Raw genomic sequence first — 224,995 nt, 5'->3', positions numbered from 1 at the left:
TGCAGCTGTCCTCTGACCTTCTGCTGTCCGACGAAGTCGCCGAGGCTGGTGGGCCGGAGCGCTCCCTCGATCGCGAGCTCGGTCTCGTCGACCGGCTCCGTCGCATCCCTGGCGTCAGACACGCGCCGGCCCCAACAGCGCGAGCGTGCGCCGCAGCAGCGGGGCGACCGCGGCGCGTTCTGCCTCAGACGCCTCCTCGGCCGTCTGGGCCGCAGCCTCGGCCGCCACCTTCTCGGACCAGCCGAGCCCGACGAGCGCGGCGGTGACCTGCGAGACGACATCCGATCCCGCTCCGGCCGCCGGCTTCGACGCAGGGCCGCTCGGGTGCACCTTGCCCGCGAGCTGCACGACGATGAGCTTGGCGGTCTTCGGGCCGATGCCGGAGACGCGCCGGAACGGTGCGTCGTCCTCCGCCGTCACCGCCTCGGCGATCTGATCGACCGTCAGGTGCGACAGCACGCCCAGCGCGGATTTCGGCCCCACCCCGGTGACGCTGATGAGCAGACCGAAGATCTCCAGCTCGTCACGCTCAGCGAACCCGTACAGCGAGAGCGCATCCTCGCGGACGATCAGACTCGTGTGCAGCTGAAGCCGCTCCCCCACGGTCGCGGTGTGTGCGACATCGGCGGGCACCGCCACCGAGAAGCCGACGCCCCCGACGTCGACGACGACATGATCGGACGACGAGTGCAGCACGGTTCCGTGCAGGGAGGAGATCATCCTCCCAGCCTAGACGCGCGATCGTACGTATGTTCGAGCGACACGCTCGGCATCCGCCCACGTCCGCTGAGCGGGGGTGAGCGCGTCGGCGCCGGGCGCGGATGCCGAGCCGCGCCGCCAGGCGTGACACAGAGCGATGGCCAGCGCGTCGGCCGCATCCGCCGGCTGCGGAGGCTCGTCGAGGCGCAGGATACGGGCGATCATGGCCTGGACCTGCTTCTTGTCGGCGGAGCCGTAGCCGGTCACCGCCGCCTTCACCTCGCTCGGCGTGTGGGTCGCAGCCGGGAGACCCGCTTCGGCAGCGAGGAGCAGCGCGACACCGCTCGCCTGCGCCGTTCCCATGACGGTATGGGTGTTCTGCTGCGCGAAGACGCGCTCAACGGCCACCGCGTCTGGTCGATGCGCCGCGAGAACCTCGCGGATGCCGGCGGCGACGGCAGCCAGACGCTCGCCGATCGGCGCATCGGGGGACGAGCGGATCACACCGACGTGCACGAGCGTCCCGCGGCGGGCGCGGTCGACATCGACGACGCCGATGCCGCAGCGGGTCAGGCCGGGATCGATGCCGAGCACGCGCAGCGAGGAGGTCACTCCCCCAGGCTAAGCCGCTCGGCGTCCGACCCGGATCCGGCGCGCCTAGTCCTCGTCGTTCTCGAGTTCGGCCTGCACCTCGGGGGTGAGGTCGAAGTTCGTGAAGACGTTCTGCACGTCCTCGCTGTCCTCGAGGGCGTCGATGAGACGGAACACCTTGCGTGCGGTGTCGGCGTCGATCTCGACCTTGAGGTTGGGAACGAACTCCACGTCTGCCGACTCGTAGTCGATGCCGGCGTCCTGCAGAGCCGACCGCACGGTGACGAGGTCCGTGGCCTCGGTGACGATCTCGAAGCCCTCGGCGTGCGGCTCGATCTCCTCGGCGCCTGCCTCTAGAGCCGCCATCATGACGTCATCCTCGGTGGTGCCCTCGGAGTTCACGACGATGACTCCCTTGCGGCTGAAGTTGTAGGCGACGCTGCCCGGATCGGCCAGCGTGCCGCCGTTGCGGCTGAGCGCCGTGCGGACCTCGGCGGCCGCGCGGTTCTTGTTGTCGGTCAGACACTCGATCATGAGCGCCACTCCGTTGGGTCCGTACCCTTCGTACATGATCGAGGTGTACTCGACGGCCTCGCCGCCGATGCCCGCGCCGCGCTTGACCGCGCGGTCGATGTTGTCCTTCGGGACAGACGTCTTCTTGGCCTTCTGCACGGCGTCGAACAGCGTCGGGTTGCCGGCGAGGTCGGGACCGCCGAGCTTGGCGGCGACCTCGATGTTCTTGATGAGCTTCGCCCACGACTTGGCACGGCGCGCGTCGATGACGGCCTTCTTGTGCTTGGTCGTGGCCCACTTGGAATGCCCGGACATAACTCTCCGCTCGTCGTATCCGCCCGGGGACTCGCCCAGGGCGTCGACCAGTCTATCGAACGGGGCCGCGGCCCGTTCCGCGCCTTGTCAGCGCGCGAGCGTCAGTCGCGCGGATCACGTCCCGCGAGCATCACCGGGATCGCTCCGACCTGCAGCATCACACGGGGGCGGTCCCCCAGCGCGACGCGCACATGCTCCGCGATGAAGCCCTGCTCCTGCTCTCCCGGTTCGCCCTGCGCGCTCACGCCGACCGCGGCGTTCGCCTGCTGGACGAGCGTCATCATCATCGGAGCGTACTGGCGCAGCCGATCGGCCTCGCTCTCGTCCCCGACCGCTTCGGCCGTCTGCCGCTCGCCCTTCGTCTGCGCATCGGCAGCGTAGACGTGGGCCGCGCCGAGCGCGGCCTGATCACGGGGCGACGCCGCGGGATCGTGGACGTCGGTCGAACACGTAGAGCCGCTGCAGGTTCATGTGCATGGTGTTGAGTGCGATCATCTGCCATTCGCGCGCCGAGGACGTCATCCGACGAGCCTAACGACCCGTGGACGCCGGCCTCAGCGCGTGCGGACGGTGTCGAGGAAGCGCTCGTGGAACCGCGTCTCGCCCGTGATCTCCGGGTGGAAGCTGAGACCGAGCAGCGCGCCCTGTTCGACGGCGACGACGCGGCCGTCGTCGAGAGCCGCGAGCACGGATGCCGCAGGGCCGACGCTCTCCACCACGGGGCCGCGGATGAACGCTGCCCGCACCGGGTCGCCCCCGAGCGCCGCCACCGTGAGCCGCGCCTCGAAGGACTCGACCTGGCGTCCGAACGCGTTGCGGCGCACCGTCACGTCGAGGCCGCCGAAGGACTCCTGGCCCTCGATCGCGTCCACGAGCCGGTCCGCGAGCAGGATGAGCCCGGCGCACGTGCCCAGGACCGGCATGCCGTCGCGGATCGCGTCGCGGATCGGCGCCTGCATCTCGAAGAGGCGCGACAGTTTGTCGATCACGGTGGACTCGCCACCAGGGATCACCAGGCCGTCGACCTGCGCCAACTCGCCGGGGCGGCGTACAAGCGTGACCTCGGCGCCGAGCTCCGCGAGCAGGGCGGCGTGCTCGCGCACGTCGCCCTGCAGGGCCAGGACCCCGACCCGCGGGTTACCAGCCACGCTCGGCGAGACGGTGCGGCGCGGGGAGGTCCGAGACGTTGATGCCGACCATGGCCTCCCCCAGACCGCGCGACACCTCGGCGATGACCTTCGCGTCGTCGTAGAAGGTGGTCGCCTTGACGATGGCCTTGGCGCGCTCGGCGGGGTTGCCCGACTTGAAGATGCCCGAGCCCACGAACACGCCGTCGGCGCCGAGCTGCATCATCATGGCTGCATCAGCGGGCGTCGCGACGCCACCGGCGACGAACAGGACGACGGGGAGCGTGCCGGTCTCGGCGATCTCGGCCACGAGCTCGTAGGGCGCCTGGAGCTCCTTCGCGGCGACGAAGAGCTCGTCCTTCGGCAGCGCCGTCAGCGCCGCGATCTCTCCGCGGATCTTCCGGATGTGCTTCATCGCCTCGGAGACGTCGCCGGTGCCGGCTTCGCCCTTCGAGCGGATCATCGCCGCGCCCTCGTTGATGCGGCGCAGAGCCTCGCCCAGGTTGGTCGCACCGCACACGAACGGCACCGTGAACCCGAACTTGTCGATGTGGTTCACGTAGTCGGCCGGCGAGAGCACCTCGGACTCGTCGATGTAGTCGACACCGAGCTCCTGCAGCACCTGCGCCTCGACGAAGTGGCCGATGCGCGCCTTCGCCATCACCGGGATCGAGACGGCGTCGATGATGCTGTCGATCATGTCGGGGTCGCTCATGCGCGAGACGCCGCCCTGGGCACGGATGTCGGCGGGCACACGCTCGAGCGCCATGACGGCGACGGCTCCGGCATCCTCTGCGATCTTCGCCTGCTCGTCAGTGACGACGTCCATGATGACGCCGCCCTTGAGCATCTCGGCGAGGCCGCGCTTGACGCGCGAGGATCCGGTGGTGGTCTGTTCGGCCATGACTGACTCCTGTCAATGTTTGATCTAGGCCAAACGATAGCACTGTCCCGGACGACCTAGAATCGACCTGAGGACACATGAGCGACCAGATCATCGGAGCGACGGCGGCCGACATCGCCGACAGCGTGCGCGACCTGCGCGACCGCGGCGTGCTCGGTGCGGGCAGCCCTCTCCCCCCGGTGCGCGAACTCGCCGCCATGCTCGGAGTGAACCGCAACACCGCCGTCGCCGCCTATCGTCAGCTCGCCCAGGCGGGCCTCGTGGTCTCGCGCGGACGCGCCGGCACCGTGATCGCCGGTCACGAGTCCGTCGCCCAGGAGGGCTTCGCCGCCGACACCGTGCTGCGCGACGTCGGCACCGGGAACCCCGATCCGCGCCTCATCCCCGACCCGTCGGCGGCGCTCGCGACCGTCGCCGGTCGCCCCGTCCTCTACGGCGAGCCCGTGATCGACCGAGGCCTGGAGTCGTGGGCGCGGGAGTGGATCGCAGGAGACCTCGGCGACACCGGATTCCGCATCACCGTCACGAGCGGTGCGGTCGACGCCGTGGAGAGGCTCCTGGCGCAGGCGCTCATGCGCGACGACGCGGTGGCCCTGGAGGACCCGTGCTTCCTCGCCAGCATCCACACCGTCCGCCTCGGCGGCTACCGCGCCGTCCCCGTCCCCGTCGACGACGAGGGCATGACGGTCGAGGGCCTCCGCGCCGCGCTCGACGCCGGAGTGCGTGCCGTCATCTGCACCCCGCGGGCGCAGAACCCGACGGGCACGAGCCTCACCGCCCGACGCGCCGCCGACCTGCGCGCCGCGCTCGCCGACCACCCCTACGTGCTGCTCATCGAGGACGATCACTTCTCGATGCTGTCGCAACGGGAGTACGAGACCCTGATCGGGCCGGAGCATCGACGCTTCGCGCTCGTGCGGTCGGTGTCGAAGTTCCTCGGCCCCGACATGTGCCTGGCCATCGCCGCGACGGATCCGACCACCGCCGAGCGCCTCGCCATGCGGCTCAGCCCCGGCACGACGTGGGTCAGCCACCTGCTGCAGCGGCTCACGCTGGCGCAGCTGACGAACCCCGATGCCGTCGCCCGCATCACCACGGCTCGGGAGCACTACGCCGCCCGCAACGAGTCGTTCGCCGCCCGCCTCCGCGACGCGGGACTCGACTCCCCGTCGACGGACGGCCTGAGCCTCTGGGTGCGGCTCCCGAAACCCGCCCGCGCGGTCGCCGAGCGTCTGATGCGCCGCGGCTGGCTCGCCCGAACGGGCGACGAGTTCGCGCTCGACGACCGCGCCGAGCCCTCGCAGCATCTGCGACTCACCGTGCACGACCTGTCCGACGAGGACGCAGAGACGCTCGTCGCCGATCTCGTCGCGGCGACCCGATGACCGACCCCCGCGGGAACCGACCCGCCCCTCACGAAAGGATCGAGGAATGAAGGTCCTCTCCATCCAGTCCGCCGTCGCCTACGGACACGTCGGCAACTCCGCGGCCGTGTTCCCCCTGCAGCGCATCGGCGTCGAGGTGCTGCCCGTCTACACCGTGAACTTCTCCAACCACACCGGGTACGGTGCCTGGCGCGGCCCGCTCATCTCCCCCGACGACGTGCGCGAGGTCATCACCGGCATCGAGGAGCGCGGCGTGTTCGGCGAGATCGACGCCGTGCTCAGCGGGTATCAGGGCGGTGAGGGCATCGGCGACGTGATCATCGACGCCGTCTCGCGCGTGAAGGCCGCCAATCCGGCTGCCGTCTACGCCTGCGACCCCGTGATGGGCAACGCCAAGTCCGGATGCTTCGTCGCCCCGGCGATCCCCGTCCTGCTGCGCGAGAAGGTCGTGCCCGTCGCCGACATCATCACGCCCAACCAGTTCGAACTGGGATTCCTCACCGAGACAGAGCCCGACACCCTGGAGTCCACGCTCGCCTCCGTCGACCTCGCGATGGCGATGGGGCCGAGCACGGTTCTCGTGACGAGCGTCGAGCGTCCCGACCGCGAGGAAGGCACCATCGAGATGCTCGTGGCCGACGCGCAGGGCGCGTGGCTCGTGCAGACACCTCGACTGCCGATGAAGGCCAACGGCTCCGGCGACGTGACGGCTGCCCTGTTCACCGCGCACTACGGCGAGACCGGCGACGCGAAGCTCGCGCTCGAGCGCACAGCGTCGAGCGTGTTCGATCTGCTGAGCCTCACCCTCGAGTCCGGCGAGCGGGAGCTGCAGCTGATCGAGGCGCAGGAGTTCTACGCGAACCCGCGCATGCAGTTCACCGCACGACAGGTGCGCTGAGGCGCAGCGCGCGTTTCGTCTCGCTTCGCTCGCTCAACGACCCGGGGAGGCGGCTCGCTCGACGACCCGGGAAGGGGCCCGCTCGAGGACCCGGGGGGCGCGCTCAACGACCCGGGGAGGGGGCCCGCTCAACGTCCCGATCAGGGGTGGGCCAGGCGGCGGAGACCGCCTCGCGCACTTCGCCGAGCAGCTGCGGCAGTGCCTTCGTCTTCGCGATGATCGGGAAGAAGTTCGCATCGGAGGTCCACCGCGGCACCACGTGCTGGTGGAGGTGCGCGTCGACCCCCGCTCCGGCGACGGCGCCCTGGTTCATCCCGAGGTTGAACCCGTCGCACCGCGACACCTCGCGCAGGACGCGCATGGCGATCTGCGTCAGCTCGCCGATCTCCGCGACCTCCTCGGCGGTGGCCTGATCGTACGTCGCGATGTGACGGTACGGGCAGACCAGCAGGTGCCCCGAGTTGTACGGGAAGAGGTTCAGCAGCACGTAGGCGGTCTCGCCGCGCGCGACGATCAGTCGCTCGGCATCCGGATACTTCGGCGCTTCGCAGAACGGGCACTCCTCGCGCAGGGGCTCCGGACCCGCCTGGATGTACGCCATCCGGTGCGGGGTCCACAGCCGCTGGAACTCGTCGGGGACGCCGGCCAGCAGACCGGCGTCCTCGACGGAGGAGCGCTCGTCGGTCACGCCAGGTCTCCGGCCTTCAGCACGAGGGCGTGGGTCTCGATCGCGGAACGGATGCGGCGGACGGCGTCCGCCACGGGCACGCCGTTCTCCTGGGTGCCGTCGCGGAAGCGGAACGACACGGTGCCGGCGGCGCGGTCCTGCTCGCCGACGATCAGGATGACCGGCACCTTGGCTGTGGTGTGATTGCGGATCTTCTTCTGCATGCGGTCGTCGGAGTGGTCGACGTCCGCGCGCACGCCGGCCGCGCGGAGCTGCCCGATCACATCGTCGAGGTACTCGCCGTACTGCTCCGCGACCGGGACGCCGATCACCTGGCTCGGCGCCAGCCACAGCGGGAAGTCGCCCGCGTAGTGCTCGAGGAGGATCGCGAAGAAGCGCTCGACCGAACCGAGCAGCGCCCGGTGGATCATCACCGGACGGTGCTTCTGCCCATCGGATCCGGTGTACTCGAGCTCGAAGCGGTCCGGCTGGTTGAAGTCGAGCTGGATCGTGGACATCTGCCAGGTGCGGCCGATGGCGTCGCGGGCCTGCACCGAGATCTTCGGGCCGTAGAACGCCGCTCCACCGGGGTCGGCGACGAGCTCGAGCCCGGACTCGATGGCGACCTCGCGCAGCGTGTCGATAGCCGTCGACCACTGCTCCGGCTCACCGAGGAACTTCGGGTTGCCCTCCTCGTTGGTCGAGAGCTCGAGGTAGAAGTCGTTGAGCCCGTAGTCGCGCAGCAGATCCAGCACGAGGTTCAGGTTGGTGGTGAGCTCTTCCTTGACCTGATCCTGGGCGACGTAGATGTGCGCGTCGTCCTGCGTCAGACCGCGGACCCGGGTGAGGCCCGAGAGCGTGCCGCTCTTCTCGTAGCGGTAGACGGTGCCGAACTCGGCGAGCCGCAGCGGCAGCTCGCGGTAGGAGCGCCCGCGCGAACGGAAGATCAGGTTGTGGAACGGGCAGTTCATGGGCTTCAGGTAGTAGTCCTGGCCCTGGCGGGTGACGTTGCCCTCGTCGTCGACGGCCTCGTCGAGGTGCATCGGCGGGAACATGCCGTCGGCGTAGGTCTGCAGGTGTCCCGACGTCATGAAGAGGTCCTTCTTCGTGATGTGCGGGCTGTTCACGAGGTCGTAGCCGTTGCGCAGCAGGTGCTTGCGCAGGTTCTCCTCGATCTCGTAGCGGATGATCCCGCCCTTGGGGTGGAAGACCGCGAGCCCCGAGCCGATCTCGTCGGGGAACGAGAACAGATCCATCTCGCTGCCGAGCTTGCGGTGATCACGACGCTCCGCCTCGGCGAGGCGCTCCTTGTAGGCACGCAGCTCGTCCTTCGACGGCCAGGCCGTGCCGTAGATGCGCTGCAGCTGCGGGTTCTTCTCGCTGCCTCGCCAGTACGCGGCGGCGATGCGCGTCAGATCCCACCCGTTGCCGATCATGCGCGTGTTGGGCAGGTGGGGTCCGCGGCAGAGGTCCTTCCAGACCACCTCCCCATCGCGAGTGGTGTTGTCGTAGATGGTGAGCTCGCCCTCGCCGACCTCGACGGAGGCGCCCTCGGCAGCCTCCTTGCCGCCCTTGAGTCCGATGAGCTCGAGCTTGAACGGCTCGTCGGCGAGCTCGGCGCGCGCCTCCTCGTCGGTGACGACGCGGCGCACGAAGCGCTGGCCCTCACGGACGATGCGCTGCATCTCCTTCGTGATGGCCTTCAGGTCGTCGGGTGTGAACGGCTCGTCCACGCCGAAGTCGTAGTAGAAGCCGTCGGCGACAGGAGGACCGATGCCCAGGTTTGCCTGGGGGTTGATGCGCTGCACGGCCTGCGCGAGGACGTGCGCGGTGGAGTGGCGCAGGATGTCGAGCCCCTCGGGGCTGTCGATCGTGACCGGCTCGACCTCGTCGGCGTCGGTCACGGTGGCGGCGAGGTCCTTGAGCACCCCGTCGACGCGCATGGCGACGACGGAACGGTCGGAGAACAGGGCGAAGCCGTCTTTCGGCTGGGCATCTTCAGGCACGGAACACTCCATCTGGGTCTCGATCTAGGCTACTCGCATGCCCGGTGCCCGCCGACCGCTACAGCGCCCCCTGCGCGTCGGCCGAGGAGGCGGCCGGGGCGAGGATGATGATCGCGGCGCCGACGAGGGCGACCGCTGATCCGATCCAGTCCCACAGGGTCGGCTTGAAGCCGTCGACGATGATCCCCCACGCCAGGGAGCCGGCGATGAACACGCCGCCGTACGACGCGAGGACGCGTCCGAAGTTCGCGTCGGGTTGCAGGGCGGCGAGGAAGCCGTACGCCCCGAGCGCCATGACGCCGAGCACGGCGAACATCCACCCGCGGTCTTCTTTGACCGACTGCCAGATGAGCCATGCGCCGCCGATCTCCGCAGCGGCGGCGAGCACGAAGAGAATGCTGATGCGGAGCAGGGTCATACCGCCACGGTAGCGTGGGCGCATGCTCAAAGACGTCGCACGCTGGTCGCTCGCCCTCCTGCTCGCGGCGGCCGGGGTGATGCACTTCGTCAGCACCCGCGGGTTCCGGATCGTCGTGCCGGACTGGGCGACGCGGCTCACGCGACTCGACAAGGACGCGATCGTCGTGGCGTCCGGCACGGTCGAGGTCGGCCTCGGCGCGGCGCTCGTCGCGCTGCCTCACGAGCGCCGCCGCGTCGGTGTGGCGGCCGCCGCCTTCTTCGTCGCCGTCTTCCCCGGCAACGTGCATCAGTGGCGGACGGGCCGTTCGGCTCCCGGTCTCGACACCGACCGTCGTCGTCTCGGTCGCCTCATCCTGCAGCCGGTCCTCGTGGCGTGGGCGCTGTGGTCGACGAGCGAGCCGAAGCATACAGCGCGCACAGGGCGGCGTCGAGGTCAGGGCCGACACCGCTCATCCGTGCGTGGACGGTAAGACAATAGGGCCATGTCCTCCCCCTCGCTCGTCTGGCTCCGCGACGATCTGCGCGTCGCCGACAACCCGGCATTGCGTGCCGCGATCGATCGAGACGAGCCACTCGTCGTCCTGTATGTGCTCGACGAGGAGTCCGACGGCATCCGCCCCCTGGGCGGGGCGGCACGCTGGTGGCTGCATCACTCGCTGGCCTCTCTCCGCGACCACATCGCCGACCTCGGCGCACAGCTGATCCTCCGCCGCGGGCCGGCGCGCGACGTGGTCCGCGGAGTCGTCGACGACATCGGGGCCTCCGCGGTCTTCTGGAACCGCCGGTACGGCGGCCCCGAACGGGAGCTCGACGCCCACCTGAAGTCGTCGCTGCGGGAGGACGGCATCGAGGTCGCGTCCTTCGCCGGCTCCCTGCTCCATGAGCCGTGGACCGTCAAGACCGGCAGCGGGACCCACTTCTCGGTCTTCACGCCGTTCTGGCGGGCGGCGCGCGCGCTCCCCGCGCCGCGGGCTCCGCTTCCCGCTCCCCGGAGTCTCGACGGGGTCAGTCGACCACCGGCATCCGACGACCTGGACGACTGGCAGCTGCTGCCGACGAGTCCCGACTGGGCGGGGGGTCTCCGCGACACCTGGGAGCCGGGCGAGCAGGCCGCTCGTGCTCGGCTGCGCACCTTCCTCCGCGAGGATCTGGGCTCCTACGACCGCGCCCGTGACGAGCCGTCCGCCGGCGCGACCTCTCAGCTCTCGCCCCGGCTGCGGTGGGGCGAGCTGAGTCCCTTCACGGTGTGGCACGAGGCGGTCGAGACCGAGGGCGCCGCGGGTTTCCTCTCCGAGCTCGGCTGGCGCGAGTTCGCCTGGCACACCCTGTTCCACTTCCCCGACCTCGCGACGAAGAACCTCCGCAGCGAGTTCGACGCCTTCCCCTGGCCCCGCCTGCGGCCGTCGCACCTGCGGGCGTGGGAGCGGGGCGAGACCGGCATCCCGCTCGTGGACGCCGGGATGCGCGAGCTGTGGCGCACCGGCTACATGCACAACCGCGTGCGCATGGTGACGGCATCCTTCCTCATCAAGAACCTGATGATCGACTGGCGCAGAGGCGAGGAGTGGTTCTGGGACACGCTCGTCGACGCCGACGGCGCGAACAACCCGTTCAATTGGCAGTGGGTCGCAGGATCCGGCGCGGACGCCGCCCCGTATTTCCGGATCTTCAACCCGGAGCTGCAGGCGAAGAAGTTCGACCAGCAGGGCCTGTACGTCTCCGAGTGGGCCTCCGATGCGCCGAGCGATCCGATCGTCGACCTCGGCGAGACGCGGAAGGCGGCACTCGCCGCCTACGACGAGCTGAGGCGCTCGTCGCGCTCCTCGTGACGAGCGCGACGAGCGCGACGGGTCAGGACGCGTAGCGCTCGACGCGCAGGACGCAGTCGAGCGTCTCGTCCTGCACGGCGACCGTCGTCTCCCAGTCCGCGCTCGCGCCGGCATCGATGGGCTCGACGTCGACCTGCGTGAGCGAGCGCGTGTCGCCGCCCTCGGTGAGGAGCGAGACGTAGATCCGGTACGACGCCGCCGCGGCGCTGGAGTTCGTCACGGTGCCCGCGACCTCCCAGTGGTCTCCGGCGAGCTCGCAGGTCTTGACCTCTGCATCCGCGAGGGCCCCTTCGAGCCCTTCACCGGAGCCCGGGGTGTCGACGATGTCGGTGACTCCGGCCTGTGCCTCCTCCGATGCCGTCGGCGTGGGAGTGGGCTCCGGGGCGGTGTCCGTGCACCCGGCGAGCACGAGACCGAGGGTCAGGGCGATCCCCGCTGCGAGCACCCCCGTGGCTGCCGTGCGACGGCCGGTGGTGATCTGCGGAGAGGTGCGGTGGTTCTGCATCGTGTCGCCTTTCAGTGCGGTGTCGCTAGGAGGAGAGGTTCTGGGTCCGGGAGTCGCGCCGCCGGCGGCCGATGAGGAGCAGCACGAGGCCGCCCAGGAGGATCACGGCGGCCCCGCCGACCAGCGGTGCCGGGTCACCGCCGCCGGTGAAGGGCAGCAGACCGATCGGCGACGGCTCGGGGAGCCGCACGGAGTCGGCGGCGACATCGGTCACCGGCACCCCGGAATCCGCCTCCACACTCGACACCACGGCTCGCGACGTTACCACGGTGCCCTCCATGGCCGGGGTGATGACGACCGTCGCGACGGCGGTGACGCTCTGCCCCGGCAGCAGCACACCGGGCTCGCCCGGCCACGAGTACGTCAGGGCCGAGAGTCCCGGATAGGGATCGCGGATCGTGACGCCCGTGAGGATCGTCGTCCCGGTGTTGGTCGCGGTGTAGCGGAAGACGAGCGTGTCGCCCGCGAAGCCCTGCTGACCGTCCTGCACCGAGATGCTCATGCCGAGAGTGATGCGCGGCTCGTTCGGCACATCGACCCGCACACTGTCGGTCGCGTCGACCTGCCCGCCGCCCGGGGGCGTTCCCACGACGGATGCCGTGTTGTCGATGTGTCCGCGGGTCACGTCGGCGAGGGTGATGACGTAGTCGGCCGAGAACGTCGCGGATTCCCCGGATCCGAGCACGCCGGGCACGCCGGGCCACGTGACCGTGGGGGCGCCGAGGCCGGCGAGGTCGTCGGTGACCGCGATGTCGCCGAGTGAGACGTTCCCCGTGTTCGTGACGGTGACGAGGTAGCGCACGGTCCCGCCCTGCTGGGCGGCGCCGAGGAGTTCGGCCGTCTTCTCGAGCGAGAGCGCCGGAGCTGCCGCGATCACGTTCTCGCCGGCGTCGTCGTCGCTGACGATCGTCCCACCGCCGTCGCCTGTCGCGGTCGCCGTGGAGCCGATGCGTCCGGCATCGACGTCCGCCTGAGTGAGGACGTACGTCGCGCTGGCGGTCGCGGTCGCTCCGGGGGCCAGCACGCCGTCGGCTCCCGGCCACGTGATCCGGAGTCCGGTGAGTCCTGCCTGCCCGTCGGTGAGCGTGATTCCGCGCAGGGTCACGTTCCCGGTGTTCACGATCGTGAACGAGTAGTCGACCCGGTCTCCCGGACGACCGGTCGCTCCGGCAGCGAGCAGCTGCGTCTTCTCGAGGTCGATCGACGGGGCGGCACCGACCGTCGGCACCACGGACTCGGGCGACTCCACGGTGACGGCGTCGCCGCCGGGCGTGAGCGCAGTGCCCGTCGCGGTGTTCCGCACGGAGCCCGCGTCGATGTCGCTCTGCTGCACCGTGTAGGTCGCGGTGGCGGTCACCGACTGACCGGGGCCGAGGCGTCCCTCGGCCGACGGCCAGGTGCCGTAGACGATGTCGGACAGCCCCTCGAGCGGGTCGCTCAGCGCCACGGACGAGAGCGTGAGCGTTCCGGTGTTGCGGATCACGAAGTCGTACCTGACCTCGGACCCGAGAGCGCCGTCACCCAGGCGCGTGCCCGCCTTCTCGACCTCGAGCGCGCCCGTGCCGCCCGCGAGCGGGATGATCGTCACCGGCGAGCGGTGCGTGACCGTGTCGCCGGCCGGAGTCGTACCGGCGCCTGTCGCGACGTTGCGCACGGTTCCGGCATCCACGTCGGGCTGAGTGACGAGGTGCGCTGCCGTGATCGTGACGATCTGCCCCGGCAGCAGTCGACCGGGGTTCGCCGCCGACGGCCACGTGTAGGTGAGTCCGGTGAGAGCGTCGACCGTGTTGCTGAGCGTCACACCGGTGAGAGTCGTGTTGCCGGTGTTCTCGATCGTGAAGGTGTATTCGATCGTGTCGCCGCGCACCCCGGTGTCGCCCGCCGCGAGCTGAGCGGTCTGCGTCGTGCGGATCGCCTGCTCGGGAGCTGTCGGATCGTCCGTGCGGATGGTGAAGGGCTCCGAGCTGTCGGAGACGACGACTCCGCGGGGTGACGTGCCGAAGGAGGTCGCCACGTTGCTGATCGACCCGGCGTCGACGTCGGCCTGCGTCACGGTGTACCGCGCGATGCCGTTCGCCGTGCCGCCGGGCGGCAGGATGCCGGTGGCCGACGGGAACTCGATCTGCGGCGTGCTGAGGCCCTGCAGATCGTCCTGCAAACGAATGAGTCGGAGCGTGACGTTGCCCGTGTTGGTGATGTCGAACGTGTACTCGATGACGCTTCCGACGCCGCCGGAGCCCGTCACATAAGCGCCGCCCTTCACCGTGCGGATGGACGGCGCCTGCGCGGCGGTCGGCAGCGGTTCGGTCGTCGAGCGCGCGGTCAGCACCGCGCCGGCCGGGGTCGTCGCGCGGACGGATGCGGTGTTCTGCACCGTGCCCCGGTCGACATCCTCCTGCGTGATCGCGTACGGCGCGGTGCCTGTCGCGACCTGTCCGGGGGCGAGCACGCCCGCGGTGCCCGGCCAGTCGACGGTGACGGCTCCCACACCCGCGAGCTCATCCGTGATCGCGATGCCGGAGAGCGTCACCGTGCCGGTGTTCTCGATGCGGAAGGCGAAGGTGACGCCGTCCCCGGCTCCGTTGGCGCCGGGTGCCGCGAGAGCGGCGGTCTTCGTGAAGACGAGTCCGGGCGCAGGGGCGAGCGACACCGTCGCGGGCGCGGTGGCCGTCGCGGGAGCCCCGCCGTTGGGAGGCGTGCCGGTTCCCGTCACGATGCTCGACACGCTGCCCGCGTCCACATCCGCCTGCGTCAGCGTATAGGTCGCCGTGGCCCTGACCGACTGCCCGGGCACCAGGACACCCTCCGTGCCCTGCCAGACGTAGGCCGGTGCCCCGGCGCCGGCGAGGGCGTCGGCGAGGGCGACGTCGCTGAGCGTGACGTTGCCGTCGTTCGTCAGCACATACGTCCACGTGACCACATCACCCGCACGGCCCGTCGCCCCGGGAGCCAGAGCACCCGAGTTCTGCACGGACACGGCCGGTGCGGTGGTCTGGGTGGGGACGATGCTCTCCGGCGAGGACACCGTGATCGGCTCACTGCGCGCAGGCGTACCCGACGCGGTCGCCGTGTTCACCACACGCCCCGCATCCACATCCGCCTGCGTGATCACATACGACCCCACAGCCGTCGCCGTCTCCCCCGGAGCGATCACACCAGGAGCACCCGCCACCGGCCACACCACATCCGACAACACCACCCCCGGCACCGCATCCGACAACACCACACCCGACACCGTCACATTGCCCGAGTTCGTCACCCCGAACTCATACGACACCACATCACCCACCGCGCCCGACCCCGACGCCACACCCGACTTCGACACCACCAACCCCGGAGCCGGAAGAACCGTATTCACCCGCACCGTGTTCGTATCCGCCGCCACACGACCCCCACCAGGAGTCCGCGCCGCCACCGACGCCGTGTTCTCCACGAACCCACGATCCACATCCGCCTGCGTCAAGTCATACTTCCCCCGACCCGTCGCCTGCTCCCCCACACCCACACGACCAGGCCGCGACGCATCCGGCCACACGATCGACACGTCATACAGACCCACCATCGGATCCACCAACACACCATCCGTGACCGTCACATTCCCCGTATTCGTCACCACCACCTCGTACTCCACCGTGTCACCCACCACACCGATACCACCCACACCCAACACACCCGACTTCACCGCAGACAACGCGGGAGTGCGCGGGATGACGACGGTCACGCCGTCGAGGGCGTCGACCGTGGTGCCGTCCGGTGCGGTGGCGGAGGCGTCGACCGCGTTCGACACCGCTCCGGCGTCGATGTCGGTCTGCGTGAGCACGTAGGTGGCCGTGCCGCGTGCCTCGGAGCCGACGGGCAGCACGCCTTCGGCACCCGGGGCGTCGCTCGGCCAGGTGATCTCGATCGCACTCATCCCGGGGAGGGCGTCGGACAGCGCGACGTCGCGGAGCGTCTGATTCCCGGTGTTGACGATGCGGAAACCGAACTGCACCAGTTCGCCGACCTGACCGGTCGATCCGGCGGTGAGCGCTCCGGCCTTCTCCACGGCGATAGCGGGGTCGCGATCGACCGTCGGCGTGCGGACGGCATCCGACAGGGCGACGACCGCCGCTCCGGCCGGTGACGTTCCGGCGGCGGTCGCCTGGTTGACGACCTCGCCCGCATCGACGTCGGCCTGCACGATGGCGTAGCTGGCGGTCGCCGTCGCGACCTCACCCGGGGCGAGGACTCCCGGGGCGTCGGGCCAGCGCAGCGTCGGGACGGAGAGGCCGGGCAGCGGGTCGCTGAGCGTGATGCCCGAGACGGTGACGTTGCCGGTGTTCTCGATCGTGAATGCGTAGTCGACGATGTCCCCGACGGATCCGTCACCGCGCAGCGTGGCCGTCTTGCCCGTCAGCAGGGCCGGGGCAGCGCTCGCGACGGTGGTCTCCGTCGCCGGCGTGCTCGCCGTGATGGTGTCGCCGACCGGAGGCTTGCCGCTGGCCGTGGCGATGTTCGTCACCGACCCTCGGTCCACGTCGGCCTGGGTGATCGTGTAATCGGCTGTCGCGTCGACGGTCTCGCCGGGCAGCAGCACCCCCGGCTCCCCCGGCCAGTCGAAGGTCGGAGAGCTGACGCCCGCGAGTGCGTCGACGAGGTCGACGAGTGTGAGCGTGACGTTTCCGGTGTTGGTGATGCCGAACGAGTAGTCGATCCGGTCGCCGACCCCGCCCGCGCCGTCGACCGTTCCGGCCTTCGTCGCAGCCAGGCCGGGGCGGGCGGCGATCTGGACGGATGCCGTGGCGGAGCCCGCGACGTCAGCACCGCGAGGAGGGCGACCCGTGCCGTCGACCGCGCTCGCCACCGTTCCCCGGTCGACGTCGGCCTGGGTCAGCTCGTATGCCGAGGTGGCCGTCACCGTCTGGCCGGGGAGCAGCACACCGGGGCGGGCCGGGTCGGGCCAGACGTACTGCGGAGCCGTCGATCCCGCGAGGCGATCCGTGAGCGAGACTCCGGTGAGCGTCACGTTGCCGGTGTTCTGCAGCGAGTAGGTCCAGGTGACGATGTCGCCGGCCACTCCCTCCGCCGCGGGGTCGAGATCGGCGTCCTTCGTCACGACGATCGATGCCCGGATGCCCTGGGTGTCGACGGTCTCGATGCCTGCGGGACTCGTGACGGGTCCGCCGCGGGAGCTGCCGCTCGCCGTCGCCGCGTTCGCGATGGAACCCGCATCGACGTCGGTCTGCGTGATCGTGTAGTCGGCCGCGGCCGTGGCCGACTGACCCGGAGCGAGCACGCCGGGCGTGCCCGGCCAGTCGATCTCCGGCGTGCTGAGGCCGGGCATCGGGTCGACGAGCGTGATGGCGCTCACCGTGACGTTGCCCGAGTTCGTGATGCGGAACGTGTAGTCGACGGTTCCGCCGACGCCCCCGTCGCCGTCGATCACTCCGTCCTTCACGACGGTCAGCGCAGCCGCGGGCTGCACGGTGTTGATCACGACGGGGTTGGAGTCGGCGACGACGATCGTGCCCTGCTCGGTCACAGCTTCGACGCCCGCGACGTTGCGGACGAATCCGCGGTCGATGTCGGCCTGTGTGAGGGTGTACCTCGCCGTGCCGACGACCGTGTCTCCCACGAGGAGCTCGCCCTCGGCACCCGGCCAGTCGATCTCGGGCAGCGAGAGTCCGGCGAGCCGGTCGATCAGCCGCCCCTCCTGAACGGTCACGTTCCCGGTGTTCGTCACGACGAGCCGGTACTCGATCACGTCTCCCACGGCTCCGATGCCGGGCTCGAGCAGGCGTCCGCTCTTGACCGTGGTGAGTTCGGCGTCCTCCGCGATCGGGACGGTGGCTGAGGCCGTGCGCTGGAGGGCCGATTCGTCGGGTGCCGTCGCGGTCAGCACGGCGGTGTTGTCGACGCGTCCACGATCGACGTCGGCCTGAGTCAGCTCGTACTCGGCGGTCGCGCTGGCCGATGCCCCGGGCGCGAGCACCCCGGCCTCGGCCGGCCACACGACCTCGATCGGCGAGAGCCCGACGAGCGGATCCGCGAGCCCCGCATCGCGCAGCGTCACGTTGCCGGTGTTGACGACCTGGAACGTGTAGCGGACGGTGTCGCCGGCACGACCTGTCGCGCCGGGCTCCAGGACGCCGGACTTGGTCAGGGTCGCGTTCGGTGCGGCTGCCACGGTCGGCACGACCACGCGGTCGGAGTCGTCCGATACGACGGAACCCGAGGGGTCGGTGCCGGAACCGGTGGCGATGTTCGCGACCCCGCCGCGGTCGACGTCGGCCTGCGTGATGACGTAGCGCGCCGTCCCGATGAGCGTCTCGCCCGGAGCGAGCACGCCCTCGGCGCCCGGCCAGACCACCGCGATGTCGGAGAGGTCCTCCAGCTCGTCGACGATGCCCACGTCGTCGAGGGTCACGTTGCCGGCGTTGCGGACGGTGACGGTGTATTCGATCACGTCGCCGACCGCTCCCGTTCCGCCGGTCGCGAGTGCCGCCGACTTGGTCGTCTCCACGGCGGGTGCCGCGTCGTCCAGTGCGGTGACGACCTCGGCCGAGGTCGCGGTCACGGCGTCCCCACCGGGGGCGGTCGCGCTCGCCGTCGCCGTGTTCGCGACCGAACCGGCATCGACATCGGCCTGCCTGACGACGTAGGTCGCTGTCGCCGTGGCGACCTCGCCGGGTGCGAGCACGCGGTCGACGGTCGGCCAGGTGATGACGGGGGTGCTGAGACCGGGGAGCGAGTCGGCGAGCACGACGCCCGAGAGCGTCACGTTCCCGCGGTTCTCGATCGTGAAGGAGTAGTCGATCGTGTCGCCGGCAGCCCCACCGGACGGGAGGTCGTCCTTCGTGACGACGAGCGCGGGTGCGGCGGTGAGCGGAACCGTGGCTGGCGCGGATGCCGTGACGGGGGCGCCGCCGTTGGGAGGCGTGCCGGTTCCCGTGACGAGGCTCGTCACACCGCCGGCGTCGACGTCGGCCTGCGTCAGCGTGTACGTGGCCGTGGCCCTGACCGACTCGCGCGGACCGAGGACTCCGACCGGGGTCGTCCAGACGTAGGCCGGTGCCCCGGCGCCGGCGAGGGCGTCGGCGAGGGCGACGCCGCTGAGCGTGACGTTGCCGTCGTTGGTCAGCACGTACGTCCAGGTCACGACGTCACCGGCTCGCCCGGTCGCGCCGTCGGCGAGGCGTCCGCCGTTGACGACCGAGAGGCGAGGTGCGGTGGTCTGGGTGGGGACGATGCTCTCCGGCGAGGACACCGTGATCGGCTCACTGCGCGCGGGCGTACCCGACGCGGTCGCCGTGTTCACCACACGCCCCGCATCCACATCCGCCTGCGTGATCACATACGACCCCACAGCCGTCGCCGTCTCCCCCGGAGCGATCACACCAGGAGCACCCGCCACCGGCCACACCACATCCGACAACACCACCCCCGGCACCGCATCCGACAACACCACACCCGACACCGTTACATTGCCCGAGTTCGTCACCCCGAACTCATACGACACCACATCACCCACCGCGCCCGACCCCGACGCCACACCCGACTTCGACACCACCAACCCCGGAGCCGGAAGAACCGTATTCACCCGCACCGTGTTCGTATCCGCCGCCACACGACCCCCACCAGGAGTCCGCGCCGCCACCGACGCCGTATTCTCCACGAACCCACGATCCACATCCGCCTGCGTCAAGTCATACTTCCCCCGACCCGTCGCCTGCTCCCCCACACCCACACGACCAGGCCGCGACGCATCCGGCCACACGATCGACACGTCATACAGACCCACCATCGGATCCACCAACACACCATCCGTGACCGTCACATTCCCCGTATTCGTCACCACCACCTCGTACTCCACCGTGTCACCCACCACACCGATACCACCCACACCCAACACACCCGACTTCACCGCAGACAACGCGGCTCCGGGGGTGATCGGGACGGTGGCCGTCGCGGTGGCCGGGGCGAGAGTGCCGCGGACAGGGGTTCCGGTGACGGTGACGGCGTTCGAGACGGCCCCGGCATCGACGTCGGACTGCAGGAGCGTGTAGGTGGCGGTGGCTGTCGCCTCCGCGCCGGGCGCGAGGACGCCGGGCCGAGCGGGGTCGGGCCACGAGACGGTCAGCGGGCTGAGACCCGAGAGCGCGTCGTCGAATGCGACCTCGCTCACGGTGACGTCGCCGGTGTTGACGACCGAGAAGCGGAACTCCACGGTGTCGCCCGCTCGGCCGGTCGCGCCGGGGGCCAGCGAGCCGCGCTTCGTCGCCGTGAGCGTCGGCGTCGCATCGGCGAGCGGCGTCGTCGCTGTGGCGTCGGCGGAGGCCACAGCGACGGCTCCGGGAGCGGTCCCGAACGCGCGGGCGACGTTGACGACCTCGCCCGCGTCGACATCCCCCTGCGTCACCGTGTACCGCGCCGACGCCGTGACCTCATCGCCCGGGGCGAGCACGCCGGTCTCGCCGCTCGGCCACGCGCCGAAGACGATGCCCGACAGCCCCTCGAGCTGATCGGTGAGGCCGGCGCCGGTGATCGTCGTGTTCCCGGTGTTGCGCATCGTGAACGTGTACGCGATCGAGTCTCCCAGCGCGCCCGTGCCCGAGAGCGCGTCGTCCTTGGTCAGCGAGAGCGCGGGTGCACGATCCTCGGTGGCGAGAGCGACGGAGTCGGATGCCGTGACCGGCGTACCGGAGGGGCTGAGGCCGGAGACCGTGGCGGTGTTGGTGACTCCGCCGGCGTCGACGTCCGCCTGCGTGACCGTGTAGGTCGCTGTGGCGGCGACCGTCTCCGAGGGTCGGAGCACTCCGGTCGCCCCCGGCCAGGCGCCGACGGTGATCTGCGAGAGACCGGGCAGCGGGTCGCTGAGGGCGATCGCGTCGATGGTGGTCGTGCCGCCGTTCGTGACCGTGAACGTGTAGGTGACGACGTCTCCCACCGCGAGGTCGGAGTCGCGCGATGCGGTCTTGTCGAGAGTGAGGCCCGCGGTCGACGAGATCGGCACGGTGGCGGGCGCCGTCGCGGTCGCCACGGCCCCGGAGGGCGCGGTACCGCGGCCCGTCACGACGCTGACGATGGACCCCGCGTCGACGTCGGCCTGGGTGAGCACGGTGGTGGCGGTGGCCGTCACCGATGCGCCAGGCGCAAGCACTCCCACCGGCCCTGTCCACTGGTACGCGGGCGCGCTCGTCCCCGCGAGCGCATCGCTCAGGGCGGCGCCCGTCAGCGTGACGTTGCCCGTGTTCTGCAGCGTGTACGTCCAGGTGACGGTCGACCCCGCCGCGGAGCCGGGTGGCAGCGATCCGCTGTTCGTGACCGCGACCGCGGGTGCGGCGGCCACGACCGGCACGACGCTCTGCGGCGATGCGGTGGTGACCGGACCGCCCGGCGCGGTGCCGGCGGCGGTCGCCGTGTTGAGCACTCGTCCGTCGTCGATGTGCTGCTGGGTGATCGCGAGAGTCGCGGTGGCCGTCGCGCTCTCGCCGGGGTTCAGCACTCCGGCGGTGCCCGGCCAGGTGACGGCGATCGTCGACAGACCTGCCAGAGGATCCGTGATCGCGACTCCGGTCACGGTGACGTTGCCCGTGTTGCTGACCGTGAACGCGTAGGTGATCACGTCGCCGAGTCCCGCCTCGCCCGGAAGAGTGCTCCCCGCCTTCGTGAGGCGCAGCTCGGCGCGTTGTGCGCCGGTGGCGACGTCGACGGAATCGGTGGCGGAGACCTCGTCGCCCGAGGGCGGCGCGCCGGAGGCGGTCACGGTGTTCGACACCGAGCCGGCGTTCACGTCGGCCTGCGTGATCTCGTACGTCGCGACGGCGGTCGCCTGAGCGCCCGGCGCCAGGACGCCGGGCGTCGCGGCATCCGGCCAGGTGATCGTCGGCACCAGGCCGGGGATGCTCTCGGCGAGCTCGACGTCGGTGAGCGTGACGTTGCCGGTGTTGACGACGACGAAGTCGAACCGGATGTCGTCGCCGGCCTCGCCGTCTGCGACACCGTCTCCCAGCACCGTGCCCGTCTTCTCGACGGAGATCGACGGTGCTGCGCTGAGCGGGATCGTGACGTCGTCGGACTCCTCGACGGCGGCGCCGCCGGGAGCCGAGGCGGTGCCGGTGACCACGTTGGCCACGCTCCCGGCGTCCACGTCCGCCTGCGTCAGCGTGTAGATGGCCGTCGCGGTGACGACCTGATTGGGCGCGAGGGTACCCGCTTCACCCGGCCACGAGAAGACGAGAGGGGACACGGCGGGCTCGAGGTCGGTCAGAGCGACCCCGGTGAGAGTGACGTTGCCGGAGTTGCGCAGCGAGAACGAGTAGGCCACGGTGTCGCCTGCCCGCGGGGTGGCTCCGCCTCGCAGCGTTCCGGTCTTGACGACCTCGATGTCGGGGGTTTGCGCGGCGGTCGGCGTCACGACGGCGTCGGACGGATCGCTCACGGCTGGTCCGGTCGGCGGCGTGCCGGTCGAGGTGGCCGTGTTCGTCACGGATCCCGTGTCGAGGTCGGCCTGCGTGATGCGGTGGGTGGTCGTGGCCGTCACGGACTCGCCGGGCTGCAGCGTTCCGCTGGCGCCCGGCCACGGTCCGTAGGCGAGCGGGCTCAGCCCGGGAGCGGGGTCGGAGATCGCAACCCCGGTCAGGGTGACGTTCCCGGAGTTCGTCGCGCGGATCGTGTACGTGATGAGATCGCCGAGTTGCCCGGCGCCGCTCACGGCGGCGGTCTTCGTCGTGAGGATGCCGGGTGCGGACGCCGTGGTCGGAAGCACCACCGTCTGCGAGGTCGCCGACACGGCCGCCCCCGTCGGCGGGCGCCCCGTGACGGTCGCGGTGTCCGAGATCGATCCGGCGTTCACGTCGCTCTGGCGCACCTGGTAGGTCGCCGTGGCCGTGACCGTCTGGTTCGGTGCGAGCGTGCCCGGCGTACCCGACGCCCAGGCGCCGTACGAGATCGTCGAGAGTCCGCTGTGCGGATCCGCGACGGCGACGCCCGTGAGGGTCACGTTCCCCGCGTTGCGCACGGTGTAGGTGTAGGTGATCGTGTCGCCCACGGCCCCCGAGCCGGAGGTGTAGGCGCCGGCCTTCTGCAGGGTGAGAGCGGGAGCCGAGGTGAGCGGCACGGTGCCCGATCCGGTCGCGGCGGTCGCCGATCCTCTGCTCGGCGTCCCCGTCGCGGTGGCCGCGTTCGACACCGCCCCAGCGTCGACGTCGGTCTGACGCACCGTCGAGGTCGCGGTCGCCGTGACCACGTCGCCGGGAGCGAGCACCCCGGACGTGCCGGACGGCCATGCGCCGTAGGTCAGGTCGCTGATGCCCGGGAGCGAGTCGGTCGCGCTCACGCCGGACAGCGTGACGTTGCCGACGTTGCGGATCGACACCGTCCAGGTGATCGTCTCGCCGGCCACCCCTGTCGCGCCGGCGGGCAGCGCGCCCGACTTGACGACCTGGAGGCGCGGGTCACCCGCCGCGGTCGGCGTCGTCACGGTCGCGGATGCCGCCGACACCGCGACGCCGCTCGGCGACTGGGCGCTTCCGGTCGCGACGTTGACGACGGATCCGGCGTCGACGTCGGCCTGGGTGATCGTGTGGCTCGCGCGGGCGACCACCTGTGCCCCGGGGGCGAGGGTGCCGGCATCGCCGGGCCACGTGTAGGTGAAGGGAGTGAGGCCGATGAGCGGATCCGTGACCACCACGCTGCGCAGCGTGACGTTGCCCGAGTTCGTGACGCGGACCGTGTAGTCGATGACATCGCCCACGGCGCCGGTGCCGGACACGGTCGCCGACTTGGTCGTGGTGAGCGCGGGGCCCGCTGCCACGGTGGCGATCGTGACGGTCGGCGAGTCCGCGCCGACGGCCGGGCCACTCGGCGGAGCACCGGTGACACGAGCGGTGTTGCGCACGGTGCCCGCGTCCACATCGGCCTGGGTCACGACGTAGGTCGCTGTCCCCACGACCTGCTCTCCCGGTGCGAGGGTCCCCGCGGTACCCGGCCAGCTCAGAGCGATCGGGCCGAGTCCCGCGTGCGGGTCGGTGACGGCCACGCCCGTGAGCGTGACGTTGCCGGCGTTCCGGGCGGTGAACGTGTACGTGATGATGCTGCCGACGGCTCCGGCGCCCTGCGTGTAGACGCCGGTCTTGCCGAGTGTGAGGAGCGGCCCCGCGGTGACGGGCAGCGTCGCGGCGGCTGTCGCCTGCACGGGCGCTCCGGTCGGCGGCGTGGCGGTCGCCGTCGCCGTGTTCGCGACGGAGCCGGCGTCGACGTCCGACTGCGTGAGAGCCCTGGTCGCGCTCGCGGTGACGCTCTGACCGGGCTGCAGGGTGCCGACTGCTCCAGGCCACCCGGTGTACGCGATGGTCGACAGACCGGGCAAGGGGTCGGCCACGCCGACACCGGTCAGCGTGACGTTCCCCGCGTTCCGCACGGTGAAGCTGTACGTGACGACATCGCCCGCGCGTCCGGTGGCCCCCGGCGCGAGGCTGGCGGTCTTGTCGAGCGTCAGGCGCGGTGCCGCCGTCGCGGTCGGGGTCACGAGCTCGTTCGAGGAGCCGTCGACGGCGACTCCGCCCGGGGCCGTCCCCGTCGCGGCGGCGCGGTTGCGCACCGATCCCGCGTTCACGTCGCTCTGGGTGATGACGTAGGTGGCTCGAGCGGTGGCTGCCTGGCCGGGAGCGAGCACACCGGTCGCACCGGGCCAGGTGATCGCGAGCGCCGACAGACCCGGCAGCGGGTCGTTCACCGTCACGCCCGTGAGCGTCTGGTTTCCGGTGTTCTCGGCCCGGATCGTGTAGGTCACGACGTCGCCGACGCGGTTGCCTCCGGCGGTCGTGGCGCTCTTGCTGACGGTCAGCCCCGGCGCGGCGGCGGTCGTCGACACCACGGCTTCCGTCGAGGTCGCGCTGACGACGGCGCCCGTTGGCGGGCGACCGCTCACGGTCGCGGTGTTGCGCACCGACCCCGCGTCGACGTCGGTCTGGCGGATCGTGTAGGTCGCGGTCCCCGTGGCGGTCTGCCCGGGTGCGAGGGTGCTCGCAGCCCCCGGCCACGTGATGACGGGAGTGCTGAGACCGGCGAGGGAATCGGTGAGGGTGATGCCGCTGAGCGTGACGTTGCCCGAGTTGCGGATCGTGAACGAGAAGGTCGCGGTGCTGCCGACGCCGCCGTCGCCCGCCGTGATCGAGCCTGTCTTGAGCACGGAGATCGACGGCACTGCGGCGATCCGCACGGTCGAGGGGGCGGTTCCGCTGACAGCCGCTCCCCGCGGCGGCACGCCCGAGGCCGTGGCGGTGTTCGCGACCGCGCCCGCGTCGACGTCGGTCTGCTTGACCGTGTAGGTCGCCGTGCCCGAGACGCTCTGCCCCGGCTGCAGCGTTCCGGCTGCTCCGGTCCATCCCGTCAGCGTGATCGGTGCCGCACCGATCAACGGATCGACGAGCGAGACCCCGGTCAGCGTGACGTTTCCCGCATTGCGCACGGTGAAGGCGTAGCTGACCGTGTCGCCCGCGGCTCCCGTACCGCTCAGCGTTCCGACCTTCGTCACCGCGATGGCGGGGGCGATCGCGGCCGTCGGCGTCGTCACGGTGCCCGAGCCGGCGCTCACGGTCGTGCCGCCGCCCGCGCCGCTCGCGGTGGCCGTGTTCGTGATCGCGCCGGCGTTCACGTCGGTCTGGGTCACGGTGTAGGGCGCCGTGGCGACGACCGTCTGACCCGGTGCGAGGGTGCCGGCGGTGCCCGGCCACTGGTACTGCAGCGAGCCGAGTCCGGCGAGGGGGTCGGCGATCGTGACGCCGGTGAGCGTGACGTTCCCGGTGTTCGTCGCACGGAACGTGTAGGTGACGACGCTGCCGACGCCGCCTCCGCCCCCCCGCGGCGGTCTTCGTCACCGCGATCCCGGGTGCCGCGGCGACCGTCGCGACCGAGATCTCGCCGGAGGATGCCGTGATCGCGGGACCCGTCGGCGGCGTTCCGGCGACCGTCGCCGTGTTGCGGGCCGCCCCGGCGTCGACGTCGGACTGACGGACCGCGTACGTCGCGGTCGCGGTGACGGTCTGGTTCGGCTGCAGAGTGCCCGCGGCGCCCGGCCACGTGTACGAGATGCTCGAGAGCCCGGGGTGCGGATCGGTGATCGCGACACCCGTGAGAGTGACGTTGCCCGTGTTGCGGGCCGTGAACGTGTAGGTGATCGTGCTGCCGACCGAGCCGTTGCCCGCCGTCACGGCCCCTGATTTGGAGATCACGATGCCGGGGGCCGAGGCGAGCGAGACGGTCGCCGGTGCCGTGCTCGTGACCGCGGTGCCGCTCGGCGGCGTGCCGGAGCCGGTCGCCGTGTTGCTCACGGCGCCCGAGTTCACGTCCGTCTGCGAGATCGTCGACGTGGCCGTCGCGGTGACCGTCTGACCCGGCTGGAGCACGCCAGCGGTGCCGCTCGGCCAGGTGCCGTAGGAGGGCGCGGAGATCCCCGGAAGGGAGTCGGCGACCGAGACGCCCGTCAGGGTGACGTTGCCGGAGTTGCGGAGCGTGATCGACCAGACGATCGTGTCGCCTGCGCGACCGGAGGATCCGCTCTGCAGGGCCCCGGACTTCGTCGTCACGATCGCCGCGGACGCCGCCACGGTGTTCGTCGTGACCGTCCCCGAGGTGCTCGTCACCGGTGTCGTGCCGTAGGCCGCGGTCGACGAGGCGACGTTGCGCACCGAGCCCGCGTTCACATCCGTCTGCCGGATCGTGTAGGTCGCGACGGCGGTGACGGTCTGGCCGGGAGCGAGGGTGCCCGCCGTGCCCGGCCACGTGTAGGTGAAGGCCGAGAGGCCCGGCAGGGTGTCCGAGACGGTCACGCCGGTGAGTGTGACGTTGCCGGTGTTGGTCGTGCGCACGGTGTAGGTGACGACGTCGCCGACGGCAGCGGTGCCCGAGACTGTCGCCGACTTCGTGGTCGTGGTCGCCGGTGCGGCCGCCGCAGTCGTCACGCGGGTCGTCGGAGACGAGCCGGTGACCGCCGCGCCCCCTGGCGTCCTGGCCGACGCGGTCGCAGTGTTGGTCACCGCGCCGGCGTCGACGTCGGCCTGCCTCACCGTGTACGTCGCGCGCCCCTGCACCGTCTGACCGGGGGCGAGCGTGCCCGCCGTGCCCGGCCAGGTGTAGGTGATGGCCGAGAGACCGGGGAGCGGGTCCGCGATGGCCACCTGCGTCAGGGTGACGTTGCCGTTGTTGGTCGCCGAGAACGAATAGGTGACGGTGCTGCCGACCCCGCCTGTGCCCGAGGTGACGGTCCCGGACTTGAGCACGGTCAGCGCACCGGTCGGCGTCACCGGCAGGGTGAAGGCCCTGGTCTGCGTGAGGCGGGCGCCGCTGGGCGGCAGCGCGGTCGCCGTCGCGGTGTTGGCGACGGAGCCGGCGTCGACATCCGATTGCTTGAGCGTGTAGGTGGCCGTGGCCGTGACCGCCTGCCCCGGTGCGAGCGTGCCCGCCGTGCCCGGCCACGTGTAGGCGAGTGCCGACAGCCCGGCCAGCGGGTCGGAGATCGCTGCCTCGGTGAGCGTCACGTTACCGCTGTTCGCGAGACGGAAGGTGTAGGTGACGACGTCGCCGGCGCGGCCCGTGCTGCCCGGTGCGAGCGCGCCGGTCTTCGTGAAGGTGACGGCGGGAGCGGATGCCGCGGTCGACACGACCGACTGACTGCTCGGCACCGTCAGCGTAGCCCCGGCGGGGGTCCGGGCGGTGCCCGTGGCCGTGTTGCGCACGGCGCCCGCGTCGACATCGGCCTGTGTGATCGTGTACGTCGCGGTGGCGGTGACCGCCTGACCGGGTGCGAGGGTGCCGGCGGTTCCCGGCCAGCTGTACGCGAGTGCGGAGAGACCGGCGAGCGGGTCGGAGATGGCGACGGACGTCAGTGTCGTGTTGCCGGTGTTGCGGGCGGTGAAGCTGTAGGTGATGGTGCTGCCGACGCCGCCGGTGCCCTGGGTGACGGAGCCGGACTTCGTCGTCGTGAGTCCCGGTGCCGAGGCGACGGTGGGGACGGTGGTCTGGGGGGACGAGCCGGACACCGTGGTGCCGTTCGGCGTCCGAGCGGAGGCGGTGGCGGTGTTGCGGACGCTTCCGGCGTCCACATCCGCCTGGGTGATGGTGTAGAAGGCGGTGGCGGTGGCGGTCTGACCGACGGGGAGGCTTCCGGCGGTCGCGGTGGGCCAGGTGATGACCGGTGGCGAGAGCCCGGGCAGCGGATCGACCAGAGAGGCGTTCGCGAGGGTGACGTTGCCGGTGTTGCGGATCGTGAACGAGTAGTTGATGCGGTCGCCCACACGCCCCGTCGATCCGCTGGCGAGCGCACCCGTCTTCGTCACGGTCACGGCACCCGCAGCCGCGATCGGGGTCACCCGGTTCGCCGAGCCGGAGGGTCGCACTCCCCCGTCGTCGTCTGCGGCGCTGACCGTGGCCGTGTTGGCGACCGATCCGGCATCCACGTCCGTCTGCTTCAGCGTGTACGTCGCCGTCGCCGTGACGGACTGTCCGGGTGTCAGCACTCCTGTCGTGCCGGGCCACGCCCCGAAGGTGATCGCGGAGAGCCCGACGAGCGGGTCGCTGATCACGATGTCGCGCAACGTGGACTGACCGGTGTTCGTGACGGTGAACGTGTAGACCACGACGTCGCCGGCGCGTCCGGTGCCGCCCGCCGCCAGAGCGCTCGTCTTCGTCAGGCTGATGGCGCTGAGCAGCACCGTGGTGCTGTCGCTGTCCTGGGCGAGGAAGTCGCCGACCACCGTTCTCGCGGTGGCCTCCGCCGTCGACACGTATCCCGTCGACGACGGTGCCGTCGCGGTGCAGGTGTACGTCGTCGACTGCAGAGGAGCGAGCGTCAGGGTGCCGAGGTTCCTCGCGCAGCCCGCCTGATCGTCGGTCACGACGATGTTCCGCAGGGTTCCTGCGCCGGTGTTCGTGATACGGATCGTGAACGTCGCGAGCTCGCCCGCCGTGCGCGACTGCGTGTCGAGGGTTCCGTCGTAGGTCTTCACCAGCTGCAGACCGGCGGTCGGCACCGAGAGCATCGCGTTGCGCAGCAGGTACGAGTCGCCGGACGTGCCGAGCCGCAGGTTCACGGTGGAATCCCCCGCCACCACGTTGGTCAGGGGCGCTGTCGCGACGTCGACGCTCTGGTTGGTGAACGCGGTCCCGGCCGTTCCCGTGTATCTCACCGAGCCGATCGCCCGCGAGATGCCGATGTTGCCGGTGGCTCCTGCCGCGTTGGGGATCTCCGTGTAGGTCGTCGATCCGCCGCGCGAGTACGAGGCCGCATCCCCCGTGATGTTCCGGTCGCCCTCGAAGAGCGTGAAACCGACGCGGGTGCCGGCGGCGACCGCCGTGAACCCGTTGAAGGCGACTGTGAGGTCGGCGTCGTTCGCACCCTGGCGAACGTGGCCCTCGTAGTAGATGATGTTGTGCGGCACCGAGGCGGGGTTGTCGGGGATGAAGGTCCCGTAGTCGTAGACGACGTTGATCGACCAGCCCGCGTAGCAGCCCGCGCCGGTCGGGGTCCAGATGTTGCCCGCCGAGATGGTGATCTCCGAGCCGGTGGTGACCGAGGCGAAAGCCGAGGTCACGTCGGCGCTGGCGGAGTAGTAGAGCGCGGTCGCCTGCGATGCGGGATCCTGCAGCATGCTCTGGGGTGCCACCTCGATGATGCCGGCGCCGCCGACCTTGAGCTGCACGGCCCTCGTCGTGTACCCCGTCGCACTTCCCGCTGGCATGGTCGCGACGCCGCGCGCCGCGGAGTACTGCGAGCAGAGGCGGCGGGTGTCGCCCGTGTACACGCCGGTGTTCGCGCTCCAGGTGAGGAAGGCCTTGACGACCGTCGCACCGGCGGGGACGGTGATCGTCGCACTGCTGGAGTTCGACGTGAAGCCCGTGACCGAGTTGTTCTGGGTCATGACGAAGTTGTCATTGACGTTCTGCGCGTTGGTGCTCGATGCGGCGTGCAGGTCGGCGCAGGTGCCGTTGGTCGTGGCCGTCGTCGCCGAACACGCGAGCACTCCGTTGCCGGCCATGATGAAGTCGCCGTTGACGTTGGCCTGGTAGTTGGGCGCGGTGCCGGAGTTCGTCCCCCACTGGACGACGGCGGCTTCCGCGGTCTGCGCGGTGCCGAGCGTGAGCCCCGCGGCGATGACCGCGATGGCGGTCGTCATCGCGACGATCGAGCGCCGCAGGCGACGCCGACCACTCCCCCTGACCACGACTACGACCCCCCTCAAGGTCCGCCGACCACCCTCCCGTGGACCGACGTGGAGAATACGTTAGGCGAATTCTCAGATGGTGACAATGGGGCCCCTGTGACCGGTGTGGCGTGTGACCCCTCTTATCCACCGCATGAACGGGCTTTTTCTCCTTTTGTCGATTTCCTCCGGGCTGAAGGTCGTAGACGCCTCGATCCTTGGTCCAACTCGCAGACGAATTCTCCAGGATCGTCACTTGTCTGACACCTGTCAGATAAAGTCGAAGGGTGGATGCACGAGCGCGACGCACGAGAGACGGCCTCCGCGCGGCAGTCCTCGCGCTCGGCGAGCGGATGCCGATCGGCGACGTCACGGTCGCTGCCGTGTGCGCCGAAGCCGGCGTGACGAGGGACACGTTCTACCGTCACTCCGAGAGCACGGTCGCACTGCTCGCCGATGCGCTCGCGGCCGAGATCGCCGAGGCGATGGAGGTGCTTCCGCGCACCGACGAGATCGGCGACGGCGAGCGAGCGCTCCTCGAGCACGTGCAGCGGCGTGCCCGCGTGTATCGCGGCGCCATGCATCCGCTCCTCGCCGCGCCCGTGCGCGACAACCTCGACCGCTCGATCCGAGCCGGACTGCTGCTGTGGGTCGAGCTCCACCCCGAGATCGTCCCCGACGTCTTCGCGCACGACGCGGCGGCGTTGGCGATCGCCGTGGCCTACGCCGCCTCCGGCACGGTCGGGGCGATCGAGGAGTGGCTGCGATCGGGAGACGACGACATCGACCGTGCCGTGAGGCTCATCCTCGCGGCGTCACCGGAGTGGTGGCTGCGCTGACGGCCACCGGAATGGAGAGAAGGATGAAGGCCGCACTGTTCCACGCCAAGGAGGACCTCCGCGTCGAGGACGTCCCCGAGCCCACCCCCGGCCCGGGGCAGGTGAAGCTGCGCAACGCGTTCGCGGGGATCTGCGGGTCCGACCTGCACGTCTACTACACCCCCGAGGCAGCCGGACTGGACTTCGACCACCCGCATCCCGTCACGGGCTCGACCCTCCCCCAGATCCTCGGCCACGAGTTCTCCGGCACCGTCGTCGAGCTCGGCGAGGGCGTGACGGACGTGGCAGTCGGAGATCGCGTGGCCGTCTGGCCGATCTACTACTGCGGAGAGTGCACGGCGTGCCGTCGCGGCATGTTCAACGCCTGCCAGAAGATCGGCTTCCACGGGCTCAGCTCGCACGGCGGCGGCATGGCGGAGTTCACCACCGTCGACGCCTCGAAGCTGCATGTGCTCCCCGAGAACGTCGACCTGCGGATGGGCGCTCTCGTCGAGCCGATGTCCGTCGCCTGGCACGCCGTGTCCCGTAGTGGTGTCGCGGAGGGCGGCAGCGCCCTGATCGCCGGCGCGGGCCCCATCGGCATCGGGGTCTGGTTCGCGCTCAAGGCGCAAGGCGTGCAGAAGGTGCTGGTCTCCGAGCCGAGTGCCGACCGCCGCGCGATCATCTCCGCTCTCGGCGCGACCGTCGTCGACCCCGTGAACGAGGACCTGGGTCAGGCGGTGGCAGAGCTCACCGGCGGCGACGGCGTGGACGTGGCGTTCGATGCAGCGGGGGCCGGCCCCGCCGTGACCTCGTCCCTCGCGAGTCTCGTGCCGGGCGGACGTGTCGTGGTGGTCGCGATCCACGAGCGTCCGATGGAGTTCCTGCCGACGCAGCTCGTGATGGCCGAGACCGAGATCTCCGGCGCGCTCGCGTACCTGCCCGAGGACTTCGACGCGGTCATCGAGGCGATGTCCCAGGGCGTGTACGACACCACCGGCTGGGTGCAGGAGGTTCCGCTCGAGGGTGTCGTCGACGCCATCCACGCGCTCCGTGGCGGCGCAGGCGCGAAGATCCTCGTCCAGGCGGACTGAACGGGTGACGCGCTGATGCGCTGATGTGCGAGCGAAGGGCCGGGCTGATCGTCCGGCCCTTCTCGTGTCTGCGGCGGCTCAGGCGTCGACGGATGCCGCACTGCGCACCCGGAACCAGAGCGTGAGCTCTGCCAGAGCGCGACGAGCGGTGTCCTCGTCGGAGTCGGCGTCGAGGTCCGCGAACGAGTCGCGATACCCCTCCGGCGCCGCGTCCTCGCCTCCTCGCAGCGCGCGATACCCCATGGTCCAGTCAGGGAAGCGCCGCTGCGACACGCGTTCCTCGAGGAGCACGCGCATGTCGTGGTGACGGGGATCCCGTCGGATGCGCTCGGCCAGCTCCCGAACGGTGTCGGCGACGCCCTCCAGCACCTGGATGAAACGCCCGCCGCGGTAGAGCAGCATGCCCGTGACATCCACCGCCGCGTTGTTGCGTCGACACTCCGTCAGCAGCTGCACGAGCGCGGTCTCGCGGAACGGCTGCGACGCGCTGCTGGTGTAGACGAGCGACAGCACGTCGGTGCCCTGTCCTGTCACGAAACCGTCCCCTGCAGATCGTCGCCGGCGAGCATGCCGTCGAGGTCGAGTCGTTCCGCGCGCGCAGCCACGGCTGCGGTCGCCTCTGCGAGAGTGGCGAAGTCTCCGAGCTGCTCGGACCGTGCGTCGAAGGCGCGGAACTCGCCGCTCGCCTGCCGATCCACGTAACCGAGGAAGTCTCCGCCACGGCTGCCCACATGGAAGCCTTCTTCGACGCACGCCCAGAAGACGTCCGAGGATGACGCGGTCATCCGTTCACCAATCCCAATCGTTGTTCGGGTACGACAGCGGCTCGTACTCGGCCGGCGAACGCTGGTCCGTCTCCACGGAGACCACCACACGGGACGTCGAATGGATGAGCACGCTCACCAGATCGTCACCATCGGAGAGATCGACGAAAGCGGGAGGCGACGCTGCCGCCGCTTCGATCTGCGACATCACGTGGACGAGATCGCGCTCGCCGCTGAGGACGAAGTCCCGGCCGTCGATCTCGACGTGCGTCAGCTTCATGTGCGCTACCTCCCCATCGTTGCTCAGCCACCGTACGACGGGAACGGCGGTTGGCGAGAGGGGCTTGCAGGATGCCGAAGCGCGGGGTAGAGCTATGACGCTTCGGCGACTTCGAGACCGCCCTGGAGCGGCGTCTCGGCCGGCTCGGGCACCAGGCGCAGCCCACCGGGGCTGTTCGCGGTGACGGCGAGGGCGTCGATCCACGCGCGATTGATCGAGGGCTGTCTGCTGCCGAAGTACTTGAAGGCGAGCGCGCTGCCGGCGTGCACCCACACAGTGATGCGGCCTCCGCCCAGACTCGACTCGTTCGCCCAGCTGAAGGCGAACGGCTCGCCCCGACGGAGCTTCGCGGTCATGACCAGCTGCAGGTGGGTGAGTGCCCGGTCTTCGATGTCGACCTTCTCGTCACCCTCGTAAATGAGACGTCCCACGATGTTGCGATCCTCGTCTGCCACGGGAACCTGTTTGACGAGGCGCGATCGAGGTGATCACTCGGTGGTGAGGACAAGCATCGCACATGTTCGACCGAGTTCAGCTATCGCCGCGACGACCGCCGGATACGAGAAAACCCCCGGCGGAAACCGGGGGTTTGTCTGTGCGCGATACTGGGATCGAACCAGTGACCTCTTCCGTGTCAGGGAAGCGCGCTACCGCTGCGCCAATCGCGCCCGTGTGGGCTATTCAGTTTCTGAGAGGTGGCGACGGGATTCGAACCCGTGTAAACGGCTTTGCAGGCCGGTGCCTAGCCGCTCGGCCACGCCACCGTGTGGATTGACCCCACGTGCTGAAGGCCCTCCGAAGAAGGCCCTTGCACTTGAGCGGATGACGAGACTCGAACTCGCGACCCCAACCTTGGCAAGGTTGTGCGCTACCAACTGCGCTACATCCGCGTTGTTCCCGGTTGTTGTCCCGGGCACTTATGAAACATTAGCCGATGATCGGCCGGTGTCCAAACCGGTGTCGATTCTCGCGCGTGTCCCTCGGAGTGGTCGTCGAGCGTCGTGAGCGTCGGGTAGTATCGGTTGACGTACCCCTCGGGTATGGGCGATTGGCGCAGTTGGTAGCGCGCTTCCTTCACACGGAAGAGGTCATCGGTTCGAGTCCGGTATCGCCCACCACACAGAAGCCCCGCGGCCCCGGCCTGCGGGGTTTCTTCCTTTCCATCGAGCCGCCCAGACGTTGTCAGCGCAATGCCGTGACCTCGTTGCTCGACGATCTCCTCTCGGTTGGGCTGAGTGTCGGGACCTGCGGTTAGTGTCGCGCTGTGCCGAAAATCACGCTCCCCGACCCGTGCCCGCTGTGCGGCCGCGTCGACGCCGTGCGCGTCGCCGGCGACCTCGCCTGCGCGTGGTGCGGGTGGCGGTTCGGCGACGCTCCGGACGCCGATCTGCCCCGGCCGATCGTCGAGGTCGTCTATTACCTGCGCTACGACCGGCGGGTGAAGATCGGCACGAGCGGTCGGCCGCGTCAGCGCCTCGCCGCGATCCGCCACGAGGAGCTGCTGGCGTTCGAGCCGGGCGGCCGAGACGTCGAGCAGGCCAGGCACCGCGAGTTCGCGTCGATCCGCGAGGGCGGCGAGTGGTTCACGTTCACGACGGAGCTCGAGCACCATGTCGCCGCACTACGCACGACCCGCGATCCATGGCAGCTGTACGCGCGATGGGTGGCCGTGGCCATGCAGAGGTGAGGGCCCACAGGAACGGACCGATCGTTCCTGTGGGCCCTCGGTCTGTGGGGTCAGGCGCGAGCGGCCTTGACCTTCGCGGGCTGCGGCTGCGAGAACAGCACCACGACGATGACAGCGACGCCGACGACGACGTGCGGGAGCCACACGTTCGGGGCCTGGTTCGCGAAGCCGAAGATCCAGGGCGAAAGGGCCAGGAAGAGGCTGGCGACGATGTCGAACACGAGGTGGACGGGCATCGGGATGAAGCCGAAGGGGCCCCATTCGTACTTCGTGAACAGGCTGTAGACGATCAGGCCAACGCCGAGCACGATCGGGATGATGACTGCGGGGCCGCCCAGGCTCGCGAAGCCGAACAGCCATGGTGCCGCGATGAGCGCCACGCCGACGACGTAGTCGAGGATTCCGTGGACCTTGGTGGGGATGAAACGCATGATTCCTCCTTGGTGGCGCCGCTTCGTGCGGCTCACTGATGGTTCGCAACCCGCCGCGAAACGGATTGGAGAGGATTCCTCGTACCCTGATCGGATGACGTCGACCCGCTCCGCTCCGCGGCCGCCGCGCACCCGCGTGGCTGTCCACAGCCCGCGGCGCCGCCGTCGCGTGCATGATCGTCGTCGGTCTCGTCTACAACCTCCTCGTGCCGGGCACGGGGTCGGCCCCCGCGTGGGTGAGCCTGATCCTGCACACGGTCCTCCCGGTTCTGCTCGTCCTGGACTGGACACTGATCGACGACCGGCCGAGCCTGCCCTGGCGACGGCTGTGGCTCGTCCTCCCCTATCCCCTGCTGTGGCTCGCCGTGGTGCTGGTGCGAGGCGTCACGGACGGCTGGGTCCCCTACGGCTTCCTGCTCCCGGAGCGCGGGCTGCCCTCGCTGCTCGCGCACGTCGTGGGGCTTCTCGCCACCCTGCTCTGCGCGGGCGCCGCGGTGTGGCTGCTCAGCCGCGTGCGGCGGTCAGGTCCGAAGAACGCTCGGGGCGGTCGTCGACGTGCGCAGGGTCACCCGACCGTCCATCCGTAGCGACGGGACAGCGCCGCAGCCACCCGTCCGTACCGCGCCCGGTCGAGCACGGCGGCCTCTCGCCGAAGACCCGTCTCGTGCACGCTGTAGAGCTGCTCGATGTCGACCCACGACTCGCGTCGCTGCGAGTCCCACTCCCCCGATCCGATCGACAGGTAGTCCCGGTCGCCGTCGTGCGCGCGACTCGTCATCCGCACGGCGTAGACCCGATCCGTCGACTGACGTCCGATCACGAGCAGAGGTCGATCCTTGCCGCGCCCGTCGTTCTCCTCGTAGGGCACCCAGGTCCAGATGATCTCGCCGGCGTCCGGCGCTCCGTCGCGGTCCGGCGCATAGCCGATGCGCAGGTCGTCGACGCGGTCGGGATCGATCCGCACTGTGGCGGCAGCGACGGCATCCGCGCCTCGCCCGGCACCGCTGACGTTCTCCGTCTCGGCGGACCTGCGGACACGCGCGACAGGGCCTCTCGGACGAGTCGTCGTCCGAGAGGCCCTGGTCGATCCGAATGCGCGGATGAGGATCTGCGAGAGTGCGTTCAGGATGCCGTTGCCGTTGCCCACACGGTCACCCTAGGGCAGCTCACGCGTCTGCGAGCGCGTAGCCCTCCTCGCCGTGGACGACCTGGTCGACGCCGGCGATCTCGTCCTCGTTGGTGACGCGGAAGCCGATCGTCTTCTGGATCGCGAAGCCGATGATGAAAGCGACGACGAATGAGTAGATCAGCACGCCGGCCGCGGCGATGACCTGCACGGCCAGCTGGCGGGCGTCGCCGCCGACGAAGAGGCCGGTGTCGGTCGCGAAGAAGCCGAGGTAGATGGTTCCGATGAGACCGCCGACGAGGTGGATGCCGACCACGTCGAGCGAGTCGTCGAAGCCGAGGCGGAACTTGAGCTCGATGGCCAGGGCGCAGACGACACCGGCGACAGCTCCGAGCAGCAGGGCCCACCCCGGCGTCAGGTTGGCGCAGGCCGGGGTGATCGCCACGAGACCGGCGACGGCTCCCGACGCCGCTCCGACGGAGGTCGGCTTGCCGTCCTTGATCTTCTCGACCAGGATCCAACCGAGGATGGCGGCTGCCGTGGCACCGAGAGTGTTGAGTCCGATGAGACCGACACCGCCCATGTCCTCCGCGAGCCACTCGGCTCCGGCGTTGAAGCCGAACCAGCCGAACCACAGCAGCGCGGCGCCGAGCAGGGTCAGCGGCACGTTGTGCGGCTTGAGGATGCCCTTCTGGAAGCCGATGCGCTTGCCGAGGACCAGCGCGAGGGCGAGTGCCGCGGCACCCGCGTTGATGTGCACGGCCGTGCCACCCGCGTAGTCGATGACGCCGATGCCGCTGTCCTCGCCGAACAGGGTGGTGCCCAGGTTCATGATCCAGCCGCCACCCCAGACCCATGCGGCGACCGGGAAGTAGCCGACGGTCGCGAACACGCCGGCGAAGATCAGCCAGCTGCCGAACTTCGCGCGGTCGGCGATGGCGCCGGAGATGAGGGCGACCGTGATGATCGCGAAGGTCGCGCCGTAGGCCACGCCGAGCAGGGCGACGTTGGAGCCCTCACCCGAGGCGAGGCTCGAGAGACCGAAGTCGGCGAAGGGGTTGCCCGCGAACGCCATCGGGTTGTCGACCGCGCTCATCGAGAAGCCGAAGAGGATCCAGAGCACCGCGACGAGACCGATGGAGCCGAAGCTCATCATCATCATGCTGACGACGCTCTTGGCCTTCACGAGGCCGCCGTAGAAGAAGGCGACGCCGGGCGTCATGAGCAGGACGAGGGCGGTCGCGGTGATCGCCCAGGAGATGTTGCCTGGAGCATCCATGAAGAACCTCACATTCGGGTGACTGAGAGCTTCAGTGTGACGAGGCCCGATTTCAGGAATGCGCGAGGTGTGTTGCAGGGACGTTACAGGAGGACCCGCTATGTGAACATCGCGTTACGTGCTGCTGCGATCCGCGTGTGTGAGGGCATTGAGTCGCGACACCGCCCTGAGGTACTTCTTGCGGTACCCGCCGCCGAGCATCTCATCGGAGAAGACGCCGTCGAGACTGACCCCCGTCGCGACGATCGGGATCTGCGCGTCGTAGACCCGGTCGACGAACGCGACGAAGCGGAGGGCCTCGGACTGGTCGGTGAGAACGCGCACGTCACGCAGACCGACGAGGTCGAGGCCGGTGATGAGTCGGATGTAGCGCGACGGGTGCACGCGGGCGAGGTGCCGGATCACGTCGTCGAAGGAGTCGTCGGATGCCGTGCCGCCGGCGGCGCCGGCCTCCACCGCGGCCGCATACTCTGCGGCGTCGCTCACGACCGCGTGGCCGTCGAGCGCACGCTGACGGAAATCCACGCCGTCGATGCGGAGCGTCTGGAAGCTGTCGGCCATCGCGTGGATCTCGCGGAGGAAGTCCTGTGCGGCGAACCGGCCTTCGCCCAGCGCATTCGGCGGGGTGTTCGACGTGGCCGCCAGACGCGTCCCGGTCGGGACCAGTTCGCCGAGAAGCCGGGTCATGACCATCGTGTCGCCCGGGTCGTCGAGCTCGAACTCGTCGATGCACAGCAGATCGGCGCCCTTGAGCAGGTCGACCGTGTTCTTGTACCCCAGCGCCCCGACGAGCGCGGTGTACTCGATGAACGACCCGAAGTACTTCCGACGCGCGGGCATCGCATGGTAGATCGACGCGAGCAGGTGAGTCTTGCCGACGCCGAAGCCGCCGTCGAGATAGACGCCCGGCTTCATCTCGGGCTCCTTCTTCGCCCGGCTGAACAGTCCACCGCGCTTGACCGGTCCGCCCCCGCGGCCTGCGAATCGGATCAGAGTCTCCTTCGCCTCCTCCTGCGACGGGTACTCGGGGTCGGCCCGGTAGCTGTCGAAGGTGGCGCCGTCGAACTGAGGCGGCGGCACGAGGCTCGCGAGCATCTCGGGGCCGGTGACGGTCGGTTCGCGGTCGATGAGGTGCACGAGGCCCGTGCGGGTGGGCGTGTCGGTCATCACGGTCCTGGATCGGGTGCTCACCTGTGTCGAAGTCTTACGAATCGGGTCCGGAGTGCACGGCGTGGATCTATCGTCGAAGTGTCGGCTCCACATTACGCCGTCACCACCCGTCCCATCGCCGCTCACCGACTGAGGAGATCCCTGTGGCCATCGAGTTCGACACGTCATCGTCCAAGTTCGCCGAGTACGCCGAGCCAGGCCGTCTCGTGACCACCGAGTGGCTCGCCGAGCACCTCGGCACGCCCGGTCTGGTCGTCGTCGAGTCCGACGAGGATGTGCTGCTCTACGAGACCGGCCACATCCCCGGCGCGGTGAAGGTCGACTGGCACACCGAGCTCAACGACCCGGTCGTGCGCGACTACGTCGACGGCGAGGGATTCGCCGCGCTGCTGAGCCGCAAGGGGATCTCGCGAGACGACACCGTCGTCATCTACGGGGACAAGAACAACTGGTGGGCTGCGTACGCGCTCTGGGTCTTCTCGCTCTTCGGCCACGAGGACGTCCGCCTGCTCGACGGGGGCCGTGATCGCTGGATCGCCGAGGGCCGTGAGATCACGCGCGAGACCCCGACCATCACGCCGACGGAGTACCCGGTCGTCGAGCGCGACGACTCCGGCATCCGCGCCTATAAGGAGGACGTCCTGGCGCACATCGGCAAGCCGTTGATCGACGTGCGCTCCCCCGAGGAGTACAGCGGGGAGCGCACCACCGCGCCCGCGTACCCCGAGGAGGGCACGCTGCGGGCTGGACACATCCCCACCGCGCAGAGCGTTCCGTGGGCGAAGGCGGTCGCCGAGGACGGCGGCTTCAAGTCCCGGGCCGAGCTCGACGCGATCTACCGCGACGGCGCCGGTTTGGACGACGGCGACGAGGTCGTGGCGTACTGCCGTATCGGCGAGCGGTCGAGCCACACCTGGTTCGTGCTGAAGCACCTGCTCGGCTTCGACGACGTCCGCAACTACGACGGATCCTGGACGGAATGGGGCAGCGCCGTGCGCGTGCCGATCGTCACTGGTTCGGAGCCCGGCACCGCCTGACGTGTGAGAATGACAGGGATGAGCACGAGCGAAGTTCCTGACGTCCTCGCCGAGATCCGCGACGGCTTCCTCGAGACCCCCGAGGCCGATCGCCTGCTACTCCTGCTGGAGTACGCCGACGAGCTGCCTGAGGTGTCGGAGGAAGTCGCGAACCACCCCGAGATGTGCGAGCGCGTCGCGGAGTGCCAGTCGCCGGTGTACATCTACGTCGAGGTGCACGACGACGTGGTGACGATGCACGCCACGGCACCGCCCGAGGCTCCGACCACACGCGGTTTCGCCAGCATCCTCGTGCAGGGGATCACCGGTCTCAGCGCCGACGAGGTCCTCGCCATCCCCGACGACTACCCCCAGTCGATCGGGCTCACGAAGGCGGTGTCACCTCTCCGGATCGGAGGGATGACCGGGATGCTCATGCGCGCGAAGAAGCAGGTCAGGCAGAAGCGCTGAATCCCTGGACACGCATCCACTCGGTGATGGCATCGCTCCACCCTGCCTGGTCGTAGTTCCAGAGCTTGGTGTGCCTGGCGCCCGAGAACGGCGGCATCGTCACGAGGTCGGGCCTGGCCTCCTGCAGTGCATGAGACGCGTCTGCGGGGACGAACCCGTCGTCGTCGCTGTGCAGGATGAGGATGGGGACCGCGAGTTCCTCCGCGCGCGCGACCATGTCGAGCCGGTCGAACGGGATCGCGTCCTCCGCACCGCTGAGTCGAGCGGTCAGCGGCACCGAGAGTGCGCTCATCGCCAGGTCCGGGATCGGCGCGCGCAGGCCGATCTCCCTGGCCTGGAAGCGCAGGACAGTGCGCCAGTCGACGACGGGCGACTCGAGGATCAGACCGGCGATGCGGTCGCGGTTGCCCGAGTTCACCGCGGCCTGCAGAGCGACGGCCCCGCCCATCGACCATCCCATCAGGATCACCCGCTCGGCGCCGTGACGGAGCGCATAGGACACCGCCGCATCCACATCCCGCCACTCCGACGCGCCGAGAGCGTAGGCACCGCTGCGGCTGCGGGGGGCCTCGCCGTCGTTGCGGTACGACACCACGAGGTTCGGGAAGCCCTCGGCGTGCAGCACCGGCACGGCCCGGAGGCACTCCGCGCGGGTGACGCCGCGGCCATGGACCTGGATCACCCAGGTCGATGACTCGGCCGGGAAGAACCATGCGGGGCACGGTCCGGCCGGTGAGCCGATCAGCACGTTCTCCCAACGCAGATGCAGCTCGCTCGGCGTGGAGTAGTACCAGCCGCTGAAACCCGCCTGGCGGTCGAGGCGCGCCCCGGGCTCGACCTTCGTCAGCAGCTTGCGGCGCACGGTCGTGGCGTCGGCGCTCAGCACCGCGCCGAGCTTGACGTATCCCTCGGTTCCCGACGTGAACAGACCGTATCGGCCGGGCAGCTCCGTGTCGGGTGTCCGCACGAGCTCGATCGTCTGCGCACCGGTGTCGACCGAGACGATCTCGGCATCGGCCGGGCGCTTCCCCGGCATGACGACGCGTCGCGCCACGCTGAGGACGAGCAGCGTCGCGGCCGCTCCCAGAGCGACCACTGCAGGGACAAGGAGCGCAACGGCGTGCCTGAGACTCTTCATCGCCTCCTGACTCTAGCCTGTCACCGTGACCGCACACCCCGATGCCGGGACGATCTTCGACGCCGCCGTGGCCGAGCTGCGCGAGACGGCGTTCCGCAGCGACATCACCGTCCGTGAGATCGCCACGCCGCAGGGCCTCGCGCCGTACGCCATCGCGCTCGCCGCAGACGTCCGCCCCGGCGACGACGGCGAATCCGTCTACGGCACCGGCCGGTTCGTCCTGCTCCACGATCCCGAGGCGCCGGGCGCCTGGGGCGGCAGCTGGAGAATAGTGATCTTCGCCCAGGCACCGCTCGAGACGGAGATCGGCACCGACCCTCTTCTCGCCGACGTGACGTGGTCGTGGCTGGTCGACGCGCTCGACTCGCGGGGAGCCGTCTCCCATTCGGCATCCGGAACGTCGACGAAGACCCTCTCGAAGGGGTTCGGCGGCCTGGCGGAGGAAGGCGACGGAGCGCAGATAGAATTGAGGGCGTCCTGGACACCCGAGGGCCCGTTCCGACCCCACGTCGAAGCATGGGCCGAACTGGTCGGAATGCTGGCGGGTCTTCCGCCGGGTTCCGAGGGCATCGCCGTGATCGGCGCTCGAAAGGCAGCACGTGACTGAATACTCCGTGATCTCCGATGTCTCGGAGTTCCACGCGGCCTGCGCCGCGCTCGCGGCGGGCGAGGGACCTGTCGCCGTCGATGTCGAGCGGGCCTCCGGCTTCCGGTACTCGCAGCGCGCCTACCTCGTTCAGGTGTTCCGTCGTGGTGCAGGCGTCTTCCTGTTCGACCCGCCGGCGCTCGGCGATTTCGCCCCGCTGCAGGCGGCGATCGGCGATGTGGAATGGGTTTTCCACGCCGCGAGCCAGGATCTCCCCTCCCTGCGAGAACTCCACCTCGAACCGCCGTCGATCTTCGACACGGAGCTGGCGGCGCGCCTGCTCGGCCACGAGCGCGTCGGACTCGCCGCCGTCGTGGAGAGCACACTCGGGATCACCCTCAAGAAGGAGCACTCGGCCGCCGACTGGTCGACCAGGCCGCTGCCCGCCGCGTGGCTCGAGTACGCCGCGCTCGACGTGCTGCATCTCATCGACGTCCGGGAAGAGCTGCAGCGTCAGCTCGACGAGCAGGGAAAGACGACGTTCGCCGACGAGGAGTTCGCCGCGACCCTGTCACGACGTCCGAAGCCGCCGCGCGAAGACCCCTGGCGCCGACTCAGCGGTCTGCATCAGGTTCGCGGCGCACGCAACCTCGCGGTGGCGAAGTCGCTCTGGCAGGCCCGCGAGGCCTACGCGCAGGAGCAGGACGTCTCCCCCGGACGCCTGGTGCCCGACCGCTCGCTGATCGCCGCGGTGCTCGCGAATCCGCAGAGCAAGCAGGCCCTCGCGGGCATCAAGGACTTCCAGGGGCGGGCGAGCCGCACGCAGCTGGACCGCTGGTGGCAGGCCATGGTCGACGGGCGCTCGACCGAGGTGCTGCCGCGTGAGCGCGTGCCGAGCGACGCCCTGCCGCCGCCCCGCGCGTGGGCGGACCGGAACCCCGAGGCCGACGCGCGCCTCAAGGCCGCGCGACCCGTCGTGGAGGCTGTGGCCGAGGAGCTCTCGATGCCCACGGAGAACCTGCTCACCCCCGACTACCTCCGCCGCATCTCCTGGGATCTGCCGGGGACGACGACGGATGCCGTCGCGGCAGCGCTCGAGAATCTCGGGGCGCGTCCGTGGCAGATTGCACAGACCGCACAGAAGATCGCCGCCGCCTTTGTAGAGGCCGGTCAATCGCCCGACGAGGCGTCCGCACCCGCTTCGTAGGTTCGACCCAACCGATTCCTCCCGGTTTCCGGCCGTTCATAGACTGAGGCCACCGCACAAAACTTGGAGGCAGAGTGGCCGAGATCTCGGACGTCTTCTTCGTCGATGGAGTGCGCACCCCCTTCGGGCGCGCCGGCGAAAAGGGCATGTACTGGAACACCCGCGCAGATGACCTCGCCGTGAAGGCGACGATCGGTTTGATGGAGCGCAACGCCGCCGTCCCCGCCGACCGCATCGACGACGTCGCGATCGCCGCGACGAGTCAGACCGGAGATCAGGGCCTCACCCTCGGCCGTTCGGTCGCGATCCTCGCCGGTCTCCCGCAGACCGTGCCCGGCCTCGCCGTCGAGCGCATGTGCGCCGGCGCCATGACGAGCGTCACCACGATGGGCGCGTCGATCGGGGTCGGCATGTACGACCTCGCGCTCGCGGGCGGCGTCGAGCACATGGGCCACCACCCGATCGGCGGCAACGCCGACCCGAACCCGCGCTTCGTCGCAGAGAAGATGGTCGACCCCGGCGCGCTCAACATGGGTGTCACGGCGGAGCGCATCTTCGACCGCTTCCCGCACCTCACCAAGGAGCGCTCCGACCGCTTCGGCATGCTGAGCCAGCACAAGGTGCAGGCGGCCTACGACGCCGGCAAGATCCAGCCCGATCTCGTGCCGGTCGCCATCAAGGACGCCGACGGCGCCTGGGGCCTCGCCACCGAGGACGAGGGCCGTCGCCCCCAGACCACGATGGAGGACCTCGCGGCCCTCAAGCCGCCGTTCCGTCCGCACGGCCGCGTCACGGCGGGAACGTCCTCGCCCCTCACCGACGGCGCGACGATGTCGCTGCTCGCCGGCGGCGGCGCCGTCAAGGAGCTCGGCCTCACCCCGAAGATGCGCATGGTGTCGTTCGCGTTCGCCGGCGTGCAGCCCGAGATCATGGGCATCGGCCCGATCCCCTCGACCGAGAAGGCGTTGAAGAAGGCCGGACTCACGATCGACGACATCGGCCTGTTCGAGCTCAACGAGGCGTTCGCGATCCAGGTCATCTCCCTGCTCGACCACTTCGACATCGCCGACGACGATCCGCGCGTGAACCAGTGGGGCGGCGCGATCGCCCTCGGCCACCCGCTCGCTGCGTCCGGAGTCCGCCTGATGATCCAGCTCGCGGCGCAGTTCGCCGAGCGCCCGGACGTGCGCTACGGCCTGACCGCCATGTGCGTCGGGCTGGGCCAGGGCGGCTCGGTCATCTGGGAGAACCCGCACTACGACGGCAAGAAGAGGAAGTAACCCCCGATGGCCACTTCGATTTCCGACCAGTACGCGAAGGTCGACTTCTCCCCCATCCAGGCGCTCACCGACGGCGAGGTGATCACCCAGTCGCCGGTTCGCGACATCCGCCTCCCCTCGGGCAAGGTGCTGGCGCTCATCACGCTCGACAACGGCCGCGACCACACGCGGCCGAACACCCTCGGCCCCGCGACCCTGACCCAGCTCGGCGAGACCCTCGACCGTCTGACCGCGCGCGCCGCGGTCGGCGAGATCCAGGCGGTCGGCATCACCGGTAAGCAGTACATCCTGGCGGCCGGTGCCGATCTGTCCGACATCAGCAAGGTCGGCTCTCGCGACAACGCCCGCCTGATCGCGCAGCTCGGCCACAAGGTCCTGGGCAAGCTCGGTGAGCTGGGCGTGCCGTCGTTCGCCTTCGTGAACGGCCTCGCCCTCGGCGGCGGTCTCGAGATCGCGTTGAACTCGACCTATCGCACGGTCGACGCGTCGGCGGCCGCGATCGCGCTGCCCGAGGTCTTCCTCGGCATCATCCCCGGCTGGGGCGGCGCCTACCTGCTGCCGAACCTCATCGGCATCGAGAACGCACTCGAGGTCGTCATCTCGAACCCTCTCAAGCAGAACCGCATGCTCAAGCCGCAGCAGGCGTTCGATCTCGGCATCGTCGACGCGATCTTCCCCGCGGCGAACTACCTCGAGAACTCGCTCGTCTGGGCCGACGCCGTGCTCGGTGGCAAGAAGGTCGAGCGCAAGAACGAACCGGGCAAGATCGAGCGGCTCACCAAGTGGCCGATCGCGATCAAGATGGCTCGCGGCATGCTCGAGTCCAAGATCGGCACGGTCCCGAAGTCGCCGTACGCGGCTCTCGATCTGCTCGACAAGGCGAAGAGCGGCTCGAAGGCGGAAGGCTTCGCGCGGGAGGACGAAGCGCTCGCCGAGCTCGTCACCGGCCATCAGTTCGCGGCATCCATGTACGCGTTCGACCTCGTGCAGAAGCGCGCGAAGCGTCCTGTCGGCGCACCCGACAAGGCGCTCGCGAAGAAGGTCGCGAAGGTCGGCATCATCGGCGCCGGGCTCATGGCCAGCCAGTTCGCCCTGCTCTTCGTGCGCAAGCTGCAGGTACCCGTCCTCATCACCGATCTCGACCAGGCGCGCGTCGACAAGGGCGTCGCCTACATCCACGAGGAGATCGGCAAGCTCGAGGCGAAGGGGCGTCTCGACTCCGACACGGCCAACAAGCTGCGCGGGCTCGTCACCGGCACCACCGACAAGAGCCTGTACGCGGACTGCGATTTCGTCATCGAGGCGGTGTTCGAGGAGGTCGGCGTCAAGCAGCAGGTGTTCGGCGAGATCGAGAAGATCATCGCCGAGGATGCGATCCTCGCGACCAACACCTCGTCGCTGTCGGTGGAGGAGATCGGCGCGAAGCTCGCACACCCGGAGCGTCTGGTCGGCTTCCACTTCTTCAACCCGGTCGCGGTGATGCCGCTGATCGAGATCGTGAAGACGCCCACGACCTCGGAGGCAGCGCTCTCGACCGCTTTCGTCGTCGCGAAAAACCTCGGCAAGAACGCGGTGCTGACCGCCGATGCTCCCGGGTTCGTCGTCAACCGCCTCCTGGCCAAGGTCATGGGCGAAGCGGCCAGGGCCGTCTACGAGGGCACGCCGCTCACCGACGTCGAGAAGGCTTTCGCGCCGCTGGGACTCCCGATGGGGCCGTTCCAGCTCATCGACCTGGTCGGTTGGAAGGTCGCCGCGCACGTGCAGGACACGATGGCGCACGCGTTCCCCGATCGCTTCTACGCGAACGAGAACTTCCACGCTCTCGCCGAACTGGACACGGTCGTCGAGAAGGACAAGGGCGGCCGCGTGACCGGCTGGACCAAGCAGGCCGAGAAGATCCTCAAGCCGGCGGTGGGCTCGAGCCCCGCGTCGGCCGCGACGATCCTTCAGCGTGTGCAGGACGGACTCGCGAGCGAGATCAAGCTCATGCTGGACGAGGGCGTCGTGCCCGAGGTCGAGGACATCGACCTGTGCCTCATCCTCGGTGCCGGCTGGCCGTTCATCGACGGCGGAGCGTCTCCGTATCTCGACCGGGAGGGAGCCTCGGAGCGCGCCTTCGGAGGATCGTTCCACTCGCCGCAGATCCGCGGCATCGAGAGCCGCTGAGTCAGCCACGAAAGCCCCACCCGACGGACGACGTCGGGTGGGGCTTTTCGTGTCGGCCGCGAACCGCAGGGCGCGCTCAGCGGGACCGAGCGCGTCTCACGTCGCGGATCGCTGCGCCGGCCGCTCGTCCACCTCTCCGACGCGTGGCCAGTAGGAGAGGGCTCGCTCCGCGAGCGCGGTGATCGTGAGCGAAGGGTTCACCCCGGGATTCGCCGGGACGGCGGCTCCGTCGACGACGTGCAGGTCGGGGTGCCCCCACACGCGATGGAACTCGTCGATCACGCCGGAGGCCGGCGACTCCGAGATGACGGCACCCCCGAGGAAGTGCGCGGTCAACGGGATGCCGAAGACCTCCGGCCAGGATCCGCGCGCCTCCGTGGTGACGCCGCTCTCCTGCTGCACGCGTCGCGCGATGGCCTCGGCCGCGCGGTGCGCCTGGGGCAGGTGGCTCGGGTTGGGCTCGCCGTGACCCTGCGCGCTGGTGAGCACGGAGCGTCCGAAGCGGCGCCGCAGCGACAGGGTGAGCGAGTTGTCCGCCGTCTGCATCACGAGCGCGATGATCCCGCGCTCGCTCCATCGGCGCAGCGAACCCAGGCGGATCTGACGCACCGGAGCGCGCAGCGCACGTCGAACGAGCAGACGGAGCCGTCGCCTGAGCGACGCGTCGCCGGGGACCATGATCGAGGCGAGGGCGCCCATGAGATTCGACCCCGGACCGTAGCGGACGTTCTCGACGTGCGTGCGCTCGTCGACATGGAACGACGTGGTGATCGCGATGCCGCGCGCGAGCTGCAGCCGCTCCGGCACGCGCGTCGCGACCGCGCCGTCGAGCGCCTCGGAGTTCGTGCGGGTCAGCCGGCCGACGGCATCCGAGACCGAGGGCAGCGCCCCGCTCGCCCTCATCCGGTGGAGGAGCTGCTGGGTGCCCCAGGTCCCGGCCGCGAGAACGACCTGACGGGCGCGGATCGTCCGTCGCCCGCGCGCGAGCCACGATCCGCTGCGCCGGGTGGTGACGGCGAAGCCTCCGCCCGCGAGTGCACGGACCTCGGTCACCGTCCGCAGCGGCTCGATGACCGCACCACGACGCTCGGCGAGCGGGAGATAGTTCTTCATCAGGGTGTTCTTCGCGCCGACACGGCATCCGACCATGCAATTGCCGCAGAGCGTGCACCCGGTACGGTCCGGGCCCTCACCGCCGAAGTACGGGTCGGCGACCCGCTCCCCCGGCTTGCCGAACCATACGCCGACCGGAGCGCGTCGGAACGTGTCGGCGACCCCGAGATCGTCCGCCGCGCCCGACATGATCCGCTCGACGGGGCCGGTGTGCGGGTACTGGTCGACCACTCCGAGCATCCGCTTCGCCGTGGCGTAGTGCGGCGCGAGTTCGGACTCCCAGTCGCGCAGGTCCCGCCACTGCCGATCGGTGAAGAACGCGCGGCCGGGTTGGTACAGCGTATTGGCGTAGTTCAGCGAACCGCCGCCCACTCCGGCTCCGGCGAGGATCATGACGTGCGGCAGTCGGTGGATGCGCTGCACGCCGAAGCATCCCAGCCGCGGTGCCCAGAGGTACCGTCGGACGTCCCAGTTGGTCTTCGCGAAGTCGTCGTCCTCGAACCTCCGCCCCGCCTCGTACACGCGGACCCGGTACCCCTTCTCGGCGAGACGGAGCGCCGCGACGGAGCCGCCGAAGCCCGACCCGACGATCACCACGTCCTCGTCGAATGCGGATGCGGTCGTCATCGCCCGTCCCCCTCGTCGTCGTTCCCGTCCGGCACCATGACCGCCAGTGCCCGCCGACGCACGGTGATCGTGCATTCGTCCTCGCCGAGTCGCTCCCCGTCGGCGTAGACGACGAGACCGGGAGCGCGGACGACGACCGATCGCACGCGGCGCTGCCTGACCTCGGTGCGTCCGAGGTGCGTTCCGCGCAGGAGAGACGGGAAGAGCCGGAGCAGTCGCAGACGACCGAGCGGTGCGACTTCGATGAGGTCGAGCATCCCGTCCGTCGGGTCGGCACCGAGGCACACCGGCATCCCGCCGCCGTAGCTCGACGTGTTCCCGACCGCGACGAGCGTGCCCGGACGCGCTTCCGTCGCACCGCCGTCGACCGCGAGCGAGAAAGGCAGGGGTCGCAGACGCACGAGCTCGATCACGAGCGCGAGGTAGTAGCGCAGGGCGCCGTGAGGCCACCGCAGCCTGTTGGTGCGCTCGCTGACCTTCGCGTCGAACCCGAGAGCCGCGATGGTCAGGAACGCCGCGCCCCTCGGTCCGGAGCGCACCTCCCCCACATCGATCGCGCGCACGACGCCGTCGAGCGCGAGGTCGGCCGCGGCGATCGGATCGTGGCGCGGCAGGTCGAGTGCCCGCGCGAGATCGTTGCCCGTCCCGGCGGGAACGAGCGCGACGGGGACGTCGGCCGCGATCAGGTCGTCGATGATCCCGGAGAGCGTGCCGTCCCCGCCGACGACGATGAGCACGTCCGGCCCGGCGGCGAGTGCGGTCCTCGCGAGCTCTCTCGCGCCGGTGGCCGTCTCCCCCGCGTACACCCGGACCTCGCTGCCACGGTCGCGCAATCGGCCGACGGCGGCGTCCGTGGCGCCGCGGCCCCTTCCCTTGCCTGCGAAAGGGTTGCTCAGTACGGCGACGTGGCTCGCCATGTCAGTCTCCCCGCTCGGCGGGGATCAGCGCCCCGGGGTTGAGGACACCGGCGGGATCGAGCTCGCGCTTGATCGCTCGGAGGATCCGCACACCCGTCGTACCGATCTCGCTCTCGAGCCACGGCGCCTGGTCCCGGCCGACGGCGTGGTGGTGACTGATCGTTCCCCCGGTCGCGACGATCACGTCGTTCACCGTCGCCTTGACTCGCGACCAGACGCCGAGCGGATCGGCGCGGATACCGGCGAGAACCGTGAAGTACAGCGAAGCGCCGGTCGGGTACACGTGCGACACGTGGCACATGACGTACGACCGCGCACCGGACTCGGCGAACCCGTCGCGCAGTGCGCTCTCGACAGCGGTCTTGAGTGCTGGGAGGTTCGACCAGGTGGTCGCCGTCTCGAGGGTCTCGCAGAACACCCCTGCGTCGAGCAGCGAGTCGCGCAGATACGGACCGTCGAAGCGCCCGGTCAGCCACTCCTCGGAGGCGCCTTCTCCCCCCGATGTCCCGCCGGCCGCCCGCAGCAGTTCGCTCACCCTCGCCCGGCGCTCGGCGATCCCGTCGCCCTCGTACACGGTGACGGCGCTCGCCCCTTTCGCGAGCGCCTTGCCGATCCGTCCGACCTGCGCGAGGCTGACGGCGGTTTCTGACTCGTCGGACAGGCGGATGACCGTGGCGCCTCCGCCGCCCTGTGCGACACGACGCAGCCCGTCGGCGCCGCTGGCGAAGTCGGGGAAGGTCCACGACTCGAACACGCGCTCGCGCGGGATCGGATGCACGCGCACGCGAACCTCGGTGATCACGCCGAAAACCCCTTCCGACCCCAGGAACACGCGGATCAGATCGGGCCCCGCGGCGGAGCCCGGCGACCTGCCGAGCGCGACGTCACCCGTCGGCGTCGCGACGCGGATGCCGGTGACCATGGCGTCGAAGCGCCCGTTGCCCGCGGAGTTCTGACCAGAGGACCGGGCCGCCGCGAACCCGCCGATCGTCGCGTAGCGGAAGCTCTGCGGGTAGTGGCCGAGCTCGTACCCGTGGACGGCGAGCTGGGCCTCGGCATCCGGCCCGGTCGTGCCCGCTGCGATGACGGCTTCTGCGCTCACCTCGTCGACGTGGACGACCCCGGAGAGGCGACGCAGGTCCAGGCTGACGACAGCGCGGTGCGCGCCGCGCTCCGGTTCCAGGGCGCCGACGACGCTGGTGCCGCCGCCGAACGGGATCACGGCGATGTCGCGGTCGACGGCCACCTGCAGGCACGCGGCGACCTCTTCGTGGGTGCGAGGGCGCACCACGCCGTCCGGCGCGGGTTGGCGGCGTTGGCGGAGGCGCAGGAGATCGGGGGTCGAGCGCCCGGAGGAGTGCCGGACTCGTGCATCATGGTCGGTCGAGACGTGGTCTGCACCGACGACCGCCGCCAGGGCCGCGACATCCGCGGGCTCCAGGGCGGAGGGCGCGAGTTCGACGTCGTCGAGGGAGACAGGGGTCTCGGGTCTGCGAATGCGTCCGAGCAACAGCGGGAGGAGCGAGCGGACGGCGAGCGGCAGGTCCCTGGCCTTCGTCGGGTCTCCCCAGCCGTTCCACCGCATTTCTGCGACCCCGGCTGCTCTGCCGCTCGCGTGACTCATGCGTTACAGTGTGACACATCATGGAAGAACGTCAAGCAACGACGGTGCTCGTCGAGAGGATCCTGCCGCAGTGGGACGCGACCCAGACGCGGATCCTCGACGCGGCCGACGATCTGATCGTGCGGCGCGGCGTGCATGGCGTGACCATCGCGGAGCTCGCGCGGCGCGCCGGGCACAGCCGTCCCACGATCTACCGCAGCTGGAGCGATAGCGACGACGTGGTGCGGTCCGCGCTCCTCCGACGGGTCGCCACCATCGTCGCGGACTTCCCCGAGCCGTCGCACTCGCGCGGAGAACTGGTCGACGACGTTCTCCGATTCTCGACCCTCTTCCGCAACGACGCCGTCTACGGTCGTCTGCTCGACGAGGAACCGGAGGCGTTCACCCGCTACACCCTGCAGAGGGTCGGGTCGAGCCAGCGGCTCATCCTGTCGTGGCTGTCCAGCGCGATCTCCGCCGCTCAGGAGCACGGCGACGTGCGCCGCGACACCCCGGAGGAGATGGCGGTCATGCTGCTGCTCGTCGCCCAGTCCGCCGTCCTGTCGCACGGAACCGTGTCGGACCTCGTGTCAGAGAGAGCCTGGGAGCGCGAACTGCGCGCCACCCTGGACGGGCTGCTGCGCGCATGAGCATCGCCTCCCCCGACCTCAACGCCGCGCGTCGGGCTGCGGACCTCGAACGCTCCGCCTCCGAGATCGTCGACGTGCTCGTCGTCGGAGGAGGCATCACCGGCGTGGGCGTCGCCCTCGACGCCGCCTCGCGAGGGCTCTCGGTCACCCTCCTCGAGGCGCACGACCTCGCGTACGGCACGAGCCGGTTCAGCTCGAAGCTCGTGCACGGCGGACTCCGCTACCTCGCGACGGGTGATGTGGCGACGGCCCGCGAGAGCGCTGTCGAGAGGCACCTGCTCATGACCGTCATCGCACCGCACCTCATCCGTCCGCTCGGCCAGCTGCTGCCCTTCGTGCCCGAGGTCAGTCTCCGGCAGCGCGGAACCGGGGCGATCGGCATGGCTCTCGGCGATCTGCTGCGGATGCGCGCCGGCACATCGCGGCGCACGCTGCCGGCGCCGCGACCCGTCAGCGCGCGACACGCCACGCGACTCGCCCCCGGCCTCGTGACGCGAGGTCTGCGCGGCGGGATGCTCTCCTTCGACGGGCAGCTCGTCGACGACGCCCGACTCGTCGCGACCGTCGCCCGCACAGCGGCCGCGCACGGCGCTCGGATCCTCACCCGCGTGCGGGCGCGCTCCCTGCGCGCGGACGGCGCCAGCGCCGAGGACGCGCTCACCGGCACGCGATTCGATCTCCGTGCTCGGAGCGTGATCAACGCGACCGGCGCGTGGGCGGGGACCCTCGACGCGGGCATTACGATCCGGCCGAGCCGCGGCACGCACATCGTTCTGGATGTCGCGGATCTCGGCCATCCGTCGGTCGCCCTCACGGTGCCGCACGAGGGCTCGATCAGCCGTTTCGTCTTCGCACTGCCCCAACCCGACGGACGAATGATCGTCGGCCTCACCGACGAGGACGCGCCAGGCGCCGTGCCGGACGTCGCGGCGCCGACCGAGCCCGAGATCGCGTTCCTCCTCGACAATCTGAACCGCGTGCTGGAGCGGCCCCTGACCCGCGAGCAGGTCCGCGGCGCGTTCGCCGGTCTGCGCCCGCTCATCGACACGGGCGCGGCTTCGACGGCGGACATCTCCCGACGGCACCTCGTGACGGAGTCCGACGGCGGGTACTTCCACGTGCTCGGCGGCAAGCTGACCACCTACCGCCGGATGGCGGAGGACGCGGTCGACCTCGCGGTGTCCGAACGGGGGCTCGAGGCGGGGTCGAGCCGTACCGCCGGCATCCGCCTCGTCGATCGCCGCATCCCGTCGGCATCCGCTCCTCTCGTCCACGGCCTTCCTCTCACCAGGGACGATGTCGTGTTCGCTGTGCGATCCGAGGGCGCGTTGACCGCATCGGACGTGCTCGACCGGCGCACACGCGTGGGCCTCGTCGATGCCGACCGGGAACGGTGCGTACCCGCCGTCGAGACCGTGGTCGCCGAGACGCTCGCCGAGCTCGTGTGACGGAACCGCCGGCGTGCGCCGTGACCACCGTACGTCGGGCCGGGTAACGACGGCCGAACAGCGCGTGAAATGCGCCGCGCTCGTACGTCGGACGGCCTCGTGATCCGCCGCGAAGGTGCACAGTGGTGCCATGGACATGATCCTGTCGATGCTCGGCGGCAAGGGGATGTCGGGGCTCTTCAAGACCGGCACGGCGATTCTCACCATCCTGCTCGTGGTCCCGGCCCTGTTGAAGGTCTTCGTCGTCACGGTCGACGAGGGCTGGGCGGCGATCCGCACCCGCAACGGCAAGCCGATCATCCGCAACCGACCGGCCCGCCGTGCGTCCCACCGGGGCGGCACCGTGGGCGAGGTCGTGGTGTTGAACCCTGGCACGCACGGAGCGTTCCCTCTCTTCGCCTGGTACAAGCTCATCGACGTGCGCTGTCGCGCGACCGATCTCCCCGCCCGGGAGATGACCGGCGCGAGCGGCCGTCAGCACCGCGTGCATGCGTCGTTCGAGTGGCGTCCGTTACCCAACGGACGAGATCTGCGCGTGTTCGAACTCGACGTCGTGAACGTGACCGAACGCGCGTCGAACATCGTCGGCGCGTCGTTGCGGGACGTGATTCGCGGCCTCGACGGCGCAGACCTCCCGCACAACGACGAGATCAGCACACGGGTGATCTCGGCCAGCGCCGAAGAGGTGCGTCGGTCGTGCGGGGTCGAGCTCCTGCGGGTCATGGTGACCGGCGACGCGCTGACCGACGGCTACCTGCTCTCCGCCGCGCTCCGTGATTCCGAGCGCGGCGCCGAGGCCGTGGCCGCGCTGCATGCGCTGAACTGACTGCCCGCTCGGCAGTCGCTGATCAGTTGCGCTCGTGCAGCGGGAACTCGATCGCGCCGGTCTCGCCCGACTGCCGGGCCATCGGGATGCGGGTGCCGAGCACCTGCGCGACGACGTCCTGCGCGATCTTCGATGCCGTGAGCCCCGCATCGGCGAGGATCTGGTCGCGGGAGGCATGGTCGATGAACTCGTCGGGAAGCCCGAGCTCGTCGACCGCCGTGTCGATGCCCGCCTCGCGGAGAACCTGCCGCACGCGGGTGCCGACACCACCGACGCGGATGCCGTCCTCCAGCGTGATCACGAGTCGGTGCCGCGCAGCGAGTTCGACGATCGACGGCTGCACCGGGATCGCCCAGCGCGGGTCGATCACCGTCGCGCCGATGCCCTGCGCACGGAGCCTCTCCGCGACATCGACCGCCAGCGATGCGAACGGGCCGATGCCGACGACCAGGACGTCTTCCGACTCACCCCGGGCGAGGACGTCGACGCCGTCTTCGAGGCGCTCGATCGCCGGGAGATCCGGCGCGACGTCGCCCTTCGGGAAGCGGATGACGGTCGGGGCGTCCTCCACGAGGACGGCCTCGTCCAGCGCTTCCTGCAGACGGACCGCGTCGCGCGGTGCGGCGATGCGGATGTGCGGGACGATCTGCAGCATCGCGAGGTCCCACATGCCGTGGTGACTGGGGCCGTCCGGCCCGGTGACACCGGCCCGGTCGAGCACGAAGGTCACGCCGGCGCGGTGCAGCGCGACGTCCATGAGCACCTGGTCGAACGCGCGGTTCATGAAGGTCGCGTAGAGCGCGACCACCGGGTGCAGGCCGCCGAAAGCGAGCCCGGCCGCCGAGGCGACCGCATGCTGCTCCGCGATGCCGACGTCGTACACCCGGTCGGGGAAACGCTCCGCGAACGGAGCGAGACCGGTCGGACGCAGCATGGCCGCGGTCATGGCGATCACGTCGGAGCGGCGCTCGCCCACCGACACGAGGGCGTCCGAGAAGACGTCCGTCCACCCGCGACCGCCGGAACCGAGCGTCTCACCCGTCGCCGGATCGATGCGTCCGACGGCGTGGAACTGGTCGGCCTCGTCGTCGCGGGCCGGCTGGTAGCCGCGCCCCTTCTCGGTGATCGCATGCACGATCACGGGCGCGCCGTAGGACTTCGCGAGTTCGAGCGTCTCGATGAGCGCAGGCAGATCGTGCCCGTCGACCGGACCGAGGTACTTGATGTCGAGGTTCGAGTAGAGCGCTTCGTTGTTCGTGAAGCGAGACAGGAATCCGTGCGTGCCGCCCCGCACGCCGCGGAACACCGCGCGCCCGACAGGACCGAACGCCCGGAACAGGCGGTCGGAGCGCTGATGCAGGTCCTTGTACGCGGCGGCCGTGCGCACGCGGTTCAGATACCGCGACATGCCGCCGATCGTCGGCGCGTACGACCGACCGTTGTCGTTCACGACGATGACCAGGTTGCGGTCGTTGTCGTCGGAGATGTTGTTGAGCGCTTCCCACGTCATGCCGCCGGTCAGCGCACCGTCGCCGACGACCGCGACCACGTGGCGATCGGCGCGTCCGGTCGCCGTGAGGGCTCGCGAGACGCCGTCGGCCCAGCTCAGCGAGCTCGACGCGTGCGACGATTCGACGACGTCGTGCGGGCTCTCTCCGCGCTGCGGGTAGCCGGCCAGACCGCCGCGAAGCCGCAGCGACGAGAAGTCCTGCCGCCCGGTCAGCAGCTTGTGCACGTAGGACTGATGCCCCGTGTCGAAGATGAACGGGTCGTCCGGCGAGGAGAAGACCCGGTGCAGGGCGATCGTGAGCTCGACGACGCCGAGGTTCGGACCGAGGTGGCCTCCGGTCTGAGACACGTTCTCGACGAGGAACTCGCGGATCTCGCCGGCGAGCTCGACGAGCTGGTCCTCGGACAGGGAGTCGAGGTCACGGGGTCCTGAGATGCTCCGGAGAATGGGCATCTGCACCTCCTCACAGGCACCGTCGGGGCAGCCGATTCCGGTTCGGATGCAGGTTCGATCCTACCCCGCCCACCCCGGGAAGGACCGGAGCGCAGAAGCCCCTTGACACAGGCAGAGGGGCCCGGTTCCAAAGAACCGGGCCCCTCTGTCGGCGATCAGACCAGCGAACGCAGCACGTACTGCAGGATGCCGCCGTTGCGGTAGTAGTCGGCCTCACCGGGGGTGTCGATGCGGACGACCGCGTCGAACTCGACGACCTGCTTGCCCTCGGGCGAGTTCTCGCTCGGGGTGGCCGTGACCTTGACGGTCTTCGGCGTGACGCCGTTGTTCAGCTCCTCGAGACCGGTGATCGAGACGATCTCCGTTCCATCGAGACCGAGCGACTCCCAGCTCTCACCGGCGGGGAACTGCAGCGGGACGACGCCCATGCCGATGAGGTTCGAGCGGTGGATACGCTCGAAGCTCTCGGTGATCACGGCCTTGACGCCGAGGAGGCTGGTGCCCTTCGCCGCCCAGTCGCGCGACGAACCCGAGCCGTACTCCTTGCCGCCGAAGATCACGAGCGGCGTGCCCTGAGCCTGGTAGTTCATGCTCGCGTCGTAGATGTACGACTGCGGGCCACCGGGCTGGGTGAAGTCGCGCGTGTAGCCGCCCTCCACGACCTGACCGTCGTTGACGGCCGAGACCATGAGGTTCTTCAGACGGATGTTCGCGAACGTACCGCGGATCATGACCTCGTGGTTGCCACGGCGCGAGCCGAAGGAGTTGAAGTCCTTGCGGTCCACGCCGTGCTCGGTGAGGTACTGCGCGGCGGGGGTACCCGGCTTGATGTTTCCGGCGGGCGAGATGTGGTCGGTGGTGACCGAGTCGCCGAGCGTGGCCATGACGCGCGCACCCTCGATGTCCTTCACCGGGGTGAGCTCCATCTTCATCCCGTCGAAGTACGGCGCCTTGCGGACGTAGGTCGAGTTCTCGTCCCACTGGAAGGTGTCGTCCTCGGGGGTGGGGAGGCTGCGCCAGCGCTCGTCGCCGTCGAACACGGTGGCGTACTGCTTGATGAACTGCTCGCGTGAGATCGACGAGTCGACGATCTCCTGCACCTCGTCGGGCGTGGGCCAGATGTCCTTGAGGAACACGTCCTGGCCATCGGAGCCCTTGCCGAGCGCGTCGTTCTCGAAGTCGAAATGCATCGACCCGGCGAGAGCGTACGCGATGACCAGCGGCGGGCTGGCGAGGTAGTTCATCTTCACGTCAGGGCTGATGCGGCCCTCGAAGTTGCGGTTGCCCGACAGCACGGCGGTCACGGCGAGGTCGTGCGAGTTGATCGCCTCGGACACCTCTTCGATCAGCGGACCGGAGTTTCCGATGCAGATCGTGCAGCCGTAGCCGACCGTGTAGAAGCCGAGGCCCTCGAGGTCCTTGTCCAGACCGGACTTCTCGTAGTAGTCGGTGACGACCTTCGAGCCAGGGCCGAGCGTCGTCTTGACCCACGGCTTCTGCTTCAGGCCCTTCTCGAGCGCCTTGCGGGCGACGAGACCCGCGGCGATCATGACCGACGGGTTCGACGTGTTGGTGCACGACGTGATCGCGGCGAGCGTGACGGCTCCGTTGTCGAGGATGTACTTCTCCCCCGACGGGGTGGTGACGGGAACCGGGTTCGATGCGTTGACCGGAGCGCCGCTGTTGATGTGCACGGGGCGCGTGGTGCGCGGCTCCTCCTCACCGGGGACGTTGCCCGGGTCGGATGCCGGGAACGAGTGCTTCGACTCGAGGTCGACGACGTCATCCGACGTGGAGGCCGTGGCGTAGCTCAGGATGTCCTGCTCGAACTGCGACTTGGCCTCGGAGAGGAGGATGCGGTCCTGCGGGCGCTTCGGACCGGCGATCGACGGCACGACCGTGCCGAGGTCGAGCTCGAGGTACTCGCTGAAGACGGGCTCCTGCGAGGCGTCGTGCCAGAGCGTCTGCTCCTTGGCGTATGCCTCGACGAGTGCGACGGCCTCTTCGCTGCGGCCGGTGAGGCGCAGGTAGTCGAGGGTCACGTCGTCGATGGGGAACATCGCAGCGGTCGAGCCGAACTCGGGGCTCATGTTGCCGATGGTCGCACGGTTGGCGAGCGGCACAGAGGCGACGCCCTCGCCGTAGAACTCGACGAACTTGCCGACGACGCCGTGCTTGCGCAGCATGTCGGTGATGGTGAGCACGACGTCGGTCGCGGTCACACCGGCGGGGATGTCGCCGGACAGCTTGAAGCCCACGACGCGCGGGATCAGCATCGACACGGGCTGTCCGAGCATCGCGGCCTCGGCCTCGATGCCGCCGACGCCCCAGCCGAGCACGCCGAGGCCGTTGACCATGGTCGTGTGCGAGTCGGTGCCCACGCAGGTGTCGGGGTAGGCGCGCAGCACGCCGTCGACCGTGCGGTCGTAGATGACCTTCGCCAGGTGCTCGATGTTCACCTGGTGCACGATGCCGGTGCCGGGCGGGACGACCTTGAAGTCGCTGAAGGCCGTCTGGCCCCAGCGGAGGAACTGGTACCGCTCGCCGTTGCGCTCGTACTCGATCTCCACGTTGCGCTCGAGCGCGTTCTCCGAGCCGAAGAGGTCGGCGATGACGGAGTGGTCGATCACCATCTCGGCGGGCGAGAGCGGGTTGATCTTGTTGGCGTCGCCGCCGAGCGCCGTGACGGCCTCGCGCATGGTGGCGAGGTCGACGATGCAGGGCACACCGGTGAAGTCCTGCATGACCACGCGCGCCGGCGTGAACTGGATCTCGGTGTTGGGCTCGGCCGCGGCATCCCACGATCCGAGAGCCTCGATCTGCGCCTTCGTGACGTTCGCGCCGTCCTCGGTGCGAAGCAGGTTCTCGAGGAGGACCTTGAGGCTGAAGGGGAGCTTGTCGAAACCGGGCACCGTGTCGATGCGGAAGATCTCGTAGTCGGTGCTGCCGACCGTCAGGGTGCTCTTGGCACCGAAGCTGTTCACCGTGGACACGAATCCGTCTCCTTCTATTCGGATGGGAGCGACAGGCGCCTCCATCTTGCTCGCCAGCGAGCCCCTGCGGCTAGCAAGGCAGACCTAACCAGTCTGCTCCGCTCGACCCGTGGGCGAAAGCCCGCAATTTATCTTGATGTCAAGATAAATCTATCACGACTGGGACGTGTTCTCCGCCTGCGGCTCGCGCGGATACAGCGCCCGCACGACGAGCCAGGTCACCGCGATCAGCGGGGCGAACAGCGGGAGTCCCATGATCAGCTTGAGGGTGCCGAGGACCGCGACCTCGTTCGCGAGGTAGAGCGGCAGCTGCACGGCGAGCCGCGCGAAGAAGAGGGCGGCCCAGGCGACGCCGAGCCAGAGGAAGGCGCGACGCTTGCGGCGATCGTTCCGCCACGCGGTGCCCTCCCCCATGAGGAAGCCGGCCGCGAGTCCGATGAGCGACCAGCCGATCAGCGCGGAGACCAGCATGGCCGTGCCGTACACGGCGTTCGTGATGAGGCCGGGAACGAAGTTGTCGGCGCCGCGACCGGTGAACAGGGCGAGTCCGGCTGCCGCCGCAGCGGCGACCAGCCCGCCGATCGCGGCGGAGGGCGGTGACTTCTGCACGAGGCGCACGACCGTGAAGACGGCGGCGAGCCCCACCGACACGCCGAGAGAGAGGATCAGCGGCTCGGGACGGATCGTGAAGAGGATGACGAACGCGAGGCTCGGCAGGATCGATTCGAGGATGCCGCGCCAGCCGCCGATCGCCGACCAGACCACGCGATGGGTGGCTCCCGTCTCGGAGGGGTCGAGGCCCGCGCGGCGCGCCGCGCCGCCGAGCGCTGCGCCGAGGATCTCCGACGCGCTCTGCTCGCGCTCGGGCTCCGGCGCGGGCGGGGTCAGCGGGGTGCTCACGCCGAGCCCGGGGTCGCCGGCATCTTCAGCGGGATCAGGTCGCGCGGCGGCATGGGGGCGCCGCCCCGCACGACGACGATGGAGCGGAACAGGTCCTCGACCTTCGCCGCCGCATCGAGATCGGATGCCGCGGCGCCGCCGATCACGCCACGCAGGAACCAGCGGGGACCGTCGATGCCGACGAAGCGCGCGAGCCGCAGCTCCGAGCCCTCGCTGGCGGGCGACGGCACCTCGGCGAGCAGCTCCTTGCCGAGCGGCCCCTCGCGCTCCTCGACGCGGCCGCCCTGCGCACGCACCTGGTCGCGGAGCTGCACGCGGGTCTCGTCCCACAGGCCGCCGGAGCGGGGCGCCGCGAAGGGCTGCACCTGCAGCGACGAGTCGGCGTAGTCGAGGCCGACCGCGACGATGCGCTTCGACTGCTCCTCGACCTCCAGACGCAGGTTGAGCCCTTCACGCGGCAGGATCTTGATGCCGCCCAGGTCGATGTAGGGGCGGACCGGGTTCGCCTCGGAGTCGTCGAACGGACCGTCGGTCGCGCGGTTCGCGGGTGCCGACTTCGAGGGGGTCGCGTTGTTGTCAGTCATGGGCCTGTCCTGCCGGGGTCGAGTGGGTTCCTGCCTGGTAGCCGGTCGAGCCGAAGCCGCCTTCGCCGCGCACGCTCTCCGGCAGCTCTTCGACCGGGATGAACGTGGCGCGGGTCACGGGCATGACGATGAGCTGCGCGATGCGGTCGCCGACGGCCACATCGTACGCGCTGTGGATGTCGGTGTTGATCAGGCTCACCTTGATCTCACCGCGGTAGCCCGCATCGACCGTGCCCGGTGAGTTGACGATCGAGATGCCGTGCTTGGCCGCGAGACCGCTGCGAGGCACCACGAACGCGGCGTACCCCTCGGGCAGTGCGATGCGCACGCCGGTCGCGACGAGAGCGCGCTCCCCGGGCGCGAGGTGCACTGCCTCGGCGGCGACCAGATCCGCTCCCGCGTCGCCGGGATGGGCGTAGCCGGGCACGACAGACGCGATAATGGGGACATCAACGGAATCAGTCACCCCAAGAGGCTAATGCAGAACACCGTCCCCGACGCACGAGTCCGCTACCGCGAGCGGCTGTCGCCGAGCCTGTGGCTGCTGGTGACGATCGCTCTCGCCGGACCGATGGTCGCGCTCATCTTCATCCCCGCCGGATCGACGCTGGCTCTCGTGATCGGCGCCGCCGTGTCGGCGCTGCTCGTGGCGGGCGCGATCGCGCTCACGCCCGTCGTGTCGGTGCAGGGAGACGAGCTCCGCGCGGGGCGCGCACACATCGCGGTGCGCCACCTCGGCCGCCCCATTGCGCTCACCGGAGACGAAGCTCGGCAGGCCCGTGGGCCCGCCCTCCCGGCGCGCGGCTGGCACCTCGTCCGCGGGGGCATCGACGGCGTCGTCGTGGTTCCCAACATCGACGAGGACGATCCGGTGACGGCGTGGACCATCTCGACCCGCACTCCCGACCGTCTCGCCGCGGCGATCGAGGCCGCGCGCTCCTGACCGGGCACCCGGCTCCGCCGGCGGAGACGACAACGCGCCCCTGACCGAGGTCGGGGGCGCGCACGTCTCGCTCGGATGCGCTCAGGCAGCGCACTCCTTGCAGATGGGACCGTCGGGTCCCTCGTGGTCGAGCTGGGAGCGGTGCTTCACGAGGAAGCAGCTCATGCAGGTGAACTCGTCCTGCTGCGCGGGCAGCACGACGACATCGAGCTCGAGGTCGGACAGGTCGGCACCGGGGAGGTCGAAGCTGGACGGATTGTCCGCGTCCTCGTCTCCCGTGGAGCCGGAGTTCTTGTCCGGCACACGCTCCTTGAGGGCTTCGATCGACTCGGAGTCGTCTTCACTCTTGCGGGGAGCGTCGTAGTCGGTTGCCATATGGAGAATCTCCACTTTCATGCGAGTGGGTGGTGCGCCGTCGGGGTAATCGGCGGCCATAGTTTGCACGACCGTGAGTGAATAAGCAAATGCCCGCGGGTGCGACAGGGCAAACTCACGGCACGCCCGGTGTATTCCCCGGTCGGAGCGCCGCTGCGTGACACCATGAACGCACAGCCACAAGAGGGGCATTCGCATGGAAAACGTCACCATCGTCGGCACCGAAGCAGGGGTCCTGGTTCTCGCCACAGAGTCGGGCGAGCGGTTCGCGCTGCCCATCGACGACGTGCTGCACCGGGAGATCCGCCGGGCGACGAGGCAGAGCGAGCCGGCGACGCAGCGCCTTGCGGCCAGCCCTCGCGACATCCAGGCTCAGATCCGCGCCGGCCTGACGGCTCCCGAGGTCGCCGAGCTCCTCGGCATCGACGTCGAGGACGTCGAGCGCTTCGAGGGACCGGTGCTCGCCGAGCGCGAGCACGTGATCGGCCAGGCTCTCGCCGTGCCGGTCCTCATCGGCAGCGACGTCGAACCCGATGCGCAGCCCACCTTCGGCACGGCGATCCGCGCGAAGCTCGCCGACGTCGAGGCGTCGGCCGAGCGCTGGGCGAGCTGGAAAGAGGATCGCACCTGGATCATCAAGCTCGAGTTCACGGCCAACGAGGTCGACCACGACGCCCGCTGGTCGTTCGATCCCCGTCGCAGCGCGCTCGCGCCGCTGAACGCGGACGCCACCCAGCTGTCGCGTCAGGGGTCGCTGCCCGAGGGCCTCATCCCCCGCCTCCGAGCCGTGGAGTCCGAGCGCACCACGTCGCCGTACAAGGACGACAGCCGATTCGACTCCGGCGCTTTCGGCCCGCGCCTCGTCCCGACCCCGGTTGTCGACGCCGAGGGCGACGAGGTGTCGCAACCCGAGCGATCGTCGTCGGCCGTGCAGGATGCCGCGACCAAGCGCGCTCCGGAGTCGACGAGCACCAGCCCTGAGACCGCCGACCTGCTCGAGGCGCTCCGTCGCCGCCGTGGTCAGCGCGAAGCCGCCCCGCTCCTCGACGAGACGGACGAGGACGAGTCGGACTCCCACCCCATCGCCCTCTTCGACGCCTTCGAGACCACCGAGCCGGAGCAGGCAGAGCCCGAACCCGAGCCCTCCCCCGAGCCCGCGAACGAAAGCGGCACCCGTCGCCGCCGCCGTAACGCCATGCCCTCCTGGGACGAGATCGTCTTCGGAGCGCGCACCGACGAGTGACCTCGGCGTCACCGCGCCCGAGGCTCCGAGTCCGACGGGCAGGGTGACGGGGTCTGCGACGGCGTCGCGTCAGCGCGCGAAAGCGCCGAGTCGGATGAGCGGAACCTGACGCTCCTCCGGGGTCAGACCGCCGTGCTGGCCGACCATGCCGCGGTTGCGCTGATCGGCGGCGGTGCCGTCGTACACCGCGACGTTGCCCCGGGAGACGATGAGCACATCGCCGATACGCGATGCCGCGGCATCCGTCACCACCGGGCCGAACAGACCGGCCGCGACGGCATCCTCCCGCGTCCCCACGTCCGCGTACCCGGCGAGGTCGCGGCGCCAGCGTGCGGCGACCTCGGCGGCGTCGGCGTCCGGATCGAGGTAGGCGTGCAGCATCCGCGGCTCTCCGCCGAGGTGCCGCACTCCGGAAAGGTGCTCGGCCTCGAGCACGACCTGCCGGTGGGCCGGCACGTCGACCATGCCGTGATCCGCGGTCACGAGCACGCCGACGCCCGGCGGCACCCGCACGGAAAGGGCGGCATCGAGCTCCTCCAGCGCAGCGATCCAGTGCGGCGAGTCGACGCCGTGCCGATGGCCGGCTTTATCGACCTCCGGCAGGTAGCAGTAGACGAGGGCGCCCGGATGGCGTTCGGCGAGGTCGTACGCGACACGCACGCGATCCGCCGGCGCCTCGGCCGAGACGAACTCCGCGCCGCGCAGGGTGGCGCGGGTGAAACCGCTGCGGGCGTACGCGGCGACACCGACCGCGAACGCGGGGCGTCCTTCTGCCGATGCGCGCTCGAACACCGTCGGAGACGTCTGCCATGCGAGCGGATCGACCCCCTCGCTCTCCCAGCCGGAGAGCTGATTCACGAGAAGGTCGCGCTCGCGATCCAGCACCCGGTATCCGACGAGGCCGTGCTCCCCCGGCCAGACTCCCGTGAGCAGGCTCGTCAGCGCTGCAGCGGTGGTCGACGGGAAGACGGTGTGCGCGACGTCCTTCCTGGCCATGCCCGCCGTGAGCGATCTGGCGTGGCCGGCGTGGGCACGAAGGGTGATGGCGCCCAGACCGTCGATGAGCACGAGCACGACCGATTCGGCCCGCGGCAGAGCCTCGGACCCGCCGCGGAGAGCGGCGAACAGGTCGTCCGCCACCCCGACGACGCTCCGGGCTGCGAGCGACTCGGGCGGTAGCATGAGGGACATCCGAGCCAGTCTGACACAGGCTCCGGTACGCCCTCAGCCCGCATCACCCAGGATGGCCATGCCGAAGACCCCGCCGCCCGAGCTCGCCCCGGAGAGAATCCAGGACATCGATCTCGAGAGTGAGATGCAGGGGTCGTTCCTCGAGTACGCATACTCCGTGATCTACTCGCGCGCTCTGCCGGACGCCCGCGACGGTCTCAAGCCCGTGCAGCGGCGCATCCTCTTCCAGATGGCTGAGATGGGCCTGCGACCCGATCGCGGACACGTCAAGAGCGCGCGCGTCGTCGGCGAGGTGATGGGAAAGCTGCACCCGCACGGCGACTCCGCGATCTACGACGCACTCGTGCGCCTCGCACAGGATTGGGCTCTCCGCGTCCCGCTCGTCGACGGACACGGCAACTTCGGCTCCCTCGACGACGGCCCCGCCGCCGCTCGGTACACCGAGGCGCGCCTCGCGGCGCCGGCGATCGCCCTCACGCAGGACCTCGACGAGGACGTCGTCGACTTCATCCCGAACTACGACGGCCAGTTCCAGCAGCCCGCTGTGCTGCCCGCCGCCTTCCCGAACCTGCTCGTCAACGGCGCGAGCGGCATCGCGGTCGGAATGGCCACGAACATGGCGCCGCACAACCTCATCGAGGTCGTCGCCGCCGCGACGCACCTGCTCGAGCATCCCGAGGCCACGACCGAGGAGCTCATGGAGTTCGTCCCCGGTCCCGACTTCCCCTCCGGCGGCATCCTCATGGGCCTCGACGGCGTGAAGGACGCGTACACGAACGGGCGCGGCGCGCTGAAGGTGCGGGGCAAGGTCTCGGTGGAGTCCCTCGGGCCGCGGCGCACCGGCATCGTCGTGTCAGAGCTGCCGTACATGGTGGGCCCCGAGCGGCTCATCGAGAAGATCCGCGACGCGGTGCAGTCGAAGAAGCTGCAGGGCATCAGCGATGTCACCGATCTCACCGACCGCAACCACGGCCTCCGGGTCGCGATCGGCATCAAGACCGGCTTCGACCCGAACGCCGTGCTCGAACAGCTCTACCGGCTCACCCCGCTCGAAGACTCCTTCAGCATCAACAACGTCGCACTCGTCGACGGTCAGCCGCGCACGCTCGGCCTCAAGGAGATGCTCAGCGTCTACGTGAGCCACCGCATCGAGGTCATCACGCGCCGCAGCCGCTACCGGCTCGCCCGCCGCGAGGAGCGCCTGCACCTCGTCGAAGGACTGCTCATCGCGATCCTCGACATCGACGAGGTCATCCAGGTCATCCGCTCGTCCGACGACTCGGAGCAGGCACGCACGCGACTGCGCACGGTCTTCGACCTCAGCGAGCCTCAGGCCGAGTACATCCTCGAACTGCGTCTGCGCCGCCTGACGAAGTTCTCACGCATCGAGCTCGAGAGCGAGCGCGACGCGCTGCAGGCCGAGATCGCCTCCCTCCGTGAGCTGCTCGGCAGCGACGTTCTCCTGCGCGCGGCCGTGGCGAAGGAGCTGGATGCCGTGGCCGACGCCTACGGCACGCCGCGCCGCACGCTGCTCATGAACGCCGCTCCGCCGAAGCCGCGCGCGACGAAGGGCGCCGTCGATCTGCAGATCGCCGATGCGCCGACCGTGCTCGTCCTGTCGACCACGGGCAGAGCAGTGCGTGTCGACCTCGCCGAGGGCCAGGAGCTCACCGCGCCTGCGCGTCGCAGCAAACACGACGCGATCCTCGCCACCGTCGACACGACGGTGCGGGCCGAGCTCGGCGCTCTCACGACGGAGGGCCGCGTCCTGCGCTTCTCCCCCGTCGATCTGCCCTCGGTCCCCTCGTCGTCGGTGCAGCTCGCCGCCGGCACACCGCTTCGCGACTACCTGGGGATCACCACGCGCGGTGAGCGGATCCTCGGCTTCGTGCGGTTCGACAGCGACACCCCGATCGCGATCGGCACGGCCCAGGGAACCGTGAAGCGCATCGTCCCGTCCGCCCTTCCCGTGCGTCCTGACATCGAGGTCATCGGCATGAAGCCCGGTGACACGATCGTAGGCGCAGCCGAAGCCTCCGACGACGCCGAGCTCGTGTTCGTGACCACGGATGCGCAGCTGCTGCGCTTCTCCGCCTCGACCGTGCGCCCGCAGGGCGCTCCCGCCGGCGGCATGGCCGGTGTGAAACTCGGCTCGGGCGCCTCTGTCCTGTTCTTCGGCGCGGTCTCACCGGGCACGGATGCCGTCGTCGCGACCGTCTCCGGCACCGAGAGCGCACTGCCGGGCACCGACCCGGGGCGCGTGAAGGTCTCCGCCTTCGCCGAGTACCCGGCCAAGGGCCGCGCGACGGGCGGTGTCCGGGCTCATGCCTTCCTCAAGGGTGAGGATCGGCTCACCGTCGCCTGGGTGGGTCCGGCACCGGCACAGGCGGTCGACCCGACCGGTGCGGTTCGCAAGCTGCCCGAGGCGGGCGCGCGACGCGACGCGTCCGGCCAGCCTGTCGAAGGCGTGATCGGCAGCATCGGGCGAACGCTGGTCTGACGCTTCTCGTCCCGACCCCGTAACGGGCGGTCGTCTGGCTGCCCGCTCCGTCAGAGACGAAGGGCGAGGACGTTCGCAGTGAGACCCGCGGCGGTACCGCAGAGGATCACGGTGTCGCCGCGGCCGACGCGCCCCGCATCGAGCGCCCGCGCGAGCATGAAAGGGACGGAGGCCGAGACCATGTTCCCGAAATCCGCGACCTCGTCGACTCGACGGTCGGCGGGGATGCCGAGTCTGTCGAGCATCGGTCCGAGGGCCGCGGAGGCCTGATGCGGCACCCACAGAGCGACGTCGTCATGCGCGACGCCCGATCGCTCGTGGAACGCCGCGAAGAACTCGGGCAGCACGCGCATCATCGCGAGCAGCGCACGCCTGCCGTCCATGTCGAAGAGGTAGTCCGCGGGGTCGGCGTCCGCATAGACCTGCGCCGGGGAACGCGACAGGCCACCGCGGATCTCGGTGTCGTGCGCAGAGGCCGGCCAGGTGCGCTGGGCGCTCGCGATCACGCCTCGCTGAGGATCAGATGAGCGCTTCAGCACGACGGCGGCGCCGGCGTCGCTGAAGAGCTCGTAGCTCTCGCGCTGGTCGGGGTTGAGAAACCGGGACCCGACATCGCCCGAGACGATGAGGATGGTCTCCGCATCCCCCGCCTCGAGGTATCGCGAGGCGACGTCGAGCGCCGTGATGAAACTGGTGCAGGTCGAGTTCACGTCGAACGCGGCAGCATGGCCGGTGAGGGTGAGGCGTTCCAGCACGAGTGCGGCCGTACAGGGAATGGGCTGGACCCCGGCAGCGGACGCCCCGAGAACCAGGTCGATCTCGTCCGGGGCGACGGACGCCCTCGCCAGTGCGCGCTCGGCGGCGTCGACGAGCATGTCGAGGTGCGACAGGTCGTCGACGATGCGATATCGCACCTCGTCTCCGAATCGCACGATCCGGTCGGGCAGCGACGTGCCCCAGCCGACGATCTCGCAGCTCCTCATGGTCTTCCTTCCCCCCAGTCGCGCACCACTCGGCGCAGCTTCACCGACGCGTCGTGCGTATACGGTACGAACACGACTTCCGGTCGTTCACAGCCCAGCCGGTCCGCCAGTCCGGCGACCTCCGCGCCGACGCTGCGGCGCGATCGATCATCCACCACGTCGAGCGCGATCTCGAGGCGCGAAGCGGCGGTCTGCACGACCCGGTACTCGTCGAATCCGTCCGCGAAGAGCAGCGCCCTGGCCACGACGTCGGCGAACACGGGCACCGGGCGTCCGTCCGAGCCTCGGAAGAGAAGGGTGTCGCCCTCGCGACCCTCGATGCGGTCGATGGCCGCGAGGGCGCTGCCGCACGCGCACGGTTCGCTCTTCGCTCGCAGCACATCGCCGAGGCGGTAGCGCACGATCGGCTGCGCGCGACGACGCAGATCGGTCACGATCGGGACGAAGCGCTCCGCATCCAGTGCCTCCCGCTCGAACAGCACCGAGTCCTCGTTCAGATGGATGACACCGCGTTCGCAGGTGTGGGCGAGGAACCCCTCGGTGCACTGATAGAGCTGATGCAGGAGCGGCTGCCCGAGAGCCGCACGGATCCGGTCGGCGTCGGCGAGCTCGAGCACCTCCGCGACCGCGTAGACCTTCTTCGGTACGACGTCGAAGTCCCCTGTTTCCGCTGCCTTCGCGATCACGCGCAGCACGGAGGGCGGCGCGACGAGGATGGTCGGTCGGTACTCCTGCAGCCGCGCGACGTTCTCGGACATGTCCGCGTAGACGTCGAAGTAGCGGAAGGAGACAGCGCGCGATCCCACGGATTCGTACAGGGAGTTGTCCGCGCGGAGGAAGAGCGCGATGCGATGCCCGAGCAGGTCGCCCCGGGGCAGCGTGCGAGCGAGCACGGTGCCCACCCAGGCGTCACGTTCTGCGGGGCTCACCACGAAGAGTCCGCGATGACCGCTCGTGCCGCTGGAGAGTCCGACCGAGTTGGCCCCCAGATCGGCGTCGAAGTCTCGCGAGCGCTCGTTCGCGATCGCGAGCTCCAGCGCCTGCTCCTTGTTCGCTCCGACGGTGTTCATGCGATCGAACTGCGCCATCATGATGCGCTTGTCCATCAGCGGGAGCCGGTCGAACTCGGCGTCGGCGAGCAGTTCTCGGAAGTACGGCGACCGCCGTCGGAGGAACCGGACGTGTCGCCGCAGCAGACGACGCTGACGGCGCGCGACCGCCCGACGCGAGCGCAGCGGTCTGAACCAGCGCACGGCAGCGAACTCTCTCAGGATGCGGAGGGTCGACATCAGCTCAGCAGGTCTCTCTCGCGGACGGGATCATGACTGCACACGACACGGACGCCGGCATCGGCGAGGAGGGAGACGGTGTGCGCCGTGCGGAGATACGCGTCGGCGTCGAACTGCACCGCCCGCGGCACCGCGCGCAGACGCTGCACCTCCTCGAGCAGGTCGCTCCCCCACGCGGCGTCCCCCGCGAGCAGCACCCTGTCATCGACGAGCGCTCCCAGGTGCCCGTCGGCGTGGCCGGGGAGATCGACGATGAGATAGCCGCCGTCACCGAACAGATCGACCGCTGCGACCTCGACACCGCGGACGGTCCGGAGCGAGAACTCCTCGTCGCGGAGAACACGCATGGCGGTGTCGCCGAACCACTCGGGCAGCAGACCGGTCAGGATGCCGCTGCGCAGTGTCGGAGCGGCGAGCGTGCGCTGCAGCCCCTCGCTCAGGACGAACGTCGCACCGGGGAATCGGCGGACGCCGCCCACGTGGTCGGGATGCAGATGGGACAGAACGACGTGCGTCACCGATGCCGGGTCGACACCGTCCTGACGCAACCGGGAAGCCACATCGTCCTCGTCGTCGACGTGCGGCGGCAGGAGCCTCCGATACACGGCGCCACGCCAGCCGGTCCGCCATTCCCCGGTGGCGTAGCCCGTGTCGAACAGGACGCGTCGGCCGTCCGCGCCGTCGTAGAGGAAGACCCCGGACGGGAATCGACGCCGCTCACGGGGTGCGCCATGGAACATCGACGCCAGGTCATGCGACGTGCTGCCGCAGGCGTAGTGCCGCAGACGGCGGTTCATCCGTGACCCCGCAGGTCGGCGGCGACCGCCGCGAGGGCATCGTCCAGCGTGACGGTCGGTGCGTAGCCGAGATCCCGCACGGCACGGGAGATGTCGAGCGTCTGCGTGTAGGCGATCGTGCTCAGCGTGTACCGGGTCAGTGGCGGCTCCGGGCTTCCGGGGAGCGCGCGGCAGAGGGCTTCGAGGGAGGCGGCCGCCGCCCAGGCGACCCGTCGGTTCGCGGAGCGGAACCGGGGCTGCTCCCCCATGAGCGTGAGCAGTCGTTCGAGGAGATCTCGGAACGGCCGGGGCTCCCCGTTCGTGATGTTGTAGACGCCTCCGGCCGCATCGCCCGCGGCCAGGGCCAGCCGAAGCGCCGCCGCGACGTTCTGCACGGCGGTGATGTCGATGAGGTTCGCTCCTCCGCCGAAGAGCGGCACCCCGATCCGGGCGTGCACGTCGAGCAGTCGAGGGACCAGGCTGGGGTCGCCGACGCCGATGAGTCCTCGCGGACGCACGATCACGAGCTCGGGCAGCGCGCCACGACGCCGCGCCTCCTGCAGCAGTCCCTCGGCGGCGATCTTCGAGCGGATGTAGCCGTTCAGACGGTTTCCCGTGGCGACGTCGTCCTCGACGATGCCCACCCGGTCACGCGCGGCGGCGTAGACGCTCGGCGACGATACGTGAACGACCCGTCGTACCCCGTTGCGCCGGGCGAAATCCGCCACGTGCGCGGTGCCGACGACGTTCGCCTCGCGGAAGTCCGCCCACCGCCCCCACGGCGTCGACAGCGCAGCACAGTGGATGACGGCATCCACCGGCAGTTCCCGCGATCTCAGCGAAGCGAGATCTCCCGGCACGCGATGGCGGTCATCGACGAGTTCGCCGAGCCGCGCCGTGTTCCGTCCGGCGGCGAACACCTCGAACCCGTGATCCTGCAGATCGCGCACGACGTGGCCGCCGAGGAACCCCGTCGCCCCCGTCACCAGCACACGGGCTCCGGACATGACCCTCACCCTAGCGGCCCTATTGTGGTCGAGTGCGCATCGCCATGGTGACCGACTACTACCTGCCGACACTCGGCGGCGTGCAGACCGTCATCAAGGCCCATCGTGAGGCTCTGGAGCAGGCGGGCCACGAGGTCTTCGTGCTCGCGCCCCTGGCGGCCGCGAGCACGGACCCCCGGATCATCCGGCTTCCGACGGCTCGCGGATTCGCACCGGACGGATACCCGTTCACATGGCCGCCCACCGCGGCGGCGACCGCCGTGCGCGACGCTCTGCGCGACCTCCGCGTGGACGTGGTCCACGTGCACACCGAGATGTTCGCCGCGCTGGCGGGGTTCGAGGCGGCGCAGGATCTCGGCGTCCCCGTCGTGCAGACGATGCACGGTCGCATCGACGTGTACACGCGCTCCGTGCTGCCCCTGCCGTCTGTCACGACCGCGCTGCTCGCGGCCCTGCATCGCCGCCGGATGCCGCACGACCGCGCGGCGATCGATGCGGGAGCACCGTACGCCCGCACACGCCAGGCCAGGCGCATGTGGCGTCTGATGGCGAGTCAGGCCAATCACGCCGACCACGTCATCGTCCCGTCCGCGCACTTCGCCGAGAAGCTCGTCGCGCAGGGCGTCAGCACGCCGCTGACCGTACTCTCCAACGGGCTCGAGGACACGGTTCTGGATGCCGTCGGCGCGCCCGCCGTCCGCGAGCCCGCTGCCGACGGGCCTCTGCGGGTGATGTGGTGCGGTCGTCTGTCGCCGGAGAAGCGTCCGGACGTGTTCGTCGAGGCCGTCCGGACGACGCCAGGCATCGTGGCGCACATGTTCGGCGACGGAATCGCCCGAGCGTCGGTGGCGCGCTCAGCCGCCCGCCTCGACGACGACCGTCTGACGGTTCACGGCGCCGCGCCCCAGTCCCTGGTCCTGGAAGCCATGCGCGATGCGCACGTGCTGGTCTCCAGCTCGCTCGACTTCGACAATCAGCCGATGGTGATCCTCGAAGCCGTCGCATCCGGTCTCCCCGTCATCGTCACCGACCCCGACCTCGTCGAGACGTTTCCGGCGGGCGCGGGAATCGTCACCGAGACACCGGATGCCGCGGGACTGAGCGCCGCGCTCTCGGCGCTTCGCGACGATCCGACTCGGATCACCGCGCTGAGCCGCGCAGCCGTCGCGCAGCGCGAGAGCGTGGCGCAGACCACGCACCGCGACGCGCTGGTCGAGGTCTACCGGTCCGCGATCAGGCGTCGATCGACTCGCGAGACAGCCGATCCGACGAGTCGATGATGAACTCGCGCCGTGGTGCGACCTCGTTGCCCATTAGCAGCTCGAACACGCGTCCGGCGGCCTCGGCATCCTCCATGCGCACCCGGCGCAACAGCCGTCCGCCGCGATCCATGGTCGTCGACGCCAGCTGCTCGGCATCCATCTCGCCGAGGCCCTTGTAGCGCTGGATCGGTTCGTGCCACCGCTTGCCCGCCTTGCGGAGCTTGGCGAGGAGCGCGTGCATCTCCTGCTCGCTGTAGGTGTAGATCGTCTCGTTCGGCTTCGAGCCGGGATTGATGACGATCACGCGGTGCAGCGGCGGCACCGCCGCGAAGACGCGGCCGTGCTCGATGAGCGGTCGCATGTAGCGGTAGAACAGCGTCAGGAGCAGGGTGCGGATGTGCGCGCCGTCGACGTCGGCGTCGCTCATCAGGATGATCTTGCCGTAGCGCGCGGCGTCGATGTCGAAGCTCCGGCCCGATCCGGCGCCGATGACCTGGATGATCGACGCGCACTCGGTGTTCGACAGCATGTCGCCCACCGATGCCTTCTGCACGTTGAGGATCTTTCCGCGGATCGGCAGCAGCGCCTGGAACTCGCTGTTCCGCGCGTTCTTCGCGGTTCCGAGAGCCGAGTCGCCTTCGACGATGAACAGCTCGCTGCGCTCCACGTCGTTCGTGCGGCAGTCGACGAGTTTGGTCGGCAGGGTCGAGGACTCGAGGGCGTTCTTGCGTCGCTGCGTCTCCTTGTGAGCACGGGCCGAGACGCGCGCCTTCATCTCCGCGACGATCTTGTCGAGCAACTGCGTGGCCTGGCTCTTGTCGTCGCGCTTGGTCGACGAGAAGCGTGCCGCGAGGTCCTTGCGGATCACCTGTGCCACGATCTGACGGACCGCCGGCGTGCCGAGCACCTCTTTGGTCTGTCCTTCGAACTGCGGCTCGGGGACGTTCACGGTGAGCACCGCGGTGAGTCCGGCGAGCACGTCGTCCTTCTCCAGCTTGTCGTTGCTGCCCACCTTGAGCCGACGCGCGTTCTGCTCGACCTGAGCGCGCAGCGCCTTGAGCAGCTCCTGCTCGAAACCCTGCTGGTGCGTGCCGCCCTTGGGCGTGGAGATGATGTTGACGAAGGAGCGGGTGATCGTGTCATAGCCGGTGCCCCAGCGCATCGCGATGTCGACCGCGCACACGCGCTCGACCTCGGTCGCGACCATGTGCCCGTCGGCCTGCAGCACGGGCACGGTCTCGGTGAACGTGCCCTCGCCCTGGATGCGCCAGGTGTCGGTGACCGGCGCATCGGTCGCGAGGTACTCGACGAACTCCGAGATGCCTCCCTCGTACAGGTACGACGTCTCGTTCACGGTCGCCTCGGGGGCGCTCTCTCCCTCGACGGGAGTACCGGCGGCACGGCCGTCGCGCACGACGATCTCGAGGCCGGGCACGAGGAACGCCGTCTGGCGGGCACGCGTCTCGAGCTCGCCCAGCTGGAACGCCGCATCCTTCGTGAAGATCTGCCGGTCGGCCCAGTAGCGCACACGCGTTCCGGTGACGCCGCGCGGGACCTTCCCGATGACCCGCAGCTCGCTCTTCTGCTCGAACGGGGTGAAGGGGGCGTCGGGGCGCTTCTCCCCCTTGTCGGCGAAGATGCCTGGCTCGCCGCGGTGGAACGACATCGCATACGTCTTGCCGCCTCGGTCGACCTCGACGTCGAGACGCTCCGAGAGCGCGTTCACGACGGATGCGCCGACACCGTGCAGACCGCCGGATGCCGCGTACGAGCCGCCGCCGAACTTCCCGCCCGCGTGCAGCTTCGTGTAGACGACCTCGACGCCGGTCAGTCCGGTGCGGGGCTCGACGTCGACGGGGATGCCGCGGCCCCGGTCGTGAACCTCGACGCTGCCGTCGTCATGGAGGATCAGGTCGATCTTGGACCCGTTCCCGGCGACGGCCTCGTCGACGGCGTTGTCGATGATCTCCCACAGACAGTGCATGAGACCCGGGGAGCCGTTCGACCCGATGTACATGCCAGGGCGCTTGCGGACGGCCTCGAGGCCTTCGAGCACCTGGAGATGATGGGCGGAATACTCGGCGGTCACAATCTCCGATTCTATTCTCGGGGGCGGACACGGGCCGCTCGACACTCCCCATACACGACCACTCCGCGTCCAGTCCACGACCGGCGCGTACGCTCCGAGCGAAACACGCCGTCAACCGGGCATGCATACAGGTGCAGCGTGGTTGTATTGATCACGCCCACCAGCGAACCCGACACCTAGGAGGCACCGAAGATGAACGCAACGACCGAACGTGAGACCTCCGCCGTCGAGTTCCGCCTGACCGCCATGGATCGATGCGATTCCTGCGGCGCTCAGGCCTACATCGCGGCCGAGGTCAACGGCTCCGAACTTCTCTTCTGCGCGCACCACGGCCGCAAGTACGAGGAGAAGCTCCGCAGCGTCGCCACCAGCTGGCACGACGAGACCTCGCGTCTCATCGACGCCGTCTGATCCGCCGACCCCGCACGAGTCGACACGGAGCCCGTCCTGTGACGGGCTCCTTCTGTCTGCCCCGGCACCCCTTCACTTCACGACGACTCGGCGGATGCGAGAGGTCAGGCGTGTGAGGATCTCCTCGCCGACCGTGTCGATCCGCTCCGCCAGGGTCGTCGCACTCGACTCCCCATGGTCGCCTGCGCCGAAGATCCAGACCGGGTCGCCCTCGGCCGCGCCGGGCCAGGCCGAGACGATCGAGCTCGTCTCGCCGACGCGCACGAGAGTGCGCGCCCCGGCGGGTGTGCCGATCGCCGAACCGGCGAGCAGCGACGGGATGCCGTCGAAGGACCCGATCGCGACAGTGACCTCGTCACCGCGCACCTCCGTCACCGTCGCGACCAGCTCGGCGATGGGGGCGATGCCCTCGAGGTCAGGTCCGTCGGCGGAGCGGATGCCGTAGCAGAACGCGCCGATGCGCGACACCGTGCCCCGCAGCTCCGGCCGCCACCAGGAAGCGGCCGATGCCGTCAGATGCAGCGCGTCCGGAACCTCGCCGGACCGACCGCTGATCTCGACGGCATGCAGGAATTCTCGGCGAGCGTCGTCGTCCTCCTCGTCGCTGGCCTCCGCGAGGTGGCTCCAGATGCCGACGAGCGCCACCGCTCCGTCGGACTCCGCGCGGCGGACGTCCGCGATGGTCTGCTCCCACTCCTCCGGCAGCATGCCGTTGCGATGCAGTCCGGTGTCGATCTTCAGGTGGATGCGCGCGCGGATGCCGAGCGCTGTCGCCCGCGCGATGACCGCCGACAGGTACTCCGTCGAACCGACACCGAGGTCGATGTCGTGGCGGAGCGCCTCGTCGATCTCGTCGTCGATCGACGTCACCCACGCGAAGATGCGACCGTGCTTGCCGAGGATCTCCCGCACCCGTACCCCACTGCACACGTCGTACGCGCCGTACCAGTCGACTCCGGCGGCGAGACCGGTCTCCACGGCCCAGGTCAGCCCGTGCCCGTATGCGTCGTCCTTCAGCACCATCATGAGCTCGGACGGGGCGATGCGGTCGCGCACCGCAGCGATGTTCCACGCCAGGCGGTCGGTCGAGAGTCGCAGCTCCGGACGACTCATGCCTCCCACCTCCGGCCCGCGTGCGCACCGGCGACCGCGATCAGCTCCCCCGCCGACAGGCCCGTGACGGATCTCCACCGGGCCAGGTTGGGACCTGCGGGCCCCGAGCCGCCGAAGTAGGTCACCTCATCGCCGGTCGCGGCCCCGTCCGTGTTCCCCACGTCGACGACGCAGACGTCCATCGCGACGCGCCCGATGATGGGACGCATGGTGCCGCGTACCTCGACGTGCGCCGCGTTCCCGAGCGCTCGCACGATCCCCTGCGCGTATCCGCCGGCGACGAGAGCGGCCGTGGTGTCGGACGCCGCGCGATGGGTGTAGCCGTATGACACGGCGTCCCCCGCCTTGAGCGGCTTGGTCGAGAGCACGCGCGCCACGAAGCGCATCACGGGCCGTGTGCGCAGAGCGCCGTCCTCGTCGGGAAGCCCGTAGAGCAGACCAGCGTCGATGTCGACGCCGCCCGACGTGACAGCCTCGATGCCCTCGAGAGCCAAGGCCTGCACCTCCGCCTCGGAATCCACCAGCATGGCCGCGCCGCCGGCAGCCGCCACGGCATGGGCGACCCCGACGATCCCGTGACCCCAGGCATCGCGCCGCAGATCGGCGACGCGCCCTCCCCGCGACACGGCCTCCGAGGCTGCCGCCGTCAACGCCGATCGGGAGATCACGGCCTGCGGGAGGGAGCTGGAAGTCGAGTCACGCACCCATCCAGCCTAACTCCGGGCTGCCAGGTTGCCGGGTGGCCCGCCCGTAGACTGGAAGCGACCGAAGAACTTGGAGATCCATGTCGCGCTTTTCCCCCGTGCCCCGTGTCCGCTACCTGCTGGAGCGTGCGCGCCGCATCGACGTCGGCTCCGTGCTCGAGCGCGCGAAGGAGGCCTCCGCGCAGCACGGCAAGGCCCTGCCGCTCGTGGTGGTCGACATGCTCTGGTCCGCCGGACGCCACAACGTCGGGTTCCAGGACTACATCGACTACGACTTCGCAATCCTCACCAAGGCCGAGCGCGACACGTACATGACGCACCCGGTCTCGAATCAGATCTCTCAGCAGTACGACCACCCCGACTACCGCCACCTGTTCCACGACAAGGCGGAGTTCAACGGGAAGTTCGATGCTCTCCTGAAGCGCGAGTGGATGCTGATCACCGAGGGCAACGCCGACGAGCTCCGGGCCTTCGCCGAACGCCAGGGCACGATCGTCGTGAAGGAGACCCACGGTCAGGCCGGCACGGGCGTGCACCGCTACCACGCCGCCGACGTCACCGACTGGGACGCCTTCCACGCCGAGCTGCTGTCGAAGAAGCAGGTGCTCGTCGAGGAGGTCATCCGTCAGCACGCCGACCTGGCAGCCGTCTGCCCCGGAACCGTCAACACGACTCGCGTCACCGCCTTCTTCGACGGAGAGAAGACGCACATCCTGGCCATCGCGCAGAAGTTCGGCCGCGGCGCCGTCAGCGACCAGATGAGCTTCGGCGGCTTCTACACGATGCTCGACGACGACGGCCACGCCGTCGGCCCCGGCTACGACTCCCACGGTCACGTGCACATCACGCACCCCGACTCGGGTTTCGTGATCGCGGACTTCCAGCTGCCCATGATGGACCAGGTGCGCGCCTTCGTCGACCAGGCGGCCCGCGTCGTCCCGCAGGTGCAGTACGTCGGATGGGACGTCGTCGTCACTCCGGATGGCCCCGTGCTCGTCGAGGGCAACTGGGGGGCCGGCGTCTACGAGAACAAGCCCAGCGTCACCGGCATCCGCACCGGACACAAGCCCCGCTACCGCGCGGCGATCGGATTCTGACCCGACCACCTGCCTCGGACACGACGAAGGCCCGGATGCCGAGCATCCGGGCCTTCGTCGTGTGCTGCCTGTCGGCGAGCGGGTTCTCGCGACTCGGTCGTCAGACCGCCCTGACGATGCCCATGGGTGTGGACTGCCGGGCCTGCCCCAGCGGGTTGTCGCCGAGGATCTGCACGAGGCGGCGCTCACCGGCCTTGTCGAGCGTCGATCCGAGGATGTTCCCGCCGATGTCGTTGATGTCGACCACCGCGACGTCGACGGCGCCCCCGACGAGCTTCTGCAGTCGCTGGGCCACCTCGCGGGGATTCTTCGGGCCGAGCACGACCGCCTCGTTGTACGGAGGGATCGTGTTCTTGGTCGGACCGTCGATCGCGCGCGCCTTGTCGCCGGCGACCCGATAGAAGTCGCCGCGTCGGCCGAAGGCCTTCGTCACGACCGAGACGCCAGCCGCGAAGAGGATGCGCAACGTGCCGCACTCGCGGAGCGCCATCTCCATCGTCTCCGGCATGCCGAGGCCGATGCCGTAGGACGTCCGCACCACGTACCGTGACAGGAACCGGGCCAGCGGGCGCGGCGTGATCTCGTCGAGGCGGTACGAGCGGCCCTGCGTGATCGCGACGATCTTCTCGGTCACGAACAGCAGGTCGCCCGGCTGCACGGCGTCCTTCGCGTACTCGGTCACGATGGCGTCGAGATCGTCGTCGGGCATCACCACGCGGGTCTTGAGCGGGATGCGGGCGTACTTCTTCCCGTCGACGCTCGCTTCGAGCGCCTTGCCGTCGTTCGCCTGCATCACTCGAGGTAGTCCCGCAGCGACTGCGACCGGCTCGGGTGGCGCAGCTTCGCCATGGTCTTCGACTCGATCTGACGGATCCGCTCGCGGGTCACGCCGAAGGTGTCGCCGATCTGGTCGAGCGTCTTCGGCTGTCCGTCGCCGAGGCCGAAGCGCATGCGGATCACGCCCGCCTCGCGCTCGGACAGCGAATCGAGCAGCTGCTCGAGCTGACGCTGCAGCATCGTGAAGCCCACCGCGTCGGCCGGAACGACCGCTTCGGTGTCCTCGATCAGGTCGCCGAACTCGCTGTCGCCGTCCTCGCCGAGCGGGGTGTGCAGGGAGATCGGCTCTCGGCCGTACTTCTGCACCTCGATGACCTTCTCGGGCGTCATGTCGAGCTCGCGGCTGAGCTCCTCGGGAGTGGGCTCGCGGCCCAGGTCCTGGAGCATCTGCCGCTGCACACGGGCGAGCTTGTTGATGACCTCGACCATGTGCACCGGGATGCGGATGGTGCGGGCCTGGTCGGCCATGGCGCGCGTGATCGCCTGACGGATCCACCAGGTCGCGTACGTCGAGAACTTGAAGCCCTTGGTGTAGTCGAACTTCTCGACGGCGCGGATGAGACCGAGGTTGCCCTCCTGGATCAGATCCAGGAACTGCATGCCACGGCCGGTGTAGCGCTTAGCGAGCGAGACGACGAGTCGGAGGTTGGCGCCGAGCAGGTGGCTCTTGGCGCGCTGGCCGTCACGGGCGACCCACTGCAGGTCGAGTCCGAGCTGACCGGCCTTCTCGGCGGGCGACATCGCGGAGAGCTTCTCCTCCGCGAACAGACCTGCCTCGATGCGCATCGCGAGCTCGACCTCTTCGGCCGCGTTCAGGAGCGCGACCTTGCCGATCTGCTTCAGGTAGTCCTTGACCGGGTCGGCCGTCGCACCGGTGATCTGCGTGGAGTAGACCGGCACGTCCTCGTCGTCGTTCGACGAGATGACGATCGCGCCGGTCGGCAGCGGCTCGGTGAACTTCGGCTTCGAGTCCTCTTCGTCCTCGTCCGCCTCGTCGGTCGCGCCGGCGACGGGGGCCTCGTCCTCTTCGACGATGTCGTCCGACTTCTTCTTCTTCGCGGGGGCGCGCTTGGCAGCGGCGCGCTGTGCGGCGGTCTTGGGCGCCGGCTTCTCGGCCGCCGTCTCCTCGACCTGGGCGTCGACCTCGGGAGTCTCGGCGCTCTTCTTCGTCCGGGTTTTCTTGGTCGTGGCAGGAGTCACGTTTCGCCTTTCACGGGGCCGCTGGCAGCCCCGGGCCATTTCGGACACTAGTAAGACCCTTGTCAAGTCCGATCTCCGAAAAGATCGATTGACAACGGGTCAGACTCCTAGTATCGCACACGTGAGGGGATGCGGATGCATTCCGGCGAACTCCGTCGACGCGAGGGTCAGCCGCGCCCGTTCTTGTCGTCGTCGCCGGTCGGGCGCGAGGCCAGATAGCGCTCGAGCTCGGCCGCCAGCTCGTCGGCGCTCGGCAGGTCGCGCTCGTTGAACCCACCCTCGTCGTACGAGTCGTCCTCGGGATCACGGCCGGCCATGTACGCGTCGTAGCGCCGCTCGAGGCCGTGCACCATCTGCTGCAGCTCGTCGTTGCCCGCGACCTGCTCGTCGACGCGTGACAGGTAGTCCTCGCGGCGCTCCTGCACCTCGTCGAGCATGATGACGAGGCCCGTGGCGGCCATGAGACGCTCGGCGGCCGCGATGACGGCATCCGGGTTCTCGGTCTCCGCGAGGTAGTGCGGCACGAGCAGGACGAATCCGACGACGCGGTCGCCGTGCTCGGCGAACCGGAACTCGAGGAGATGGCCCGCAGTCGCGGGCACCTGGGTGCGCGGACGCCAGACCGAATGGGCGACGGTGAGCTCCCGGCGGTTGCCGCTGACGGTCGTGCCGATGGGGCGCGTGTGCGGGACCGGCATCGCGATCGAATGCACCCAGCTCAGTCCGGAGACCTCGAACTCGGCGGCCAGGTCGAGCACCGTGCGAGCGAACTGGTTCCAGGCGAAGTCGGGCTCGTAGCCGGCGAGGAGCAGGAACTTCTGCCCCAGGGCGTCGGTGGCGAGGGACAGCTCCAGGCGCGCGGGGCGGAACTCGGTCAGGTGATCCTGATCGAAGGCGATCACCGGCCGACGAGCGCGGTAGTCGAGCAGCACGTCGTTGTCGAAGACGGCGATCGGCTGCGGCGAGGTGGTCTCGCGAAGGTGCTCGATGAGTCCGGAGACCGCGTTGCCCGCGTCGGTGAAACCGGTCAGCAGCAGCACCAGAGGAAGCCCGCGCGGCACCGCCGGCGCGTTCGCGACACGTTCGTGGATCTCTCCGGAGAAGGGCATGTGTCCATGCTACGAGCACCCGCGCACGCCGGGGCTGAGCGCGTCATGCTCACAGCGAACACGCCGATCACGACCTCCGCCGAGCACGATCCCTAGGATGGAGGCATGACGCTTCCCGCGCTCTCGCGCACTTCAGAACAGTTCCCCGGAAGCGCTGCAGACGCCGCAGTGCTCGTCATCTCCGAGATCTCGGAATCCGGCGAAGACCTCGCCCCGTACCCGGGTCTCGCAGACGCCCTGAAGGGCGTCGGCTTCACCGGATCCTCGTCGGCGTTCGCCAGGGTCTACGCGCCCGAGGTGACGACGCTGCCGCTCGCCGTCGTCGGGGCCGGGTCCGACCCGGACTCCGCCGCCGTCCGCAACGCGGTCGGCACGGCGCTGCGCGGCCTCACCGGCTTCGAGACCGTCTCGGTCGGACTCGCGCCGGGCCTCGCGCAGCACGCGCAGGCGGCAGCGGAGGGCGCCGTCCTCGGCGGCTACCGCTTCGACAGCTACAAGACCGACAAGGGCAAGAGCCGGGCGTCGTCGGTGCTGCTGCACGCAGACCTCGACGAGGAGGCCGTCGCGAAGGCGGTGGCCGTGGGAGACGCGGTCGCGCTCGTCAAGGACCTCGTCAACGTGCCGGCGGAATGGCAGAGCCCCGCACAGCTCGCGCAGAGCGCGGCCGACAGCGTCGCCGACCTCGACGTGGACGTCGAGATCCTCGACGAGGACGCCCTGACCGAGCAGGGCTTCGGCGGGCTCCTCGGCGTCGCGCAGGGGTCGGACCGCCCGCCGCGCCTCGTCCGTCTCGACTACGCTCCGGCGGATGCAGCGCGGCACATCGCACTGGTGGGCAAGGGCATCACGTTCGACACCGGAGGACTCTCGCTCAAGCCGGCCGCGTCGATGGTCGGCATGAAGTTCGACATGGCGGGTGCGGCCACGAGCCTCGCCGCACTGCGCGCGATCGCGACGCTCGGTCTCCCGGTGCGCGTCACGGCCTGGCTCTGCATCACCGACAACATGCCGTCGGGACGCGCGCTGCGCCCCGGCGACGTTCTCCGCATGCTCGACGGCACGTCCGTCGAAGTCCCCAACACGGATGCCGAGGGCCGCCTCGTGATGGCCGACGGCCTCGTCGCCGCGAGCCGCGAGAACCCGGACGTCATCATCGACGTCGCAACCCTCACCGGCGCGATCGTCATGGCCCTCGGGCATCGCCACACGGGCGTGTTCGGCGACGACGATGCGGTCGCGGAACTGCTCGCCGCCTCCGAGTCGGTCGGGGAGCTCGCATGGCACATGCCGCTCCCCGACTACATGGAGGACTCGCTCGACTCCCCCATCGCCGACATGCAGAACGCCAACATGGGCGACCGCATGGGCGGCGCGTCCTACGCCGGACTCTTCCTGCGCCGCTTCGTCGGCCGTGTGTCCGACGAGGACGGAGCACCCCGCATCCCCTGGGTGCATCTCGACATCGCCGGCTCCGGCGAGCACGGCGGAGCCCCCTACGGCTTCACCGAGAAGGGCCCAACGGGGGCGATGGTCCGATCGATCGTCGCCTTCGCCGACGCATCCCACACGGAGGCATGACCACATGACAACCCACACCTTCGACATCGTCGTCCTGGGCGGAGGCAGCGGCGGCTACGCCGCAGCTCTTCGAGCGAGCGAACTCGGCAAGTCCGTCGCTCTCATCGAGAAGGACAAGGTCGGCGGCACGTGCCTGCACCGGGGCTGCATCCCCACGAAGGCACTGCTGCACGCGGCCGAGGTCGCCGAGCACGTCCGCGACGCCGCGCACGTCGGCATCACCGCGACCCTCGAGAGCATCGACCCGGCCGGTATGCGCACCTACCGCGAGGGCATCGTCGCGAAAAAGTACAAGGGCCTGGAGGGGCTCGTCAAGGCGCGCGGCATCACCACCGTGTCCGGATTCGGTCGACTGAACGCCGACCGGTCTGTGAGCGTGGGCGACGACGTGTACGTCGGCACCGACGTGGTGCTGGCGACGGGGTCGTACAGCCGGACGCTGCCCGGGCTCGAGATCGGCGGACGCATCCTCACGAGCGAGCAGGCCCTGTCGCTCGACGTCATCCCCGACCGCGTGCTGGTGCTCGGCGGCGGCGTCATCGGCGTGGAGTTCGCGAGCGTGTGGCGCTCGTTCGGCGTCGACGTCACGATCATCGAGGCGCTGCCGCATCTGGTGCCCAATGAGGACATCGCGATGAGCAAGGGGCTCGAGCGCGCCTTCCGCCGCCGCGGGATCACCTCCTCCCTCGGCGTCAGATTCCGGTCAGCGACCCAGACCGACGAGTCGGTCACCGTGACTCTCGAGGACGGCACCGAGTTCACCGCCGATTACCTTCTCGTCGCGGTCGGACGCGGTCCCGTGACGTCGGACCTGGGCTTCGAGGAGGCGGGCATCGCCCTGGACCGCGGCTTCGTCACGGTCGACGAGGACCTCCGCACCGGCGTGCCGGGGGTGTGGGCCGTCGGCGACATCGTGCCGGGGCTGCAGCTGGCACACCGCGGGTTCCAGCAGGGCATCGCGGTCGCGGAGCGCATCGCCGGACTCTCGCCCGCGAACATCCCCGACTCCCAGATCCCCAAGGTCACCTACTCCAGCCCCGAGGTCGCCTCGGTCGGCATCACCGAGGAGGCCGCCGTCACGGAGAACGGAGCGGATGCCGTCACCGCCTACGAGTACAACCTCGCGGGCAACGGCAAGAGCGAGATCATCGGGACCGGCGGTCTCGTGAAGGTCGTGCGCCTCAAGGACGGTCCCGTGCTCGGCGTGCACCTCCTCGGCGACCGCGTGGGCGAGCTCATCACCGAGGGTCAGCTGGCCGTCGCGTGGGAGGCGCACCCGGAGGACATCGCTCCGCTGATCCATGCTCACCCGACCCAGAGCGAGGCGCTCGGCGAGGCGTTCCTGGCTCTCGCCGGCAAGCCGCTGCACGCTCTCTGACCCCGACACCGACCGGCGCGGAACACCAAGGGCCGCGCAGGTCACTAAGCTAGACAAGCGTCATACAACTTCTAAAGGAGACTCCGTCATGAGCACATCCGTGGTCCTCCCCGCTCTCGGTGAGAGCGTCACAGAGGGTACGGTCACCCGCTGGCTCAAGCAGGTGGGAGACACCGTGCAGGCGGATGAGGGCCTGCTCGAGATCTCGACCGACAAGGTCGACACCGAGATCCCCTCCCCCGTCACCGGCGTGATCGAGGAGATCCTCGTCGCCGAGGACGAGACCGTCGAGGTGGGTGCACTGCTCGCCCGCATCGGCGACGGCAGCAGCTCCGCACCGGCCGCCGACGCCCCTCAGGCCGCCGCGCCCGAGGCCGAGGCGACGCCCGAACCCGCCGCTGCGCAGGCCGAGGCACCTGCCGCAGAGCCGGCTCCGGCCGCTGAGGCAGCCCCGGCTGAAGCCGCTCCGGCCGCCGCCCCCGCGGGCGACGCGAAGGACATCGTGCTCCCCGAACTCGGTGAGAGCGTCACCGAGGGCACCGTGACGCGCTGGCTCAAGCAGGTCGGCGACAGCGTCGAGGTCGACGAGGCCCTGCTCGAGATCTCGACCGACAAGGTCGACACCGAGATCCCGTCCCCGGTGGCCGGCGTGCTGCAGGAGATCGTGGCTGCGGAAGACGAGACGGTCGCCGTCGGCGCCGTCCTCGCCCGCGTCGGATCGGGAGCCGCGCCTGCTCAGGCGGAGTCCGCTCCTGCCGCGCCGCAGGCCGCTCAGCCTTCCGAGGCCCCCGCCGCCGCGGCGTCGGTGTCGGAGACTCCCGTCGAGAAGCCGGCCGAGCGCCCCGCTGCGGAGGCTCCCGTCCAGGCCCCGGCCGAGGCCGCCAAGGAGGAGGCGACACCCGCTGCGGCGCCCGCCGCCTCCGCTCCTGCTGAGCCGAAGCTCTCCCTCCCGACCGAGAGCGACAACCTCTACGTCACGCCGCTCGTCCGTCGCCTCGCCTCGCAGCAGGGCGTCGACCTCGCGAGCGTCAAGGGCACCGGTGTCGGAGGACGCATCCGCAAGGAAGACGTCCTGAAGGCCGCCGAATCCGCATCCTCGGCTCCCGCCGCAGCTGCGGCACCCGCCGCACCGGCTCCGCTCGAGGTGTCGCCGCTCCGCGGCACCACGCAGCCGATGTCGCGTCTGCGGAAGGTGCTCGCCCAGCGTGCCGTCGAGTCGATGCAGTCGACCGCTCAGCTCACGACCGTCGTCGAGGTCGACGTCACCGCTCTCGCGGAGTACCGCGACAGTGTCAAGGCGTCGTTCCTCGAGAAGACGGGCGACAAGCTGTCGTTCCTGCCGTTCTTCGCTCTCGCTGCCGCCGAGGCCCTGCAGGCCTTCCCGATCGTGAACGCCACGGTCGACGGCGACCAGATCAAGTACCCGGCGACCGAGAACCTGTCGATCGCAGTCGACACCGAGCGTGGGCTGCTGACTCCGGTCCTCCGTGACGCGGCGACGAAGAACATCGCCGAGATCGCTCATGAGATCGCCGACCTGGCTGCACGCACCCGCGACAACAAGCTGAAGCCCGACGAGCTCGCGGGTGGCACGTTCACGCTGACCAACACCGGGTCGCGAGGCGCGCTGTTCGACACCCCCGTGGTGTTCCTGCCGCAGTCGGCGATCCTCGGCACGGGCACGGTCGTCAAGCGTCCCGGCCTGGTCAAGGTCGGCGGCAGCGATGCGATCGCGATCCGCTCGTACGTGTACCTCGCCCTGTCGTACGACCACCGCATCATCGACGGCGCCGACGCGGCCCGCTTCCTCGGAGCGGTGAAGGCACGCCTCGAGTCGGCGCAGTTCGCCGCTCAGCTCGGCGCCTGATCCGCGCACATCACTCCGGCTGGTCCGCGGCGTCGTAGACGTCGCGGACCAGCCATTTCTCTGCCACCCTCACGAGCACGAGCATCCGCGAGCCGGCGGCGTCACGGCCTTCCGCGACAGGCTCCGCCATCCGGATCACCGCGATGTCCCCGTAGACGTCGAGCAGGGCGAACTCGGCTTCCCCACCCCGTCGATCCCCCGTGCTCAGCGCCTCGACCGCGCCCGCGGATCCCGGCGCGACTGAGCTCGCACACTCGGAGTCCCCGGAGGAGGCGCACTCTCCGATGCTGCGGACGAGCTGAGCAGCCGCCGCGACCGGATCGTCGTCGAGCGGACCCTCCGCCGACTCTGCGGCACGACGACTCGCCTCGGGTACGGGCGAGGACGACTTGTCCCCCGGCGTCTCGGGAACGGCGCGATCCGGTGGAGAGTCCGTCGCAGTCTCCCCGGGGCGCCCGTGCGACGGCTCCCCGGTCGCTCCGCCGGGCCAGAGCGCTCCACCCACGAGGACGAGCGCGGCGGCGCCGATCCCCACGACGATCTTCGGCGCGCGTCGACTGCGGGACGGCGCAGCGCCGTCGACCCGCACAGAGCGACGCGCAGCCGTCGGCGGCATCCGTCGCGCCTGCGTCATCCACAGCCCGAACCGTCGCCCGATCTCGGACACCCATGCCGGAGGGCGCCGCACGAGCGATCCGAGACGAGACACCGCGGACGCACGTCGCCCTCGGGGACTGCCGTGCAGTCGGCGACGACCATCGGTGCGGAACCGCTGCCGCACCGCCGACCCGCGCTCCGCCTCCGGGCTCGCCGGGCCGCGGACTCCCTGTACGACCTGGCTCTCACGCACCTCCGCACCCCGTTCGACCCGGCGCAACGGCCGCGGCGCGGCGATCTCCAACAGTTCGGCCTCCCATGCCAGAAGCTGACGGCGCGGAACGTCCGGTCGCTCGAGGCTCCCGCGCAGGCCGTCACGGATCACAGCCAGCAGTCGGCGGTGCGCACGATCCGTCCGCCCTGCCTCCAGCGCTTCGACGAGGTCTGCCGCCGAGGTGCGGGCATCAGCGCCGTTCCCTGCGCCGATCACGAAGGTCGGACACCCCTCGTCGGTGAGCCACCACTCTCCTCGAGATCCGAGAGTGCCGGAGGCGGTCGACTCATCGATGCCTCGCAGCAGACTGACGGCGAGGGTGCCCACCTCACCGGCGGACAGCGCGGGCTCCCCCGACCCGCGCTGTCCGATGAAGGTCGACACTCGTTCCGTGCACCACGGCAACAGCACGTCGTGCCCGTCGACGCGCCGGACGAGATCGAGCGGGCCGACGACATGACGACTCCCGGCGTGCCGCCGGCCCTCCCAGCCATCGATCTCGTCCATGTCCCGTAGCACCGCCACACCGTCCCCACGGGTGACGAGCGTTCCGGGATACGGTCCCTCCTCCGCCGACAGCCGCCGCACGACCCGGTGCGCACCGGGAACGAGCTGCGGCTCGGCTCGACTGACGTCCTGCTCGGCCTTCATGCCCCCATGACAGCGCATCCGAATGCCGCGCGGGCCGGAAACGGGCGCCTGTGCATGCATCGCCGCCGATTCCCGAGTTGTGCAGAAGAGGTGGACGACCGGGTCCGCCTCCCGCGAACGGCGACATGACGGCATCCGGGAATCGGTATCCTTATACGCATGGCAAACCGATCGTCCGCGCCCGAGAAGCGCCCCGGCTTCTTCTCCCAGATCAAGTCGCTCTTCCGGTTCACCCGCGAGGTGTACCCCTGGCTTCCCTGGGCGCAGATCGCGGTGCTCGTGCTCGGCGTTCTCGTCGGCCTCATCGTCGGCTACCTGATCCCGCCGTTCCAGGTGTGGACCCTCATCCTCTGGGGTATCTCCGGCCTGATGCTCGGCGTCCTCGGGGCGATGTTCCTCATGACGCGCCTGTCGACCTCCGCCATGTACCAGAAGATCGACGGGATGCCCGGAGCGACCGGTCACGTGGTCAGCACGAGCCTCGGTCGCAGCTGGCAGGGCTCCGACACCCCGGTCGGCATCAACCCGAAGACGCAGGACGCCGTCTACCGCGCCGTCGGTCGCGGCGGCGTCGTCGTGATCGGCGAAGGCGCCCGCGGTCGTCTCACCCGCCTCGTGAACGACGAGCGCAGCAAGGCCGCCCGCGTGGCCCACGGCGTTCCCGTGACGGTGCTCTACGTCGGCCACGGCGATGACGACGTCGCGATCGCCGATCTCGCCAAGACGATCAAGAAGCTGCCCAAGGCGATCGACAAGGCGACGATGGCCGCCGTCATCAAGCGCATCGACTCGGTGTCGCAGTCGATCTCCTCGCTGCCCATTCCGAAGGGGATCGACCCGACGAAGGTGCGCGCTCAGCGCCCTCGTTGATCGCACTCCCGCAGACGACGAAGCGCGGCCGTTCTCCCGAGGAGGACGGCCGCGCTTCTGTCTCTCACTCCGAGAGCGGCTGACGCGGGAGCTTGCGCACCTTGGCGCGGCGACGACGGCGTTCCGGGATCATCGAGCGCATCTCGTCGAGCTTACCGAAGCAGAAAAGACGGTCGTCCGCCTCGAGCACCACGTGCTTGCGCGGATTCGGGATCACCGAGACGCCGCGGTGCAGGGTCAGGACGGTGATGTCGCGTTCCCAGAGCCCCGCCTCGCCGAGTGTCTTGCCCACGAGCCCCGCCGCGTTGTGCACCATGAGCTCGGCGACGCCGTAGCCCGTCGAGACCGTGAGCCGCTGCCGCACGTCGATCTCGGGGAAGGCGACCTGACCGGCGATGTAGTCGATGATCGCTCCTGCGACGTCGAGCTTGGTCGCGGTCTCGATCCCCTGGAGGCCCGGAGAGGAGTTGACCTCCATCACCAGCGGACCCTCGTCTCCCTCGAGCATGTCGACGCCGGCGACTCGCAGGCCCATGATCTGCGCGGACCGCACGGCTGCGCGCTCGTAGACCGGGTCGAGCTCGATGGCTTCGACCGAGCCGCCGCGGTGGACGTTCGAGCGGAACTCGTCGCCCGCGGCCGAGCGCCGCATCGCCGCGACCACGCGGTCGCCGACGACGAGGGCGCGGATGTCGCGTCCTCGACTCTCGGAGATGAATTTCTGGATCAGCACGTTCTGCTTGGTCGAGTGCAGGGTCTCGATGATGGCCTCGGCCACCTTGACCTGCGGGGCGAGGATCACGCCGATGCCCTGGGTCCCCTCCAGGAGCTTGATGACGACGGGTGCCCCGCCGACGCGCTCGATCGCCGGCCGCACGTCCGCGCGGTTGCGCACGAAGGCCGTCGGCGGCATCGCGATGTTGTGGCGCGACAGGATCTGATTCGCGCGGAGCTTGTCGCGGGCACTGGAGATGCCGTTCGCGGTGTTCGGCGTGTACACGTCCATCTGCTCGAACTGCCGCACCACGGCCGTGCCGAAGTAGGTGATCGAGTTGCCGATGCGGGGCAGGATCGCGTCGTAGTCGCTGAGCTGCCGACCCCGGTAGTGGAGGTCGGGCTCGTCGGAGGTGAGATCGATCGCGAAGCGCAGCGTATTCAGCACCTTGACGTTGTGTCCGCGCTGGAGAGCGGCGGCACGCAGTCGTTGCGTGGAGTACGCCTGGGGCGCACGGGAGAGCACTGCGATCTTCACGGGGATTTCCTGCCAGGATGGTCGGGTGAGTAAGTCATCCCATTCAAACACTCTTATCGGGTGGCGAGAATGGGTGAGCCTGCCCGATCTCGGAGTCGACTGGATCAAGGCCAAGATCGACACCGGTGCGCGCACGTCGTCGCTGCACGCCTTCCACATCGAGGAGTTCGAGCGCGACGGCGTGTCGTGGGTGCGCTTCCGCGTGAAGCCCTGGCAGGACAGCCAGGAGGATGCCGTCGTCGTCGAGTCGCCCGTGCACGACCGGCGCGCGGTGCGCAGCTCCTCCGGTCATGCCCAGGACCGGTTCGTCGTCGAACTGCTCATTCGCCTCTACGACCGCGAGGTGCTGGCCGAGGTCACGCTGAGCAATCGCGACGAGATGGGGTTCCGGATGCTCATCGGACGCGAGGCGCTCAAGCAGGGGTACGTCGTCGATCCCGCACGGTCGTTCGTCGGAGGGCGCGCCCCTCGCGAGGCCCGGCGCCGCAACCGCGGCAGGGAGTGATCCCCCTCAGGCGCGGATGAGGACGAGGCCCGATGCCTTGTCGTGGAGTCCGCGCTGATCCGCGTCCCAGATGACGGCGGGGATCACGACGACCAGGAGCAGCGTGCGGACGATCGGTCGCCAGAGACCGACCCAGCCGCCGTGCAGACGGACGACCCGCATTCCCAGGATGCGATGGCCGGGGCTTCCGCCGGCGGTGGGGATGAAGAGGATCTGCAGCGCCGCGAAGACCGCGAGCGGTCCGAACTGCGACAGGCCCGCCTCGGACGGAAGAGCGAACTGGTCGAAACCGAGGAACGCCGTCGCAATGATCGTGGCGGCGACGTAGTCGATCACGAGCGCCCCGATCCGGCGTCCGGGACGGGCGATGCTGCCGGTCCCCGTGTTCGGCAATCCGAGTCGTTCACCGGGGTACGAGTTCACAGCATCCGTCACGTCTCCAGCCTACCGGCGCGTAACATCCCGGAAACAAAGCCGATACTCCCGGGAAACGCCCCAGCCGTACTGTGCAGAATGGCCGTAAGCCATCGATCCGCAATCCAGGAGTCGTCCATGTTCAAAGATTCGTCCGAGGTTCTCGCCTACATCAAGGAGAACGAGGTCAAGTTCCTCGACATCCGCTTCACCGACCTCCCGGGTGTGCAGCAGCACTTCAACATCCCCGCCTCCACCGTGGATGAGGACTTCTTCACCAACGGACAGCTCTTCGACGGCTCGTCGATCCGCGGTTTCGCGAACATCCACGAGTCCGACATGCAGCTCATCCCGGACGTGACGACCGCGTACATCGACCCGTTCCGCGAGGCGAGCACGCTGGTCATGATCTTCGACATCTACAACCCGCGCACGGGTGAGATCTACACGAAGGACCCGCGTCAGGTCGCGAAGAACGCCGAGAAGTACCTCGCGTCGACCGGCATCGCCGACACCGCCTTCTTCGCCCCCGAGGCGGAGTTCTACATCTTCGACGAGGTCCGTTACTCGGTCACCGCGGGCGAGAGCTTCTACAAGGTCGACTCCGAAGAGGCCGCCTGGAACACCGGTCGCGAGGAAGAGGGCGGCAACCTCGGCAACAAGACCCCCTACAAGGGCGGCTACTTCCCCGTCTCGCCCGTCGACAAGACGGCCGACCTGCGCGACGACATCACGCTGAAGCTCATCGACGCCGGGTTCATCCTCGAGCGCTCGCACCACGAGGTCGGCACCGCCGGTCAGCAGGAGATCAACTACCGCTTCGACACCATGGTGCATGCGGCCGACGACATCCTGAAGTTCAAGTACATCGTCAAGAACACGGCAGACCTCTGGGGCAAGACGGCGACGTTCATGCCGAAGCCGCTCTTCGGCGACAACGGCTCGGGCATGCACACGCACCAGTCGCTGTGGAACGACGGCAAGCCTCTGTTCTACGACGAGGCCGGCTACGGCCAGCTCAGCGACATCGCCCGCTGGTACATCGGCGGCATCCTGGCGCACGCGCCTGCACTGCTCGCCTTCACCAACCCGACCCTCAACAGCTACCACCGCCTGGTGAAGGGCTTCGAGGCGCCGGTCAACCTGGTGTACTCGGCCGGTAACCGCTCGGCCGCGATCCGCATCCCGATCACGGGCTCCAACCCGAAGGCCAAGCGCATCGAGTTCCGCGCGCCGGATGCCTCGGGCAACCCGTACCTCGCGTTCGCCGCGCAGCTCATGGCCGGCCTCGACGGCATCAAGAACCGCATCGAGCCGCACGAGCCCGTCGACAAGGACCTCTACGAGCTTCCCCCCGAGGAGGCCAAGAACATCCCGCAGGTGCCGAACTCGCTGCTGGACTCCCTCGAGGCGCTGCGCGCCGACCACGCCTTCCTCCTGGAAGGTGGCGTGTTCACCGAGGAACTCATCGAGACCTGGATCTCCTACAAGTACGAGAACGAGATCCTGCCGATGGCCCAGCGCCCGCACCCGTTCGAGTTCGAGCTGTACTACGGCGTCTGATCAGCCGTGACCAGTGGCCCCGGAGCTTCGGCTCCGGGGCCACTGCTGTATCCCCTGGACCGCGCTGATCCGAGAATCGCGAGGAGGGCCGCGTGACGCGAGCACGGGAGGAGCACGAGATGTTCGGTTCGAGATCGAAGGGCGAGAAGCTCGATCGAATGATGGAGCAACTGCGACCGGGGCCGCGGGGCGGTCAGCGCGGGCTCGGCCGGAAGGAGTGCAGGTCGAGGTCGGCACTGAGGAGTTCACTGGCGAGGTGACCGCGCACGCTCGTGCCCTGATCGTCGAGGGGCGGGCTGATGACCGCCGCTCCGAGACGGCCGGGCGCGGACAGCACGATCACGCCGGAGACGCCGGACTTCGCGGGCACGCCGACCTGCCGCATCCACCGCCCGGACCCGTCGTACACGCCGCGCGTCGCCATGACCGAGATCACATCGCGCGCGACCTCGCGGGAGACGACCTCCACACCGGTGACGGGATTCCGCCCGCCCGCCGCGAGCGTGGCACCCATCAGTGCGAGATCCCGCGCGTCGACCAGCGTCGCGCACGCCTGCGCGTAGACCGCGACCGCATCGTCGGCGCTGACCGCCAGTGTGTCCTCCGCCCGCATGAGATGAGCGAGCGCGTGGTTGCGATCGCCGAGCAGATGCTCGTTCTTCGCGATGTCGGCGTCCACCTCGAGGGCTCGACCGGCGAACGCCGACAGGCCGGAGAGGATACGCGCGCTGCGGGCTGCGGCATCCGCTCCGTCGACGAGGGAGGCGGTGAGGAGGGCGCCGGCGTTCACCATCGGGTTCGGCGGCCTGCCGGTGCCGCTCTCGAGCTTGATCGCATCGAAGGCTTCCCCCGTCGGCTCGATGCCCACGCGGTCCAGCGCTTCGCCCTCGGTGTCCTGCAGGGCGAGGGCGAAGAGGAACGGCTTCACCGCGGACTGGATGCTCACCCGCACGTCCGATCCTTCGCTCGCATTGCCGGCGCCGTCGACCGTCACGACAGACAGCGCGACGAGCGAGGGATCCGCATCCGCCAGCTGCGGGATGCTCTGGTCGACCTGGCCCCCGGTCTCCGGCAGCACCCGGCCGCGCAGTGCGTCGAGGTCGTAGGTGAGCGGATCGGGTGGAGACGTCATGTCTCCACCCTGTCACGACGCGGGTGCAGGTCGAGTGCCCACTCGTGCGAGTGCAGCTCGGATCCGCGGAACCGGCCTGCTGACGCTCCCACCAGCTCGAAATCCCGCGCGACGGCAGACGCCGTTGGAGGCGGCGTTCTCGACGGCCGGGAAGGCTACGAGATACCCCAGCCCCGCGGGGTGCGCCCGAGCATCCTCGATGAGCAGAGCAAGCGCGCGCGAGGCCACACCCCTCCCCTGTGCTGCGGGCAGCACGAACCATCCCGTCTCGAACGCCGACTCGTCCCGCCACTCGACCGTCCAGTAACCGATCGCGCCGACCGGGACGTCATGCGCGTCCAGCACCGCGAACATCCGGGCCTCCGTGGGGTCGAGACCGAGATAGCGACGATGGCGTTCCTCGACCTGCTGCGCGCTCTCCGGACCGTTCAGGTGCGTCGTCATATCTGCGGTGTTCGCCGCGCGCAGCAGCGGTAGATCGTCATCCGACCACGGCCGGAGTCTCAGTGTCTCCATCCACTGACCGTGCCACGGGCCTCCGACATCCCGCATAGCACCGGAGGCGACCTCTGCGCCACCCGGCGTGCCCCGCTTGACCGGCATCCACCGCGGTGGTCAACTGAGAGGTCGGTACCACCAGAGGGGGCATCATGCGTCGCAAGACGATCAAGGCGCAGGTCGCGGCCACGGAAGAGCTGATGAACCAGCCGAAAACGGCCGCGGCGGCCATCGCACGCATCAATCCGTTCATGTACGGACTGCTCGGCGCTCTCGGCGTGCTCGTCGCGCTCGTCCTGGGCGGCATCGTCGATCAGCTCGCCACCGTGCTCGTGTACATCGGCGTCGCCATCTTCCTCGCGCTCGGCCTCGACCCGATCGTCACCTGGATCGAACGCAAGCTGCCGCGTCCGGCAGCCGTGGCCATCGTCGTTTCGGTCGTGGTGCTCGCCTTCGCCGGCATCCTCCTCGCGATCGTGCCGATCCTCGTCGAGCAGATCTCGAACCTCATCAAGGACGGACCGAAGATGGTCCAGGACTTCATGGCCAGCGACTGGTTCAAGAGCATCAGCGACCAGTTCGGATCCACCTTCGACGACGCCGCTCAGGGCGTGCTGAGCTTCATCCAGGACCCCGGCAACATCCTCAACATCTCCGGCGGCGTCTTCGCGGTCGGCGCCGGCATCGCCGGGGGCTTCACCGGCGTCACCATCGTCCTCATCCTCACGCTCTACTTCATGGCGTCACTGCGCAGCATGAAGAAGGTCTCGGCGCGCTTCGTCCCCGCCTACCAGCGCGAGACCTTCAGCGGGCTGCTGGAGGACGTCTCCGGAGCCGTCGGACGCTACGTGATGGGGCAGGCGAGCCTCGCGCTGATCAACGGCATCCTGAGCCTGATCATGCTGACCATCATCGGCGCCCCCGTCCCCGCGCTGCTGGCCCTCATCGCCTTCATCGGGTCGATGATCCCGCTCGTCGGAACACTCTCGGCATCGATCATCAACTCGCTGATCTGCCTGATCGCGAGCCCGATCACGGCGCTCATCGCGTTCATCTACTACCTCGTGTACATGCAGATCGAGGCATACGTGCTGTCGCCGCGGATCATGAACAAGGCCGTCGCGGTTCCCGGTGCTCTCGTCGTCATCGCTGCGGTGGCCGGCGGTGCGCTCGGCGGCATCCTCGGTGCGCTCGTCGCGATCCCCGTCGCAGCGAGCATCATCATCATCGTGCAGAAGGTCGTCTTCCCGACGCAGGACGCGAAGGTCGTGCCGCCGGGAACCCTCAGCGAACGGTGATCGCGGCGGGCTGCACCCGCACGCTGAAACGCGAGACCTCGCCGACCTCTTCGCCGTCGATCTCGAAGATCTGAGGGGACGACAGCTCGACCCCGATGCGCTCCGCGGACACGTGCGTGGTCGAATTGGTGCTGACGGCTTCGTCCACCGCACCGAAGATCCGGCGGATGCCGTTCTCCCAGACCACCGAGCGCACCGTATCCAGCCATTGCAGCGGGCCGTCGGCGCTCACGAGCAGCATGTCGAGCTGGCCGTCGTCGAGCACGGCGTCGGGAAGCAGCCGGATGCCGCCCTGCACCATGCCGCAGTTGCCGATCAGCATCGTGTGGCCGCGGAGCTCCTGCGCCTCGCCGTCGTCGAGAGTGAGCGCGATGTCGGTCATCTCGGTGCCGGCGAGAGCGCGACCCATCGCCTCGACATACGCGAGCCACCCGGCGCGGTCCTTGAGGTCGTCGTCGGTCTCGACGAGCATCTGCGCATCGATGCCGAAGCCCACCATGACGACGAAGGCATGCTCCTCGCCGTCGATGTCGACCCAGCCGATGTCGATCTTCTTCTCCTCGCCGTCGCGCACCCGGACGAGCGCCGCCGCGGGGTCGTTGAGCGGGATCGAGAGGTTGCGCGCGAGCAGGTTGCCCGTCCCCCGCGGCACGATGCCGAGCGCCGCAGCTGTGCCGGCGAGGCCCTCCGCCACGGCGCGCACGGTCCCGTCGCCACCCGCAGCGACGACCACGTCGCACCCGGCCGCGACGGCTTCGGCGGCCATCCCGCGACCCGGGTCCTCGGGGGTGGTCTCCCACCACTCGACCACGGTTCCGTCGGCGTCGTCACCGAAGACGTCCTCCACGGCCGACCGCAACTGGTCACCGCCCGGCTTCGAGGGGTTCCAGATCACACCGAGCTTCGAGATCGCCATGAGGTCAGCCTGTTCCAATCCCGCCCGCTTGGCAACTCGACGGGCGGTCATCCGTAGAACAGCTGCTCGAACGCACGGCGCGCACGGCGTGTCACACCGAGATAGTCGTCCTCCAGCACGCTGGCCGAGCGGTCCGGATACCCGAGGAGGCGCCCGATCGCGTCGAGATCGCGGGGGTCCGTCGGCAGCACATCGCTCGTCCTGCCGGTGTAGAGGGTGATCGCCGACCGGAGCCGGCTGGAGAGCAGCCACGCCGAGCGCAGCAGTTCGGCCGACTCCTCCGGCACGTAACCCGCCTCGACGGCGGCATCCAACGCGGCGAGCGTCGACGTCGTCCGCAACGAGGGCGTCTCGTGCGCGTGCTGAAGCTGGATCAGCTGGACGAGCCACTCCACGTCACTGAGCGTCCCCGGGCCGAGCTTGAGGTGGCGCCTCGGGTCGACGCCCTGCGGCAGACGCTCTCCCTCGACGCGCGCCTTGATGCGCTTGATCTCCCGACTGCCCTGCAGATCGACCGAGGCCGGATAGCGGATGCTGTCGGCGAGCTCGGTGAACGTCGCGATGAGCTTCGCGCTCCCCGCGACCCCGCGGGCCCGGAGCAGCGCCTGCGCCTCCCAGGACAGCGACCATCGGCGGTAGTACTCGGCGTAGGCCTGGATCGTGCGCACCAGAGCGCCGTTGCGCCCCTCCGGTCGCAGGCCGGCGTCGAGGTCGAGCGGCACCCGGTGGTCGGTCAGATGCTCGCGGAGGCCGGCGACGATGCGCGTGGCGAGCGTCTGCGCCCGCTGCGGGTCGATGCCGTTCGCGTCATACACGTAGAGGATGTCGGCGTCGGAACCGAAACCGAGCTCGGCGCCCCCGAACCGGCCCATGCCGATCACCGCGAAGTCGAGCGCGTCGTCCTCCGGCGGCACGATCTCGCGACGCACGGCCCGGAGGGCGGCCTGGATCGTCGCGTCGGTGATCTCGGTGAGCGAGGTCGCGACCTGCTGGATCGTGAGCACGTCCAGCACGCCGCCCATGGCCGTGCGCAGCAGCTCTCTGCGGCGCAGCGCGCGGACGGCCTGCAGCGCGTCGCCGATGTCGCGGTGCCGTGTCTGGATCGCCCTCGCCTCGTCGTCGAGCGCCGCGCCGCTGCGGGGCCGCAGCAGGTCGCTGCTGTCGAGCCAGGCCACGGACTCGGGGATCCACTCCATCAGGTCGCCGACGTAGCGCGACGACGACAGGAGCCGGGTGAGGCTCTCCGCCGCGCCGGAGGAGTCGCGCAGCATCCGCAGGAACCAGGGCGTGTCCCCCAGTCGCTCGCTGATGCGGCGGAAGGCGAGCAGGGCATAGTCGGGATCGCTGCCGTCCGCGAACCAGCGGACCATGATCGGCATGAGATGCCGCTGGATCGTCGCCTTGCGGCTGAGCCCGGTGGTCAGCGCTCCGATATGGCGCAGCGCGCCGGCGGGGTCGCGAAAGCCGATGGCCATGAGCCGGTCGTGCGCCTGCTCCGTCGACAGCGTGCGCTCGTCCTCGGGCAGCGCCGCGACGGCGCTGAGCAGCGGCCGGTAGAACAGACGGGTGTGTATGTCGCGCACCTCGCGGCGCACGCTCTCCCACCTGGCCCAGATCGCCTCGCCGGAGTCGGCGAGTCCTGAGCTGCGCGCGAGGATCCGCAGCCCGGCGGGCGTGCGGGGCATGAGATGCGTGCGGCTGAGCTCGCGGAGCTGCAGACGGTGCTCCATGAGTCGCAGGATGCGGTAGTCGTCGGCGAAGGTTCCGGCATCCGCTCGTCCGATGTAGCCGCCGTCGACCAGCGCGTCGACCGTCTCGAGGGTGCCCCTCGTCCGCAGCCGCGGATCGGTGAGCCCGTGCACGAGCTGCAGGAGCTGCACCGTGAACTCGATGTCGCGGAGCCCGCCGGCGCCGAGCTTGATCTGGTACGGCACGTCGGCAGGGTCGATGTGCTCCATGACCCGCTCGCGCATGCGCTGCACGCTGTCGACGAAGTTCTCGCGCGCGGCGCTCGAGAACACCTTGGGCTGCATCGCCGCGATGTAGTCGGCGCCGAGCTGCGCATCGCCGGCGAGTGGTCGCGCCTTCAGGAGCGCCTGGAACTCCCAGCTCTTCGCCCACCGGTCGTAGTACGCCACGTGCGAGGCGAGCGAGCGCACCAGAGCCCCCTGCTTGCCCTCGGGGCGCAGCGCGGCATCCACCTCCCACAGCGGCGGCTCGATCTCGATGCCGCTGAGCCCGCGCATCGTCTCGCGCGCCAGGCGCGTGGCGATGTCGATGGCCCGCGACTCGGCGACGACATCCTCGTCCGAGGTGCCGCCGACGAAGATCACATCCACGTCGCTGACGTAGTTCAACTCGCGCGCGCCGGCCTTGCCCATGCCGATGATCGCGAGCTGCGTGGCTGCGACCTGCTGCTCGCCGAGGGCGTCGGCGACGCGACGTCGTGCGACAGCGAGAGAGGCCTCCAACGCCGCCCCGGCGATGTCGGCGAGAGCCGCCGCGACCTCGCCGACCACCATCACCGGGTTGTGCGCGGTGAGGTCGAAGGCAGCGATCGCCGCGAGGTTGCGCCGGTAGGCGATCCGCAGCGCGACGATCGCGGCATCCCCTCCCGAGGACGCGAAACCGTCCTCCTCGCCGACCGCGGCGAGCAGCCGCTCGCGGAGTTCATCGGACGAGGGCAACGTCGACACCCGCTCCGCGAGGACCGAGAGCTGCTCCGGATGCCGGAAGAAGAACTCGGCGAACCCCTGCGAGGCGCCGAACACCCGCCAGGCGCGGTCGCGGGCGGCCGCATCGCCGAACACGGCCCGGAGCGGGGCCGGGTCGCGACGCGCGACGCGCAGCATCCCCTCCACCGCGGCATCCGGATCTGCCGCCGACGCGCCGTCGAGCAGCCCCACACGGTCGATCCCGAGCAGCCCTGCCAGCTCCTCGAGGTTCGCCGCCGCCTCGCTCAGCTCCGCGAACCCGAGCCTCGCCAGCGCAGAGAGGGAGACGGAGTCGTGCGAGCGGGCCATGCGACGGTCAGAGGAGCTCGAGGTTGTTCTTCAACTCCAGCGGGGTGACCTGCCCACGGTAGGCCTCCCACTCCTTGCGCTTGTTGAGCAGCACGTAGTTGAAGACGGACTCGCCCAGCGTCTCGGCGACGAGCTCGGAGCTCTCCATGTACTCGAGGGCGTGGTCGAGGCTCGCGGGCAGTGCCGCGTAGCCCAGTGCCCGCCGCTCGGCGTCACTGAGCGACCACACGTTGTCCTCGGCCTCGGGAGGGAGGTCGTACTCCTCCTCGATGCCCTTCAGCCCTGCGGCGAGCATGAGCGCGTAGGCGAGGTACGGATTGGCCGCCGAGTCGAGGGCGCGGTACTCGACGCGCGAGGAACCGCCCTTGTTGGGCTTGTACATGGGCACCCGCACGAGCGCGGAGCGGTTGTTGTGGCCCCACGTCACGAAGCTCGGAGCCTCGTCGCCGCCCCAGAGGCGCTTGTACGAGTTCACGAACTGGTTCGTCACCGCGGCCATCTCGTTCGCATGGCGGAGCAGGCCGGCGATGAAGTGGCGCCCCGTCTTGGAGAGCTGGTACTTCGCGCCCTCCTCGTAGAACGCGTTGCGCTCGCCCTCGAACAGCGACATGTGCGTGTGCATGCCGCTTCCGGGGTGACCGCTCAGCGGCTTCGGCATGAAGGTCGCGTACACGCCCTGCTCGATCGCCACCTCCTTGATGACCGTGCGGAACGTCATGACGTTGTCGGCCATCGTGAGAGCATCCGCGTAGCGCAGATCGATCTCGTTCTGCCCGGGTCCGCCCTCGTGGTGGCTGAACTCGACCGAGATGCCCAGGTCCTCCAGCATCCGCACCGAACGGCGGCGGAAGTCGTGAGCCGTGCCGCCCGGCACGTTGTCGAAGTAGCCGGCCGAGTCGACCGGCACCGGCCCCTCCGGCCCGAAGTTCGACGACTTCAGGAGGTAGAACTCGATCTCCGGGTGGGTGTAGAACGTGAACCCGGCGTCGGCGGCCTTCGCGAGCGTGCGCTTGAGCACGTGACGAGGGTCGGACACCGCCGGACGCCCGTCAGGCGTCGTGATGTCGCAGAACATACGCGCGGTCGGGTCGATCTCACCGCGCCACGGCAGCGTCTGGAACGTGGTGGGGTCGGGCTGCGCGAGCAGGTCGGACTCGTAGCTCCGCGTCAGTCCCTCGATCGCGGACCCGTCGAAGCCGATCCCCTCGGCGAACGCTCCCTCGACCTCCGCCGGCGCGATGGCCACCGACTTGAGCGTGCCGATGACATCGGTGAACCACAGACGCACGAACTTGACGCCGCGCTCCTCGATCGTCCGGAGGACGAAGTCCCTCTGCTTGTCCATCGTCACTCTGCGGAGCTCTTGCCGATGCCGGCGTCCCAGCCGTCTTCCGCGGCCTCCTCGTCGGCCCACGCACGCGCGCGCTCCTGGAGCTTCTCGGGGGCGTGGGCGGCCTCGGCCTCGGTGTCGAACGGGCCGACGCGGTCGGCCGACGGCGAGATCATGCCGAACTCGACCTGTCGGGTCTCCAGGTTGTACCAGTACTTCTCATCGCCGTTCGACATGGCCGATCCCCTTCATCACGTGGTGTCATCGATCCTACTGGCGCAGAGCGCGGTCGCTAAGCTATCGACCATGGTGAAAGCGATCGGCGTCGACATCGGCGGCACGGGTATCAAGGCAGGCATCGTCGACCTCGAGCACGGCACTATGGCCTCGGAGCGTGTGCGTGTGCCCACACCCGAGGGCGCTGCTCCCGAAGACGTGCTGCTCGCCGTGCAGACGGTTCTGAAGACCCTCGACGTGCATGAATCGACCCTCCCCCTCGGCGTGGCATTCCCGGCGATCGTCAAGCGCGGCAAGACCCTGTCGGCCGCCAACGTCTCGAAGAAGTGGATCGACTTCGACGCCGAGCGCTTCTTCCGCGACGGCCTCGGCCGCAACATCGTCTTCGTCAACGACGCGGATGCCGCCGGCGTGGCCGAGGCCCGCCACGGAGCGGCTCGCGACGTGCGCGGCTTCACGCTCCTGACCACGCTCGGCACCGGGATCGGCTCGGCCTTCCTCTACGACGGCGTGCTTCTGCCGAACACCGAGCTGGGCCACCTGCACTACGGCGAGTACGAGTCGGTCGAGACCTTCGCCGCGACATCGGCACGCGAGCGCGAGAACCTCTCGTGGGCGGAGTGGGCCGAGCGCCTGCAGAAGTTCTACTCGCACATCGAGTTCCTGTTCAGCCCCGACCTGTTCGTGGTCGGCGGCGGCGTCTCGAAGAACGCCGGCGACTTCCTGCCGCTGCTCGACCTCAAGACCCCGATCGTCCCGGCGATCCACCGCAACAACTCGGGCATCATCGGCGCCGCCTCGCTGGCCGGCGACTGAGCCCCTCGACGAGCTCAAGGCCCCATGACGAAGGCCCCGCTGGATCAGCGGGGCCTTCGTCATGTCTGAGGCGAATGGGCCGACCTGTACGCCGGGTTCTGTTCCGGGGTTCTTCGCCCCTTCGACGGCCATCTCTCTCGGCGACACGTTGCCGTGGCACTCTAGCGGTCTACCCGAGGACTCGGCGGGCCGCGTCATCATCCTCTGTCTGACCTTGCTCCGGACGAGGTTTACCTGGCGGGCCATGTCACCATGGCCCCCGGTGGTCTCTTACACCACCCTTTCACCCTTACCCCCGGACCTCGCGGTCGGGGGCGGTCTGCTCTCTGTGGCACTGTCTCGCGGATCACTCCGGGTGGGCGTTACCCACCGTCCTGCCCTGTGGAGCCCGGACGTTCCTCGGTGCGGTCTCCCGCCACGCGACCGTCCAGTCGACCCATTCGCGTCGTCCAGTCTACGCGGGCGCTACTTCTCCGCCGACTCCGCGATGCGCAGATCGAGCGGCACGTCGATCGGGAAGTCGCCGAACAGGCGGCGGGTCGCCACGGCCGCCGCGTCGCGCACGGCATCCGCCGCCGCCTCCGCCTGCTCCTCCGGGACGTGCAGGATGACCTCGTCATGCAGGAAGAACGCCAGATGCGCGCGCGAGCCGAAGACGCCGGACGCCGGAGCCGACCGCACCGCCTCCGGGAGCTGCTGCAGACGATGACGGATCTCGGCCAGCCAGATGAGCGACCACTCCGCAGCCGTGCCCTGCACGACGAAGTTACGGGTGAAGCGCCCCCAGTCCCGTGCGCGCCGGCGCGCGACGCTCACGTCCGTCGGCTCGGCGTCGGCATCCGTCGCCCTCGCTTGCATCCGCGACCACTCCGTCGATGGCCGGGGCGACGATCTGCCCAGCCAGGTCGACACGACGCCGCCGTCCTCTCCGACACGGGCGGCCTCGTCGACGAGGGCCATGGCCCGCGGGTACACCTTGCGGAGCCGCGGCACGAGGCGGCCGCTGTCGCCGGTCGTCGCTCCGTACATCGCCCCGAGGACCGCGTACTTGGCCTCCTCGCGCGTGCCGACGGCGCCGGTCGCCACGACACCCGCGTAGAGGTCGGCCCCCTGCGCTGCTCGCGCCATGGCCCGATCCCCCGCCATCGCCGCGAGCATGCGGGGTTCCAGCTGAGCGACGTCCGCCACCACGAGCCGCCACCCGTCGTCGGCACGCACTGCACGCCGCAGGCTCCGAGGGATCTGCAGTGCCCCGCCGCCGGCCGACGCCCAGCGCCCCGTGACGACCCCGCCGGGGATGTACACGGGACGGAAACGCCCCTCGTGCACCCACTCGGCGAGCCACGCCCATCCGTTGGCGCTGAGCAGCCGCGCGAGCTTCTTGTACGCCGTCAGCGGGCCGATGACCGCATGGTCGTGACGAGCGAGCTCCCATCGTGCTGTCGACTCGACCTGCACGCCCACCCGGTGGAGGGCACGCAGCAGCTTCGGCTGGCTGTCGAGATTGAGGCCCGGGTCGCCCAGGATGCTGCGGACGCGCTCCGCCTGCGCGACCATGCCGCTCGGCAGACCGCCGGCGATCGGGCGGGTGCCGAGGGTCTCGACGAGGATCCGGTCGTGGATCTCCTCGCTCCACGGAAGCCCTGCCGCACGCATCTCCTCCGCGATCAGGCCGCCGGCGGACTCGGCCGACGCGAGCAGAGCGAGCCGTCCGTCCGGCGAGGAGTCGATCACGCGACGCTGCAGTCGGTACTGGTCGAGCAGCTCACCGACGGGGTCGTCCGTCGTCGGGCGCTCCAGCGCGTCGAACAGCGAGGGAGGCTCGTCGACGACGGGATCGTGCCGCACCCAGTCCGGTGACGGGGCGAGCGGTCGCGCGACCCGGTCGGTGTCGCGGAGGATCGCGTGGCACAGCAGCAGGTCGTGCGCGCGGGTCAGGCGCCCACCCAGTGCGAGCAGCGGGGCGTAGACCTCCCGCGCGCTGCGGATGATCCAGCGCGGAGCACCGTCGCGCTCTTGCGCGGCGACCCAGTCGGCCACGGCATCCTGAGCGAGGGTGCGGCGGTGCTGCTCCTCCCCCGCGTCGTCGAGCTCGACCGCCGTCCAGCCGGGTGCGTTCCCGCGCGCCAGCACGATCCGGCGCTCAGGCGTCCGCCGCGAGGTCACGTCCGGCGCGCTCGCGGCGCGGGTGTCACAGGCCGGATTCCTCGGTGCGCACGAGGATGCAGCCGCACTCAGGGCACGAGACCACGGCGTCCTCGGCGGCACGGCGGATCTCGTTCAGGTCGGTGCCGGGGAGCACGATCCGGCACCCCTCGCAGGTGCCCCGGGTGAGCAGCGCGGCTCCGGCGCTGTTCGAGGCGCGGCGCGTGTACTCGGCGAGCAGGGGCTCAGGGACCGTCGCCGCGACAGCTTCGCGGTCGCGGGCCAGCTGGGCTCCGAGGTCGGTCGCCGCAGCGACATCGGCCTTCGCCTGCGCGGTGAGCGCTGTGCCCTCGGCCGTCGTCGTGTCGAGCAGCGCCTGCTGGGCCGCCACCGCGGCATCCGCGTCTTCGACCCGCCCCATCACATCGAGCTGCGCGTCTTCGAGGTCGCTCTGCCTGCGGGCGAGGCTGGCGATCTCGTGCTCGAGAGCCTGTGCCTCCTTGGGGTTCGTGGCGGCGGCCAGGCGCTGGGCGTCGCGCGCGCGGCGCTGCTCGACGAGCGCGACATCCGACTCGATCCGCGTCAGCTCGGTGCGCACATCGTCGCGCGTGCCGGTCAGGGCGGTCAGCTCGCGCAGCTGCTCCTGACGGATCGCGACGAGCTCGGAGATGCGAGAGGCCTGCGTGGGCTTGGTGCGCGCACGCTCGGCCTGAGCGATGCGCCGATCCAGGTCGGCGATGTCGAGAAGGATGCGCTGGTGCTCGGGGCTGGCGTTCACGCTCTCAAATCTACTCGGTGGGTCGGACGCGCGGAGTCCCGGACCCGAACGTCACGAGACGTCGCCGTCGACGTAGAGCCAGCTGCGGCCCTCGCGGACGAAACGGCTGCGCTCGCGCAGCACGCCGCGCTCCGCTCCCTGCTGCCATGAGGCCGCGAACTCGACGATGCCCTCCCGATCGAACGGCCCTCCGGCGACCCGGTCGAGTATCGCGAGCCGTCGCCACACGAGATCCTCGTCGAGGTCGATCGTCGCCGGGCGTGTCGAGGCATGCCACGTCGCGCGGAGATGCCGCGCGTCCCCGCGCGCGAACGCCGTGTACCGCGACCGCATGAGCCGTTCGGCCGTCGGCGCAGGCGCTCCCGCGAGCAGGGGGCCGCAGCAGGCACGGAAGAGATCACCCGAGCCGCACGGGCACCGGAGCGTATCCTGCCCGCTGCCGTCATCCGGCGCCATGGTCTCCGCTCCCGTCACCGCTCCAGCGTACGCTGACGTCATGACCGCTCTCCCCACGTTCACCGCCCACAACGGCTTCACCCTGCCGGCCCTCGGACTCGGCACCTATGCGCTCGACGGCGACGCAGGGGCGGATGCAGTGACCACCGCGATCGGCGCCGGCTACCGCCTCCTCGACTCCGCCTTCAACTACGAGAACGAGGGATCGGTCGGGCGCGGCGTCCGGCAGTCGGACGTCGACCGCTCGGACATCATCGTCACGACCAAGCTCCCCGGCCGCCACCACGCTCGAGCGAAAGCCGTCGCGAGCATCGAGGAGAGCCGATCGCGTCTCGGCCTCGATGCGACCGACCTGCACCTCATCCACTGGCCGAACCCGAGCCAGGACGAGTACGTCCAGGCCTGGGAGGCGCTCGTCGACGCCCAGCAGCGCGGGGTCGTGCGGCAGATCGGCGTCTCGAACTTCCTGCCGGAGCACCTGGAGCGCATCGAGCGCGAGACCGGCGTGCGCCCCGTCGTCAACCAGATCGAGGTGCACCCGTACTTCCCGCAGACGGAGCAGCTCGCGTACCACCGCGAGCACGGCATCCTGACCGAGGCGTGGAGCCCGCTCGGGCGCGCGAAGGAGCTGCTCGACGAGTCTGTGATCGCCGAGGTCGCCGCCGCGCACGGGATCACGCCGGCGCAGACAGTGCTCGCCTGGCATGTGGCACGCGAGACCGTGGCCATCCCGAAGGCGTCTTCGGCGGAGCACCAGCAGTCGAATCTCGCCGCCGGCGAGGTCGTCCTGGACGCGGCCGAGGTCGAGGCGATCACCGCGCTGGGCCGTGCAGACGGCCGCCTCTTCGACGCGGACCCCCGCACGCACGAGGAGTCCTGACGCGCCGGGAGGAGATCAGACCCGCTGCGTGCCCAGCACGCGGAGCAGCTCCAGTTTGCTCGCCGATTCCGAACCGGGGGCGGCCGTCAGCACCACCAGCGTCTGCGATTCGTCCTCGGTGAAGAGCGCCTGGCAGTCGACCTCGATCTCGCCGATGTCGGGGTGGATGAGCACCTTGTGGTCGTCGAAACGGCGACGGACCTCGTGCACCTCCCACAGCGCGGCGAACTCCGGGCTGCGTGCCGTCAGCTCGCGCACGATGTCGCCGGCGCGCGACCTCTCCCCGAGCACGCCGTAGGCCGCTCGCAGGGAGGCGACGAGCACGCGGCTGCGGTGATCGTGATCCGCCTCCGGATACCGGCGCCGCTCATCGTCGACATCGGTGAACCACCGGTAGATGCCGCTGCGAGCCAGTCCCTCCAGAGAGCTCGCATCGCCGAGGAGAGCCTTCGCGGCGTCGTTCTGCACGAGCACTTCGTCGAGCACCGAGACGACGAAGGCGGGCGTGTCGTCCAGACGGTCGAGCACCCGGAGCATGCCCGGATGCACGTAGTCGGTGAACATCGCGCGGTCGGGCGCGCTGTGCCCGCTCACCCGGTGGAGGTAGTCCCGTTCGTCGGGACTGAGCCGCAGCGCTCGCGCCAGCGACGCGAGGATCTGCACGCTCGGCTGCGGCCCGCGCCGCTGCTCGAGTCGGGTGTAGTAGTCCGTCGACATCGCGGCGAGCTGGGCCACCTCCTCGCGGCGCAACCCCGGCGTGCGTCGCCGGGGTCCGGCGCTCAGCCCGACATCCCCCGGCCGCAGCTGCTCGCGGCGGGCGAGGAGGAAGTCCGCGAGTGCATCTCTGTCCACCCCCTCAGTATCGCGCCAGAGCACGGAGCCATCCAGGGACCCCGGATCCCTGGATCACCCGTCCCTGGAGCGGCGACCGCGCGCGGCGCAGAGTGGAGGCATGAACATCAGCGGAAACACCATCTTCATCCCCGGAGCGACGAGCGGCATCGGCCTCGCGCTGGCGCAGCGATTCGCGGAGCGCGGGAACACGGTCATCGTCGGCGGACGACGCGCCGACCTGCTGGAGCGGATCGCTGCCGAGAACCCCGGCATCGACACCGTGCAGATCGACACGACGGATGCCGAGAGCATCCGCTCGGCATCCGCGCAGGTGCTCGCATCGCACCCCGACCTCAACGTGCTGATCGCGATGGCGGGCATCATGCGCGCCGAGGACTGGACGACGTCCAGCGGATTCCTCGAGACGGCGGAGTCCATCGTGACGACGAACCTGCTCGGGCCGATCCGGCTGATCGCCGCCTTCATCGACCATCTCGTCACGCGTCCGGACGCGACCATCATGACCGTGTCGTCGGGTCTGGCGTTCGCTCCCCTACGGGTGACTCCGACCTACAACGCCACGAAGGCCGCCATCCACATGCTCAGCGAGTCCGTGCGGCTGCAGCTCGCCGGCACCAGCGTGGCCGTGCAGGAGCTCGAGCCGCCGTCGGTGCGCACCGCGCTCATGCCCGGCCAGGAGTCCAGCGACTTCGCCATGCCGCTCGACGACTTCGTGTCGGAGGTCATCGGGATCATCGAGTCGCAGCCCGACGCGCGGGAGATCCAGGTCGAGAACGTGAAGTTCCTCCGGTACGGGGAGGCGCGCGGCGACTACGACCAGGTCGTGGCGACGCTGAACGCCCGCGATCCGCACGGGAACTGATCGGCGAGCGGTCGGCGCTGGCCTTCAGAGCGCCGCGTCGACCGCTTCTCGAACCGTGCGGTGGGTGAACGAGAAACCGCTCTGCTCCAGGGCGTGCGGACGCACATCGGCATCGGGGAGCAGCAGCGATTCGGCTGCCGCGCCTAACGCGAGCTTCAGCGCCCAGGCGGGTGCGGGCAGCCAGAACGGCCGGTGCATCGTCGCCGCGACCGCGCGCCCGAGGTCGTTCGCGGTGGCGGGCGTGGGACCGCTGAGGTTGACCGGGCCGTCGAGCTGGGCATCGATCACGTGACGGATGCCGCGCACCTCGTCGTCGAGCGAGATCCACGGCCACACCTGCGTGCCGCGCCCGAGGGGACCGGCGAGGCCGAACCGGGTGAGCTGGATGAGCGGCTTGAGCACGCCCTGCCGATGCACGATGGGCGCCGTGCGCAGGAGCGCGACGCGAGTGCTGTCTCCGGCGCGCCGCGCCTCGTCCTCCCACCGGACGCAGAGCTTTGCGAGGAACGTGTCGCCCGGACCCGCGGCCTCGGTGAGGATCTCCCCCGGCGCCGATCCGTAGTACCCGACGGCGGACGCCGAGACCAGGGCTGGCGCGTCGTCGCCGAGAGCCCGGAGCGCGGTCGCGATCGTCCGCGTCGAGGAGATCCGGGAATCCACGAGCTCGCGGCGATAGCCGGACGTCCACGGCAGCCGGCCGACGCTGGCTCCGCCGAGGGCGACGACCGCGGCGGCACCGTCGAGCGAGGCCGGAGCCAGAGCACCGGACGAGGGATCCCACTGCACCTCGTCATACGAGCGGGTGGGGTCGGACGAGCGGGCGGGACGCCGGACGAGCGTCGTGACGGGGATGCCGTCGGCTCGGAGAGACGAGACGAGAGCCGTCCCGACGAGCCCGGAGGCTCCACTGACCACGATGCGTCCGTCCATGCCGGCTCCCGATCCTCGACCCGTTCGGAGAAGTCTCCTGCCCCGAGTCTGTCACGGTGCGATCACGACGCGCCCGAGTTCGCCTCTGCGCCTTACGCGCCCGGCGATCCGACCGATATTACAGTTCGGGGAGCGCAGGAAGAGGAGAAGTGACCACCACCTACATCGAGACCGGCGGCCATGTGCGCGTCTACGACGACGCCGTGCGGACGCACCAGGTGTTCCCCCTCGGCACCTACCGCGTGCACTTCACCTCGAAGGAGGGGTTCAGCCTCATCAAGGTCGACGATCTCACCGTCGGCACGGAGCGCGTCTACGGCGGTCTCGAGAGGAAGGTCGCGAAGATCTTCCGCTCCTACGCCCTGTCCGACCGCAGTCTCGGGGTCATGCTCTCGGGTGACAAGGGCATCGGCAAGACGCTGTTCCTGCGGATGGTCGCGGAGGAGGCGCGCGACCAGGCCCTGCCGGTCGTGATCGTCTCCGAGGACAACGAGGGCATCGTGGAGTTCCTCGACAGTCTCGACGAGTGCCTCATCGTGTTCGACGAGTTCGAGAAGACGTTCCCCGTGGCGCGCCGCGGCGGTGTCGAGGGCGCGAACCGTCAGAACCAGTTCCTCTCGCTGTTCGACGGCCTGTCGTCGGTGAAGCGCATCTACTGCCTCACCGTGAACGACATCAACGACGTGAGCACGTACATCGTCAACCGCCCGGGGCGCTTCCACTACCACATGCGGTTCGAGTACCCCGGCCCCGACGAGGTCAGGCAGTACTTGCTCGATCAAGCCCCGAACGCCGACCCCGCCGAGATCGAGAACGTCGCCCTGTTCTCGCGCCGAGCGCGGTTGAACTACGACCACCTCCGCGCGATCGCCTTCGAGCTCGCCCAGCCCGACACGCTCTTCTCCGAGATCGTGCAGGACCTCAACATCAAGTCGATCGAACCGAGCCTGTACCGGATCGAAGCGCGCTTCCCCGACGGCAAGGTCTGGTCGGAGGAAGCGGAGATGAATCTCTTCGAGCGCGGCGACGTCGGCCGCACGTACGAGCTGCGCAACTCCAACCGATCGCTGTTCGCGTCGTTCGTCCCCCGCGACCTCGTGTTCGAGACCGACGGCACGATCTTCGTGCCGATCGACCGGCTCGACCTCGTGGACGACGAGGACGAGGAGCCCGAGGTGTACCCGACGAGCGTGAGCCTCACGCTCGTCGGTCAGGCCGCCTACGGGTTCGGCCTCTGAGGCGGCACCGAGGACACGACAGAGGCGATGCGTCAGACACCGATCGTCTGACCCAGGAAGGCCCGCGCGTACCGGTGACCGCTCGCGATCGCCAGCCGGTCGAAGTACGCATCGAGCACGGCGGTCGACGAGCGCGAGCGTCGGATCCCCGCACCGTGCTCGTCGGCGAGATGACGGTCGAGGGCGTCGCGCAGCATCCGCACCGCCTCCGAGCGCTGCTGCGACACGGCGGCGTGGGACACTCCGAGCTCTTCGGCGATCTCCGTGACCGTGCGGTCGTCGAAGTAGATCGCCCTGATGATGCGTCTCTTGCGCTCGGGAAGGGCATCGACCGCGATGTGCAGGAGCTCCTCCCGCTCTGCGGCGATCGCCATCTCCTCCGGGAGGTACCCGGTCCAGACGATCTCGTGCACGTCGAGCACGTCCAGGCTCGTGACCGTGCGCTCGGCGTCCGCAAGCCGCTGCTTGACGGCGCTCGCATCGATGCCCATCGCGTCGGCGATCTCGGCGACCGTGGGCGTTCGACCGAGCACACCGCCCAGCATGTCGCGGACCCGAGTGGTCTCCCTGGCCTTCGCCCTGACGTCGCGGGGAGCCCAGTCCATCGCCCGGAGCTCGTCCTTCAACGCCCAGTTGATCCGCTCGCGCGCGTAGGCGCCGAAGGGCACGCCCAGACTCTCGTCGTACTTCTCCGCCGCGCGGACCAGCGCGAAAGCGCCGGCTGCGGCGAGGTCCTCACGGGAGACGTGGGTCAGTCGCGCGGCGACAGCGGCAGTGGCCGCCCCGACGATGTGCAGGTGATCGACCACGAGTTTGTTCCGCGCGCGCAACGGCATACGGTCCCGCCTCTTTCGCTGTCAGTGCAAGCCCCCCAGCGACCCACAGCATCACCACCCCACGGCGACGAGAAACATCATTCGTGTACATGCTAGGGCCGCGCAGGGCGCGAAGAGGGACCGAACGCCGAAACGCTCGTGAATTCTCGTTTACGTTTAGATCACGATTGCTAATCGGTCGACTTGACGCGCTTGTTCACCTCGCGGGTCGCCGAGAACTTCAACACCGTGTAGTCGTCGACCTCACCGGTTCCCTCGTCTTTCGAGAACTGCACCCGGTGACCCTTGTGGGTCTGGGGGTAGAACTTCCCGAAGTTGGTCAGGGTCACCGTGTTCCCCCGGCTCACGAGGTCGACGAGTTCGTCGATCATCGCGTTGTACGCCGTCTGTGCAGCGCCCACGGAGATCCCGCCCCGTCGCGCGAACCGCTGCACGAACTCCCTCTTGCTCACCCGACTCGTGTCGAGCGTCCTGGATGTGCTCATCTTTCCGTCCAATGGAAATGTCGCCCGTCACCGGGCGTCTTGCGCTGTACCCCACCAGCGACATCCGCCGACGCGCGCAGGTCCCAAACTCCTGCAACGTCGTCGAATCTGCCAGTACCCCAGCCTGTGCTCCTCAGAGGATAACCGCTGTTCCTTGGTATATGCGGTGAAAATCGAATTCCTCTGATCGTCGACTCACCGAGGGACCGGAACTGCTGCGAGGATCACCCTCAGCCGTCGAGCCGGACGCGGATCGGATACTCCTCGTCGTCGAGGATGATCTGCAGGGCCCGTCCTGTGGCCGGATCGAGCACGATCGGCGCTCGAAGGTTCACGTACACCCCGTCGTCCGACGGATTGGAGACGATGAGGACCCGCAGGTCGCCGTCCTCGGCCGCGCCGAGATCCGCACGCACACCGGCGGAGATGCGCGGGGCGTAGTCGTAGTCGTTGAACACGGGGTCGAGCAGGAACAGCCGGACGTCGGCATCCGTCGCACGCAACGCATAGAGTCCCTCGGCGCCGCCGATCGGATCCAGCGAGAAGGAGGTGTGCGGCCGCAGGCCGGGCATGGGGGCGACGAAGTCGACGGAGACGCTCGCGGTGTCGGCGGTGATGGCGGTCATCGCAGGAACTCCAGGAGGTTGGTCTGCAGCGACTTGGCCGTCACCTGCAGGGCGGATTGGAACACGAGCTCGGCGGACTGCAGACGCACGAGCACTTCGAGGCTGTCGACGTTCTCGACCTCGGTGCGGCGGGCCTCCAGGTCGGTCGACACGGAGAGATTCTGCGCCATCGCCCTCTCGATCTGCACCTGACGGGCACCGGTCTCACCGCGGGCTGCGGTGAAGGCGGTGAGACGAGCGTCGACATCGCCGAGACGCGCGCCGATGTTGGCACCGCCCCGCAACTCGGTGGCGATGTCGCGAAGCATCCCGAACGCGCTGGTCGCGCCGGATCCGAACGCCTGAGCGCCGTCGAAGTCGACGCGCACGGTCTCGTTGTCGCTGATGCGGCGCCGCACCCCGTCGTCCGCTGTGCCGCTGAACGCGAAGGTCACGGGGTCGAACGCCGTCGCGGCGTCGCTGGTGCCGGCGAAGACGCTGCGACCGAGCACCGTCGTGTTCGCCTGAGACAGGAGCTCGGCGCTGATCGTCTCCAGCTCCTGCGCGATCGACTCGCGCGCGGTCGCGCTGAGCGCCCCCGAGTTCGCGCCCTGGGCCACGAGATCGCGCGCCCGGTTGAGCAGGTCGGTGCTGGCGCCCAGAGCAGTGTCGACCGTCGTGACCCAGGCCAGGCCGTCGCTGAGATTGCGCGAGAACTGGGCGACGCGCGACTGCTCGCCGTGCAGCCCGAGAGTCGTGGCTGCCGCCGCCGGGTCCTCGCTCGGGGTGCGGAAGGCCCGCTGAGAGGTCGCCTGGTGCTGCAGCCGCTCCCGGTCGACGAGGTTGCTCTGCAGCGTGCGCAGCGACTGCTGCGTCATGGTGCTGCTCGTGATGCGCCCGATCATGATGCCTCCCGGGTCAGCGGCCGACCAGGCCGGTGCGGTTGATGAGCAGGTCGAGCGCCTCGTCGACTGCGGTCAGCACACGGGCGGCCGCCTGGTACGCGGTCTGGTAGGTGAGGAGGTTGATGGTCTCCTCGTCGCCGTCCACCGAGGCGTTCGACTGCTGCGCGGTGACGGCGGCGACCGCGCCCATGTCGGCGATGTCGGCGCGCTGGCGATCACCGGCGACGGTCACCGCGAAGCCGGTCACGAAGCTCGACCACACCGAGCTCGGGCCCGTCGTCGACGATCCCAGCGTGCTGATCCGGTCCGCGATGGTGGTGTCCTTGGCCCCGGCTCCCGGGGCGGCCAGCGCGAGATCGGCGAGTCCGACGGGGACCACCCGCAGCCCCAGCGCGGCAGGCCCGCTCGCGTCGACCGCGAAGAAGTCCCCGCCCGGCGTGCCCGCCGACGTCACTCCCGTGCGGTGGATGTCGTTGACGGCGGTCGCGAGAGCGGACGCCGTCGCGTTGTACGCCGCCGCCACGCCGGCGAGCGTTCCGCCGTCGGCGGCAGGGCCGAGCGCGCTGATGGCGCCGCCGACCGAGCCGCCCGTCACGGCGACCGGGACGGTGGGACGGTCGGCCCAGGCGACGGTGATCCTGCCGCCGTCGGCGATCTCCCGCGGACCGCTCACGGTCAGCGCACGGCTGGCGTCGCCCGAGACGAGGGCGTTGCCGTCGACGCGGAGCGTCAGAGTGCCGTCGGCCTCGACCGCGCCCGTCGCGCCCACGGCTGTCGACAGCTGCTGCGCCAGCACGTTCCGCTGATCGATCAGCTCGTTCGCGCCGCGCCCGGAGAGCAGCGCATCGCGGATCTGCGCGTTCAGCCCGGCGACCTGACCCGCGATCGCATTCACGTCCGTGATCTGCCTGTCCACCTGACCGCGCAGGTCGGTCCACTGCCCGGCGACCGACTGGTATCCGGCCGCGATCTGGCCGACCAGCACCTCGGCGTTCGTGAGCACGACCTTCGCCGCGCCGGCATCCGGTGTGTTGGCGAGGTCGGACCACCCCGACCAGAATCGGTTCAGGTTCGCGGCGAGACCGTCGGACGTCGGCTCGGCCATCACGGCTTCGGCCTGGCCCGCCGCGGTCGCTCTCGTGACCCAGAAGCCGGACGTCCCGAGGGCGTCGCGCACGCGTGCGTCGAGCAGATCGTTGCCGAGACGGGCGACACCCGTGACTCCGACTCCCCCGCCGACGGCGAAGGTCGTCGGCCAGAGCCCCGTCGATCCCGGAGCGGACAGCGACGTCTGCTCGAGGCGCTGACGCGTGTAGCCGGCGGTGGTCTGGTTGGCGATGTTCTGCCCGGTGACGGTCATGCCCGCGCGCGCTGCGGCCAGGGCGGATTCGGCGAGCCGGAGTCCTGCGAACGACGACATCGCGGTCACACCCTCGTGTCGAGCAGCCGGGCGTCGCCGTCGCGGACGACATCGCCGGACGGGTCGTACTCGCCGGTCGGCGTGCCCAGACCCGCGATGGTCTCCTGGGTGACGCGGATAGCCGTTCGCAGGCGCTGCTCGTTGACCTTCTTCATCTGGGCGATCTCCTCGGCGAGAGATGTCATCGCTTCGAGGTGACCGGACATGACCTCGCGCCAGGCGTCGGTGGGCGCGGCATCGATCAGCTCCCGAAGCGTCGTCGCCTCCGGCACCCCCCACTCGTCGGCGACGGCGACGACGAGCGTGTCACGTGAGAGGGCGACCGTGGGCATCGCGGCCAGCACACGATCGATCTCGTTCGCGGCATTTTGGATCCAGCGATTGCGTCCGGTGGCGAGGAGCATCTGCTGCTCGTCGAGCTTGAAGAGCAGCACCTCGAGCAGATCGCGCTCTCGCATCAGCTGCATGCTCAGGTCGTGAGCGGCCACGGTTCGTCACCTCGTCAGTCGTGGTTTCCCGACGGGATTGCCCGTCATACTCACGACTATCGCGACATCGATGTACGGGGTAACTCGGCGTGGATGGGGAGAACTCCCCATTGACACCGTCAGGGTTTCGTGGTGATCCGTGCGAGCGCGCCCCGCAGCGCGTTCTCCGCCGCTTCGTCGGACGACGTCTGCACGGCCTCCTGGTTCGCGTCGGACACGGCCAGCACGATCTCCGCGCGGTTGATGCGCTTGTCGCGCGGCGCATCGATGCCGACCCGGACGCCACCCGGTGTGACCGCGAGGATCGTGACCGTGATGTCGTCGCCGATCAGGATGCTCTCGTTCGCGCGCCTCGTGAGTACCAGCATGCCTTCGTCCGCCTTCCATGGCTGGCGCGCAGGAGCGCACCCAGACAAAAGTAGCGCATGATCCACTCGTAAATGAGAGGAAGGCGCGCGCCTACACCGCCGGACTCGGGAGCGCGGTGGGAGCGATGCGCACGACACCCACCACATCGGTCGCGAAGCCTCCGGCCCCGGCCTCGTCGTAGGACAGCACCGGAAGCCCGCGCACCTGCGCCGACAGCATCCGTCGAACGGCCGAGCGCAGCGACGGCGCGCAGACGAGCACCGGCTCCGGACCCGACTGGTCGATCTCTGCGACGGTCCGCCGCACGCTCTCGAGAAGCTGCATCGTGGCCTCGGGGCTCAGCACGATCTGGGTCTGGCCTTCCACGGCTCGCATGCCCTCGAGCATCTGCTGTTCGAGCATCGGATCGAACATCAGGACGCGGATCCGACCGTCCTGCGCGAAGCGGGCGGCGATGGCCGGTCCGAGTGCGGCGCGCGCCGCCTCGATGAGAACCGGGGTGTCGGTCGACGTCTTCGCCCGCAGTGCCAGCGCCTCGTAGATGCGGGCGAGGTCGTTGATCGGGACCCGTTCCGACAGCAGCCCGGCGAGCACCCGCTGGATGGCCGCGAGGGAGAGCATCGCCGGGGTCAGCTCCTCGACGGTCGCGGGACTGGACTGTGTGAGATGGTCGGTGAGCTGTCGCACGTCTTCGAGCGAGAGCAGCCTGTCCGCCTGGCTCTGCACCACGTCGGACAGATGGGTGATGATGACGCTCGCGCGGTCGATGACCGTCGCTCCCGCCATGTCGGCGGCATGCGACATCTCCGTCGGCACCCACTTGCCCTCGAGCCCGAAGACCGGATCGGTCACCGCGGTACCGGGCAACTGGTCCAGCCCGGTCCCGATGGCCAGCACATGTCCGCGCGGCACCGTGCCTCGTCCGACCTCGACGCCGGCGATCAGCAGCGCGTACGTCTGCGCCGGCAGATCGATGTTGTCGCGGGTGCGCACCGGCGGCATCAGGATGCCGATCTCCATCGCAAGCTTGCGGCGGAGCGACTTCACCCTGGTCAGCAGATCGCCCTGACCACCCGAGGCCAGATCGACGATGTCGGGGGCCAGCGAGATCTCGAGGGCGTGCACGCGCATCCGGTCCATGAGCTCTTCTGGGCCCTCGGCCGCCGCCTCCGCCGCTTCGAGCTGCTGGGCGTCGAGCGCCGCCGCCGTCTCCTTCGCCTCGTTCGCCCGCACCCGCGAGGCGGCGAACAGCAGCACGGCTCCGATCGCGAGGAACACCAGCAGCGGCATCCCGGGGATGAAGCCCATCGCGCAGGCTGCGAGACCGGTGATGAGGAGCGCGTTGCGCGACTGCAGCAGCTGCCGTCCCGCTGCCTGCCCCATCTCGGCCTCGGCGTTCTCGCGGGTCACGATCATGCCGGTGGACACCGCCATGAGCAGCGCCGGGATCTGGGTGACCAGGCCGTCGCCGATCGTGAGGATGCTGTACGTCTCGAGCGCCTCGCCGACCTCCATGCCGTGCTGGACCATGCCGATGATGATGCCGCCGACGAAGTTGATGACGACGATCACGATGCCGGCGATCGCGTCGCCCTTCACGAACTTCGACGCACCGTCCATCGCACCGTAGAAGTCGGCCTCGGCGGCGACCTCTGCCCGCCGGGCTCGCGCCTCCGCCTCAGTGATGAGTCCGGCGTTGAGATCGGCGTCGATCGCCATCTGCTTTCCCGGCATCGCGTCGAGGGTGAAGCGGGCGCCGACCTCGGCGACGCGCTCCGCGCCCTTGGTCACCACCACGAACTGGATGACCGTGAGGATGAGGAAGATCACCGCGCCGATCACGAGGGATCCGCTGATCGTGATCTGTCCGAACGCCTGGATCACCTGTCCGGCGTGCGCCTCGCTGAGCACGAGTCGGGTCGACGCGACGTTGAGTCCCAGGCGGAACAGGGTCGCGACCAGCAGCAGGCTCGGGAACACCGAGAACTCCAGCGGCTTCTTGATGAACATCGCCGTGAGCAGGATCAGCAGGGCGAACGAGATGTTCACGACGATGAGCACGTCGAGCAGCGGCGTGGGGATCGGCACGATGAGCAGCAGGATGATGCCGACGACGCCGACCGGCACTGCGGCCTTCGACAGGATCTGTCCGATCATGGGTGTCTCGTTCTCTCGTGACGGTGGATGTACAAGGCGCCGGGGGTCAGAGGCCGCGGTCGCGGGTGCTCTCGAACGGCATGGTGTGGGTTCCGCGCGCCGACCCTCGACGCTTCAGGTGCTCGATGAATGCGAGCACCTGTGCGACGGCGGTGTAGAGCTCCTCGGGGATCTCGCGCCCGAGCTCGCACGCCGAGTGCAGCGCCCGCGCAAGCGGGATGTCGCGCACCATCGGCACACCCGTCTCCTCGGCCTTCTCGCGGATCTTCTGCGCCACGACACCCGCACCCTTCGCGACGACGCGCGGGGCGGACTTGCCCGGTTCGTACCGGAGGGCGACCGCGACATGGGTCGGGTTGACGAGGACGACGTCGCTGTCGCCGACGGCGGCGATCATGCGATTGCGGCTCAGCGCGATCTGACGCGAACGACGCTGGGAGCGCACGAGCGGGTCTCCCTCGCTCTTCTTGTGCTCGTCCTTCGCCTCCTTCTTCGTCATGTGCGTGTGCTTACGGTTGCGGCGCATCACGACGACGACGTCGATCGCGGCGAGCAGGATGCCGACGGCCACCGCGACCTGCAGCAGTGCGACCGCTCCCCCGGCAGCCTGTTCGAGGAGCCACGTGATGTTGTGGCTCCCGCTCGCCATGAGCACGGGCACGAGGCCGGACACCACGATCCACAGCGAGAGTCCGATCGCGGCCGTCTTGAGGAGCGCCTTGACTCCCTCCCACAGCGCCTGGCGACCGAAGACGCGCTTGAGCCCGGCCACGATGTTGAACTGCTCGGCCCGCATCGGCACGCCCCGCAGGTGGATCCCGCCCTGGGCGACCGCGGTGGCTGCGGTGGCGAGCAGCACGACGAGGAGCATCGGCAGCAGCACTCCCCCGAGCGACGCGATCGCCGCACTCAGCGCGTCCATCGCGGCTCCGTCGGCGGGGTTCCGCGCGACCTGCGAGACGCGGAGGAAGAGATCGGTGGTGACCTGGGTTCCCGCGGCGACCGTCGGCACCATCATCACGGCCGCGGCCCCGATGCACACCCATGCCGTGAAGTCCTGACTCCGTCCGATCTGGCCCTTGCGACGCGCATCTCTGAGCCGCTGCTCTGTGGCCTTCTCGGTGCGTTCCCCGGTGTCGACGTCGCTCACCGCGTCACCCCCACGAGCAGCCGGGCGGCGTCCTCGGCGATCGCCGCGACCACACTGGGGAGCGCGGCGTACACGAAACCGACCAGCACCAGCGTGAGTCCGATCTTCACGGGGAAGCCCATCGCGAACGCGTTGAGCGCCGGCGCGACCCTGGTGACGAGACCGAGACCGACGTCGGCGAGGAACAGGACGATGAGCAGCGGTCCGGCGATCTGCACCGCGCTGAGCATCATCTGGCCGGTCGCGCCGACGAGCGCTTCGGCGGGGCTCGACAGATCGATGACACCGGAGACCGGGATCGCGTCGAACGAGCGGAAGAGCCCGCCCAGGACGAGCTGATACCCGTCGGATGCGAACAGCAGCAGCAGCGCCGTCATCTGGAACAGGCGGGTGAACTGCGCGCCGTTGATCGCCATTCCCGGGTCGAACGCCTGCGCCAGCTGGAAGCCGCCGAACGTGTCGACCAGGTGACCGGCTCCCTGGATCGCGCTGAACAGCACCATCACGAGGAAGCCGAGCAGCGCCCCCGTGAAAGCCTGTCCGACGAGGGCGAGGAGGAAGCCGCCGGTATCGAGGCGCTCGTACCCCACCGTGACCACAGGTGAGACCGCGAGGGCGAGACCGGCGCCCAGCATCGCGCGGATGCGCATCGGGATGGTGGCGTGGCTGAACGGCGGCGCCAGCACGAGGAACGCCGTGATGCGCACACAGGCGAGCGCCGTGGCCTCGAGCCACGTGAAGTCGATGGGGATGTTCATCATCCGCCGTTCAACAGGCCGGGGATGCGGGCGAACATCTCGTTCGAGAAGGCGATGAGCTCGGCGATCATCCAGTGCCCGCTCACGAGCAGCGCGATGCCGACCGCGACGAGCTTCGGCACGAAGGAGATCGTCATCTCCTGCACCTGGGTGATCGACTGCAGCAGCGAGATCGCGAATCCCACGACGAGCGCCGTGATGAGGAGCGGTGCGCACAGCTTCGCGCCGAGGATCAGAGCGGCCTGCCCGATGTCGATGACGGCTTCGGGACTCATCAGCCGCCCCCGCTGTAGGACTGGACGAGGGCGGTGATGATCATTCCCCAGCCGTCGATGAGCAGGAACAGCAGGATCTTGAACGGCAGCGAGATCATCACCGGCGGGAGCATCATCATGCCCATCGACATGAGGGCGCTGGCCACGACGAGATCGATGACGAGGAACGGCACGAAGATGACGAACCCGATCAGGAAGGCCGCACGCAGCTCGCTGATCATGAACGCCGGCACGAGGGTCTGCAGCGGGATGCTGGCCGCGTCGGTCGGGTTGTCGAGCTGGGCCGCGCGGTGCATCAGGGCGATGTCCTCCTCGCGCGTGTACGACAGCATCCAGTCGCGCAGGGGCGCCTGGGCGAGCTCGAACGCCTGCCCGAAGTCGATCTGCCCGGCGGTGAACGGACTCACGGCGACGGCGTTGATGTCGGTGAGCACCGGCCACATGATGAACAGCGTCAGGAACAGGCTGAGACCGGCGAGCACCTGGTTGGGCGGGATCGACGGCAGGGAGAGCGCGTTCCGGGTCAGCGCCAGCACGACGAAGATCTTCGTGAAGCTCGACATCATGAGCAGCAGCGCCGGTGCGACGCTGAGGACGGTGATGCCGAGCAGCGTCATGATGCTGTCGGACGGCGTGCCGTTGATGCCGTTGATCGTGACACCGCCGCCGTCGCCCGTCTCGGAGGACACGGCAGCGTGCGCCTCCACCGCCCCGAGCGCGATCATCGCGGCGGCCAGCCCGGCGGCGACGAGAGCGATGGTCACGACCCTCCGGTGCGCGTGCGCACGCCGGCGCCGCTCGAGCGCACGCGGCGCGGAGAGGGGCACGACTGGGGACACGGCGGCACTCCGAGGATGGGTGTCGTGGCCGATCCGTAGCCGAGGGGGCGAGCTATCCGTGCTCGCAGACGACTATCGCGACAGAGCGCGCCGAGCGTAACCCGCGCGACGGTCTCAGGCGACGGAGCGCAGCGCCCGGTCGACGATGTCGTCGGGAGGGGTGCTCGGTGTCTCCTCCACAGCCGAGGCGGACTCGTCCTCGGCGACCGGGGCCTCCTGTGTGTCGACGACGCTGACGCCCTGCTCGGTCACGCCGAGCACGTAGCGGATGCCACCGAACTCGGCCACGACGAGCTGCGCGCGACCACCGAGCCCCGAGCGGGCGACGACGGTGATCTTCTCCGGACGGGCGCGGCGCACCGGGGCGGGCCGGGGCGCACGCGTCCGCGCGAATCCGGTGAACTTCTTGGGCACGAGCCCGGCGAAGGGGCTCGCGCCCGTCGACTGACTCTTCTGCAGCCGCTTGCTGAGGAAGACGAGCAGACCGAGCACGGCTGCCAGCGCGACGATCGCGCGCACCGCGACGAGCAGATCGTCCACGGCTACACGACCTCGGCGCCGTCGAGGATCCGCTCCACACGGATCGCGAAATCACCCTCGGCGACCACGACCGTGCCATGGCCGATCAGCCGTCCGTTGAGCTTGATGTCGGCGGGAGAGCCGGCCGCGCGGTCCAGCTCGACGACGCGGCCCGGCTCGAGCGACAGCACGTCTCGCACCGGCATCCGCGTGCGTCCTATCTCGACCACGAGCTCCATCTCGACGCCCGCGATGCGGCTGAGTCGCTGCGGTCCGGCCGATCCCGACGGCTGCGCCCCGTCGATGCGCACGGCGGCGCGGGCCACGACTGCGCCGGCGGCGTCGACCAGGTCGAACACCTGCGTCCCGGCGTCCGTGAAGACCGATGCAGCGGGCACGAGCTCGCCGTCGCCCAGAGCGCCTGCGCCGAGCACCACCACGGCGGCCTCGAAGATCGGATGCAGCCGGTCGGCGAGCGGCGCGGTCGCCGATCCGTCCTCGAGCTGGGTCGGGTCGACCACCTGGATCGCGATGCGCGCACCCGGCGTTCCCGTGAAGGTCACGGCGACGGCATCCCCCACGGCGCCCGGGTCGGTCGAGGGTGCGGGGATGACGGGGAAGGCGAACGGCATCCTGCCGGCAATCGCCGCAGCGACCGCGGTCTCGTGGAAGGTGCTCATGCGTGGTTCTCCTCGGGGGTGCTGGTGATCAGGCAGGTCAGCCGGGAACCTCGGCTGCCGGGGGTCGCGAAGCCGATGGTCGTACGGTCTGCGACGAGTTCGTAGGGGCGCGTCTCGGGGTGCGGGAGCCGCAGGAGGTCGCCCGGGGCGAGATCCAGCACCTCTCCTGCTCCGATCGTGATCGGTGCGAGACGCAGGGTGACCTCGAGCGGGGTGTTGCGCACCTGCTCCAGGGTGTGCTCGGCGGCGTGCGCCGTCGCTGCGTCGGAACCGGACGCGGCGAGGCGGTCGACCACGGCGGATGCCGGCAGCATCACCGTGGCCGTCGTCTCCACGTCGCCGAGACGCAGGGAGTACCTGGCGACGATCACGGCCGCCGTCGCGGAGATCACCTGCATGTACTGGGGGTTGTAGTGCACGGCCGAGAAGCGCGGCTCGCCGGGGAGCAGTCCGTCGAGGCTGGCGTGCAGATGCTCGAACGTGCCCTCCATGAGGTGCCGCACGAGGGCGAGCTCGATCGGCGTGAACGTGCGCGCGGCCGGGAGCGACGTGCTGCGCCCGCCCATCATCTGCACGACCCACAGCAGTGCGCTGTCGAGTCCGAACTGCACGACGCACGGCTCCTCGCGCCCAGGCAGGGACCCGGCCACCATGGCGGTCGTGCCGGGCAACGTCTCCGCGTACTCCTCGTACGAGATGAGCTCGACCCGTTCGAGCGCGAGGTGCGCCCTGACCCGCACCTTGGCCGTGAGCTGCGACGACCACAGGCGCGCGAAGGACTCGAACGCGGCCTCGAGGTGCCGCGTGCTCTCGCGGTCGAGCTGGGTGGGCCGGCTGAAGTCGTAAGCCGGGTAACGGGTCGCGGGGTCGTCGAGCACGGCTGCGGACATGTGGGGCTCCTGAGCGGTGGTGGTCATCGGATCAGCCCGTTCCGGCGGCCGAGGCGAGGGCGGGGATGAGGGCTCGCACCTGGTCCTCCTCGGAGGATTCCACGACGATGTCGACGCGGCGGTTGCTGGCCAGAGCCTCGGGCGCGTCTCCCTGGGCGATGGGCCGGGTGTCGGAGAACGCGGTCGCCTTGACCCGCGCGCCCGCGATGCCCTCGTGCTCGACGAGGAAGCGGGCGACCTGGGTCGCGCGTCCGCCCGACAGCTCCCAGTTCGTCGCGAACGGATAGGCGGAGACACGGTGGTCGGCGTGCCCCTCGATGCTCACCTGGTTGTCGACCGAGGTGAGCACGTCGCCGATCGAGTCGAGCACGGCATCCGCCTTGCCGGAGAGCGCGGTGCTGTTGTCGCCGAAGAACGTCTCCGCGCCGACGAGACCGACGCGCAGACCGCGCTCGTCGATGACGAACGACACGGTGTTCTGCAACCCTTGCGCGGTGAGCGCCTCGAGCATGCGGTTGCGGAGCTCCTCCAGCGACTCGTACTCGGCGTTCGCGCGCGCCTGCAGGTCGATCACCCCGTCGTCGTCGCGCAGCTCCGGCGGCACGACGACGCCCTCCGCGGTGTCGGCCGCTCCGCCCGGCTTCTCCTCCTGGCCGAACCCGGTCGCCAGGCTGTTGGCCAGGAGCTCGAACTTCGTCGCATCGACGTTCGAGACCGCGAAGAGCACGATGAACAGGCACATGAGCACCGTGACCATGTCGGCGTAGGACACGGCCCAGCGCTCGTCCGGCTCGTCGTGCGAGTCGTCCGCGTGACCGCGACCGCGCGCGCGACGGGCCGTGCTCACGCGTCCTCCCCCAGCGGATCGGACGATGCCTTCGCCTTCTTCTCCTTCGGACGCACCGTCGACATGGCCTCGAGACGTTCCTTGAGCAGGTGGGGCGCACTGCCCGCCTGGATCGCGAGCATCCCCTCGGCGACGAGGGTCATGCGCTCGAGTTCGACGGCGCCGATGCGGTTCAGACGGCCGGCGATCGGGTTCCAGATGAAGTTGGCCGAGAGCAGACCCCAGAGCGTCGCGACGAAGGCGGCGGCGATCATGGGGCCGAGGTGATCGGGCTCGTCGAGCTTCTCGAGCACGTGCGTCAGCGACACGACCGTGCCGACGATGCCGATCGTCGGGGCGTACCCGCCGAGCGAGGCGAAGAATCGGGCTGCGACGCGGGTGCGCGAGGACGCCGCCTCGATCTCGTCGTCCATCACGGTGCGGAGGTCTTCCGCGTCGGTGCCGTCGGCGAGAGCCTGCAGGGCCTGTCGGGTGAAGTCGTCCGGCGCCCCGTCGAGCTCCTGCTCGAGCGCGAGCAGGCCTTCGCCGCGGGCCTTCTCGGCATAGCCGACGAGGAACGGGATGACGGCCTCCGGAGTCATCCGCGGACCGCGCACCATGCGTCCGAGGCTGGCGGCGGCGAGCTTCGTGTCGCGCAGGGTGTGGCTGGCGATGCCGACTCCGATGGTGGAGCCCAGCACGAGGATCATCGGCGCGGGGATCAGGAGCGCCTGGAAGCTCGCGCCCTCCATCGTGATCATCGCCACGAGGGCGCCGAACGCGACGATGACGCCGATGATGAATGCGGGATCCACGATCAGACCTCGGCCCGTCCGTCAGCCGGCTGCGCGATGATCGGCGCTCCGGTCATCGCCTGCGCCGCGCTCAGCACCCGCGCGCGATAAGTGACGATCAGGTCGATCACCGCATCCATGCTCTCCGAGATCACGTAGACGTGGCCGTCGATCATGTGAAGGGTCGTGTCGGGCGACTCCTGAATGCGCTCCACGAGGTCGGGGTTGACCGCGAACCTCGTGTGGTCGAGGCGGGTGACGGTGATCATTCGGGGTCTCCGGACGGGCGAGGGAGGGAGTCTGCTCCGACTATCGCGACGAGGCCCGCCGCGGGTAACCACGACGCTGCCCTCCACCCCCGGCGCCCCCTCCGCCCCCCGAGCGCCCCCTTCCACCCCCGAGCCACCCCTCTATGCCCGAGCCACCCCTCTGGTGAGCGTCCACTACGGGGTGGGTCGCGCAGAAGGGGGTGGGTCGGTGGCGGCCGCCGGCCTTCGTCATCTGTTCTGCACAAAATGCGGACACACGGCATCCCCTCCACATCGCGTCGCGAGCGGCCCGATGACGGCGCGAAGCAGGCACACTCGCCGCATGCGGCACGCGTCTCTGACAGAACTCGGTCATCTCCTCATGGATCGCCGGCATCTCGAGCGCAGCGGATGGACTCCGCGCACGATCCGCGCGGCATCGGCAGGAGGTCGCCTGCATCGCGTGCGCCGCGGGTGGTTCATCGACCGCAACGAGTGGGACGAGCTCTGGCCGGAATCTCGGCATCGAGCCGAAGTCCTCGCTGTCGCCCGGTCGGCCACGACCACACGGCCCGTGTTCTCGCACGTCTCCGCCGCGGTGCTTTGGAACCTGCCTCTCTACCGCACCGTACCGTCGCGGGTCCATGTCATCGCGGATCGCGCCCATCATCGGCACAGCGTTCCCGGCATCCTGCGGCACGAGGGCGCTGTTCCGGGAGTCGACGTCGAGGAGATCGAAGGCCTCCGTGTCACGACCCTCGACCGCACCGTGTACGACGTGATCCGCACGGTCCCGGGCGAGACCGCTCTCGCCGTCGCGGACGCGGCAGTCGCACGGATCGCGGGAGAACCGTGGGCCTTCGATGCGCTCGCCGCCGAGGACGTGATGCGTTCGCTCGAGCGTCGGACTCGCACTCCGGGCGCCCGCGGGATACGGCAGGCGAGGGAGATCACCGCGTTGGCGGATGGACGCGCTCAGCTCCCGTTGGAGAGCGTCACCAGATATCGTCTGCACCAGCTCGGGTTCGCGACGCCGACTCTGCAGATGCCGATCTCCGCACCGGACGGCGGCATGTTCTGGATGGACATCGCCGTCGAGGAGGCACGCACATTCATCGAGTGCGACGGCCTGTCGAAGTACCGTGATCCGGGCGTGCGCGGCGATCGATCGGTGGAAGATGTCCTGCTCGACGAGAAGTCGCGCGAGGACTGGATCCGAGGCGTCACGGGATGGCGCGTCGTGCGCGTCGACAGCTCCGACATGCGCACCCTCGAATCGGCCGAGGCTCGGTTCCGGGCGTTCGGTCTGCGCCCCCAGCGCCCCGCGTGGACCTGATCGCGCGCGAGTGGGGAATCCCGACCCACCCCCTTTCCGCCGACCCACCCCTCTCGCGTCGGCCACAACAGGGGTGGGTCGCGCGAAAAGGGGTGGGTCGGCGGTAAGAGGGCGGCGGCAGAGGACGGCGGGGGCGGGAACGGGGATCAGCGCTTGAGCTGGGTGAGCTCCTGCAGCACCTCGTCGCTCGTGGTGATGATGCGGGCGTTCGCCTGGAACCCGCGCTGGGCCACGATGAGGTTCGTGAACTCCTGCGACAGGTCGACGTTGCTCATCTCGAGGAATCCCGACTGGAGGTTTCCGAACCCGGCCTGCCCCGGCTCGCCCATGCGCACGGCTCCGGAGTTCACGGATGCGCGGTAAGAGGAGTTGCCGGCCTTCTCGAGCCCCTCGGGGTTGTCGAACACGGCCATCGCGATCTTCGCGAGGGTCTGCGTCGCGCCGTTGCTGAACGTGCCGACGATGGAGCCGTCGCCCGTGATGCTGTACGACTTCAACGTGCCGGCTGCCGCACCGTTCTGCTCGGTGACCGCGACGGTCGAGAGGGTCGCGTAGCCGGTCACCGTGGTGAGGTCGACGGTCACGGTGTCTGCGACGAGGGTGAGACCGGCCCCGGTCTGCTTGCCGTCGGTGAAGGCCAGGGTGCCCGTGGCGCCGCTGATCGGCTCGGTGACGTCCCATCCGGCGGCGGTACGGGTGAAGGTCAGGCTCAGCGTCGACGGAGTGCCCTGCGCGTTGTAGACGGTGACGTCGCGCACGAGCACGTCGCCGGTCGCCGCCGTCGACGGCAGGTTGCCCGCGACGGTCGCCTCGGTGGTGGCGATCGCGGGGGCGACGGCGTCGAGCGGGAGCACGATGTTGCCCGCGGCCCCGCCGGTGTTGACGACGCCGTTCTGCGCAGCCCAGCCCTGCACGATCGAGCCGTCGGCGGTGACCATCTTGCCGGTCGGATCGAAGGTGAAGCCTCCGGCACGGGTATACAGGGTCTCGCCGCCCGAGCGGACGGCGAAGAAGCCGTCACCCGCGATCATGAGGTCTCCACCGCGGCCCGTGGCCTGAGCGGAGCCCTGCGCGAAGTTGGTGCGCACGCCGGCGACCTGCACGCCGAGACCGACCTGCGCGGGGTTGCGTCCGCCGACCTGGTCGTCGGGGATGCCGGGGTTGCCGATGAGCTGCGAGAGCGAGTCCTGGAACAACACGGACGAGCCCTTGAAGCCGGCGGTGTTGACGTTGGCGATGTTGTTGCCGGTGACGTCGAGCATCGTCTGGTGCGAGCGAAGCCCGGAGATCCCGGAGTAGAGCGAGCGAAGCATGGAGTTCTCTCTTCCTGTGTGAGACGGAGGTCAGGCGGCCGGGGAGGCCGGTGCGGTCGTGGAGGTGACGCCGGTGATGGCGTCGAGTGCGATGGTCTTGTCGCCGATGGTCACCTGGGGCACGGGCCCGTCGAACGACACCTTCGTGACGATCCCGGTGACGGCCTTGCCGTCGGCGTCCTTGTACGACGCCTCCTGCCCGATGAGCGCGGTCGCGGCCTGGCGCATGTTCAGGGCGAACGCCTCGGCGCCGTTGGCGGCGAGGGCGGTGAGCTGCTCCATCATGGCCAGCTGGGTGGTCTGGGCGATCATCTCGTTGGTGTCCATGGGGTTGGACGGATCCTGATGCGTCAGCTGGGTCACGAGCAGCTTGAGGAACACCTCCCCGTCCATGACCTGCTTGCGTGCCGCGGGGTCGGTCGTGCTGCCGGTGTGGATCGAGCTCGTCGCGTCGATCGTGGGGGATGCGGTGATGGGCGTGGTCATGGCGTCCTCTCAGGCCAGGATGTCGAGGCCGACGGCGGCCGGGTCGCGGTCTGTCGGTGCGGAGGCGACGGGCGCTGACGCAGCCTCGTGGCGCGGCGCGTGCGGGGAGGAGTCGGATGCCGTGCCGCGTCCGTTCGACCTGCCGCCCTCCGCTCCCCCGCCTCCGAACGGCGGGGCGTTGCTGTCGGCGCCGGCGTCGGACGCGGCGCCCTGGGCGATGCTCAGCGAGGCGTGCGGCATCGCCGCGGCCAGGTCGCGCCGCAGGTCGGTGACGATGGCGCGGAGCGCGTCGCGCCCGGCATCCGTCGCTCCGATGAGTTCGACCCGCACGTCGCCCGCCTGTCCGATGTGCGCGCGCACGGTGACGGGTCCGAGCGTGTCGGGGTTCACGGTCATCGTCAGCTGGTGGGTGCCGGAGGGTCGCTGCGCGATGCTGACGACGACCGGCGACACCTGGGCCGCGACAGCGCGAGGGGCTGGCGCCACGTCGGCAGGGGCGTCCGTCGGCGCGACCCCGAGGGATGCCGTGGGGGCGGCGACCGGCGACACGGCGGCGACCGCCGAGGGGACGGATGCTGCGGGGGGCACGGGTCGGTCGACGGCTGTCGCACGATCGAGGGAGACCGCACGGTCTGCGGGAACCGAGGATGCCGAGGCCTCGGCCGTCCGGCGAGCGTCCGCGTCGACGGGCGCGGGGGCGTCACCGGAGACGCGGGGCGCGGGGGCGGCCGTCGGCACCGGCGGGGACGACGCGGCCGAGATCCTCTCCGGGCCGCGGAGCGGATCGGAATCCGGGGTCGTGGGGCGTGCGGCATCCGCACCGCCAGACCCGGCGGGCGCATCGGCCGCGGGGTCGGCCGACGTCGGTGTCGTGGAGCCGACCGGAGCCGTCGCGGCAGTCTGATCGGTGATCGACGACGGACCGGATACGGACGGGTGCGCCTCGGGCGCGGAGCCGTCCAGGCGCGCGGATTCCGCAGGTGCATCGTCTGTGGCGAGGGGTGCCCCGGCATCCGACGGGTCCGCCTCCTCCGCCGCGGGCTCTCCCCCGTCGATCGTCGGCAGCGCCAGGAGCAGGGCGAGCGCCGCGGACACGAGCCCGGCGTCCTTCTCCCCCTCTGCGCCCTCGCCGACCGGAGCCGATGCCGCGCCCGCGTCCGTCGTCCCGTCGACGGGATCCGACGACGCCTGCTCGGCAGAGAACGTCTCGCCCGCCGCTACGAGGGCGTCTCCGAATCGCGACCCGGCGTCGGCCGACGATCGCCCGGGCGACTCGACGGGAGCGGATGCGGCGAGGAGTGCGTCGGTCAGCGTCACGGCGCTCATGCGGCGCTCCCGGCGGGGCGGCGTCCGCGGACGGTGGCCATCTCGTCGAGAGCGGCCTGCTCGGCGGCGAGCTCCTCGCGGCGCTCCTCCGCCCGGTGCGCGGTCTCCAGGCGCTCGAGGCCCTTGAGCTCACGACGCGCTTCGACGTGCGCGGCCTTCGCCTCCGTCTCGGCCTCGCGGCTCAGCTGAGCGAGCGACTGCAGATCGCCCAGGGCACTGCGCCCCGCGGCCCGAGCGGCGGCCATCGCCATCAGCGTCGCCGCGTCGTCGACCTGACTGCTGATCTCGGAGAGGCTCACCGCGCCGGCCCGGACGGCCGTCTCCGCCCGGTGCCGCTCGCTGCTCGCCCTGGACAGCTCTTCTGCGGCGATGCGCTCCTGGGCGCCGCGCACGCGGAGCAGGCCGGAGAGGGAGAAGGTCATGGGATCAGTCCTCCGAACACGTCGGTGAGGGCAGCCAGCCGCTGCCAGGAATCGTCGGACGTGCTGAGCTCGTCCATGCTCTGCATGAGGAACGCGCCGATCGCGGCCTCATTCGTGAGCGCGGCGTCGACCAGCGGGTTCGCTCCTGGACGGTAGGCGCCGATGTCGATGAGGTCGTTGGCCGAGCGTCGGGCGGCGAGCACGCTGCGCAGCGCCACGGCATCCTCGCGCTGGGACGGTGTGGTGATCTTCGAGACGACCCGCGACACGGAGCCGAGCACGTCGACCGCCGGGAAGTGCCCGCGCACCGCGAGGGACCTGTCGAGCACGACGTGGCCGTCCAGGATGCCCCGGGCGGCGTCCGCGATCGGCTCGTTGTGGTCGTCGCCGTCGACGAGCACGGTGTACAGCCCCGTGATCGATCCGCTCGTGCCCGCGCCGGCGCGCTCCAGGAGACGCGCGAGAACCGAGAACGTCGACGGCGGATAACCGCGGGTGGCCGGAGGCTCGCCCGCGCTCAGACCGATCTCGCGCTGCGCCATCGCGACGCGCGTGAGCGAATCCATCATGAGCACGACGTCGAGCCCGTCGTCGCGGAACTGCTCGGCGATGCGCGTCGCGACGAACGCCGACCGCAGACGAGCCATCGCCGGCTGGTCGGAGGTCGCGACGACCACGACCGACCGCGCGAGGCCGTCGGGGCCGAGGTCGTCTTCGATGAACTCCCGCACCTCGCGGCCGCGCTCGCCGACGAGGGCGATCACGTTCACGTCCGCGCTCGAGCCGCGCGCGATCATCGACATCAGCGAGGATTTGCCGACGCCCGATCCGGCGAACAGTCCGAGTCTCTGGCCGGTGCCGACCGGCGTCATGGTGTCGAGCACCCGCACGCCCAGCCCCAGCTGGCGATCGATCCGCTGTCTGTCGAGGATGCTGGGCGGCGTGTTGTCGAGCGACACGCGCTCGGCCGCGGCGTCGATCGGCCCCTTCCCGTCGATCGGGCGACCGAGTCCGTCGAGCACCCTCCCGAGCAGCGACCGCCCCGTGGGCACCTGCAGCGGCGCGCCGGCATGACGCACGCGGGCCCTCGCGGTGATGCCGCTCAGCCGACCGAGGGGCATGCAGCGCGATGCGTCGCCGTCGACGGCGACGATCTCGGCATCCACGGCGCTGCCGTCGACCGTGTCGATGCGCACGCGGTCTCCGACGGCCGCCTCGATGCCGAGCACCTCGACGCCGAGACCCACGACGGCCTTCACCGTGCCGGAGCGCTCGGGGCGCGCCGCGTCGAGCGCGCGGCGCCAGGATGCCGTGGCGACCGTCACAGCGCCTCCTCCAGGGACCCCTCGTCGACCCCGCGCAGAGCGGATCGCGCCCGCGCGAAGGCCGGCTCGATGCGGGCATCGACGCTGCCGTCGCCGATGTCGACGATGGCTCCCCCGTCGTCGACCGAGGGAGAAGAGGTGATCTCGAGGTCGCTCATGGTCGTGAGCGCGTCGGCGTCCCGCAGGGTCACGACATCGCGCTCGCTGAAGACGACGCGCGTCCAACGGGTCTGCGGAACCGCGTCGAGCGCGCGGCGGAGAGCGTGCGCGGCGGACCGCGCGGGGTCGGCGAGCTCGACGCCGACGATCTCGACGGCGAGTTCCAGGGCCCACTCCTCGATGAGCGCCGCGTCGAGCGAGGCGACGTCCTCGATGCGCTGCGCCAGAGCGGACTGCGCGTCGCGCACGGCATCCGCCGCCGACTGCGCGCGCTCCGCGAACGCCTGCCGCAGCGCCGTCATGTGGCGCGCGTTCTCCTCCTGCTCGACGCGCGCCTGCTCGAGGGCGATACGGCGCCCTTCGGCGAACCCCTCCGCGTACCCGCGGGTACGCGCACGATCGGCCTCGCCGCGGAGGTCGATCGGCGTCTCGCCGATCCGCGGCACCGCGAGCGGCGTGAAGGCGGAGTCGAGCACGGTGCGCACCTCGGAAGTCGAAGAGAGGGCCAGTCCATGGTCCGGAGGTCGAGCTGTCCGTGCTCGCTGCCCACTATCGCGACGCCTGGACCCCTCGGTAACCACTCCGGACTCACTCGATGAGCTCATCCTCGTCCTCGCGCGAGATCGTGATCTCCTCCGCTGCCTCGAGCTCGCGGATCACCCGCACGATCTCGGCGCGGGCCTCGTCGACCTGGCGCATCCGCACCGGTCCGAGCACGCGGGTCTCCTCGGCGAGGTTCTCCTTGTTGCGCTCGGTCATGTTGCTGCTGACCTTGTCGACGATCGGCTCCTCCGCACCCTTGAGCGCCAGCGCGAGCACCCGGAGGTCGAGACCACGGAGCACGCGCTGCGCATCACGATCCTCGAGCCGGGCGATGTCGGCGAACGTCACCATGCGGCTGCGGATGTCCTCGGCGAGGGCGAGGTCACGCCCCTCCAGACTCGCGAGCAGCGACTTCTCCAGCGCCTGATCGGAGCGGTTGATGATCTCGACCAGCGGCTGCACTCCCCCGATCGACTCGTGGTTGTCGCGCATGGCGAAGACTCCGGTGCGCGACCGCAGCGAGTCGGCGACGATCGAGATCGCCTCCTGCGTCGCGGTGCCCATCGTGGCGATCGCCTGCGCGACGTCGGTGCGCAGCGGGTCCTGCAGCGCGGCGAGCACGGCGGCGGCGCGGTCGGCCTTGAGGTTGGCGAGCACCACCGCGACCGTCGTCGGCAGCTCGCCCTCCAGCACGGTCGCGAGCTGTGCGGGGTCCGCGGCGTTGAGGAAGTCGAACGAGACGGTGCCCTGCGACATCACTCGCCCCACCATGCCGACGGCCTTCTCCCGGCCGAACGCGGTCTCCAGCAGACCGGTGGCGAGCTCCTGCCCGCCTCGGGACGGCACCGACCCGCCGTTCGCGATCCGACGGAAGTCGCCGAGCGCTCGCGCGGTCGCGGCGACGTCGACGCCGCCGAGCTGGGTCAGCTCGGCGGCCAGCATCTCGGATCTCTCCTCGCCGAGATGCCGCAGCACCTCCGCGCTCGCTGCGCGGTCCATGTTCATCAGCACGATGGCCGCCTTGCGAAGGCCCGACATCTCGGGCGCGGCCGCCGGCACCGCCGCAGCCTGGGCCGTCGACATCTCGACCGTGTCCGCCTGGGCGTCGAGCATCTCCGTCAACAGGCTCATACCTTCGCCTCATCCATCAGGTCGGCCAGCGCACCGGCGATCGACTCCGGCTCCCGCCGGGCGAGGTCGTCGATCTCGCGACGACGCCGCTCGACGAGGACCTTGTCCGGCTCCGGCTCGTCGTCGAGATCGACGACGGCGGACGGCAGCAGCTTCGTCGGAGCGGGCAGCGGAATGGCATCCGGGTCCTTGAGGTCGCGCAGCGACCGCAGCTTCTGCTCCTCGTCCTCCGTCACCGTGGCGAAGTACTCGATCGGCCCGTCGTCGGTGTAGAGGACGCGACGCTTCATCCTGCGCCGCACCGCGAGGAAGACGACGAGGATGACGACGGCGAGCAGGATCGCTCCGCCGATGATCGCTGAGCGCAGCAGCTCCTGCTGGAACTGCGCCGCCCGCTCCTCCTCCGCCGCGGCGAGAGCAGTCTGCGCCGCCGTCGCCCCGGAGGTCGCGAACTCGACGAACTCGACGGCGATCTCGTCTCCGCGTTCGACGTCGATGCCCGCAGCGGAGGCGACGAGCGACTCGATCTGCGCGGCACTCACCCCGGTGACCTCGCCGCGGTTCACGGCGATGCTGACGGTCTGCCTCGTGACCTCGCCCGCGGGGGTCACGGTCTTCTCGGTGGACTTGTTGACCGCGTTGCTGCGCGAGGTCTCCTCGAACTCGTACTCGCCGTCGCCGTTCGCGTTGTTGGGCACGGCGATGTTGTCGGGGCCGAGCACTCCGGTGTTCCCGCCCGGCCCGCCGCCGGTGTAGGTCTCGGTCTTCGTCTGCTCCGAGGGGCTCAGGTCGCCGTCCGGCGCGGAGTAGGTCTCGTCCATCCGCTCGGAGGTCGAGTTCGCCACGTCGGCCGACACGGTGACCGTCGCGTTGCCCGGTCCGACGATGGTCTCGAGCATCCTGCTCACCGACGCCGCGACCTTGGCCTCGTGCTCGGTGGCCTGCTTCGAGGAAGTGCCGGCGAGTCCGGCGCCGACCGCTGACAGAACCCGGCCGTTCTGGTCGGTGACCGCGACGTCCTCGGGCGTCATGCCGGGCACCGAGGCGCTCGTGAGGTGCACGATCGCCTCGATCTTCTCGTCGCTCAGCGTGGAGCCGTTCCGCGTCTGCACGAACACCGACGCGGTCGGGTTCTGCTTCTCCGAGACGAAGACGCTCTCCTCCGGGATCGCGAGCTGCACGGAGGCCATCGAGATGCCGTCCATCGCGCCGATCGTGCCGGCGAGCTCGCCTTCGATCGCGCGCTTGTAGGTCACCGACTGCTGGAACTCGCTCGCGGTGACGCCCATCTTGTCGAGCAGCGTGTAGCCCTCGCTCGTGTCGCCGGGGAGGCCGGCGGATGCTGCGGCGAGCCGCTGCGCGTACACCTGGTCGTCGGGCACGAGGATCGTCGACCCGCCCTCCGCGAGCTCGTAGTCCACTCCGGCGGACTTCAGCTGCTCGACGACGGCCGAGGCGTCGCCCGCGCTCAATCCGGTGAACAGAGGACTCATCTGCGGTCTGGTGAGCCAGGCTCCGAGCGCGACGGCGCCCATCACGAGCAGCGCGACGCCGATCACGGCGATCGTGCGCTGAGCGACGGAGAAGCCGGAGACGACCTGCTTGGCGCGGCCGTAGTACGTGGTCAGCACCTTCGGCATGTCAGGCCTGCATCCTCATGATGTCGTTGAACGCGGCGACACTGCGGTCGCGCACCGCGACGACCAGGTCGAGCGTGACCGATGCGCGAGCCGAGGCGATCATCGCCTGGTGGATGTCCTGCAGATCGCCGGTCACGGCCTGCACCGCGAGCTCGTTCGACGTCGACTGCAACTGCTGGAGGTTCTCGACGGCGCCGGTGAGCGAGGTCGCGAAGGCGCCGGCGGAGGCGGACCCGGCGGCGTCTGGCGCGGTGGGCTCGAAGCTCAGGGCGCCGAGGGGGCTGACGCCGGCGGCCGAGACGGGGGCGATCGGGGTGCTCATCAGCTGCGTCCGATCTGCAGGGCTGCCTCGTAGGTCGACTTGGCGCGGTCGACGACCGCGGCGTTCGCCTCGTACCCGCGCTGGGCGATGATGAGCATGCTCATCTGGTCGCCGAGGTCGACGTTCGGGTACTGCACGTAGCCGTCCTCGTTCGCGTAGGGGTGCTCGGGGTCGTACACGAGCTTCGGCGTCGCCTCCGACTCGACGACTCCCGCGACGTAGACACCGGGGCTCTCGGTGCCGGCCTGCACGGTCACGAGACGCTCGCGGAACGCCTCCTGCCCGGGAGGCGTGGCGGTGTTCACGTTGGCGATGTTGTCGCTGACCGCGTCGAGCCACTTGCGGTGCGCGGTCAGACCCGTGCCGGCGATGCCGATCGCGTCGAAGGTCATGCCGACGCCTGCCCGATGGCCTTCGAGATCGACGCGGCCTGCCCGCCGATCGCCTGGCTGGCGAACTGGAACCGCAGCACGGTGTCGATGTTCGACAGCGTCTCGGTGTCGAGGTTGACGTTGTTACCGTTGAGGCGGGTGGGTTCGAGCGAGCGCTGCACGGTCGGTGAGACGGTGCCGCTGCCGCTGTCGACGGCCGCACGCAGCTCGTCCTCGAAGCGGACGCGCTTGGCGTGGTAGTCGGGGGTGTTGACGTTGGCGATGTTCTCGGCGATCGAGCGCTGTCGCAGGGCCAGCCCGTCGAGTGCGCTGATGAGCGCGGAGGAGGTGACGGATTCGAGCACGGTGGTACTCCGGACGTTCGTGGGAGAAGCCGATCCGTGGCCAATCGTCGAGCTATCCGTGCTCGATGCCGACTATCGCGACACGCGACCGGTGCCGTAACCCCGTCAGCCCTGCACGTCGAGATACGCCGGCGCGTCGACCGAGACCGTCGGCACGCGCCGCAGCGCGGCGAGCTCCCTGGCCACGTTCGCGCGCGACACGGCGAGGCCGTCGATCATGAGCTTCTGCCGCGCGAGCACGGCCTCCGCGCGCTCGCGGAGCTCCTCCGGAACCGGTCCGGCGGGAGCGTCGAACGCGTCGTCGTCGAGTTCCCCGTCGGCGGCGTCAAGCGCTCGCTCGAACCGATCGAGAACGGTGAGCCAGGCGCGCAGGTTGTCGCTCACGGCGGTCAGGCCAGCGCGGATGCGCTCATCGCAGGAGCGGACGTCAGCTCGTCCGCGGCCTGACGCCACGCGTCGCGCAGCGGCGCGACGATCCCGCGGCACTCGGCAGTGGCCTCGCCGTCGTGCGACAGGTTCGCCGCGATCAGACGTCCGTTCAGGTAGGTGTACACGGCCCGCAGCTGGTCCGCACCGTCCCAGGCGTCGGTGAGTGTCTCGCTGAGCTCCGACACGATCCACTGCGCGTGCGTGAGGTGCGTGCCCGCGGCGACCCAGTCCTGCGAGGCTTGCGCCGCGGCGGCGCGATCGATGTCGACGAGCAGCCGGTCGTACAGCAGGATGAGCAGTCGCTCGGGCGAGGCGGAGGCGACCTGCTGCTCGAGGTACTGCTGCTTCGCGCGGTCGAGGTTGGTGATGGGCATCGTGGGATCTCCAGGGGTGCGGGAAGTCGGCCGGTCAGGAGGAGGACTTGGGGACGAGTCCGGCGAGCTGCGATTCGAGCCAGGAGGACTGCGACTGCATCTTCGACAGCTGCACCTCGAGCTGCGCGTACGTGCGCTCGAGAGTGGCCCGTCGCTGTTCGAGACGGACGTCCCACCGCTCGACCTGGGTCTTGAGCGTCTTGACCTCGGTCTCCTGTCCGGTGATGCGCTGGGTGAGCAGCCCGTCGTACTTGTCGGAGTACTGGTCGGTCACGCCCTCCAGGCGAGCGCCGACGGCGGAGAAGACCTTCTGCGTCGCCTGCGGATCGTCGGCCAGCGCCTTCGCGAACTTCTCGGGGTCGAAGGCGAGCACGCCCTTGTCGTCGATCGAGATGCCGATGGTCGAGGGCGACACGCCGTCGACCGGATGCTGCACGGCGTTGGCGAGCGCGCTGCGCAGGGTCCGCACGGTGCTGTCCCCGGTGAACACGCCGAGGGTCGTGGTCTCCCCCACCTTGCCGACCGTCGCCTTCGACCCGTTGTCGATGCGGGTGATGAGGGCCGCCACCTCCTTGATGAAGGCGGATGCCGTGGCCGACTGCGCTTTCGCGTCGAGGGCGACCGAGACCGTGACGGGATCGGCGCTGACCTTCGACACCGTGACCGAGATGTCCTCGCCGATGCTGATGGTGTTGCTCGCGCTGGTCAGGGTCTGCTCGGCGCTCGTGCCGGCGAAGAGGCGGATGCGGGCGTCGCTGCCCTGACTGATGACGGCGGCACCCGGCTCGGTCGACAGGTCGGTCGAGGTGCCGGCCTCGACGTCGGCTTCCGCTCCGCGGTGCAGCGCGAAGCGCGCGGGCTCGCCGGTCTCGGTGGAGGTGAGCTGGATGCGCGACAGGGGCTTGCCGTCGGCATCCACCCCCGCAGGGACCACGGTCGCTGAGACGCCGGCGTTCGCGGCGTTGATGGCGGTGGCGAGCTCCTGCGGACCCGTCCCCGCCGGCGTGATCTCGGTCTTCTCGCCGTCGGCGGCGACGAGTGTGAAGGCGCCTCCCCAGGCGGTCGCCCCGCCGGCGGCGGTGACGATCGAGTGCCGCACGGCGACGGCATCCACGACGACGCCGGTGGAGAACGCGCTGGCCTTCGGGCCCGCGGTCACGGTGACGCTCTCGTTCGACGAGGTCGCCGTGAAGGCGGCGAGCGAGCTCGGAGAGGCGGCCGTCTTCGCCTTGGCCATGAGTTCCTGCAGCGACTTGTTGAGGGACTGCAGGTTCGTGATGATCGTGCTGCGATCGGTGATCTTCGCGGTGATCTGGGTCTTCGGGATCGCGGCCACGTTCATCAGCGCGTCGATGAGCTCGCCGGTCTTGAGACCGGAGACCAAGCCGTCCAGCTTCATGGTGGTGTGCCTTTCGAGTGCGGAGCGCGGATCGGACAAGGGCGCCCGAGCGGAGGGAAGTCCGCCCGAGCGCCCCGTGCTCGATCAGAGCGTGCCCGGAGCCGAGCCTGCTCGATCAGTGCGTGCGCCAGAAGCGCAGCGGCTCAACGGAGCAGCTGCAGGACGCCCTGGCCCGACTGGTTCGCCTGCGCGAGCATCGCGGTGCCCGCCTGCTGCAGGATGTTCGAGGCGGTGTACTTGACCATCTCGGCTGCCATGTCGGTGTCGGCGATACGGCTCTTCGCGGCGGAGAGGTTCTCGGCCGAGACCTGCAGCGAGTTGATCGTCGACTCGAAGCGGTTCTGCACCGCACCGAAGCCGGCACGAGCGGTCGAGACCGCGGCGATCTGCGTGTCGATCGTGTCGATCGCGGCCAGCGAGGTCGCTGCCGAGGAGACGTCCACGCCGCCGATGGTGGCGCCGAGGGTCGAGAAGTTCGTCAGCGTGACGGCGATCTGGTCCTCCGTCGCCTCGGATCCCGCGCCCACCTGGAACGTCAGCGTGCCCGCGCTGTCGAGCAGCTTGATGCCGTTGAAGTTCGTGCTGGCCGCGACACGGGTGAGCTCGTCGCCCAGTGCCGTGATCTCGGTCTTGATGGCGGTGCGCGAAGCGGTGTTGTTCGAGTCGTTACCGGCCTGCACCGCGAGGTCGCGGACGCGCTGCAGGATGGAGTGCACCTCGGTCAGGGCGCCTTCTGCGGTCTGGATGACCGAGATGCCGTCCTGGGCGTTGCGGGCCGCGACATTCAGGCCGTTGACCTGCGAGCGCAGGCCCTCGGAGATGGCGAGACCTGCGGCGTCGTCAGCAGCACGGTTGATGCGCAGACCGCTCGAGAGCTTCTCGAGCGACTTCGACACGTCGTTCTGGTTGACCGACAGGTTGCGGTACGCGTTGAGTGCACCGACGTTGGTTGCGATCTGAAGACCCATGTTGTTCCTCCGTGGTTGTGGGGTCGGATGCAGGTCCGTCCGTGGCCCTGCACAGTCCACATTCGCGACATGCCCGTACCGCGTAACCGCGGCGGTGGAGGAATTTCCGGATGCCGGTCAGACGGCTGTCGCGAGTTCCGGCGTTCGCCCGGCACCGGGGCGGGCGGCGCCGAACAGCGCCTCGAAGAACTCGGCCTTGGCCTTGGTCGAGCGGTCTCCGGTCGACCCGTCCTCCCACGCCTCCATCGCCTCCCGCATGAGCGCGAGACCACGGGTGCGGAGCTTCGAGACATACGCGTGACTCACCGCGAGCTCTTCTGCGATGTCCTTGACCATGCGGTCGTCGAGGTAGATGCCGCGGATGACCTGCTGCATCGCCGCCGGGAGCGCACCCACGACGCGCGTGATCATGGTGCGCATCTCGGTCTGTTCGGCGGCGTGCTCGGGGAGGATCACGCTGTCGGTGAGGTCGGCGGCCTGGCGCCCGGACGCCGCGTCGAAGTGCTCCTCGAAGCTGGTCGCTCCGCGCACCATGTCGTCGAGCTGCATCATCTCGACGACGGCGTCGGCGTCGAGGCCCGACTCCTTCGCGAGCTGCGCGACGCTTGCGGGGCGCCCGGTGCGGGCCAGCACGGCCTCGGCGGCGAGCCGGACGCGTTCGATCTTGTCGCGGCCGCGCTCCCCCGCAGGATCCGCCCGGCGCATCTCCGACAGCATGGCCCAGTTGATCTGGCTGCTGGCGAAGGCTCCGAACGGGATGCCGCGTTCGGGGTCGTACGACATCGCGGCCCGCGCGAGACCAAGGCGCGCGGCAGAGAGCAGGTCGTCGAGATCGACGTGCACGGCCGACCTCGCCTTCTCCACCGCGAGGAACGTCGCCAGGGGCATGTTCTCCCTGGCGAGCTGCTCGGGAGTCGGGTGCGTCTGGGGGGAGGAGGCGGAATCAGCAGAAAAAGCAGATTGGCTCAGCAATGCGACTCCGTAGCTCTATCAACTGGTTTATCAGTGAAAATAGCACGAACCGCACGTGTTCGAAGAAAAAGTTTGCACGCCGGACGATCCCGCTCAGGGAGCGGGATCGCGCGGTCGTCGCGGTCAGGCGCGCGAGTCGCGCAGCTCTCCCCCGGCGAGCACGAGCGAGATGCCGCGCCGACCGCGACTGAAGGGCACGGAGATCACCGCGATCGCCACGACGAGCGCGCTGACGATTCCCACGACACCGGAGATCGTCTGGGCGGCATCGGACACCGGGTCCGGCAGCTGACCGAGCGTCGTCGCCACGGTGTAGGGCAGACCGACGACGCCCGCCCTCGCGAGGCGTCGTCCCAGCCCGCCACGGCCACCCGGCCAGTCAGGGGCGAGCCAGACGAGCCGCTGCCCGATCGAGGCCCCCGACGAGGTGACGGCCGGGAGCACGACGACGAGGATCACGGCGCCCACGCCGATCACGGTCAGCTCGGTCAGGTTCTCCGGCACACCGGGTCCCGATCCGCCGGAGAGGATGAGCTTGGGCACGAGCACCAACAACGAGACGAGAGTCACGGCGATCTGCACGGCGACCGCGTCGAGGATCATCCCGAACCAGCGACGCCAGACCGTGACCGGTCGCGGCTTCCCTCGCTCTGCGCGCAGGTTCTTCGCGCTCGGCATCCAGGCCAGGACGACCGGGGCGATCAGCACGCCGATCGCGGCGCCTGCGGTGTTCGCGATGAGGTCATCGACGTCGGCGACGCGGTAGGAGCACTCGAAGAGGCCCCAGACCCCCGTGAACTGCGTGGTCTCGATCGCCAGGGACAGCAGGGCGCCCCACAGGATCGAGACGACGGGGCCGCGATTCCAGTAGCGACGCGCGATGATCCCGAACGGCACGAAGAGAGCGACGTTGAGGACCACCTGCAGGGTGGCGCGGCTCGTGAGCGTGCGCAGCAGCGACGACCCTTCGGTCTCGCGCAGGATGTCGCCGATCGAGTGCCCTGGCACGAGCTCGAGACCGCCGCCTCCGGCCCCGCAGTTGGCCCGCACCTCGGGGATCGGGAGCAGGGTGTAGGCCACGAGGGCGACCGCGTAGACGCTGACCGCCGCCGCCCCCAGCAGGCGCCGGAACGACAGCGCACCGTAGCGCCGCACCTGGACGACGAGGATCGGCACGAGCACCGCGGCGAAGAGCAGACCCCCGCCGATGAGCCCGAACCACGCCTGCCACGTCCACCCCGCCATTCGCACCATCCTAGGTGCGGGCTGAGCGGACGGAATCCGACGGTGGGCCCTGCCGGGATCGAACCGACATATACGGTCTGAACGGGCGGAGCTCCTGCGAACACGCGATCTGCGGAGTTTCCGAGCGATCGAGACGCGTCGTCTCAAGAGCGACCCACACGGTGACTCGAGTCACCCTTTCGGGGTTCGCTGGGCGGCGATACCCTCAACTCATCGAACCGACGAGGGGACAGCCGAATGCCGCAGTTCAGAGGTGAGATCCGCGAAGACGTGCGTGACTCGAAGTCCGATTGGGCGCCGTTCGTGGAGCCACAGGCTGCGCCTGGTGCGCCGAACGTGCTGTTCATCGTCTGGGACGACATGGGCTTCGGGAGCTGGGATCTCTACGGAGGTCTGATCCGGATGCCGAACATGCGCAGGCTCGCGGACATCGGCGTGCGGTTCACCCAGTTCCATACCACCGCTCTCTGCTCCCCGACGCGAGCCGCGCTCCTCACAGGACGCAATGCGCAGAGTGTGGGAATGGGCACGATCGGGGAAGCCAGCGACGGTTTCCCGAACCTGTCGTGCCTGATCCCCGCAGACGATGCGTTCCTGTCCGAGATCCTGTCCGAGAACGGGTACAACACGTTTGCTGTCGGCAAGTGGCACTTGTCCCCGGCCGCGGAGATGAGCATGGGTGCGTCCAAGCGCACCTGGCCGCTGTCCCGAGGTTTCGATCGCTACTACGGCTTCCTCGGCGGGCTGACCGATCAGTGGTACCCCGATCTCACTTACGACAACCATCCGGTCGATCCGCCGGCTCTCCCTGCTGACGGGTATCACCTGTCGAAGGATCTCGCGGACCGTGCGATCGAGTTCATCCGGGATGCGCGCGTCACCGCGGCCGAAAAGCCGTGGTTCACGTACTTCGCTCCGGGGGCCGGTCACGCACCTCATCATGTGTTCACGGAGTGGGCGGATCAGTACAAGGGCGAGTTCTCGATGGGATACGAGAAGTACCGCGAGGTGGTCCTCGCGAACCAGATCGCCGCCGGCATCCTGCCTCCAGGCGCGCAACTACCGCCGATCAACCCTTACGCAGACGCGACGTCCGGTGACGGAACTCCGTGGCCCGCGTCCGACATCGTGCGCCCGTGGGATTCACTCTCTGACGGCGAGAAGCAGCTGTTCGAGCGGCAGGCCGAGGTCTTCGCCGGGTTCGCGTCCTATACGGACGCACAGGTGGGTCGCCTCCTCGATTACCTCGAAGAATCCGGTCAACTCGACAACACGGTGTTCGTGGTGTTGTCCGACAACGGCTCGAGCGCTGAAGGCGGCCCGTCAGGATCAGTGAACGAGAACCGCTGGTACAACGGCATCCCCGAGAACCTGGAGCAGAACCTCGCGCTGCTTCCCGAGCTCGGCTCCGAGTCGACCCACCCGCATTACTCGAACGGGTGGGCGATGGCGTTCAACACGCCCCACAAGCTGTACAAGACGAACGCGTCGTTCGAGGGCGGTACCGCCGACCCGATGATCATCGCGTGGCCGAAGGGCATCGACGCGCGGGGCGAGGTGCGTGAGCAGTACCTCCATGTCACGGACATCGTCCCGACGGTGCTCGACCTCCTCGGCATCGAAGCACCGACGACGGTCAAGGGCTACCCGCAGAAGCCGCTCGAGGGCGTCAGCTTCCAGCGGGTGATCGGCGATGCCTCCGCTCGCGGCGATAAGAGCGAACAGTTCTACTCCATGCTCGGCACACGCGGAATCTGGAAGGACGGATGGCACGCCTCGACCGTGCACGCTCCCGCCCCCACCGGGTGGGGCCATTTCGACAAGGACCGCTGGGAGCTCTTCCATCTGCCCGACGACCGCAATCAGCTCCACGACCTTGCGGGCGAGCACCCCGAGAAGCTCGAGGAGATGAAGCAGCTGTGGCACACGCTCGCCACTCAGTACAACGGCTATCCGCTGGACGACCGCAACCCTCCGGAGCTGTTCGCCATTAAACGCCCCAACCCCATGGAGGGTCGAACGTCTATGACTCTGTATCCCGGCGGTGCGGTCGTACCGGAGCGCAGCGCCGTGGAGATCATGGGTCGCTCGTTCACCATCGTCGCCGAGCTCGATATCGACAGCGATCCGGAGGGCATCATCTACTCCATGGGTGCTCGCTTCGGAGGGCACGCGCTCTTCGTGCAGCACGGCCGCCTCACTTACCTCTACAACTGGCTCGGTGAGTCGGAGCAGGTCTTCACAGCACCCAACCCGCTGCCTTCGGGGCCAGTGCGAGTGGGCCTGACCTACATGATCGAGGGCCGAGACGGCACTACCCCGCATGGCACCGTGCAGCTCCACGTGAACGACGACGTCGTGACCTCCGGCCCTATGAAGTCGCAGCCGGCTTACTTCACGCTGGCCGGGGAAGGCGCAACGGTAGGCCGCGAGGTCGGACAGCCCGTGTCCGCGCGCTACGAACCGCCGTTCGCCTTCACCGGTGGGACCATTGATCGCGTCGTGGTCGACGTCTCGGGAGAGGACTACTCGCACGCGGAGACGCTCCTGCGGGGGATGTTCGCGCGCGACTGATGCCGGGAGTCCAGACGCCATGATCCGCATCGAGGGGGGCGAGTTCCTCATGGGCGCGGAAGGATTCTCGCGCGACGAGGAGCCGGTCCACCTCCGTATGGTCCACTCGTTCGATCTCGACGAGCATCCGGTGACGAATCGTGAGTTCGCAGGCTTCGTCGACACCACCGGATACGTCACGGTCGCCGAGGAGCCTCTGAACGCCGAGCTGTTTCCCGCTCTGAGCGCGGACGAACGGGAACCCGGCGCAATGGTCTTCACCCCCACCTCCGGCCCGGTGGACCTGAGCGATTGGCGGCAGTGGTGGCGCTGGCAACCGGGGGCAGACTGGGCTCACCCGTTCGGCCCCGGCTCCGGCATCTCCGACCTCCTGGATCATCCGGTCGTTCAGGTCGCCTACCGCGATGCCGTCGCTTTCGCGACGTGGGCCGGCAAGCGGCTCCCCACCGAAGCGGAGTGGGAGTACGCCGCACGCGGTGGCCTCGACCGCGCCGTGTACGCATGGGGTGACGACGAGTTCCCCGACGGCGAGCTCATGACCAACCGGTGGCAGGGGGATTTTCCGTATCGCAACACCGGCGCGCGCGGGTGGGTGGGGACCTCGCCTGTGGGATCCTTTCCGCCCAATGGCTACGGCCTTGTCGATATGACGGGGAACGTCTGGGAGTGGACGAGCGACAGATACACCACACGACACATCCCGCCCGGCTTCACTGTGCCGGACGCCGGGCATCGGGTGAGCCTGCTGGCACCCATGCCGCTCCTCGACCCCGAGGGCCGCAGAGTGCTCCGTGGAGGGTCGCACCTCTGCTCCCCTGACTACTGCCTGCGCTACCGGCCGGCGGCACGCTCTCCGCAGAGCGACGACACCGCGACGACGCACATCGGCTTCCGCTGCGCGCGCGACGTGCCGTGATCGCCGCAGGTACCTGCCTGCCTCAGAAGAGCGCGATGCCTTTGCCGATGTTCATGGGGCCGAGGGCGAGAAGGAGCACGGCCATGATCACCGTGTTCTCCTTCTCGAGCCACTCCCGTACGGCAACCAGCCTTCCGCCGAGCCGATCGGCCGCGAGCAGGTAGGCCAGTGCGGGCACGACGACCGTGGAGGCAGCGATCACGGTGAAGCCCGCGATCGCGATCGCGGCGCTCCCGACGGAGATACCCGGCGTCCCGATCGTGATGCCGGCGGTCGCCGTCATCATCGTGTTCTTCGGGTTCACCGCGGCCAGCAGGGCACCGAGACCGAACGCCCCCGGGAACGACATCCGGTCGATCGCCTGCATCCACTTCGGTGGCGCCTTCGACGACGAGGAGGCACCGCGATGCCGCATTTGCGCGATGCCGAGACCGATGAGCAGCGCGCCGAATACCAGGTGGATGACTCCCTGGACGGGCTTCGCAGCATCCGGGTCCGCGGCCGGGATCGCTGTACCGATCAGCGTGAAGAGCGTCACGGCGACGACGATTCCGAGCACCCACCCGACAACGAACCCGACCGCTGCCGTCCGGGCAGAGGGCGACAGCAGCATGAGGATGATCGCGATGATGGGAATCGGACTGATCGCCACGCCGACCGCGAGGGGAAGGATGCCGCCGAGCACGTCCGTCATCATCGGTTCTCCGTGCTTCTGAGCGCGGCCACGGCTGCGCGGTTGGTGGTGAACAGCACCTCGTCGGAGATGATGCCGAAACGTCGTAGTCTCGCCTCCGCACCCGGGCGCACGCGACTGAAAGAGAGGTCTACATCGTGGTCGTGAAGCCATGCGCGGAGCGCGGCGAACGATTCCGCTGCCGTCACATCGACGTCGGTGACCGCCTCCATATCGACGATCAGATGATGGACCTTCGAGGACTCGGTCGAGACCGCGGACTTCACCGCCTCAGCGAACATGTCCGCGTTGGCGAAGAACAACGGCGCGGCCATGCGGACGACCACCACTCCCGGTGCGGTGACGGCGCCGGGCGCCGCACCGTCGACAAGCGAACCCGCGGGATCCCCCGATTCAGACAGGACATCGATAGGCGGACGCGCCGCTCGGCGGGCGAGATTGATCAGAGCGAGCACGAACGCCACGATGATGCCGGGGATGGCGCCGACGAACAGGGTCACCAGGAAGCACACGGCCGCCACCGCGAACTCGAAGCGATCCAGCCTCCAGAGTGCGACCAGTTGGCGCCCGCCGAGAAGCGGCAGGATCGCGACGCCGACGACCGCGCCGATCGCAGGCGAGGGGATGTCGGTCAGCAGCGCCGTTCCGAACAGGAGAAGCAGGAGCGTCCCGACCGCCAGCACCAGCGACGGCACCTGCGTGCGCGAGCCGGCCTGATCCATCGCAGCGGTGCGGGACGTGGATGACCCGATGGCGAAGCTTCCGCTCGCGCCCGCAGCGATGTTGCCGAGCCCGAAAGCGAGCAGATCGCGATTCGGGCTCGTCCGGTAGTGGTGTCGGTCCGAGTAGGAGCGAGCGACAAGAAGCCCCTCGGCGACGGTCACCATCGTCAGCGCGATCGCCGATGGGACGAGCGACAACCACTGCGCCCACTCCAGCATCGGCCAGGTCAGCACCGGAGGTCCCGCAGGTACCTCGCCGAGGACGTCGACACCCGCGTTTTCAGCGTCGGTGAGCACCACTGCCGTCGTCGCGCCCACGAGAACGATCAGGGCCCACGGGACGACAGGCAGCAGCCGTCGCCCCAGGAGCAGTATCGCCACCGAGACCGCGGCGATCATCACGGACCAAGGATTCGCGGTCAGCACACCCGATACCAGCGCGATCACCTTCGCCCCGAACTCGGCGCCGGAATCGATCTTCACCCCCAGCATCTTCGCCACCTGGGAGATCAGGATGTCCAGCGCGAGCCCACCGACGAAACCGATCAGGATCGGCTTCGAGAGAAAATTCGCCAGAAACCCGAGACGGAAGAAGGCCAGGAGCAGGAACATACCCCCGCAGATGATTGCCTGCGCCATGGCGAGGGTCGCATAATCCTCCGAGCCCGCGACGGCGAGCCCGCCGACCGACGATGCCACCAGCGCCGCTGCAGCCGCGTCGGGTGACGCCACGACCTGACGCGACGAGACGACCAGCGCGTACACGACGGTCGGCACGACAAGCGCATAGAGCCCGGCTGATGCCGGGAGGCCCGCGATCTGCGCGTACCCGATGTTCAGTGGCACCGCGATCGCTGACAGCGTCACGCCGGCGAGGAGCTCGCGCGCGAGATTTTTTCGGGTCAGCCCCGCGAGCGGGCGCTGCATCATGCCTCCGGGGGCACTGTCGGTCAGCCGTAGAGACCGTGAGCGAACGAGATGTCAATCAGCTCAGCCATCGTCTCACCCTCCGTCGGAACGGGACTGCTCGATCTCGCCGACACTATGATCGCGCGCTGGCTCCGTCAAGAGAAGGCGCCAGCAAGGGCATCACGCCGATCTCCAGACGTTCGCTTTCGCCCACTCTCCCATGGACTACGCGATGAGACAGATGAGCTCGGGATCCGCTGGCGGCCGGGCGAAAAGGACCGGGAGTCGGCGTGTCTCGTTTCGACGATCGATTCCTAGGTGGGCCCTGCCGGGATCGAACCGACGACATCCACGGTGTAAACGTGGCGCTCTACCAGCTGAGCTAAAGGCCCTGGTGCCCTCAGTGTATCGGCAGACGGATGCGCACCGATGTCGTGGAAGAGGGATAGGCTGAGGGCGGCACGCGTTGTGAACAGCCGACAAGGCTGCCCGCGTCGCTTCCCGTTTCCTTGGCATGACCTGCCAGCATGACGAAAGGCTCCCCCGTGACTGTGCACGACCAGGATCCGTACTCCCAGGGCAACCTCGACAGCGATCCGGAAGAGACGGGCGAGTGGCAGCAGTCCCTCGACGAGCTCGTCGAGGCCAAGGGCCACGGCCGCGGGCGCGAGATCATGCTCAGCCTGCTGAAGCGCTCCAAGGAGCTGCACCTGAGCGTGCCGATGGTCCCGACCACCGACTACATCAACACGATCGCGGCCGAGAACGAGCCCGAGTTCCCCGGTGACGAGGAGATCGAGCGCCGCTACCGCGCGTGGATCCGCTGGAACGCCGCGGTCACCGTGCACCGTGCACAGCGGCCCGGCATCGGCGTCGGCGGTCACATCTCCACCTACGCGTCCTCGGCGGCGCTCTACGAGGTCGGCTTCAACCACTTCTTCCGCGGTGCGGACAACCCCGGTGGCGCCGACCAGATCTTCATCCAGGGCCACGCCTCCCCCGGCATCTACGCCCGCTCCTTCCTCGAGGGTCGCCTCACCGAGCAGCACCTCGACGGCTTCCGTCAGGAGCAGTCGCGCGCCCCCTTCGGCATCCCCTCGTACCCGCACCCGCGGCAGATGCAGGACTACTGGCAGTTCCCGACCGTGTCGATGGGCCTCGGCCCGATCAACGCGATCTACCAGGCCATGTCGAACAAGTACCTCGAGAACCGCGGCATCAAGGACACCTCGTCCTCGCAGGTGTGGGCGTTCCTCGGCGACGGCGAGATGGACGAGATCGAGAGCCGCGGCCAGCTGCAGGTCGCCGCCAACGAGGGCCTCGACAACCTCAACTTCGTCATCAACTGCAACCTGCAGCGCCTCGACGGCCCCGTGCGCGGCAACGGCAAGATCATCCAGGAGCTGGAGTCGTACTTCCGCGGCGCCGGCTGGAACGTCATCAAGGTCGTCTGGGGGCGCGAGTGGGACGACCTGCTCGCCCGCGACACCGAGGGCGCGCTCCTCAACATCATGAACCAGACGCCCGACGGCGACTACCAGACGTACAAGGCAGAGTCCGGCGCCTACGTCCGTGAGCACTTCTTCGGCAAGGACGAGCGTGCTGCGGCCCTCGTGTCCGACTACTCCGACGAGCAGATCTGGCACCTCAAGCGCGGCGGTCATGACTACCGCAAGGTGTACGCGGCGTTCAAGGCCGCGGCCGAGCACAAGGGCCAGCCCACGGTCATCCTGGCGAAGACGGTCAAGGGCTACGGCCTCGGACCGCACTTCGAGGGCCGCAACGCGACCCACCAGATGAAGAAGATGACGCTGGACAACCTCAAGACGTTCCGCGACACGATGCACATCCCGATCACGGATGCGCAGCTCGAGGAGAACCCGTACCTGCCCCCGTACTACAACCCGGGACCCCAGGACGAGACGATCCAGTACATGCTCGAGCGCCGCAAGTCGCTCGGCGGCTTCCTCCCGGAGCGCCGCTCGACGCACGTCGGCCTCTCGCTTCCCGACGACTCCGCGTACGCGCTGCCCAAGAAGGGCTCCGGCACGCAGGAGATCGCCACGACCATGGCGTTCGTCCGTCTGCTGAAGGACCTGCTGCGCACGAAGGAGTTCGGCCACCGCATCGTGCCGATCATCCCCGACGAGGCGCGCACGTTCGGTATGGACGCGTACTTCCCCACGGCCAAGATCTACAACCCGAACGGCCAGCACTACACGTCGGTCGACCGTGAGCTGCTCCTCGCCTACAAGGAGAGCCCGCAGGGTCAGATCGTGCACGTCGGCATCAACGAGGCCGGAGCACTGGCCGCGTTCACCGCCGCCGGCACCTCGTACGCCACGCACGGCGAGCCGCTGATCCCGATCTACATCTTCTACTCGATGTTCGGCTTCCAGCGCACCGGCGACGCCCAGTGGGCGGCGGGCGACCAGATGGCGCGCGGGTTCATCATCGGCGCGACGGCAGGGCGCACCACCCTCACGGGTGAGGGCCTGCAGCACGCCGACGGCCACTCGCACCTGCTCGCGTCGACGAACCCGGCGACGGTGTCGTACGACCCGGCCTACGGCTACGAGATCGCGCACATCGTGCGCGACGGTCTCGAGCGCATGTACGGCGGCAACCACCCCGACCCGAACGTCATGTACTACATGACGGTCTACAACGAGCCGCTCGTGCAGCCGAAGGAGCCGGAGGACGTGGATGTCGACGGCATCGTGCGCGGCATCCACCGCGTCTCCGTCGGCGAAGGCGACGGACCCCGCGCGCAGCTGTTCGCGTCGGGTGTCGGTCTCCCCTGGGCTCTCGAGGCGCAGGAGCTGCTGAAGAAGGACTGGAACGTGATCGCCGATGTCTGGTCGGTCACCTCGTGGACCGAACTGCGCCGCGACGGCCTCGCCGCCGACGAGCACAACTTCCTGCACCCCGAAGAGGAACCCCGCACGGCATACCTCACGCAGAAGCTGCAGGGCGCCGAGGGTCCGGTCGTCGCGGTCAGCGACTTCATGCACGCCGTGCAGGACCAGATCCGCCCGTGGGTGCCGAACCGCTACGCCACGCTCGGTGCCGACGACTTCGGCTTCTCCGACACGCGCGCCGCCGCTCGCCGCTACTTCAAGATCGACGGACCGTCGGTCGTGGTGCGCACGCTGCAGTCGCTCGCAGAGGAGGGCACGGTCGACCGCTCGCTCGCCGCGCAGGCGATCGAGAAGTACCGCCTGCACGACGTGAACGCCGGCACCAGCGGCAACGCAGGCGGCGAAAGCTGAGCCATCGGTGACAGGATCGTCTCCTCGCGGCATGGACAAGGCCGCGACACTCACGTGGTTGCGGCGGATCTCCGGCGACATCGCCTCGGTGACGATCAAGCGCCTGGAGGACACCCTCCCATGGTACGCCGACATGCCACCGGCCCGCCGCTCTGCGGTCGGGCTGGTGGCGCAGGCCGGCATCACGTCGTTCATCCAGTGGTACGACGATCCGACGTCGACCCCGTGGATCGCCGCAGACATCTTCGCCGCCGCTCCGCGTGAGCTGCTCCGCAGCGTGAGCCTGCAGCAGACGCTGCAGCTCATCCGCGTCACGGTGGAGGTCACGGAGGAGCGCGTCGCCGGCAAGGGCGAGGATCTCCGCGAGGCGATCCTGCTGTACTCCCGCGACGTCGCCTTCGCGGCCGCCGATGTGTACGCGCGCGCCGCCGAGGCGCGCGGCCTGTGGGACGCGCGCCTCGAAGCCCTCGTCGTCGACTCGATCCTGACCGGCGAAGCCGACGAGGAGCTCCCGAGCCGCATCGCCGCCCTGGGCTGGCACGGTCACGGCGAGGTCGCGGTGCTCGTCGGCACGACTCCCCCGCAGTTCGACGTCGATCTCGTGCGGCGCACGGCGCGCAAGCTCGCCGTGGACGTGCTCATCGGCGTGCAGGGCTCCCGTCTCGTCCTCGTCATCGGGCGCGCGCGGGTGCCCGGCCAGGAGACCGAGGACGAAGAGCTGGGCTTCGAGGAGATCGCCTCGCGCCTCGAGCCCTCCTTCGGCCCCGGCTACGTCGTGCTCGGACCGGCCGTCGCCGCCCTCGTCGACGCCAGCCAGAGCGCCAGGGCCGCACTCGCCGGTTTCGCCGTCGCGCGCGCCTGGCGCAGCGCACCCCGCCCCGTCGAGGCGGACGACCTGCTGCCCGAGCGGGCGCTCGCGGGCGATCCGCTCGCCAAGCAGACCCTCATCGAGCGGATCTACCGTCCGCTGCAGGCTCACTCCACCGATCTCGTGACGACGCTGTGGAGCTACCTCGACAACGGCCGCTCCCTCGAGGCGACGGCCCGTGAGCTCTTCGTGCACCCGAACACCGTGCGCTACCGGCTGAAGCGGGTGAGCGAGGTCATCGGGTGGGATGCCACGGGACCTCGCGAGGCGCTGATCCTGCAGACCGCTCTGATCCTGGGCTCGATCGGCGCGGCCGACCAGGTCCGTCGCCGCGCTCCGCTGCGTCGTCCGTCGCGCTGATCTGACCATCCTCCCGCCGGCCGCTGTACGCCACTCACAACGGTTCGGCGGAAACTTGTGATGGATCATCCACCGCTCGCGGCGGATCGTTGGCAGACTTGGGGATGTGATTGTCGTCGTATGCCCAGGACAGGGCTCGCAGACCCCCGGTTTCCTCTCCCCCTGGCTCGAGCTGGACGGCGTGGCTGACACCGTCGCCGCGTACTCCGACGCCGCAGAGGTCGACCTCCGCCTCCATGGCACCGAGTCGGATGCCGACACGATCCGCGACACGCGCATCGCGCAGCCGCTGATCGTCGCGGCATCGCTGGTCGCCGCGGCGGCGTTGGAATCGCGCGCGGGTCGCCGCGCCGACGGCGTCGCCGGCCACTCGGTCGGCGAGATCGCCGCTCTCGTCGACAGCGGCGTGATCGACGCCGAGACGGGCATGCGTCTGGTCGGCATCCGGGGTCGCGCGATGGCGGATGCCGCGGCGCAGACCCCCACCGGGATGAGCGCCGTCCTCGGCGGCGACGAGGACGCCGTGCTCTCCCGCCTCGGCGAACTCGGCCTCTCCCCCGCGAACTACAACGGCGGCGGTCAGCTCGTCGTCGCCGGCGGACTCGACGCTCTGGCGTCGCTCGCCGCGGAGCCCGTCAAGGGCACGCGCGTCATCCCGCTGCAGGTCGCCGGAGCGTTCCACACGGCGTTCATGGCGCCGGCCGTCGAGGCGCTGCGCGACGCCGTGTCCGCCGTGACCCCGGCCGACCCGTCGATCCCGCTGTGGACGAACCGCGACGGTACCGTGGTCGCCGACGGCCAGCAGGCGCTCGACTACCTCGTCGACCAGGTCTCGTCGCCCGTGCGCTGGGATCTGTGCATGGCGTCCTTCGCCGAGCAGGGCATCACCGGACTCATCGAGCTCGCCCCGGCCGGTGCTCTCACCGGGCTCGCCAAGCGCGGACTCCGCGGCGTTCCGACCGTCGCCGTCAAGACCCCCGAAGACCTCGACGCGGCCGTCGCGCTGCTGAACGGAGAAGCCGCATGACCGCCACGCTGACCCAGCTCACCGGTCCCGCGTACACGCGCATCTACTCGTACGGCGCTGCCCGCGGCGAGAACGCCGTGCCCAACGACGACCTCATCGGTCCTATCGACTCGAGCGACGAGTGGATCCGTCAGCGCACCGGCATCGTGACCAGGACGCGCGCGGGCAAGGGCACCGACGCGATCGACCTCGCGACCACGGCGGCCGCGGAGGCGATCGAGAAGTCCGGCGTCCCCGCCGACCAGGTCGACCTCGTGATCGTCGCGACCATCAGCAACCCGAAGCAGACGCCCTCCGTCTCGGCCATCGTCGCCGACCGCGTGGGAGCGAATCCCGCGGCGGCATACGACGTCAACGCCGCGTGCGCCGGCTACGCCTACGCGGTCACCCAGGCGGACGCCCTCATCAAGGCCGGAGCGGCGCGCTACGCCCTCGTGATCGGCACCGAGAAGCTCTCCGACATCGTCGACCCGACCGACCGCAGCATCTCCTTCCTGCTCGGCGATGGGGCCGGGGCCGCCCTCATCGGCCCGAGCGACACGCCGGGCATCGCGCCGGCCGTCTGGGGTTCCGACGGCTCGAAGGCCGAGGCCGTCGGCATGAACGGCACTCTCACCGACTTCCGCGACGGCGAGGTGCCGTGGCCGACCCTCCGCCAGGAGGGGCAGACCGTCTTCCGGTGGGCTGTGTGGGAGATGGCGAAGGTCGCCCGCGAGGCTCTCGACAAGGCGGGCGTCGGCCCCGACGACATCGCCGCGTTCATCCCCCACCAGGCGAACATGCGCATCATCGACGAGTTCGCGAAGCAGCTGAAGCTGCCCGAGACGACGGTGATCGCCCGCGACATCGAGACGACGGGCAACACGTCAGCGGCATCCATCCCCCTCGCGAGCCACCGGCTCATGGCCGAGCACCCCGAGCTGTCGGGCGGACTCGCGCTCCAGATCGGCTTCGGCGCCGGTCTCGTCTTCGCCGCCCAGGTCGTCGTCCTTCCCTGAGAACACGCCGACCTTCCCTAGACTGTTCCACGGTTCCGAAATCAACCCCGTAAGAAAAGGAAGACCACCATGGCTTTCACCAACGATGAGGTCCTCGCGGGCCTCGCAGAGCTCATCACCGACGAGACCGGCATCAACGCCTCGGAGGTCGCTCTCGAGAAGTCGTTCACGGACGACCTCGACATCGACTCGATCTCGATGATGACGATCGTCGTCAACGCCGAGGAGAAGTTCGGCGTCACCATCCCCGACGACGAGGTCAAGAACCTGAAGACCGTCGGCGACGCCGTCAACTTCATCGTCGCAGGCCAGGAGTAATCCGCTCAGGATGCCACCCCCGCCCTCGCGGGGCGTGGCATCCTCTGCCTTGCCCACCCTCTGTTCGATCCGCCTGACAAGGAACCACACATGACCAAGCGCATCGTCGTCACCGGCATCGGTGCCACGTCCGCCATCGGCGGCACCGCCCCCGAGAACTGGACCAATCTGCTGGCCGGAGTCTCGGGCGCCCGCACGCTCGAGCACGACTGGGTCGAGCAGTACGACCTTCCCGTGACCTTCGCCGCCGAAGCCTCCGTCCGCCCCGAGGAGGTGCTGCCCCGTCACGAGGCCAAGCGCCTCGACCCCTCGTCGCAGTTCGCCCTCATCGCGGCGCGCGAGGCCTGGGCCGACGCCGGATCCCCCGAGGTCGCGCCCGAGCGCCTCGGCGTCGACTTCGCCACAGGGATCGGCGGCCTCTGGACGCTCCTCGACGCCTGGGACACGCTGCGTGAGAAGGGCCCCCGTCGCGTGATGCCGCTGACGGTGCCGATGCTCATGCCGAACGCCGCGGCCGGAAACCTGTCGCTGCAGTTCGAGGCACGTGCCTATGCTCAGACCGTCGTGAGTGCATGCGCCTCCAGCACCGAGTCGCTCATCCACGCCTACGACCACCTTCAGGAGGGGCTCGCCGACGTCGTGATCGCCGGTGGCACCGAGTCGGCGATCCACCCGATCACCATGGCCGCCTTCGCCTCGGCGCAGGCGCTCTCCCGCCGCAACGACGACCCGTCGACGGCCTCGCGTCCCGGCGCTGTCGACCGCGACGGCTTCGTCATGGGCGAGGGCGCTGCGGCGCTCATCCTCGAGACCGAGGAGCACGCGAAGGCTCGCGGCGCGAAGATCTACGGGTACGTCCTCGGCGGCTCGGTCACCGCCGACGCGTACCACATCACCGGCAACGACCCCGAGGGCAACGGGGCGGCCCGCGCCGTCACGCAGGCTCTCGAGGGCGCCGGCGTCAGCGCCGACCAGGTCACCCACATCAACGCCCACGCGACGTCGACCCCGGTCGGAGACCCGAACGAGTACGTCGCACTGAGGAAGGTCTTCGGCGACCGGATCGATGAGATCCCCGTCTCCGCGACCAAGGCCTCGACGGGCCACCTGCTGGGCGGTACCGGCGCGCTAGAGGCGATCTTCTCGATCCTCGCGCTGCGTGATCGCGTCGCACCGCCGACGATCAACATGACGGAGCCCGATCCCGCCGTGCCCTTCAAGCTCTCGGGAGAGGCGCAGCCCCTCGGCGACGGCCCGCAGATCGCGATCAGCAACTCCTTCGGGTTCGGCGGCCACAACGCCGTCGCCGTGTTCGCCGGCACCGACTGACCTCGGACCACGCGAAAGCGCCGTGCTGCTCTGCAGCACGGCGCTTTTTCCGTGTGGTCTTCTCTAGAGCGCGGCGAGCTGCCGCGAGCGGACTTCGCGCAGTCGCGTGCACCACGGCAGGAACAGGCCGACGAGCGGTCCGACGCCGAAGGCGAAGAGCACGGTGCCGACCCCCACGGGCCCGCCCAGGAGGAGTCCGACGAGGAGCACGCTGCCCTCGATGAGGGTGCGCACGATCCACACGCGCCAGCCGGTGCGGCGCACGAGTCCGGTCATGAGACCGTCGCGGGGGCCCGGACCGAAGTCGGCGGCGATGTACAGCCCGGTTGCGAACGCGAGGAGCACCAGGCCGGCCACGAACATCGGGGCGCCGATCCAGACCGACGGGGGCGCCGGGACGAGCGCGAGCGTGAGGTCGGCGCTCGGACCGATCAGGAGCGCGTTGAGCAGGGTGCCGAGTCCGACGCGCTGACGCAGCGGGATCCACAGGATGAGGACGAGGATCGAGACCAGCACGGTGACCAGGCCGTACCCGAGCCCGGTGCTGCCGGACACTCCGAGCGCCAGGACGTCCCACGGCGCCACACCGATGCCGCCCCGCACCATGAGTCCGAGCGCGACGCCGTAGAGGAACAGGCCGACGAGCAGCTGGCCGAGACGCTCGGCGAGGTCGCGGCGGCTCGTCGCGGCGATCGGGAGGAACAGCGAACGGAGGTGCATGAGACCATCGTGGACCCGTCACCTCACCGCAGAACGGGTCCACTCAGCGCAAAGTGGCCTGGCGATAGCGGTCCACTTCGCGGCATGCTGGAAGCATGACATCTCGACTCGTCAGCCTCCTCGGTGCCGACCAGGTCGCCGGGAGCACCGCGCGGGAGCTCGCCGACCGTATCAGGGCCCTCGTCCTGGACGGCCGGCTGACCGTCGGAGAGAAGCTGCCGAGCGAACGGGCGCTGGCCCTCGAGATCCGTCGGTCGCGATCGACCACCACCCGCGTCTACGGCCTGCTGGAGGACGAGGGCTACGTGTCGCGGGTGCACGGCGGCGGCACCCGGATATCGCTGCCGCGCGACACCTGGACGCCGCGCGATGCCGACGACCACGATGCGATCGACCTGTCCATCGCATCCATGGACTCCACGCCCGGGCTCTACGACGCCACGGTGCGCTCGCTCCCCCGCCTGGCCGCGCTGCGCGGTACCAGCGGGTACTCCCTCCGCGGACTGCCCGAGCTGCGGGATGCCGTGGCCCAGCGCTTCAGCCAGCGCGGCCTCCCGACCGACGCCGACCAGATCATCATCACTTCGGGCGCCCTCAACGGGCTGAACCTCGTGCTGGCCGCGATCGGGCGCCGCGGCGAACGGGCGCTCGTCGAGCAGCCGACGTTCCCCCATGCGCTCGAGGCACTGCACCGGCACGGCTATCGGATGCTGCCGACCCCCGTCGACGTCGAGGGCTGGGACGAGCGCCACGTCACCGAGACCATCCTGAGCGGACGACCGCACGTCGCCTACCTGATCCCGGACTTCCACAACCCGACCGGCGCGACCCTTCCCGACTCCGCCCGCGAACGCATCGCCGCGACCGCTCGCAGCGCGGGCACGATGCTGATCGTCGACGAGACGACAGCCGAGCTCGACATCGACCGCGGATGGGCCCCGCTGCCGTTCGCCGCCTCGAGCCCGGAGGTGGTGACCCTCGGCTCGATGTCGAAGATCGCCTGGGGCGGTCTGCGGCTCGGCTGGATCCGCGCCGACAGGTCGCTGATCTCGCGGCTGCTCGCGACGCGCCCGTCGTTCGAGCTCGGCACGGCGCTGCTCGAGCAGTGCATCGCCGTCGAACTCCTCCAGGACATGCCGGCGTTGACCGCACACGTCCGCACGCGGCTGTGCGACGGTCGAGCAGCCGTCGCCGCGGGCCTCGACGAGATCGACGGTGTGACGATGCCGTCTGCTCCCGGCGGCCTGTCGGTATGGCTCGACCTCGGCGCGCCGGTGTCGACCGAGCTCTCGCTCGCCGCCCGGGAGCGCGGACTCATCCTCCCGCCCGGGCCCCGCTTCGCGACCGGTGGAGTCCTGGAGCGGCACGTGCGCGTGCCGATCACCCTGCCGCCCGACCGCACGACCCTCGCGATGCAGCGTTTCCGCTCGGCGTGGGAGGCCGTGACCGCCGGTCGTGCACCGCGGCTGACCGAGATGTCGCACGCCGCCGTCATCTGACGCAGACGAGGACCCCGTCCCTGGAGGGGCGGGGTCCTCGTCATCCGGAGGGGGATACGCCTTCTCAGCGTCCGGGAGAGATCACCGGCATCCGATACTCGCGCCTCCCCGCTCCACGTCTGTGCGCCTAGCCGACCTTGTGCAGCCAGACGACGCGCGCGTCGTCGCTGGCGTGACGGAAGGGTTCGAGCTCCTCGTCCCAGGCAGATCCGAGCGCGATGTCGAGCTCGCGCTGCAGTTCCGAGGCGCTCCCCGCGGCGATCTCCATCGCGTAGCGGATGCGGTCCTCGCCGATGACGATGTTGCCCGCCGCATCCGTCTGGGCGTAGTGGATGCCGAGGTCGGGGGTGTGCAGCCACCGTCCGCCGTCGCTGCGGGGCGTCGGATCCTCCGTGACCTCGAAGCGCAGGTGCTCCCAGCCGCGGATCGCGGTCGCGAGGGCAGCTCCGGTACCGACCGGTCCGTCCCAGTAGAACTCGGCACGGCGTGCGCCGTCGAGCACAGGCTGGTCCGACCAGTCGAAGTTCACTGCACGACCGATAGCGCGTCCCACCGCCCATTCGAGGTGCGGGCAGAGCGCGCGAGGTGCGGAGTGGATGAACACCACTCCGCGTGCGTACGTCGTCGCCATGATCTCTCCGTTTCATCAGGTGCGTCTTCCCCAACGACCTGACCACCGAGAGAGCGGCGGTTCTATGCGGTTATGCGCCCATTCTCGCCCAGAGACGAGGAAATCACAAGCGTGTCATTCGTACGACGAAGGCCCCGGTCACACGACCGGGGCCTTCCGACCCGTTCGGGCCCGTTCAGACGAGGATCACGCCTCGCTCATGGTCTGCTTGACCTGCTGGCCCTTGGCCGCGTAGTAGGCGGCGCGAGCGGCGTCGCGGCGTGCCTGCTCGGCGTAGCCGGCCTCGAGCACATCCTGCGGCACCTCGACGTTCGGGACGTCCTGAGTGCCGTGGTACTTCTCGATGTACGCGTCGAGCTCGGGGCCCGAGGTCCACGACGTGATGAGGCAGTAGCGCGGCTCGGTGCCGACGTGCGTGGCCGCGTGCCACAGACGCTGCGTGTCGACGATCAGCTGAGCGCCGGCCGGCAGAGCGATGCGGTACTCGATGCTCGGGTCGGTGCGGTTCTCGCGCAGGACGAAGAAGCTGTCCTTGTCGTCGGTGAGGTTGAAGAACCCGCGAACGACCCAGCCGGTGCCGTCGGGGTTCAGACGGTTGTTGTCGTCCTGGTGAAGGTTGTAGAGGCACTCGCCGTACGGCGTGGGCTGCAGCTCGATGACGCGGCAGCGGCCGACGTTCGCGCCGGGCTCCTGAGCGCGACGGGTCAGGTTCGGAGCCTTGGCGGTCTGCGAGTCGATCCAGACGCCGTCCTTGTCGGTGCGCGGCGGCTTGTGGTTCCAGAAGCCGTTGCACTCGATCTCACCCTTGGCGCTCGCGAGCGGTGCGAAGCGGGTGTCGCCGGACGACTTCCAATCGTTGTACTCGATGTCGAGCCACTCCTTGGGGTCGAGCTCCTGGTTGTAGCTGTCGAGAACGACGAAGCCCTTGTCTTCGAGCGCCTTGGACTTGATGTATCCCATGATCTGAGTCATGTCCTTTCATCGGGGGCCAGCACGTTTTAACAGGCCCTGATAAGGCAAGCCTAACAGCGGGTCGCGGAGCGCCAGCCGAGGGCCGCCGTGAATAAGCGAATAGACTGAATCGGGCGCCTGGCGACTCCACGGCGACCGGCGTCATGGGAGGGCGAGACATCAGCATGAGCACTGCGACCAACGTCGAGGCGACAGCTGTCAACACGATCGAATGGCTCGCAGCGGACTCCACCACCATCGTCGTGCCGGTGTACCAGAGGCAGTACCGGTGGGACATCGGCGGCTGCGAGCAACTCCTCGCCGACGTCCGCGCGGTCGCCGCCGAGGACGACTCGCACCGGCACTTCATCGGCTCGATCCTCTCGGCCGCGGACGACTCGGATGCCGACACCGACCTGGTCCTGATCGACGGGCAGCAGCGCATCACCACCCTGATGCTGCTCGTCGCCGCCCTGCAGCACGCGGTGCGCGACACCGACCCCTCGCTCGCGGCGGAGCTCGCCCGTGTGCTCGTGCGGCCCGACGATCCCGACCGTACGAAGCTGCGGCCGCACGACGCGTGGGCCGACCTGTACGAGTCGGTCGTGCTGGAGCGCGGCGACAGCACGGAGCGCGAGTCGAGGTTCGACGACAACTACGCGTTCTTCCGCAGCCAGGTCCACGCCGACGAGGCGGCGGCGATCTGGCGCGGCCTGCGGCGGCTCGAGCACGTGTCGATCACGCTGGGCTCGGGCGCGAACGCGCAGCAGATCTTCGAGAGCCTGAACTCGACGGGTGAGCCGCTCCGCGATCACGAACTCATCCACAACTACATCCTGATGGGGCTGACCCACTCGGAGCAGCTCGACGTCGAGGAGCGCTTCTGGCTGCCCATCGAGCGGCACACGGGCGAGACGATCGGCGCCTTCTGGCGGCACTACCTGGTCATGACGACCGGGCGGGAGGTCGCGGCGAACGGGGAGCACGGGGTCTACAGCGCGTTCCGGCAGTCCTTCCCGCGCGTCGACGTGGAGCACCTGCAGGCGGATGCCGAGGTCTGGCGCCACTACGCCGAGATCTACGGCATCCTGCTCGATCCCTCGCTCGAGAGCGACCCCGAGATCGCGCGGCAGCTGGGCTTCGTCAACACGTTCGGGCGCGCGGCGTACCCGCTCGTGCTGAGTGCCTACAGCGACCACGCGCGAGGTCTGATCCCCCGCGACGAGCTCATCCTCACCCTGGAGCGGATCCAGGCGATGTATTTGCGGCGGACCCTCGTGAACCTGCCGAACGAGCGCCTGGTCGCCCGACTCTGCCGTGCCCGCCTCTCGGGCCCGGACGCGCTGGAGCGTGCTTTCGCGCGCATCACGCCATCGGACGAGCGGGTGAGCGCGGTCCTGAAGTACAGCGAGCTCCCCCACCCCGCGTACGTGCTCGGGCGACTCGAAGGCGTGGACGACACCGCCGACTTCGATGTCGAGCACATCGTCCCGACCGTCCCGAGCGACGGTTGGTCGGGCGACGGCCACCGCGAGTGGATCGACTACTCCGACGATGAGCGGAACGCGCACCGGGCACTCGCCCCGACGCTCGGCAACCTCACGCTGCTCGAGCAAGCGCTGTCCGAGCGTTTCTTCGGCGAGTCCTACCCCGTGAAGCGCGCCTCGGCGTACGCGAGGAGCGCTGTGCCCGAGACGGCCGCGCTGCAGGAGACCGAGACCTGGGGGACGGCGGCCATCTCGCAGCGCACGGTCCGGCTGACGTCCGATCTGCTCCGTATCTGGGCGCGTCCTGCTCTGCCTGAGATCGACGACGACGGCCTGACCCCGATCCTCGACGCTGTGCGGCGACGCGGCTGGCCCGCCGGGTGGGAGCGAGAGTTCGAGTACGTCGAGTACCGGGGTGAGCGCTGGGAGGTCTACGACGTCAAGCACCTCTTCAACCGGGTCTTCCGTCGGGCCTGGACCGACACGCGCGATGCCGCGGTCGCGTACTGCGCGGCTCACGGCGGACCGATCTACGATCAGACCGCATGGAAGGGTCAGTGGGACCGGCTCGACGACACCCACCACCTCTACATGGGCTGGGACTCGAATTACATGATGAGCGCCGTCCAGGGCGTGCTCCAGGAGGCGGGCATCGCCTCGGAGGTCTTCGTGAAGTACTCCTACATCGGGAACGTGATGTGACATGACCGGCACCACCACCATCCACCGCCTGCTCGACCTCGCGATCGAGGAGCACACCCTGACCGTCCCGCTCGTGTGGGACGATCCGGCCGACACCCGCACGATCGACATCTTCGCGCGCGTGGTGACCAGGGACGGCGGGGACTCTCGCCCCTACCTCGTGTACCTGCAGGGCGGACCGGGGCACGAGGCTCCGCGCCCGTTCCACTCGTCGACCGCGCCCGCCTGGCTCGACGAGGCGCTCGCCCACTACCGCGTCGTGATGCTGGATCAGCGCGGAACAGGACTGTCGACGCCCGTCGGCGACGACGATCTGAGCCGCGGCGCCTCCGCCGTCGCGGAGTACCTCACCCACCTCCGCGCCGATTCGATCGTCCGCGACTGCGAGGCGATGCGCGAGCACCTGGGCGCCATCACCTGGAGTGTGCTCGGACAGTCGTTCGGCGGATTCACGACGCTCGCCTACCTCTCGACCGATGCGAGCTCGCTCGCCGACGTGTTCATCACCGGCGGGCTCAGCGCGGTCGGACGCCACCCCGACGACGTCTACGCGCTCTGCTACGACAAGATGCGCGACGCCTCGGAGCGCTATTACCGGCGGTTCCCCGAGCACCGCGACCGCATGCGTCGCCTGGTCGATCATGCCGACGCCGGGGACATCGTCCTTCCCGACGGCGAGGTCGTGTCGCGCTCGCGGCTGCGGTCGGTCGGGTCGGCACTCGGCATGAACGAGGGGTGGCAGACGCTCTGGTCGCTGCTCGAACGCGATCACCGGTCCAACGCCTTCCGCTACGACCTCATGAACGCGATGCCGTACGGAGGTCGCAACCCGCTCTACTTCGTCTTCCACGAGTCGAGCTACGCCGACGGACACGCGACGCGGTGGTCGGCGGAGCGCACCGAGCCGGACGACTTCCGCGACGACGTCACCCTCTTCACCGGCGAGCACATCCGCCGTGACTGGACGGAGACCGTCCCGGCGTTCCAGCCGTGGCGCGAGGTGGCGCTCGAGCTCGCCGAGTTCGAGTGGCCGCGCCTGTACGACCGTGTGGCGATCGAGACGTCCGGAGCCACGGGTGCCGCCGCCGTCTACGCGAACGACGTGTACGTGCCGCTGGAGTTCTCGCTGGAGACGGGTCGGCTGCTTCCGGGCGTCGAGCTCTGGGTGACGAGCGAGCACGAGCACAACGGCCTGCGCTCGGGTCCGGTGCTCACGCACTTGATCGATCTCGCCCACGGCCGGCGCATCCGCTGAGGATCATCCCGTGGGCGGATGCTGCTGACGGCGGGGTCGCCTAGCCTGGTTCCATGGCCGAGACGGTAGGGATGCTTCTGACGATCGCGATCGTGCTGCTGGTCGTGATCGCGATCGTCGTCGTGATCGTGGCCGTCTACTCGCGGATGCCTCTCGAGCGCAAGTACGAGGGCCCGGGCGGAGGGCTCGGCGGTTCCTTCGACGCCGTCTGGATGCCGTCCGCGCACGACGCCGGCGTCGAGCGGGATCGTCAGACGAAGCGCACGGCACCGGCTCCCGTGGCGGGCGATCCGCCCGACGGCATCCGCGGCGACCGCATCACGCTCGATCTCTGACGGAGACCGCCGGTTCGGCGCTCGCCCCGGACACGACGAAGGCCCCGGTTCCGAGGAACCGGGGCCTTCGTCGTGGCGATGTCGTTACTTGGACGAGCCGCCGAAGCCCTTGAAGCGCTGGTTGAACTTCTCGACGCGACCGGCCGAGTCCATGATGCGCTGCTTGCCCGTGTAGAACGGGTGCGAGGCCGAGGAGATCTCGACGTCGATCACCGGGTACTCCACGCCGTCCAGCTCGACGGTCTTGTCGCTGGTCACGGTCGAACGGGTGAGGAAGGTCTCGCCCGATCCGAGGTCGCGGAAAACGACGGCCTTGTACTCGGGGTGAATGTCAGTCTTCATGGGATTCCTTAGCTACTGCCCTGGATTGTGCCAGGGACGAGGGAAGTCTGCGGTGCCGAACGCACCAAGGATCGATTCTAACAGGAGTTGAGCGCAGTGAGTAACCCGGCGATCAGGATGCCGCGCGGGCCGCGTAGCGCCCGTCTTCACTGCTCAGCGTGATCGGCATGCCGAAGGTCTCGCCGAGCGCCTCAGCGGTGAGCGTCTCGGCGATCGGCCCCGCTGCCACGACCGAGCCGTCGCGGATCAGCAGCACGTGCGTGAACCCGACGGGGATCTCCTCGACGTGGTGGGTGACCATGAGCATCGCCGGCGTGGTGGGCGACGAGGCGTACCCGCTGAGCAGCGCGAGCAGCTCCTCGCGGGAGCCGAGGTCGAGCGAGGCGGTGGGCTCGTCGAGCAGCAGCAGCTCGGGGTCGGTCATGACGGCGCGCGCGATCTGGACGCGCTTCTGCTCTCCGTCGCTGAGGGTTCCGAACGTGCGGTCGGCGAGGTGATCGAGCCGCCAGTCTCCGAGCACGCGCAGGGCACGGCGCTCGTCGATGTCCTCATAGCTCTCGTTCCAGCGGCCGAGCACCGAGTACGCGGCCGTGAGGACGGTGTTCAGCACGGTCTCGTCGCGCGGGACCCGCTTCGCCATCGCCGACGACGCGAAGCCGATGCGCGGTCGCACCTCGAACACGTCTGTGCGACCGAGGGTCTCCCCCAGCACGGTGACGGTCCCCGAGGTCGGGTGCATGAGCGTGTCGGCCAGCTGCAGCAGCGTGGTCTTGCCCGCGCCGTTGGGTCCGAGGATCACCCACCGCTGATCGTCGGCGACCTGCCAGGTCACGTGATCGATGATGTTGCGCCCCTCGCGGCGCACGACGACGTCGGTGAATTCCAGAGCGCTCGACATGCCCTCCAGCCTATCGGCTCAGGCGGTCAGCTCCGCGTAGAGCGCGCGCGTGGTGTCGGCGATCGCGGCCCAGCTGAAGTCGCTGCGTGCGCGCTCCCGCCCGGCGTCGCCGTACTCCCGTGCACGCGCCGGATCCGTCGCCACCTCGGTGAGCACCGCGGCCAGGTCGGAGACGAAACGGTCGGGGTCGACGGGTGTGCCCGTGCCGTCCTGCACCTGGTCGATCGGGACGAGTCGTCCCGTCACCCCGTCGGCGACGACCTCGGGGATGCCGCCGGTCGCGGTGCCGACGACGGCCGCACCGCAGGCCATCGCCTCGAGGTTGACGATGCCGAGGGGCTCGTACACGGAGGGGCAGACGAAGGTCGTCGCGGCGGTCAGGATGGCCGAGAGCTCTTCGCGCGGCAGCATCCGCTCGATCCACACCACACCCTCGCGGGTCTGCTGGAGCAGGCGCACACCCTCCTGCACCTCGGCCATGATCTCCGGGGTGTCCGGCGCGCCGGCGCACAGGATCAGCTGGACGTCGGGCGGGAGCATCGCGGCTGCGCGCAGCAGGTACGGCAGACCCTTCTGGCGGGTGATGCGTCCGACGAAGACCACAGAAGGACGGCTCGGATCCATCCCGATGGACTGCAGGAACGCGTCGTTCTGCACGGGGTGCCACTTGTCGACGTCGATGCCGTTGTGGATGACCCGCACTCGGGCGGGGTCGACAGCCGGGTAGCTGCGCAGGATGTCGGCGCGCATCCCCGCGCTGACCGCGATGACGGCGGCGGCGTTCTCGTAGGCAAGCTTCTCGATGCCGCTCGACACCGCGTAGCCGCCCCCGAGCTGCTCCGCCTTCCAGGGGCGCAGCGGCTCGAGACTGTGCGCGGTGAGCACGTGCGGGATGCCGTGCAGCTGCGACGCGAGGTGCCCGGCGAAGTTCGCGTACCAGGTGTGGCTGTGCACGACGTCGGCGTCGGAGATGGCTGCGACGATCTCGAGGTCGGTGCCGAGGGTCTGCAGGGCCGGGTTCGCCGCCGAGAGGCCGGACGGGGTCCGGTAGGCGAAGGTCCCCGGCTCGTCGCGCTCCCCGCCGAACGCGCGGACGCGCACGTCGACATCGCGCCGCAGTGCCGTCACGAGCTCCGCGACGTGCACGCCGGCACCTCCGTAGATCTCCGGCGGGTATTCCTTCGTGATCATTTCGACGCGCATGCCTAGACGCTAGTGACTCACTTGTCCAGATGCTAGTTCCGCGAGGCGCGCGGCATCTATGGTGGGTGCATGTCAGCACCAAAGAAGGTCTTCGGGATCATCCTCGCCGGTGGCGAAGGCAAGCGACTCATGCCGCTCACGGCCGATCGCGCGAAACCCGCCGTCCCCTTCGGCGGACAGTACCGCCTGATCGACTTCGCGATCTCCAATCTCATCAACTCGGGTCTGCGGCAGATCGTGGTGCTCACGCAGTACAAGTCGCACAGCCTCGACCGGCACATCTCGCAGACCTGGCGCATGTCGGCTCTCCTCGACTCCTATGTCGCCTCGGTGCCGGCGCAGCAGCGTCTCGGCAAGCGCTGGTTCTCGGGGTCGGCCGACGCGATCCTCCAGAGCATGAACCTGCTGAACGACGAGAAGCCCGACATCGTCGTCGTGATCGGCGCCGACCACGTCTACCGGATGGACTTCCGTCAGATGCTCGACGCCCACATCGAATCGGGAGCGAAGGCGACCGTGGCCGGCATCCGCCAGCCGCTCGCGATGGCGTCGCAGTTCGGTGTGATCGACGCCGACACCGAGACCGGACGCATCAAGCAGTTCCTCGAGAAGCCGACCGACGCAACCGGTCTCGCGGACTCCCCGCACGAGGTGCTGGCGTCGATGGGCAACTACATCTTCGACGCGGACGCACTGATCGCCGCCGTCGAAGCGGACGGCGAGTCCCCCACGTCAGGGCACGACATGGGCGGCGACATCGTCCCCTACTTCGTCGACCGCGGCGAGGCCGGGTACTACGACATGAAGCAGAACGACGTGCCGGGCTCGTCGCCGCGCGATCGCTCGTACTGGCGCGACGTGGGTACCATCGACTCCTTCTTCGACGCGCACCGCGACCTCATCGCGACGCTGCCGATCTTCAACCTGTACAACATGGAGTGGCCGATCCACTCGCAGGCGGTCAACTCCCCGCCCGCGAAGTTCGTGCGCGACTCGGTGGGGCGCATCGGCAACGCGATCGATTCGATCGTCTCGCTCGGGTCGGTGCTGTCCGGCACACACCTGGAGCGCAGCGTCGTCGGGCCGTGGACCCTCGCCGGCGGCGGGTCGACGATCACGGACTCCGTGGTCTTCGACCATGTGCAGGTGGGCGCGGGCTCCCGGGTGCATCGCGCGATCCTCGACAAGAACGTCATCCTCGCGGACGGCGCGACGGTGGGCGTGGATCGTGAACGAGACCTCGCCCGCGGCTTCACCGTCACCGACTCGGGCATCACCGTGGTGGGGAAGGGCGTCTTCATCGATCGGTGACGCCGGGCGACGCCCGGTGCGGAGCGCGCTGCCGCGCTCGGTAGGCTCGTCGGGTGACCGCCGCGCGCTTCCTCGTCGTCCTCGATGCCGATTCCACCCTCATCCGCAACGAGGTGATCGAGTTGATCGCCGACGAGGCGGGGCGACGTGCCGAGGTGCGGGCCGCGACCGAGGCCGCGATGCGCGGTGAGATCGACTTCGCTACCAGTCTGCGCTCTCGGGTCGCCGCGCTCGAGGGCGTTCCCCTCGCGCGGCTGGACAGGGTGCGTGCACGAGTCGAGCCGACGCCGGGTGTGCACGAGCTGACCGCAGCCGTGCATGAGCGCGGCGGTGTCGTCGGCGTCGTGTCGGGCGGATTCCACGAGATCCTCGACCACGTCGCCCCTCAGCTCGGCGTCGACCGCTGGCGGGCGAACCGCCTCGCCGTGGCCGACGACGCCCTTGCGGGTGTCGTGGACGGCGAGATCGTGGATGCCGCGGCCAAGGCCTCGTCGCTGCAGGAATGGGCCGACGAGCTCGGGGTCCCCCGTCACGCCACCATCGCGATCGGCGACGGCGCGAACGACCTGCTGATGATGGGCGTCGCCGGGCTCGGTCTCGCCTTCAACGCGAAGCCCGCAGTGCAGGCCGCGGCGAGCCTCGTGATCGGGCCGCAGGACCTCGCCGAGGTCATCCCGCTGCTGCCGTAGCGGATGTCGGAGGCCCGGTCTATCGTCGGGCCATGGACATCATCCTCATCCCCGGGCTGAGGCTCGACGCCTCCAGCTGGAACGACGTGACCGCCGAGCTCGAACGCGCCGGCCACCGTGTGCACGCGCTCACCATGCCGGGGGTCGGAGCCCCGGCATCCGAATCCGCCGACATCGGCATCTCCGACTGGGTCGCCGCGGGCGTCGCCGCCGTCGACGACCTCGCCGGACCCGTCGTGGTGGTCGGGCACAGCGGCGGAGGAAACGTCGCGTGGGGTGTCGCAGACGCTCGGCCGGATGCCGTGTCCCGCGTGATCTTCGTCGACACCGTCCCACCTCCGTCGGGCTTCGGCATCAGCGAGTTCGAGGTCGTCGACGGCGTCGTGCCCTTCCCCGGGTGGGACACCTTCGACGCCGATGACGTCGCAGACCTCGACGAGCACACTCGCGCACGCACGGCTCCCCTGACCAGGAGCGTCCCCGCGCGCGTGCCGACAAACGACATCGTGCTCGAGGGCGGTCGGCACCGGGTGCCCGTGACTCTGCTGATGGGCGGTCTCGATCAGACCTCGCTGGAGGCGCAGCTGGAGAACTGGGGCCCCTACGCCGCGGAGTTCCGGGCGATCACCGACGCCGAGGTCGTGAGGATCGGCTCGGGCCACTGGCCGCAGTTCTCCGTGCCGAGCCGCCTCGCGGAACTCATCGACGCGGCGGTCACGCGTAACCGGTGACGCTCGTCCGTCGTCAGTGACCCATCCCGAGTCCGCCGTCGACCGGGATGACGGCGCCGGAGATGTATCCCGCGTCGTCGCCGGCGAGCCAGGTGACGACGCCGGCCACCTCGTCGGGCGTCGCGAAGCGCCCGGCCGGGATACTCGCCTTGTACTGCTTCTGCGTGTCCTCGGGCAGTTCCGCGGTCATGTCGGTCTCGATGAAACCGGGGGCCACGACATTCGCCGTGATCCCGCGCCCGCCGAGCTCGCGGGTGAGGGAACGCGCGAACCCGACCAGCGCGCTCTTCGACGCCGAGTAGTTGACCTGCCCGGCCGAGCCGAGCAGTCCGACCACGCTGGAGATGAGGATGACGCGACCGAACCGCGCGCGCAGCATGCCCTTCGAGGCACGCTTGACCACGCGGAAGGTACCGCCGAGGTTGGTGGCGACGACGCTGTCGAAGTCGTCCTCGCTCATGCGCAGCAGGAGGGTGTCCTTCGTGATCCCGGCGTTCGCCACGACGATCTCGACCGGACCGAGCTGCTGCTCGACCTCGGTGAACGCGGCGTCGAGGGCCGCGGCATCCGTCACGTCCGCTCGCACGGTGAGCGTGCCCTCCGGCCCCTCGCCGCTGCGGGCTGTGACGGCGACGCGATAGCCGTCACGGACGAACCGCTCGGCGATGGCGCGGCCGATGCCGCGGTTTCCGCCGGTGACGAGGACGACGCGATCAGTACTCATTTCCCACTCCAGATCTGGCCGCGCAGGGTCGACGGCCGGGTCGCCAACGATCCTATCCGTCGCCCCTCGCGGGGCGTGGCCGCGTGTTTGACAGAACACCGGTGTGACTGGAACGCTGAACGCGACGAAAGGCATGCCCGTGAGCGACGACAACCACCCCTCCGGCGTACAGCCGACTCCCCCGCCGCCTCCGGCGGCTCCGCCTGCGCAGCCGTCTCAGCCGCCGCAGCCCCACGGTGCTGCGCCCGTGTATCCGCCGGCTCCCCCGTACTCCCCGGCCCCGTCGTATCCGTCGTCCACTCCTCCTCCGGCGCAGGCGTACCCTGGCGCAGTTCCGACGGTGGGCGCTGTACAGCCCTACGGCGCTCCTCCGCAGCAACAGCCGTACGGAGCCGCCTACCCCGCGTCGATCTACCCGGCATCGCGTCCGACGAGCGGGCTGGCGATCACGTCCCTCATCTGCGGCATCGCCGGCCTCGTCCTCTTCTGGGCGGTCATCCCGCTGATCGCTTCGATCGTCGCCGTGATCACCGGTCACATGGCGCTCCGTCAGACCAAAGCCGACCCGTCCGTCGGCGGTCGTGGCATGGCGTTCGCCGGCCTCATCATGGGGTACGTCATGGTCGCGGTCCTCGCGATCGGTATCGTCACGACCGTCATCAGCTTCCTGTTCCTCGGGGCGTTCACGATCCCGTTCATCTTCTCGTCCTGAGCGACCGCGGAGCGCGGCCGGACGGCGGCCTGTGAAGTGAGCCCTCGGCCCCGTAGCGGCGTAGGCTGGACTCATCGTGAAGAACAAGCGACTGGTCCCCGCTGTCACCTCCCTGCCGCAAGCGCCGCAGGTCGAGGCGGACCACCGCGTGCGTCGCTACGCGATCACGATGACCATCCGCATCGTGTGCTTCGCGCTGATGATGTTCGTGCAGCCGTACGGCTGGTACACGTGGGTCTTCGCGCTCGCGGCAGCAGTACTCCCGTACATCGCCGTCGTGTTCGCCAACGCCGGCAGCGACAGCACCGAGACGACGGCGGAGTCACCCGTGCAGGAGCTGGAGGCACCGGCTCCCCCGCCGACCGTGGTCGAGGAGACCGGCTCGGACCCGTTCGTGATCACGATCCACGAGAGCCGCAAGGGCGACGCGTGAGCGAACTGCAGTGCTCGCGTGCCGGCTGCCGGGACGCGGCGGTCGCTCAGGTGGTGTGGCGCAATCCGCGCATCCACGCTGCCGATCGTGAGAAGATCTGGCTGGCGTGCGCCGAGCACGTGGAGTTCCTGCGCGACTATCTCGCCGCCCGCGACTTCCCCGTGACCGTGCGAGACGGAGTTCCCTCATGAGCGCGCGGATGCTGCGATGGACCGTGTACGTGCTGATCGCTATCGGGTTCGCGATCGCCTGCGCGTTCCTGTCGAACTGGCAGTTCGACAGGAACGAGTCCCGGGCTGAGCAGATCGCACTCGTCGAGAAGAACTACGACGCCGAACCCGTCCCGCTGGCCGACCTCATCGGCACCGACGGTGAACTCGACCGCGGTGACGTGTGGCATCCGGTAATCCTCCGCGGAGAGTACCTCGCCGACGAGCAGCTCCTCGCCCGCAACCGGCCGCATGGCGGCACGAGCGCCTACGAGGTGCTCGTCCCGTTCCGCGACGTCGACGGCCGCGTGTTCATCGTCGACCGGGGGTGGGTGCCGCCCGGCGAAGGCGACTCGCCCGACGCCGTCCCTGCGCCGCCCGATGGCCAGGTCGAGGTCGTGGTGCGTCTGCGTCCGAGCGAGCAGTTGCCGGCATCCGGCCGCGGGGCTCCCGAGGGCCAGGTGCCGACGATCCACGTCCCCTCCATCGCGGACATCGTCGGCGGCGACGTGATCACCACCGCATACGGCCAGATCGTGAGCGAGGATCCCGCGGGCCGAGGAACACTCGGCGGCTTCGAGTCGCCCACCGACGACCCGGGGCCGCACCTGTCGTACGCGATCCAGTGGATCCTGTTCGCCCTCATGGGCTTCATCTTCATCGGCTACATCATCCGCACCGAGATCGTGAAGCACCGAGAGGAGCTCGAGGGAGCCCCCGCCACCGACAAGAAGCGCCGCAGGCGGGACGCCGACGCCGACGTCGAGGACGAACTGCTCGACGCGCGCTGAGCGAGGTCGCGTCCGCCCGCTCAGTCGACAGTGACGGTGTGCGACCAGCCGGACTCGGCCGGCACATAGACGACACGGGTGTGGCGGCGGTCTCGTGATCCCTGCCAGAACTCGATGCGATCGGGGACGATGCGCCAGAGCACCCAGTCCCCGTCGGCGACGCGCGCCTGGGCAGCCTGTGACCGAGCCGCAAGATCGGCAGCGCTCTCCTGAGCCGTCGCTTCCTCGACTCGACCGCGAACCCGGACGGCGCGCACCTGCGGCTGCCACCAGAAGTTGAGCGCTGCGGCCGGGGCGGCGCCGAGCTGCGCACCTTTCCGGGAGGACCGGGTGCTCGCGATCGCCCATCCGCGCTCGTCGACCCGCTTGAGGATGAGGGTCCGTGCGTCCGGCACCCCGTCGGCATCCACCGTCGCGAGCGTGGCGGTGTGCGGCTCGGGCACCGCCGCGGCATCCGCCGCCTCCATCCACTCGGCGAAGAGGACGACCGGATCCTCCGGCAGCGCGTCGAGATCCCATTCAGGCGCGTCACCGGTGAGGGCGTGCCTGCCCCGAAGCCCGTCGTTGAGCCTGGTGTCGAGCGTCGAGTCGTCGTGGGTCACGGTTCGAGCCTAGGACACGCGTGGACCCGACGACCGAGCCGGTCAGGCCAGCTCGATGAGCTCCTGATACTCCTGGTTCCAGATGTCCTCGACGCCGTCAGGCAGGATCAGCACGCGCTCGGGGTTGAGGGACTGCACGGCTCCCGGATCGTGCGAGACGAGCACCACGGCGCCCTCGTAGTGGGCCAGCGCCCCGAGGATCTCCTCGCGGGACGCGGGATCGAGGTTGTTGGTCGGCTCGTCGAGCAGCAGCAGGTTCGCGGACGACACGACGAGCGTCGCGAGCGACAGACGAGTCTTCTCGCCACCCGAGAGAACGCCGGCCGGCTTCAGCACGTCGTCTCCCGTGAACAGGAACGAGCCGAGCACCTTGCGCGCCTCGGTCTCGGTGATGTGCGGCGCAGCCGACACCATGTTCTCGAGAACCGAGCGGTTGACGTCGAGGTTCTCGTGCTCCTGGGCGTAGTAGCCGACCTTGAGGCCGTGTCCCGGTTCGAGCTGACCCGTGTCGGGCTGGTCGACGCCGGCGAGCATGCGCAGGAGCGTGGTCTTGCCGGCACCGTTGAGGCCGAGCACGACGACCTTCGAGCCGCGGTCGATCGCGAGGTCGACGTCGGTGAAGATCTCGAGCGAACCGTAGGACTTCGACAACCCGGATGCCATGAGCGGAGTCTTGCCGCAGGGCGCGGGCTTGGGGAAGCGCAGCTTCGCGACGCGATCCTCCTGACGCACGTCGTCGAGTCCCGCGAGGAGCTTCTCGGCACGCGCGATCATCTGATGCGCGGCAGCGGCCTTCGACGCCTTCGCACCGAATCGCGCAGCCTGCTGCTGCAGGGTCGTCGCCTTCTTCTCCGCGTTCGCGCGCTCCTTCTTGCGGCGCTCCTCGTCGGCGGCGCGCTGACGGAGGTAGTTCTTCCAGTTCATGTTGTACGCGTCGATGACCTGACGGTTCGCATCGAGGTAGAAGACCCGGTTGACGGTCTCGCCGACGAGCTCGACGTCGTGGCTGATGACGATCAGTCCGCCCTTGTAGTTCTTCAGGAACTCGCGCAGCCAGACGACGCTGTCGGCGTCGAGGTGGTTGGTCGGCTCGTCGAGGATCATGGTCTCGGCATCCGAGAAGAGGATGCGGGCCAGCTCGATACGACGGCGCTGACCACCGGACAGGGTCTTCAGCGGCTGGTCGAGGATGCGGTCGGGCAGCGAGAGGTTGTTGGCGATCGAGGCGGCCTCGGCCTCCGCGGCGTATCCGCCCTGGCCCTCGAACTGCTCGGTCAGACGCGCATAGCGCTTCATGGCCTTGTCGGCGACGGCGGGGTCGTCCGATCCCATCGCCACGGTCGCCTCCGCCATGCCGAGGGCGAGACTGCCGAGCCCGCGGGCGTCGAGGATGCGGGTGCGCGCGAGCATCTCCGGGTCGCCCGAGCGCGGGTCCTGCGGCAGGTAGCCCAGTTCACCCGAGCGCGTCACGTTCCCGCCCGACGGCAGCACGTCTCCTGCCAGCACCTTGGTGAGCGTCGTCTTGCCGGCCCCGTTGCGGCCGACGAGTCCGATCTTGTCGCCGTCGCTGACGCGGAACGACACGTTCTCCATGAGGAGACGTGCGCCCACGCGGATCTCGAGGTCGTGCACGGCAAGCACAGCGGATGTCCGTTCGTCAGAGGGGAAGTCGGCCGAGCGGCCAGCCTCCCAGTATAGATCGCCGCGCTGGGAGCACCCGCCGCGTCCTGACAGCCTGCGGATCTCACTCTGCAGGGTGAGACGGTCGATACTCGGGAGTGATGACCTCGACGGTGCGGCGTTCCTAACCTGCACAGGTGGACGTCATCAACGAGCTCATCCTGCACACCGTCGCTTCTCCGTGGCTGTACCTCGTGCTGTTCGCCGTGACCGTGATCGACGGGTTCTTCCCACCCGTCCCGAGCGAGACGGTGCTGGTCGCCGCGGCGGCGGTCGCTGCCTCCACGGGCGCCTGGTGGATGCTGGTGCCGCTCGGTCTCATCGCGGCGATCGGCGCCGCGATCGGCGACAACGTCGCGTTCGCGATCGGACGGTCGATGGGGACGACGCGCTGGGCGTGGATGCGACGGCCCCGGGTCGCCGCCGCGTTCGCCCACGCCGAGCACGCCCTCGACCGTCGCAGCGCCTCGCTGATCCTGGGCGCACGCTACATCCCGGTCGGTCGCGTCGCCGTCAACATGTCGGCCGGTGCTCTCGGGTTCGCGTGGCGCCGCTTCCTGCCGCTGAGCCTCGTCGCCGGCGCGAGCTGGAGCGCACTCAGCCTGGTCATCGGGCTCGTCGCGGGCAGCTGGGTCAGCGACCAGCCCCTGGTGAGCGCGGGCATCGGCATCCTGATCGCTCTCGTCCTCGGCCTCGTGATCGATCGGATCACGGCGGCCCGCCGTCGCCGCGCGCCGGTCGCGCACCTGGCAGGATGAAAGTCATGGCACGGGATCGGCAGCGCACGGAGCGCCCGCGTCTCACCCGCCGCGTGGTGGTCCTGTCACTGCTCGGCGCCGCGTCGGTCACGCTCTACGCCACCCTCGTGCCGCTCGCGGCCGTCCTCTACGGCACTCCCCTGCCCCTCTCGTTCATCCTGGCCGCCGCGGCCTGCGGCGCACCGCTGCTCGCCATCACCCGGCCGCGCTGGGCGATCGCCCTCTCCACAGCGGCCTCGTTCGCACTTCCCCTTCTGGTGCCCGGCGAGCTGGCGACCGAAGCGCCATGGCCCTGGTCGGTCCCGGCACTCCTCGCCTTCGTGCTCACCGTCAGCGTGGTGACGTTCCAGCACGGCGCACGACTCGGAGCCTTCCCCCTCGTGATCGGTGCGCTGGCGTCGCTGACGGCGCCCTTGCTGCGTTCGGAGGTCGTCTCGAGCGCTCCCGTGGCGGCGAACGTCACGGCGAACCTCATCGTCACGGCCTCGGTCGCCACCGCCGCCTACCTCATCTCCGCCCTCGTCGCCGGCCGGCTGCGCGTCGCGGCTGAGCTCACCAGGGAGCGCGAGCACTCGGCTCTCGAGGAGTCGCGGCGAGCCCTCGTCGAGGAACGCACGCGCATCGCGCGCGAGCTGCACGACGTGATCGCCCACAGCATGTCGGTGATCCAGGTGCAGTCGTCGACCGCGCGCTATCGGCTGCCCGAGCTCGACGAGGCCGCGGTCGCGGAGTTCGAGAGGATCGCGGCCACCGCCCGCTCGTCGCTGACGGAGATGCGGCGGATGCTGGGAGTGCTGCGCACCGAGGATCAGACCGTCGAGCTCGCACCTCAGCAGCGCATCGACGACATACCGGCTCTCGTCGACACGATCCGCCGCGCCGGGGTGACCGTCGGCCTGGAGATCACGGGCTCCGTCGCCGACGCACCGCAGGCGGTGCAGATCGCGGCGTATCGCATCACCCAGGAGGCTCTGAGCAATGCCGTCCGCCACGCGCACGGAGCGGCGGTGACGGTGCGCCTCCAGGCGGACGCAGCCGCCATCAGCATCCGGGTCCGCAACTCGCCGCCCGAGGAGGTCGCGGAGTCCCGGGGATCGGGTCACGGCCTGCGCGGCATGCGGGAGCGGGTCGAGCTGCTCGGCGGCACGTTCATCGCCTCCCCGACCGCAGATGGAGGCTGGGAGGTCACGGCGTCCCTGCCCTTCTCGACCGCCGCGCCCCGGCATCCTTCTGCCATTGACCCCGAGGAGACCTCGTGACCGTATCCGTCCTGATCGCCGACGACCAGGCGATGGTCCGCGCGGGCTTCGCCGCCCTGTTGGATGCGCATGAGGGGATCCGTGTCGCGGGGCAGGCCGCGACCGGTGCGGAGGCAGTGACGATGGCGGCCCGGCTGGACCCGGACGTGATCCTCATGGACGTGCGGATGCCGGAGGTCGACGGCATCGAGGCGACCCGCCGCATCCTCGGGCCGACCTATCCGGCCGCGCACGTGCCCCGCATCCTCATGCTGACGACCTTCGACATCGACGACTACGTGTACGACGCGCTGGAGGCGGGTGCGAGCGGGTTCCTGCTCAAGGACGCCCTGCCCGAGGAGCTCGTGCACGCCGTCCGGGTGGTCGCGGCCGGCGATGCACTGCTGGCTCCGAGCGTGACCCGGCGGATGATCGAGCAGTTCGCCGGACGCAGGCCCCGCGCTCCGAAGGCGTCGACCGCCCTCGCGGACCTCACGGATCGCGAGCGCGAGGTTCTCGTGCTGATCGGCAGGGGCCGCTCGAACTCCGAGATCGCCTCCGACCTGTTCATCGCCGAGCAGACGGTGAAGACCCACGTCGGCAAGGTGCTGTCGAAGCTGGGACTGCGCGATCGCGTGCACGCCGTGATCCTCGCCTACGACACGGGTCTCGTCGAACCCGCCTCCTGACTCCCTCTCCGGTAGGGGGTGGAACGACCCTCCGGTGTGATGCGGGCGGTCGCACCGGCTTCATACGCTCCTCGGACAGCTGATCCGAGGAGGACTCATGGCCATCGTCGAGGCACCCCGTCTCACCGCTCCGCCCGCGTCGGAGCCCCGGGGACGGGACACCGGGATAGACCTGCTCCGCGCCCTCTGCGTGCTCGGTGTCGTCGTGCTCCACGGCATCATGGTCGGCGTCACCGTGACCGACTCCGGCCCCGTCTTCGCGAACGCGAGCGACGGTGCATGGTGGATCGTCCCGGTCAGCTGGGCACTGCAGGTCATGCCGCTGTTCTTCGTCATCGGCGGGTTCGCGGGGTTCCTCGCCCATCGTCGCGCTGCGGAAAGGGGCGGAACCGCCGCGTCCTTCGTCGCCGGCCGCGTGCACCGGCTGCTCCGCCCTGCCGCGCTGTCGGTCGGCGTCGTGGGCGCATTCCTCGCCGTGCTGGGTCTGGCCGGTGTCCCCGCCGACATCGTCGCCACCGCCGGCTATCGATTCGGACAGCCGCTGTGGTTCCTCGGCGTGTTCCTCCTGTGCCAGGCGCTGCTGCCCGCTCTCGCCGCGGCCCACCGCCGGGCGCCCGTGGCGACGCTCTCGATGCTCGTGCTCGCGTCGATCGCCGTCGACGTCACGCGTGCGACCACCGGGGTCGACGGCATCGGCTTCCTGAACCTCGCGTTCGTGTGGCTCGCAGTGCAGCAGCTCGGGTTCTTCCTCGCCGACGGCACGATAGGTCGTCTGCGCCGCCGCACGGTCGCGATCACCGGGGGTGCCGCTCTCGGTGCCCTGATCTCGACCTTCCTCACGGGCGTCTACTCCCCCGACCTCGTCGCGAACATCAACCCGCCGACCGGTGCGCTGCTCCTCGTGGGCGTCGTGCACCTGAGCGCTGTCGTCCTGCTCAGGGAGCGCATCGCGCGCATCAGCCTGCGCCCGTTCCCCGCCGCGTTCTCTGCGTTCGTCAACCGTCGCACGATGACCGTCTACCTCTGGCACATGCCGGTCCTGCTGACGATGGCCGGTCTGACGGCCCTCGTGGCTCTGACGACGGGAGTCATGCCGTCCGAACCCGGGAGCGCAGGCTGGTGGACGGAGCGTCCGCTCTGGCTCGCGACCGCTCTTGCGGCGACCGCGCTGATCGCCGTGCTGCTCGGTCGATTCGAGAATCGCGCGGCCCCGGTGGCGACGACCTCGCATCGACGGCTGCGGTGGGCCGTGGTCCTCGGGATCGGCGGCGTCGTGACGCTGTTGACGACCGGTACCTCGGTCCTGACCGCCGTCATCGCGGTGCTCGCCTTCTGGCTCGCCGTGCGGCTCGCCCGCGGCTCAGACGAGCCCGCGCGCCGCGAGGGCATCGCCGACGTCGTCCGCGTGGCGTAGCGTGCGCACGAGCAACGGGACGATGCCGCGGATGCCGACCCGCACGTTCCGCGCCCGTTGCGCGTCACGCAGATCGCTCGCGAAACCGGCGACCACGGGGATCATCGTGATCGCGAGGGAGATCGTCATCGCGACGGCGTCCACGTCGACGCCCCAGCGGCGGAACGGCCGGAGGGCGCGACGCAGAGTCGCGAGCAGATCCCCCATGCGGGTGGTGAGCGTGAGCAGCCCGGCGAGCAGGATCAACGCGACCACGCGGGTCGAGCTCACCCAGGCGGCGATCGGCGACACGAAGACCCACAGGAACCCACCGAGCACCAGCACCAACCACCGGAGACGCCAGACCTCCGCCGCGAGCACTCGCCACGGCATCCGGGCCAGCACGTACAGAGCGCACACGCCGACCAGCACCCCCGTCGACGACCACGCGTCCAGCGCGAACGCCGACACGGCGATCGCGACGACGGCCAGTCCCGCGAGCTTGGGGGTGGCCGGCAGACGGTGCAGCATGCTGTCGCCGGGGCGGTAGAGCTGGATCATGCGCAGCTCCGGCGGTACTGCTCGATCACGACGGCGGGCCTCCCGGATGCCGCGACCCTCCCGTCCTCGAACAGCACCGCGTGGTCGCACCGCGCCGCGAGGTCGAGGTCGTGCGTGACGATGACCACCTGCGCGTCCTGCGCCAGCAGGAGGTCGCCGACGCGACGCGCGTTCCGAAGATCGAGCAGCGTGGTCGGTTCATCCGCCACGATCAGCGACGGCGTCGTCGCGAGCACGGAGGCCAGTGCGAGCAGCTGCCGTTGGCCTCCCGAGAGAGTCGACACCGGGGCATCGGCGTGATCGGCGAGACCGTGCTCGTGCAGGATCGCCGCGACGCGCAGGCTCGCCTCGGGGCTGGGAACATCGCGCAGAGAGAGTGCGAGATCCTCGGCGGGGGTCGGCATGAGGATCTGCGCCTGCGGGTCCGTGAAGACGAATCCGACCTCGCGACGCACCGCTCTGAGGTCTCGCTGCACGTCCCGTCCGCGCACGACGACTCTTCCACTCGTCGGGGCGACCAAGCCGTTCAGCAGGCGCGCGAACGTCGACTTGCCTGACCCGTTCGCGCCGATGACAGCGGTCCGCCGGGCGGAGAGGTCGAGCGTCACTTCCCGCAGGATCGTCCGACCCTCGCGCTCGACGGACACCCCGTCGACGGAGATTCCGTCCACCACGGCTCTGTCGACCGAGCGTCGGTCGACAGAGAACCCGGGGCCCTGGGCCTCAGACCGCACGGGCGCGAGCGGGCGCCGTCGAGCGCAGCCCGAACGCCGGCGGGTACGCGCGGCGCAAAGCCACGACGAGAGCGGTGGCGGCGGCGGCCTTGAGCAGGTCCCCCGGCAGGAAGGCGAGGCTCGACAGCGCGGTGGGCGCGAGATCCATGCCGAGCACGAACGCCTGCACCGGGATGCCGAAGGCATAGACCACCGCGATCCCGCCGACCACCACACCCAGCGCCGTGCGCCACCAGGTGATCCGGTTCGCGCGGACGATGAGACCGATCACGACGGCGCCCACCACCCATCCGAGGAGATACCCCGCTGTCGGTCCGACGAACACTCCGAGGCCGCCGCGTCCGCCGGCGAGGACGGGGAGCCCGACCGCCGCGAGGACGAGCACGAGCGCGACCGCGAGCGGCGCGCGACGGGGACCGAGAACGGCACCGGCGAGCATCACTCCGAGGGTCTGCGCGGTGATCGGCACGCCCCCGGGGAGCGGGATCGTGACGGTGCCGAGCACGACGATGAGCGCGGCGAAGACGGCGATGCGGGCGAGATCGCGGCCGATCTCGGTGCGGGGCTGGGTCATGGGTCTTCCTCCTGAACAGTGTTCACCTGAACGGTGTTCACTATAGTGAGGTCATGACTCCGGAGCACAACTCGGCACGACACGACCGCGACAGCGTCGCCGACGTCGCTCTCGCCCTGCTCGACGAGGTCGGCCTGGCCGATCTCTCGATGCGGCGGATCGCCGCCCGCCTCGACGTGCAGCCCAGCGCACTGTACTGGCACTTCTCGAGCAAGCAGGAACTGCTCGCCGCCCTCAGCGACCGGATAACCGCGCCCCTCCGCGCCGTCGCAGACGACGTCCTGCCGCTCGCCCGCCGCGTCCGCGACGCGCTCTTCACGTATCGCGACGGCGCCGAATTGGTGCTCAGCACCTCTGCCCTCGGACTCGGGTCGTCACACGCCCAATCCGCTCTCGAAGAAGCACTGCGCCGCGCCGGGGCCGACGACCCTCAGGACAAGGCCGTCGCACTGATGCACTTCATCCTCGGTCACGCGACCCTCGTGCAGCAGCGCATGCACGCCGACAGCTACGGAGCAGCGTCCCCCGCTGCCGGCGACGACGCGACCGCGGGCCTCGATCGCATCTTCGACCTGGGCATCACGGCTCTCGCCGGATCAACACGGTCGCGGTCCGCCGTCTGACTCACGGACCGGGAGTCGCGGCCGGCTCCGCGGCATGGCCGAGCCGCAGGCCCGGGATCAGCGCGACGACGATGAGCACGACGCAGAGCGCGAAGACCACGGGGAAGGCATCGACGCCTCCGCCGAGGGTGGCGACCGGGAGACCCGCCACCGCGATCACGATGGCAGCGCCCGTGGAGTCGGAGATCGACAGCGCCGACGAGTTGAACCCCTGGTTGCCCGGCTCCGAATAGGCCAGGGTGAGCACGGTGAGCCGCGGATAGAGCAGCCCCATCCCTCCCCCGGCGAAGCCCCAGCCGATCACGACGAGCACCGGCGACACGGCCCCCAGAGCAGCGAGGATCACCAGGACCATGGCGACGAACAGCAGCGCGAGGCTGAGCAGCGTGATGCGCAGGTTCCCGAGCCGTTCGCCGTACCGGCCCTGCAGCTGCGAGGCCCCGGCCCAGGCGAAGGCGGCGAACATGAGCGCGAGCCCCGCCCATGTCGCAGTGAAGCCGTACCGCTCGATGAGCAGGTAGGGGATGTAGGCCTCTGCCGCGAAGAACGTGCCGGCGACGATCCCCCGCATGAGCACCACGCTCGGCAGACCGCGTCCGGCGCGCAGGGTCCGACGAGGCAGCAGCGGCACCACGGCGACGGCGATCACGGCGATCGCCCCGAGGGCGACGGGCCAGCCGATCGCGGCATCCATGTCGGCACTGAACCCGACCACCACGGCGAACACCGCGACGACGACCGCCAGGGCCATGCGCACGACGAGGGCCCGACGGTCCTGCGGCTCCCCCTGCCCCAGGTCGAGTCCACGGAGGCGCACGGCGATCATCACGAACGCGACAGCGGTGAGAGCCGCGACGCCGAGGAACGCCCACCGCCAGTCGAGGTACTCCGCGACAGCCCCGGCGAGGAACGGTCCGATCATCGACGGCACCACCCACGCTGCCGCGAACGCGGCGAAGATCCGCCCGTGCAGATGCGGCGGGTAGAGCCGGGCCACGACCACGTACAGGGCGACGGTCTGTCCGCCGGTCCCGAGCCCCTGCACCAAGCGTCCGACGAGGAACTGGTGCATGGTCGTGGCGAACCCCGACAGCAGCAGGCCGATGATGAACAGGGCGACGGCGACGTACAGAGCTCCCCGGGGGCCGCGCGCGTCCGACCACGCGCCGGCGGCGACCATCCCGATCACGCTCGTCGCGAGCGTGCCCGCGAACGCGACCGCGTACAGCGCCTGCCCGTCGAGTGCGTCGCTGACGATCGGCATCACAGTGGTGACGGCCAGTGCCTCGATGGCAGCCAGGAAGATCAGGGCCACCGAACCGGCCGTCACCCAGACGCGCTCGCGGTCCCAGATGGAGACGGAGGCCGCGGCGGCGTCGCTCATCGGCCGACGAGCGCGGCGATGCGCTCGATGGCCTCGGTGATGATCTCCGGGCTGGTGCCGAAGTTCAACCGCACGTAGCCCGCACCCTCCGCGCCGAAGGCGGGACCGAAGTGCAGCGCCACCTTGGCTTCACGCAGGATGCGCCGGGACGGGTTGTCGCCCCACCCGAGTCCGGAGAGGTCGATCCACGCGAGGTAGCCGGCGTCCGGCATGCGGTACCGGGCCTCGGGGAGACGAGCCGCCAGCAGGTCTTCGAGCAGCACTCGGTTCTCGTCGAGGGTGCGCAACAGACCGTCGAGCCACGGGTCGCTCTCGTCGGAGAAGGCGGCGATCGCCGCGAGCAGACCGAGCTGTCCGGTGCGCCACTCCACCTCGATCGGGAGTCCGCGCACGACGGCGCTCGTCGTGTCGGATGCCGTGACCATGAGCGCGCATTTGAGTCCGGCGAGGTTGAACGCCTTGCTGGCGCTGACCACCGCGTACCCGACACGCTCGGCGGCCTCTCCCGTGTCGAGGAACGGCGTGAACCCCGTACCCGGCTGCGCGAGCGGCGCGTGGATCTCGTCGGAGACGACGGCGACCCCGAACTCGTCGGCCAACTCGGCGAGGGCGCGAAGGGACGCACGGTCGTGCACGGTCCCGGTCGGATTGTGGGGGTTGCAGAGCAGGATCGCCGTTGCACCGTCTTCGAGGGCCGAGCGGATGCCGTCGAGATCCAGCTCCCACGCGGTGCCGGTGTCGTGCAGCGGCACCCGCGCGACCTCGGCGCCCGCCTCTTCGACGAGGTCGTAGAACGGCGGGTACACCGGAGGCGTCACGACGACGCGCTCCCCCGGCTGGGTCACGCGTCGGAGGATCTCCACGATCCCCATGCTCACGTCCGCCGTGGTGCGCATGCGAGCCGGGTCCGGAGACCAGCCGAACCGGCGCTCGGCGAACGCCGCATACGTCGCCGGCAGCGGCGTGCGCGATGCGATGTAGCCGGTGTCGCCGATCTCGATGGCGTGATGCAGCGCCGCCGAGACCGCCGGAGCGAGCGGGAAGTCGGTCTCGGCGACGAACAGCGGCAGGACGTCCTCGGGGTACTCGCGCCACTTCTCGCTGCTGCGTTCCCGCAGCTCGGCCAGCGGCAGCGCCTTGACCTCGAGCATCCTCAGATCGCGAAGCCGAGGGCGCGCATCATGTCGCGGCCGTCGTCGGTGATCCGTTCCGGGCCCCACGGCGGCATCCACACCCAGTTGATGCGGAAGCGCTCGACGACGTTGTCCAGAGCCTGAGCGGTCTGGTCCTCGAGCACGTCCGTGAGCGGGCAGCCGGCGCTGGTGAGCGTCATGTGGATGACGAGAGCGTCGTTCTCGTCATCCCACGCGAGGTCGTAGATGAGGCCGAGGTCGACGACGTTGATCCCGAGCTCCGGGTCCATGACGTCTTTGAGAGCCTCGGTGACCTCGTCGTACTTCTCGTCGGTGAGGGTGGCGGCTGTCATGCGATCAGCCTACGCCTCGAGAGGAGCCGCGGGGTCGAGGAAACGGTCGTATCCCTCTTCCTCGAGACGGTCGGCGAGCTCGGGGCCGCCCTCCTCCACGATCTTGCCCGCGACGACGACGTGTACGTAGTCGGGGCGGATGTACCGGAGGATGCGCGTGTAGTGCGTGATGAGCAGCACGCCGAGGCCGGTGGCCTCCTTGGCGCGGTTGACGCCTTCGGAGACGATCTTCAGCGCGTCGACGTCGAGGCCGGAGTCGGTCTCGTCGAGAACGGCGAACTTCGGCTTCAGCACCTCGAGCTGCAGGATCTCGTGGCGCTTCTTCTCGCCGCCCGAGAAACCCTCGTTGACGTTGCGCTGCGCGAACTTCGGGTCCATGCGCAGGTTCGCCATCGACGCCTTGACGTCCTTCGTCCACTGACGGATCGAGGGCGCTTCGCCGTCGAGAGCCGTCTTCGCGGTGCGGAGGAAGTTCGTGACGGTGACGCCGGGGATCTCGACCGGGTACTGCATCGCGAGGAACAGACCGGCGCGCGCGCGCTCGTCGACGCTCATCTCGAGGACGTCCTGGCCGTCGAACGTGATCGAGCCGGAGGTCACGGTGTACTTCGGGTGACCGGCGATCGTGTACGCGAGGGTCGACTTGCCCGAGCCGTTGGGGCCCATGATCGCGTGCGTCTCACCGGTGTTCATGGTGAGGGTGATTCCGTTGAGGATCGGGGTGGTCCCGGCCTCGGTCTCGACCGTCACGTGCAGGTCGCGGATTTCGAGAACAGACATTCAGACTTCCTTCGTCACAGTCGGGTCGATGAGCACGTCGTCGCCGTCGATCTCGACGACGTAGACCGGGACGGGCTCATAAGCGGGGAGGTTCTGGGGCTTGCCGGTGATCAGCGAGAAGGCGGACCCGTGGGCCCAGCACTCGACCGTGTCACCCTCGACGAAGCCCTCGGACAGCGAGATGTCGCCGTGCGTGCAGGTGTCGCCGATCGCGTGGATCACGCCGTCGGAGTCCTTGATCACCGTGATCGGGACGCCGTCGGGCTCGACGCGCAGGGGGGTGTCGAGCTCGAGCTCGTCGACACCGCAGACGCGCTGTGCGGTCATGCGTTCACCTCGGCGAGCTCGGTCTCGATCGCGGCCAGCAGCTCCTCCTCGAGGGCGGGGATGCCGAGGCGCTGCACGATGTCGCTGAGGAAGCCCAGCACCACCAGGCGGCGTGCCTCCTCCTCGGTGATGCCGCGGGCCTGCAGGTAGAACAGCTGCTCGTCGTCGAAGCGACCGGTCGCGCTGGCGTGACCGGCGCCGAGGATGTCGCCGGTCTCGATCTCGAGGTTCGGGATCGAGTCGGCGCGAGCACCCTCGGTCAGCACGAGGTTGCGGTTCGCCTCGTAGGAGTCGGTGCCGGTGGCATCCGGCCCGATCAGCACGTCGCCGATCCAGACCGAGTGCGCGCTCTCGCCCTGCAGCGCGCCCTTGTAGAGGACGTCGCCCTTCGTGTGCGGGCCCTTGTGGTGAAGGTAGACCTGGCTCTCGAGGTGCTGTCCGGCATCCGCATAGGAGAGGCCGTAGAGGTACCCTTCGGAGCCGGCGCCCGCGAGCTCGACGCTCGGGTTCACGCGCACGACACCGCCGCCGAAGCTGATGACGAAGTGCTTGAGCGTGGCGTCCGCGGCGACGCGGGCCTGGTGAGCCGAGGCGTGCACGGCGTCGTCCTGCCACTGCTGCAGGCTGATCACGCTGAGCTTCGCGCCGTCGCGGACGATGATCTCGACGTTCTGCGCGTACTGCGCGGAGCCGGTGTGCTGAAGCACGACCGTCGCGGAGCTGTGCTCCAGCGCCTCGATCACGATGTGGGCGTCGGCGCGCTGATCGGCGCCCTGTCCCTCGATCGTGATGAAGACCGGCTCGGCGACCTCTTCTTCGCGCGGGATGCGGACGTGCAGCGCTTCGGTCGCACCCTGCCAGGCGACGGCCGACGTGATGTCCTCCGCGAGGAAGACCTCACCGCGCGGAGCCGCACCGGCGGCGAGCGGGGCGGCGAGGTACTGCTCCCCCGCGCCGAACGAGTAGGTCACACCGTCGGTCGAGCCGGCGACCGCGAACAGCGGCGCGAGCTTCGCGACGGGCGTGTGCTTCCAGTTGACCTCGCGCCCCGACGGGGTGCCGAAGTCGGTCGGCTCGAACGAGTGCGGTCGCTCGGAGCGCGTCTGGACCGGCACGAAGCCGGCATCGGCCACCTGGGCGGCGGGGTCCACGTGCGCGCTGGAGGAGCGCGACGCGGTGGGCGTCGTCGTAGGGGTCGTCATCTCAGCCGACCGATCCTTCCATGCCCATCTCGATGAGCTTGTTCAGTTCCATCGCGTACTCCATCGGCAGCTCGCGCGCGATCGGCTCGATGAAGCCGCGCACGATCATCGCCATCGCCTCGTCCTCGGGCATGCCGCGGGACTGCAGGTAGAAGAGCTGCTCCTCGCTGACCTTCGAGACCGTGGCCTCGTGGCCGAGCTGCACGTCGTCGACGCGGATGTCGATGGCCGGGTAGGTGTCGGAGCGCGACTTCGTGTCGACGAGCAGCGCGTCGCAGCGCACCGTGTTCGCCGAGTGGTGGGCATTCGCGTCGACGCGCACCTCGCCGCGGTATCCGGCGCGACCGCCGCCGCGGGCGATCGACTTCGAGACGATCGACGACTGCGTGTACGGCGCCATGTGGATCATCTTCGCGCCGGCGTCCTGGTGCTGGCCGGGACCGGCGAAGGCGACGGAGAGCGTCTCGCCCTTGGCGTGCTCGCCCATCAGGTAGATCGACGGGTACTTCATCGTCACCTTGGAGCCGATGTTGCCGTCGACCCACTCCATGGTCGCGCCCTCGTGAGCGACCGCGCGCTTGGTGACGAGGTTGTAGACGTTGTTCGACCAGTTCTGGATCGTCGTGTAGCGCACGCGGGCGTTCTTCTTCACGATGATCTCGACGACGGCCGAGTGCAGCGAGTCCGACTTGTAGATCGGGGCCGTGCAGCCCTCGATGTAGTGGACGTAGCTGTCCTCGTCGGCGATGATCAGGGTCCGCTCGAACTGGCCCATGTTCTCGGTGTTGATGCGGAAGTACGCCTGCAGCGGGATCTCGACGTGCACGCCCTTCGGGACGTAGACGAACGATCCGCCCGACCAGACTGCCGTGTTCAGCGCGGCGAACTTGTTGTCGCCGGCGGGGATCACGGTGCCGAAGTACTCCTCGAAGAACTCGGGGTGCTCACGGAGGGCTGTGTCGGTGTCCATGAAGATGACGCCCTGCTGCTCCAGGTCCTCGCGGATCTGGTGGTAGACGACCTCGGACTCGTACTGGGCGGCGACACCCGCGACGAGGCGCTGGCGCTCGGCCTCCGGGATCCCGAGACGCTCGTAGGTCTCGCGGATCTCCTCGGGGAGGTCCTCCCACGACTGCGCCTGCTTCTCGGTGGAGCGGACGAAGTACTTGATGTTGTCGAAGTCGATGTCGCTGAGGTCGGCGCCCCACGTCGGCATCGGCTTGCGCCCGAACAGCTGATATCCCTTGAGACGGGTCTTCAGCATCCATTCGGGTTCGCTCTTGAGGCTGGAGATCCCGCGGACCACCTCTTCGGAGATGCCACGTTGCGCGACCGCACCTGCGGCGTCCTCATCGTGCCATCCGAATTCGTACACCCCCAGGCCTTCGAGCTCCGGGCGGTCGATCAGCACATCCGACATCACACACTCTCCTCACAGGTCCCAAAACGGTGTAATCCGCCCCGACACACCTGATCCCCGTCGAGTCTGCGGGAGCGGGTGCCGTTGGTGGGCCCTCATCACCGGCGCTTCCATCGCGCCTAAACTGTTGACGATGCTTCAGCGCGGTCAGCGCTCATCGCAACAATCCGATTCTACAGGTTCCGCCTGACGACAGGGCCGCTCGCCGTGTCCGCCCCGCGGTTCGGAGAGACCAATGCCCGACACCACCACCGCCCCCTCCCCCCGCTCCGCCGTTCCGGTGGCGGCACGCACCGACGTGTGGGGACGGATGCTGCGGATCTTCGCCTGGCTGTCGTTCATCGCGGAGACGATCATCATCGGCACGGGTGGCGCCGTGCGTCTCACCGGGTCGGGACTCGGATGCTCGGAGTGGCCGCTCTGCACCCCCGAATCGCTCGTGCCGATCTATGCCGATCAGGGAATCCACGGAGTCATCGAGTTCGGCAACCGACTGATGACCGGCGTGGTCGGCATCATCGCCCTGGTCGTGGTGCTGCTGGTCCTCCAGCGCACGGGCGGCAGGCGCAGCGTCGTCTCCGCTCTCTGGTTCGCAGCCGGCGGCATCGTCGCCGCGGCCGTCGCCTTCGGGATCGCGACTCTCGTGGCGCACCTCGCCGCGCCCGGGTCCGACACGCCGGTGTTCTCGGTCGCCACCGCCGTGCTGCTCCTCGCCGTGATCGTCGCGGCCGTGCGGTTCACTCGACGCGCGCCGGAACGACGCGACCTCCTCGCTCTCGCCTGGATCGTGCTCATCGGCGTGGTGGCCCAGGCGCTGGTCGGCGGCATCACCGTCCTGACCGGGCTCAACCCGTTCATCGTCGGCTTCCACTACACCTCATCACTGCTGCTCGTGTGCGTGACGGCCGCTTTCCTCGTGCGCCTCTACGCGGTTCCCGGTCCGCGTGAGCGTGCGGTGCCGGCCTGGTTCGCCATCCTCAGCCACGTGACGGGACTCGCGCTCGCGGTGACCATCGTCTTCGGCGTGCTCACCACGGGCTCCGGCCCGCACTCTGGTGACGCCGACGTGCTGCGTCACGGCTTCGACGCGACCGTGCTCGCGCACGTGCACTCCTGGCCCGGCTACGTCCTCGCGGTTCTCGTGCTCGCGCTGACGGTGTCGGCCTGGGTGCTGAAGCTCGAACCGCGGAAGTGGCTTCTCGTGCTCGTGATCGCGATCGCGGTGCAGGTCGGCGTCGGCGTGTGGCAGGCGCGCGAGGGGCTCCCGCCGCTGCTCGTCGGCATCCACATGGTTCTGGCGTCGCTCTCCGCTGCGACGTACACGGTCGTGGTGCTGCACCTCAAGAAGCCGGTCGCCGCGAGGGACTGACCGCCCTCGGTGCGGTCAGCTCGGGGCGGTCGACGACCCCGCCGCACAGTGGATGCATAGCCCAGACATCAGGCCCTCATCGAGTCGTCCGGCACCGTGGCTGGCATGAACAAGTCACTCACACGCAGCATCGGCTTCTGGCTCCTCCTCGTCCTGTCGCTCGCTTCGGCGGGAGTGGGCGCGTGGCTCGTCGCCGGCCAGGTCGGCTCGATGACGACGACGCTGCTCGCCAACACCGCGACGGGAGTCGACGTGTACGTGGGACAGTCGCTCGTCGTCGTGGGAGCGGTGCTCCTCGGTGCCGGCATCATCGGCATCCTGATCGCCGTGGCACTGTCGGCCGTGCAGTCGCTGCTCCCGGCGGCCGCGCCGGTCGCCGTCGAGGCCATCGACTGGACCGCGCAGGAGCCGACGGTGGGCGAGCCGGCATCGCCCGAGCCGGCGGCAGACCGGCTCGACGAGACGGACGCGGAGACGTCAGCCGCCCCGGGCGACGCGGTGGTCGAGACGGCCGCCGACGACGAGCGTCAGAACGGCAGCAGCGGGTCGACCGCGACCGCGACGAAGATCAGCGTCAAGTAGGTGATCGAGGCGTGGAAGACCCGCATGGGCCGCGCCTCGTTCCCGCGCACGGCCTGGTTGTACAGGCGGTGCGACTCGTAGATGAACCATCCGCCGAACACGAGGGCGGAGACGGTGTAGACGAGGCCCATGCTCGCGATCGGGATGAGCAGCAGCGAGCAGGCGACGGTCGCCCAGGCGTAAAGGATGACCTGGAGGCCGACCTGCGACGCGTTGCGAGTCACGCCGAGCATGGGCACGTCGACGTCGTCGTAGTCGTCTTTGTACTTCATCGACAGCGGCCAGTAGTGCGGCGGCGTCCAGAGGAAGATGAGGGCGAAGAGGATGAAGGCCGGCCAGTCGAGGGATCCGGTGACGGCCGCCCAGCCGATGAGCACGGGGAAGCATCCGGCGATGCCACCCCAGATGATGTTCTGCTCGGTGCGGCGCTTGAGGATCATCGTGTAGATCACGACGTAGAAGAAGATGGCGGATGCCGACAGCGTCGCCGCGAGCCAGTTCGTCGTGAACCACAGCCAGACCGTCGAGAGGACGGCGAGCGTCCACGAGAAGATCAGCGCGCCGCGCGGGGTGATCTCCCCCGTCACGAGCGGGCGGTTCTCGGTGCGGTGCATGTGCGCGTCGATGTCGCGGTCGAGATACATGTTGAACGCGGCGGCGGAGCCGGCGCTCATGGAGCCGCCGATCACGGTCGCGACGACCAGCCACATGTTGGGGAGTCCGCCCTGGGCGAGGAACATCACGGGGACGGTCGACACGAGCAGGAGTTCGAGGACGCGCGGCTTGGTGAGGGCGACGTACGCCTTCACCGTGCGACCGATGGACTTCTTCACAACGGTCTGATCAGACATCGTCGAGATCTCGATCGCCTCCTCCGCATGCGTCACGACAGCTTTTCCAGTCTAAGGCACGCGGATGCCGGTCCCGAGCGCCCTGTGGACCCTGCGAGCCCCTGTGGATAACGCCGGCGAGCGCGGGAGAGATCCGTCTACCGTGACCGGATGCTCCTCCTCTCCCGCACCTCCTGTCTCACGGTGGGCGCCGTCACTGTGCTCATCGGAATGCTGTCGGGCTGCGCGCCGACACCCGATCCGAACCCGTCTCCGACCCCCGCATTCGCCAGTGAGGAAGAGGCGTTCGCGGCGGCCGAAAAGGTCTACCGGGCATATAACGACGCCGTCAATGCCGAACTGACAGGTGATGCAGCGGCCGATCCGACTGTCTACCTCGCTGGCAGTGCCCTCGAGACCGACATCGACTCGTCTCGCCAGATCGACAGCCAGAACGTCACTTTCGTGGGTGACAGTGTCGTCGCGCAGTTCACGGGACTCGAGGCCGCGCTCGATCGATCCCCCATCGAAGTCGACGCCACTGCATGCATCGACGTGAGTGGGACGAGGCTCCTCGATTCGAGTGGTACCGACGTCACTCCGATCGACCGGCCTACCAGGGTCCTGCTTGAGCTGACCTTCGTCGAGTCGAAAGGAACGCTGTTGATCAGCGACACGCAGGCTGCGGAGGAATTCGAATGCTGACATCGATCGCGGTCTCCCTGCTCTTGCTCGCTGGGTCCTTCACCGGATCACACGTCTCGATGGCGTCCGGCTGTGACACGAAAGCCCTCACCAATGGCGCCTGCAGCAGCACGGACGGTGCCAGGCTGACGATCACCGGTACGCAGCAGAAGCAGGGCAGTCCGCCCTCGCGTTCGACGCCCGGTGATGAGGGGCCTTCAGCGCCCCGGACGCCGAGTCCCCGCTCGATCGCGCTGGCGAAGTGCCTCGACGACGGCGGCACGACCCGCTGCGCCGACCTCCTCCGTCCGACGGCCGAGCTCCCCACTCCGGGCCCGGCTCCGGCGGCGCCGACGGTGACCATCGCCGATCTGCAGCAGTTCGCTCCCCCGGTCACCTCGGCCACCGTCGAGCCCGGCGGTATCGGAGTCGCTGGCCTTCCCGCGAACTTCTCGGTCGCTGCCTCGACTCACACGGTCGCCGGGTCGCTGCTCGGACTGCCGGTGCTCGCGCGCTTCACCCCCGTCGCGTACGAGTACTCCTACGGCGACGGAACCTCCGCATCGCTCACGACTCCCGGACGAAGTTGGGCCGACCTCGGCCAAGCGCAGTTCACGCCGACCCCCACCAGCCACGTGTATCGCCTGCGCGGCGTCTACTTCGCCGATGTGGACGTGCGCTACACGGCCGAGGTCGACCTCGGCGGCGGGTGGATGCCCGTGACAGGAGAGGTCCGCACCGACGGACCGCCGCAGCGCATCCGCGTCCTCGAAGCACGCACCGCCCTCGTGGCCCACACCTGCACGGAGCGCCGCGATGCACCGGGCTGCTGAGCACAACGGTCGGCGGATGTCGCACATCACCGCGCTGGCCGCCGCCGCAGTGGTCGTGCTGGCGCCCGTCCTGGCCGGATGCGATCCATCCCCCGCGCCCACGCCGACACCCACCGCCGCCTTCGCGAGTGAGGAAGAGGCGTTCGCGGAAGCAGAGAAGGTCTACCGCGCCTATAACGAAGCCGGCAACGACGATCGATCAGGACGCACCAAGAATTCGGCCATCGGCTACCTCACCGGAATTGCGCTGGAGGACGACCTGCATATGGCTCGCTCCGTCGAGGAGCAGGGATTGCGCCTCGAAGGCGAAGCAGAGGTGGCGAGCGTTCAGCGCCACAGCGTCGACCTTCAAAAGAGACCGGCAGAGATCGAGATCGATGTCTGCCTGGACATCACCGGTACAAGCGTCCGCGATGCGTCGGGGAATGACGTCACGCCTACAGAACGCCAGGAGAGATTGGCTATCCGCGTATCGCTGGTCGTTGAAGCTCCACGTCTGCTCATCTCAGACCTGGTACTGCTATCGGAGGAGCCTTGTTGATCCGAGCAATGTCCATCATCCTGATAGCCAGTTCACTGGCTCTACCGCAGGTACGCGCGGGCGTCGGAGGATGCGGAACGAGCGCCGCCGTCGTGGCCGCCTGCGGATCGACCGACGGCTCGACTTTGACGGTCTCCGGCACGAGGCAGCAGCCCGCCTCCCCGCCGCCCGCGCGTCGATCCTCTAGCGGACAACCCGCACCGCAGCCCGACGAGCGTGACCCGCTCGCCGAGATGGACGCCTGCCTGGTGGACTGGGGATTCGCACGCTGCTTCGAGAAGCTGCCGTCCCCGTCCCCGAGCCCGGCGCCGATCCCGCCGCAGCCTGGCCGCCCCGCGGTGACGGTGTCCGACATCGCACGGTTCGCTCCGGCATCCATCCGCGCGCACACCGAGCCCGGCGACATCGCTGTCGCAGGACTCCCGGCGAACTTCGTCGCCGCAGCCGATCCCCAGACGGTCACGGGCGTGCTCTTCGGCGCCCCGGTGAGCGTCCGTTTCACTCCGACCTCTTATGACTACACCTACGGCGATGGGACCACCGCGTCGCTCACGACGCCGGGATACTCCTGGGCGACGCTCGGTCAAGCACAGTTCACTCCGACCCCCACCAGCCACGTGTACGAACGGCGCGGTGTCTTCTTCGCCGACGTAGACATCCACTACGCCGCCGAAGTCGACCTGGGTGCCGGATGGACCCCCGTGACCGGCGACGTCGTCACCGACGGACCCCCGCAGCGCATCCGAGTCCTCGAAGCCCGCACCGCCCTCGTGGCCCATACCTGCACCGAGCGACGCGACGCGCCCGGCTGCTGAGAGACCACGTTCCGAGGCCTCTGAACCGCAGTCCCAGCAGCGACACGCGGCGCCCGCCCGCGCGGGAATTACCCGCGTCATGCAGCGTTGTAAAGGGGGTAAGCGAGCCGACCCGCGGCGCTATGCTGGGGGGACTCGCGCGCCCGGCGCACATCCACCATCTCCGTGACGAAGCGGACCGCGATGCTGCGATCCAGGCGCTATCGAACTGTTGCAGAAGGGCTTCACCGTGTCGGAATTGCAGTGGGATGAAATCGATCGGCGCGCGGTGGACACCGCCCGTGTGCTGGCTGCGGATGCTGTGGAGAAGGTCGGCAACGGCCACCCCGGCACCGCGATGAGCCTGGCTCCCGCCGCGTACCTGCTGTACCAGCGGGTTCTCCGTCACGACCCGACCGACACCCACTGGCTCGGCCGCGACCGCTTCATCCTCTCCGCGGGTCACTCGTCGCTCACGCAGTACGTGCAGCTGTACCTCGGTGGCTTCGGCTTGGAGCTCAGCGACCTCGAGGCGCTGCGCACGTGGGGCTCGCTCACCCCCGGCCACCCCGAGTACGGGCACACCAAGGGCGTCGAGATCACCACGGGTCCGCTCGGTCAGGGTCTCGCGTCGGCGGTCGGCTTCGCGTACGCCTCCCGCTACGAGCGCGGCCTGTTCGACCCCAAGGCCGCAGAGGGCACCAGCCCCTTCGACCACTTCGTGTACGTGATCGCCGGTGACGGCGACCTGCAGGAGGGCGTCACCAGCGAGGCCGGCTCGCTCGCCGGACATCAGCAGCTCGGCAACCTCATCGCGATCTACGACTCCAACCAGATCTCGATCGAGGACGACACGAACGTCGCCTTCACCGAAGACGTCGCGAAGCGCTACGAGGCCTACGGGTGGCAGGTGCAGACCGTCGACTGGAAGAAGTCCGGCGAGTACGTCGAAGACGTCGCCGAGCTCTACGCGGCGATCGAGGCAGCCAAGGGCGAGACCTCGAAGCCGTCGCTCATCATCCTCAAGACCATCATTGGCTGGCCGTCGCCCGGCAAGCAGAACAGCGGCAAGATCCACGGCTCGGCGCTCGGCGCCGACGAGCTCGCCGCCACGAAGAAGGTCCTCGGGTTCGACCCCGAGCAGAACTTCGTCGTCGCCGACGACGTCATCGAGCACACGCGCGGACTCGCCGCCCGCTCCGCCGACGCCCGCGCGGCCTGGCAGGAGTCGTTCGACGCCTGGGCCGCCGCGAACCCCGAGCGCAAAGCGCTGCTCGACCGCCTCGAGGCCAAGGAGCTCCCCTCCGACATCGCCTCGGCCCTCCCCGTGTTCGAGAGCGGCAAGGACGTCTCGACCCGCGCGGCATCCGGTCAGGTCATCAACGCCCTCGCCGCCGAGCTCCCCGAGCTCTGGGGCGGATCGGCCGACCTCGCCGAGTCGAACCTCACCACGATCAAAGACGCGAAGTCCTTCATCCCGGCCGAGTGGTCGACGCACGAGTGGTCGGGCAGCCCGTACGGACGCGTTCTGCACTTCGGCATCCGCGAGCACGCCATGGGTGCGATCGTCAACGGCATCGTGCTGCACGGCCCGACCCGTGCGTTCGGCGGCACGTTCCTCATCTTCAGCGACTACATGCGCCCGCCGGTGCGTCTCGCCGCCCTCATGAACGTCCCCAGCATCTTCGTCTGGACCCACGACTCCGTCGCCCTCGGCGAGGACGGCCCCACCCACCAGCCGGTCGAGCAGCTCGCCACGCTGCGCGCCATCCCGAACTTCACGCTCGTGCGTCCCGCCGACGCGAACGAGACCGCCGCTGCGTGGCTGGAGATCCTCCGCCGCCACGAGGGCCCCGCCGGCATCGCCCTGACCCGTCAGAACATCCCGGTGTTCGAGCGCGGTGAGGGCGCGGCATCCGGCGATGTCCTCGCCTCGGCCGACAACGTCTCGAAGGGCGCGTACGTGCTCGCCGAGGCGCCGAACGGCACTCCTGACGTCATCATCGTCGCCACGGGCTCCGAGGTGCAGCTGGCCGTCAACGCCCGTGCCGAGCTGGCGAAGGAGGGCGTGGGCGTACGCGTCGTGTCCGCCCCCTCGCTGGAGTGGTTCGACGAGCAGGACGAGGCATACCGTGAGTCGGTCTTCCCGAAGAGCGTGACCGCTCGCGTGTCGGTCGAGGCCGGCTCCGTGCTGAGCTGGCGCAGCATCGTCGGCGACCGCGGCCGTTCGGTCGGCATCGACCACTTCGGCGCTTCCGCCGACTACAAGACCCTGTTCGAGAAGTTCGGGATCACCACCGAGGCGGTCGTCGCCGCCGCCCGCGAGACCCTGGCCGACAGCGCCAACTGATCTAGGAGCATTTCATGAGCACCCCCACCGCAGACCTCGCAGCCGCCGGCGTCAGCATCTGGCTCGACGACCTGTCGCGCACCCGCATCTCGTCGGGCAACCTGGCCGAGCTGATCGAGAGCCGCAACGTCGTCGGCGTCACCACGAACCCGACGATCTTCGCCAACGCGATCACGAACAAGAACGACACGTCCTACGACGCGCAGCTCACCGAGCTGGCCGCGTCGGGCACGAGCGCCGAGGATGCCGTGTTCGCGGCCACCACGCAGGACGTCGCCGACGCGCTCGACGTGTTCCGCCCGGTGTGGGAGAAGTCCGGTCACGTCGATGGACGCGTCTCGATCGAGGTCTCCCCCGACCTCGCGCACGACACCGAGGGCACGGTCGCTTCGGCGAAGCAGCTGTGGTCGAAGATCGACCGCCCGAACCTGCTCGTCAAGATCCCGGCGACCAAGGCCGGCCTCCCGGCGATCACCGAGGCCATCGCCTCGGGCATCAGCGTCAACGTCACGCTGATCTTCAGCCTCGAGCGCTACGCCGAGGTCATCGACGCGTACCTGACCGGTCTGGAGCGCGCTCACGAGGCCGGCCTCGACCTGTCGACCATCCACTCGGTGGCCTCGTTCTTCGTGTCGCGCGTCGACACCGAGACCGACAAGCGTCTCGACGCGATCGGCACCGACGAGGCGAAGGCCCTCAAGAGCAAGGCGGGCCTCGCCAATGCTCGCCTCGCCTACGAGCTCTTCGAGCAGAAGTTCGCCGAGAAGCGCGCCCAGGACCTGCTGAACCTCGGCGGCAACCTGCAGCGGCCGCTGTGGGCATCGACCGGCGTCAAGGACCCGAGCCTGCCCGACACCCTGTACGTGACCGAGCTGGTCGCGAACGGTGTCGTCAACACGATGCCCGAGAAGACCCTCGAGGCCACCTTCGACCACGGCGTCGTCACCGGCGACACGATCACCGGCGGCTACGCCGAGGCGCACGAGGTGTTCGACCGGCTCGCCGCCGTCGGCGTCGACCTCACCGACGTCACCCAGGTGCTCGAGGACGAAGGCGTCGCCAAGTTCATCGATTCTTGGCACGACCTCCTCGGTCAGGTGACCGAGGCGCTGGAGGCCCAGCGATGACATTCGCGATCCACGCGTCCGGATCGGCGCGTGTCGCGATCGACGAGACCGTTCCGGCTCTCGTCCGCGATCTCGTCGCCTCGCGCATCACGAGCGGCGACGCGACCCTCTGGGGCCCCGCTGCAGAGGCCGAGGCCTCCGTCCGCCTCGGATGGGTCGAGGCGGTGTCGGTCTCGCGGCCGCTGGTCGCCGAGATCGTCGCGCTGCGGGATGAGCTGCAGGCGAGGGGTGTCACCCGCATCGTGCTCGCCGGGATGGGCGGATCGTCGCTCGCCCCCGAGGTCATCGCGCAGACCGCCGGCGTGCCGCTGACGATCCTCGACTCCACGGCCCCCAGCCAGGTGCTCGCCGCTCTCGACGACGGCCTCGAGCAGACGGCGCTCGTCGTCTCGTCGAAGTCGGGGTCGACGGTCGAGACCGACTCGCAGCGTCGCACCTTCGAGGCCGCGTTCCGCGACCTCGGGATCGACCCGACCGAGCGCATCGTCGTGGTCACCGATCCGGGCTCGCCGCTCGACGCCTCGGCGCGTGAGGCGGGCTACCACGTGTTCAACGCCGACCCGAACGTCGGCGGACGCTACTCGGCGCTCACCGCGTTCGGACTCGTGCCGTCCGGTCTCGCCGGCGTCGACATCGACGAACTGCTGAACGAGGCCGAGGCGTCGCTGCTCGAGGTCGCGGTGGACTCCGCCGAGAACCCCGCGCTGCGCCTCGGTGCCGCGATCGCCGCGACGTCGCCGCGCCGCGACAAGCTCGGCCTCGTCACCGACGGCACCCACATCAACGGTCTGCCTGACTGGATCGAGCAGCTGATCGCCGAATCGACCGGGAAGGACGCCACCGGCATCCTTCCCGTCGTCCTGCTGCCGGTCTCACCCGAGCTCGACACGCAGCCCGCGGATCTGCAGATCGTGCGACTCGTCGACGATGCAGCCGAGTTCCACCTGCGCGAGCGGCATCAGGGCGAGATCCTCGTGAGCGGCACGCTGGGTGCGCAGTTCATCGTGTGGGAGTACGCGACGGCGATCGCCGGTCACCTGCTGGGGATCAACCCGTTCGACCAGCCCGACGTGGAATCCGCGAAGGTCGCGGCACGCGGTCTGCTCGACGCCCGCCCCGAAGCGACGACTCCGGTCTTCGTGCAGGACGGCGTCGAGGTGCGCGTATCGGACCCTGCCCTCGCAGTGTCGGGGAACGTCGAAGGAGTGCTCGACGCACTCTGGGCACGGCTCCCCGAAGACGGCTACGTCTCGATCCAGGCCTACGTGAACCGCCTCGACCTGCCGCAGCTGCAGGGTCTCCGTGAACTCGTGGCCGCCGACTCCGGTCGGCCGACCACGTTCGGCTGGGGCCCGCGCTTCCTGCACTCCACCGGCCAGTACCACAAGGGCGGTCCCGCTCAGGGCGTGTACCTGCAGATCCTGGAGCGCACCGACGTCGACCTCGAGATCCCCGGTCGTCCGTTCACGTTCGGTCAGCTCATCGAGGCGCAGGCCGCCGGCGATGCCGGTGTCCTCGCCGAGCACGGTCGTCCGGTCGTCACCCTGACGATCGCCGATTCGTCGGCCGACGTGCTCACCCTCTTCGAAGCAGCTCAGAAGTAACAGCCTGGAGAATCTCCCACTGATGTCCGTTCCCATCTCGCGCGCACACAATCCGCTGCGCGACCCAGACGACCGCCGCCTCAACCGGATCGCCGGGCCCAGCGCCCTCGTGATCTTCGGCGTCACGGGTGACCTGTCCCGTAAGAAGCTCATGCCGGCCGTGTACGACCTGGCCAACCGCGGCCTGCTGCCCCCCGGCTTCGCGCTCGTCGGCTTCGCGCGACGCGACTGGGAGGACCAGGACTTCGCCCAGGTCGTCTACGACGCCGTCAAGCAGCACGCGCGCACACCTTTCCGCGAGGAGACGTGGACCCAGCTGCTGCAGGGCATCCGCTTCGTGTCGGGTGAGTTCGACAACCCCGAGTCGTTCCGCAAGCTGCGCGAGACCGTCGAGAAGCTCGACGTCGAGCGCGGCACGATGGGCAACCACGCCTACTACCTGTCCATCCCGCCGAAGGACTTCCCGCTCGTCGCGAAGCAGCTCAAGGACTCCGGTCTGGTCGGGGCGGACGCCGACGACGCCGAGCACTGGCGCCGAGTGGTGATCGAGAAGCCGTTCGGGCACGATCTGGAGTCCGCTCGCGAGCTGAACGAGGCTCTCGAGGTCGCGTTCGCTCCGGACTCGATCTTCCGCATCGACCACTACCTCGGCAAGGAGACGGTGCAGAACATCCTGGCGCTGCGCTTCGCCAACGAGCTGTACGAGCCGATCTGGAACCGCAACTACGTCGACCACGTGCAGATCACCATGGCCGAGGACATCGGAGTGGGCGGCCGCGCCGGCTACTACGACGGCGTCGGCGCTGCGCGAGACGTCATCCAGAACCACCTCCTCCAGCTGCTCGCACTCACCGCGATGGAGGAGCCGATCAGCCTCTCCGCCGAGCACCTGCGGGCGGAGAAGGAGAAGGTGCTCGCGGCCGTGCACGTACCGGACGACCTCTCGCTCGCGACCGCCCGCGGTCAGTATGCGGGCGGATGGCAGGGCGGCGAGCAGGTCACCGGCTTCCTCGACGAGGAGGGCATGGACCCGAAGTCCGCCACCGAGACCTACGCGGCCATCAAGCTCGAGATCGACACGCGCCGGTGGGCGGGAGTGCCGTTCTACCTGCGCACAGGCAAGCGTCTCGGTCGCCGCGTGACCGAGGTCGCCGTCGTGTTCAAGCGCGCGCCCGAGCACCTGTTCGGCCGCTCCAACGCCTCGGAGCTCGGTCAGAACGCGCTCGTGATCCGCGTGCAGCCCGACGAGGGGGTCACGATCCGCTTCGGTTCGAAGGTTCCCGGCAACGGCACCAACGTGCGCGACGTCACGATGGACTTCGGCTACGGCCACGCGTTCACCGAGGCGAGCCCCGAGGCCTACGAGCGCCTCATCCTCGACGTGCTGCTCGGCGACCCGCCCCTGTTCCCCCGCCACGAAGAGGTCGAGCTCTCCTGGAAGATTCTCGACCCGGTGGAGAAGTACTGGGCGTCCGCGGGCGGCCCTGTGGACCAGTACGCACCCGGATCGTGGGGCCCCGCCTCAGCCGACGATCTTCTTGCCCGCGACGGACGAGTCTGGAGACGACCGTGATCATCGACCTTCCCGACACGACCGTCAGCCAGGTCGCCAAGCAGCTCGTCAAGGTGCGCGAGGACGGCGGCGCCGTCGCCCTGGGACGCGTGCTCACCCTCGTGATCTCCGCGCGCAACGGGATCGCCGAAGCCGCGATCGACGCGGCGAACGACGCGTCGCGCGAGCACCCCATGCGGGTGATCGTGCTCACCACCGGCGAAGGCGAAGCTCATCTCGACGCGCAGATCCGCGTCGGCGGAGACGCCGGGGCCAGCGAGGTCGTGGTGCTGCGGGCCTACGGCGCCGCGGCCAGCAACCAGGAGAGCCTGGTCACCGGTCTGCTGCTGCCCGACGCCCCCGTGGTGGCCTGGTGGCCCGAGGAGGCACCGACGTCGCCCGCGACGTCTCCCCTCGGCAAGATCGCTGCACGCCGGATCACGGATGCCGCGACCTCCCCCGACGTGCGCGACCGCCTTGCACTGCTGAGCAAGACGCATGAGCCCGGCGACACCGACCTCGCCTGGACGCGTCTCACGCACTGGCGCGAGCAGCTCGCCGCCGTGCTCGACCAGCCGCCGTTCGAAGAGGTGACGGGCGTCGAGGTCCGCGGGGCCTCGGCCTCTCCCTCGACCGCCCTGCTGGCCGCCTGGCTGCAGATGGCACTCGACGTGCCGGTGAAGTGGTCGTACGAGAACCCCGACACGTGGCAGGAGGGCATCAAGTCGGTGCGCCTGACCCGCGCGTCCGGCGACATCCTGCTCGAGCGCCCTGCGCCGGGCGACGCCGTGCTCACGCAGCCCGGCCAGCCCGACCACGACCTGCACCTTCCCCGTCGCACGCTGCGCGAGTGCCTCGCCGAGGAGCTGCGTCGCCTCGACCCCGACCTCCTGTACGGTCGAGTGATCACCGAGGGCTGGGAGAAGCTGGGTCCGCCCGAGACAGGAGCATGATGTCGATGCAGACAACGCCCGCGGAGAAGCGGGTCGTGGTCGAGACCACTCCGGGGGCCGTCGCAGAGCGCGTCGCCGACCGATTCCTCACCCGCCTCCGCGCGCGGACCCGCAACGGCCGCATCGCCCACGTCGCCCTCACGGGTGGATCGATGGGCGGCGCGGTGCTGCGGGCGACGCTGGAGCACCCCCGTGCGGCGAACATCGACTGGTCGCTCGTGCACTTCTGGTGGGGTGACGAGCGGTGGGTCGCCCGTGACGACGCCGACCGCAATGCGGTGCAGTCCCGCGCGGCCCTGCTCGACCACATCCCCGTTCCTCCGGAGAACATCCACGAGACGGCTGCCGCCGGCGAGGGCATGACTCTCGACGAGGCTGCCGAGGCGTACGCCGCCGAGCTCGCGCAGTTCGGCACCGACGAGAACCCGTGGCCGTCGTTCGCCGTGTGCTTCCTCGGTGTGGGCCCCGACGGTCACATCGCGTCGCTTTTCCCCGACCGCCCCGAGGTCACGGTGACCGATGCGGCAGTGCTCCCGGTGCGCAACTCGCCCAAGCCGCCGCCCGAGCGGATCACCCTCACCCGCCCGGTGCTCAACGCGTCGAAGCGCGTGTGGCTCGTGCTGACCGGTGCCGACAAGGCGTCTGCGCTCGGGCTGGCCCTCGCGGGCGCGAGCTACACGAGCGTTCCCGCCGCAGGCGCCAAGGGACGCAAGCGCACCGTGTTCTTCGTCGATGACGCCGCGGCATCCGAGGTCTCTCCCGACCTCATCGATCCCGCGTACTGACGCTCGCTGCCTCAGGCGTCCTGGTCGCCCCGGGGCGCCGGAGGCTGCTCCTGCGGTGCCGGCGCCTGCTGCGTCTGATCCCGGGCCGTCTGCTCCCGGCCTGTCTGATCCTGTGGCGTCTGAACCGTGGGCGCGCCGGAGCCGTCGCTCCCCCGTTTGATGCCGAGCTCCTGGCTCTCGCTCAGCACCTGCGGGTGGTACCGCGCGAGACCGACGACTCCCCACACGGCGATCGCTCCGGCGACGCCGAAGATCACGAGCACCCAGCCCGGAGCAGCGGCGGCCTCGCCGAGCACGACCATGCCGATGAGCACGGCGATGAGCGGATCGACGACCGTGAGTCCCGCGATCACGAGGTCGGGCGGGCCCGAGCTGTAGGCGGTCTGCACGAAGTACGCCCCGACGGCCCCAGCGGCCACGAGAGCGATCACGCAGATGAGCGTGATCCATTCGAAGTTGCCGGCCTCGATGCGGTTGATGACCGCCTTGGCGAGCGTGGCGACGAAGCCGTAGAGGATGCCGGCGCCGATGACGTAGAACAGCGCGCGCATACGGCGGCGGAGCACGAGCCAGCAGGCGCCGAGAACGATGATGACGACCAGCAGGATCGCGAGGATCGTGAAGAGCTCGCTGTCGCCGATCTTCTTCTCGGTCGCGAAGAGCGCCGCGAACGAGACGAAGAGGAAGATGCCGCCGACGCAGCACACGATCGCGGTGATCGACTGGCGGGTCGGCGAGTGTCCGGAGATCCGCGCGTTGAGCAGGGTCGTGATGACGAGGGCGATCGCGCCGAGGGGTTGCACCACGATGAGCGGCGCCTGCGAGAGCGCGGCGAGCTGGCACACGATGGCGAGTCCGAGCATGAGCGTGCCCGCCAACCAGGACGGTCGTGTGAGCAGGGCCCTGAGCTGACCGCCGCTGAGGCCGCTGGTGCCCTGAGCTCCGCTGAGGCGCTCGACCTTCTCCACGCCGCGGTGCTGGTACTGCGCCCCCAGCGACATGAACACGGCGCCCGCGAGGGCGAGCGGGATGCCGAGGAGCAGCTTGGGGTTCTGGAAGACACCGACCAGCTGGTCGGTGATGTCTTCAGCCCCAGTCATCCACACCGCAATGCTCACACCAAGACCCTACCCGCCGATCCCCGCCGGATAGGGTTATGGCGTGGCTGTACTTCCGATTCGCATCATGGGCGATCCCGTCCTGCACTCCCCCGCCTCGCCCGTCGAGGAGATCACCGACGAGGTCCGCACCCTCGTCGCCGACATGTTCGAGACCATGGACACCGCTCCGGGCGTCGGCCTCGCGGCGCCTCAGGTCGGAGTGCCGCTGCGCATCTACACGTACACGTACGTCGACGACGACGATCAGCCCTGGCGCGGGGTCATCATCAACCCCGAGCTGTGGATGGTGCCGCTGGAGCCGGGCGAGCCCGACGAAGACCTCGAGTCCGAGGGGTGCCTGTCGTTCCCCGGAGAACGCTTCGCGCTGCGCCGGTCCGAGCGTGTGCGCGTGACCGGGACGGACCTCGAGGGTGCGCCTGTCGAGATCTCCGTCGACGGCTGGCGCGCGCGCATCATGCAGCACGAGTTCGACCATCTCGACGGCATCCTCTACATCGACCGGCTTTCCGATCGGGACTGGAAGACGGTCCAGAAGATCGCGAAGAAGCGTGGCTGGGGTCGCCCGGGAGCCGCGTGGATGCCGGGAGTCGACGACTTGGAAGGCTGACCTTACCTTTCAGCCCGCTCACAGGGTCTGTGGAGTTGCATCACAGACTCCGATCCCTATAGCGTTCTTCGGGGCGGGATACCGATATTCCCGCGCACCAAGAGGCTCTGGGAGGGGTAGTCATGATGAAACTGCGCACACGACGCGCACTCGCACTCGCCGGTTCGGCGGTCGCGCTGTCCGTCGCGCTGACCGGTTGTAGCGCGCTGAACGGGATCCTCGGTGGAGGCTCGGGAGACGCCGACCGCGATGAGGAGACCGGCCAGGTCACCGAGAGCTCGAACATCGACATCTTCTCCCTCAAGCTGGGCGACTGCAAGATGGCGAGTGCGACGGGCCTCATCGAGGACGCGGACGTCGTCCCGTGCGACCAGCCGCACGATGAAGAGGTCTACTACGAGATCACGATGGACGACGGCGAGTTCTCGGAGGAGGCCATCGACACCGCCTCGCAGGAGTGCATCGGCGACGCGTACACGAACTTCGTCGGCATCGGCTTCCAGGACTCGACCCTCGAGGTCTACCCGATCACGCCGACCCAGCAGACGTGGGACCAGCTGAACGACCGCGTCGTGCAGTGCGTGATCTCCGACCCCGCCGGTCAGACCACGGGCTCGCTGAAGGGCGCTGCGCGCTGAGTCGATCCGCAGTCATGGAAGGGCCTCGCCGACCGGCGGGGCCCTTTCCGCGTCTCCGGACCGCGACCGCATCGTCCTGGAAAAGGAGAACCCCTGGCCTTCAGATGAAGGCCAGGGGTCTTGGCTCCCCGGCTTGGACTCGAACCAAGAACCTGCCGGTTAACAGCCGGCTGCTCTGCCAATTGAGCTACCGAGGAATGTGCTCCGCTGTGCGGGCAACTCGTCAATCCTAGCAAACTCCGACGCGTGCTCGTGACACGGGCCGCACATCGGGCGTGTCGACGCAGCGCGGGCTCAGCGCTGCGAATCCGCCTCCGCGTTGGGCACCCAGAGCAGGTCCTTGCCGACGCCCCGGGCGACCACGTGACCGCTCCGGAGCATGAGCGTCTCGGCGTTCAGTTCACGGATGAAGGCCGCGTCATTGGTGACGAGCAGAGCGCCCATCCCCTCCTCCTTGCGGCGGCGGGTGATGGCGTCGAACACGACGGGACGCACCTCGAGGTCCAGGTTCGCGAGGATCTCGTCGGCGATGAGCACGCGGGGTTCGAGAACGAACGACCGCGCGATCGCCACGCGCTGCCGCATGCCCGCGCTCAGCTCGTACGGGAACTTCGCCGCCGTGCCGAGCGGCAGGTGCAGCTCGTCGAGCAGCGTGGCCACCCGGATCGACAGCGCTTTGGCGTTGACGCGCTTCTCGCGGATGAGGATGGGCTCGGCGATCACCTCGTTCACCGTGAGCCGCGGCGGCAGATCGGCGCCCGCCCCCTGCGGCACGAAGCCGGTGCGGTAGGTGAGCAGCCGGTGCTTGCGGCCTGGACGTCGCACGTCGACACCGCACACCTGGGCGCTGCCGCCGACGACGCGCACCGAGGGATCTGTCGACCCCGCGAGAGCCGCGACGAGCGTCGATTTGCCCGAGCCGGTCGGCCCGGCGACGCAGATGAGCTCCCCCGGCCGGAGCGTGAAGCTCACGCCGTCGACGGCGCGGGTCGGAGCGCTGTGCCCGATGCGATCGATCACCAGATCAGAGCAATCGATCGCGTTGGTCGATTCGGGCCGAGAGAACATGACTCCATCCTGCCGTGCCGACACGGGCGAGCCCCTCTACGACTCGGCGAAGCGCTGGCGTTCCACGTCGATGTCACGAAGACGCATCCGCAGCGCGCGACCTCCGTCGGAGTCGGCGGGCACCCGCTGGACCGCGCCGAGCAGTTCCTGCTTCTCGTGCTCGAGACCGCGCATGATGAGCCGGCGGGCGAGGTCGGTCGCCGACGCCACCGCCCCCTCCTCGTCGCGGGCGGGGAACGGGGTCATGAGCAGCTCGCCCGCCAGCGATCGGTACGGCTCGCGCACCGCGTTGACCGCCTCGGTGACCCATCCGGCCCGCGTGCGATCGGGGGCGGATGCCACGGCCTCGCGCACCGCGTCGAGCCCCGCCGTGCGGAACGGCCCTTCGAGGGCGCGCGTGAGCAGAGCCTGGTCGAGCTGGTGACCGTACTGCAGAACGCCCATCAGCGCGTCCCGCTCGACCGCCACGTCGGCGGTGCGGGGCAGGCTCGCGAGCGTGACCGGTGCGAAGCTCTGTCCGCCGCCTGCGCCGTCGACGGAGGGCGCGTCATCTCGGCGCTGGGGCTCAGGTCGGGAGGTCGAGCCGCCGCGGCGCGCCACGCGCTCGACCTCGCTGTGCACCTCGGTGGGATCCATGCCGAGCCGACGCGCCAGGACGCGCTCGTAGCCGGGGCGCAGCAGCTGGTCCCTGATCTCCGCGACGATCGGCGCCGCGGCGCGGAGCGCTCCGACGCGCCCCTCGACCGTGGAGAGGTCGAAGCCGCCGAGCTTGCGGTCGATGGCGAACTCGAACATCGGCTGCTTGGAGTCCATGAGCGAGCGCACGGCCGCGTCGCCGCGCTGCAGCCGCAGGTCGCAGGGGTCGAGGCCGTCCGGAGCCACCGCGACGAACGTCTGGGCGTTGAAGCGGTCGTCCTCGGTGAAGGCGCGCAGCGCCGCCTTCTGCCCCGCCTCGTCGCCGTCGAATGTGAACACGACCTCGCCGGAGGCGTTGTCGTCGCCCATCACCCGCCGCAGCACCTTGATGTGGTCGGTGCCGAACGCCGTGCCACAGGTCGCGATCGCCGTGGTGAGCCCTGCGAGGTGGCAGGCCATCACGTCGGTGTACCCCTCGACGACCACCACACGACGCGGGTCGCCGCGCGAGATGTCGCGCTTCGCGAGGTCGAGCCCGTAGAGCACCTGGGCCTTCTTGTAGATCGGCGTCTCGGGGGTGTTGAGGTATTTGGGGCCCTGATCGTCGTCGAAGAGCTTGCGGGCGCCGAAGCCGATCGTCTGCCCCGACACGTCGCGGATCGGCCAAACTAGGCGACCGCGGAAGCGGTCGTACACGCCGCGCTGTCCCTGTGACACGAGGCCTGCCGTCAGGAGTTCCTCCCGTGTGAACCCCTGGGCGCTCAGCGCCTTCAGCATCCCGTCCCAGCCGCGCGGCGCGAAACCCACACCGAAGTGCGCTGCCGCTCCCGCGTCGAAGCCCCGCTCCCCGAGGAAGCGTCGCCCCGCCTCGGCATCCGCCGTCAGCAGCTGCGAGCGGAAGAACTCCGCCGCTGCCGTGTTCGCCGCGTACAGGCGGCTGCGACCGCTCGTCTCCGGCGCTGCTCCCCCGTCTTCGTAGTGCAGCGTGTAGCCGATGCGACCGGCGAGGCGCTCGACGGCTTCCGTGAAGCTCACGTGGTCCATCTCGCGAAGGAACGAGTAGACGTCGCCGGACTCGCCGCAGCCGAAGCAGTGGTAGTAGCCCACCTGCGGGCGCACGTGGAAGCTCGGGCTCTTCTCGTCGTGGAACGGGCAGAGCCCCTTGAGCGATCCCACCCCCGCGGACTTGAGCGCGACACGCTCGCCGACGATGTCGGCGATGTTGGTGCGGGCCTTGACCTCGTCGACGTCGGCCTGGCGGATACGGGGCATCAGCGCACCCCTTCGATCACCGCCGCGGGCGGAGTGTGCATCCGTCCGCCCGGCCGCGCGTGACGCGGCGTCCAGATGCCGACCTCGGCCGGATCGATCTCGCCCACGAGTCGGTTGTGCCAGTCGATGGCGCTCTGGTCGGTGAGGCTCGCGATCTGGTCGACCACGACCCTCGCGCGCTCGGCGTCGGAGCCGGCCGCGACGAAGTCGGCCGAGAACGCGGGCTCCAGCACGTCGGCGCCCGCCGACCACAGCGCGTCGGTCGACCACAGGGCGTCGGCCAGGCGCTTCAGCACTCGCCGCTGCTCCTTGTAGACGCCCTTGCGCGCCTCGATCGTGACGATCGCCTGCCCCATAATCCCCTTGAGCACGGCGATCTCCGCCTCGACCACTCGCGGCACGACGACGTGCGCGTTGTAGCGCACGAGCACGGGACCGGCGTACGCCTCGCGCGTCGCCGAGACCGCTGCCCTCGCGAAGCGGCCGATGAGGTCGCTGGTGAGGTTCTTGAGCCGTGCGAGGTCGCGCCGTGACCGGTCGAACGACGACAGCCACATCGACTGCGACGAGAGCCGGTAGAGCGCGTCCGCCAGCTCGTCGCGCGTGAAGTCGTACCCCACCCACTGCTGGATGCGGTCGATCAGCGCGTCGTGCGCGAGGGGGTCGGAGAGCTGGGCGACGTCGACGTAGCCGTTGACGATCGCGTCCTCGAAGTCGTGCACCGAGTAGCCGATGTCGTCGGACAGGTCCATGATCTCGGCCTCGATGCAGCGCAGCCGACCGGTCGCGCCCTCGCGCATCCAGCGGAACACTGCTTCGTCCTCGGGGTAGACGCCGAACTTCAGGCGACCGCCGGGGTCGGGCACGGGGCTGTCGACCGTCCACGGGTACTTGCACGTCGCGTCGAGACTCGCCCTGGTGAGGTTCAGGCCCACCGACTGTCCGTCGTCGTCGATCGCCTTCGCCTCGAGACGGGTGAGGATGCGCAGGGACTGCGCGTTGCCCTCGAAACCGCCGATGGGCTCGGCCCATTCGTTGAGCGCCCGCCCGCCGTTGTGCCCGAAGGGCGGGTGCCCGAGGTCGTGGCTGAGGCAGGCGGTGTCGACGACGTCGGCCGAGACGCCGAGGGCCGAGGCGAGCTCTCGCCCCACCTGAGCCACCTCGAGCGAGTGCGTGAGCCGGTTGCGCGCGAAGTCGGCGGTGCTCGCGGGGCTCAGCACCTGGGTCTTGGCGGCGAGTCGACGCAGCGCGGCCGAGTGCAGCACGCGAGCGCGGTCGCGCGCGAAGTCGTCTCGTTCGGAGCGATGGGTCTCGGCGAAGAACCGCTCGGCGTCTCGGGGATCGTATCCGTCCGTCCGCGACGGCGCGGACGCCTCAGCCGCCACTGTTCTCGATCTCCGCGCCTCGCATCATCTCCGAGGCCGTCGCCGCGAGCTCACGCGACTCCAGCCACTTGTCCGGCAGAGCCGGCCGCTTGGGCCGACCGGAACGACCGCGCTGACCCTCGGCATCCGCGCCGGGGTACGGCGCCGAGTGGTCGAGCTGGCCGAGCAGGTCGTCGATCTCCTGGAGACTGGATGCCGTGGCGAGCCCGGTGCGGATGTCTCCGCCGACCGGGTAGCCCTTGAAGTACCAGGCGACGTGCTTGCGGACGTCGCGGCAACCGCGGTCCTCGTCTTCGAAGAACTCGACGAGCAGTTCCGCGTGCCGTTTGAACGCGTCGGCGACGAAGCCGAGGTTCGCGTCGACCGTCTTGCCCTCGCCGCCGAAGGCGTTGGCGAGCTCGCCGAACAGCCAGGGACGACCGAGGCATCCTCGACCGACGACGACGCCGTCGCAGTCGGTCTGCTCCATCATGCGCACGGCATCGTCGGCGGACCAGATGTCGCCGTTGCCGAGAACCGGGATGCTCGTCACGGCCTGCTTGAGCTCGCCGATGGCGTTCCAATCGGCGAAGCCGGAGTAGAACTCGCTCGCCGTGCGGGCGTGCAGTGCGACGGCGGCCGCTCCGGCATCCTCCGCTGCGCGCCCCGCGTCCAGGAACGTGAGGTGGTCGGGGTCGATGCCCTTGCGCATCTTGACCGTGAGCGGGATGTCGCCCGCGGCCTTGACGGCCTGCGTCACGATGTCGGCGAAGAGAGACGACTTCCACGGCAGCGCGGCTCCGCCGCCCTTGCGGGTGACCTTGGGCACCGGGCAGCCGAAGTTGAGGTCGATGTGGTCGGCGTGGTCCTCGGCGACGATGATGCGCACGGCATCCGCGATCGTCTTCGGGTCGACGCCGTACAGCTGGATGGAGCGGGGCGTCTCCGACTCGTGGTGGCGGATGAGGCGCATCGTGGTCTCGTTGCGCTCGACGAGGGCGCGGGACGTGATCATCTCGCTCACGTACAGACCGGCACCGTACTCGCGGCACAGCCGACGGAACGCCGTGTTCGTGATCCCCGCCATGGGCGCGAGCACGACGGGCACGTCGAGTGCGATCGGGCCGATGCGGAGGGTGGGAACGGGGGCGGTTGCGACAGTCATGACCTCTCCATTCTCCCAGACACGGGGCCGGTCGCGGCGCATCGACCTAAGCTGTGAGCATGAGCGATTCCGCAGTCCGTTCCATCCCCTTCCGCGACGCCGACGGCAACGAGAAGACCCTCGACGATCTGGGCGAGGTCGTGCTCGTCGTCAACGTCGCGTCGAAGTGCGGACTCACTCCGCAGTACGAGCAGCTGGAAGAGCTGCAGCGCCTCTACGGCGACCGCGGATTCAGCGTCGTGGGCTTCCCCTGCAACCAGTTCTTCGGTCAGGAGCCGGGCTCGATGGAGCAGATCCTCGACTTCTGCTCGACCACCTACGGCGTGACCTTCCCGATCAACGACAAGGTCAAGGTCAACGGGAAGAACGCGGCCGACCTCTACAAGGCGCTGAAGCAGACCGAGGACGCGGGTGGCAAGGCCGGACGCGTGGAGTGGAACTTCGAGAAGTTCCTCGTGCTCCCCGACGGCGAGGTCATCCGCTTCCGTCCGAAGCAGAAGCCGGACGACCCCGCGATCGTCAGCGCGATCGAGTCCGCACTGACGCGCTAGATCGAGCGACGGCCGCACGGTTCACCTGCGCGCTACCCGCGCAGGTGCGTCCCGGCGGCGCTCGCATGCGAGCCGTTCACCCGCCGGTCTGCTCGCGGTCATGCCCTCTCCTTAGTCTCACCACGGCGAAGTCCGCTCGAAGACAAGGAGACCGAACATGCCCGACCGCTTCCCGATCAGCCGGCGAACCGTCCTCACCGCAGGCGCGATCGGCGCGCTCAGCACCGCTCTGCCGCTCGGCGCCGCACCGGCGAACGCCGCCCCCACCACGGAAGCGGGATCCACGACGCGCCCGACTGCGCCCGGCAGGGCAGGCCGCCTGCGATTCCACTCCGACGGAACCTTCAAAGTCGTGCAGTTCAACGACACACAGGACGACGAGCTCACCGATCGTCGCACGGTGGAGCTGATCGAGAAGGTGCTCGATCAGGAGAAACCCGACTTCGTGGTCATCAACGGCGACGTGATCACGGGAGGCTGTGAGACCCGGCTGGCTGTGAAGCAGGCGATCAACAACGTCGTCTGGCCGATGGAATCGCGCCAGATTCCGTGGGCCGTCACTTTCGGAAACCACGACGAGGACTCGCTGCCCGAGTCCGGTGTCGACGAGGCGGGGATGCTGGCGATCTACCGCTCCTACGACTACAACGTGAACGCCGAGAACACTCGCGGCGTGACAGGCACCAGCAACACGATCGTGACGATCGGCTCGTCGGCGAAGAAGAACCGAGAGGCTTTCGCTCTGTGGCTCATCGACTCCGGTCGGTACGCGCCTGAATCGATCAACGGCCAGGACTTCTCCGGGTATCCCACGTGGGACTGGGTACGGATGGACCAGGTCGCCTGGTACCGGCAGCAGTCGCAGGAGTTGGAGAAGCGGCGGGGAGCCAAGCTGCCTGGTCTGATGTTCCTGCACATCGCCCTGTGGGAACACCGTTTCATGTGGTGGGGCGGCGTGGACACCCGCACGGAGCCGGACGCCGCGCGCGGCCGGGCGCGGCACCGGATCACCGGGGAGCGGAACGAGGACGAATGCCCTGGGCCGTTCAACTCAGGGATGTTCAACGCGATTCTCGAGCGGGGTGACGTGAAGGGGGTCTTCGTCGGACACGACCACATCAACGACTATGCGGGTGACTACTACGGCGTGCAGCTCGGCTACGCGCCGGGCACGGGCTTCGGCGCGTACGGCCTCGATGGCGCCGAGCGCAACCGCATGCGCGGCGGTCGCGTGTTCGAGCTCACGGAGACAGGTGACGACGTGTCGATGGCGACGCGCGTCGTGTACGCCCGAGAACTCGGCATCGACCTGACCGCCGACGACCAGCCCATGGAGCCGCTTCCGCTCGCGGCGAAGCAGCAGCGTCTGTAACGCTCGCAGAGCGGTCGAGGCGGCGGGATTCGCGCTCCCGTCGCCCCGACCGCGCGGACGGTAGCTCAGGCCTGGACTGCGGGCGCTTCTTCCTCGGGAGCACCGCGCTTGGCCCACAGGTCGCGCAGGACGTTCTCGAACGCCGCGGGCGGCTGCGCGCCGCTGATGCCGTACTGTCCGTCGATCACGAAGAACGGGACGCCCTGGATGCCGTAGGCCTGGGCCTGCGCCTGGTCCTGACGCACGTCCTGCAGGTGGCGGGAACTCTCCAGCGCCTCCCGCGCCTGCTCGGCGTCGAGGCCGACCTCGACCGCCAGCTCGACGAGATCGTCGACACGGCCGACGTGCTTGCCCTCGGTGAAGTACGCGGACATGAGCCGCTCCTCCATCTCGTGCTGCAGATCGTTCGCCTTCGCGAAGTGGAGGAGCTCGTGGGCCTTGACCGTGTTCGTGTGCTGCAGCAGGTCGAAGCGATACTGCAGACCCGCGTTCTCCGCGACACCGGTGACGTGCGAGAGCATCTGCTCGACCTGCTCACGAGGCATGCCCTTGTGTCCGGAGAGGAAGTCGATCTCATCGCCGTCGAAGTCGACGGGGGTGTCGGGCGAGAGCTCGAACGAGTGGAACGTGATGTTCACCTGCGGGGCGTCGTCGTCGCCCGCCGTGGCCTCGAGTCCCTTCTCGAGATTGCGCTTGCCGATGTAGCACCACGGGCACGCGATGTCGGACCAGATGTCGATCGAGATGGGTTCAGTCACACTGTCATCCAACCGCATCCTCGTCGGGGCTATTCCGATCGATAGGATTCTCGGATGCTCTCCGCCGACGATCCGCTCCCCCGCACGCCGCGTCGCGTGCTCGTCGCCGGCGTCACCGGATCCGGGAAGACGACCCTCTCCCGGCGCATCGCCGCGCTCTGGAACCTCCGGCACACCGAGATCGACGGCCTCTTCCACGGCGAGAACTGGACACCGCGTCCGAGCTTCCTCGACGACGTCCGCGCCTTCGCCTCCGAAGAGCTCTGGGTGACCGAGTGGCAGTACACGAGCAAGGGCACCGACGAGATCCTCGCGCCGCGCGCCGACCTGGTCGTCTGGCTGGACTATCCCTTCCGCGTCGTTCGTGCGCGACTGCTGCGGCGCACCCTGAGCCGCAGCATCCTGCGTACGAAGATGTGGAACGGCAACGTCGAGAAGCCGATCTGGCGCATGTTCAGCGGGGATCCCGAAGAGAACATCGTCGCCTGGCAGACCATGACCCTGCACAAATGGACCGAGCGGATGCCGGAGGCCGAGGTCGCGTTCCCGCACCTGACCATCGTGCGCCTGCGCCATCCGCGCGAGGCCGAGCGCTGGCTTCGGGCTCAGGCGGGCGCGTCCGGTGTGTCGACGGCCCCACCGAAGCGTCGGTCGCGCGACAGGTAGATGCCGATCGCTCGCCACAGCTCCTCGCGGGAGAAGTCCGGCCAGAGCGTGTCGAGGAACACCATCTCGGCGTAGGCCGACTCCCACAGGAGGAAGTTCGAGGTGCGCTGCTCGCCCGAGCTGCGCAGGAACAGGTCGACGTCGGGCATGTCCGGCACATAGAGGTGCCGACGGATCATCTTCTCGCTGATCGCGTTCGGCTTGACCCGACCGGCGGCGACGTCGGCGGCGATCGACCGCATGGCGTCGACGAGCTCGACCCGTCCGCCGTAGTTCACGCACATCGTGAGCGTGAGCCCTGTGTTCGTCTTCGTGAGCTCCTCCGCGCGCTGCAGTTCTGTGATGACGCTGCCCCACAGGCGCGGCTTGCGTCCGGCCCAGCGGATGCGCACGTTCCACTCGTTGAGCTGGTCGCGCCGGCGATGCAGCACGTCGCGGTTGTACCCCATGAGGAAGCGCACCTCCTCGGGCGAGCGCGCCCAGTTCTCGGTCGAGAACGCGTACACCGACAGGTGCTTCACCCCGGCCTGGATGGCGCCGGCGACCACGTCGAGCAGTACCTCCTCACCCGCCTTGTGTCCTTCGATGCGATTGAGACCGCGACGATTCGCCCACCGGCCGTTGCCGTCCATGACGATCGCCACGTGCTCCGGCACCGCCGGGAACTGCGGCGGGTAGAGCCCCGTCCAGTCGAGCGGGCGGTACGCCACGGCATCCTTGTGCGTGTAGGGCTTGGGGCTCACCGGGCTCCTTCTCGGGAATCGTCGATCACGTGGGCGAGCGAGCGGATGCCGCGCTCGAGATGCCACTGCGCGTAGGCGGCGATGAGTCCGGAAGCCGCTGACGTCTCCTGCACGGATGCCGCGTCGATGACGTCCCATTCGCCCGCCATGAGCGACCGGAGCAGGGCCAGCGTGGTCTCCGCGACGCGAGGGCTTCCGGCGGGCGCGTCGTTGCGGCACACCACGCCACCGAGCTGGGCGACGAACGTCGTGTGCGGACCGGGCATGCCGCAGCGCGCGCAATCGGTCAGCGACGGCGCCCAGCCGGAGAGCGCCATGACGCGGAGCAGATAGGAATCCAGGATGCTGCGAGGCGAATGCTCCCCGCGAGAGAGTGCCCGCAGTCCGCCGACGAGCAGCAGATACTGCTCGGGAGTCGCCTCGGACTCGCTCAGCCGGTCGGCCGTCTCGACCATCGCATTCGCCGAGGTGAACCGGTCGTAGTGCGCGGCGATGTCGGCACCGTAGGAGCCCAACGACTCCGCCTGCTGCACGATGTCGAGCGAGCGCCCCTCGTACAGCTGCACGTCGGCGACCATGAACGGCTCGAGCCGGGAGCCGAACTTCGACGACGTCCGCCGCACGCCCTTCGCCACGGCGCGCACCTTGCCGTGGCGTCGCGACAGCATGGTGACGATGCGGTCCGCCTCACCCAGCTTGTGGGTGCGCAGGATCACTGCTTCGTCTCGGTACGTGGGCACCCCTCGATTATCCTCCGTGCGCGACAATGGACGGGTGACCGAACCGCTCTTCATCATTCCGTTCTGGGCGGATCTTCTCGGCGTCGGGCTCGGCGGGGTCCAGGGAGCGCTCTTCGCCTCCGGTTTCCAGGGGCAGCGACGGCTCGACTGGCTCGGGGTCGCGATCATCGGCATCATGATCGGCATGGGCGGCGGTCTCATCCGCGACATCCTGCTGGGCCAGACCCCCGCGACGCTGCAGAACCAGTGGTATCTCGTCACGGCGACGGGCGCCGCGCTCTTCGGGATGCTGCTCGCTGGCCTCTTCACGCGCCTCAACAAGGTCATCGTCGGCCTGGATGCCGTCGTGATCGGGATGTTCGGGGCGTTCGGTACGAGCAAGGCCCTCGCGCTCGGCATTCCCGAGGTGCCCGCCGTGTTCATCGGCGTCTGCGCCGCAGTCGGCGGCAGCGTGCTGCGCGACATGCTCATGGGCCTGCCGACCGCGATCATGCACGTGGGATCGCTCTACGCCGTCGCCGCCGGCGGAGGATCCGCGTTCATCGTGATCGCCCACGCGCTCGGCATGTCGATCCCCCTCGCCGCCGTCATCGGCATCGCCGTCACCGCCGTGATCCGGGTGCTCGCCGTCAGCTTCGACGTATCGCTGCCCGAGCAGCGCCGCCTCTACCGCCGCAAGGTGGCGGCCGAGACCGGGGTCATCCCGATCGTCAGACCCGGCGACTGACCGCACCGCCTTTCGTCTCGTCGCTGCGCTCCTCGCTCAACGACCCGAGAGAGACCCCGCTGCGCTCCTCGCTCAACGACCGGGAGGGATATCAACCCGGTCGTTGAGCGAGCGAAGCGAGACGAAACGTGCGGGGTCAGACCGCGGCGAGCTCGTGCTGACGGCTCCGGATCGACCGGTTCACGCCCGACACGATCGCCTTGAGGGATGCTGTCGAGATGTCGCCGTCGATGCCCACGCCCCACAGGCGCTGATCGCCGACCTGCAGCTCGACGTACGCGGCCGCCTGAGCGTCACCGCCGGCGCTGAGTGCGTGCTCCACGTAGTCGTAGACGGTGATGTCGAAGCCCTGGGCGCGCAGCACCTCGACGAACGCGGCGACCGGACCGTTGCCCGAGCCGGTGACCGAGATCCGCTCGTCGTCGTCCCGCAGCTCCACATCGAGGACGACCTCGCCGGACATGTCGCTGCGGGTCTGCGTCGCCAGCAGCTCGAAACGACCCCACTTGGCTGACTCGTCGTCGGCCGGCAGGTACTCGTCGTTGAAGACCGACCAGATCTGCTCGCTCGTGACCTCGCCGCCCTCGGCATCCGTCTTCGCCTGCACGACGCCCGAGAACTCGATCTGCAGCTTGCGAGGCAGGTCGATCGCGTGGTCGGCCTTCAGCAGGTACGCGACGCCACCCTTGCCCGACTGCGAGTTCACGCGGATCACCGCTTCGTACGAGCGGCCCAGATCCTTCGGGTCGACGGGCAGATACGGCACCGCCCACTCGATCTCGTCGACCGAGACGCCCTTCGCCTCCGCCTCGGCGGCCATGGCCTCGAAGCCCTTCTTGATCGCATCCTGGTGCGATCCGCTGAATGCGGTGAACACGAGGTCGCCCGCCCACGGGCTGCGCTCCGGCACGGGCAGCTGATTGCAGTACTCGACCGTCCGCTTGACCTGATCGATGTCGCTGAAGTCGATCTGCGGGTCGATCCCCTGCGTGAACATGTTGATGCCCAGGGCGACGAGGTCGACGTTGCCGGTGCGCTCTCCGTTGCCGAACAGGCACCCTTCGATGCGGTCGGCGCCGGCCATGTAGCCGAGCTCCGCGGCAGCGATCGCCGTGCCGCGGTCGTTGTGCGGGTGCAGCGAGAGGATGACGTTCTCGCGGTGGTTCAGGTGGCGGCTCATCCACTCGATCGAGTCGGCGTAGACGTTCGGCGTGGCCATCTCGACAGTGGCCGGCAGGTTGATGATGACCTTGCGGTCGGGGGTCGGCTCGAAGATCTCGATGACCTGGTTGCAGACGTCGACAGCGAACTCGAGCTCGGTGCCCGTGTAGCTCTCCGGCGAGTACTCGTAGTACACCTGCGTGTCGGGGATCGTCTTCTCGAACCGTCGGCACAGGCGCGCGCCCTCGAGCGCGATGTCGATGATGCCCTGCTTGTCGGTGCGGAAGACGACCTCGCGCTGCAGCACGCTCGTGGAGTTGTACAGGTGCACGATCGCCTGCTTGGCACCGGCGATGGCCTCGTAGGTGCGCTCGATCAGGTGCTCGCGCGCCTGCGTCAGCACCTGGATGGTGACATCGTCGGGGATCAGGTTCTCTTCGATCAGCTGGCGGACGAAGTCGAAGTCGGTCTGGCTCGCCGACGGGAACCCGACCTCGATCTCCTTGTATCCCATGCTGACGAGCAGCTCGAACATCACCCGCTTGCGCTCGGGCGACATGGGATCGATGAGGGCCTGGTTGCCGTCGCGCAGGTCGACAGCGCACCAACGGGGGGCCTCGGTGATGCGGGCATCGGGCCAGGTGCGGTCGGGCAGGTTCACCGCGATCTGCTCGTGGAACGGCCGGTACTTGTGGATCGGCATCGACGACGGGCGCTGAGTGTTCTTCATGAGGGGCTTCTTCTCTCGTCAGGAATGTGTTCGGGCCAACACGAGCGCCGCGACGAGGAAGGCCCTAGCTCTCAGGACTCGTCGCGGCAGCTAAGAAGAAGCAGACCGCCGAAAGGCATGCGGCCATGCTAGCAGGGCACCGCCGCCGGTTCGACCGGGTGCCGCAGGGGGATGCCGTATCCGTACCCGCTCAGGGGATGAGCGCGAGCTTCCCTCCCGGGTGCCCGCCCGCGAGGAAGTCCAGTGCTGCCGGCGCCTCAGCGAGGGGGAAGGTCTTCGCGACGGGCACGACGAGGTCCCCGCTCTGGGCGAGGGCGATGAGATCCGGACGCACCTCGTCGCGGAATCGGGCGCTTTCGGGCATCGAGCCGGCGATCGCGATGATCCCCTCGTCCTCCGCGCGTCCGAACGCGGCGATGGTCACGATGCGTCGGCGATCCCGGACGAGTTCGAGGGAGACGTCGACGGCCTCGTCCGTGCCGACCGCGTCGAGGGCCGCGGCGACCGTGCCGCCCGCGAGATCACGGACGCGATCGGTGAGCCCCTGGCCGTATTCGACCGGCACTCCCCCGAACTCCCGCACCACGTCGGCCCGCGCCGCACTCGCCGTGCCGATCACCCGGACTCCGCGGAGCGCAGCCTGCTGCAGCACGCTCACGCCGACGGCGCCGGATGCGCCGTGTAGCAGCACGGTTTCACCCGGTGCGACACCCGTCACCCACAGCATCTCGGCCGCAGTCGTACCCGCGAGCAGCAGATTCGCGGCCTCCGCGTGGCTGAGCGTCGTGGGCTTGATGAAGGCCTTCTCGGCGGGGATGGTGACGGCCTCGGCGTAACCGCCGCGCACGCGGAAGGCGACGATCTCGTCTCCGACCCGCGCCTCGCCTGAGCCGATGCGCGTGTTGGGCCCGATGGCGATGATCTCGCCCGAGATCTCGTAGCCGATCGGCACCGGGAACTCCACACCTCCTCGCGGGGCGGCGACGTGCTTCGCATCGGCGGGGTTCACTCCGGCCGCTCGCACGCGGACCGTGATCTCGCCCTCCTGCGGGTCCGGGACACCCTCCTCCACGAAGTCCCACGCCGACGGCTCGCCGGGGCCGGGAGCGATCCAGTGGCGGGCGCGGAGCGTGGTGTCTTCAGGCATCGGATCCTCCGTGGTTCTCAGGTCGGGTGGTGGGCCGGGTGCCTCACCGCACGAGGCTCTCGTCGACGTCCCACATCGTGTACGACATGATGACACCGGCCGGCAGGACGTCCTGTTCGACGAGGTTGGTGCGCTCCACTCCGACGACGCGGCCGGTGTCGAGCGAGAGCAGCACGATCTCGCTGACGGACTTGTCGGGAGCGACGACGCGAAGTCCGGCGACGGGACGCCCGAGGCGATCCTCCGTCGTTCCCAGCGCGGTCACGCCGTCGGCCGAGCCGAGGATGTCGAGGACCTGGGATTCCTGGGCGTCGGTGAGCGTCCATTGCCCCAGGAGGTCGGTCATCGCCGTCACGACATCGGTTCCCGACGGCTCCGCAGGCATCCCGAGGGCGGTCAGAACACGCAGCACCTCGGCGCGGCTGTCGCCGAAGACCTCGGGGACGGGTGTCGCGAACTGGCCGGGCTCGATCGGGATCTCATAGGCGACCTCACCGGTGCTGCTGACCTCGGCCGAGAGATTGGCCGCCGCATCGTCGGGGTCGTACGGGACGCCGTTGACGATCGTGGTGAGCCCTGACTGATCGGGATTCCACTGGATGACCGCGAACTGCGGCACGACCTCCGTCTCGCCCGTGCCCATGTCGATGTTCAGGCCCCAGGACGCCGTCCGCACGGTGCGCACCGGCGCTGTCGGCCCGGGGAGCGCGGCGTCGGCGAGAGCGGCCTGAGCGTCGTCGATCGTCGCGGCAAGGGACTCGGCATCCGAGAAGTCGAGAGGCTGAGGGCCGACTGCCTCAGCCTCGCCCTGCGGCATGAGGACGCTCACGGCCACGACGACCGCGGCGGTCGCGACGGCGATCCCGGACGCCACCGTGAGGGTGAGACGACGTGCGCGGCGCGGAGCCGCGGTGTCGCGCATGATGCGGTCGCGCAGCCGCAGCGCGGCGGCATCGGGCGCGGCGTCGCGGGGCGTTCGAGCGGGATCGGCGGCCATCAGCAGGCGATCGAGAACGTCGTGATCAGTCATCATCCCCCGCCCGCTTCTCTCGTTCGAGCTCGGAGAGCATCCTGTCGCGCGCACGACCCAGGATCCTGCGAACACGCGACCGCGGCATCCGCAGCATCTGCGCGATCTCCCCCACCCCGAGACCATCCCAATATGTCAGCATGATGATACGCCGCTCACGACCGGAGAGGGCCGCCAGAGCAGACAACGCCCGTGCCCGTTGCGTGAGGTCGGGGTCCCGATCGTCCGCCGCGAAACCCCGGTGCACGGTCTCGAGCGCTCGGCGACGCACGATCGTGCGACCCGACCGCCCCCGCAGCACCCGATCGGCGGCCCGCAACAGCCAGATCCCGTCCATCGGCTTGGCGGGATTGAGGCGCGTCCACGCCAGGAGAAACACCTCGGACACGATTTCCGTGACCTCGGAATCGTGCTCGACAGCACCCTCGACATGGTGTCTGACGCGAGCCCAGTTCGCGTCGAACACCGCAGTGAACGCGTCGTTCCTCCGGGTCTCGCGCTCCGCGGCGCGACTCATCCCCCGTGTCCTGAGGGCATGATGAGCCGCTCGGACAGCAAGCGGCCCATCTCAGAATCCGAGGCGTCCGAGCTGCTTCGGATCCCGCTGCCATTCCTTCGCGACCTTGACGTGCAGGCCGAGGAAGACCCGCGTGCCGAGGAGCTCCTCGATACCCGCGCGGGCCCGGGCGCCGACGTCGCGCAGACGCGACCCCTTACGACCGATGATGATGGCCTTCTGACTGTCGCGCTCGACCACGATCGACGCGTGGACGTCGGTGAGGTCGCTGTCCTCGCGGGGCGCCACGTCGTCGATCACGACCGCGATGGAGTGGGGCAGCTCGTCTCGCACGCCCTCCAGCGCAGCCTCGCGGATGATCTCCGCGATGCGGTCCTCGTCGGACTCGTCGGTCGTGATGTCGTCCGGGTAGAGCGCCGGCCCCTTCGGCATGAGCGACAGGATCTCGTCGGAGAGCACGTCGAGCTGATCGCGCGTGAGCGCTGAGAGCGGGATGACGGCGTGCCAGTCCTCGCGGAGGGCGTCTGCCTCCATGAGCCGCTCGGTGATCTCGTCGCGGGAGGCCGCATCGGTCTTCGTGACGATCGCGATCTTCTTCGCCCGCGGATAGCCGTCGAGCGACGCGGCGATGCGGCGATCGCCGGGGCCGACCTTCTCGGTGGCGGGGACGCAGAACCCGATCACGTCGACGTCGCCCAGCACCTGCTCGACCAGGTCGTTGAGCCGCTCGCCCAGCAGGGTGCGCGGCTTGTGGATGCCGGGGGTGTCGACGATCACCAGCTGCCCGTCCGGCCGGTTGACGATGCCGCGGATCGCCCGCCGCGTGGTCTGCGGCTTCTCGCTCGTGATGGCGATCTTCTCGCCGACGAGGGCGTTGGTGAGCGTCGACTTGCCCACGTTCGGACGCCCGACGAACGTGACGAACCCGCTCCGCGTCTCATCACTCATCGATTCGCTCCCCCTCAGGATCTGATGTCTCCGCGGTCGGCGCGGCCCTCTCGACGAAGACCGTCGCGATGCCCCGCCCGCGTCCTCGCGAGGCGCCTCCCGTCAGCACGAGTCCGTCGACCGTGGCGGTCGCGCCGGGCTGCGGAACCTGCCCGAGCGTCTTGCCGAGCAGACCGCCGATGGAATCCACGTCCTCGTCCTCGAGCTCGAGGCCGAACAGATCGCCCACGTCCTCCAGTGAGAGCCGGGAGCTCACACGGTACCGGCCTTCGCCGAGTTCGACGACCTCCGCCGACACCTGATCGTACTCGTCGGAGATCTCACCGACGAGTTCCTCGATCAGGTCCTCGAGGGTGATGAGCCCCGAGATCCCGCCGTGCTCGTCGATCACCAGGCAGACGTGCACGGCATCCCGTTTCATCTGCTGCAGCAGGGTCTCGGCGCGCATCGACTCGGGGACGAAGGTCGCCGGGCGCGAGATCGGACGGATGGATGCCGCGCGCCAGGCGTTCTCGTCGCGATAGGCGAACTGGACGAGGTCCTTGAGGTACAGCACTCCGACGACGTCGTCGGCCTCATCGTCGACCACCGGCATCCGCGATACCCCGCGCTGCAGGAAGAGCGTCATCGCCTCGTCGGTGGTGGCCGTGGCGTCGACAGTGACCATCTCGGTGCGCGGGACCATGACGGCGCGCACGAACTGGTCGGTGAAGTCGAAGACCGAGTGGATGAGGTCGCGATCGTCCGCCTCGATGAGGTCGTTCGAGGCGGCCTCGTCGACCATGCTGAGCAGCTGCTCCTCCGAGGTGAACGAGCTCCGCCCACGGCCCGGTGTGACGCGGTTGCCGAGAACCACGAGTCCGTGCGCGAGCGGTCCGAGGATGATGCGCAGACCGCGCACGACCGGGGCGTTGGCGCGCAGCATGCCCTCCGCGTGCTGGCGCCCGAACGAGCGGGGGCTGGCGCCGACGAGCACGAACGTGATCCCGGTCATCAGCACGGCGGCCGCGAGCATCGCGAGCCAGTTGTTCTCGATGAGGATCGTGAACGCGACGGTGACGAGCACCGCGGCCGTCACCTCGGCGAGCACACGGATGAACGCGACGGAGTTGACGTGCGCGTCGGGGTCGGCGGCGATGCGCGCGAGCTGCTTCGTGTTGCGCCCCTCGGCGGCCATCTCCTCGAGATCTGTGCGCGACGTGACGCCGAAGGCGGCGTCGATCGCGGCCATCAGACCGCCGAAGGCGACGAGCAGGACCGCGCCGGCGAGCAGGAGAGCTGCGGTCATCGTCGGCGTTCGGCGGCGGCGAAGCTCTGGATGAGCTCCTTCTGCAGGCCGAACATCTCACGCTCCTCGTCGGGCTCGGCGTGATCGAAGCCGAGCAGGTGCAGCAGGCCGTGCGTGGTGAGCAGGATGAGCTCGTCCATCAGTGAGTGACCGGCGGCCTGCGCCTGGGTCTCGGCGACCTGAGGGCACAGCACGATGTCGCCGAGCAGACCGGGGGCCGTCGGTCGATCCTCGGTGCCGGGTCGCAGCTCGTCCATCGGGAAGCTGAGCACATCGGTCGGACCGGGCTCGTCCATCCACTGCACGTGCAGCGCCTCCATGGCGCCCTCGTCGACGAGGACGATCGCGACCTCCGCGTCCGGGCTGACGTGCAGCTGCGCGAGGTTGTGGTCGGTGAGGCGCTGCAGCACCGTCTCGTCGACGTCGATCGCCGACTCGTTGTTGATCTCGATCATGCCTGTGCTCGTTTCATCAGGAGAGGCCTCGTTTCGGCATCCGATCACGGGGTCCGGGGCGCTGGGCCCCGCGGCGCTCCGCGCGGTTGGCGAACTCCGCCGCCTGCTCGCGCTCGTGCCGCTGCGCCGTGCGGCGCTCGTCGTACTCGCTGTATGCGTCGACGATGCGGCCGACGAGCGAGTGGCGCACGACGTCGTCGCTCGTGAGCCGCGCGAAGTGGATGTCGTCGATGCCGTCGAGAACACGCGTGACCAGCCGGAGACCCGAAGCCCCTTGGGGCAGGTCGACCTGGGTGATGTCGCCCGTCACGACCATGCGCGTGCCGAAGCCGAGCCGGGTGAGGAACATCTTCATCTGCTCCGGCGTCGTGTTCTGGGCCTCGTCGAGCACCACGAACGAATCGTTGAGGGTGCGTCCGCGCATGTAGGCGAGCGGCGCGACCTCGATCGTGCCCGTCGCCATGAGACGAGGGACGATCTCGGGATCCATCATCTCGTTGAGCGCGTCGTACAGCGGACGCAGGTACGGGTCGATCTTGTCGGTCAGCGTGCCGGGGAGGAACCCGAGCCGCTCCCCCGCCTCGACGGCGGGACGCGTCAGGATGATGCGCGTGACCTCTTTGCGCTGCAGCGCCTGCACGGCCTTCGCCATCGCGAGGTAGGTCTTTCCTGTTCCGGCCGGGCCGATGCCGAACACGATGGTGTTCTCGTCGATCGCGTCGACGTACTCCTTCTGGCCGAGCGTCTTGGGGCGGATGACCTTGCCGCGCGTCGACAGGATCGCCTCGCCGAGGACCTCGCTCGGTCGCGGGCCCCCGTCGACCCGCAGCATGCGCGCGGAGCTCGCCACGTCGCCGGGAGCGAGATCGTGCCCCGCCTTGGTCATGGTCATCAACTCCTCGACGAGGTTCTTCGCGCCGGCCACGGCATCCGGAGCACCGGTCAGGGTGATCTCGTTGCCGCGCACGAGGACCTGCACGTCGCGGTGCTCCTTCTCGAGCATGCGGAGCAGACGGTCCTGCGGACCGAGCAGCTGCACCATAGCGACGCCGTCGGCGTAGATCCGCTCGGTGACGGTGCGGTCGGTGGTGTTGTCGTCGTCAGAAGCCAACGAGCTTGTTCTCCTCGATGTTGCCGAGCACATGGGCGTGCACGTGGAAGACGGATTGGGCGGCGCTCGCGCCGTTGTTGAAGATCAGGCGGTACTCGCCGTTCGCGTGCTCGTCGGCGAGCTGCTTCGCAGCGGCGACCATCTCGGCGAGGAGCGCTGGGTCGCCGGCGGCCAGTTCGGTGACGTCGCGATACTCCTCGGTCTTGGGGATGACGAGGACGTGCAGCGGCGCCTGCGGGTCGATGTCGCGGATCGCGAAGACCCGCCCGGTGTCGAGCAGGATCTCACCCGGGATGTCGCCGTTGAGGATACGCGTGAAGATCGAGGGCTCGGACATACTGCCAGTCTACTGACCGGGGCCGACGTGCGGCCGGAGGACGATCACCACCGACCGAGGGCAACCGACAGCACGGCGATCGCCGCGGGGCCCGCGGTCGACGTGCGCAGCACCGTGTCGCCGAGCAGCGCGCGCTCCGCGCCGGCCGCCTCGAGCGTGGCGATCTCGTCACCGGAGATGCCGCCCTCCGGTCCCACGACGAGCACGAGGTCGCGGCCGTCCGGCTCCAGCGCCGACAGAGGCGTCGGGGCGGTCGGGTCGAGCAGCACCACCCGCTGGGTCGCCGCGCGGCGGGCGAGGTCCCTGGTGGTCTCGGGCGGCACGACCTCGGGCACCCACGCACGATGCGCCTGCTTCGCGGCCTCGCGCACGATCGTCGCCCAGCGCTCCCGACCCTTCACCGCCTTCGGTCCTTCCCAGCGCGACACGCTGCGCCCGGCCTGCCACGGCACGATCTCGTCGACCCCCAGCTCGCACGCCGCCTGCACGGCGAGCTCGTCGCGGTCGCCCTTCGCGAGGGCCTGCACGAGCACGAGCTTCGGGCTCGGGGCTTCGCTCACCCGACGCGCGCTCACGCGCACCTCGACCAGGGACGGCGACACCTGCTCGGCCTCCCCGGTGAGCCACACCCCGCGACCGTCGCCGACCGTCACCTGCTCGCCGACCCGCAGTCTCCGGACCACGGCCGCGTGCTTGGCCTCCGCGCCGGTGAGCGCCACGAGGTCGCCGACCGTGGCATCCGACGAGGATTCGACGAGGAAGTGCAGTGCCATCGCGTTCTCCCGGTCAGTGCGAGCGGAAGCGGTCGCGCAGCTTCGAGAAGAGTCCCTGCTGGAACTGGGCGAGCTGCGGAGCCGGCGCCTTGGTCTTCTTGGCGAAGTCCTCGATGAGCGCGCGCTGCGCCGAGTCGATCTTCGTCGGAGTCAGCACCTGCACGCCGACGCGGAGGTCTCCGCGCTGGCTGCCGCGCAGCGGCGTGATGCCCCGCCCCTTGATCGTCAGGACATCGCCCGACTGCACGCCGGGACGGATCTCGAGGTCGACCTCGCCGTCCAGACCCTGGATCGTCGTCTCGGCACCGAGGATGGCGTCGGTCATCGCCACCTCGAGCGTGGCGAGCAGGTCGTCGCCGTCGCGGCTGAAGGCCGGGTGCGGGTTCACCGTCACCTCGACGTACAGATCGCCGTGCGGGCCGCCGGCCTTGCCGACCTCGCCCGAACCGGGGAGCTGCAGGCGCAGACCCGTCTCGACACCCGCCGGGATGTCGAGAGACACGGTGCGGCGGGAGCGCACGCGTCCCTGGCCGCCGCAGGTGCCGCACGGGTACGGGATGGTCGTGCCGTATCCCTCGCAGGTTCCGCACGGCTGCGAGGTGACGACGTTGCCGAGCAGGCTTCGCACCTGGCGCTGCACGTGGCCGGTGCCGCCGCAGATGTCGCACGTGACGGGCGAGGTGCCTTCCTGGCAGCACGATCCCTTGCAGGTCTCGCAGAGCACGGCCGTGTCGACCTCGATGTCGCGGTGGGCGCCGAACACGACGTCGCCGAGATCGAGTGTGACCCGCACGAGCGCGTCCTGGCCCCGTTCGCGACGGGAGCGAGGGCGAGCGCCTCGTCCACCGCCCTGCGCTGCGCCGAAGAACGTCTCGAAGATGTCGCCGAAACCGCCGAAGCCCCCGAAGTTGCCCGCGGCGCCGTCGCCTCCGCCCATGTCGTACCGACGACGTGACTCGTCATCGCTGAGCACGTCGTAGGCGTGCGTGACGAGCTTGAACTTCTCCGCTGCCTCCTCACCCGGGTTCACGTCCGGGTGCAGCTGGCGCGCGAGGCGCCGGTACGCCTTCTTGATCTCGTCGGTCGATGCGTCGCGCGAGACGCCGAGTACCTCGTAGTGGTCCGCCACAATGGCCCTTCTGCGTGTTGTCCTGGTCGTCCGCGTCAGCGGGCGGCCTCGTCTTCGTCGAGCAGTCGCGACAGGTAGCGGGCGACCGCCCGCGCTGCCGCGAGATTGCTCGGATAGTCCATGCGGGTCGGCCCCATCACGCCGACGCGCGCGGTGCCGCTGCGCGCCGCGTAGTTGCTCGCGACGATCGAGGCCTCGTCGAGGCCGAACGACGCGTTCTCGGTGCCGATGCTCGCGGAGAGTCCCTGCGCATCCGCTTCCATCTCGCTCATCAGACGGATGAGCGTCACCTGCTCCTCGATCGCCTCCAGGAGAGGATGGATGCTGCCGCGGAAGTCCTGCTCCCGCCTCGCGAGCGTCGCGGCGCCGGCCATCACGAGCCGCTCCTGCCGGAACGTGCCCAGCTCCTCGACGATCACCGTCGCGAGGGCGCGGAGCACGGCATCCTTTGCGTGCTCCTCACCGGCGAGCAGCCCTTGCAGTCGCTCTGCGGCATCGCTGACCGCGCGCCCCGTCAGGAGCGCCGACAGCCGCGCCCGCAGAAGGGCCATGTCGGATTCGTCGACGTCGGCCGGCAGCAGGGCGATGCGCTGCGAGACGCCGCCCGCATCCGTGACGAGCACCACGAGGAGTCGGTTCGGCGCCAGGCCGACGAGCTCGATGTGCGTGAGCTGGGCCCGCGCGAACGAGGGGTACTGCGCCAGGGCGACCTGACCCGTGAGCTGCGTGAGCACCCGCACGGTGCGGGCCATCAGGTCGTCGAGGTCGGCGGGGTCGGTCAGGAAGGACTCGATCGCGGTGCGCTGCGCACCCGAGAGAGGACGCAGCTGCGCGAGGTGGTCGACGAAGACGCGGTAGCCCTTATCGGTCGGGACGCGACCGGAGGAGGTGTGCGGCGCTGCGATGAGCTCCTCGTCTTCGAGCAGAGCCATGTCGTTGCGGATCGTGGCGGCCGAGACGCCGAACGAGTAGCGGTCGACGATGGATCGGCTGCCGACCGGCTCATGCGTCTCGACGTAGTCCTGCACGATCGCACGGAGCACCTGGAGGCCTCTTTCACTGACCATCGCGACTCCCCTCGTCTGGCACTCACCGGTTACGAGTGCCAATTCTACTCGCCGCGCGCCTCTGCGCGCTGAACCGAGCCGCGATGAACGGATCGCGGTGGTCGTCGACGACCCGGATCAGTCGGTGAGCTCACGCACGACGGCGTCGGCGAGCAGTCGTCCTCGGAGCGTGAGCTGCACACGGCCGCGCACGGCGGCGACGGGATCGACGAGTCCGTCCGCGATGAGGCCGGCGACGCGCGCACGTTTGTCGGCATGCAGCTCGTCCACGGCGATGCCCTCGCGGATGCGGCTGAGCAGCAGGACCCGCTCCAGCATGCGCGACTTCTCATCGGGGCGCTCGGTCCCCGCCGCGGGGGACTCGGATGCCGCGAGTCGCTGTGCGTAGGCAGCGGGGTGCTTCACGTTCCACCACCGAAGGCCGGCGACGTGGCTGTGGGCTCCCGGACCGAAGCCCCACCAGTCACTCCCCCGCCAGTAGGCGAGGTTGTGCCGGGAGCGCTGCTCGGGGGTCCGCGCCCAGTTGCTCACCTCGTACCAGTCGAAGCCGGCCTCGGCGAGGCGCCGATCGGCGAGCTCGTACATGTCGGCCTGCAGGTCGTCGTCGGGCATCGGGACCTCGCCGCGACGGATCTGCCGCGCGAGCTTCGTGCCGTCCTCGATGATCAGTGCGTAGGCCGAGATGTGGTCGGACTCGAGTTCGAGCGCGGCATCGAGAGAGGCCTCCCAGTCGCCGAGCGACTCCCCCGGGGCGCCGTAGATCAGATCGACGCTCACAGCGAGCCCGGCGTCCTTGGCCGCCGCCACCGCGGTGCGCACGTTCTCGGGTCGGTGGGTGCGGTCGAGAGCGGCGAGCACGTGCGGCACGGCCGACTGCATCCCGACCGAGAGCCTCGTCACCCCGGCCTCCGCGAGCGTGCGGGCGACCTCGGGGGTGACGGTGTCGGGATTCGCCTCGACGGTCACCTCGGCACCGTCGGCGAGTCCGAAGGCGGAGGTCGCTGCTCCGAGCATCCGCGCCAGGTCTCCGGCGGGGAGCAGGGTGGGCGTGCCGCCGCCGAAGAAGACCGTGTCCATCGGCCGCAGCGCGTCGGCGTCCGACAGCACGCGGTGCGCGAGCCCGATCTCGCCGATCAGCGTCGAGGCGTAGTCCTCCTGCCTGGCACCGCGCAGCTCGCTCGAGGTGTAGGTGTTGAAGTCGCAGTAGCCGCAACGCACACTGCAGAACGGGATGTGGAGGTACGCCGAGAAGGGCACGGCCGTGTCGACAGGCAGGTCGGCCGGAAGGCGTCCGTCAGCGGGGGCGGGATCTCCGAGGGGAAGGGGGCCGGCCATCAGACGGGGGTCGCGTACAGCGGCGAGATGGCCCGCAGGTAGCGGGCGAACAGCTCGCGACGGCGCCGCTTCACGAGCGCCGGGACCAGGCGGTAGAGCAGCGAATTCGGCGCATCGAACGCGCGGACGGTGAACCACACCTCGTCGTCGTCACGCCATTCGATGTCGAACGACTCCTCGCCGCGCACGACCGAGCCGCCGACCGTGCCGAGCACGAAGCCGATACGGCGCTTCTCCTCGGTGACCGAGATGACGCGCAGTTCGGCGTCGGCGTGCATGTTCGCCACGCGTCCGCGCAGGCGCAGGGTCATGCCAGGACCGACGAAGGGCATGCCCTCCGCGTCGAACCGCTGCTCGACCTCGTTCTTGCTCGGAGCGATCGGAGTGCCCTCGGCGTCGAAGCTGACACCCGCGTATGCCGGCCCCGGGGCAGGTCGCACGTCTTCGATGCTGAGTC

General features: G+C 69.4%; 218 protein-coding genes, 6 tRNA genes and 1 other RNA gene (2 of these 225 cut by a window edge). 85 read left to right on the top strand and 140 right to left on the bottom strand.

Translation table 11 applies throughout. The features are described 5' to 3' along the window. From ruvB to pdxS, 7 genes are all read right to left on the bottom strand, one after another. On the bottom strand, nt 1-122 hold the beginning of the coding sequence (gene ruvB, locus MRBLWO14_RS17875) for a Holliday junction branch migration DNA helicase RuvB (protein WP_341934400.1). The gene continues 904 nt to the left of window position 1, outside the view; 122 of the gene's 1,026 nt are visible here — the first part of the coding sequence; its start codon is at nt 120-122; its stop codon lies off the left edge, out of view. Continuing rightward, entirely contained in the window at nt 115-720 is a 606-nt protein-coding gene (gene ruvA / locus MRBLWO14_RS17870; protein ID WP_341934399.1) for a Holliday junction branch migration protein RuvA, read from the bottom strand. Before ruvA ends, ruvB begins: the two co-directional genes overlap by 8 nt. 9 nt (nt 721-729) lie before the next feature. Continuing rightward, nucleotides 730-1,311, bottom strand: coding sequence for a crossover junction endodeoxyribonuclease RuvC (gene ruvC / locus MRBLWO14_RS17865; RefSeq protein WP_341934398.1), 582 nt, complete (start codon nt 1,309-1,311; stop codon nt 730-732). Between the two features lie 45 nt (nt 1,312-1,356). Further along, nucleotides 1,357-2,118, bottom strand: a complete 762-nt coding sequence (locus tag MRBLWO14_RS17860; RefSeq protein ID WP_341934397.1) for a YebC/PmpR family DNA-binding transcriptional regulator — start codon at nt 2,116-2,118, stop codon at nt 1,357-1,359. A 101-nt stretch (nt 2,119-2,219) separates the two neighbouring features. Then, nucleotides 2,220-2,402, bottom strand: coding sequence for a hypothetical protein (locus MRBLWO14_RS17855; protein WP_341934396.1), 183 nt, complete (start codon nt 2,400-2,402; stop codon nt 2,220-2,222). A 270-nt stretch (nt 2,403-2,672) separates the two neighbouring features. Beyond that, a complete protein-coding gene (pdxT, locus tag MRBLWO14_RS17850; RefSeq protein WP_341934395.1) occupies nt 2,673-3,266 on the bottom strand; it encodes a pyridoxal 5'-phosphate synthase glutaminase subunit PdxT in 594 nt (197 codons plus the stop codon). Continuing rightward, nucleotides 3,256-4,149 carry a pyridoxal 5'-phosphate synthase lyase subunit PdxS gene (gene pdxS, locus MRBLWO14_RS17845; protein WP_341934394.1) on the bottom strand — a complete coding sequence of 298 codons (894 nt, stop codon included), beginning with the start codon at nt 4,147-4,149 and terminating at the stop codon, nt 3,256-3,258. The genes pdxT and pdxS overlap by 11 nt, the downstream gene beginning before the upstream one ends. Nucleotides 4,150-4,226: 77 nt before the next feature. Here pdxS and MRBLWO14_RS17840 point away from each other — a divergent pair, with 77 nt between their 5' ends. Beyond that, nucleotides 4,227-5,534, top strand: coding sequence for an aminotransferase class I/II-fold pyridoxal phosphate-dependent enzyme (locus tag MRBLWO14_RS17840; protein ID WP_341934393.1), 1,308 nt, complete (start codon nt 4,227-4,229; stop codon nt 5,532-5,534). A 46-nt stretch (nt 5,535-5,580) separates the two neighbouring features. Continuing rightward, entirely contained in the window at nt 5,581-6,432 is an 852-nt protein-coding gene (gene pdxY / locus MRBLWO14_RS17835; RefSeq protein WP_341934392.1) for a pyridoxal kinase PdxY, read from the top strand. A 103-nt stretch (nt 6,433-6,535) separates the two neighbouring features. Here the strand turns inward: pdxY and MRBLWO14_RS17830 are convergent, their stop codons facing one another. Genes MRBLWO14_RS17830 through MRBLWO14_RS17820 form a run of 3 tightly spaced genes read right to left on the bottom strand, consistent with a single transcriptional unit; the run spans nt 6,536 to nt 9,523 of the window. Further along, nucleotides 6,536-7,120 (bottom strand): HIT domain-containing protein, encoded by a 585-nt coding sequence (locus MRBLWO14_RS17830; RefSeq protein WP_341934391.1) that lies wholly within the window; start codon nt 7,118-7,120, stop codon nt 6,536-6,538. After that, a complete protein-coding gene (gene thrS / locus MRBLWO14_RS17825; RefSeq protein WP_341934390.1) occupies nt 7,117-9,117 on the bottom strand; it encodes a threonine--tRNA ligase in 2,001 nt (666 codons plus the stop codon). The genes MRBLWO14_RS17830 and thrS overlap by 4 nt, the downstream gene beginning before the upstream one ends. A 46-nt stretch (nt 9,118-9,163) precedes the next feature. Continuing rightward, entirely contained in the window at nt 9,164-9,523 is a 360-nt protein-coding gene (locus MRBLWO14_RS17820; protein ID WP_341934389.1) for a YnfA family protein, read from the bottom strand. A gap of 22 nt (nt 9,524-9,545) precedes the next feature. On the opposite strand from MRBLWO14_RS17820, the gene MRBLWO14_RS17815 reads away from it, so the two are divergent. After that, the gene (locus MRBLWO14_RS17815) at nt 9,546-9,995 is read left to right on the top strand and encodes a hypothetical protein (RefSeq protein ID WP_341934388.1); all 450 of its coding nucleotides are present in this window, start codon (nt 9,546-9,548) and stop codon (nt 9,993-9,995) included. 12 nt (nt 9,996-10,007) lie between these two features. After that, nucleotides 10,008-11,354: a deoxyribodipyrimidine photo-lyase gene (locus tag MRBLWO14_RS17810; protein WP_341934387.1), complete on the top strand. Its 1,347-nt coding sequence runs from the start codon at nt 10,008-10,010 to the stop codon at nt 11,352-11,354. A gap of 22 nt (nt 11,355-11,376) precedes the next feature. On the opposite strand, the gene MRBLWO14_RS17805 is transcribed toward MRBLWO14_RS17810, so the two are convergent. Together MRBLWO14_RS17805 and MRBLWO14_RS17800 are read right to left on the bottom strand one after the other, a co-directional pair. Next, nucleotides 11,377-11,859, bottom strand: coding sequence for a hypothetical protein (locus tag MRBLWO14_RS17805; protein ID WP_341934386.1), 483 nt, complete (start codon nt 11,857-11,859; stop codon nt 11,377-11,379). A gap of 25 nt (nt 11,860-11,884) precedes the next feature. Next, the gene (locus tag MRBLWO14_RS17800; RefSeq protein ID WP_341934385.1) at nt 11,885-25,510 is read right to left on the bottom strand and encodes an AraC family transcriptional regulator; all 13,626 of its coding nucleotides are present in this window, start codon (nt 25,508-25,510) and stop codon (nt 11,885-11,887) included. Nucleotides 25,511-26,013: 503 nt separating this feature from the next. Here MRBLWO14_RS17800 and MRBLWO14_RS17795 point away from each other — a divergent pair. From MRBLWO14_RS17795 to MRBLWO14_RS17755, 9 genes are all read left to right on the top strand, one after another. Then, nucleotides 26,014-26,232, top strand: a complete 219-nt coding sequence (locus MRBLWO14_RS17795) for a hypothetical protein (protein WP_341934384.1) — start codon at nt 26,014-26,016, stop codon at nt 26,230-26,232. 120 nt (nt 26,233-26,352) lie between these two features. Next, nucleotides 26,353-26,499 carry a hypothetical protein gene (locus MRBLWO14_RS17790; RefSeq protein ID WP_341934383.1) on the top strand — a complete coding sequence of 49 codons (147 nt, stop codon included), beginning with the start codon at nt 26,353-26,355 and terminating at the stop codon, nt 26,497-26,499. A gap of 216 nt (nt 26,500-26,715) precedes the next feature. Further along, the gene (locus MRBLWO14_RS17785) at nt 26,716-26,937 is read left to right on the top strand and encodes a hypothetical protein (protein WP_341934382.1); all 222 of its coding nucleotides are present in this window, start codon (nt 26,716-26,718) and stop codon (nt 26,935-26,937) included. Nucleotides 26,938-27,762: 825 nt separating this feature from the next. After that, nucleotides 27,763-27,963, top strand: coding sequence for a hypothetical protein (locus MRBLWO14_RS17780; RefSeq protein ID WP_341934381.1), 201 nt, complete (start codon nt 27,763-27,765; stop codon nt 27,961-27,963). A gap of 156 nt (nt 27,964-28,119) precedes the next feature. Further along, nucleotides 28,120-28,443, top strand: coding sequence for a hypothetical protein (locus MRBLWO14_RS17775; RefSeq protein WP_341934380.1), 324 nt, complete (start codon nt 28,120-28,122; stop codon nt 28,441-28,443). A gap of 90 nt (nt 28,444-28,533) precedes the next feature. Beyond that, nucleotides 28,534-28,722, top strand: a complete 189-nt coding sequence (locus MRBLWO14_RS17770) for a hypothetical protein (protein WP_341934379.1) — start codon at nt 28,534-28,536, stop codon at nt 28,720-28,722. A gap of 762 nt (nt 28,723-29,484) precedes the next feature. Next, complete coding sequence (locus MRBLWO14_RS17765; RefSeq protein WP_341934378.1) at nt 29,485-29,904, top strand: hypothetical protein; 420 nt, start codon at nt 29,485-29,487, stop codon at nt 29,902-29,904. A 421-nt stretch (nt 29,905-30,325) separates the two neighbouring features. Further along, nucleotides 30,326-30,877 carry a hypothetical protein gene (locus MRBLWO14_RS17760; protein WP_341934377.1) on the top strand — a complete coding sequence of 184 codons (552 nt, stop codon included), beginning with the start codon at nt 30,326-30,328 and terminating at the stop codon, nt 30,875-30,877. A gap of 23 nt (nt 30,878-30,900) precedes the next feature. Further along, a complete protein-coding gene (locus MRBLWO14_RS17755; RefSeq protein WP_341934376.1) occupies nt 30,901-31,950 on the top strand; it encodes a 2,3-butanediol dehydrogenase in 1,050 nt (349 codons plus the stop codon). A gap of 78 nt (nt 31,951-32,028) precedes the next feature. Here MRBLWO14_RS17755 and MRBLWO14_RS17750 read toward each other — a convergent pair whose 3' ends face one another. From MRBLWO14_RS17750 to MRBLWO14_RS17720, 7 genes are all read right to left on the bottom strand, one after another. Further along, nucleotides 32,029-32,484, bottom strand: a complete 456-nt coding sequence (locus MRBLWO14_RS17750; RefSeq protein ID WP_341934375.1) for a BLUF domain-containing protein — start codon at nt 32,482-32,484, stop codon at nt 32,029-32,031. Beyond that, nucleotides 32,481-32,735 (bottom strand): hypothetical protein, encoded by a 255-nt coding sequence (locus MRBLWO14_RS17745; RefSeq protein WP_341934374.1) that lies wholly within the window; start codon nt 32,733-32,735, stop codon nt 32,481-32,483. The genes MRBLWO14_RS17750 and MRBLWO14_RS17745 overlap by 4 nt, the downstream gene beginning before the upstream one ends. Nucleotides 32,736-32,739: 4 nt before the next feature. After that, nucleotides 32,740-32,994 carry a hypothetical protein gene (locus MRBLWO14_RS17740; RefSeq protein ID WP_341934373.1) on the bottom strand — a complete coding sequence of 85 codons (255 nt, stop codon included), beginning with the start codon at nt 32,992-32,994 and terminating at the stop codon, nt 32,740-32,742. A 92-nt stretch (nt 32,995-33,086) separates the two neighbouring features. Further along, nucleotides 33,087-33,425: an ATP-dependent DNA ligase gene (locus tag MRBLWO14_RS17735; protein WP_341934372.1), complete on the bottom strand. Its 339-nt coding sequence runs from the start codon at nt 33,423-33,425 to the stop codon at nt 33,087-33,089. 165 nt (nt 33,426-33,590) lie between these two features. Continuing rightward, a tRNA-Val gene (locus tag MRBLWO14_RS17730) sits at nt 33,591-33,662 on the bottom strand. A gap of 25 nt (nt 33,663-33,687) precedes the next feature. Continuing rightward, a tRNA-Cys gene (locus tag MRBLWO14_RS17725) sits at nt 33,688-33,758 on the bottom strand. A gap of 53 nt (nt 33,759-33,811) precedes the next feature. Beyond that, nucleotides 33,812-33,884: transfer RNA gene (locus MRBLWO14_RS17720), tRNA-Gly, on the bottom strand. A gap of 152 nt (nt 33,885-34,036) precedes the next feature. Between MRBLWO14_RS17720 and MRBLWO14_RS17715 the strand changes: the two genes are divergently transcribed. Further along, nucleotides 34,037-34,112: transfer RNA gene (locus MRBLWO14_RS17715), tRNA-Val, on the top strand. Between the two features lie 146 nt (nt 34,113-34,258). Continuing rightward, nucleotides 34,259-34,681 (top strand): GIY-YIG nuclease family protein, encoded by a 423-nt coding sequence (locus MRBLWO14_RS17710; protein ID WP_341934370.1) that lies wholly within the window; start codon nt 34,259-34,261, stop codon nt 34,679-34,681. Nucleotides 34,682-34,731: 50 nt separating this feature from the next. On the opposite strand, the gene MRBLWO14_RS17705 is transcribed toward MRBLWO14_RS17710, so the two are convergent. Then, nucleotides 34,732-35,112, bottom strand: coding sequence for an SPW repeat protein (locus MRBLWO14_RS17705; RefSeq protein WP_341934369.1), 381 nt, complete (start codon nt 35,110-35,112; stop codon nt 34,732-34,734). 140 nt (nt 35,113-35,252) lie between these two features. Here MRBLWO14_RS17705 and MRBLWO14_RS17700 point away from each other — a divergent pair, with 140 nt between their 5' ends. Further along, a complete protein-coding gene (locus tag MRBLWO14_RS17700; RefSeq protein WP_341936232.1) occupies nt 35,253-35,699 on the top strand; it encodes a Pr6Pr family membrane protein in 447 nt (148 codons plus the stop codon). Here the strand turns inward: MRBLWO14_RS17700 and MRBLWO14_RS17695 are convergent. The 3 genes from MRBLWO14_RS17695 to zapE form a co-directional block, all read right to left on the bottom strand. After that, entirely contained in the window at nt 35,678-36,259 is a 582-nt protein-coding gene (locus MRBLWO14_RS17695) for a type II toxin-antitoxin system PemK/MazF family toxin (protein ID WP_341934368.1), read from the bottom strand. The two genes, MRBLWO14_RS17700 and MRBLWO14_RS17695, sit on opposite strands and share 22 nt — an antisense overlap. Nucleotides 36,260-36,278: 19 nt before the next feature. Then, nucleotides 36,279-37,517: an ammonium transporter gene (locus MRBLWO14_RS17690; protein ID WP_341934367.1), complete on the bottom strand. Its 1,239-nt coding sequence runs from the start codon at nt 37,515-37,517 to the stop codon at nt 36,279-36,281. A 114-nt stretch (nt 37,518-37,631) separates the two neighbouring features. After that, nucleotides 37,632-38,684 (bottom strand): cell division protein ZapE, encoded by a 1,053-nt coding sequence (gene zapE, locus MRBLWO14_RS17685; RefSeq protein ID WP_341936231.1) that lies wholly within the window; start codon nt 38,682-38,684, stop codon nt 37,632-37,634. Between the two features lie 146 nt (nt 38,685-38,830). Here zapE and MRBLWO14_RS17680 point away from each other — a divergent pair, with 146 nt between their 5' ends. Together MRBLWO14_RS17680 and MRBLWO14_RS17675 are read left to right on the top strand one after the other, a co-directional pair. Further along, entirely contained in the window at nt 38,831-39,724 is an 894-nt protein-coding gene (locus tag MRBLWO14_RS17680; protein WP_341934366.1) for a sulfurtransferase, read from the top strand. Between the two features lie 18 nt (nt 39,725-39,742). Continuing rightward, nucleotides 39,743-40,174 carry a SufE family protein gene (locus MRBLWO14_RS17675; protein ID WP_341934365.1) on the top strand — a complete coding sequence of 144 codons (432 nt, stop codon included), beginning with the start codon at nt 39,743-39,745 and terminating at the stop codon, nt 40,172-40,174. Here the strand turns inward: MRBLWO14_RS17675 and MRBLWO14_RS17670 are convergent. Further along, complete coding sequence (locus tag MRBLWO14_RS17670) at nt 40,158-41,312, bottom strand: alpha/beta fold hydrolase (protein ID WP_341934364.1); 1,155 nt, start codon at nt 41,310-41,312, stop codon at nt 40,158-40,160. The two genes, MRBLWO14_RS17675 and MRBLWO14_RS17670, sit on opposite strands and share 17 nt — an antisense overlap. A gap of 25 nt (nt 41,313-41,337) precedes the next feature. Here MRBLWO14_RS17670 and MRBLWO14_RS17665 point away from each other — a divergent pair, with 25 nt between their 5' ends. The 4 genes from MRBLWO14_RS17665 (at nt 41,338) to MRBLWO14_RS17650 (ending at nt 46,551) form a co-directional block, all read left to right on the top strand. After that, the gene (locus tag MRBLWO14_RS17665; protein WP_341934363.1) at nt 41,338-41,919 is read left to right on the top strand and encodes a DUF3000 domain-containing protein; all 582 of its coding nucleotides are present in this window, start codon (nt 41,338-41,340) and stop codon (nt 41,917-41,919) included. Further along, nucleotides 41,912-43,105 carry an HRDC domain-containing protein gene (locus MRBLWO14_RS17660; protein ID WP_341934362.1) on the top strand — a complete coding sequence of 398 codons (1,194 nt, stop codon included), beginning with the start codon at nt 41,912-41,914 and terminating at the stop codon, nt 43,103-43,105. Before MRBLWO14_RS17665 ends, MRBLWO14_RS17660 begins: the two co-directional genes overlap by 8 nt. A gap of 74 nt (nt 43,106-43,179) precedes the next feature. Further along, nucleotides 43,180-44,385, top strand: a complete 1,206-nt coding sequence (locus MRBLWO14_RS17655) for a thiolase family protein (protein ID WP_341934361.1) — start codon at nt 43,180-43,182, stop codon at nt 44,383-44,385. A gap of 6 nt (nt 44,386-44,391) precedes the next feature. After that, nucleotides 44,392-46,551, top strand: a complete 2,160-nt coding sequence (locus MRBLWO14_RS17650) for a 3-hydroxyacyl-CoA dehydrogenase NAD-binding domain-containing protein (protein ID WP_341934360.1) — start codon at nt 44,392-44,394, stop codon at nt 46,549-46,551. A 96-nt stretch (nt 46,552-46,647) separates the two neighbouring features. On the opposite strand, the gene MRBLWO14_RS17645 is transcribed toward MRBLWO14_RS17650, so the two are convergent. The 3 genes from MRBLWO14_RS17645 to MRBLWO14_RS17635 are packed head-to-tail and all read right to left on the bottom strand — an operon-like array spanning nt 46,648 to nt 50,832. After that, nucleotides 46,648-48,291, bottom strand: coding sequence for a GMC family oxidoreductase (locus tag MRBLWO14_RS17645; RefSeq protein ID WP_341934359.1), 1,644 nt, complete (start codon nt 48,289-48,291; stop codon nt 46,648-46,650). Continuing rightward, a complete protein-coding gene (locus MRBLWO14_RS17640; RefSeq protein ID WP_341934358.1) occupies nt 48,288-49,208 on the bottom strand; it encodes a diacylglycerol kinase in 921 nt (306 codons plus the stop codon). Before MRBLWO14_RS17640 ends, MRBLWO14_RS17645 begins: the two co-directional genes overlap by 4 nt. Nucleotide 49,209: 1 nt before the next feature. Continuing rightward, nucleotides 49,210-50,832: an FAD-binding oxidoreductase gene (locus MRBLWO14_RS17635; protein WP_341934357.1), complete on the bottom strand. Its 1,623-nt coding sequence runs from the start codon at nt 50,830-50,832 to the stop codon at nt 49,210-49,212. A 20-nt stretch (nt 50,833-50,852) separates the two neighbouring features. On the opposite strand from MRBLWO14_RS17635, the gene MRBLWO14_RS17630 reads away from it, so the two are divergent. The 3 genes from MRBLWO14_RS17630 (at nt 50,853) to MRBLWO14_RS17620 (ending at nt 53,735) form a co-directional block, all read left to right on the top strand. Beyond that, complete coding sequence (locus MRBLWO14_RS17630; protein ID WP_341934356.1) at nt 50,853-51,461, top strand: helix-turn-helix domain-containing protein; 609 nt, start codon at nt 50,853-50,855, stop codon at nt 51,459-51,461. After that, nucleotides 51,458-52,909, top strand: coding sequence for a glycerol-3-phosphate dehydrogenase/oxidase (locus tag MRBLWO14_RS17625; protein WP_341934355.1), 1,452 nt, complete (start codon nt 51,458-51,460; stop codon nt 52,907-52,909). Before MRBLWO14_RS17630 ends, MRBLWO14_RS17625 begins: the two co-directional genes overlap by 4 nt. A 130-nt stretch (nt 52,910-53,039) precedes the next feature. Next, the gene (locus MRBLWO14_RS17620) at nt 53,040-53,735 is read left to right on the top strand and encodes an SPFH domain-containing protein (protein WP_341934354.1); all 696 of its coding nucleotides are present in this window, start codon (nt 53,040-53,042) and stop codon (nt 53,733-53,735) included. A 22-nt stretch (nt 53,736-53,757) separates the two neighbouring features. Here the strand turns inward: MRBLWO14_RS17620 and dxs are convergent, their stop codons facing one another. The 5 genes from dxs to dut all read right to left on the bottom strand — a co-directional run bounded on the left by dxs (nt 53,758) and on the right by dut (nt 60,641). Beyond that, nucleotides 53,758-55,698 (bottom strand): 1-deoxy-D-xylulose-5-phosphate synthase, encoded by a 1,941-nt coding sequence (gene dxs / locus MRBLWO14_RS17615; protein WP_341934353.1) that lies wholly within the window; start codon nt 55,696-55,698, stop codon nt 53,758-53,760. A gap of 155 nt (nt 55,699-55,853) precedes the next feature. Further along, nucleotides 55,854-58,736 (bottom strand): aconitate hydratase, encoded by a 2,883-nt coding sequence (locus MRBLWO14_RS17610; protein WP_341934352.1) that lies wholly within the window; start codon nt 58,734-58,736, stop codon nt 55,854-55,856. A gap of 108 nt (nt 58,737-58,844) precedes the next feature. Continuing rightward, nucleotides 58,845-59,591 carry a DUF3159 domain-containing protein gene (locus MRBLWO14_RS17605; RefSeq protein ID WP_341934351.1) on the bottom strand — a complete coding sequence of 249 codons (747 nt, stop codon included), beginning with the start codon at nt 59,589-59,591 and terminating at the stop codon, nt 58,845-58,847. Then, complete coding sequence (locus tag MRBLWO14_RS17600) at nt 59,588-60,175, bottom strand: DUF3710 domain-containing protein (protein WP_341934350.1); 588 nt, start codon at nt 60,173-60,175, stop codon at nt 59,588-59,590. Before MRBLWO14_RS17600 ends, MRBLWO14_RS17605 begins: the two co-directional genes overlap by 4 nt. Next, nucleotides 60,168-60,641: a dUTP diphosphatase gene (dut, locus tag MRBLWO14_RS17595; protein ID WP_341934349.1), complete on the bottom strand. Its 474-nt coding sequence runs from the start codon at nt 60,639-60,641 to the stop codon at nt 60,168-60,170. Before dut ends, MRBLWO14_RS17600 begins: the two co-directional genes overlap by 8 nt. A gap of 12 nt (nt 60,642-60,653) precedes the next feature. On the opposite strand from dut, the gene MRBLWO14_RS17590 reads away from it, so the two are divergent. After that, the gene (locus tag MRBLWO14_RS17590; RefSeq protein WP_341934348.1) at nt 60,654-61,118 is read left to right on the top strand and encodes a DUF3093 domain-containing protein; all 465 of its coding nucleotides are present in this window, start codon (nt 60,654-60,656) and stop codon (nt 61,116-61,118) included. An 81-nt stretch (nt 61,119-61,199) separates the two neighbouring features. On the opposite strand, the gene MRBLWO14_RS17585 is transcribed toward MRBLWO14_RS17590, so the two are convergent. Further along, nucleotides 61,200-61,493, bottom strand: coding sequence for a DUF4193 domain-containing protein (locus MRBLWO14_RS17585; RefSeq protein WP_096715394.1), 294 nt, complete (start codon nt 61,491-61,493; stop codon nt 61,200-61,202). Between the two features lie 196 nt (nt 61,494-61,689). Between MRBLWO14_RS17585 and sepH the strand changes: the two genes are divergently transcribed. Then, a complete protein-coding gene (gene sepH, locus MRBLWO14_RS17580; protein WP_341934347.1) occupies nt 61,690-62,736 on the top strand; it encodes a septation protein SepH in 1,047 nt (348 codons plus the stop codon). Between the two features lie 69 nt (nt 62,737-62,805). Here sepH and MRBLWO14_RS17575 read toward each other — a convergent pair whose 3' ends face one another. Next, complete coding sequence (locus MRBLWO14_RS17575; protein WP_341934346.1) at nt 62,806-63,927, bottom strand: nucleotide pyrophosphatase/phosphodiesterase family protein; 1,122 nt, start codon at nt 63,925-63,927, stop codon at nt 62,806-62,808. 58 nt (nt 63,928-63,985) lie between these two features. Here MRBLWO14_RS17575 and MRBLWO14_RS17570 point away from each other — a divergent pair, with 58 nt between their 5' ends. Then, nucleotides 63,986-66,427, top strand: a complete 2,442-nt coding sequence (locus MRBLWO14_RS17570) for a DNA topoisomerase IV subunit A (protein WP_341934345.1) — start codon at nt 63,986-63,988, stop codon at nt 66,425-66,427. 50 nt (nt 66,428-66,477) lie between these two features. Here the strand turns inward: MRBLWO14_RS17570 and MRBLWO14_RS17565 are convergent, their stop codons facing one another. Genes MRBLWO14_RS17565 through MRBLWO14_RS17550 form a run of 4 tightly spaced genes read right to left on the bottom strand, consistent with a single transcriptional unit; the run spans nt 66,478 to nt 70,482 of the window. Beyond that, nucleotides 66,478-67,410 (bottom strand): 3-oxoacyl-[acyl-carrier-protein] synthase III C-terminal domain-containing protein, encoded by a 933-nt coding sequence (locus MRBLWO14_RS17565; RefSeq protein ID WP_341934344.1) that lies wholly within the window; start codon nt 67,408-67,410, stop codon nt 66,478-66,480. After that, complete coding sequence (locus MRBLWO14_RS17560) at nt 67,407-68,699, bottom strand: F390 synthetase-related protein (RefSeq protein WP_341934342.1); 1,293 nt, start codon at nt 68,697-68,699, stop codon at nt 67,407-67,409. Before MRBLWO14_RS17560 ends, MRBLWO14_RS17565 begins: the two co-directional genes overlap by 4 nt. Beyond that, nucleotides 68,699-69,496: an MBL fold metallo-hydrolase gene (locus MRBLWO14_RS17555; protein ID WP_341934341.1), complete on the bottom strand. Its 798-nt coding sequence runs from the start codon at nt 69,494-69,496 to the stop codon at nt 68,699-68,701. Before MRBLWO14_RS17555 ends, MRBLWO14_RS17560 begins: the two co-directional genes overlap by 1 nt. Beyond that, nucleotides 69,493-70,482 carry an NAD(P)-dependent oxidoreductase gene (locus tag MRBLWO14_RS17550; protein WP_341934340.1) on the bottom strand — a complete coding sequence of 330 codons (990 nt, stop codon included), beginning with the start codon at nt 70,480-70,482 and terminating at the stop codon, nt 69,493-69,495. Before MRBLWO14_RS17550 ends, MRBLWO14_RS17555 begins: the two co-directional genes overlap by 4 nt. Nucleotides 70,483-70,514: 32 nt before the next feature. Here MRBLWO14_RS17550 and MRBLWO14_RS17545 point away from each other — a divergent pair, with 32 nt between their 5' ends. After that, on the top strand, nt 70,515-71,762 hold the full coding sequence (locus MRBLWO14_RS17545) for a glycosyltransferase (protein ID WP_341934339.1): 1,248 nt from the start codon (nt 70,515-70,517) through the stop codon (nt 71,760-71,762). On the opposite strand, the gene MRBLWO14_RS17540 is transcribed toward MRBLWO14_RS17545, so the two are convergent. Beyond that, entirely contained in the window at nt 71,716-73,836 is a 2,121-nt protein-coding gene (locus MRBLWO14_RS17540; protein ID WP_341936230.1) for a DNA topoisomerase IV subunit B, read from the bottom strand. The genes MRBLWO14_RS17545 and MRBLWO14_RS17540 overlap by 47 nt on opposite strands. A gap of 189 nt (nt 73,837-74,025) precedes the next feature. Here MRBLWO14_RS17540 and MRBLWO14_RS17535 point away from each other — a divergent pair, with 189 nt between their 5' ends. After that, nucleotides 74,026-74,244, top strand: a complete 219-nt coding sequence (locus MRBLWO14_RS17535; protein ID WP_096715398.1) for a hypothetical protein — start codon at nt 74,026-74,028, stop codon at nt 74,242-74,244. A gap of 72 nt (nt 74,245-74,316) precedes the next feature. On the opposite strand, the gene MRBLWO14_RS17530 is transcribed toward MRBLWO14_RS17535, so the two are convergent. Both MRBLWO14_RS17530 and MRBLWO14_RS17525 read right to left on the bottom strand, forming a co-directional pair. Then, the gene (locus tag MRBLWO14_RS17530; RefSeq protein ID WP_341934338.1) at nt 74,317-75,357 is read right to left on the bottom strand and encodes an alanine racemase; all 1,041 of its coding nucleotides are present in this window, start codon (nt 75,355-75,357) and stop codon (nt 74,317-74,319) included. Next, nucleotides 75,354-76,061, bottom strand: coding sequence for an alanine racemase C-terminal domain-containing protein (locus MRBLWO14_RS17525; RefSeq protein WP_341934337.1), 708 nt, complete (start codon nt 76,059-76,061; stop codon nt 75,354-75,356). Before MRBLWO14_RS17525 ends, MRBLWO14_RS17530 begins: the two co-directional genes overlap by 4 nt. An 80-nt stretch (nt 76,062-76,141) precedes the next feature. Here MRBLWO14_RS17525 and MRBLWO14_RS17520 point away from each other — a divergent pair, with 80 nt between their 5' ends. After that, on the top strand, nt 76,142-77,158 hold the full coding sequence (locus MRBLWO14_RS17520) for a sugar-transfer associated ATP-grasp domain-containing protein (RefSeq protein WP_341934336.1): 1,017 nt from the start codon (nt 76,142-76,144) through the stop codon (nt 77,156-77,158). Nucleotides 77,159-77,258: 100 nt separating this feature from the next. On the opposite strand, the gene MRBLWO14_RS17515 is transcribed toward MRBLWO14_RS17520, so the two are convergent. The 3 genes from MRBLWO14_RS17515 to MRBLWO14_RS17505 form a co-directional block, all read right to left on the bottom strand. Next, nucleotides 77,259-77,951 carry a coenzyme F420-0:L-glutamate ligase gene (locus MRBLWO14_RS17515; protein ID WP_341934335.1) on the bottom strand — a complete coding sequence of 231 codons (693 nt, stop codon included), beginning with the start codon at nt 77,949-77,951 and terminating at the stop codon, nt 77,259-77,261. Then, nucleotides 77,951-79,195, bottom strand: a complete 1,245-nt coding sequence (locus MRBLWO14_RS17510; protein WP_341934334.1) for an RNA polymerase sigma factor — start codon at nt 79,193-79,195, stop codon at nt 77,951-77,953. Before MRBLWO14_RS17510 ends, MRBLWO14_RS17515 begins: the two co-directional genes overlap by 1 nt. A 167-nt stretch (nt 79,196-79,362) precedes the next feature. Then, nucleotides 79,363-80,304 (bottom strand): PAC2 family protein, encoded by a 942-nt coding sequence (locus tag MRBLWO14_RS17505; RefSeq protein ID WP_341934333.1) that lies wholly within the window; start codon nt 80,302-80,304, stop codon nt 79,363-79,365. Nucleotides 80,305-80,409: 105 nt separating this feature from the next. Here MRBLWO14_RS17505 and MRBLWO14_RS17500 point away from each other — a divergent pair, with 105 nt between their 5' ends. From MRBLWO14_RS17500 to sucB, 3 genes are all read left to right on the top strand, one after another. Then, on the top strand, nt 80,410-81,882 hold the full coding sequence (locus tag MRBLWO14_RS17500) for a leucyl aminopeptidase (RefSeq protein WP_341934332.1): 1,473 nt from the start codon (nt 80,410-80,412) through the stop codon (nt 81,880-81,882). Nucleotides 81,883-81,886: 4 nt separating this feature from the next. Next, the gene (lpdA, locus tag MRBLWO14_RS17495) at nt 81,887-83,260 is read left to right on the top strand and encodes a dihydrolipoyl dehydrogenase (RefSeq protein ID WP_341934331.1); all 1,374 of its coding nucleotides are present in this window, start codon (nt 81,887-81,889) and stop codon (nt 83,258-83,260) included. Between the two features lie 88 nt (nt 83,261-83,348). Then, the gene (gene sucB, locus MRBLWO14_RS17490; protein ID WP_341934330.1) at nt 83,349-85,127 is read left to right on the top strand and encodes a 2-oxoglutarate dehydrogenase, E2 component, dihydrolipoamide succinyltransferase; all 1,779 of its coding nucleotides are present in this window, start codon (nt 83,349-83,351) and stop codon (nt 85,125-85,127) included. A gap of 10 nt (nt 85,128-85,137) precedes the next feature. On the opposite strand, the gene MRBLWO14_RS17485 is transcribed toward sucB, so the two are convergent. After that, a complete protein-coding gene (locus MRBLWO14_RS17485; protein WP_341934329.1) occupies nt 85,138-86,649 on the bottom strand; it encodes a hypothetical protein in 1,512 nt (503 codons plus the stop codon). Between the two features lie 159 nt (nt 86,650-86,808). On the opposite strand from MRBLWO14_RS17485, the gene MRBLWO14_RS17480 reads away from it, so the two are divergent. Then, complete coding sequence (locus MRBLWO14_RS17480) at nt 86,809-87,519, top strand: DUF4191 family protein (RefSeq protein ID WP_341934328.1); 711 nt, start codon at nt 86,809-86,811, stop codon at nt 87,517-87,519. A gap of 64 nt (nt 87,520-87,583) precedes the next feature. Here MRBLWO14_RS17480 and MRBLWO14_RS17475 read toward each other — a convergent pair whose 3' ends face one another. After that, the gene (locus tag MRBLWO14_RS17475; protein ID WP_341934327.1) at nt 87,584-88,771 is read right to left on the bottom strand and encodes a RimK family alpha-L-glutamate ligase; all 1,188 of its coding nucleotides are present in this window, start codon (nt 88,769-88,771) and stop codon (nt 87,584-87,586) included. A gap of 25 nt (nt 88,772-88,796) precedes the next feature. Here MRBLWO14_RS17475 and MRBLWO14_RS17470 point away from each other — a divergent pair, with 25 nt between their 5' ends. After that, nucleotides 88,797-89,276 carry an ATP-dependent zinc protease gene (locus tag MRBLWO14_RS17470; protein ID WP_341934326.1) on the top strand — a complete coding sequence of 160 codons (480 nt, stop codon included), beginning with the start codon at nt 88,797-88,799 and terminating at the stop codon, nt 89,274-89,276. A 6-nt stretch (nt 89,277-89,282) separates the two neighbouring features. On the opposite strand, the gene MRBLWO14_RS17465 is transcribed toward MRBLWO14_RS17470, so the two are convergent. Then, entirely contained in the window at nt 89,283-89,711 is a 429-nt protein-coding gene (locus MRBLWO14_RS17465) for an RDD family protein (protein WP_341934325.1), read from the bottom strand. A gap of 117 nt (nt 89,712-89,828) precedes the next feature. Between MRBLWO14_RS17465 and glnA (MRBLWO14_RS17460) the strand changes: the two genes are divergently transcribed. Further along, nucleotides 89,829-91,253 carry a type I glutamate--ammonia ligase gene (glnA, locus tag MRBLWO14_RS17460; protein ID WP_251587946.1) on the top strand — a complete coding sequence of 475 codons (1,425 nt, stop codon included), beginning with the start codon at nt 89,829-89,831 and terminating at the stop codon, nt 91,251-91,253. A gap of 193 nt (nt 91,254-91,446) precedes the next feature. On the opposite strand, the gene glsA is transcribed toward glnA (MRBLWO14_RS17460), so the two are convergent. After that, nucleotides 91,447-92,385: a glutaminase A gene (gene glsA / locus MRBLWO14_RS17455; RefSeq protein WP_341934324.1), complete on the bottom strand. Its 939-nt coding sequence runs from the start codon at nt 92,383-92,385 to the stop codon at nt 91,447-91,449. A gap of 12 nt (nt 92,386-92,397) precedes the next feature. Further along, entirely contained in the window at nt 92,398-92,901 is a 504-nt protein-coding gene (locus MRBLWO14_RS17450; RefSeq protein ID WP_341934323.1) for a GNAT family N-acetyltransferase, read from the bottom strand. Nucleotides 92,902-93,035: 134 nt separating this feature from the next. On the opposite strand from MRBLWO14_RS17450, the gene MRBLWO14_RS17445 reads away from it, so the two are divergent. Continuing rightward, the gene (locus MRBLWO14_RS17445) at nt 93,036-94,181 is read left to right on the top strand and encodes an AI-2E family transporter (protein ID WP_341934322.1); all 1,146 of its coding nucleotides are present in this window, start codon (nt 93,036-93,038) and stop codon (nt 94,179-94,181) included. Here MRBLWO14_RS17445 and MRBLWO14_RS17440 read toward each other — a convergent pair. From MRBLWO14_RS17440 to MRBLWO14_RS17425, 4 genes are read right to left on the bottom strand one after another with little or no spacing between them, the layout of a single operon-like run. Beyond that, nucleotides 94,168-95,097 (bottom strand): diacylglycerol kinase family protein, encoded by a 930-nt coding sequence (locus tag MRBLWO14_RS17440; RefSeq protein WP_341934321.1) that lies wholly within the window; start codon nt 95,095-95,097, stop codon nt 94,168-94,170. The genes MRBLWO14_RS17445 and MRBLWO14_RS17440 overlap by 14 nt on opposite strands. Before the next feature lie 47 nt (nt 95,098-95,144). Then, the gene (locus tag MRBLWO14_RS17435) at nt 95,145-98,120 is read right to left on the bottom strand and encodes a bifunctional [glutamine synthetase] adenylyltransferase/[glutamine synthetase]-adenylyl-L-tyrosine phosphorylase (protein WP_341934320.1); all 2,976 of its coding nucleotides are present in this window, start codon (nt 98,118-98,120) and stop codon (nt 95,145-95,147) included. Nucleotides 98,121-98,127: 7 nt separating this feature from the next. Next, on the bottom strand, nt 98,128-99,465 hold the full coding sequence (glnA, locus tag MRBLWO14_RS17430) for a type I glutamate--ammonia ligase (RefSeq protein ID WP_096715417.1): 1,338 nt from the start codon (nt 99,463-99,465) through the stop codon (nt 98,128-98,130). A 2-nt stretch (nt 99,466-99,467) separates the two neighbouring features. Continuing rightward, nucleotides 99,468-99,686, bottom strand: coding sequence for an SPOR domain-containing protein (locus MRBLWO14_RS17425; RefSeq protein WP_341934319.1), 219 nt, complete (start codon nt 99,684-99,686; stop codon nt 99,468-99,470). Between the two features lie 70 nt (nt 99,687-99,756). Here MRBLWO14_RS17425 and MRBLWO14_RS17420 point away from each other — a divergent pair, with 70 nt between their 5' ends. Further along, the gene (locus tag MRBLWO14_RS17420; RefSeq protein WP_341934318.1) at nt 99,757-100,503 is read left to right on the top strand and encodes an ROK family protein; all 747 of its coding nucleotides are present in this window, start codon (nt 99,757-99,759) and stop codon (nt 100,501-100,503) included. A gap of 71 nt (nt 100,504-100,574) precedes the next feature. On the opposite strand, the gene rnpB is transcribed toward MRBLWO14_RS17420, so the two are convergent. The 4 genes from rnpB to MRBLWO14_RS17400 all read right to left on the bottom strand — a co-directional run bounded on the left by rnpB (nt 100,575) and on the right by MRBLWO14_RS17400 (nt 103,882). Continuing rightward, nucleotides 100,575-100,942, bottom strand: an RNA gene (gene rnpB / locus MRBLWO14_RS17415) — RNase P RNA component class A. Nucleotides 100,943-100,968: 26 nt separating this feature from the next. Further along, entirely contained in the window at nt 100,969-102,669 is a 1,701-nt protein-coding gene (locus MRBLWO14_RS17410; protein ID WP_341934317.1) for a bifunctional 3'-5' exonuclease/DNA polymerase, read from the bottom strand. A 25-nt stretch (nt 102,670-102,694) separates the two neighbouring features. Continuing rightward, on the bottom strand, nt 102,695-103,426 hold the full coding sequence (locus tag MRBLWO14_RS17405) for a C4-type zinc ribbon domain-containing protein (protein WP_341934315.1): 732 nt from the start codon (nt 103,424-103,426) through the stop codon (nt 102,695-102,697). Nucleotides 103,427-103,477: 51 nt separating this feature from the next. After that, nucleotides 103,478-103,882, bottom strand: a complete 405-nt coding sequence (locus MRBLWO14_RS17400) for a YchJ family metal-binding protein (protein ID WP_341936229.1) — start codon at nt 103,880-103,882, stop codon at nt 103,478-103,480. Nucleotides 103,883-103,922: 40 nt separating this feature from the next. On the opposite strand from MRBLWO14_RS17400, the gene MRBLWO14_RS17395 reads away from it, so the two are divergent. Next, nucleotides 103,923-104,762: an aldo/keto reductase gene (locus MRBLWO14_RS17395; protein ID WP_341934314.1), complete on the top strand. Its 840-nt coding sequence runs from the start codon at nt 103,923-103,925 to the stop codon at nt 104,760-104,762. A gap of 15 nt (nt 104,763-104,777) precedes the next feature. Here the strand turns inward: MRBLWO14_RS17395 and MRBLWO14_RS17390 are convergent, their stop codons facing one another. Further along, the gene (locus tag MRBLWO14_RS17390; RefSeq protein ID WP_341934313.1) at nt 104,778-105,614 is read right to left on the bottom strand and encodes a helix-turn-helix transcriptional regulator; all 837 of its coding nucleotides are present in this window, start codon (nt 105,612-105,614) and stop codon (nt 104,778-104,780) included. Between the two features lie 100 nt (nt 105,615-105,714). Here MRBLWO14_RS17390 and MRBLWO14_RS17385 point away from each other — a divergent pair, with 100 nt between their 5' ends. After that, the gene (locus tag MRBLWO14_RS17385; protein WP_341934312.1) at nt 105,715-106,479 is read left to right on the top strand and encodes an SDR family NAD(P)-dependent oxidoreductase; all 765 of its coding nucleotides are present in this window, start codon (nt 105,715-105,717) and stop codon (nt 106,477-106,479) included. A gap of 24 nt (nt 106,480-106,503) precedes the next feature. Here the strand turns inward: MRBLWO14_RS17385 and MRBLWO14_RS17380 are convergent, their stop codons facing one another. Beyond that, complete coding sequence (locus MRBLWO14_RS17380; protein ID WP_341934311.1) at nt 106,504-107,409, bottom strand: TIGR01777 family oxidoreductase; 906 nt, start codon at nt 107,407-107,409, stop codon at nt 106,504-106,506. A 149-nt stretch (nt 107,410-107,558) separates the two neighbouring features. Between MRBLWO14_RS17380 and MRBLWO14_RS17375 the strand changes: the two genes are divergently transcribed. Continuing rightward, complete coding sequence (locus tag MRBLWO14_RS17375) at nt 107,559-108,647, top strand: AAA family ATPase (protein WP_341934310.1); 1,089 nt, start codon at nt 107,559-107,561, stop codon at nt 108,645-108,647. 32 nt (nt 108,648-108,679) lie between these two features. Here the strand turns inward: MRBLWO14_RS17375 and MRBLWO14_RS17370 are convergent, their stop codons facing one another. From MRBLWO14_RS17370 to MRBLWO14_RS17285, 18 genes are all read right to left on the bottom strand, one after another. After that, entirely contained in the window at nt 108,680-109,483 is an 804-nt protein-coding gene (locus MRBLWO14_RS17370) for a sigma-70 family RNA polymerase sigma factor (protein WP_341934309.1), read from the bottom strand. Nucleotides 109,484-109,653: 170 nt separating this feature from the next. Beyond that, the gene (locus MRBLWO14_RS17365; protein WP_251587983.1) at nt 109,654-109,968 is read right to left on the bottom strand and encodes an HU family DNA-binding protein; all 315 of its coding nucleotides are present in this window, start codon (nt 109,966-109,968) and stop codon (nt 109,654-109,656) included. A gap of 230 nt (nt 109,969-110,198) precedes the next feature. Continuing rightward, nucleotides 110,199-110,594 (bottom strand): flagellar assembly protein FliW, encoded by a 396-nt coding sequence (locus tag MRBLWO14_RS17360; RefSeq protein WP_341934308.1) that lies wholly within the window; start codon nt 110,592-110,594, stop codon nt 110,199-110,201. After that, complete coding sequence (gene flgL / locus MRBLWO14_RS17355; protein WP_341934307.1) at nt 110,591-111,478, bottom strand: flagellar hook-associated protein FlgL; 888 nt, start codon at nt 111,476-111,478, stop codon at nt 110,591-110,593. The genes MRBLWO14_RS17360 and flgL overlap by 4 nt, the downstream gene beginning before the upstream one ends. Nucleotides 111,479-111,491: 13 nt before the next feature. Next, a complete protein-coding gene (gene flgK / locus MRBLWO14_RS17350) occupies nt 111,492-112,898 on the bottom strand; it encodes a flagellar hook-associated protein FlgK (protein ID WP_341934306.1) in 1,407 nt (468 codons plus the stop codon). A gap of 5 nt (nt 112,899-112,903) precedes the next feature. Then, nucleotides 112,904-113,386: a flagellar export chaperone FlgN gene (gene flgN, locus MRBLWO14_RS17345; RefSeq protein WP_341934305.1), complete on the bottom strand. Its 483-nt coding sequence runs from the start codon at nt 113,384-113,386 to the stop codon at nt 112,904-112,906. A gap of 119 nt (nt 113,387-113,505) precedes the next feature. After that, on the bottom strand, nt 113,506-113,754 hold the full coding sequence (gene csrA / locus MRBLWO14_RS17340; protein ID WP_341934304.1) for a carbon storage regulator CsrA: 249 nt from the start codon (nt 113,752-113,754) through the stop codon (nt 113,506-113,508). Nucleotides 113,755-113,845: 91 nt separating this feature from the next. Further along, nucleotides 113,846-115,912, bottom strand: coding sequence for a flagellar biosynthesis protein FlhA (locus tag MRBLWO14_RS17335; RefSeq protein WP_341934303.1), 2,067 nt, complete (start codon nt 115,910-115,912; stop codon nt 113,846-113,848). Between the two features lie 46 nt (nt 115,913-115,958). Then, on the bottom strand, nt 115,959-117,062 hold the full coding sequence (locus MRBLWO14_RS17330; RefSeq protein ID WP_341934302.1) for an EscU/YscU/HrcU family type III secretion system export apparatus switch protein: 1,104 nt from the start codon (nt 117,060-117,062) through the stop codon (nt 115,959-115,961). Then, entirely contained in the window at nt 117,059-117,820 is a 762-nt protein-coding gene (locus MRBLWO14_RS17325) for a flagellar biosynthetic protein FliR (RefSeq protein ID WP_341936228.1), read from the bottom strand. Before MRBLWO14_RS17325 ends, MRBLWO14_RS17330 begins: the two co-directional genes overlap by 4 nt. Continuing rightward, nucleotides 117,820-118,095 (bottom strand): flagellar biosynthesis protein FliQ, encoded by a 276-nt coding sequence (gene fliQ / locus MRBLWO14_RS17320; RefSeq protein WP_096715435.1) that lies wholly within the window; start codon nt 118,093-118,095, stop codon nt 117,820-117,822. Before fliQ ends, MRBLWO14_RS17325 begins: the two co-directional genes overlap by 1 nt. Then, entirely contained in the window at nt 118,095-118,820 is a 726-nt protein-coding gene (fliP, locus tag MRBLWO14_RS17315; protein ID WP_341936227.1) for a flagellar type III secretion system pore protein FliP, read from the bottom strand. Before fliP ends, fliQ begins: the two co-directional genes overlap by 1 nt. Nucleotides 118,821-119,048: 228 nt before the next feature. Next, nucleotides 119,049-119,474 carry a flagellar biosynthetic protein FliO gene (locus tag MRBLWO14_RS17310; RefSeq protein ID WP_341934301.1) on the bottom strand — a complete coding sequence of 142 codons (426 nt, stop codon included), beginning with the start codon at nt 119,472-119,474 and terminating at the stop codon, nt 119,049-119,051. Nucleotides 119,475-119,476: 2 nt separating this feature from the next. Further along, entirely contained in the window at nt 119,477-120,133 is a 657-nt protein-coding gene (locus MRBLWO14_RS17305; protein ID WP_341934300.1) for a FliM/FliN family flagellar motor switch protein, read from the bottom strand. Further along, a complete protein-coding gene (locus MRBLWO14_RS17300; protein ID WP_341934299.1) occupies nt 120,130-121,023 on the bottom strand; it encodes a flagellar motor switch protein FliM in 894 nt (297 codons plus the stop codon). Before MRBLWO14_RS17300 ends, MRBLWO14_RS17305 begins: the two co-directional genes overlap by 4 nt. A 31-nt stretch (nt 121,024-121,054) precedes the next feature. After that, complete coding sequence (locus tag MRBLWO14_RS17295) at nt 121,055-121,870, bottom strand: flagellar motor protein MotB (RefSeq protein ID WP_341934298.1); 816 nt, start codon at nt 121,868-121,870, stop codon at nt 121,055-121,057. Further along, entirely contained in the window at nt 121,867-122,664 is a 798-nt protein-coding gene (locus tag MRBLWO14_RS17290) for a MotA/TolQ/ExbB proton channel family protein (protein WP_341934297.1), read from the bottom strand. Before MRBLWO14_RS17290 ends, MRBLWO14_RS17295 begins: the two co-directional genes overlap by 4 nt. Before the next feature lie 2 nt (nt 122,665-122,666). Beyond that, a complete protein-coding gene (locus tag MRBLWO14_RS17285; RefSeq protein ID WP_341934296.1) occupies nt 122,667-122,912 on the bottom strand; it encodes a flagellar FlbD family protein in 246 nt (81 codons plus the stop codon). 322 nt (nt 122,913-123,234) lie between these two features. On the opposite strand from MRBLWO14_RS17285, the gene MRBLWO14_RS17280 reads away from it, so the two are divergent. Beyond that, complete coding sequence (locus MRBLWO14_RS17280) at nt 123,235-124,227, top strand: hypothetical protein (RefSeq protein ID WP_341934295.1); 993 nt, start codon at nt 123,235-123,237, stop codon at nt 124,225-124,227. A 146-nt stretch (nt 124,228-124,373) separates the two neighbouring features. Here MRBLWO14_RS17280 and MRBLWO14_RS17275 read toward each other — a convergent pair whose 3' ends face one another. The 17 genes from MRBLWO14_RS17275 to MRBLWO14_RS17195 all read right to left on the bottom strand — a co-directional run bounded on the left by MRBLWO14_RS17275 (nt 124,374) and on the right by MRBLWO14_RS17195 (nt 139,017). Beyond that, nucleotides 124,374-125,540 (bottom strand): flagellar hook protein FlgE, encoded by a 1,167-nt coding sequence (locus tag MRBLWO14_RS17275; RefSeq protein ID WP_341934294.1) that lies wholly within the window; start codon nt 125,538-125,540, stop codon nt 124,374-124,376. Between the two features lie 30 nt (nt 125,541-125,570). Next, on the bottom strand, nt 125,571-126,026 hold the full coding sequence (locus MRBLWO14_RS17270) for a flagellar hook capping FlgD N-terminal domain-containing protein (protein WP_341934293.1): 456 nt from the start codon (nt 126,024-126,026) through the stop codon (nt 125,571-125,573). Between the two features lie 9 nt (nt 126,027-126,035). Then, on the bottom strand, nt 126,036-127,352 hold the full coding sequence (locus tag MRBLWO14_RS17265; protein WP_341934292.1) for a hypothetical protein: 1,317 nt from the start codon (nt 127,350-127,352) through the stop codon (nt 126,036-126,038). Beyond that, nucleotides 127,349-127,774 (bottom strand): hypothetical protein, encoded by a 426-nt coding sequence (locus MRBLWO14_RS17260; RefSeq protein ID WP_341934291.1) that lies wholly within the window; start codon nt 127,772-127,774, stop codon nt 127,349-127,351. Before MRBLWO14_RS17260 ends, MRBLWO14_RS17265 begins: the two co-directional genes overlap by 4 nt. Beyond that, the gene (locus MRBLWO14_RS17255; protein WP_341934290.1) at nt 127,771-129,099 is read right to left on the bottom strand and encodes a FliI/YscN family ATPase; all 1,329 of its coding nucleotides are present in this window, start codon (nt 129,097-129,099) and stop codon (nt 127,771-127,773) included. The genes MRBLWO14_RS17260 and MRBLWO14_RS17255 overlap by 4 nt, the downstream gene beginning before the upstream one ends. Next, nucleotides 129,096-129,743: a FliH/SctL family protein gene (locus tag MRBLWO14_RS17250; protein WP_341934289.1), complete on the bottom strand. Its 648-nt coding sequence runs from the start codon at nt 129,741-129,743 to the stop codon at nt 129,096-129,098. The genes MRBLWO14_RS17255 and MRBLWO14_RS17250 overlap by 4 nt, the downstream gene beginning before the upstream one ends. 103 nt (nt 129,744-129,846) lie before the next feature. Continuing rightward, nucleotides 129,847-130,932: a flagellar motor switch protein FliG gene (gene fliG / locus MRBLWO14_RS17245; RefSeq protein ID WP_341934288.1), complete on the bottom strand. Its 1,086-nt coding sequence runs from the start codon at nt 130,930-130,932 to the stop codon at nt 129,847-129,849. Then, entirely contained in the window at nt 130,929-132,572 is a 1,644-nt protein-coding gene (fliF, locus tag MRBLWO14_RS17240) for a flagellar basal-body MS-ring/collar protein FliF (RefSeq protein ID WP_341934287.1), read from the bottom strand. The genes fliG and fliF overlap by 4 nt, the downstream gene beginning before the upstream one ends. A gap of 1 nt (nt 132,573) precedes the next feature. Next, the gene (fliE, locus tag MRBLWO14_RS17235; RefSeq protein WP_341934286.1) at nt 132,574-132,894 is read right to left on the bottom strand and encodes a flagellar hook-basal body complex protein FliE; all 321 of its coding nucleotides are present in this window, start codon (nt 132,892-132,894) and stop codon (nt 132,574-132,576) included. After that, nucleotides 132,894-133,286: a flagellar basal body rod protein FlgC gene (gene flgC, locus MRBLWO14_RS17230; protein WP_096715451.1), complete on the bottom strand. Its 393-nt coding sequence runs from the start codon at nt 133,284-133,286 to the stop codon at nt 132,894-132,896. Before flgC ends, fliE begins: the two co-directional genes overlap by 1 nt. Next, nucleotides 133,283-133,630, bottom strand: coding sequence for a flagellar biosynthesis protein FlgB (locus MRBLWO14_RS17225; protein ID WP_341934285.1), 348 nt, complete (start codon nt 133,628-133,630; stop codon nt 133,283-133,285). The genes flgC and MRBLWO14_RS17225 overlap by 4 nt, the downstream gene beginning before the upstream one ends. A gap of 105 nt (nt 133,631-133,735) precedes the next feature. Beyond that, on the bottom strand, nt 133,736-134,014 hold the full coding sequence (locus MRBLWO14_RS17220) for a hypothetical protein (RefSeq protein WP_341934284.1): 279 nt from the start codon (nt 134,012-134,014) through the stop codon (nt 133,736-133,738). A 5-nt stretch (nt 134,015-134,019) separates the two neighbouring features. Continuing rightward, entirely contained in the window at nt 134,020-134,433 is a 414-nt protein-coding gene (gene fliS, locus MRBLWO14_RS17215) for a flagellar export chaperone FliS (RefSeq protein ID WP_341934283.1), read from the bottom strand. Nucleotides 134,434-134,467: 34 nt separating this feature from the next. Continuing rightward, complete coding sequence (gene fliD, locus MRBLWO14_RS17210) at nt 134,468-135,832, bottom strand: flagellar filament capping protein FliD (RefSeq protein WP_341934282.1); 1,365 nt, start codon at nt 135,830-135,832, stop codon at nt 134,468-134,470. A 143-nt stretch (nt 135,833-135,975) separates the two neighbouring features. Next, complete coding sequence (locus MRBLWO14_RS17205; protein ID WP_341934281.1) at nt 135,976-136,800, bottom strand: flagellin; 825 nt, start codon at nt 136,798-136,800, stop codon at nt 135,976-135,978. Between the two features lie 117 nt (nt 136,801-136,917). Next, complete coding sequence (locus MRBLWO14_RS17200) at nt 136,918-137,772, bottom strand: sigma-70 family RNA polymerase sigma factor (protein WP_341934280.1); 855 nt, start codon at nt 137,770-137,772, stop codon at nt 136,918-136,920. Between the two features lie 123 nt (nt 137,773-137,895). Then, on the bottom strand, nt 137,896-139,017 hold the full coding sequence (locus MRBLWO14_RS17195; protein WP_341934279.1) for a VanZ family protein: 1,122 nt from the start codon (nt 139,015-139,017) through the stop codon (nt 137,896-137,898). A gap of 237 nt (nt 139,018-139,254) precedes the next feature. Between MRBLWO14_RS17195 and MRBLWO14_RS17190 the strand changes: the two genes are divergently transcribed. Both MRBLWO14_RS17190 and MRBLWO14_RS17185 read left to right on the top strand, forming a co-directional pair. Further along, the gene (locus tag MRBLWO14_RS17190; protein ID WP_341934278.1) at nt 139,255-141,591 is read left to right on the top strand and encodes a sulfatase-like hydrolase/transferase; all 2,337 of its coding nucleotides are present in this window, start codon (nt 139,255-139,257) and stop codon (nt 141,589-141,591) included. 19 nt (nt 141,592-141,610) lie between these two features. Continuing rightward, nucleotides 141,611-142,507 carry a formylglycine-generating enzyme family protein gene (locus MRBLWO14_RS17185; protein WP_341934277.1) on the top strand — a complete coding sequence of 299 codons (897 nt, stop codon included), beginning with the start codon at nt 141,611-141,613 and terminating at the stop codon, nt 142,505-142,507. Nucleotides 142,508-142,529: 22 nt separating this feature from the next. Here the strand turns inward: MRBLWO14_RS17185 and MRBLWO14_RS17180 are convergent, their stop codons facing one another. From MRBLWO14_RS17180 to MRBLWO14_RS17170, 3 genes are all read right to left on the bottom strand, one after another. Then, nucleotides 142,530-143,204 carry a GAP family protein gene (locus MRBLWO14_RS17180; RefSeq protein WP_341934276.1) on the bottom strand — a complete coding sequence of 225 codons (675 nt, stop codon included), beginning with the start codon at nt 143,202-143,204 and terminating at the stop codon, nt 142,530-142,532. Further along, nucleotides 143,201-144,853 carry a SulP family inorganic anion transporter gene (locus tag MRBLWO14_RS17175; RefSeq protein WP_341934275.1) on the bottom strand — a complete coding sequence of 551 codons (1,653 nt, stop codon included), beginning with the start codon at nt 144,851-144,853 and terminating at the stop codon, nt 143,201-143,203. The genes MRBLWO14_RS17180 and MRBLWO14_RS17175 overlap by 4 nt, the downstream gene beginning before the upstream one ends. A 298-nt stretch (nt 144,854-145,151) precedes the next feature. Beyond that, nucleotides 145,152-145,224: transfer RNA gene (locus MRBLWO14_RS17170), tRNA-Val, on the bottom strand. A gap of 153 nt (nt 145,225-145,377) precedes the next feature. Here MRBLWO14_RS17170 and aceE point away from each other — a divergent pair. From aceE to MRBLWO14_RS17140, 6 genes are all read left to right on the top strand, one after another. Then, nucleotides 145,378-148,104, top strand: coding sequence for a pyruvate dehydrogenase (acetyl-transferring), homodimeric type (gene aceE, locus MRBLWO14_RS17165; protein ID WP_341934274.1), 2,727 nt, complete (start codon nt 145,378-145,380; stop codon nt 148,102-148,104). 31 nt (nt 148,105-148,135) lie between these two features. Beyond that, nucleotides 148,136-149,332, top strand: a complete 1,197-nt coding sequence (locus MRBLWO14_RS17160) for a helix-turn-helix domain-containing protein (protein ID WP_341934273.1) — start codon at nt 148,136-148,138, stop codon at nt 149,330-149,332. 106 nt (nt 149,333-149,438) lie between these two features. Then, nucleotides 149,439-150,359 carry an ACP S-malonyltransferase gene (locus MRBLWO14_RS17155; RefSeq protein WP_341934272.1) on the top strand — a complete coding sequence of 307 codons (921 nt, stop codon included), beginning with the start codon at nt 149,439-149,441 and terminating at the stop codon, nt 150,357-150,359. Next, complete coding sequence (locus MRBLWO14_RS17150) at nt 150,356-151,357, top strand: beta-ketoacyl-ACP synthase III (RefSeq protein ID WP_341934271.1); 1,002 nt, start codon at nt 150,356-150,358, stop codon at nt 151,355-151,357. The genes MRBLWO14_RS17155 and MRBLWO14_RS17150 overlap by 4 nt, the downstream gene beginning before the upstream one ends. Before the next feature lie 69 nt (nt 151,358-151,426). Then, complete coding sequence (locus MRBLWO14_RS17145) at nt 151,427-151,675, top strand: acyl carrier protein (RefSeq protein ID WP_017202249.1); 249 nt, start codon at nt 151,427-151,429, stop codon at nt 151,673-151,675. A gap of 90 nt (nt 151,676-151,765) precedes the next feature. Further along, entirely contained in the window at nt 151,766-153,004 is a 1,239-nt protein-coding gene (locus MRBLWO14_RS17140; RefSeq protein ID WP_341934270.1) for a beta-ketoacyl-[acyl-carrier-protein] synthase family protein, read from the top strand. Nucleotides 153,005-153,067: 63 nt separating this feature from the next. On the opposite strand, the gene MRBLWO14_RS17135 is transcribed toward MRBLWO14_RS17140, so the two are convergent. Continuing rightward, a complete protein-coding gene (locus MRBLWO14_RS17135; RefSeq protein WP_341934269.1) occupies nt 153,068-153,724 on the bottom strand; it encodes a hypothetical protein in 657 nt (218 codons plus the stop codon). Nucleotides 153,725-153,819: 95 nt separating this feature from the next. On the opposite strand from MRBLWO14_RS17135, the gene MRBLWO14_RS17130 reads away from it, so the two are divergent. Further along, the gene (locus MRBLWO14_RS17130; RefSeq protein WP_341934268.1) at nt 153,820-155,223 is read left to right on the top strand and encodes a PLP-dependent aminotransferase family protein; all 1,404 of its coding nucleotides are present in this window, start codon (nt 153,820-153,822) and stop codon (nt 155,221-155,223) included. A gap of 127 nt (nt 155,224-155,350) precedes the next feature. Here the strand turns inward: MRBLWO14_RS17130 and MRBLWO14_RS17125 are convergent, their stop codons facing one another. Next, entirely contained in the window at nt 155,351-155,854 is a 504-nt protein-coding gene (locus MRBLWO14_RS17125) for a DUF3145 domain-containing protein (RefSeq protein WP_251588046.1), read from the bottom strand. Nucleotides 155,855-156,040: 186 nt separating this feature from the next. Continuing rightward, complete coding sequence (locus MRBLWO14_RS17120) at nt 156,041-156,814, bottom strand: hypothetical protein (protein WP_341936226.1); 774 nt, start codon at nt 156,812-156,814, stop codon at nt 156,041-156,043. A 176-nt stretch (nt 156,815-156,990) separates the two neighbouring features. Here MRBLWO14_RS17120 and MRBLWO14_RS17115 point away from each other — a divergent pair, with 176 nt between their 5' ends. Genes MRBLWO14_RS17115 through MRBLWO14_RS17105 form a run of 3 tightly spaced genes read left to right on the top strand, consistent with a single transcriptional unit; the run spans nt 156,991 to nt 160,584 of the window. Next, nucleotides 156,991-158,994: a DUF262 domain-containing protein gene (locus MRBLWO14_RS17115; protein WP_341934267.1), complete on the top strand. Its 2,004-nt coding sequence runs from the start codon at nt 156,991-156,993 to the stop codon at nt 158,992-158,994. A gap of 1 nt (nt 158,995) precedes the next feature. Further along, nucleotides 158,996-160,249 (top strand): alpha/beta fold hydrolase, encoded by a 1,254-nt coding sequence (locus MRBLWO14_RS17110; RefSeq protein ID WP_341934266.1) that lies wholly within the window; start codon nt 158,996-158,998, stop codon nt 160,247-160,249. A 53-nt stretch (nt 160,250-160,302) separates the two neighbouring features. Continuing rightward, nucleotides 160,303-160,584 carry a hypothetical protein gene (locus MRBLWO14_RS17105; protein ID WP_341934265.1) on the top strand — a complete coding sequence of 94 codons (282 nt, stop codon included), beginning with the start codon at nt 160,303-160,305 and terminating at the stop codon, nt 160,582-160,584. Between the two features lie 84 nt (nt 160,585-160,668). On the opposite strand, the gene MRBLWO14_RS17100 is transcribed toward MRBLWO14_RS17105, so the two are convergent. The 3 genes from MRBLWO14_RS17100 to glgA form a co-directional block, all read right to left on the bottom strand. Beyond that, nucleotides 160,669-160,926 carry a type B 50S ribosomal protein L31 gene (locus MRBLWO14_RS17100; protein WP_096715489.1) on the bottom strand — a complete coding sequence of 86 codons (258 nt, stop codon included), beginning with the start codon at nt 160,924-160,926 and terminating at the stop codon, nt 160,669-160,671. Between the two features lie 112 nt (nt 160,927-161,038). Then, complete coding sequence (locus tag MRBLWO14_RS17095; protein WP_251588051.1) at nt 161,039-161,824, bottom strand: ABC transporter ATP-binding protein; 786 nt, start codon at nt 161,822-161,824, stop codon at nt 161,039-161,041. An 18-nt stretch (nt 161,825-161,842) separates the two neighbouring features. Next, nucleotides 161,843-163,027, bottom strand: a complete 1,185-nt coding sequence (glgA, locus tag MRBLWO14_RS17090; RefSeq protein ID WP_341934264.1) for a glycogen synthase — start codon at nt 163,025-163,027, stop codon at nt 161,843-161,845. A 69-nt stretch (nt 163,028-163,096) separates the two neighbouring features. Here glgA and MRBLWO14_RS17085 point away from each other — a divergent pair, with 69 nt between their 5' ends. Genes MRBLWO14_RS17085 through MRBLWO14_RS17075 form a run of 3 tightly spaced genes read left to right on the top strand, consistent with a single transcriptional unit; the run spans nt 163,097 to nt 165,758 of the window. Then, entirely contained in the window at nt 163,097-164,338 is a 1,242-nt protein-coding gene (locus MRBLWO14_RS17085; RefSeq protein WP_341934263.1) for a glucose-1-phosphate adenylyltransferase, read from the top strand. A gap of 53 nt (nt 164,339-164,391) precedes the next feature. After that, on the top strand, nt 164,392-165,027 hold the full coding sequence (gene serB / locus MRBLWO14_RS17080) for a phosphoserine phosphatase SerB (RefSeq protein WP_341934262.1): 636 nt from the start codon (nt 164,392-164,394) through the stop codon (nt 165,025-165,027). Nucleotides 165,028-165,059: 32 nt separating this feature from the next. Continuing rightward, complete coding sequence (locus MRBLWO14_RS17075; protein ID WP_341934261.1) at nt 165,060-165,758, top strand: alpha/beta hydrolase; 699 nt, start codon at nt 165,060-165,062, stop codon at nt 165,756-165,758. Nucleotides 165,759-165,771: 13 nt separating this feature from the next. Here MRBLWO14_RS17075 and MRBLWO14_RS17070 read toward each other — a convergent pair whose 3' ends face one another. Then, nucleotides 165,772-166,482: a beta-ketoacyl-ACP reductase gene (locus tag MRBLWO14_RS17070; protein WP_096715495.1), complete on the bottom strand. Its 711-nt coding sequence runs from the start codon at nt 166,480-166,482 to the stop codon at nt 165,772-165,774. Nucleotides 166,483-166,822: 340 nt separating this feature from the next. Here MRBLWO14_RS17070 and MRBLWO14_RS17065 point away from each other — a divergent pair, with 340 nt between their 5' ends. The 4 genes from MRBLWO14_RS17065 (at nt 166,823) to MRBLWO14_RS17050 (ending at nt 168,627) form a co-directional block, all read left to right on the top strand. Next, nucleotides 166,823-167,194: a DUF4190 domain-containing protein gene (locus MRBLWO14_RS17065; RefSeq protein ID WP_341934260.1), complete on the top strand. Its 372-nt coding sequence runs from the start codon at nt 166,823-166,825 to the stop codon at nt 167,192-167,194. Nucleotides 167,195-167,270: 76 nt separating this feature from the next. After that, a complete protein-coding gene (locus MRBLWO14_RS17060) occupies nt 167,271-167,627 on the top strand; it encodes a DUF3099 domain-containing protein (RefSeq protein WP_341934259.1) in 357 nt (118 codons plus the stop codon). After that, nucleotides 167,624-167,818, top strand: coding sequence for a hypothetical protein (locus MRBLWO14_RS17055; RefSeq protein ID WP_341934258.1), 195 nt, complete (start codon nt 167,624-167,626; stop codon nt 167,816-167,818). The genes MRBLWO14_RS17060 and MRBLWO14_RS17055 overlap by 4 nt, the downstream gene beginning before the upstream one ends. Beyond that, nucleotides 167,815-168,627 carry an SURF1 family protein gene (locus MRBLWO14_RS17050; protein ID WP_341934257.1) on the top strand — a complete coding sequence of 271 codons (813 nt, stop codon included), beginning with the start codon at nt 167,815-167,817 and terminating at the stop codon, nt 168,625-168,627. Before MRBLWO14_RS17055 ends, MRBLWO14_RS17050 begins: the two co-directional genes overlap by 4 nt. 20 nt (nt 168,628-168,647) lie before the next feature. On the opposite strand, the gene MRBLWO14_RS17045 is transcribed toward MRBLWO14_RS17050, so the two are convergent. Continuing rightward, on the bottom strand, nt 168,648-169,229 hold the full coding sequence (locus MRBLWO14_RS17045; protein ID WP_341934256.1) for a pyridoxamine 5'-phosphate oxidase family protein: 582 nt from the start codon (nt 169,227-169,229) through the stop codon (nt 168,648-168,650). A 42-nt stretch (nt 169,230-169,271) separates the two neighbouring features. Further along, complete coding sequence (locus MRBLWO14_RS17040) at nt 169,272-170,870, bottom strand: ABC-F family ATP-binding cassette domain-containing protein (RefSeq protein WP_096715500.1); 1,599 nt, start codon at nt 170,868-170,870, stop codon at nt 169,272-169,274. Nucleotides 170,871-171,046: 176 nt separating this feature from the next. On the opposite strand from MRBLWO14_RS17040, the gene MRBLWO14_RS17035 reads away from it, so the two are divergent. From MRBLWO14_RS17035 to MRBLWO14_RS17020, 4 genes are all read left to right on the top strand, one after another. Next, nucleotides 171,047-171,667, top strand: a complete 621-nt coding sequence (locus MRBLWO14_RS17035; protein WP_341934255.1) for a VTT domain-containing protein — start codon at nt 171,047-171,049, stop codon at nt 171,665-171,667. 5 nt (nt 171,668-171,672) lie between these two features. After that, nucleotides 171,673-172,926, top strand: a complete 1,254-nt coding sequence (locus tag MRBLWO14_RS17030; RefSeq protein WP_341934254.1) for a histidine kinase — start codon at nt 171,673-171,675, stop codon at nt 172,924-172,926. After that, nucleotides 172,923-173,594 (top strand): response regulator transcription factor, encoded by a 672-nt coding sequence (locus tag MRBLWO14_RS17025; protein WP_341934253.1) that lies wholly within the window; start codon nt 172,923-172,925, stop codon nt 173,592-173,594. The genes MRBLWO14_RS17030 and MRBLWO14_RS17025 overlap by 4 nt, the downstream gene beginning before the upstream one ends. 97 nt (nt 173,595-173,691) lie before the next feature. Continuing rightward, nucleotides 173,692-175,008: an acyltransferase gene (locus MRBLWO14_RS17020; protein WP_341934252.1), complete on the top strand. Its 1,317-nt coding sequence runs from the start codon at nt 173,692-173,694 to the stop codon at nt 175,006-175,008. Here the strand turns inward: MRBLWO14_RS17020 and MRBLWO14_RS17015 are convergent. Genes MRBLWO14_RS17015 through MRBLWO14_RS17005 form a run of 3 tightly spaced genes read right to left on the bottom strand, consistent with a single transcriptional unit; the run spans nt 174,955 to nt 176,856 of the window. Further along, nucleotides 174,955-175,548, bottom strand: coding sequence for an energy-coupling factor transporter transmembrane protein EcfT (locus MRBLWO14_RS17015; protein WP_341934251.1), 594 nt, complete (start codon nt 175,546-175,548; stop codon nt 174,955-174,957). The two genes, MRBLWO14_RS17020 and MRBLWO14_RS17015, sit on opposite strands and share 54 nt — an antisense overlap. After that, entirely contained in the window at nt 175,545-176,219 is a 675-nt protein-coding gene (locus tag MRBLWO14_RS17010) for an ABC transporter ATP-binding protein (protein ID WP_341934250.1), read from the bottom strand. The genes MRBLWO14_RS17015 and MRBLWO14_RS17010 overlap by 4 nt, the downstream gene beginning before the upstream one ends. A gap of 52 nt (nt 176,220-176,271) precedes the next feature. Continuing rightward, nucleotides 176,272-176,856 carry a biotin transporter BioY gene (locus MRBLWO14_RS17005; protein ID WP_341934249.1) on the bottom strand — a complete coding sequence of 195 codons (585 nt, stop codon included), beginning with the start codon at nt 176,854-176,856 and terminating at the stop codon, nt 176,272-176,274. 53 nt (nt 176,857-176,909) lie between these two features. On the opposite strand from MRBLWO14_RS17005, the gene MRBLWO14_RS17000 reads away from it, so the two are divergent. Then, entirely contained in the window at nt 176,910-177,479 is a 570-nt protein-coding gene (locus tag MRBLWO14_RS17000; protein WP_341934248.1) for a TetR family transcriptional regulator, read from the top strand. A gap of 1 nt (nt 177,480) precedes the next feature. Here MRBLWO14_RS17000 and MRBLWO14_RS16995 read toward each other — a convergent pair whose 3' ends face one another. From MRBLWO14_RS16995 to sufB, 7 genes are read right to left on the bottom strand one after another with little or no spacing between them, the layout of a single operon-like run. Continuing rightward, entirely contained in the window at nt 177,481-178,863 is a 1,383-nt protein-coding gene (locus tag MRBLWO14_RS16995) for an MFS transporter (protein ID WP_341934247.1), read from the bottom strand. Next, on the bottom strand, nt 178,860-180,014 hold the full coding sequence (locus MRBLWO14_RS16990; protein WP_341934246.1) for an aminotransferase class I/II-fold pyridoxal phosphate-dependent enzyme: 1,155 nt from the start codon (nt 180,012-180,014) through the stop codon (nt 178,860-178,862). The genes MRBLWO14_RS16995 and MRBLWO14_RS16990 overlap by 4 nt, the downstream gene beginning before the upstream one ends. 2 nt (nt 180,015-180,016) lie before the next feature. Continuing rightward, entirely contained in the window at nt 180,017-180,349 is a 333-nt protein-coding gene (locus MRBLWO14_RS16985; protein ID WP_096715510.1) for a metal-sulfur cluster assembly factor, read from the bottom strand. Between the two features lie 9 nt (nt 180,350-180,358). Next, nucleotides 180,359-181,129, bottom strand: coding sequence for a Fe-S cluster assembly ATPase SufC (gene sufC / locus MRBLWO14_RS16980; protein ID WP_144872859.1), 771 nt, complete (start codon nt 181,127-181,129; stop codon nt 180,359-180,361). Beyond that, complete coding sequence (locus MRBLWO14_RS16975; protein ID WP_341934245.1) at nt 181,130-181,456, bottom strand: non-heme iron oxygenase ferredoxin subunit; 327 nt, start codon at nt 181,454-181,456, stop codon at nt 181,130-181,132. Beyond that, nucleotides 181,453-182,658: a Fe-S cluster assembly protein SufD gene (gene sufD, locus MRBLWO14_RS16970; protein WP_341934244.1), complete on the bottom strand. Its 1,206-nt coding sequence runs from the start codon at nt 182,656-182,658 to the stop codon at nt 181,453-181,455. The genes MRBLWO14_RS16975 and sufD overlap by 4 nt, the downstream gene beginning before the upstream one ends. Before the next feature lies 1 nt (nt 182,659). Beyond that, nucleotides 182,660-184,078, bottom strand: coding sequence for a Fe-S cluster assembly protein SufB (gene sufB / locus MRBLWO14_RS16965; RefSeq protein WP_341934243.1), 1,419 nt, complete (start codon nt 184,076-184,078; stop codon nt 182,660-182,662). Between the two features lie 235 nt (nt 184,079-184,313). Between sufB and MRBLWO14_RS16960 the strand changes: the two genes are divergently transcribed. After that, nucleotides 184,314-185,447: a COX15/CtaA family protein gene (locus MRBLWO14_RS16960; RefSeq protein ID WP_341934242.1), complete on the top strand. Its 1,134-nt coding sequence runs from the start codon at nt 184,314-184,316 to the stop codon at nt 185,445-185,447. Between the two features lie 105 nt (nt 185,448-185,552). Beyond that, a complete protein-coding gene (locus MRBLWO14_RS16955) occupies nt 185,553-186,029 on the top strand; it encodes a hypothetical protein (RefSeq protein ID WP_341934241.1) in 477 nt (158 codons plus the stop codon). Here the strand turns inward: MRBLWO14_RS16955 and MRBLWO14_RS16950 are convergent. After that, nucleotides 185,975-186,880 (bottom strand): heme o synthase, encoded by a 906-nt coding sequence (locus tag MRBLWO14_RS16950; RefSeq protein ID WP_341936225.1) that lies wholly within the window; start codon nt 186,878-186,880, stop codon nt 185,975-185,977. The two genes, MRBLWO14_RS16955 and MRBLWO14_RS16950, sit on opposite strands and share 55 nt — an antisense overlap. Nucleotides 186,881-187,030: 150 nt before the next feature. Between MRBLWO14_RS16950 and MRBLWO14_RS16945 the strand changes: the two genes are divergently transcribed. The 10 genes from MRBLWO14_RS16945 to pgl all read left to right on the top strand — a co-directional run bounded on the left by MRBLWO14_RS16945 (nt 187,031) and on the right by pgl (nt 198,082). After that, the gene (locus MRBLWO14_RS16945; RefSeq protein WP_341934240.1) at nt 187,031-187,564 is read left to right on the top strand and encodes a hypothetical protein; all 534 of its coding nucleotides are present in this window, start codon (nt 187,031-187,033) and stop codon (nt 187,562-187,564) included. After that, nucleotides 187,558-188,376, top strand: coding sequence for a hypothetical protein (locus MRBLWO14_RS16940; RefSeq protein ID WP_341934239.1), 819 nt, complete (start codon nt 187,558-187,560; stop codon nt 188,374-188,376). The genes MRBLWO14_RS16945 and MRBLWO14_RS16940 overlap by 7 nt, the downstream gene beginning before the upstream one ends. A gap of 16 nt (nt 188,377-188,392) precedes the next feature. Further along, nucleotides 188,393-188,917: a hypothetical protein gene (locus MRBLWO14_RS16935; RefSeq protein ID WP_341934238.1), complete on the top strand. Its 525-nt coding sequence runs from the start codon at nt 188,393-188,395 to the stop codon at nt 188,915-188,917. 233 nt (nt 188,918-189,150) lie between these two features. Next, nucleotides 189,151-189,732, top strand: a complete 582-nt coding sequence (locus MRBLWO14_RS16930; protein ID WP_341934237.1) for a hypothetical protein — start codon at nt 189,151-189,153, stop codon at nt 189,730-189,732. Between the two features lie 229 nt (nt 189,733-189,961). Then, nucleotides 189,962-192,061: a transketolase gene (gene tkt, locus MRBLWO14_RS16925; protein ID WP_341934236.1), complete on the top strand. Its 2,100-nt coding sequence runs from the start codon at nt 189,962-189,964 to the stop codon at nt 192,059-192,061. A gap of 14 nt (nt 192,062-192,075) precedes the next feature. Continuing rightward, a complete protein-coding gene (tal, locus tag MRBLWO14_RS16920) occupies nt 192,076-193,188 on the top strand; it encodes a transaldolase (protein WP_341934235.1) in 1,113 nt (370 codons plus the stop codon). Beyond that, nucleotides 193,185-194,792, top strand: a complete 1,608-nt coding sequence (locus MRBLWO14_RS16915) for a glucose-6-phosphate isomerase (RefSeq protein ID WP_341934234.1) — start codon at nt 193,185-193,187, stop codon at nt 194,790-194,792. The genes tal and MRBLWO14_RS16915 overlap by 4 nt, the downstream gene beginning before the upstream one ends. A gap of 22 nt (nt 194,793-194,814) precedes the next feature. Beyond that, nucleotides 194,815-196,365, top strand: coding sequence for a glucose-6-phosphate dehydrogenase (zwf, locus tag MRBLWO14_RS16910; protein ID WP_341934233.1), 1,551 nt, complete (start codon nt 194,815-194,817; stop codon nt 196,363-196,365). Further along, nucleotides 196,362-197,297, top strand: coding sequence for a glucose-6-phosphate dehydrogenase assembly protein OpcA (locus MRBLWO14_RS16905; RefSeq protein ID WP_341934232.1), 936 nt, complete (start codon nt 196,362-196,364; stop codon nt 197,295-197,297). The genes zwf and MRBLWO14_RS16905 overlap by 4 nt, the downstream gene beginning before the upstream one ends. Beyond that, nucleotides 197,294-198,082, top strand: coding sequence for a 6-phosphogluconolactonase (gene pgl / locus MRBLWO14_RS16900; protein WP_341934231.1), 789 nt, complete (start codon nt 197,294-197,296; stop codon nt 198,080-198,082). Before MRBLWO14_RS16905 ends, pgl begins: the two co-directional genes overlap by 4 nt. A gap of 11 nt (nt 198,083-198,093) precedes the next feature. On the opposite strand, the gene MRBLWO14_RS16895 is transcribed toward pgl, so the two are convergent. After that, entirely contained in the window at nt 198,094-199,182 is a 1,089-nt protein-coding gene (locus tag MRBLWO14_RS16895; protein ID WP_341934230.1) for a DMT family transporter, read from the bottom strand. A 61-nt stretch (nt 199,183-199,243) separates the two neighbouring features. On the opposite strand from MRBLWO14_RS16895, the gene def reads away from it, so the two are divergent. Further along, a complete protein-coding gene (gene def, locus MRBLWO14_RS16890) occupies nt 199,244-199,810 on the top strand; it encodes a peptide deformylase (protein ID WP_341934229.1) in 567 nt (188 codons plus the stop codon). Nucleotides 199,811-199,932: 122 nt separating this feature from the next. Further along, nucleotides 199,933-200,448 (top strand): septum formation family protein, encoded by a 516-nt coding sequence (locus MRBLWO14_RS16885; RefSeq protein ID WP_341934228.1) that lies wholly within the window; start codon nt 199,933-199,935, stop codon nt 200,446-200,448. 121 nt (nt 200,449-200,569) lie between these two features. On the opposite strand, the gene MRBLWO14_RS16880 is transcribed toward MRBLWO14_RS16885, so the two are convergent. The 5 genes from MRBLWO14_RS16880 to dusB all read right to left on the bottom strand — a co-directional run bounded on the left by MRBLWO14_RS16880 (nt 200,570) and on the right by dusB (nt 205,953). Further along, nucleotides 200,570-200,645: transfer RNA gene (locus MRBLWO14_RS16880), tRNA-Asn, on the bottom strand. A gap of 97 nt (nt 200,646-200,742) precedes the next feature. Further along, on the bottom strand, nt 200,743-201,468 hold the full coding sequence (locus MRBLWO14_RS16875; protein WP_341934227.1) for an ATP-binding cassette domain-containing protein: 726 nt from the start codon (nt 201,466-201,468) through the stop codon (nt 200,743-200,745). Between the two features lie 84 nt (nt 201,469-201,552). Then, nucleotides 201,553-203,424, bottom strand: a complete 1,872-nt coding sequence (dnaG, locus tag MRBLWO14_RS16870) for a DNA primase (protein WP_341934226.1) — start codon at nt 203,422-203,424, stop codon at nt 201,553-201,555. Beyond that, nucleotides 203,424-204,809, bottom strand: coding sequence for a deoxyguanosinetriphosphate triphosphohydrolase (locus MRBLWO14_RS16865; protein WP_341934225.1), 1,386 nt, complete (start codon nt 204,807-204,809; stop codon nt 203,424-203,426). The genes dnaG and MRBLWO14_RS16865 overlap by 1 nt, the downstream gene beginning before the upstream one ends. Next, complete coding sequence (gene dusB, locus MRBLWO14_RS16860; RefSeq protein WP_341934224.1) at nt 204,799-205,953, bottom strand: tRNA dihydrouridine synthase DusB; 1,155 nt, start codon at nt 205,951-205,953, stop codon at nt 204,799-204,801. The genes MRBLWO14_RS16865 and dusB overlap by 11 nt, the downstream gene beginning before the upstream one ends. 59 nt (nt 205,954-206,012) lie before the next feature. On the opposite strand from dusB, the gene MRBLWO14_RS16855 reads away from it, so the two are divergent. Next, nucleotides 206,013-206,504 carry a glutathione peroxidase gene (locus MRBLWO14_RS16855; protein WP_341934223.1) on the top strand — a complete coding sequence of 164 codons (492 nt, stop codon included), beginning with the start codon at nt 206,013-206,015 and terminating at the stop codon, nt 206,502-206,504. Between the two features lie 157 nt (nt 206,505-206,661). Beyond that, a complete protein-coding gene (locus MRBLWO14_RS16850; RefSeq protein WP_341934222.1) occupies nt 206,662-207,876 on the top strand; it encodes a metallophosphoesterase family protein in 1,215 nt (404 codons plus the stop codon). Nucleotides 207,877-207,941: 65 nt separating this feature from the next. Here the strand turns inward: MRBLWO14_RS16850 and MRBLWO14_RS16845 are convergent, their stop codons facing one another. Next, entirely contained in the window at nt 207,942-208,634 is a 693-nt protein-coding gene (locus MRBLWO14_RS16845; protein ID WP_341934221.1) for a DsbA family oxidoreductase, read from the bottom strand. 54 nt (nt 208,635-208,688) lie between these two features. Here MRBLWO14_RS16845 and MRBLWO14_RS16840 point away from each other — a divergent pair, with 54 nt between their 5' ends. After that, nucleotides 208,689-209,300, top strand: a complete 612-nt coding sequence (locus MRBLWO14_RS16840) for an AAA family ATPase (protein WP_341934220.1) — start codon at nt 208,689-208,691, stop codon at nt 209,298-209,300. Here MRBLWO14_RS16840 and MRBLWO14_RS16835 read toward each other — a convergent pair. Beyond that, on the bottom strand, nt 209,240-210,043 hold the full coding sequence (locus MRBLWO14_RS16835) for an isoprenyl transferase (protein ID WP_341934219.1): 804 nt from the start codon (nt 210,041-210,043) through the stop codon (nt 209,240-209,242). The genes MRBLWO14_RS16840 and MRBLWO14_RS16835 overlap by 61 nt on opposite strands. Continuing rightward, nucleotides 210,040-210,783 (bottom strand): DNA repair protein RecO, encoded by a 744-nt coding sequence (recO, locus tag MRBLWO14_RS16830; protein WP_341934218.1) that lies wholly within the window; start codon nt 210,781-210,783, stop codon nt 210,040-210,042. The genes MRBLWO14_RS16835 and recO overlap by 4 nt, the downstream gene beginning before the upstream one ends. Before the next feature lie 34 nt (nt 210,784-210,817). Here recO and MRBLWO14_RS16825 point away from each other — a divergent pair, with 34 nt between their 5' ends. After that, complete coding sequence (locus MRBLWO14_RS16825; protein WP_341934217.1) at nt 210,818-211,510, top strand: TRIC cation channel family protein; 693 nt, start codon at nt 210,818-210,820, stop codon at nt 211,508-211,510. A gap of 136 nt (nt 211,511-211,646) precedes the next feature. Here the strand turns inward: MRBLWO14_RS16825 and leuA are convergent, their stop codons facing one another. The 14 genes from leuA to MRBLWO14_RS16755 all read right to left on the bottom strand — a co-directional run. Further along, complete coding sequence (gene leuA, locus MRBLWO14_RS16820) at nt 211,647-213,401, bottom strand: 2-isopropylmalate synthase (protein ID WP_341934216.1); 1,755 nt, start codon at nt 213,399-213,401, stop codon at nt 211,647-211,649. 190 nt (nt 213,402-213,591) lie between these two features. Beyond that, nucleotides 213,592-214,548, bottom strand: a complete 957-nt coding sequence (locus MRBLWO14_RS16815) for an NADP-dependent oxidoreductase (protein WP_341934215.1) — start codon at nt 214,546-214,548, stop codon at nt 213,592-213,594. 43 nt (nt 214,549-214,591) lie between these two features. Next, entirely contained in the window at nt 214,592-215,581 is a 990-nt protein-coding gene (locus MRBLWO14_RS16810; RefSeq protein ID WP_341934214.1) for a hypothetical protein, read from the bottom strand. After that, entirely contained in the window at nt 215,571-216,095 is a 525-nt protein-coding gene (locus tag MRBLWO14_RS16805) for a sigma-70 family RNA polymerase sigma factor (protein ID WP_341934213.1), read from the bottom strand. The genes MRBLWO14_RS16810 and MRBLWO14_RS16805 overlap by 11 nt, the downstream gene beginning before the upstream one ends. A gap of 51 nt (nt 216,096-216,146) precedes the next feature. Beyond that, nucleotides 216,147-217,043 carry a GTPase Era gene (gene era / locus MRBLWO14_RS16800; protein ID WP_341934212.1) on the bottom strand — a complete coding sequence of 299 codons (897 nt, stop codon included), beginning with the start codon at nt 217,041-217,043 and terminating at the stop codon, nt 216,147-216,149. Continuing rightward, on the bottom strand, nt 217,036-218,331 hold the full coding sequence (locus MRBLWO14_RS16795) for a hemolysin family protein (RefSeq protein WP_341934211.1): 1,296 nt from the start codon (nt 218,329-218,331) through the stop codon (nt 217,036-217,038). Before MRBLWO14_RS16795 ends, era begins: the two co-directional genes overlap by 8 nt. Next, entirely contained in the window at nt 218,328-218,786 is a 459-nt protein-coding gene (gene ybeY / locus MRBLWO14_RS16790) for an rRNA maturation RNase YbeY (RefSeq protein WP_096715539.1), read from the bottom strand. Before ybeY ends, MRBLWO14_RS16795 begins: the two co-directional genes overlap by 4 nt. Before the next feature lie 16 nt (nt 218,787-218,802). Then, nucleotides 218,803-219,828, bottom strand: coding sequence for a PhoH family protein (locus tag MRBLWO14_RS16785; RefSeq protein ID WP_341936224.1), 1,026 nt, complete (start codon nt 219,826-219,828; stop codon nt 218,803-218,805). Between the two features lie 58 nt (nt 219,829-219,886). Further along, nucleotides 219,887-220,234, bottom strand: a complete 348-nt coding sequence (locus MRBLWO14_RS16780; protein ID WP_341934210.1) for an HIT domain-containing protein — start codon at nt 220,232-220,234, stop codon at nt 219,887-219,889. 44 nt (nt 220,235-220,278) lie between these two features. Further along, complete coding sequence (locus MRBLWO14_RS16775; protein ID WP_341934209.1) at nt 220,279-221,007, bottom strand: 16S rRNA (uracil(1498)-N(3))-methyltransferase; 729 nt, start codon at nt 221,005-221,007, stop codon at nt 220,279-220,281. A gap of 13 nt (nt 221,008-221,020) precedes the next feature. After that, nucleotides 221,021-222,136, bottom strand: coding sequence for a molecular chaperone DnaJ (gene dnaJ, locus MRBLWO14_RS16770; RefSeq protein WP_341934208.1), 1,116 nt, complete (start codon nt 222,134-222,136; stop codon nt 221,021-221,023). A gap of 35 nt (nt 222,137-222,171) precedes the next feature. Beyond that, nucleotides 222,172-223,203, bottom strand: a complete 1,032-nt coding sequence (hrcA, locus tag MRBLWO14_RS16765) for a heat-inducible transcriptional repressor HrcA (protein ID WP_341934207.1) — start codon at nt 223,201-223,203, stop codon at nt 222,172-222,174. Between the two features lie 117 nt (nt 223,204-223,320). After that, a complete protein-coding gene (gene hemW, locus MRBLWO14_RS16760; protein WP_341934206.1) occupies nt 223,321-224,538 on the bottom strand; it encodes a radical SAM family heme chaperone HemW in 1,218 nt (405 codons plus the stop codon). After that, nucleotides 224,538-224,995 carry the 3' portion of a DUF1990 family protein gene (locus MRBLWO14_RS16755; protein WP_341934205.1) on the bottom strand. It continues 193 nt past the right edge of the window, so only the last 458 of its 651 coding nucleotides appear in the window; the start codon falls outside the window, past its right edge; the stop codon is at nt 224,538-224,540. The genes hemW and MRBLWO14_RS16755 overlap by 1 nt, the downstream gene beginning before the upstream one ends.

It is taken from the genome of Microbacterium sp. LWO14-1.2, from assembly GCF_038397715.1.
In the GTDB taxonomy this organism is placed as follows: Bacteria; Actinomycetota; Actinomycetes; order Actinomycetales; family Microbacteriaceae; genus Microbacterium.
Note: the sequence above shows the minus strand (reverse complement) of the source record. Positions and strands in the feature narration are given on the sequence as shown.

Bases quoted from the DNA above. Each gene is read 5' to 3' on its own strand.
- ruvA (WP_341934399.1), bottom strand. From the start codon at position 720: ATGATCTCCTCCCTGCACGGAACCGTGCTGCACTCGTCGTCCGATCAT.
- MRBLWO14_RS17860 (WP_341934397.1), bottom strand. From the start codon at position 2,118: ATGTCCGGGCATTCCAAGTGGGCCACGACCAAGCACAAGAAGGCCGTC.
- MRBLWO14_RS17855 (WP_341934396.1), bottom strand. From the start codon at position 2,402: ATGATGACGCTCGTCCAGCAGGCGAACGCCGCGGTCGGCGTGAGCGCG.
- pdxS (WP_341934394.1), bottom strand. From the start codon at position 4,149: ATGGCCGAACAGACCACCACCGGATCCTCGCGCGTCAAGCGCGGCCTC.
- MRBLWO14_RS17840 (WP_341934393.1), top strand. From the start codon at position 4,227: ATGAGCGACCAGATCATCGGAGCGACGGCGGCCGACATCGCCGACAGC.
- pdxY (WP_341934392.1), top strand. From the start codon at position 5,581: ATGAAGGTCCTCTCCATCCAGTCCGCCGTCGCCTACGGACACGTCGGC.
- thrS (WP_341934390.1), bottom strand. From the start codon at position 9,117: ATGGAGTGTTCCGTGCCTGAAGATGCCCAGCCGAAAGACGGCTTCGCC.
- MRBLWO14_RS17820 (WP_341934389.1), bottom strand. From the start codon at position 9,523: ATGACCCTGCTCCGCATCAGCATTCTCTTCGTGCTCGCCGCCGCTGCG.
- MRBLWO14_RS17815 (WP_341934388.1), top strand. From the start codon at position 9,546: ATGCTCAAAGACGTCGCACGCTGGTCGCTCGCCCTCCTGCTCGCGGCG.
- MRBLWO14_RS17810 (WP_341934387.1), top strand. From the start codon at position 10,008: ATGTCCTCCCCCTCGCTCGTCTGGCTCCGCGACGATCTGCGCGTCGCC.
- MRBLWO14_RS17805 (WP_341934386.1), bottom strand. From the start codon at position 11,859: ATGCAGAACCACCGCACCTCTCCGCAGATCACCACCGGCCGTCGCACG.
- MRBLWO14_RS17775 (WP_341934380.1), top strand. From the start codon at position 28,120: ATGCGGTCGCCCACACGCCCCGTCGATCCGCTGGCGAGCGCACCCGTC.
- MRBLWO14_RS17770 (WP_341934379.1), top strand. From the start codon at position 28,534: ATGGCGCTGAGCAGCACCGTGGTGCTGTCGCTGTCCTGGGCGAGGAAG.
- MRBLWO14_RS17765 (WP_341934378.1), top strand. From the start codon at position 29,485: ATGCTCTGGGGTGCCACCTCGATGATGCCGGCGCCGCCGACCTTGAGC.
- MRBLWO14_RS17755 (WP_341934376.1), top strand. From the start codon at position 30,901: ATGAAGGCCGCACTGTTCCACGCCAAGGAGGACCTCCGCGTCGAGGAC.
- MRBLWO14_RS17745 (WP_341934374.1), bottom strand. From the start codon at position 32,735: ATGACCGCGTCATCCTCGGACGTCTTCTGGGCGTGCGTCGAAGAAGGC.
- MRBLWO14_RS17740 (WP_341934373.1), bottom strand. From the start codon at position 32,994: ATGAAGCTGACGCACGTCGAGATCGACGGCCGGGACTTCGTCCTCAGC.
- MRBLWO14_RS17705 (WP_341934369.1), bottom strand. From the start codon at position 35,112: ATGCGTTTCATCCCCACCAAGGTCCACGGAATCCTCGACTACGTCGTC.
- MRBLWO14_RS17690 (WP_341934367.1), bottom strand. From the start codon at position 37,517: ATGGATGCTCCAGGCAACATCTCCTGGGCGATCACCGCGACCGCCCTC.
- zapE (WP_341936231.1), bottom strand. From the start codon at position 38,684: ATGACCGACACGCCCACCCGCACGGGCCTCGTGCACCTCATCGACCGC.
- MRBLWO14_RS17675 (WP_341934365.1), top strand. From the start codon at position 39,743: ATGAGCACGAGCGAAGTTCCTGACGTCCTCGCCGAGATCCGCGACGGC.
- MRBLWO14_RS17670 (WP_341934364.1), bottom strand. From the start codon at position 41,312: ATGAAGAGTCTCAGGCACGCCGTTGCGCTCCTTGTCCCTGCAGTGGTC.
- MRBLWO14_RS17650 (WP_341934360.1), top strand. From the start codon at position 44,392: ATGGCCACTTCGATTTCCGACCAGTACGCGAAGGTCGACTTCTCCCCC.
- MRBLWO14_RS17645 (WP_341934359.1), bottom strand. From the start codon at position 48,291: ATGACGACCGCATCCGCATTCGACGAGGACGTGGTGATCGTCGGGTCG.
- MRBLWO14_RS17640 (WP_341934358.1), bottom strand. From the start codon at position 49,208: ATGGCGAGCCACGTCGCCGTACTGAGCAACCCTTTCGCAGGCAAGGGA.
- MRBLWO14_RS17635 (WP_341934357.1), bottom strand. From the start codon at position 50,832: ATGAGTCACGCGAGCGGCAGAGCAGCCGGGGTCGCAGAAATGCGGTGG.
- MRBLWO14_RS17630 (WP_341934356.1), top strand. From the start codon at position 50,853: ATGGAAGAACGTCAAGCAACGACGGTGCTCGTCGAGAGGATCCTGCCG.
- MRBLWO14_RS17625 (WP_341934355.1), top strand. From the start codon at position 51,458: ATGAGCATCGCCTCCCCCGACCTCAACGCCGCGCGTCGGGCTGCGGAC.
- MRBLWO14_RS17620 (WP_341934354.1), top strand. From the start codon at position 53,040: ATGGACATGATCCTGTCGATGCTCGGCGGCAAGGGGATGTCGGGGCTC.
- dxs (WP_341934353.1), bottom strand. From the start codon at position 55,698: ATGCCCATTCTCCGGAGCATCTCAGGACCCCGTGACCTCGACTCCCTG.
- MRBLWO14_RS17610 (WP_341934352.1), bottom strand. From the start codon at position 58,736: ATGGAGGCGCCTGTCGCTCCCATCCGAATAGAAGGAGACGGATTCGTG.
- MRBLWO14_RS17600 (WP_341934350.1), bottom strand. From the start codon at position 60,175: ATGACTGACAACAACGCGACCCCCTCGAAGTCGGCACCCGCGAACCGC.
- MRBLWO14_RS17590 (WP_341934348.1), top strand. From the start codon at position 60,654: ATGCAGAACACCGTCCCCGACGCACGAGTCCGCTACCGCGAGCGGCTG.
- MRBLWO14_RS17585 (WP_096715394.1), bottom strand. From the start codon at position 61,493: ATGGCAACCGACTACGACGCTCCCCGCAAGAGTGAAGACGACTCCGAG.
- sepH (WP_341934347.1), top strand. From the start codon at position 61,690: ATGGAAAACGTCACCATCGTCGGCACCGAAGCAGGGGTCCTGGTTCTC.
- MRBLWO14_RS17575 (WP_341934346.1), bottom strand. From the start codon at position 63,927: ATGTCCCTCATGCTACCGCCCGAGTCGCTCGCAGCCCGGAGCGTCGTC.
- MRBLWO14_RS17570 (WP_341934345.1), top strand. From the start codon at position 63,986: ATGCCGAAGACCCCGCCGCCCGAGCTCGCCCCGGAGAGAATCCAGGAC.
- MRBLWO14_RS17565 (WP_341934344.1), bottom strand. From the start codon at position 67,410: ATGAGGAGCTGCGAGATCGTCGGCTGGGGCACGTCGCTGCCCGACCGG.
- MRBLWO14_RS17560 (WP_341934342.1), bottom strand. From the start codon at position 68,699: ATGTCGACCCTCCGCATCCTGAGAGAGTTCGCTGCCGTGCGCTGGTTC.
- MRBLWO14_RS17555 (WP_341934341.1), bottom strand. From the start codon at position 69,496: ATGAACCGCCGTCTGCGGCACTACGCCTGCGGCAGCACGTCGCATGAC.
- MRBLWO14_RS17550 (WP_341934340.1), bottom strand. From the start codon at position 70,482: ATGTCCGGAGCCCGTGTGCTGGTGACGGGGGCGACGGGGTTCCTCGGC.
- MRBLWO14_RS17535 (WP_096715398.1), top strand. From the start codon at position 74,026: ATGAACGCAACGACCGAACGTGAGACCTCCGCCGTCGAGTTCCGCCTG.
- MRBLWO14_RS17530 (WP_341934338.1), bottom strand. From the start codon at position 75,357: ATGAGTCGTCCGGAGCTGCGACTCTCGACCGACCGCCTGGCGTGGAAC.
- MRBLWO14_RS17520 (WP_341934336.1), top strand. From the start codon at position 76,142: ATGTCGCGCTTTTCCCCCGTGCCCCGTGTCCGCTACCTGCTGGAGCGT.
- MRBLWO14_RS17515 (WP_341934335.1), bottom strand. From the start codon at position 77,951: ATGCAGGCGAACGACGGCAAGGCGCTCGAAGCGAGCGTCGACGGGAAG.
- MRBLWO14_RS17505 (WP_341934333.1), bottom strand. From the start codon at position 80,304: ATGCCCTTCTCCGGAGAGATCCACGAACGTGTCGCGAACGCGCCGGCG.
- MRBLWO14_RS17500 (WP_341934332.1), top strand. From the start codon at position 80,410: ATGACGCTTCCCGCGCTCTCGCGCACTTCAGAACAGTTCCCCGGAAGC.
- lpdA (WP_341934331.1), top strand. From the start codon at position 81,887: ATGACAACCCACACCTTCGACATCGTCGTCCTGGGCGGAGGCAGCGGC.
- sucB (WP_341934330.1), top strand. From the start codon at position 83,349: ATGAGCACATCCGTGGTCCTCCCCGCTCTCGGTGAGAGCGTCACAGAG.
- MRBLWO14_RS17485 (WP_341934329.1), bottom strand. From the start codon at position 86,649: ATGAAGGCCGAGCAGGACGTCAGTCGAGCCGAGCCGCAGCTCGTTCCC.
- MRBLWO14_RS17480 (WP_341934328.1), top strand. From the start codon at position 86,809: ATGGCAAACCGATCGTCCGCGCCCGAGAAGCGCCCCGGCTTCTTCTCC.
- glnA (WP_251587946.1), top strand. From the start codon at position 89,829: ATGTTCAAAGATTCGTCCGAGGTTCTCGCCTACATCAAGGAGAACGAG.
- glsA (WP_341934324.1), bottom strand. From the start codon at position 92,385: ATGACGTCTCCACCCGATCCGCTCACCTACGACCTCGACGCACTGCGC.
- MRBLWO14_RS17450 (WP_341934323.1), bottom strand. From the start codon at position 92,901: ATGGAGACACTGAGACTCCGGCCGTGGTCGGATGACGATCTACCGCTG.
- MRBLWO14_RS17445 (WP_341934322.1), top strand. From the start codon at position 93,036: ATGCGTCGCAAGACGATCAAGGCGCAGGTCGCGGCCACGGAAGAGCTG.
- MRBLWO14_RS17440 (WP_341934321.1), bottom strand. From the start codon at position 95,097: ATGGCGATCTCGAAGCTCGGTGTGATCTGGAACCCCTCGAAGCCGGGC.
- MRBLWO14_RS17435 (WP_341934320.1), bottom strand. From the start codon at position 98,120: ATGGCCCGCTCGCACGACTCCGTCTCCCTCTCTGCGCTGGCGAGGCTC.
- glnA (WP_096715417.1), bottom strand. From the start codon at position 99,465: ATGGACAAGCAGAGGGACTTCGTCCTCCGGACGATCGAGGAGCGCGGC.
- MRBLWO14_RS17425 (WP_341934319.1), bottom strand. From the start codon at position 99,686: ATGTCGAACGGCGATGAGAAGTACTGGTACAACCTGGAGACCCGACAG.
- MRBLWO14_RS17420 (WP_341934318.1), top strand. From the start codon at position 99,757: ATGGTGAAAGCGATCGGCGTCGACATCGGCGGCACGGGTATCAAGGCA.
- MRBLWO14_RS17400 (WP_341936229.1), bottom strand. From the start codon at position 103,882: ATGGCGCCGGATGACGGCAGCGGGCAGGATACGCTCCGGTGCCCGTGC.
- MRBLWO14_RS17395 (WP_341934314.1), top strand. From the start codon at position 103,923: ATGACCGCTCTCCCCACGTTCACCGCCCACAACGGCTTCACCCTGCCG.
- MRBLWO14_RS17385 (WP_341934312.1), top strand. From the start codon at position 105,715: ATGAACATCAGCGGAAACACCATCTTCATCCCCGGAGCGACGAGCGGC.
- MRBLWO14_RS17380 (WP_341934311.1), bottom strand. From the start codon at position 107,409: ATGGACGGACGCATCGTGGTCAGTGGAGCCTCCGGGCTCGTCGGGACG.
- MRBLWO14_RS17370 (WP_341934309.1), bottom strand. From the start codon at position 109,483: ATGCCGTTGCGCGCGCGGAACAAACTCGTGGTCGATCACCTGCACATC.
- MRBLWO14_RS17365 (WP_251587983.1), bottom strand. From the start codon at position 109,968: ATGAGCACATCCAGGACGCTCGACACGAGTCGGGTGAGCAAGAGGGAG.
- MRBLWO14_RS17360 (WP_341934308.1), bottom strand. From the start codon at position 110,594: ATGACCGCCATCACCGCCGACACCGCGAGCGTCTCCGTCGACTTCGTC.
- flgL (WP_341934307.1), bottom strand. From the start codon at position 111,478: ATGATCGGGCGCATCACGAGCAGCACCATGACGCAGCAGTCGCTGCGC.
- flgK (WP_341934306.1), bottom strand. From the start codon at position 112,898: ATGTCGTCGTTCGCAGGACTCCGGCTCGCCGAATCCGCCCTGGCCGCA.
- csrA (WP_341934304.1), bottom strand. From the start codon at position 113,754: ATGCTGGTACTCACGAGGCGCGCGAACGAGAGCATCCTGATCGGCGAC.
- MRBLWO14_RS17335 (WP_341934303.1), bottom strand. From the start codon at position 115,912: ATGATCGGACAGATCCTGTCGAAGGCCGCAGTGCCGGTCGGCGTCGTC.
- MRBLWO14_RS17325 (WP_341936228.1), bottom strand. From the start codon at position 117,820: ATGAACATCCCCATCGACTTCACGTGGCTCGAGGCCACGGCGCTCGCC.
- fliQ (WP_096715435.1), bottom strand. From the start codon at position 118,095: ATGAGTCCCGAAGCCGTCATCGACATCGGGCAGGCCGCTCTGATCCTC.
- fliP (WP_341936227.1), bottom strand. From the start codon at position 118,820: ATGATCGCGCTCGGGGCGGTGGAGGCGCACGCTGCCGTGTCCTCCGAG.
- MRBLWO14_RS17305 (WP_341934300.1), bottom strand. From the start codon at position 120,133: ATGAGCACCTTCCACGAGACCGCGGTCGCTGCGGCGATTGCCGGCAGG.
- MRBLWO14_RS17300 (WP_341934299.1), bottom strand. From the start codon at position 121,023: ATGTCCGCAGCCGTGCTCGACGACCCCGCGACCCGTTACCCGGCTTAC.
- MRBLWO14_RS17285 (WP_341934296.1), bottom strand. From the start codon at position 122,912: ATGATCACCGTCACCCGCCTCGACCACACGAGGTTCGCGGTCAACCCC.
- MRBLWO14_RS17280 (WP_341934295.1), top strand. From the start codon at position 123,235: ATGCGGCACGCGTCTCTGACAGAACTCGGTCATCTCCTCATGGATCGC.
- MRBLWO14_RS17275 (WP_341934294.1), bottom strand. From the start codon at position 125,540: ATGCTTCGCTCGCTCTACTCCGGGATCTCCGGGCTTCGCTCGCACCAG.
- MRBLWO14_RS17270 (WP_341934293.1), bottom strand. From the start codon at position 126,026: ATGACCACGCCCATCACCGCATCCCCCACGATCGACGCGACGAGCTCG.
- MRBLWO14_RS17265 (WP_341934292.1), bottom strand. From the start codon at position 127,352: ATGAGCGCCGTGACGCTGACCGACGCACTCCTCGCCGCATCCGCTCCC.
- MRBLWO14_RS17260 (WP_341934291.1), bottom strand. From the start codon at position 127,774: ATGACCTTCTCCCTCTCCGGCCTGCTCCGCGTGCGCGGCGCCCAGGAG.
- fliG (WP_341934288.1), bottom strand. From the start codon at position 130,932: ATGAGCCTGTTGACGGAGATGCTCGACGCCCAGGCGGACACGGTCGAG.
- fliF (WP_341934287.1), bottom strand. From the start codon at position 132,572: ATGCCGAAGGTGCTGACCACGTACTACGGCCGCGCCAAGCAGGTCGTC.
- fliE (WP_341934286.1), bottom strand. From the start codon at position 132,894: ATGAGCACCCCGATCGCCCCCGTCTCGGCCGCCGGCGTCAGCCCCCTC.
- flgC (WP_096715451.1), bottom strand. From the start codon at position 133,286: ATGACCTTCGACGCGATCGGCATCGCCGGCACGGGTCTGACCGCGCAC.
- fliS (WP_341934283.1), bottom strand. From the start codon at position 134,433: ATGCCCATCACCAACCTCGACCGCGCGAAGCAGCAGTACCTCGAGCAG.
- fliD (WP_341934282.1), bottom strand. From the start codon at position 135,832: ATGAAGCTGGACGGCTTGGTCTCCGGTCTCAAGACCGGCGAGCTCATC.
- MRBLWO14_RS17205 (WP_341934281.1), bottom strand. From the start codon at position 136,800: ATGGGTCTTCAGATCGCAACCAACGTCGGTGCACTCAACGCGTACCGC.
- MRBLWO14_RS17195 (WP_341934279.1), bottom strand. From the start codon at position 139,017: ATGGCGGGGTGGACGTGGCAGGCGTGGTTCGGGCTCATCGGCGGGGGT.
- MRBLWO14_RS17190 (WP_341934278.1), top strand. From the start codon at position 139,255: ATGCCGCAGTTCAGAGGTGAGATCCGCGAAGACGTGCGTGACTCGAAG.
- MRBLWO14_RS17185 (WP_341934277.1), top strand. From the start codon at position 141,611: ATGATCCGCATCGAGGGGGGCGAGTTCCTCATGGGCGCGGAAGGATTC.
- MRBLWO14_RS17180 (WP_341934276.1), bottom strand. From the start codon at position 143,204: ATGATGACGGACGTGCTCGGCGGCATCCTTCCCCTCGCGGTCGGCGTG.
- MRBLWO14_RS17175 (WP_341934275.1), bottom strand. From the start codon at position 144,853: ATGATGCAGCGCCCGCTCGCGGGGCTGACCCGAAAAAATCTCGCGCGC.
- MRBLWO14_RS17160 (WP_341934273.1), top strand. From the start codon at position 148,136: ATGGACAAGGCCGCGACACTCACGTGGTTGCGGCGGATCTCCGGCGAC.
- MRBLWO14_RS17150 (WP_341934271.1), top strand. From the start codon at position 150,356: ATGACCGCCACGCTGACCCAGCTCACCGGTCCCGCGTACACGCGCATC.
- MRBLWO14_RS17145 (WP_017202249.1), top strand. From the start codon at position 151,427: ATGGCTTTCACCAACGATGAGGTCCTCGCGGGCCTCGCAGAGCTCATC.
- MRBLWO14_RS17140 (WP_341934270.1), top strand. From the start codon at position 151,766: ATGACCAAGCGCATCGTCGTCACCGGCATCGGTGCCACGTCCGCCATC.
- MRBLWO14_RS17135 (WP_341934269.1), bottom strand. From the start codon at position 153,724: ATGCACCTCCGTTCGCTGTTCCTCCCGATCGCCGCGACGAGCCGCCGC.
- MRBLWO14_RS17130 (WP_341934268.1), top strand. From the start codon at position 153,820: ATGACATCTCGACTCGTCAGCCTCCTCGGTGCCGACCAGGTCGCCGGG.
- MRBLWO14_RS17125 (WP_251588046.1), bottom strand. From the start codon at position 155,854: ATGGCGACGACGTACGCACGCGGAGTGGTGTTCATCCACTCCGCACCT.
- MRBLWO14_RS17120 (WP_341936226.1), bottom strand. From the start codon at position 156,814: ATGGGATACATCAAGTCCAAGGCGCTCGAAGACAAGGGCTTCGTCGTT.
- MRBLWO14_RS17115 (WP_341934267.1), top strand. From the start codon at position 156,991: ATGAGCACTGCGACCAACGTCGAGGCGACAGCTGTCAACACGATCGAA.
- MRBLWO14_RS17110 (WP_341934266.1), top strand. From the start codon at position 158,996: ATGACCGGCACCACCACCATCCACCGCCTGCTCGACCTCGCGATCGAG.
- MRBLWO14_RS17105 (WP_341934265.1), top strand. From the start codon at position 160,303: ATGGCCGAGACGGTAGGGATGCTTCTGACGATCGCGATCGTGCTGCTG.
- MRBLWO14_RS17100 (WP_096715489.1), bottom strand. From the start codon at position 160,926: ATGAAGACTGACATTCACCCCGAGTACAAGGCCGTCGTTTTCCGCGAC.
- MRBLWO14_RS17095 (WP_251588051.1), bottom strand. From the start codon at position 161,824: ATGTCGAGCGCTCTGGAATTCACCGACGTCGTCGTGCGCCGCGAGGGG.
- glgA (WP_341934264.1), bottom strand. From the start codon at position 163,027: ATGCGCGTCGAAATGATCACGAAGGAATACCCGCCGGAGATCTACGGA.
- MRBLWO14_RS17085 (WP_341934263.1), top strand. From the start codon at position 163,097: ATGTCAGCACCAAAGAAGGTCTTCGGGATCATCCTCGCCGGTGGCGAA.
- MRBLWO14_RS17075 (WP_341934261.1), top strand. From the start codon at position 165,060: ATGGACATCATCCTCATCCCCGGGCTGAGGCTCGACGCCTCCAGCTGG.
- MRBLWO14_RS17070 (WP_096715495.1), bottom strand. From the start codon at position 166,482: ATGAGTACTGATCGCGTCGTCCTCGTCACCGGCGGAAACCGCGGCATC.
- MRBLWO14_RS17050 (WP_341934257.1), top strand. From the start codon at position 167,815: ATGAGCGCGCGGATGCTGCGATGGACCGTGTACGTGCTGATCGCTATC.
- MRBLWO14_RS17030 (WP_341934254.1), top strand. From the start codon at position 171,673: ATGGCACGGGATCGGCAGCGCACGGAGCGCCCGCGTCTCACCCGCCGC.
- MRBLWO14_RS17020 (WP_341934252.1), top strand. From the start codon at position 173,692: ATGGCCATCGTCGAGGCACCCCGTCTCACCGCTCCGCCCGCGTCGGAG.
- MRBLWO14_RS17015 (WP_341934251.1), bottom strand. From the start codon at position 175,548: ATGATCCAGCTCTACCGCCCCGGCGACAGCATGCTGCACCGTCTGCCG.
- MRBLWO14_RS17005 (WP_341934249.1), bottom strand. From the start codon at position 176,856: ATGACCCAGCCCCGCACCGAGATCGGCCGCGATCTCGCCCGCATCGCC.
- MRBLWO14_RS17000 (WP_341934248.1), top strand. From the start codon at position 176,910: ATGACTCCGGAGCACAACTCGGCACGACACGACCGCGACAGCGTCGCC.
- MRBLWO14_RS16995 (WP_341934247.1), bottom strand. From the start codon at position 178,863: ATGAGCGACGCCGCCGCGGCCTCCGTCTCCATCTGGGACCGCGAGCGC.
- MRBLWO14_RS16990 (WP_341934246.1), bottom strand. From the start codon at position 180,014: ATGCTCGAGGTCAAGGCGCTGCCGCTGGCCGAGCTGCGGGAACGCAGC.
- MRBLWO14_RS16985 (WP_096715510.1), bottom strand. From the start codon at position 180,349: ATGACAGCCGCCACCCTCACCGACGAGAAGTACGACGAGGTCACCGAG.
- sufC (WP_144872859.1), bottom strand. From the start codon at position 181,129: ATGTCTGTTCTCGAAATCCGCGACCTGCACGTGACGGTCGAGACCGAG.
- MRBLWO14_RS16975 (WP_341934245.1), bottom strand. From the start codon at position 181,456: ATGACCGCACAGCGCGTCTGCGGTGTCGACGAGCTCGAGCTCGACACC.
- sufD (WP_341934244.1), bottom strand. From the start codon at position 182,658: ATGACGACCCCTACGACGACGCCCACCGCGTCGCGCTCCTCCAGCGCG.
- sufB (WP_341934243.1), bottom strand. From the start codon at position 184,078: ATGTCGGATGTGCTGATCGACCGCCCGGAGCTCGAAGGCCTGGGGGTG.
- MRBLWO14_RS16960 (WP_341934242.1), top strand. From the start codon at position 184,314: ATGCCCGACACCACCACCGCCCCCTCCCCCCGCTCCGCCGTTCCGGTG.
- MRBLWO14_RS16955 (WP_341934241.1), top strand. From the start codon at position 185,553: ATGAACAAGTCACTCACACGCAGCATCGGCTTCTGGCTCCTCCTCGTC.
- MRBLWO14_RS16950 (WP_341936225.1), bottom strand. From the start codon at position 186,880: ATGTCTGATCAGACCGTTGTGAAGAAGTCCATCGGTCGCACGGTGAAG.
- MRBLWO14_RS16945 (WP_341934240.1), top strand. From the start codon at position 187,031: ATGCTCCTCCTCTCCCGCACCTCCTGTCTCACGGTGGGCGCCGTCACT.
- MRBLWO14_RS16940 (WP_341934239.1), top strand. From the start codon at position 187,558: ATGCTGACATCGATCGCGGTCTCCCTGCTCTTGCTCGCTGGGTCCTTC.
- MRBLWO14_RS16935 (WP_341934238.1), top strand. From the start codon at position 188,393: ATGTCGCACATCACCGCGCTGGCCGCCGCCGCAGTGGTCGTGCTGGCG.
- MRBLWO14_RS16930 (WP_341934237.1), top strand. From the start codon at position 189,151: ATGGACGCCTGCCTGGTGGACTGGGGATTCGCACGCTGCTTCGAGAAG.
- tal (WP_341934235.1), top strand. From the start codon at position 192,076: ATGAGCACCCCCACCGCAGACCTCGCAGCCGCCGGCGTCAGCATCTGG.
- MRBLWO14_RS16915 (WP_341934234.1), top strand. From the start codon at position 193,185: ATGACATTCGCGATCCACGCGTCCGGATCGGCGCGTGTCGCGATCGAC.
- zwf (WP_341934233.1), top strand. From the start codon at position 194,815: ATGTCCGTTCCCATCTCGCGCGCACACAATCCGCTGCGCGACCCAGAC.
- pgl (WP_341934231.1), top strand. From the start codon at position 197,294: ATGATGTCGATGCAGACAACGCCCGCGGAGAAGCGGGTCGTGGTCGAG.
- MRBLWO14_RS16895 (WP_341934230.1), bottom strand. From the start codon at position 199,182: ATGACTGGGGCTGAAGACATCACCGACCAGCTGGTCGGTGTCTTCCAG.
- MRBLWO14_RS16885 (WP_341934228.1), top strand. From the start codon at position 199,933: ATGATGAAACTGCGCACACGACGCGCACTCGCACTCGCCGGTTCGGCG.
- dnaG (WP_341934226.1), bottom strand. From the start codon at position 203,424: ATGCCCCGTATCCGCCAGGCCGACGTCGACGAGGTCAAGGCCCGCACC.
- dusB (WP_341934224.1), bottom strand. From the start codon at position 205,953: ATGACTGTCGCAACCGCCCCCGTTCCCACCCTCCGCATCGGCCCGATC.
- MRBLWO14_RS16855 (WP_341934223.1), top strand. From the start codon at position 206,013: ATGAGCGATTCCGCAGTCCGTTCCATCCCCTTCCGCGACGCCGACGGC.
- MRBLWO14_RS16850 (WP_341934222.1), top strand. From the start codon at position 206,662: ATGCCCGACCGCTTCCCGATCAGCCGGCGAACCGTCCTCACCGCAGGC.
- MRBLWO14_RS16840 (WP_341934220.1), top strand. From the start codon at position 208,689: ATGCTCTCCGCCGACGATCCGCTCCCCCGCACGCCGCGTCGCGTGCTC.
- leuA (WP_341934216.1), bottom strand. From the start codon at position 213,401: ATGAAGAACACTCAGCGCCCGTCGTCGATGCCGATCCACAAGTACCGG.
- MRBLWO14_RS16815 (WP_341934215.1), bottom strand. From the start codon at position 214,548: ATGCCTGAAGACACCACGCTCCGCGCCCGCCACTGGATCGCTCCCGGC.
- MRBLWO14_RS16810 (WP_341934214.1), bottom strand. From the start codon at position 215,581: ATGATGACTGATCACGACGTTCTCGATCGCCTGCTGATGGCCGCCGAT.
- MRBLWO14_RS16805 (WP_341934213.1), bottom strand. From the start codon at position 216,095: ATGAGTCGCGCCGCGGAGCGCGAGACCCGGAGGAACGACGCGTTCACT.
- era (WP_341934212.1), bottom strand. From the start codon at position 217,043: ATGAGTGATGAGACGCGGAGCGGGTTCGTCACGTTCGTCGGGCGTCCG.
- MRBLWO14_RS16795 (WP_341934211.1), bottom strand. From the start codon at position 218,331: ATGACCGCAGCTCTCCTGCTCGCCGGCGCGGTCCTGCTCGTCGCCTTC.
- ybeY (WP_096715539.1), bottom strand. From the start codon at position 218,786: ATGATCGAGATCAACAACGAGTCGGCGATCGACGTCGACGAGACGGTG.
- MRBLWO14_RS16785 (WP_341936224.1), bottom strand. From the start codon at position 219,828: ATGGTGCAGCTGCTCGGTCCGCAGGACCGTCTGCTCCGCATGCTCGAG.
- MRBLWO14_RS16780 (WP_341934210.1), bottom strand. From the start codon at position 220,234: ATGTCCGAGCCCTCGATCTTCACGCGTATCCTCAACGGCGACATCCCG.
- MRBLWO14_RS16775 (WP_341934209.1), bottom strand. From the start codon at position 221,007: ATGGCACTGCACTTCCTCGTCGAATCCTCGTCGGATGCCACGGTCGGC.
- hrcA (WP_341934207.1), bottom strand. From the start codon at position 223,203: ATGGTCAGTGAAAGAGGCCTCCAGGTGCTCCGTGCGATCGTGCAGGAC.
- hemW (WP_341934206.1), bottom strand. From the start codon at position 224,538: ATGGCCGGCCCCCTTCCCCTCGGAGATCCCGCCCCCGCTGACGGACGC.